A 162,586-nucleotide genomic window follows, 5' to 3' on the forward strand; every position below is an offset into this window, starting at 1 on the left:
ACCCGCACGCCCCCCCCCTGGGGGCGGGGGGGGGGGGGGCTCCCGGGGGGGGCGCGGGGGCGGCCCCCCCCCCCCCCCCGCCCCCCGCCGCCCGGGGGGGGGGGGGGGCCCCGGCCGGCGGGGCGGCGGCCATCGCCGCCCCGCCGGCCGCCGAGCGCTACGGCCTGCGGGTCCTGGCCGCCGGCCTCGGCCGCCGCGGCGGAGCGGTCACCCGCTTCGTCGCGGTCTCCGAGGCCTGGTTGCCGCCCGCCCGCACCACCCGCGACCGCACGTCCCTGGTCGTCACCACCGAGGACGGCGGCCCTGCCCGGCTCGCCGCCATCCTCGCCCTCTTCACCGACCGCGCCATCGAAGTGAGCCGCGTCCACGCCTGGCCCACCGGCGAACGCCTCGGCAGCTACCGCTACTTCGTCGACGTGGACGGCCATGTGGAGAACCCGGCGGTGAGGGGAGCACTGTCCGCCCTCCCCGCCGCCGGAGCCACCGCCCGCTTCCTCGGCAGCTACCCGAGATGGCCGGCCACCCCGCCCCGCCCCGCCCCTGCCCCCGCCGTCGTGGGCAGCCGTTCCACCCCCACCCCCGCCCCCGCCGTCGTGGGCAGTCGTTCCGCTGGGCTGGGGGTCCCCCCGGACGAAGTCCGGGGGAGGGTGGGCACAACGGAACGGCGCCTGGGCGGGCGCCTCCGCTCCGACCACCCCGCCCCGAGTACCCGCACCTAGGGGCCGCCCCGAGCACCCGCACCTAGGGCCGGCCCCAAACACCCGCACCCAGGGGCGTCGCGGACCACGCCGGGCCCGTCACCGCCGCCGGGCCCGTCACCGCCGCCGGGCCCGGCGGAACCCCCGTCCCAGGAGAGGTCCCCCATGCCGCCCACCCTGCTCCACATCGACACCAGTGCCCGCCTGGGCTCCACCACCCGCCGTGTCACCGCCGAGTTCGCCGCCTCCTGGCGCGCCGCCAACGAGGGCGGCACCCACCTCTACCGCGACCTGGCCGCCGCCCCCGTGCCGCACGTCGACGGCGACCAGATCGCCGTGACGCAGCGCATCGAGGCGTCCGGGGTCCGCGACCTGGACGAGGCGCGGAACGCGGCCCGTACGGTCGGCGAGAAGGAGAGCTGGGCCGGCACCTGGGAGCTGGTCGACGAGCTGCTGGCCGCCGACACGATCGTCCTGGGGCTGCCGATGCACAACTTCTCGCTGCCCTCCACGTTCAAGGCCTGGCTGGACCGGGTCGTGATCCCGCCGCTCGTCGTCGACCCGGAGACCGGCACCGGCCCGCTGGCCGGCAAGCACGTCGTGGTGGTCACGGCCCGTGGCGGCGCGTACGGCCCGGGCACGCCCCGGCAGGCCTACGACTTCCAGGAGCCCTATCTGAGGGCCGCCTTCGGCATGGTCGCCCTCGCCGACGACCTGGTCTTCCTGCACGCCGAGCTGACGAAGTCCGGGCACGTGGCCCGGCTGGCCGGCTTCCAGCGGCTGGCGGCCGAGTCGCTGAAGGAGGCGCTGGAGGGCGCCCGCAAGCATGCCCGGCGCGTGCACCTCTGACGTACGGAACGTCTCTGTCCTCCCCACCTTTTCTTCCTCTCCGAGAGGTTTCGCCATGGAGACCCTGAAGCCCGAGACCCCTGAATTCGAACTGGTGAACACATGGGCCGGCCTCCCCGCCGCCCAGCAGCCCGAGTACCCCGACCCGGCCGCCCTCCACCGCGTCACCCGCGAGCTCGCCACCGCCCCGCCGCTGGTCTTCTCCGGCGAGTGCGACCGCCTCAAGGACCGGCTGGCCGCCGTGGCGCGCGGGGAGGCCCTGCTCCTCCAGGGCGGCGACTGCGCGGAGACCTTCGACCGGGTCTCCGCCGAGACGGTGCACAGCAAGCTCAACACCCTGATGCAGATGTCCGCGGTCCTCACGTACGCGGCCGCGATGCCCGTCGTGAAGGTCGGCCGGATCGCCGGGCAGTACGCCAAGCCCCGCTCGCAGCCCACCGAGACCCGGGACGGTCTCACCCTCCCCACCTACCGCGGCGACGCCGTCAACGGCCTCCCCTTCACCTCCGAGGCCCGTGTCCCCGACCCGGAGCGCCTGCTTCGGATGTACCAGGCCTCCTCCAACACCCTCAATCTCGTACGGGCTTTCACGGCCGGCGGCTACGCGGCGCTCAGCCAGGTGCACGAGTGGAACCGCGACTTCATCGCGGGTTCGCCGCTGCGCGAGCAGTACGAGGCCATCGCCAACGGCATCGACCGCGCGCTGAAGTTCATGCACGCCACCGGCGCCAGCCCGCGCGCCTTCGACGACTCCGAGTTCTACGTCTCCCACGAGGGCCTGCTGCTCGACTACGAGGCCCCGCTGACCCGCCACGATCCCGACACCGGCCGGGTCTACGCCACCTCCGGGCACATGCTCTGGATCGGCGAGCGCACCCGTGACCTGGACGGCGCCCACGTCGAGTACTTCTCCCGCGTCGCCAACCCCATCGGCGTGAAGCTGGGCCCCGGCACCACCCCGGACACGGCGCTGCGGCTCATCGACCGGCTCGACCCCGACCGGGAGCCCGGCCGGCTGACCTTCGTCGTACGGCTCGGCGTCGGCAAGGTGCACGAGGTGCTGCCCGAGCTCGTCGAGAAGGTCACCGCCTCCGGCGCCCGGGTGGCCTGGGTCTGCGACCCGATGCACGGCAACACGGTGGGGGCCCCCTCCGGCCACAAGACCCGGCACTTCGACGACATCCTCGGCGAGGTCCGCGCCTTCTTCGAGGTCCACGGCGCCCTCGGCACCCACGCGGGCGGCATCCACGTCGAGCTCACCGGCGACGACGTCACGGAGTGCGTCGGCGGCGGCCACGACCTCGGCTTCCCCGACCTCTTCGCCCGGTACGAGTCGGCCTGCGACCCGCGTCTCAACCGCAGCCAGTCGCTCGACCTGGCCTTCCTGGTCGCGGAGTTCCTGCACGCCGAGGAGGGCGTGTGACGGCGCCCGCCCGGCTGGAGGCCGAGGAAGGCCGCATGACCACCGCCCGTGCCGAGCTCGGCCAGCTCCGCGACAGCATCGACAACATCGACGCCGCCGTGGTGCACCTGCTCGCCGAGCGTTTCACCCACACCCGCCGGGTCGGCGAGCTGAAGGCCCGGCACGGCCTGCCGCCCGCCGACCCCGGGCGCGAGGCCCGGCAGATCGCCCGGCTGCGGAGCATCGCGGAGTCGGCCCGGCTGGATCCGGAGTTCGCCGAGAAGTTTCTCAGCTTCATCGTGGCGGAGGTGATCCGGCACCACGAGTCGATCGCCCGATCCGCTACGGAACATCGAATTCCGGCCGCGCGTGACGGGGGTGTTCCCGCGCCCGTCCTAGCGGAATATTGACATTCGCTTGGCGAAAACCGACAGAGCATGTGCACGACCTGCGAAAGTGCGCACAGCCCTGAATCCCCGTCCGTTGATCGAGGTTTCCGGCCCACCGGAGAATCAAGGCCATGATCCGGCCCGATTCTCCGTGGCCGGACTCTCTCGTTCACGACGGACACCCGGCGTCTTCTTTCCGGGATCACCATGGGGGATTTCGTGATCAGTCGCAGAAACATGCTCAAGGCGGGCGTCGCCACCGGTGCGGTCGGCGCCGCCGGCCTGCTGGTCCCGGCGACGGGGGGCTCCGCCGAGGCGGCCGACCTCGACCCGGCGGGCATCCCCAAGTTCACCCAGCCCATGCCCCTGGCGCCGACGCTCGCCCCGTACTCCTCCACGGGCACCGCGGACTACTACGCGATGACGATGAAGGAGGCGGATGTCGAGATCATCCCCGGCCGCCTCACCCGGGTCCGCACCTTCAACGGCAGCTTCCCGGGCCCCGTCATCCGCGCCAAGTCGGGCGTGCGGGCCGTGGTGCAGCAGACCAACACCCTGTCCGTGCCCACCTCGGTGCACCTGCACGGCGCGCACGTGCCGCCGGACAGCGACGGCGGCCCGATGGACCTCCTCGCGCCGGGCGGCGGCACCAAGACGTACACGTACCCGAACCAGCAGCCGCACGCGAACCTCTGGTTCCACGACCACGCGCACCACCAGGAGTCCGAGAACGTCTTCATGGGCCTCAGCGGCACGTACCTGCTCACCGACGACGTCGAGCAGGGCAACATACTGCCGAAGGGCGCGTACGACATACCGATCCAGCTGCGCGACGCCCGCTTCGACGACAAGGGCCAACTCGTCTACGCCATGGACGACTTCCTCAACCGGAACGTCATCCTCGCCAACGGCAAGGCCTGGCCGTACTTCGAGGTCGCCCGCAAGCTGTACCGCTTCCGCATCTTCAACACCGCGAACATGCGGTACTTCAAGCTCAGCCTGACAGGCAACGCGCCCTTCACGCTGATCGGCACCGACGGCGGACTGCTGCCCAAGCCGCAGGAGGTCACCAGCGTGACCCTCTCCCCGGGCGAGCGCGCCGACATCATGATCGACTTCTATGAGTACCCGATCGGCACCACGCTGGAGCTCAAGAACGCGCCCGACGCGATGCCCGGCGGCCCCGCCGACTCGATCACCAAGGTGATCCAGTTCCGCGTCACCGGCACGGGCAAGGAGTTCGGCACCATCCCGTACGAGCTGCGCACCCTGCCGGCCCTCCCGCCGGCCACGGTGAACCGTTCCATCACGCTCAGCATGGACGAGAACGGCATGGCCTCGGACATGGGCTACATCAACGGCCTCGTCTACGACATGGACCGGATCGACACCCAGATCACCTACGGCACCACGGAGATCTGGACCGTCACCAACGCCAACACGATCATCCCGCACAACTTCCACATCCACCTGGTGCAGTTCAGGGTGCTGGAGCGCAACGGGGTGCCGGTGACCTCGGGTCCGGAGGTCGGGCTCAAGGACACGGTGAACCTGAACCCGGGGGAGACGGTCAAACTCCAGGCCACGTTCACCGGTTACCGGGGCACGTACCTGTACCACTGCCACATCTTCGACCACGCGGCGATGGGCATGATGGCCACGATGAAGATCGTCTGACGGGGACGGGCGCGGGAACGGGCGCCGGACGAGCGCGGGAACGAGAGATACGCGTACGGGGCGGCTGCGGTCGCCCCGTACGCGTATGGGTCACTCGGAGTCGAAGGTGCGTCGCGACATGCTGATGTACTCGCGATGCCGCTCGGACCACTTGATGAGGGAGCCCACCTCCGTGGACAGGGTGTGCCCGACCGGCGTCAGCTCGTAGTCGACCCGCGGTGGCGTGCTGGGCGTGACGGTCCTGATCACCAGGCCGTCGCGCTCCAGGCTGCGCAGGGTGAGCGTCAGCATGCGCTGGGAGATGCCGTCGATCGAGCGGCGGAGCTCCGAATAGCGCCGGGGCCCGTCCCCCAGGATCGCCATGATCAGAACGCTCCACTTGTCGCCGACCCGGTCGAGCACATCACGCAGCTGACAGATGGCCAGACCCTCGCTGACCTGGTCAGGAACATTCATGTGCGTAGCGATCTTTGAAGTGCCGTCTTCTGCCACCCCTGCAGCATCGCCCAGAATTCTCGTGGAAACAAGAAGTAACCAGCGCACCTTTTGTGCGCGCCTTTGCCGCGCCCCGCACCGGAGGAAACCATGGCCGTCGACCTGAGCGTTCTGCCCCCGCGTAAGGGACCCCGTCCCGAGACGACCGGCCGGGAGATCCCGCACGATCAGCTGGAGGACTTCTCCCCGCCGGCGATCCGTGACGCCCTGGTGGCGCGCGCCCAGCAGCTTCCGGGCGTCTTCACCAGCCCCAGCCTGGTCTCCGAGCCCGGCTCGATGGCCCTGCGGCTGAAGCGCAGCAACCGGCCCTTCGAGGCCTTCCTGCACCCGTCGGTCGACGAGTTCGGGCACATCCACCGGTCCGGGTTCATGCACCTCGCGGTGCCGGTCGAGGCCCTGCCGGCGCTCACCGAGCTCGGCTGGATCGAGCCGCACCCCATCACCCGGCGCGCGGAGTTCCCGGACAGCATCGTGATGCTCTACGCGCCCCGCGACGAGGACGAGCTGGAGGTCGCGGCGGTCGTGCTGCAGGCCTCGTACGAGCAGGCCGTGGCCTGAGCGCCCGCACCACCCCCTTCCACTCACTGATCCACCGTTCTTCCGTTCACCGGGAAAGAGGAAACACCCCATGCGTGCAGTGACCATCGAGGAATTCGGCGCCGCCCCCACCGTCAACGAGGTGGCCAAGCCGGTCCCCGGCCCCGGCGAGATCCTGGTCAAGGTCAGCCACTCCTCCCTCAACGGTTTCGACGGCGCCGTGATCTACGGCTTCCTCAAGGACGTCCTTGAGCACAAGTTCCCGGTGACCCTCGGCAAGGACTTCGCGGGCACGGTCGAGGCCGTCGGCGAGGGCGTCGGCCGCACCGCCGGCCAGCGGGTCTTCGGCGTCGTGATGAAGCCGGTCGTCCAGGACGGCGCTCTCGCCGAGTACGTGGTGGTGGGCGAGGGCTACGGCATCGCCGCCGCCCCCGAGGGCCTGGACTCCGCCCACGCCGGCGCGCTCGGCCTGGCCGGCTCGGCCGCCGTCGGCGTGATCGACGCGCTCGCCCCGCAGCAGGGCGAGACGGTGCTGATCATCGGCGCGACCGGCGGCGTCGGCGCGTACGCGGTGCAGCTCGCGGCCAAGACCGGCGCGACCGTCATCGCCACCGCCAAGCCGGGCGCGGAGACCGAGTTCGTCAAGGGCCTCGGCGCCACCCACGTCGTCGACCACACCGGCGACCTGGCCGCCCAGATCCGCGCGCTCTCCCCGGGCGGTGTGCACGCCGCGGCCCACCTGGCCGGCGACCCGGGTGCCGCCGCCGCGCTGGTCGCCGCGGGCGGCCGGCTCGCCTCGACCCTGGGCTTCGGCCCCGAGGCCGCCACCGAGCTCGACATCACCGTCACCTCAGTGATGGCCAACCCCGACCCGGCCACCCTGGAGCGCCTCGCCGACGCCGTCGTCTCCGGCGCCCTGACGGTGCCGATCGCCGAGACGTACGGCCTGGACACGGTCGGCCAGGGCTTCGCCGCCTTCGGCGCGGGCACGGTCGGCAAGATCGGCGTCTCCGTCGCCTGACACCCGCACCACCTGCGTACGGGGTGGCCGGGGCCCACGGGCCTCGGCCACCCCGGCACGGCCGCACGCCGCACAGCACGCCCCAGAGCAACGCTTGCCTCCTCGCCCGTACGACGTCACGCAGTCAGAGCCCCGGAGACTTCCCCATGGACGCACCCACCAGCGCCGCCGCCGAGCAGCGCCAGCCCGACTTCGGCCGGATGTTCGAGATGGTCACCAGCTTCTGGGTGGCCCGCGCCGTGCACGCCGGCACCGTGCTCGGCCTGCCCGACCACGTCGCCGAGCGGCCCCGGACCTCCACCGAGCTCGCCACCCTGACCGGCACCGACCCGCGCTCCCTGCACCGGCTGCTGCGCGCGCTCGCCGGCGTCGGCGTGCTGAGCGTCGACGAGCAGGGCCGGTACGCGACGACGGCCCTCGGCGACACGCTGCGCACCGACCTCCCCGGCTCGCTCGCCTCCTTCGTCCAGCTGGAGCTCGGCGCCGCGCACCACGGCACCTGGGGCCTGCTGGCCGACTCGGTACGCACCGGGGAGCCCGTCTTCGCGGCCGCGTCCGGCCACCCGATCTGGGAGTACTTCGAGCGCACTCCGGAGATGGCCGACCACCTCGGCAAGGCCATGACCGGGCTGACCGCGATGGTCGCCGACGCCGTCCTGGAGGTCTTCGACTTCTCCTCGTACGCGAAGATCGTCGACGTCGGCGGCGGCGAGGGCGGCTTCCTGAGCGCGATCCTCCGAGCCCACCCCGAGGCGTCGGGCATCGTGTTCGACCTGCCCCACGTGGTCGCCAACGGCCGGACGCGGATCGCCGAAGCGGGCCTCGCGGACCGCTGTGAACTGGTCGGCGGCAGCTTCTTCGAGAAGGTCCCCGAGGGCGGCGACCTCTACACGATGAAGTGGGTCCTGCACGACTGGAACGACGAGTCCAGCATCGAGATCCTCAAGTCCGTACGGCGCGTGATGCCGGACGGCGGACGGCTCCTGGTGGTGGACACGGTCGTCCCGGAGGACGGCGGCTTCTCGCCGAGCAAGATCATCGACCTCAACATGATGGTCCTCAGCGGCGGCCAGGAGCGCACGGCGGAGGAGTTCCGCGCCCTCCTCGACACGGCGGGCTTCACGCTCACGCGCATCCTGCCGACGGCGTCGCCGAGCAGCGTGATCGAGGCGATCCCGACGCGCTGAGCGCGGCGCGCACGGGCCCCGCACCTCCCTCCCTCCCTGCCCCCTTCCCCACCCCTATCCCCAACCCCACCCGCTCAAGGAGCAACCGTGTTCATCGCATACGTCGTCCTGGCGATCCTGGTCTCGCTGGTCCTGCTCGGATCGGCGCGCGGCAAGCTGGTGCGTGACGAGAAGATCGTCGCCGGCATGCAGAAGGTCAACGTGCCGGACAGCTGGCTGCCCCGCCTCGCCACGCTGGAGATCCTGGGCGCGATCGGCCTGATCGCGGGCATCTGGTTCCGTCCCCTGGGTATCGCCGCCGGCGTGGGCGTGGTCCTCTACTTCCTCGGGGCGATCGTCACCCACATCCGCGCGAAGGACGGCAAGGGCGCCCCGGTGCCCGCGGTCCTCGCGCTGCTCGCGGCCGCGCCGGTCGTCCTCGGCATCGCCGCCAACTGACCCGTCACCGCAAGGAGGAGTCCCATGACCGCCGCCACCGAGAACCCGACCCCGGTCGACTTCTGGTTCGACCCGCTGTGCCCCTGGACCTGGCTCACCTCGCGCTGGCTGGTGGAGGTGGAGCGCCAGGGCCTCGTCGAGATCCGTTGGAATGTCATGAGCCTGGCGATTCTCAACCAGGACCGGATCGACCAGATCCCGGAGCAGTTCCGGGAGTTGCTGGGCCCGAAGGGCTGGCGCCCGGTGCGCGCGCTGGTAGCGGTCAAGGACAAGTTCGGCAACGAGGCGGCCGGCCGCCTCTTCGCGGAGCTGGGCGAGCGCTTCCACCCCGGCGGCCAGGGCCCCGAACTCGACGTGATCCGCGAGGCGCTGGAGGCGGCGGGCCTGCCGGCCGCCGAGCTCATCGCGTACGCGGAGAACGACACGTACGACGGTGAGGTGCGCACCTCGCACGAGGCGAGCCAGGCGGCGGTGGGCGAGGAGGCCGGCAGCCCGGTCCTCGCGGTGCCGGGACCGGAGGGGGAGCCGCTGGGCTTCTTCGGCCCGATCCTGTCGCGGGTGCCGCGGGGCGAGGCGGCGGCACGGCTGTGGCAGGCGACGCGACTGGCGGCGTCGGTGCCGGGCTTCGCGGAGTTGAAGCGGGCGAGGGTGTCGGGCCCGGTCTTCGACTGACGGGGACCGGGCCGGGCCCGGGCCGGAACGGAACGGAACGGACTGGAACGGATCGGAACGGATCGGATCGGAACGGATCGGACCGGAACGGCGGAGAGGGAGCGGCGAAGCACTTCGCCGCTCCCTCTCTGTTGCCTCCCCGCCACCTCTCCGCCCCCTCCCCGCACTCCCTCCAACCCCGTCCCCCCCTCCCACCCCCCCTCCCACCCCCCACCTCGACCCCACCCCGCCCCCACTCCACCCCTACACCACCCTCAGGGCGGTCAGCTCCCCGCATAACGGACGGAGTTGGCCGCCCTTCGGACAACTGATGGTCAAATCCTTGTTGCGGACCTGTCATTAACGCTCGTTCGCTGGCACGCTCGCTGCTCGCACCACCCCCCACAATCCCCCCACGCTTCACAGCGAAGGAGCCCGCGTGACCCGCCAGCAGTCCTCGCACCGCCGTACCACCGTCCGCGCCGCCGCCCTGCTCGCCTCGGCCGCCATGGTCGTCGTCGGAGTCCAGTCCGGATCCGCCAGCGCCGATGCCCAGCGCGAAGCCGGCGCGACCGCCCTCGCCCTCAGCAAGACGCAGCGCGCCGCCGCCATCCAGGACGCCCAGGCCGGCGCCGCCGGCACTGCCGAGTCCATCGGCCTCTCCGCCCAGGAGAAGCTGGTCGCCCGTGACGTCGTCAAGGACGCGGACGGCACCGTCCACACCCGCTACGAGCGCACGTACGAGGGCATCCCGGTCCTCGGCGGCGACCTCGTCGTGCACCAGAAGAAGAACGGCGCGCGCTCGACCACCAAGGCGACCCAGGCCCGGATAGCCGTGGCGGACACGGCCCCGGCGCTCTCGGCGGCGGTCGTCGGCAAGTCGGCCGTGGCGTCCTCGGGCGCGCGGTCCGCTGCGGCCTCCTCGGCCCGCAAGGTGATCTGGGCGGCGACCGGCAAGCCGGTCCTGGCGTGGGAGACCGTGGTCACGGGCACCCAGGCCGACGGCACGCCGAGCCGCCGTCACGTCATCACCGACGCGACCAGCGGCAAGGAGCTGTACGCGTACGAGGCCATCGAGACGGGCATCGGCAACACCGAGTACAGCGGCCAGGTGACGCTGGGCACCTCGGGCTCGTACACGCTGACCGACGCGGGTCGCGGCGGCCACAAGACGTACGACCTGAAGGGCGGCACGTCCGGCACGGGCACGCTGTTCACCAACTCGACGGACACGTGGGGCAACGGCCTGGCGAGCAACCGCGAGACCGCGGCGGCGGACGCGCACTACGGTGCGGCGGTCACCTGGGACTTCTACAAGAACGAGCTGGGCCGCAGCGGCATCCGCGGCGACGGCGTCGCGGCGTACTCGCGCGTGCACTACGGCAACGCGTACGTCAACGCGTTCTGGGACGACGCGTGCTTCTGCATGACGTACGGCGACGGCACGAACAACTCGGCGCCGCTGACCTCCCTGGACGTGGCGGGCCACGAGATGTCCCACGGCCTGACCGCCTCGACGGCGAACCTGCGCTACAGCGGTGAGTCCGGCGGCCTGAACGAGGCGACGTCCGACATCTTCGGCACGTCGGTCGAGTTCTACGCGGCGAACTCCACGGACGTCGGCGACTACCTCATCGGCGAGAAGATCGACATCAACGGTAACGGCACCCCGCTGCGCTACATGGACAAGCCGAGCAAGGACGGCAGCTCCGCCGACTACTGGTCGAAGACCGTCGGCCGCCTGAACGTGCACTACTCGTCGGGCCCGGCGAACCACTTCTTCTACCTGCTGTCCGAGGGCAGCGGCACGAAGACGGTCAACGGCGTGACCTACAACTCCCCGACCTACGACAACTCGACCCTCGCGGGCATCGGCCGCCAGAAGGCCTACAAGATCTGGTACAAGGCCCTGACCACCTACATGACCTCCTCCACGGGCTACTCGGGCGCCCGCACCGCCACGCTCTCCGCGGCGACCGACCTGTACGGCGCCGGCAGCGCCGAGTACAACGCGGTGGCGGCGGCGTGGAAGGCGATCAACGTCAAGTAACGCACCGGGACACGAAAAGGGCCGCGCGGCAGCTGAACTGCCGCGCGGCCCTTCCCGTTTCACTCGCCGTGATGAACCTCTCCGGTCATGGCGTCCATGGAGGGATGCATCTTCATGGGCCCGTAGTCGTCGATGTCCGAGGGCCGGGGCTTCTCGGGCCCGTCCGGGCCGAAGCGGACGATGCGCTCGACGCGACAGATCCGGAACAGGCGGTCGTCGACCATGAGTTCGTCGGCCCGGTCGGCGGCACGGTACTTCTCGGCGATCCGGGCATACCGCTCGCGCTTGGCCTCGTCGAACCGGTAGAGCAGCGGCCAGATCCGGGTGAGCGCGGAGTAGAGGAAGCGCCGGGCGTCGTGCGGGGTGGCCAGGAGGGAGCCCTCGGGCCGCCAGGTGTCACCGGTCTGCTCGACGACGCCGAAGGTGACGGGCATCAGGGCGATCTCGGGATGGCGTACGACGGCCCGGCGGGAGTCCTCGCGTACGGCGGCGGGGTAGCGCTTCCCGGAGTACTCGAAGCTGCGCAGGCCGAGCCGCAGGGCCTCGGACATGAGCCCGCGCTCCCTGAACGGGTCGAGCACGAAGTCGACATCGGGCGAGCCGGCCGAGCCCCGGTCGTCCCAGGTGCGCTCGATCGGCTCCACGTCGGTGGGCCGGGGCGGCTCGAGACCGTCGGGCCCGCTCCGGGCGAGCTCGTCCCCCCGGACGATCCGGTACCGCTCGTCGAGCACCTCCACCTCGTCGACGGCCTCCCGCTCCAGCACGGCCACCGCGGCGAGCAACTCCCGCCGCACCCGCGGGTCGTCGGTGTCGTCCTTGGCCCGGAACCAGAGCTTGGAGTTCAGGCTGTCCCGCGAGACCTGCGGCATCCCGTCCTGCAAGGGCGTCACCATCCGCCACTCCCCACCCCCCTCCTCGCCCTTCCGCTGCACGGCCACCCCGAACAGGGCACCCCGCACAGCGAGAGACGGAAACCGCAGCGAGGCCTGCACGGCATCGGCCTCGCTCACCCAGGCGACGGGATCCCCACTGACGACGAGATCCCGCTTCATGCGCTCCAGCCGTAGCTTCCAGTCATCGCTCATGCGCGCATTGTTGCGCCGAGGGAGGGGGCCCTGGCCAGACTTCCAAAAGAACGACCCGCGCAGTTGGGTTGCCCAGGGGGCGCACACCCCACCCCCCTCCCACACCCACCACGACAACACGCCCACCCCGAGCAGGCATGAAGCCGGCACACAGGAGGTCGGGACACCGGAAGCCGGCCCACAGGACGTTGGTGCGGCGGAAGCCGGCACACCGGACGTCGGGGCGCCGCACATACAACAAGACCCCGTCCTCAGTGTGTTCACTGAAGGCGGGGCCTGTTCGGCACTTCTCGCGAAGTGCCCCCGGCAGGATTCGAACCTGCGCACACGGCTCCGGAGGCCGTTGCTCTATCCCCTGAGCTACGGGGGCGTCCGCCGCGTTCGGCGGCGACGGGTAGAACCCTACCAGCTCGTGAGGCGTGCCTGTGAACAGGTATTTCCGCCGCGTCACCAGGGGGTGTTCCCTCGCGTGGGTCGGAAGTGGGCAAAAGCCGGACGTGGCCCTTCCCGTAGACCTACTCTCGACGTGTGTCAGGCGTGTCCGGGCGGGTGCTCGTTGTCGATGACAACCGGGTGATCCGCCAGCTGATCAGGGTCAATCTCGAACTCGAGGGGTTCGAGGTGGTGACCGCGGCCGATGGTGCCGAGTGTCTGGATGTCGTGCATCGGGTCTGTCCTGATGTCGTCACCCTCGATGTCGTCATGCCCCGGCTGGACGGGTTGAAGACCGCCGCCCGCCTGCGGTCCGATCCGCGGACCAGTCATCTCCCCGTGGCGATCATCAGTGCCGGCACCGAATACGAGAGGGAGGGCGGCGCCTCCGGCGTCGACGCCTTCCTCGCCAAGCCCTTCGAGCCGTCCGAGCTCGTGCGGGTCGTGCGTCAGCTCATGCACCGGGAGCGGCGCGGGCAGCACGGTGACGGTGGCGGACAGGAGCAGGAGGGCGGCGAGGAGCCGCCCGCAGCGTGGAGAGCGCGCGGCTGGGTGCGCTAGGGCCGGGGGCGGGCGCTCACGTGCGGAAACGTCGGGTCGGCCGCCTTCACCGCCCACATGCCGAAACCGGTTCGCGTTCCCACCCCCCTCCTCCCCTAGGCTGGTCCCGTGACCCCCGCGGACCTCTCCCTCACCGTGCTGCACGCCGTGCGCCGTGCGGTCGACGAGGGTGCGCTGCGGGTCGACGTGCCCCCGCGCGTCAAGGTGGAGCGGCCCCGGCCGGGCGGTGTCGGCGACTACGCCAGCAGCATCGCCCTCAGCCTCGCGCGGCCCTCCGGGCGACAGCCCCTCGACGTCGCCGGGATCCTCAAGGAGCGGTTGCACGGCAGCCCCGGGATCCGCGCCGTCGACATCACCGGGCCCGGGTTCCTCAACTTCACCCTCGACGTCGGACAGGGCGCGCGGCTCGTCCGGGAGGTGGGGGAGGCCGGGCTGCGGTTCGGGTATTCCGACGCGCTCGCGGGGAGTGTCGTGCGGCTCGCCGATGCCGGCGAGGACCGTGCCCGGCTCGTGAGCGAGACCGTCGTCCGGTTGCTCCGTTCCCAGGGGGCCGAGGCGGAGGTCGGTGGCGGTGGTGCGTGCGAGCGGATTCATGTCGTTCCCGCACCCTTCGAGCCCGACCTCCTCGGTTCCGACGCCGCCCGCTGGGCGCTTCTCCGGCCCGCGCCCCACGATCACGCCCTCCCCGGCGGCCCCCTCCTCGTCCAGCACGAGCGCAACGCCCTCTTCCGCGTGCGGTACGCCCACTCCCGGGCCCGGGCTCTGATCCGTAACGGCGCACAGCTCGGGATCCGGGCCGCCGGGTACGAGGTCGAGTCGGATGCCCTCGCTGGTGGCCGCGTCGACGGCCGCCCCCACGCCCCCGCCGACGGCTGCCACATCGACGGCCGCCCTGGTGCCCACCCCCACGCCCCCGCCCTCGTCGCCCTCCTCGTCGATCACCCCGCCGTGCTCCTCGCCGCCGCCCGTCACCGCGCGCCCGACCGGCTCGCTCGGCATCTCGAAGGTGTCGCCGACGTGCTCCTCGGGTTCCAGCACTCCGTGCTGCCTCTCGGTGACGAGAAACCCTCGGCCGCCCATCGTTCCCGGCTCGCGCTCGCCGAAGCCGCCGGGACGGTGCTCGCCGGTGGCCTCTCCCTGCTCGGCATCAGCGCACCCGACCAGATCTGAAAGAGCCAGTCGCCATGAGCCGTTCCGCACACCCCGCCGGGCCCCGTCACGCCGATGTCCTTCCCGAGGGGCACTACTCCGCTCCGCCCGCCGATCTCAACCAGCTCGACCCCAAGGTCTGGGCGCGGACCGTCGGGCGGGACGAGCGGGGGGTCGTGACCGTGGGCGGGATCGGAGTCGACGCGCTCCAGCGGGAGTTCGGCACGCCCGCGTACTTCCTCGACGAGGACGACTTCCGGGCGCGCTGCCGGGCCTGGGCCGACGCCTTCGGCAAGGACGCCGACGTGTTCTACGCAGGCAAGGCGTTCCTGTCGCGGGCCGTCGTGCGGTGGCTCAAGGAGGAGGGGCTGAACCTGGACGTGTGCTCCGGGGGCGAGCTCAGCACCGCGCTCTCGGCCGGGATGCCCGCCGAGCGGATCGCCTTCCACGGGAACAACAAGAGCGAGGGCGAGATCCGGCGGGCCGTCGAGGCCGGGGTCGGGCGGATCGTGCTCGACTCGTTCCAGGAGATCGTCCGGGTCGCGCACATCGCGCAGGCGCTCGGCAAGCGGCAGCGGGTGCTGATCCGGGTGACGGTGGGCGTCGAGGCGCACACGCACGAGTTCATCGCCACCGCCCACGAGGACCAGAAGTTCGGCATCGCCCTCGCGGGCGGCCAGGCCGCGGAGGCCGTGCGGCGCGCGCTGTCGCTCGACGGGCTCGAGCTCATCGGCATCCACTCGCACATCGGCTCGCAGATCTTCGACATGGCCGGCTTCGAGGTGTCCGCGCGGCGGGTCGTGCGGCTGCTCGCCGAGGTGCGGGACGAGCACGGGGTCGAGCTGCCCGAGATCGACCTCGGGGGCGGCCTCGGCATCGCGTACACCTCCGACGACGACCCCCGCGAGCCGCACGACATCGCCAAGGCGCTCTCCGAGATCGTGACGCGCGAGTGCGAGTCCGCCGGGCTCGCCACGCCGCGGATCTCCGTCGAGCCGGGGCGCGCCATCGTCGGGCCCACCGCCTTCACCCTGTACGAGGTGGGGACGGTCAAGCCGCTGGAGGGGCTGCGCACGTACGTCTCCGTCGACGGCGGCATGTCGGACAACATCCGCACCGCGCTGTACGACGCCGAGTACAGCGTCGCCCTCGTCTCGCGGACGAGCGACGCCGAGCCCCTGCTCGTGCGCGTCGTCGGCAAGCACTGCGAGAGCGGCGACATCGTCGTACGCGACGCCTTCCTGCCCGCCGACGTGGCGCCCGGCGACCTGCTCGCCGTACCGGCCACCGGGGCGTACTGCCGCTCCATGGCGAGCAACTACAACCACGCGCTGCGCCCGCCCGTCGTCGCGGTGCGGGACGGCGAGGCGCGGGTCATCGTGCGGCGCGAGACGGAGGAAGATCTCCTGCGTCTCGACGTCGGGTGATGAAATAGTCAGGTGATGGAATCGATGTCTCAGGATGCGGACCAAGGGCGGAATCGCCCGTCCGGTGAGTGAGACTGGTTCCCACCGTAGGAAACCGTAGAGATACGAAGACCAAGAAGTACGAGAAACGAGGTCGGATGATGCGTACGCGTCCGCTGAAGGTGGCGCTGCTGGGCTGTGGAGTGGTCGGCTCAGAGGTGGCGCGCATCATGACGACGCACGCCGACGACCTCGCCGCGCGCATCGGCGCTCCGGTCGAGCTCGCCGGCGTGGCCGTCCGCCGGCCCGACAAGGTGCGCGGCGGCGTGCCCGCCGAGCTGATCACCACCGACGCCACCGCCCTGGTCAAACGCGGGGACATCGACGTCGTCGTCGAGGTCATCGGCGGGATCGAGCCGGCCCGCACCCTCATCACCACCGCCTTCGAGCACGGCGCCTCCGTCGTCTCCGCCAACAAGGCGCTGCTCGCCCAGGACGGCGCGGCCCTCTACGCGGCCGCGCAGGAGCACGGCGAGGACCTCTACTACGAGGCCGCCGTCGCCGGCGCCATCCCGCTGATCCGTCCGCTGCGCGAGTCGCTGGCCGGCGACAAGATCAACCGCGTGATGGGCATCGTCAACGGGACGACCAACTTCATCCTCGACAAGATGGACACCTCCGGGGCGGGCTACTCCGAGGCCCTGGACGAGGCCACCGCGCTCGGGTACGCCGAGGCCGACCCGACCGCCGACGTCGAGGGCTTCGACGCCGCCGCCAAGGCCGCCATCCTCGCCGGGATCGCCTTCCACACCCGCGTGCGCCTCGACGACGTCTACCGCGAGGGCATGACCGAGGTGACCGCCGCGGACTTCGCCTCGGCGAAGCAGATGGGCTGCACCATCAAGCTGCTCGCCATCTGCGAGCGGGCCGCCGACGGCGAGTCCGTCACCGCCCGCGTGCACCCCGCGATGATCCCGCTCAGCCACCCGCTCGCCTCCGTCCGCGAGGCGTACAACGCCGTCTTCGTCGAGGCGGACGCCGCCGGGCAGCTCATGTTCTACGGCCCCGGGGCCGGCGGCTCGCCGACCGCGTCGGCCGTCCTCGGCGACCTGGTCGCCGTGTGCCGCAACAAGCTCAACGGGGCCAACGGCCCCGGCGAGTCCGCGTACACCCAGCTGCCCGTGAGCCCCATGGGCGACGTGGTGACGCGCTACCACATCAGTCTCGACGTGGCCGACAAGCCGGGCGTCCTCGCCCAGGTCGCGACGGTCTTCGCCGAGCACGGCGTGTCGATCGACACCGTCCGCCAGACGGGCAAGGACGGCGAGGCCTCCCTCGTCGTCGTCACCCACCGCGCGCCCGACGCCGCCCTTTCCGGGACCGTCGAGGCGCTGCGCAAGCTGGACACCGTACGTGGTGTCGCCAGCATCATGCGTGTTGAAGGGGAGTAAGGACCCATGACCACCAAGGGCACCCACCAGTGGCGCGGCATCATCGAGGAGTACCGGGACCGTCTTCCGGTCACGGACACGACGCCGGTCGTCACGCTCCGTGAGGGCGGCACGCCGCTCGTCCCCGCTCAGGTGCTCTCCGAGCGCACGGGCTGCGAGGTGCACCTCAAGGTCGAGGGCGCCAACCCCACCGGCTCCTTCAAGGACCGGGGCATGACCATGGCCATCAGCAAGGCCAAGGAGGAGGGCGCGCAGGCGGTCATCTGCGCGTCCACCGGCAACACCTCCGCCTCCGCCGCCGCCTACGCGGTGCGCGCCGGCATGGTGTCGGCGGTGCTCGTCCCGCAGGGCAAGATCGCGCTCGGCAAGATGGGCCAGGCGCTCGTGCACGGCGCCAAGATCCTCCAGGTCGACGGCAACTTCGACGACTGCCTCACGCTGGCCCGCAGCCTCTCCGAGAACTACCCGGTGGCGCTGGTCAATTCGGTGAACCCGGTCCGTATCGAGGGCCAGAAGACCGCCGCCTTCGAGATCGTGGACATGCTGGGCGACGCCCCCGACATCCACGTGCTGCCCGTGGGCAACGCCGGCAACATCACGGCGTACTGGAAGGGGTACCGCGAGTACGCGGCGGACGGCCTGGCCACCCACCGGCCGCGCATGTGGGGCTTCCAGGCCTCCGGCTCCGCGCCGCTCGTGCGCGGCGAGGTCGTCAAGGACCCGTCGACCATCGCCACCGCGATCCGCATCGGCAACCCGGCCTCCTGGGACTACGCGATCGCCGCGCGCGACGAGTCGGGCGGCTTCATCGACGAGGTGACGGACCGTGAGATCCTGCAGGCCTACCGCCTGTTGGCCGCGCAGGAGGGCGTCTTCGTCGAGCCCGCCTCGGCCGCCTCGGTGGCCGGTCTGCTGAAGGCCGCGGCGCAGGGCAAGGTCGACCCGGGCCAGCGGATCGTCTGCACCGTCACCGGCAACGGCCTCAAGGACCCCGACTGGGCCGTCGCGGGCGCTCCGCAGCCCGTCACCGTCCCGGTCGACGCCGCGGCCGCCGCCGAGCGGCTCGGCCTGGCCTGACCCCAGGTGCCGTACGGTTCCTGATCGGGGTCACACCCGATCAGGAACCGACAGAGGCGCACAGGTTGGCGCGCGACACGCATCGTGCGCCTCCTGTGCGCCCTATGTCGCCACAGAACCTTCCTTCGATAGGCTGTACCGAACCCGCCCCGTTGCATATGCGCGGTGCTGTTGCCGTTGTCGCCTCCGAGGCACGAGCGGCCCCCGGGTTCTCCGTACCTCCGCAGTCATCCCCATAGCCCTCACGCAGTCCCCACGCAGTCACGCATCACCACGCAGAGCCGCAGTCACCACGCGGCGCCGCGGTTCTTCCCCCGCACAGTCCCCGCAAGTCAAGGAGAGTCAACGAGCGATGGCCGGTCCCGCGTTCCGCGCCGCCGCCGTACGGGTGCGCGTCCCCGCTTCCAGCGCCAATCTGGGCCCGGGCTTCGACGCCTTCGGCCTGTCGCTGGGGCTCTACGACGACGTGGTCGTCCGGGTCGCCGACTCCGGGCTGCACGTCGACATAGCCGGTGAAGGTGCCGACACCCTTCCCCGCGACGAGAGCCACCTGCTCGTACGCTCGATGCGCACCGCCTTCGACCTGCTCGGCGGGCAGCCGCGCGGCCTTGAGGTCGTCTGCGCCAACCGCATCCCGCACGGCCGCGGCCTCGGCTCCTCCTCCGCCGCCATCTGTGCCGGCATCGTCGCCGCCCGCGCCGTGACCATAGGCGGTGACGCCCGCCTCGACGAGGCCGCGCTGCTCGAACTGGCCACCGAGATCGAGGGACACCCCGACAACGTCGCGGCCTGCCTGCTCGGCGGCTTCACGCTCGCCTGGACCGAGGGCGGGGCCGCCCGGGCGATCAGGATGGAACCCTCGGATTCCATCGTTCCGGTGGTTTTCGTCCCCGGCAAGCCCGTGCTCACCGAGACCGCCCGCGGCCTGCTCCCGCGCACCGTCCCGCACGTGGACGCCGCCGCCAACGCCGGGCGCGCCGCCCTCCTCGTCGAGGCCCTGACCCGCCGCCCCGAGCTGCTGCTCGCGGCCACCGAGGACCGGCTGCACCAGGAGTACCGGGCCCCCGCGATGCCCGAGAGCATCGCCCTTGTGAACCGGCTGCGGGCGGACGGTGTGCCCGCGGTCATCTCCGGCGCGGGCCCCACGGTCCTCGCGCTGGCGGACCACGCCACGGCCGACAAGGTCGCGCTGCTCGCGGGGGAGGGATGGGCCGCGAACCGGCTCGATCTCGACGCGCCCGGAGCAAGCGTCCTGCCGCTCGCGCCCTGACGGGCAGCCCGTGCGGCTCCTGAGCCGGGGCCGCACGGACACCTGATTGCCGGTGACGGAGAGGGGGAATGTTTGTTGGAGCCGGTAGTGTTAACCTCAAGTCTGCACCCGACGTCTTTGTGGCGCGGTGCTGAGTGTCCCCATCAGGGACCACCAATTCTTCCGGGAGCCTCCTCCACTGCCTGAGCAGCCTGCCTGAGCAGATTCGAGCACGCTCCGGAACCGGCACGACACCCCTCGCTTTTCTTCTTCGAGGGCCGAGCAGGGGGCGCTCGGGCCGGACCCACAGCTTTTTTCTCTCTTCCGCCGTACCCGGCGGGACCACCGCCCCGACACGGTCCACCAAGCAGGACCGCTGTCGGACAGCACAACCGGTCGCCGAGCCAGATGGCCGACGTCCGCTCCAGGGAAGGACCCTTCGTGAGCGACACCACCGATCTGATGGGCGTGACTGCCGACAACAGTGTCGACACCTCCGCGCCCGCCGAAGGTGCTGCCTCCGGCACCACCGCACGGCGCCGCCGCTCCGGCACCGGCCTTGAGGGCATGGTCCTGGCCGAGCTGCAGCAGGTCGCGTCCGGCCTCGGCATCAGGGGCACCGCGCGGATGCGCAAGAGCCAGCTGATCGAGGTCATCAAGGAGGCGCAGGCCGGAGGGGGCTCCGCCGCCCCCGCCAAGTCGGCCGACGCCGCCGAGACCAAGCCCAAGCGCCGCACCGCCGCCAAGGCCCGTACGAGCGACGCCGAGGCCGCGCCGAAGGCCGAGAAGGCCGAGCCGGTGGCCCAGCAGCAGATCGAGATCCCGGGCCAGCCCGCCTCCGACGACGCCCCGGCCGGCGAGCGCCGCCGCCGTCGTGCCACCGCCCCCGCCGGTTCGCCGGAGGGCGAGGCCAAGGCCGAGGCCGCGCAGGTCGTCAAGACCGAGGCCCGCACCGAGACCAGGACCGAGGCGCAGGGCGACGCCAAGGCCGAGGCCGCCGTCGACGGCGCCGAGGGCCGTGGCCGTCGCGACCGCGGCGAGCGCGGGGAGCGGGGCGAGCGCGGTGACCGCCGCGAGCGTCAGCGCGACCGCCGTGACCGTGGCAAGGGCGACGAGCCGCAGGGCGGTGGCCAGGGCGGCCAGCGCCAGCGTCAGGGCCAGGGTCAGGGCCAGGGTCAGACCCAGGTCCAGGGCCCGCAGGGCGGCCTGCCGGCCGGTCCGCAGGACGACGACGACTTCGAGGGCGGCCGTCGCGGCCGTCGCGGGCGCTACCGCGACCGTCGTGGGCGTCGTGGGCGTGACGAGTTCGCCGCCGGTGAGCCGCAGGTCTCCGACGACGACGTCCTGATCCCCGTCGCGGGCATCCTCGACATCCTCGACAACTACGCGTTCATCCGGACCTCCGGCTACCTGCCCGGCCCGAACGACGTGTACGTCTCCCTCGCCCAGGTCCGCAAGAGCGGTCTGCGCAAGGGTGACCACGTCACCGGTGCCGTGCGCCAGCCGAAGGAGGGCGAGCGCCGCGAGAAGTTCAACGCGCTGGTGCGCCTCGACTCGGTCAACGGCATGGCGCCGGAGTCCGGCCGCGGCCGCCCCGAGTTCAACAAGCTCACCCCGCTGTACCCGCAGGACCGCCTCCGTCTGGAGACCGACCCGGGCGTGCTGACCACGCGGATCATCGACCTCGTGTCGCCGATCGGCAAGGGCCAGCGCGGTCTGATCGTGGCCCCGCCGAAGACCGGCAAGACCATGATCATGCAGGCGATCGCCAACGCGATCACCCACAACAACCCCGAGTGCCACCTGATGGTCGTCCTGGTCGACGAGCGTCCGGAAGAGGTCACCGACATGCAGCGGTCGGTCAAGGGCGAGGTCATCTCCTCGACCTTCGACCGCCCGGCCGAGGACCACACCACCGTCGCCGAGCTGGCCATCGAGCGCGCCAAGCGTCTCGTCGAGCTGGGTCACGACGTGGTCGTCCTGCTGGACTCCATCACCCGCCTGGGCCGCGCGTACAACCTCGCGGCGCCGGCCTCCGGCCGCATCCTGTCCGGTGGTGTCGACTCGACCGCGCTCTACCCGCCGAAGCGCTTCTTCGGTGCCGCGCGCAACATCGAGGACGGCGGCTCGCTGACCATCCTGGCCACCGCGCTGGTCGACACCGGCTCGCGCATGGACGAGGTGATCTTCGAGGAGTTCAAGGGCACCGGCAACATGGAGCTCAAGCTGGACCGGAAGCTCGCCGACAAGCGCATCTTCCCGGCCGTCGACGTCGACGCCTCGGGTACGCGCAAGGAGGAGATCCTGCTCGGTGCCGACGAGCTCTCCGTCACCTGGAAGCTGCGCCGCGTCCTGCACGCGCTCGACCAGCAGCAGGCGATCGAGCTGCTCCTCGACAAGATGAAGCAGACGAAGTCCAACGGCGAGTTCCTGCTCCAGATCCAGAAGACCACCCCTGGAGCGGCGAACAACGACTGACGCGAGACGTCGGTCACACGGCCGCGGGCCGGCTTCGGCCCCGTGATCAAGCCGTGACCTGCATGAACGATGGCGCCCACTGTGTCCGCACGGTGGGCGCCATCGCGTTACCGTCCGTAGCCCTCCGAAACCTCACAGCCTGCTGTGCAACCCTTTTGGGTGTTTCGCCGTCACAGAAGGTGAAACCGAGGCCCGAGGGATGACGATGACCGAGCACAACCAAGGCACCCGAATACGGGGTACCGGCCGCCGCCGGAAGCCGCCCACCAAGGGGCGCCGCGCGGTGACCGTGGCGGCGTGGAGCGCCGCCGCCCTCGTCGTCCTCGGCGGAGCCGGACTCGGCTACGTGTACGTCAAGCTGGACGGCAACATCCAGGGCGTCAACATCAACGCCCAGCTCGGCAAGGACCGTCCCGAGGACGTCGACAACGGCTCGATGGACATCCTCGTCCTCGGCTCCGACTCCCGCTCCGGCGCCAACAGCGCGTACGGCAAGGACGAGGGCGGCGCCCGCTCCGACACCGCGATGGTCGTCCACGTCTACGAGGGCCACCGGAAGGCCTCCGTGGTCTCCATCCCGCGCGACACCCTGATCGACCGCCCGCGGTGCACCGACTCCGAGGGCGCCACCGTGCCGGGGGAGCACCGGGCCATGTTCAACACGGCGTACGAGGTCGGCGGCCCGGCCTGCGCCGTGAAGACCGTCGAGTCGATGTCCGGGATCCGCATGGACCACTACATCGAGGTCGACTTCACCGGCTTCAAGAAGCTCATCGACCGGCTCGGCGGCGTCGAGATCACCACGACGAAGGCCATCAAGGACGGCAAGAGCCACCTCGACCTCGAGCCCGGCACCCACACCCTCGACGGCGAGCAGTCCCTCGGCCTGGTCCGCACCCGCAAGAGCGTCGGCGACGGCAGCGACCTCGGTCGCATCCAGCTCCAGCAGGCGTTCATGAAGGCCTTCATCGAGCAGGTGAAGAGCGTCGGCGTCTTCACCAACCCCAAGACGCTCTTCGACCTCGCCGACACCGCCACCAAGGCCATCACGCCCGACTCCGAGCTCGACTCGGTCAACGAGCTCATGGGCTTCGCCAAGGGCCTGTCGGGCCTCGGCGCCGACGACGTCCACATGGTCACGCTGCCGGTCGAGTACGACCCGCGCGACCCCAACCGCGTCATCCCCCTGGAAGCCCAGTCCCAGCAGGTCTGGAAGGCCCTCAAGGCCGACAGGCCGATCCCGGACTCGGCCACGAAGGACGGCGCCACCGGCAAGGCCGACGGCCTCGTGAAATAGCCCGGGGGGGGGCACCGGGGGGCGCCGGGGGCACCCCCGGGCGCCCCTCGGACGAAGCCCAGGAATAGTTTCGGCCATACCCCGGTTTTGGGAGATGCGGCCGGTCCTGGCAGACTGGTACGTCGGCCCCGGTTCACGCAGGTGCAGCCCGCACGGCGACCCGGAGCCCTCCCGAAACTAGGAGACACCTTGAAGCGCGAGATCCACCCCGAGTACGTCGAGACCCAGGTCAGCTGCACCTGTGGCGCGTCGTTCACCACGCGTAGCACCCTGACCGAGGGCACCATCCGTGCCGAGGTCTGCTCCGAGTGCCACCCGTTCTACACCGGCAAGCAGAAGATCCTCGACACCGGCGGCCGCGTCGCCCGCTTCGAGGCCCGCTTCGGCAAGGGTGCGGCCAAGAAGTAGCACGTCACTGCGCCGGTCCTTGGTCGCTCCCGCTCGGGGGCACCGGACCGGCGCTTTGCCGTCCCCGCAGTGGTTCCCGCAGCAGCCCTTTCCGAAATTCACCCCAGGAGCACCCGATGTTCGAAGCGGTCGAGGAACTGGTCGGCGAGCACGCCGACCTCGAGAAGAAGCTCGCCGACCCTTCGGTCCACTCCGACCAGGCGAACGCGCGCAAGCTCAACAAGCGTTACGCGGAGCTGACCCCGATCATCGGCGCGTACAAGGCCTGGAAGCAGACGGCGGAGGACATCGTCACCGCCAAGGAGCTGGCCGCCGACGACCCCGACTTCGCCGCCGAGGTCAAGGAGCTGGAGAAGCAGCGCGAGGAGCTGACGGACCGGCTCCGGCTGCTGCTCGTCCCGCGCGACCCCAGCGACGACAAGGACGTCATCCTGGAGATCAAGGCCGGCGCGGGCGGCGACGAGTCCGCCCTGTTCGCCGGCGACCTGCTGCGGATGTACCTGCGCTACGCCGAGCGCGTCGGCTGGAAGACCGAGATCATCGACGCCACCGAGTCCGAGCTGGGCGGCTACAAGGACGTCCAGGTCGCCGTGAAGACCAAGGGCGGCAACGGGGCCACCGAGCCCGGCCAGGGCGTCTGGGCGCGCCTGAAGTACGAGGGCGGGGTGCACCGCGTACAGCGCGTGCCCGCCACCGAGTCGCAGGGCCGCATCCACACCTCCGCCGCCGGCGTGCTGGTCACCCCGGAGGCCGAGGAGGTCGACGTGGAGATCCACGCCAACGACCTGCGCATCGACGTCTACCGCTCGTCCGGTCCCGGCGGCCAGTCCGTCAACACCACCGACTCCGCGGTCCGCATCACCCACCTGCCGACCGGCATCGTCGCCTCCTGCCAGAACGAGAAGAGCCAGCTCCAGAACAAGGAGCAGGCCATGCGCATCCTGCGGTCCCGGCTGCTCGCCGCCGCGCAGGAGAAGGCCGAGGCCGAGGCCGCGGACGCGCGCCGCAGCCAGGTCCGCACGGTCGACCGCTCCGAGAAGATCCGGACGTACAACTTCCCGGAGAACCGCATCTCGGACCACCGCGTCGGCTTCAAGGCGTACAACCTGGACCAGGTGCTCGACGGCGAGCTGGACCCGATGATCCAGGCCTGTGTCGACGCCGACTCCGCCGCCAAGCTGGCCAACGCGTAAGTCCGCGCCCGCCCTTGTAAAGCCCCACCCGCACCACGGAGGACCAGCGTGAACCTGCTGCTTGCCGAGGTGGCCCAGGCCACCCAGCGGCTGGCCGACGCCGGCGTTCCCTCACCGCGTTTCGACGCCGAGGAGCTCGCCGCGTTCGTGCACGGCGTCAAGCGGGGGGAGCTGCACAACGTCAAGGACGCGGACTTCGACGCCCGCTACTGGGAGACGATCGCGCGCCGCGAGGCGCGCGAACCCCTCCAGCACATCACCGGACGGGCCTTCTTCCGCTACCTGGAGCTCCAGGTGGGCCCCGGCGTGTTCGTGCCCCGCCCGGAGACCGAATCGGTCGTCGGCTGGGCCATAGACGCCGTACGGGCCATGGACGTCGTCGAGCCGCTCATCGTCGACCTGTGCACCGGCTCGGGCGCCATCGCGCTCGCCATGGCGCAGGAGGTGCCGCGCTCGCGCGTGCACGCGGTCGAGCTCTCCGACGACGCGCTCGTCTGGACCCGCAAGAACGCCCAGGGCTCGCGCGTCACCGTGCACCAGGGCGACGCGCTGACCGCGCTCCCGGAGCTCAACGGCCAGGTCGACCTCGTCATCTCCAACCCGCCGTACATCCCGCTCACCGAGTGGGAGTACGTGGCCCCCGAGGCCCGCGACCACGACCCGGACATGGCCCTGTTCTCCGGCGAGGACGGCCTCGACACCATCCGGGGCATCGAGCGCACCGCGCACCGGCTGCTGCGGCCCGGCGGGCTCGTCGTCATCGAGCACGCGGACACCCAGGGCGGGCAGGTGCCGTGGATCTTCAACGAGGAGGCCGGCTGGGCGGACGCCGCCGACCACCCCGACCTGAACAACCGGCCGCGCTTCGCGACCGCCCGCAAGGCCACCCCATGACCAACCAGTCCAGGCACGACGCGTACGAGAAAGCAGGCGAGTGATGGCCCGGCGATACGACTGCAACGAGGCGACGGACCGGGCGACGGGTCTGCGTGAGGCCGCGTCCGCCGTACGCCGCGGCGAGCTCGTCGTGCTGCCCACCGACACCGTGTACGGGATCGGCGCGGACGCCTTCAGCTCGGAGGCCGTCGCGGACCTGCTCGCGGCCAAGGGCCGCGGCCGGAACATGCCCACGCCCGTCCTCATCGGCTCCCCGAACACGCTGCACGGCCTCGTCACGGACTTCACCGAGCAGGCCTGGGAGCTCGTCGACGCCTTCTGGCCCGGCGCGCTCACCCTGGTCGCCAAGCACCAGCCCTCGCTCCAGTGGGACCTCGGCGACACCCGGGGCACCGTCGCGATCCGCATGCCGCTGCACCCGGTCGCCATCGAGCTGCTCACCGAGGTCGGCCCGATGGCAGTCTCCTCGGCCAACCTGACCGGACACCCGTCGCCGGAGGACTGCGACGCCGCCCAGGGCATGCTCGGCGACTCCGTCTCCGTGTACCTCGACGGCGGGCCGACCCCCGGCATCGTCCCGTCGTCGATCGTCGACGTGACGGGCAAGGTGCCCGTGCTGCTGCGCGCCGGCGCGCTCACCGCGGAGGAGCTCCGGAAGGTGGTACCCGACCTCGAGGTGGCGAATTGACCGCCCCTGAGGGGCGTGGCATAGCGGGGCACCCGAACGACGGCACCACCTTCCGCATCCTCCACGTCAGCACCGGCAACGTCTGCCGCTCGCCGATCACCGAGCGGCTGACCCGGCATGCCCTGAGCGACCGCCTCGGCGATCCGCTGGGCGGCGGCCTCATCGTGGAGAGCGCGGGTACCTGGGGCCACGAGGGCGCCCCCATGGAGGCCAACGCGGAACTGGTCCTCGCCGACTTCGGCGCCGACCACACCGGCTTCGTGGGGCGCGAGCTCCTCGACGAGCACGTCATCCGCGCCGACCTGGTCCTCACCGCGACCCGCGACCACCGCGCGCAGGTCATCTCGATGGGCCACTCGGCGGGCCTGCGCACCTTCACCCTGAAGGAGTTCACCCGCCTCGTCCGGGCCATAGACCCGACGACCCTCCCCGACCCCCGCGACGGCCACGACACGATCGACCGCGCCCGCGCCCTGGTCCGTGCCGCCGCCGCTCTACGCGGGTGGCTCCTGGCCCCGTCGGCCGAGGCGGACGAGGTGAACGACCCGTACGGGGCGCCCATCACGTTCTTCCGCTCGATCGGCGACGAGATCCAGCAGGCGCTGGACCCGGTGGTCACGGCGCTGACGGGCGTGGCCGCGAAGCGCTGACGGGGCCCGCCCGCGAAGCGCTGCAAGGGGGCTCCGGCGCGTCGGCAGGGGCCGGTCGGCCCCGGGTGGCCCCGTGGGGCGGCGAAGGCGGCTCGGCGTGCCTACAGTGGATTTCCAGACCGCTCACGCCCGGAGCCCCCCATGCCGGTCACCGCGCCTCCCGAGGCAGAACACCAGAGCCCGCTCGACGTGCTGCGCCGCCAGGACCCCGAGGTCGCCGACGTGCTGCTCGGGGAGGCGCGCCGGCAGGGGGACAGCCTCCAGCTGATCGCCGCCGAGAACTTCACCTCGCCGGCCGTCCTCGCCGCCCTCGGCTCGCAGCTCGCGAACAAGTACGCCGAGGGATATCCCGGCGCCCGGCACCACGGCGGCTGCGCGTACGCCGACGCCGCCGAGCGGATCGCCGTCGACCGGGCGCGCTCCCTCTTCGGCGCCGAACACGCCAACGTACAGGCCCACTCGGGCTCCTCCGCCGTCCTCGCCGCCTACGCGGCACTGCTGCGCCCCGGGGACACCGTGCTCGCCATGGGACTCGCGTACGGCGGGCACCTCACGCACGGCTCGCCCGCGAACTTCTCCGGCCGCTGGTTCGACTTCGTCCCGTACGGCGTGGACGCGGAGACGGGACTCGTCGACTACGAGCAGGTCGCCGCGCTCGCCCGGCACCACCGGCCCAAGGCGATCGTCTGCGGCTCGATCTCCTACCCCCGGCACCTGGACTACGCGGTCTTCCGGACCATCGCCGACGAGGTCGGCGCCTATCTGATCGCCGACGCCGCCCACCCCCTGGGCCTGGTCGCCGGCGGCGCGGCCCCGAGCCCCGTCCCGTACGCGGACATCGTCTGCGGCACCACGCACAAGGTGCTGCGCGGCCCGCGTGGCGGGCTGCTGCTGTGCGGGGCGGAGCTGGCCGAGCGGGTCGACCGCGCGGTGTTCCCGTTCACCCAGGGCGGGGCGCAGATGCACACCATCGCCGCCAAGGCCGTCGCCTTCGGCGAGGCGTCCACGCCGGCCTTCACCGAGTACGCCCATCAGGTGGTCGAGCACGCCCGCGTGCTGGCCGCCGCGCTCGCCGCCGAGGGCTTCGCGCTGACCACCGGCGGCACCGACACCCACCTCATCACCGCCGACCCGGCGCCGCTGGGCGTCGACGGGCGCACCGCCCGGACCCGGCTGGCCGCCGCCGGTGTGGTTCTCGACACGTGCGCGCTGCCGTACGGGGACGGCCGGGGCATCCGGCTCGGCACGGCCGCCGTGACGACGCAGGGGATGGGGGCGCCGGAGATGGCCCGGATCGCCGCGCTGTTCACCGCCGCGCTGCGGGACGACCCTCGGGAATCGGCCAGGGTGCGCGCCGAAGTGCGGGAGCTGACCGGGCGTTTTCCCCCGTATGGCCGGTAAAAGGCGGGTCGCCGCAACCATGCGCGCGGCTGGTGTGTCCTCGACCATGGGGACGGCCCGGCTAGGGTGTGGGGCTTAGATGGCCAGCGATTCCTGTGGGGCAGCCCGTGCGTGATTACCTGCTGACGCTCTGTGTCACGGCCGCGGTGACCTATCTGCTGACCGGTCCGGTGCGGAAGTTCGCCATCGCGACCGGGGCGATGCCGGAGATCCGCGCCCGCGACGTACACCGAGAACCGACACCGCGGCTCGGTGGCATCGCCATGTTCTTCGGGCTGTGCGCGGGACTTCTGGTCGCCGACCACCTGCAGAACCTCAACAGCGTCTTCGAGCTGTCCAACGAGCCGCGCGCGCTGCTCTCCGGCGCCGCCCTGATCTGGCTGATCGGTGTCCTCGACGACAAGTTCGAGCTGGACGCGCTGATCAAGCTGGGCGCGCAGATGATCTCCGCCGGCGTGATGGTGATGCAGGGTCTGACCATCCTGTGGCTGCCGATCCCCGGCGTCGGCACGGTCGCGCTCACCCAGTGGCAGGGCACCCTTCTGACGGTCGCCCTGGTCGTCCTCACCATCAACGCGGTGAACTTCGTCGACGGTCTCGACGGTCTCGCCGCCGGCATGGTCTGCATCGCCGCCGCGGCCTTCTTCCTGTACGCGTACCGGATCTGGTTCGGCTACACGATCGAGGCGGCGGCGCCCGCGACCCTGTTCGCCGCGATCCTGATGGGCATGTGCCTGGGCTTCCTGCCGCACAACATGCACCCGGCGCGGATCTTCATGGGCGACTCGGGCTCGATGCTGATCGGTCTGATCCTGGCGGCCTCGGCCATCTCCATCACGGGCCAGGTCGACCCGGACGCGCTGAAGATCTTCGAGGGCTCGACGAAGGCGGCCACGCACGCGGCGCTGCCGGTCTTCATCCCGCTGCTGCTGCCGCTGACCATCATCGCGATCCCGATGGCGGACCTGGTGCTCGCCATCGTGCGCCGCACCTGGAAGGGCCAGTCGCCGTTCGCCGCGGACCGCGGGCACCTGCACCACCGGCTCCTGGAGATCGGGCACTCGCACAGCCGTGCCGTGCTGATCATGTACTTCTGGTCGGCGCTGATCGCCTTCGGCACGCTGGCCTACTCGGTGCACTCGACGTCGATGTGGATCGTCCTCACCGTGGTCGTCCTGAGCGCGGTCGGTCTGGTGCTGTTGCTGCTGCCGCGGTTCACGCCGCGTGCCCCGCGCTGGGCGGAGGCGGTCGTGCCGCCGCGCTACCGGCGCCGCAAGGCCGTCCCGCTCGCGGAGTTCCCCGAGGAGCCTGCGGAGGAGCGCGTTCCGGTGCCCGCGGGGGTCAACGGATCGACCGCGATCGGCAACCGGGCGCGCTTCACCGACCGGAGTAAGGCCGGAGCGCGTGGTTGACGCACCCGTTTGCGAATGCCGCATCGGATGCCAATACCAGACAAGTCGCCCCGCTGTCCTGCACACACGGGCGCGTTAACTCTCAGGTGTGACAGTTGGCACACCTCACGAGTAAAGACCTATTCAAATAGTTTGTGATACGGTTCACGAGACCCGGCGCCAGTGCCGAAAGACCGTAGTGCGACGGTCTGTTGGCCCCGAGACCCACCTCGGACCGGGCTTACGCTCGTCCTTGACGACACCATCGCCCCCTCCAGCAAGCGGAGACACCGCCATGCCGTCCAACGACGCACGCCTACTGCTGCACACCGCCGTACCCACCGCTGCCGCCGGCGCCATCGCGACCGTCGTCAGTGGTGTCGTCGCGGGCGGCAAGGGCGCTCTCGGCGCCGTCGTCGGCACCCTGGTGGTGCTCCTCTTCATGGGGCTCGGGCTGGTGGTCCTGCAGCGGACGGCGAAGAAGCTCCCGCAGCTCTTCCAGGCCATGGGGCTCATGCTCTACACGGCCCAACTGCTGGTGCTCTTCATCTTCTTGGCCTTGCTGAAGGACACGACCGCGTTCGACTTCAAGGCCTTCGCGTTCACGCTTCTCGCCACGACCGTGGTGTGGGTCGCCGCCCAGGCCCGGGCCTATATGAAGGCCAAGATCATGTACGTCGAGCCCGAGAAGTCGGGGCCGAAGTCATGAAGGGTAGGGCCGGGATAAAGACGAGTTCGGCTTCCTGCTATCGTCCGGTGCCAACTGCGGCACTGCGGGCGTGGGCATCCGAAACGGCGCCTGTCCCAGCGCGAGGCTCGATGCCGAACCGCCGCCCCCTTATCCGTAAGACCAGTCCAGTGCCGACCCGCGGCTGCGTGCCGCGCCGACACAACGAGGTTGCCGTACCTATGCGCCACGCTGAAGGAGCCCGCGGTGAGTGCTGACCAGACGCTTGCCTTCGACCCGGATTGCCACATCTTCACCGGATGCGGCTTCCCGGCGCCGGGGCTGCACACGTTCATGTACGAGCCGATCGCCACATGGGGGAGCTTCGAGCTCACGAAGCCCATGCTGCTCGCGATCCTGGGCTCGATCGTGGTCGTCGGCTTCTTCTGGGCCGCTTTCAACAAGCCCAAGCTGATCCCCGGCAAGATGCAGATGGTCGGCGAGGCCGGTTACGACTTCGTGCGCCGCGGCATCGTCTACGAGATCATCGGCAAGAAGGACGGCGAGAAGTACGTCCCGCTGATGGTGTCGCTGTTCTTCTTCGTGTGGATGCTCAACCTCTGGTCGATCATCCCGCTCGCCCAGTTCCCGGTCACGTCGCTGATCGCCTTCCCGGCGGCCCTCGCACTGATCGTGTACGTCCTCTGGGTGTCGCTGACCTTCAAGAAGCACGGCTTCGTCGGCGGCTGGAAGAACATCGTCGGCTACGACAAGTCGCTCGGCCCGATCCTTCCCCTGGTCGTCGTTCTCGAGTTCTTCTCGAACCTGCTGATCCGGCCCTTCACGCACGCGGTCCGACTGTTCGCGAACATGTTCGCCGGTCACCTGCTGATCGTGATGTTCTCGCTGGCGACGTACTACCTCATGCACGGCCTCGGCTTCGTCTACGCCGGCGCCTCGTTCGTGATGGTTCTCGTGATGACCGCCTTCGAGCTCTTCATCCAGGCCGTCCAGGCGTACGTCTTCGTCCTCCTGGCCTGCAGCTACGTCCAGGGCGCGCTCTCCGAGCACCACTGAGCCGACCCGGCCCGCAGCACCACACCTCCCAACCCACAGTCGTCCGGTGGCCAACCCCCACCGGGTCCTTGAAAGAGAAGGAAGAACCGGCATGTCCGCTCTCGAGACTCTCGCCGCCGTCAACGGAAACGTCGCCTCCATCGGCTACGGCCTCGCGGCCATCGGCCCCGGCGTCGGCGTCGGCATCATCTTCGGTAACGGCACCCAGGCCCTCGCCCGTCAGCCCGAGGCGGCCGGCCTGATCCGTACCAACCAGATCATGGGTTTCGCCTTCTGTGAGGCGCTTGCCCTCATCGGCATCGTCATGGGCTTCGTCTACAAGTAAGCCGGACCGACAGCCCGACCCTTTTTACGGAAGGCACTGATGTGAACGCTCTGCTTCTTGCGGAAGCGGCGGAGCCCCAGCCTCCGCTCATCCCGCATCTCGATGAGCTCGTCATCGGCCTGATCGCCTTCGTCATCGTCTTCGGCTTCCTCGCCAAGAAGCTCATCCCGAACATCAACAAGGTTCTGGAAGAGCGCCGCGAGGCCATCGAGGGTGGCATCGAGAAGGCCGAGTCGGCCCAGATCGAGGCTCAGAGTGTGCTGGAGCAGTACAAGGCCCAGCTCGCCGAGGCCCGCCACGAAGCCGCGCGTCTCCGCCAGGAGGCGACGGAGCAGGGCACCGCGATCATCCAGGAGATGAAGGCGGAAGGCCAGCGCCAGCGCGAGGAGATCGTGGCGGCCGGTCACACCCAGATCGAGGCCGACCGCAAGGCCGCGTCCACCGCGCTGCGTCAGGACGTCGGCAAGCTGGCCACCGACCTGGCCGCGAAGCTGGTCGGCGAGTCCCTCGAGGACGTCGCCCGCCAGAGCCGCACCATCGACCGCTTCCTCGACGAGCTCGAGGAGAAGGCCGAGGCCGTCCGATGAACGGAGCGAGCCGCGAGGCACTGGGCGCCGCACGTGAGGCCCTCGACGCGCTGACCGACAACACGTCGGTCGACGCGGCGAAGCTGGCCGGTGAGCTGGCCGCGGTCACCGCGCTGCTCCACCGCGAGGTGTCGCTGCGCCGGGTCCTGACCGACCCGGCCCAGGCGGGCGAGGCCAAGGCCGAGCTCACGCAGCGACTCCTGGCCGGTCAGGTGGGCGGCGAGACCGTCGACCTGGTCTCCGGACTGGTCCGCGCGCGCTGGTCGAGCTCCCGTGACCTGGTCGACGCGGTCGAGGAGCTGGCGAACATCGCCGACCTCACCGCCGCCCAGCGGGCGGGCGCCCTCGACGACGTCGAGGACGAGCTGTTCCGGTTCGGCCGGATCGTCTCGTCCAGCACCGAGCTCCGCTCGGCGCTGACGGACAAGACCGCCACGGCCACGGCCAAGGGCGAGCTGCTGCGCAGCCTGCTCGGCGGCAAGGCCCACGCGGTCACCGAGCGACTCGTCGTCCGTCTGGTGACCCAGCCCCGGGGACGTAGCCTGGAAGCGGGACTCGAGTCCCTGTCCAAGCTCGCCGCGGCGCGCCGGGACCGGATGGTCGCGGTCGTCACCTCGGCGGTGCCGCTGAGCGATCAGCAGAAGCAGCGCCTCGGTGCCGTGCTGGCCAAGCTGTACGGCCGGCAGATGCACCTGAACCTGGACGTGGACCCGGCGGTCCTCGGCGGGATCACCGTGCGGGTCGGCGACGAGGTCATCGACGGCAGCATCGCGGAGCGCCTCGGTGAGGCGACCCGGCGACTGGCCGGCTGACACCAGCCGCCACACCAAGCAAGACAGCAACATGCGGCCCGGTTGGGCCGTGCAGAGATTGCAGAAGTTCCTGGGGGTCGGCCCCCAGACCCCTAAGAAACTTCGGGCCCAACAAGGAGAGCAGGGAACCCAGATGGCGGAGCTCACGATCCGGCCGGAGGAGATCCGGGACGCGCTGGAGACCTTCGTCCAGTCGTACCAGCCGGACGCGGCCTCGCGCGAGGAGGTCGGCACGGTCAGCCTGGCCGGCGACGGCATCGCGAAGGTGGAGGGTCTTCCCTCGGCCATGGCGAACGAGCTGCTGAAGTTCGAGGACGGGACCCTCGGTCTCGCGCTGAACCTCGAAGAGCGCGAAATCGGCGCGATCGTCCTCGGCGAGTTCAGCGGCATCGAGGAGGGTCAGTCGGTGCAGCGCACCGGCGAGGTCCTCTCCGTCGGTGTCGGTGAGGGTTACCTGGGTCGCGTCGTCGACCCGCTCGGCAACCCGATCGACGGTCTCGGCGAGATCGCGACCGAGGGCCGCCGCGCCCTCGAGCTGCAGGCCCCGGGCGTTATGGCCCGTAAGTCGGTCCACGAGCCGATGGAGACCGGCTACAAGGCCGTCGACGCCATGACGCCGGTCGGCCGTGGTCAGCGTCAGCTGATCATCGGTGACCGTCAGACCGGCAAGACCGCGCTGTGCATCGACACGATCATCAACCAGCGTGACAACTGGCGCTCGGGCGACGTCAACAAGCAGGTGCGCTGCATCTACGTCGCCGTCGGCCAGAAGGGCTCCACCATCGCGTCCGTCCGCGGCGCGCTGGAGGAGGCCGGTGCCCTCGAGTACACGACCATCGTCGCCGCCCCGGCGTCCGACCCGGCCGGCTTCAAGTACCTGGCGCCGTACACCGGTTCCGCCATCGGTCAGCACTGGATGTACCAGGGCAAGCACGTCCTGATCGTCTTCGACGACCTGTCGAAGCAGGCCGACGCCTACCGCGCCGTGTCGCTGCTGCTGCGCCGCCCGCCGGGCCGCGAGGCCTACCCGGGTGACGTCTTCTACCTGCACTCGCGTCTGCTCGAGCGCTGCGCGAAGCTGTCGGACGAGCTCGGCGCGGGTTCGATGACCGGTCTGCCGATCGTCGAGACGAAGGCGAACGACGTCTCGGCGTTCATCCCGACCAACGTCATCTCCATCACCGACGGCCAGTGCTTCCTGGAGTCCGACCTGTTCAACGCCGGCCAGCGTCCGGCCCTGAACGTCGGTATCTCGGTCTCCCGAGTCGGTGGCTCCGCCCAGCACCCGGCCATGAAGCAGATCGCCGGCCGCCTCCGCGTGGACCTGGCCCAGTTCCGTGAGCTGGAGGCCTTCGCCGCCTTCGGTTCGGACCTGGACGCCGCGTCGAAGGCGCAGCTGGAGCGCGGTCAGCGCATGGTCGAGCTGCTCAAGCAGGCTCAGTACCAGCCGATGCCCACGGAGAACCAGGTCGTCTCGGTCTGGGCCGGCACCACCGGCAAGATGGACGACGTCCCGGTCGCCGACATCCGTCGCTTCGAGGCCGAGCTCCTGGCGTACCTGCGCCAGAGCCACTCCGGTCTCATGACCTCCATCCGTGAGGGCAAGAAGATGTCGAACGACACCCTGACGGCCGTCGCCGACGCCATCGCGGAGTTCAAGAAGCAGTTCGAGACGTCTGACGGCAAGCTGCTCGGCGAGGACGCTGCCGCCGTCAACGTCTCGAAGTGACGACGGAAGGGACCTGACTCATGGGAGCGCAGCTCCGGGTCTACAAGCGTCGCATCAAATCCGTCACCGCGACGAAGAAGATCACCAAGGCGATGGAGATGATCGCCGCCTCGCGCGTCGTCAAGGCGCAGCGCAAGGTGCAGGCGTCGACCCCGTACGCCACCGAGCTGACCCGCGCGGTCACCGCGGTGGCCACCGGGGCCAGCGACAAGCACGCGCTGACCACCGAGGCGGAGAACCCCAGCCGTGCCGCGGTCCTGCTCCTTTCGAGCGACCGCGGTCTGGCCGGCGCGTTCAACTCCAACGCCATCAAGGCGGCGGAGAAGCTCATCAAGCAGCTGGAGGGCGAGGGCCGCGCGGTCGACATCTATGTCGTCGGACGCCGTGGTGTCGCGCACTTCAACTTCCGTGAGCGGAAGCTGAGCGACACGTGGACCGGCTTCACGGACGAGCCCACGTACGCGGACGCCAAGACGATCGCGGCACCGCTGATCGAGGCGATCGAGAAGGACACGGCCGAGGGTGGTGTGGACGAGCTCCACATCGTCTACACCGAGTTCGTCTCGATGATGACGCAGACGGCGGTCGAGGCCCGGCTGCTGCCCCTCAGCCTCGACGAGGTGGCGAAGGAGGCCGGCGAGTCGGACACGCTCCGCCCGCTGTACGACTTCGAGCCGTCGGCGGAGGACGTCCTGGACGCCCTCCTGCCGCGCTACGTCGAAAGCCGGATCTACAACGCGCTGCTCCAGTCGGCTGCTTCCAAGCACGCCGCCACGCGCCGCGCGATGAAGTCGGCGACCGACAACGCGGGAGACCTGATCAATAGCCTCTCCCGACTTGCCAACGCGGCCCGACAGGCCGAAATCACCCAGGAAATCAGCGAGATCGTCGGTGGCACCGCAGCCCTGGCCGACGCGACCGCGGGGAGTGACAAGTAATGACGACCACTGTTGAGACGGCCGCCGCCACGGGCCGCGTCGCCCGGGTCATCGGCCCGGTCGTCGACGTGGAGTTCCCCGTCGACGCGATGCCGGAGATCTACAACGCCCTTCACGTCGAGGTCGCGGACCCGGCTGAGGACGGCGCGCTGAAGACGCTGACCCTCGAGGTCGCGCAGCACCTCGGTGACGGCATCGTCCGTACCATCTCGATGCAGCCCACCGACGGTCTGGTCCGCCAGGCCCCCGTGGTCGACACCGGCAACGGCATCACGGTGCCCGTCGGTGACGTCACCAAGGGTCGCGTGTTCAACACGCTGGGCCAGATCCTGAACGAGCCCGAGGCGGAGTCGGAGGTCAGCGAGCGCTGGTCCATCCACCGCAAGGCCCCGGCGTTCGCGGACCTCGAGTCGAAGACCGAGATGTTCGAGACCGGCCTGAAGGTCGTCGACCTTCTCACCCCGTACGTCAAGGGTGGAAAGATCGGTCTGTTCGGTGGCGCCGGTGTCGGCAAGACCGTTCTGATCCAGGAAATGATCATGCGTGTGGCCAAGCTGCACGAGGGCGTTTCCGTCTTCGCCGGCGTCGGCGAGCGCACCCGTGAGGGCAACGACCTCATCGCGGAAATGGAAGAGTCCGGCGTTCTGGACAAGACCGCGCTGGTCTTCGGCCAGATGGACGAGCCCCCGGGCACCCGTCTCCGCGTCGCCCTCGCCGGTCTGACCATGGCGGAGTACTTCCGCGATGTGCAGAAGCAGGACGTGCTGTTCTTCATCGACAACATCTTCCGCTTCACGCAGGCGGGTTCCGAGGTGTCGACCCTGCTCGGCCGTATGCCCTCCGCGGTGGGTTACCAGCCGAACCTGGCCGACGAGATGGGTCTCCTCCAGGAGCGCATCACCTCGACCCGTGGTCACTCGATCACCTCGATGCAGGCGATCTACGTCCCCGCGGACGACCTGACCGACCCGGCCCCGGCCACCACCTTCGCCCACCTCGACGCGACGACGGTTCTCTCCCGTCCGATCTCCGAGAAGGGCATCTACCCGGCCGTGGACCCGCTGGACTCCACGTCCCGGATCCTGGACCCGCGCTACATCGCGCAGGAGCACTACGACGCCGCCACGCGCGTCAAGGGGATCCTGCAGAAGTACAAGGACCTCCAGGACATCATCGCGATTCTCGGTATCGACGAGCTGAGCGAGGAGGACAAGCTGGTCGTCCACCGCGCGCGCCGTGTCGAGCGCTTCCTGTCCCAGAACACCCACGCGGCGAAGCAGTTCACCGGTGTGGACGGTTCGGACGTTCCGCTCGACGAGTCGATCGCCGCGTTCAACGCGATCTGCGACGGTGAGTTCGACCACTTCCCGGAGCAGGCCTTCTTCATGTGTGGTGGTCTCGAGGACCTCAAGAAGAACGCCAAGGAGCTCGGCGTCTCCTGAGCCCCGTGCTCGCCTGAGGGGGGCGGGAGACGTTCCCGCCCCCCTCTTCACGCCCCTTAGAATTGATCCCAACACCCGGCAGCACCGCCGGGTGGTGACCCGAGGAGCCACCCTTGGCTGCTGAGCTGCACGTCGAGCTGGTCGCCGCGGACCGGAGTGTCTGGTCTGGCGAGGCCACCCTGGTCATCGCGCGTACGACCTCCGGCGACATCGGCGTCATGCCCGGTCACCAGCCGCTGCTGGGTGTGCTGGAGTCGGGCCCCGTGACCATCCGTACGAGCGAGGGCGGCACTGTCGTCGCCGCCGTCCACGGCGGTTTCCTCTCGTTCGCCGATGACAAGCTGTCTCTGCTCGCGGAGATCGCCGAACTCGCGGACGAGATCGACGCCCAGCGCGCCGAGCGCGCGCTGGAGCGCGCGAAGACGGATTCGGACGCCGCCGCCGAGCGGCGCGCCGAGGTCCGGCTGCGCGCGGTATCGGTCCGCTAGCGGACCGCGCGAGAGCCCAAGCCCTCAGCCGCGGTACGGTCCGGAATTTTCCGGACCGTACCGCGGCTGAGGCGATGCAGATGCAGGTTGTATTCGGTACGGCCGGGTCCACCGGTTACGGGACGCAGCGAGGAGGTCGGTGAAGATGTTCCTCGCTCTGCTCGTGTGCGGCCTGGTCGTCGCACTGGTGGTGATCGGACTCTTCGTCTTCGGCTTGCGCCGCAGGCTGATCCAGCGCGCCGGCGGCACCTTCGACTGCTCCCTGCGGTGGAACGTCGCCGACGAGCCGGACCCCTCCGGCAAGGGCTGGGTGTACGGCGTCGCCCGCTACAGCGGTGACGCGATCGCCTGGTTCCGTGTCTTCTCGTACGCCCCCCGCCCGCGCAGGGTCCTGGAGCGCTCGGCCATCGAGGTCCTGGAGCGCCGGATGCCCGAGGGCGAGGAGGAGCTCGCGCTGCTCTCCGACTCGGTGATCCAGGGCTGTCTGCACCGCGGCACCCGCCTGGAGCTGGCGATGAGCGAGGACGCGCTCACCGGCTTCCTGGCCTGGCTGGAGGCGGCACCTCCGGGCCAGCGGGTCAATGTCGCCTGACTCCTTCTCCTCCGTTCGGCCCGGCGAGTGCCATGTGTGGACCGCCCGGGCCGTTTCCGTGTCCGCTTCCGCGCACCTGTGCGCCCTGCTCGACGCGCGTGAGCGGCGGGTGTACGAGTCGCTGACCGGGGAGCCGGCGCGCGCGCAGTACCTGACCGCGCACGCCCTGCTGCGCTCGGTGCTCGGCGCCGCCCTGGACCGGGATCCGGCGGGTCTGGCCTTCGCGGCGGGGCCGCACGGCAAGCCGTATCTGACGGACGCCCCGGCCGAGTTCTCCATCTCCCACTCGGGCGAGCTGGTGGCGGTCGCGCTCTCCGCCGGCGCGCCCGTCGGGGTGGACGTCGAGCGGGTCACCGAGCTGGCCGAGCCGCGGCTGCCGGTGCTCTCGGAGCGGGAACGGGTGGCGTTCGACCGGGTGCCGGGGCCGGCGCGGGCGGTGGCCTTCACCTCGTACTGGGTGCGCAAGGAGGCCGTGCTGAAGGCGACGGGGGAGGGGCTGCGGGTGGATCCCGCGCGGCTCACGGTCTCCGCGCCCGACCGGCCGGCCGAGCTGCTGGCCTGGCGGGGCCGGGACGGCGGACAGCCGCACCCGGAGGTGCGGCTGTACGACCTGGACGCGGGGGAGGGCTATCGGGGCGCCGTCGCCCTGCTGGGCGGGGCGCACCGGATCGTCCGGCACGACGGGGGCGGCGTGCTGCACCGCCCCCGCCGGACCGTGGGCTAGTTCAGCCCGCTGTTGATGGCGCCGACCAGCTCGCCGTTGCCGGTGTCGCCGCTGAACTCCCAGAAGAAGGCGCCGCCGAGGCCCTGGTTCTTGGCCCAGCTCATCTTCGAGGTGACGGTGGCGGGGGTGTCGTAGCTCCACCAGTTGGTGCCGCAGTAGGCGTAGGCGGTGCCGGCGACGGTCCCGGTGGCCGGGCAGGAGTTCTTCAGGACCTTGTAGTCCTCGATGCCCTGCTCGTAGGTGCCGGCGGCCGGTCCGGTGGCGGTGCCGCCGGGCGCGGCCTGGGTGACGCCGGTCCAGCCGCGGCCGTAGAAGCCGATGCCGAGCAGCAGCTTGTTGCCGGGGACGCCCTGGGCCTTGAACTTGGCGATGGCCTCGGCGGAGTTGAAGCCCTGCTGCGGGATGCCGGCGTACGAGGTGAGCGGCGAGTGCGGGGCCGTCGGGCCCTTGGCCGCCCAGGCGCCGAAGAAGTCGTACGTCATCACGTTGAACCAGTTCATGTACGGTGCCGCGCCCGCGTAGTCGGTGGCGTCGATCTTGCCGCCGGTGGAGGCGTCGGCCGTGACGGCCGCGGTGACCAGGGCGTTCGCGCCGAACTTGGCGCGCATGGCCTGCATCATGTTCTTGAAGGCGGCCGGGCCGCTGGTGTCGCAGGACAGGCCGCAGGCGTTCGGGTACTCCCAGTCCAGGTCGATGCCGTCGAAGACGTCGGCCCAGCGCGGGTCCTCGACCAGGTCGTAGCAGGACTGGGCGAAGGCGGTCGGGTTCTGGACGGCCTGGCCGAAGCCGCCGGACCAGGTCCAGCCGCCGAAGGACCAGATGACCTTGATGTTCGGGTAGGCCTTTTTCAGCTTGCGCAGCTGGTTGAAGTTGCCGCGCAGGGGCTGGTCCCAGGTGTCGGCGACGCCGTCGACGGACTGGTCGGCGGTGTAGGCCTTGTCGTAGTCGGCGTAGGAGTCACCGATGGCGCACTTGCCGCCGGTGACGTTGCCGAAGGCGTAGTTGATGTGCGTGATCTTGGCGGCGGAGCCGGAGGTCACGATGTTCTTCACGTGGTAGTTGCGGCCGTAGACGCCCCAGTTGGTGAAGTAGCCCATCTTCACGACGTTCGGGGGCGGGTTGCCGCCTCCGCCGCCCGTGGTGCGGACCGGGGTCGCGGCGCTGGCGGGGCCGGTCTGGTCGATGGTGTCGCGGGCGACGACCGTGTAGCTGTAGTCGGTGCCGGCGGTGAGCCCGCTGTCCGTGTAGGTGAGGGCGGTCGTGGTGGTGACCTTGACGCCGTCACGCAGGACGTCGTAGTTCTTGACGCCCTTGTCGTCGGTGGCCGCGCTCCAGGTGAGCTTCACCGAGGTGTCGGTGATCGAGGAGGCGGCGGGGGCGCCGGGCGCGGAGGGCGGGTTGTCCCCGGGCTGGGTGGAGCCGTCGCAGGAAGCGCCGTTGATCTTACAGCCGGCGGGCGCGCCGGAGCCGCTGCCGTTGAAGCCGAAGGAGACGGTGGCGCCGGGGGCGAGGGAGCCGTTCCAGCCGAGGTTCTTGGCGGTCCAGTGGGTTCCGGAGCTGGTGACGGTGGCGTCCCAGGCGGAGGTGACCGCGGTGCCGGAGGGGTAGTCCCACTCGACGGTCCAGGAGGAGAGGGAGGTGGTGCCGGTGTTCTTCACCGTCCACTTGCCCTCGAAGCCGGAGCCCCAGTCGGAGACCTTGGTGTACGTGGCGGTGGCCGAGGTCGCGGCCTCGGCGGGGGCGGCGAGGCCGATCATGGCGGCCAGTGGCAGGACGAGGGCGGTCAGACCGGCGGCAGCCCGGTGTCTGAACCCTGCTCTGCGCGACGGTGCTTGAGTGCTCAACGGTGCTCCTCAAGTTGCGGACGACAAGGGTGGGGGTGGTCCGAAAGGTGCGCGCGCCCGCCGAGCGTAGAAAGGTCTGGACCAGCCGTCAAGAGGTCCAGACCAACGAGGGAACGGTCTCTCTCGGATTCCTCTCAGATGACTCCCGGGTATCTCCCGGGTATGTGCCAGGGATCCCGGGGCTCCGTCACTGGATCCCCAACTCCTGTGCCAGCACCGCCGCTTGGACCCGGCTGCGCAGTTCCAGCTTCCCCAGCACCTTGCTGACGTGCGTCTTCACCGTGGCCTCCGCCATGTCGAGGCGGACCGCGATCTCCGCGTTCGACAGACCCGACCCCAGGGCCCCCAGCACCTCCCGCTCACGGGGCGTCAGCCGGTCCACGATCCCCGGATCGACCGTCGGCGCGGGACGGCGCGGGGCAGCGAACTCGGCGATCAGCCGGCGGGTCACCGCGGGCGCGATCAGCCCCTCGCCGCCCGCCACCGTCCGCACCGCCCCGATCAGGTCCTTCGCGTCCGTGTTCTTCAGCAGGAACCCCGAGGCCCCGGCCCGCAGTGCCCCGAAGACGTACTCGTCCAGGTCGAAGGTGGTCAGCACCAGCACGTCCGCCAGGCCCTCCGCCACCACCAGACGGGTCGCCGTCACCCCGTCCATCCGGGGCATCTGCACGTCCATCAGGACCAGGTCCGGGCGCAGTTCACGGGCCAGCTCCACCGCCCGCTCGCCGTCCGCGGCCTCGCCGACCACCTCGATGTCCGGGGCGCTGCCCAGGATCAGCACCAGCCCCGCGCGCACCGCGCTCTGGTCCTCCGCCACCACGATCCGGATCGTCATGCCTCCGGTGTCCTCTCCTCGGCGGGCAGCTCGGCCCGCACCCGCCAGATCCTCGTCCCGTTGCCGTCCGGCACGGGCCCCGCCCCGAACTCCCCGCCGAGCAGCGCCACCCGCTCCCGCATCCCGACCAGACCGGCCCCCGACCCGGGCGCGCGGGGGCCGGCACGGTCCCCGAACGGGCTGGTCACCCGCACCGTCAGGGCCCGCTCGTCCCGCTCCAGGGTCACGGTGACCGTACCGGCCGCCGCGTGCTTGAGGGCGTTGGTCAGTGACTCCTGGACGATCCGGTACGCGGCCAGCTCGACCGGCGCCGGAAGCTCCCCGGTCTCCGCGCGCCGGTCGTCGAGCCGGAACGACAGACCGCTGCTCGCCCCGTTCGTGCGGGCCTGCGCCACCAGCGCGTCCAGACCGGAGAGCCGGGGCACGGCCGCCGGCGCGGTGTCCTCGGCGCTGTCCCGGAGCAGGCCGATCAGCCGCCGCATCTCGGCGAGCCCGGCCACGCTGTTCTCCCGGATCACGCCCAGGGCCTGCCGGGTGGTGGCCTCGTCGTCGAGGGAGAGCGCCGCCGTGGAGTGGATCGCGATGGCCGACAGATGGTTGGCGACCATGTCGTGCAGCTCCCGGGCCATCCGGGCGCGTTCGGCGACGACCGCCTGCGCCCGGTCCATCTCGGCCAGCAGCGCGGTCTGTTCCGCGCGCAGCCGCGCCGACTCGGCGGCCTCCCGGTGGTTGCGCACGACGGCGCCGGTGACCGCGGGCAGGAACGACAGCATGCCGCTGACCACGCCGACCAGCAGGGCGATCGCGTTCTGCCACCACACCAGCAGGCCGATCGTCAGGCCGACCGTGATCAGCCCCGTCGAGTACGGGATGCGCTTGGCCGAGGCGGGCGGCCCGTACACCACGGCGGCGTAGACGACGTCCGTGAACATGAGCACGGTGGCGAGATTGCCGTTGGTGAACTGGTCGGCGACGAGCGCGAGGGTGCCGACGGCCAGGGCCGTCCGGGGCGCGGTGCGGCGTACGGCCTCCATCGAGGCCATCACCACGAGCGGGATCAGAGTCGCCCAGGGCTGCGGGAAGACGTTGTCGACCTTGGTGTACAGCCCGAACGACCACAGCAGCAGGCCGCAGGCGAGGCCGGCGGACGCGATGAGCAGGTCGTCACGGTGAGGTCGGGGAAGGCGCACCCCTCCATCCAACACGCCGCTCCCGCGCGGGACGTCCCCGTACAGGCCGAGCCGTCCCTCCGTCGAAGGATGTAGGCGCGGTTCCTCACCGGCGACGACGCGGGCGGCCCGGGCGGCCGCGAGGCTGGTGGGGTACCGGAAGGGGAGTCCCGTGATCGTCACTCTGATCGTGATCTGCGAGGTCGGCTTCTGGGTCCTGCTCGCCGCCGGACTCGCCGCCCGCTACCTGCTGAGGAAGCCGCGCCTCGGCCTGGCCCTGCTGCTGTGCGAGCCGCTCCTGGAGGTCGTGCTGCTCGTGGTCACCGCGATCGACCTCAAGAACGGCGCCGACCCGAGCTGGAAGCACGGGCTTGCCGCGGTCTACATCGGCTACACCGTCGGCCACGGCCACCGCACGGTGCGGTGGCTCGACGGACACGCCGCCCACCGCCTCGGCGGCGGCCCGCCGCCCGCGGGGCCGCCGAAGTACGGGATGGCCCGGGCCCGCCACGAGGGCCTGGTGTGGCTCGGCTCGCTGGTGGCGGCGTCCGTCGCGACCGGCCTGCTGCTCCTGGCCGCCTGGTACGTCGGCGACTCCGGCGACACCACGTCGCTCAAGGGCTGGATCGCCGTGGCCTGGCGGGCGGCCGGCATCCACGGCCTCATCGCCCTCTCGTACGCCGTCTTCCCGAAGAAGGCGCCGAAGAAGGCGCCGAAGGAGTCGCCCACGGCGGGGCGGGGAGCGGCTCCGGGCCCGTCAGCGGTCCCCGCCCGGGACCCACAGGACGTCCCCGACCTCCTTGTTCGCCGTCCGGGCCAGGATGAAGAGCAGGTCCGATAGGCGGTTGAGGTACGTGGCGGTCAGCGGGTTCATCGTCTCGCCGTGGACCTCGATCGCGGCCCACGTGGAGCGCTCCGCCCGCCGGACCACCGTGCACGCCTGGTGCAGCAGCGCGGCGCCGGGCGTGCCGCCGGGCAGGATGAAGGAGCGCAGCTTGTCCAGCCGCTCCAGGAACAGGTCGCAGTCGGCCTCCAGCTTGTCGACGTACGACTGCTCGACGCGCAGCGGCGGGTACTGCGGGTCGGGGACCACCGGGGTCGACAGGTCGGCGCCCACGTCGAACAGGTCGTTCTGGACGCGGACGAGGACCTTCACGACGTCCTCGTCGAGCTGTCCGAGCGCGACGGCCGTGCCGATGACGGCGTTGGCCTCGTTGGCGTCGGCGTAGGCGGAGATCCGCAGATCCGTCTTGGCGGTCCGGCTCATGTCGCCGAGGGCGGTGGTGCCCTTGTCGCCGGTGCGGGTGTAGATGCGCGTCAGATTGACCATGGGGCCAGCCTAGTTAGGCGTGGGCCCTGCGGAAGGTGCGTGTGCCCACCGTCACGGCCAGCGCCGCGAGTCCGACGGCGACCAGCACCCCGTACAGCATCGTCGTGGTCGCGTACCGCCCGACGTAGGCGTCGCGGACCGCGTCCACCAGGTAGCGGAACGGCATCAGCCGCGAGAGCACGTCGAGCCAGCCGGGGGCGAGGGTCATCGGCAGCATCAGCCCGGACAGCAGCATCGACGGGACGGCGAGGGTGTTGACGGCGGGGCCGAACTCCTGGGGGCTGCGCAGCTTCAGCGCCAGCGCGTACGAGAGGGAGGCCAGCGCGAAGGTCAGCAGCGCCACGAAGCCGAAGCCGATCAGGATGCCCGCGAGCGGTGCCCGCAGCCCCATGAGCAGGGCGGCGAGCACGAGCAGCACGGCCTGGAAGACGAAGAGCGTGGCGTCCCGCAGGACCCGCCCGAGGAGCAGCGCGAGCCGGCTCACGGGGGTGACGCGCATCCGTTCGAGGACGCCCCAGTTCTTCTCCATGATGACCGCGAAGCCGGCGAAGGAGGCCCCGAAGAGGCCGAGCTGGAGCAGCAGTCCGGGGACCAGGACCTGCCAGGAGTCGCCGGCGCGGCCGAGCGGCAGGCCGGTGAGCAGCGGGCCGAAGAGGAGCAGGTAGAGCAGCGGCATCAGCACGCCGAAGAAGATCTGGAACGGCGAGCGCAGGGTCTGCCGGGCGTAGCGGCCGAAGAGCACGGCGGTGTCGTGGAGAAGCATGGGGAACTCCTGGAGCTGGCGTCGGCGCGCGGTCAGACGGCGACGGGCGTGGTGTCGGTGGGCGCGGGGCCGCGTCCGGTGAGGGCGAGGAAGGCGTCCTGGAGGGTGTCGGCGCCGTGCGCGGCCTTGAGCGCGGCGGGGGTGCCGTCGGCGATGACGACGCCCTGGTCCACGACGACCAGGCGGTCGGCGAGGGCGTCGGCCTCGTCGAGGTAGTGGGTGGTCAGGACGACGGTGGTGCCGTGCTCGTCGCGCAGCCGGCGCACCAGCGCCCACAGGTCGGCGCGGCTGCCCGGGTCGAGGCCGGTGGTCGGCTCGTCGAGGAAGAGCAGCTCCGGGCGGTGGGTGAGGCCGAGCGCGAGGTCCAGGCGCCGCCGCTGGCCGCCGGAGAGGGCGGTGGTGGAGCGGCCGAGGAGCGCGGTCAGGTCCAGGTCCTCGGCGAGTTCGGCGGCGCGGGCCTCGGCGCGGGGGCGGGGGAGCCCGTAGAGGCGCCCTTGGAGGACCAGTTCGGAGCGCACGGTCTCCTGGGGGTCGACCCCGCCGGCCTGGGCGACGTAGCCGATCCTGCGCCGTACGCCGACGGGGTCGCGGAGCAGGTCGTGGCCGGCGACGGTGGCGGCGCCGCCGGTGGGCGCGAGCAGCGTGGTGAGCATCCGCAGGGTGGTGGTCTTGCCGGCTCCGTTGGGCCCGAGGAAGCCGAGGATCTCGCCGGGCCGCACGGTGAGGTCGATCCCGCGGACGGCGTGGACCTCGCCCTGGGGCGTGCGGAAGGTCCGGGACAGCCCGGAGGTGCTGATGATTGGCATGGTGACCACAAAAACAGAGTCTCTTAAATTTTGCAATGCCTCCAAGATTTCAGGGCGCCTAGGATGGGCGCATGGCTGAGGGGCTCAGGGAACGCAAGAAGCGGCAGACGAAACAGCGGATCTCGGACATCGCGACCGGGCTCTTCCTGGAGCGCGGCTTCACGGCCGTCACGGTCGCCGAGATCGCGGAGGCGGCGGACGTCTCCGTCAACACCGTCTACAACTACTTCCCGGCCAAGGAGGACCTCTTCCTCGACCGCATGGAGGGCATCACCCACCGGCTCGCCCGGATGATCCGCGGCCGGGACCAGGGGGAGTCCGCGGCCCGCGCCGTGCTGCGCGAGATCCGCGGGCACATCACCGCCGTCTCACCCGCGTACGGACTGATGGACGGCTACGACGCCTTCATGCGGGTGATCGACGACGCGCCCACCCTCAAGGCCCGCCTCTTCCACCTCCAGCAGCAGGTCCGCGAGACCACCGTCGCCGCGCTCCGCGAGGACACCGGCGCCCCGGCCGACGACCCGATGCCGCTGCTCGTCGGCGGCCAGATCGCCTGGATCCAGGACACCGTCATCGGCTTCATCAGCGCCGAGATGACCGCCGGCCGCAAGGCCTCCGAGGTCTCCCGCGAGGCCCTCGACCTGCTCGACGAGATCGAGGACCTGCTCGGCGGGCGCGTGCTCGACTACGCGGTGCGCACCGGCTGAGCCGCCCGCACCCCCGCCGCCAGGGCACCGGCCGCGCGGACCGCCTGCTCCTCCGTGGTGAAGCGGCCGAAGCCCACCCGGACGCTGCCCCGGATCCGCTCCGGCGGCAGCCCGATCGCGGTCAGCACATGGGACGGTTCCTGCGCCGAGCTGTTGCACGCCGAACCCGAGGACACGGCGACCGCCGTGACCTCCAGGAGCAGCTGCTGCGCGTCCACCCCCTCGAACGACAGGTTCACCGCCTGCGGCAGGAACCCCACGCCCGTACCGCTGTTGAGCGTGTACGGCACGAGCCCGGCCAGCTCCGCGAGGAACCGCCCGCGCAGCGCCGCCAGCCGGCCCGCCTCCCGGTCGCGGCCCGCCGCCAGCAGCTCCACCGCCGTGCCGAGACCGACGACGGCGGCCGTGTTGAGCGTGCCCGCCCGCAGCCCGCGCTCCTGCCCGCCGCCGTGCAGCAGCGGCACCAGCGGAGCCCGGTCCGACAGTTCGTTGGCGACGTACAGGACGCCGATGCCCTTCGGGCCGTAGATCTTGTGCCCCGAGAAGGTCAGCAGGTCGACGCCCAGCTCCCGCACGTCCACCGGAAGGGTGCCCACGCCCTGGGTGGCGTCGCAGTGCAGCGGCACCCCGGCCGCCCGGGTCAGCTCCGCGATCCGGGCCACCGGCTGGATCGTGGAGACCTCGTTGTTGGCGAGCATCACCGACACCAGCGCCGTCTCGGGCCGCAGCGCCGCCGCCACCCGCGCCGGGTCCACCCGGCCCTCCGCGTCGACCGGCAGCACCGTCACCTCGTGGCCCGCCGCGCGCAGCGAACGGCAGGTGTCCAGCACGGACTTGTGCTCCACCGCCGTCGTCACCACATGCCGGACCAGGCCGCCCGGGCCGCGCCCGACGACGCCCTTGACGGCGAGGTTGTTGCCCTCGGTGGCGCCCGAGGTGAAGTAGATCTCGCTGCGCGCCGCCCCGATGAACCGGGCCACCGTGCCGCGCGCCCGCTCGACCTCGCGGAAGGCCCGGATGCCGGCCGCGTGCGGGCTCGACGGGTTGGCGAAGCACTCCGTGGCCGCGGTGTGCATCGCGTCGGCGACCGCCGGGTCCATCGGGGTGGTCGCCTGGTGGTCGAGATAGATCGTCGCCATGTCGCGCTCCCTCAGAAGTCGTACGCGGAGTAGGTCAGGGCGATCGGGTCGGCGCACTCCGCGTCGGCGAAGACCAGCGTGATCTCCTCGTCGGAGGTGCCCCGGGTGCGCAGGTAGATCTCGGCGCCCTTGGTCACCTTGTCGCGGTCGGCCAGGGAGTTGATGTCGACGACATGGCGGCGGGGGCAGTCGGGGAAGGCCCGCAGCCGGGCGAAGTAGCGGGCGAAGTACTCGGCGACGATCAGCGGGCAGCGCGGCACCACACGGGCGTCCTTGACCACGCCGGCGAGGACCTTCGCGTAACTCCGCGAGCGGAACAGGATCTCGTCGCCCTCGCGGGCGAACGGCGGGAGGAGCTCCGCCCCGCGCGCGGCGTCCTTCATCGCGCGGGCGGCCCGGTTGCGCAGGGTCCGCTCGCGGGTGACGGAGTACGCGACCCCGGCCGCGGCCGCCGCGGCGTCGAGCGGGCCGAGATCGAGCACCTCGGCGGCGGGCGAGCCCGGCGCCGGGACCGTACAGGCGTCGCTGGAGCAGGACATGCCGAGGTCGTTGACGATGACGTCGTAGAGCACCTTGTTGCCCCGGTGCAGCCTGCGGGCCACCGCGCCCGTCTCCAGGGCGAGGCCGAAGGAGTTCAGCGAGAAGGCGCCGATCCCGGCGGCGGTCTCGAAGTAGCCGCCGGCGACGAGCACGGCCGAGCGGGTCGTACGGGAGACGGTCTCCAGGAGGGGCGCGACCCGGGCGGCGCGCTCGGTGCTCAGGGTGGTGGGGGTCATGTCTGGTGCACTCCGTTCTGCTTCGGTGAAGTCCGATCGGACGGTGCTGAGGACGGGTCGGGTACGGGGGAGCGGTCGGGGTCGGGACGGGGCCCGTCGTCGGTCCCGCGGTCCTTCGGGGTGCTCGCCGCGCCCACGCCCGTGCCGATCGCCGCGCCCACCACGCAGAGCACGGCGGCCCACTGGAGCGGCGCGAGGTGTTCGCCCAGGAGGGTCAGGCCCACCAGGGCGGCGATGACCGGTTCGACGGTGGAGAGCACCGCGAACACCCGCGGCGGCAGCCGGCGCAGCGCGGCGAACTCCAGGGAGAACGGGATCACCGTGGTCAGCACGGCCACCCCGAGCGCCGCCGCCAGGACGGCCGGTTCGGTGAGTACGGCGAGCGGCGGCAGGCCGAGGGCCGGGGCGGTCGGCAGGGCGAGCACGGCGGCGACGCTCAGGCCGAGGGCGAGCCCCCCGCCGCCCGGGACGGCCCGCCCGACCCGGGCGCCGAGCAGGATGTAGCCGGTCAGGGCGGCGCCGGTGAGCAGGGCGGCGGCGAGCCCGACCGGGTCGTCCAGGCCCCGCGTACCGCCGAGGACGAGCAGTCCGGCCGCCGCGAGCAGCACCCAGAGGCGGTCCAGGGCCCGCCGTGAGGTCAGCGCGGCGAGCAGCAGCGGCCCGCTGAACTCCAGGGTGACGACCACGCCCAGCGGGAGCCGGGAGGTGGCCTCGTAGAACGCGAACTGCATGACGGTGAAGACCGCCCCGTACGGCAGCAGCAGCCGCCAGTGGCCGCGGAGCAGCCGTACCGCGGGCCGGGAGAACAGGCAGAGCAGCGTCGCGGAGAACAGCAGCCGCAGCAGGGTCGCCCCGGCCGGGCCGGTCTGCTCGAAGAGCGTCTTGGCGAGGGCGGAGCCGAACTGCAGGCTGATCATGCCCGCCAGCAGCAGAAGCGGCGCGGGGGCGGCTCTCGGGTCGTAGCGACGCATGACAGCCGAGTGTATACCCCCCAGGGGTATAGCGCGAGGCGTGGCGGCCCGCCGGCGGGGTGTCGCGAGTGTGACGTCCGTCAAACCGGGCGTGACGCGCGTTACTTCACGGTCACTTGGCGCCCCGGGCCCGCTAATCTCCGCCGAAGAACCAGAAGTGAACAGTTGTTGAGGGCATAGAGGGGTGGAAGACGTGGCCAGGAAGCTCGCCGTCATCGGGGCAGGACTCATGGGGTCCGGCATCGCGCAGGTCTCGGCCCAGGCGGGCTGGGACGTCGTCCTGCGGGACGTCACCGACGCCGCGCTGACCCGGGGCACCGACACCATCAAGGCCTCGTACGACCGCTTCGTCGCCAAGGGCAAGCTGGACGCCGCCGACGCCGAGGCCGCCCTCGGACGGATCACCGCGACCACCGAGCTGGAGGCCGTCGCCGACGCCGACATCGTCGTCGAGGCCGTCTTCGAGAAGCTGGAGGTCAAGCACGAGATCTTCCGCGCCCTCGACAAGGTCGCCAAGGACGGCGCCGTGCTCGCCTCCAACACCTCCGCCATCCCGATCACCAAGATCGCCGCGGTGACGGAGCGCCCGGAGGCCGTCGTCGGCACCCACTTCTTCTCGCCGGTCCCGATGATGCAGCTCTGCGAGCTGGTCCGCGGCTACAAGACGAGCGACGCCACCCTCGCCACCGCGCGGGAGTTCGCCGAGTCCGTCGGCAAGACCTGCATCGTCGTCAACCGCGACGTCGCCGGCTTCGTCACCACCCGCCTCATCTCGGCGCTCGTCGTCGAGGCCGCCAAGCTGTACGAGTCGGGCGTGGCCACCGCCGAGGACATCGACATCGCCTGCAAGCTGGGCTTCGGGCACGCGATGGGGCCGCTCACCACCACCGACCTCACCGGCGTCGACATCCTCGTCAACGCCACCAGCAACATCTACACCGAGACCCAGGACGAGAAGTTCGCCCCGCCGGAGCTGATGCGCCGGATGGTGGACGCGGGTGACATCGGGCGCAAGAGCGGGCAGGGCTTCTACACGTACTGATTCCGCACGGGGGTCGGTACGGGGTCCGCACAGGGGTCCGACCGTCCCCCGCGCCATCGCCCGCAGGGGTGAATTTCGATATCAGTTCGCTTACAAGGCGCAACGCTTCTGCCGATGCGGCAGTCAGTCGTTGCGAAGACGGGCACACGACGGAGCACTCTCGGGGAGCGCATATGCACATCAGGGGCGACCACGTCGAGCTGGTCGTCGGGGGCCGCCTCGACGTCCGCAGCGCGGCGGACGCCCGTACGGTCCTGCACTCGGCGGTCGACGACGGAGTCGGCGACCTCGTGCTCGACCTGACCGGCCTCGACTCCTGGGACGCCACCGGGCTCGGGGTCATCATGGGCGCCCACCGCAGAGCCGGCCGCTGCGGACGCCGACTGGTGCTGCGCGGGGTGCCGCCCCAGATGCAGCGTCTCCTCGTGGCCACCCGGCTGCACCGCATCCTCGCCATCGAGGGCGGCCTCGCGGCGGAGTCGCTGCCCCGCGTCTGACCCCGCGTCACCCGTGACAGGAGTGCCCGTGTGACACCGGCGCACCTGTGAAGCAGCTGTGGAAACCAGGCGTCACACCCAATCCTCACAAGACCGTGACGTCTTGGTCTCCACGGCACCCCGCCTGTTCCCGGAGCTCGGACAACCGTCTAGGGTCGGCTCGCCTGCACATCGCCCGCCGCTTGGGAGCTTGGACCATGGACCCGATCAACCGGGGACCCGAGGAGTACGGTCACGACACCGAGGGCGAGGACGCCCGCCCCGGACACGCCGCACTCCTGCCCGCGTCCACCGCCCCCGCCCGGGTCCGCACGACCCGCGTCGTCGCCGGCGGCCTGCTGCTCACCGTCAACCCCGTCGACGGCAGCGAGATAGAGGTCTGCCCGCCCGGGGAACAGCCCCCGGCCCCCCGCCGCCGCACCGCCGAGGAGCGCGCCGAAGCCGCCCGCGCCGCCGCGCCCCCCGTACCGCCCGGCCCCGCGGCCGCCGCCCTGCCCCTGCTCGAACGGCAGGAACAGCGCGAACTCCTCGTCGAGCACCTCAGCCGGGGCCGCTCCGCACGCCTCACCGGCCCCGCGGGCTCCGGCCGCAGCACCCTCCTCGCCGCCGTCGCCGCCGACTGCGCGGGCATCGCCCCCGATGGCGTCGTCCACCTCTCCGGCCACCACCGCACCCCCACCGAGCTGCTGTACGAGCTCTTCCGCACCGTCCAGTACGCGCCCGGGTTCCGGCCCGACCGCGAGGAACTCCTCCTTGAGGTGCGCCGCATCGGCGCCATCGTCCTCGTCGACGACCTGGAGTTCGGCGGCACCGCCCTCGACGACCTGCTCGCCGCCACCCCCGACTGCGCCTTCCTCTTCGGCGTCACCCCCGACACCCCCGCCGCCTCGCCCGAGGCCGCCCTCGAAGAGGTCGCGCTCACCGGACTCGGCCGCGCCGCCGCCGTCGAGCTCCTGGAGAGCGCCGTCGGCCGCACCCTCACCGAGGAGGAGGCCAACTGGGCCGGCGACCTCTGGTTCGAGTCCGAGGGCCTGCCGCTGCGCTTCGTCCAGGCCGGGGCCCTGCTCCGGCAGCGCGACCGGCTCCGGGTCGCCCCCGCCGAGTTCGACGCCTTCGGCGCCCTGGAGGAGGCCTTCGGACCCTCCGGCGCCCCCGTCGCGCCCGCCCCGGCCCCCGTCGACGCCGCCACCGACCCCGACGTCGAGGTGCGCGAGGTACCGCTGCCGAGCCTCGGCGAGGGCGCCGCCCCGGCCTCCCTGCTCGCCTCCCGGCTCAGCCGGGCCGCCCAGGACGCCCTGCGCTTCGCCGTCGCCCTCGGCGGCGAGGTGCCGCACCAGGCACACCTGCCCGCCCTCGTCGGCGACACCCACGCCGACGCGGCCCTCGGCGAGCTCATGGGCTGCGGACTGCTCTCCCCGGTCGGCTCCCGCTACCGCCTCGCCGCCGGTGTCCTCACCCAGCTCCTCGCCCAGGGGTACGAGGAGGACGCCGCCGGCCGCGCCCACACCGTCGCCCAGCACTACGCCTGGTGGGCCGGACACCCCTCCGTCACCCCCGAGCGCGCCACCGCCGAGGCCGACGCCCTGCTCGCCGCCCTCGGCGCGCTCGTCCCCGGCGCCGCCGCCGAGCACGCCACGACCGCCGTCCAGCTCGCCCGGGCCGCCGCGCCCGCCTTCGCCGCCGGCCTCCACTGGGGCGCCTGGGAGCGGGCCCTGCGCAGCGGCCAGGAAGCCGCCCGGCGGGCCGGCGAGGTCGCCGAAGAGGCCTACTTCCACCACGAGTTGGGCATTCTCGCGCTCTGCGCCGGCAGCCTCCAGCGGGCCCGCGCCGAACTGGAGGCCTCCATCGGCCTGCGCGGCGCCCTCGCCGACAAGCGCGGCACCGTCGCCGGCCGCCGCGCCCTCGCGCTCGTCGCCGACCTCACGGGCGAGTCCACCCCGGTCGAGCCCGAGCCGCCCGCCACGCCCGCCGCGCCGGCCCGCCGCGAAGGCCCGGCCTCGCCGCCCCGCGGCGTCCCGGTGGCCGCCCCGCCCGCGGCCAAGCCCGCCTTCCCCGCCCTCGCCGCACCGCGCGACCTCTCCGGTTTCTCCGCCTTCCCCGGCCCCCAGCAGGCCCCGCCGACGGCACCGACGGCCGTCGTCCCGCTCGCCGGGTCCGCCGCGTCGGCCGCCGCCGCCGCGTTCCCGGCCTTCCCCGACGACGCCCCGACCGTCCTCACCGCCCCCGAGCAGGCGCAGGACCAGGGCCGCCCCGGGCTGCGCAAGGGCATCGTCGCCGGTGCCCGCCGCAACCTGGCCGCCGTCGGCGCGGGCGCCCTGCTCGTCGCCGTCCTCGGCACGGTCGTCACCATCGGCGCCACCTCCGGCAACGACGAGCACCCCGCCAACGACCGGGTCACCTCCGACAGCACCGCCGACCAGGGCGACGGCACCGGGGACGGCACCCCGGGCGACGACGAGCCCACCGAGGACTCGACCAGCCGCCCCTCGGACCCGGGCGCCCCGCAGCCCACCGGCACCGCCACCCCCGGCGGCACCGGCTCCCCGGGCACCCCGACGGCCCCCACCGGCTCCCCGTCCGCGACCGGCAGCGCCACCCCGAGCGACCCGGCGGCCACCACCACGGCGCCGCCGCGGCCCACGCTGTCGCCGACGCGGACCAACCCGACGACGAAGCCGCCGGTCACCCCGTCGACCACGCCGCCCACCGACCCGCCGACGACGACGCCGCCCACCGACCCGACGACGACGCCGCCCACCGACAACCCCAGCGGCTCCGCCACCGCCTCCCGCTCCGAGTCCGCCCCCGCGGACACGGGCGCGAACCCGGCCTGACCCGCGGACCCCGAGTACGACGAAGGCCCGGATGCCATGGGGCACCCGGGCCTTACTCGTACCTGTGTCCGTAAGGTCAGAACAGGCGCAGCTTGTCGTCCTCGATGCCGCGCAGCGCGTCGTAGTCGAGCACCACGCAGTCGATGCCGCGGTCGTTGGCGAGCACGCGGGCCTGCGGCTTGATCTCCTGGGCCGCGAAGATGCCCTTGACCGGCGCCAGGTGCGGGTCGCGGTTGAGCAGCTCCAGGTAGCGGGTCAGCTGCTCGACGCCGTCGATCTCGCCGCGCCGCTTGATCTCCACCGCGACCGTCGCGCCGTCGGAGTCGCGGCACAGGATGTCCACCGGGCCGATCGCCGTCGGGTACTCGCGGCGGACCAGCGTCCACCCCTCGCCCAGCGTCTCGATACGGTCCGCGAGCAGCTCCTGCAGGTGCGCCTCGACGCCGTCCTTGATCAGACCGGGGTCGACACCGAGCTCGTGCGAGGAATCGTGGAGGATCTCCTCCATCGTGATGATCAGTTTCTCGCCCGCTTTGTTGATCACGGTCCAGATGCCCGCCTCACCGTCGGCCCCCTCCTTCAGGGTGCACGGCGGCGACATCCAGTTGAGCGGTTTGTACGCGCGGTCGTCCGCGTGGATGGAGACGCTGCCGTCTGCCTTGACCAGGATCAGACGGGGTGCGGAGGGCAGGTGGGCGGTGAGCCGGCCCGCGTAGTCCACGGAACAGCGGGCAATGACGAGACGCATGGTCCGCAACGCTACAAGACGGACGCCTTCCGACGCGATTCGGGCCGTTACGCCCGCCCGGCGCACGCCCAACGACCGTCACTTATTGGCCGGTTGTGTGCCCAATCTCCTGGTGCGGGCAGACCGGCGCGCTTACCGTGGAAGACAGGAGGTCGTCGCCCGTGCACGCTGCGTGCGCGTCGCCGGCCTCTGACCCTGCCCGCAAGACCCCGCCCGTCGGGGTCGCGAGAGGAGAACCCATGTCGCTCGACGTCTCACCGGCGCTGTTGGAACAGGCCGAGCGAGGCGAGGTCGACGAAGCCGACTTCGTCGACTGCGTCCGGACCTCCCTGCCCTACGCATGGGAGATGATCAGCTCTCTGGTGGCACAGCTGAAGGTCGACGGCGGCGAGTTCGCCGACAACCAGACGCCGCCGCCGGACGAGCAGGCACGTGGTCAGCTGCTGCGCGCACTGGCGAGCGATGCCATCCGTGGTGCGCTCCAGCGGCACTTCGGTGTGCGTCTCGCCTTCCAGAACTGCCACCGCGTGGCGGTCTTCCCGCTGGACCCGGCCGTGGACGAGCGGCTCGCCCGCTTCACCTCCATACGGGGCCAGCTGCTCAACCAGTCGCCCGAACTGCGCGACTGCTGACAAGGCCTGGTGCTGTCGCTCCGCGTCGCGGGAGAGCGAAGAGACGCGGAAGCGGCAGCACGGTCCTGCCCCACCCGTACGCGGGTCAGACCAGCAGCGGGAGCACCTCGGCGCCCAGCCGCCGCACGTTCTCCTCGGTGCCGGCGAGCTCGCCCGAGCCCTCGGCGAGCAGCGCGAAGCGGGTGATCCCGGTCCGCTCGGAGGTCGCCGCGAGCCGGTCCGCCGCGAGCTTCGGCGTGCCCACCGGGTGCAGCCCGCACAGCAGCTCCGTGTACGCCACCGGATCGCGCATCGACCGCTGCCGGCCGTCCACGGTCACATGGGCGTCAAGCCCCTGCTTCAGCCAGCCCGGCATCGCCTTCACCAGCACCTCCGCCGCGTCCGCGCCGCGGTCCGCGAGCTGCACCACACCGGCCGAGACATGCCCGGCGCCGATCCGCTCGATCTCGTCCCGCCCGCGCCCGGCCTCCCGCGCGGCCCGCTCCCAGCAGGCGACCATCTCGGCCTTCTCCTCGTCCCCGCAGTGCATGCCGAGGAGCATCGGCAGCCCCCGCTCGGCGGCCAGCCGCACGCTCGTCGGCGAGGTGCAGGCGACCACCACCTCGGGGGAGGCCGGTCCGCCGATCAGCTCGCCGGGGGCCGGCACGACGGCCACCTCACGGAAAGCGAATCGTTCCCCCTGGGCGCCGACCCGGGGCTCGCGCAGCCAGCGGAGCAGCAGGTCCAGCGATTCGGGGAAGCCCCCCTCGTACGCCGGGAGCCCCGGGCCGAACACCTCCAGGTCCACCCACGGCCCGCCCCGGCCCACCCCGAGGGTGAATCTTCCCCCGGAGGTCACGTGCAGCAGGGCGGCCTGCTCGCCCAGCGCGACCGGGTGGGCGCTCGGCAGCACGCTGACCGCCGTGCCGACCCGCAGCCGGCGGGTGCGCCCGAGGAGCAGCGCGGCCAGGGTGACGGCCGACGGGCAGACCCCGTACGGCACGAAGTGGTGCTCGGCGAGCCAGACGGAGTCGAGCCCCGCCTCCTCGGCCGCCTCGGCGGTCCGCACCGCCCGGTGCAGCGCCTCCTGCTGGCCCTGGCCCGGGAACTGGGCGGCCAGCACGAACGTACCCACGCGCATCGCCTTCTGCCTCCTTGCGGCCGACGCGTTCTCCCCCTCGTGAACTCCCCCTCGTACCGGCAACAACGTCTGACACGTGCCAAAGGCAACGGGCGTTCATGAAGTTCTTGCGATTTTCGGCTGATCCGCCACGGGTGGGTGCGGAACGACTCCGTCGCGGCCCGTAGGCTGGACGGAACCTTCAGTGTCTACGCCCCCGTGAGGTGTCGAAGTGTCCCCGCGCCACAACCGCGCCCGAGGAGGCGCGAACCCCGATCCGCAGGGTGACCCGGGCGACCGGTACGGCGGCTCGCAGCGCAGCGAGACCTGGCAGGGCGAGGAGTGGTACGTCCGCCATGTCGCCGGCGCCAGCGCGCCCGGCAAGCGCTACCGCTGCCCCGGCTGCGACCAGGAGATCCCCGGCGGCGCCCCGCACGTGGTGGCCTGGCCCGAGTACGGGGGAGTGGACGACCGCAGGCACTGGCACAAGGCCTGCTGGAACGCGAAGGACCGCCGCACCAGCCGGGTGCAGCGGTCCCGCAACGCGCCGAAGTACTGACCCCGGGGAGCCCGGGGCCGGGTCCTACACGTCCTTGCTGTTCAGCAGGGCGTAGCCGCCGCCGAGCGTCACCGCGGCGGCCCCCAGCACGATCCACAGCGGCTCCCAGCCCGCCGGGCCGTTCTCCCCGAAGGGGGCGGCGTCGCTGTACAGCGCGATCATCTGCGAGGGGATCGAGTAGGTGAACAGGAACTCCTGCACCGACTTCAGCGCCTCGGAGAACATGAACAGGGCCGCCACCAGCGGGAGCAGCAGCAGACCGATCATCACCGTGATCGCGCCGGCCGAGTGCCGGATGAGCGTCCCCACCGCCAGCGACACCAGCCCGAGCAGGGCGAGGTAGGCGCCCGCCCCGACCGTCGCCCGCAGCCACTCGGCCGTGGTCGGCGTAGCCGCCGTGTCCACCATGGCGACCTGCGCGGCCCCCACGAGGGCCGCCACCACGGTGGTGACCGTGAAGACCAGCAGGAAGAAGACGATCGCCTTCGCCGTGAGCACCCGGGCCCGGCTCGGGCAGGCCGTCAGGGTCGTACGGATCATGCCGGTGCCGTACTCGGAGGTGACCGTCAGGACGCCCAGCGTGATCACGCAGATCGAGGCCGGCAGCATCCCGAAGAAGCCGAAGCCGAGCGCGGACGCCTCCTCCATCGGGGCGTTCGAGGCCGACGCGATGCCCGCGACACCGAGGCCGATGCCCACCATCAGCAGCACCATGACCCCCAGCGTCCACATCGTGGAGCGCACCGAGCGGATCTTCGTCCACTCGGAGGCCAGCGCGTCACCGAGGTGCGCCCTGCGGACCGGGATGGGGGAGACGTAGGCGTACGGGGCGGTCATCGGGCGTCCTCGGGGTTCTGGCCCTGCTGCTGCGGGTTCTGCGGGGTGGCGTACGGGTTCTGTCCGGGCGGCGGCGGGGCGTACCAGCCCTGCTGCGGCACCTCCGGGACCGCGTACCCCTCCGGCTGCCGGTGCCCGTACGGCGGCTGCGGCTGCGGCGCCTGGAGGTGGGCCAGCCGGTCGTCGGTCGAGCGGTAGTCGACGGTGCCCTGCGTCATCCGCATGTACGCCTCCTCCAGCGAGGCCTGGTGCGGGGAGAGCTCCCACAGGCGCACGTCCGCGCCGTGCGCCAGGTCGCTGATCCGGTGCAGCGGGAGCCCGGTCACCCGCAGCGCGCCGTCCGGCTCCGGCATCACCTGGCCGCCGGCCTCGGTGAGCACCGTGGTCAGCTTCTCCCGCTGCTGCGGCTCGGTCCCCGGCGTGCGGACCCGGGCGAAGTCCGCCGAGTTCGCCGAGATGAAGTCCGTCACGCTCATGTCGGCGAGCAGCTGCCCCCGGCCGATCACGATCAGGTGGTCGGCGGTCAGCGCCATCTCGCTCATCAGATGGCTGGAGACGAAGACCGTCCGCCCCTCGGAGGCCAGCTTCTTCATCAGGTTGCGCACCCAGAGGATGCCCTCGGGGTCCAGGCCGTTGACCGGCTCGTCGAAGAGCAGCACCTGCGGGTCGCCGAGGAGCGCCGCCGCGATGCCGAGCCGCTGCCCCATGCCGAGCGAGAAGCCCTTGGAGCGGCGCCTGGCGACGTCCTGGAGGCCCACGACCCCGAGCACCTCGTCGACCCGCTGCGCCGGGATCCCGGCGAGCTGGGCGAGCGACAGGAGGTGGTTGCGGGCGCTGCGGCCGCCGTGCACGGCCTTCGCGTCGAGCAGCGCGCCGACCTGCCGGGGCGCGTTCGGCAGCTGCCGGAACGGGTGGCCGCCGATCGTGACATGGCCGGCGGACGGTGTGTCCAGGCCGAGGATCATGCGCATGGTCGTGGACTTGCCCGAGCCGTTGGGGCCCAGGAAGCCGGTGACATGGCCGGGCCTCACCTGGAAGGAAAGGTTGTACACGGCCGTCTGGGCGCCGTAGCGCTTCGTCAGGCCGACTGCCTCGATCATTCTCCAGCCCCATCGACAGGTCAGGTCGTCGTCGGGGCGTGAAGGCCGGTGGCCGGAGCCCCCCGTATGAGCTAGGAGCTTAACCAGCCGTTGACGGTTCCGACGAAGCGGAACCGTGACGTTCCCGTAAGGCGCCCAAGGAGCGGGGAGCTACGCGTCCCGGTTCTTCAGCACCAGGTAGCCGCCGAGCAGCGACGCCGCCACCCAGATCAGCATGATCCCGAGGCCCGCCCACGGCCCGTACGGCGCCTTGTCCGAGCCCATCGCGTCCGGCACGACCTGCATGATCTTGGAGCCGGCCTGGTCGGGGAAGTAACGGGCGACCTCCTTGGCCTTCGGCACCGCCGACAGGATCTGGGAGATCAGGAAGAAGAACGGCACCAGGATGCCGAGCGACAGCATCGAGGAGCGCAGCATCGTCGCCACACCCATCGAGAAGATCGCGATCAGGCCCATGTAGAGGCCGCCGCCGACCACCGCCCGCAGCACGTTGTCCGCGCCCAGCGTGGTGCGGTGGTCACCGAGCAGCGCCTGGCCGAGGAAGAAGGACAGGAAGCTGGTCGCGAGGCCCACCAGCAGGGCGAGACCCCCGGCCACGGCGATCTTCGAGAAGAGGAAACTCGCGCGCTGCGGCACGGCCGCCAGCGAGGTGCGGATCATGCCCGAGGAGTACTCGGTGCCGACCACCAGCACGCCGAAGACCACCATCGCCAGCTGCCCGAGCACCATCCCGGAGAAGCTGAGGAAGGTGGGGTCGAAGGTCGCGCGCTCGACGTCGGACAGCTTGGCGTACTGGGAGCTCATCAGCGCGCACAGCGCCGCGCTCATCGCCACCGTGACGAGCAGGGCGCACGCCAGCGTCCACACCGTCGACGAAACCGTCCGGATCTTGGTCCATTCCGACTGGAGGACCGCGGATGCCGCTGCCATGGATCAGGCTCCCTCGAAGCTCTCGCCCCAGCGGGGCCCGTCGGCCGGGGCGTGGGGCACGCCCCCGCCACCGTGTACGTCCGTCCCGTGCGCGTGGTACTCCACCGCACCCGCCGTCATCTGCATGAACGCCTCTTCGAGCGAGGCCCGCTGGGAGCTCAGCTCGTGCAGCACGATCTGATGGGAGGCCGCGAGCTCGCCCAGCTTCTCGGTCGTCGTCCCGTCGACCTCCAGCGTCCCGCCGCCCGCCTCGACGGCGACAAGACCGTTGGCGTGCAGCAGATCCCGCAGGCGTTCCTGCTGCGGGGAGCGCAGCCGTACGTAACTCCGGGAATTCTGCTGGATGAAATCCGCCATCGACGTGTCGGCCAGCAGCCTTCCCTGCCCGATGACGATGAGATGATCCGCCGTCAGCGCCATTTCACTCATGAGATGGCTGGAAACGAAGATCGTCCGGCCCTCCGCCGCGAGCGCCTTCATCAGATTGCGGATCCAGTGAATTCCCTCGGGGTCCAGACCATTGACGGGTTCGTCGAACATCAGGATCTCGGGATCCCCGAGCAACGCCGAGGCGATTCCCAGCCGTTGGCCCATGCCGAGCGAGAAGCCCTTCGACTTCTTCCGCGCCACCGCCGTCAGGCCCACCAGATCGAGCACCTCGCCGACCCGCTGCTCCGGGATGCGGTTCGCCTGGGCCAGGCACAGCAGGTTGTTGTACGCCGAGCGGCCGCCGTGCATCGCCTTGGCGTCCAACAGCGCCCCGATGTACTTCAGTGGCTCCTGGAGCTCCCGGTAGTGCTTGCCGTCGATCCGGACCGTCCCGCTCGTCGGGTTGTCCAGATCCAGCATCATCCGCATCGTGGTCGACTTGCCCGCCCCGTTCGGCCCCAGGAATCCGGTGACCACCCCGGGCCGCACGGTGAAGCTGAGACGGTCGACCGCGACCTTCGACCCGTACCGCTTGGTGAGGCCCTGCAGCTCGATCATGCGTATCAACCTACGGGCACGCGAAACCCCCCGCCACCGGAATGACAGGGGGTTTTCGGGCGCTCCTGACGGCCCCACGGGCCGCCGGCGGCTAGCGGGACTGCTGGGCGGGGACGCCCGCGGTCCGCTCGTCGTCGATCGGGGAGCCGGCCGCGGCCACCGCGGCACCGGTCAGCGTGGCCAGCATCTCGCGGACGTTGGTCAGCTGCGCGTTGATCGAGTCGCGGCGGTTCGTCAGCGCCGCCAGCTCGCGCTCCGATTCGCTGCGGATCCGGTCGGCCTTCGCGTTCGCGTCGGCCACGATGTCCTCGGCCTGGCGCTGCGCGGTCTCCACCGTCTGGCGGGCCCGGCGCTCCGCGTCCGTGCGCAGCTTCTCGGCCTCCAGGCGCAGCTGCTCCGCGCGGTGCTCGATCTCGGCCAGACGCTTCTCGGCCTTCGCCTGACGCGCGGCCAGGTCCCGCTCCGACTGCTCGCGGCGCTTGGCCAGGTTGGTCTCGAAGTCCGCGGCGGCCTGGGCGGCCTTGGCGCGGGTCTCCTCGAAGAGGGCGTCCGCCTCCTCGCGCTTCGACTGCGCGTCCTTCTGCGCCTCGGAGCGCAGCGAGTTGGCCTCGCCCTGTGCCTTCTCGACGATCCGGACGCCCTCGTCCTCGGCCTTCGACTTGCGCTCGGCCGCGAAGGACTCCGCGTCGTTGCGTACCTGCTGGGCGGCCGACTCGGCCAGCTCGCGGTGCTGCTCGGCGGCGCGACGGGCCTCCTCACGCAGGTCCTTCGCCTCCTCCTCGGCGAGCCGGAGGATCTTCTCCACGCGGGCACCGAGACCGGCGTACGACGGCTCGGCGTCGCTGACCTGGGCCTGGGCGTTCTGCGTTTCGAGGTGGAGTTCCTCGATGCGCTTTTCCAGAGAGGTGATGCGCGACAGGGCGCTGTCACGGTCGGCGACGAGCTTGGTAATGCGGTCGTCCACCTGACCGCGGTCGTAACCACGCCGCACGAGCTCGAAGCCGAAGGGGGAGGATGTGTCGCTCATGAGGTTCCTGTCGAAAGAGACCGGTGAGGTGTTAGAGGGAATCCTAGGGGCCGAAGCGGCGTGTCATCGAGCGTATGCCCGTTTGATCTGGAGAATGTCCAGCCTTTTGAGTGGCTAGCTCTCCGAAGACTTGCCACTCGAACGAGTGGACCCCGTGGAAGCGCCCGCCTTGACCGTCTGGGCTCCGGCGGACTTCGCCCCTCCGCCCGGCGCCTCGAAAGACTCCAACGCTTCGAGGACGTCCTGGACACGGGAGATCTCGGCATTGATGCTCTCGCGCCGGCGGACCAGCACCTCCAGCTCGCGCCGGCCCTCCTCGACGGTCTGCTCGGCCTCCCGCTCGGCCTCCGCCTTGATCTTCTCCGCCTCCGCGACGAGCGACGCCTTCTTCTGCTCGGCCTCCTTGAGGAGCGCCTCCGCCCGCTTCACCGCGGCGATCCGCACCTTGCTCGCCTCGGAACTCGCCTCGGAGAGCATCTCCTTGGACTTCTCCTCGGCCTCGGCCCGCTGCTCGGTCGCCGCCTTCACCAGCTTGTCCACGCGCTCGCCCGCCGTCTTCATCTGCTCGGACGTCTCGTGCCGGGCCCGCTCGTGCAGCTCCTCGATCTCGGCCTCGACCCGGGCGCGCAGCTCCTCCGCGCGGTCCCTTATGGCCGTGGCGTCGCTGCGCGCCCCGATCAGCAGCTCGTCCGCGTCCGTACGGGCCTTCTCCACCAGCGAGTTGCCCTCGATGGTCGCCTCGGCGGCGATCCGCTCGGCCTCCTTGCGGGCCGCGCCGACCATCGTGTCCGCCTGCGTCTCCGCCTCGGTGGTGGCGCGCAGCGCCTCCTCCTGGGCCTTCGCCATCAACTGGTCGGCCTGCTCGGCCGCGTCCGCGCGCTTCTTCGCACCGGCCTCACGGGCCTCGTCGAGGGTCCGGTCGGCCTCGGCGCGCGCCTCGGAACGCATCTCCTCGGCCGCCGCCTCGGCGTCCGCCCTGACCCGCTCCGACGCGGCGCGGATCCGCTCGGCCTCCGCCGTCGCCTCGCCGACGAGGGTGTCGGCCTGCTCGGCGGCGTCGGCACGCCGCTTGTCGGCGGCCTGCCGGGCCTCGTCGAGCAGCTGCTCGGCGTCGGCGCGGGCCGCGGCGCGCAGCGCCTCCGCCTCCGCCTCGCCGTCGGCCTTGACCTGCTCGGCCTCGGTACGCAGCCGGGCCGCGTCCTGCTCGGTGCTCTCCAGGAGCTCGGCGGCCTCCGTGGTGATCCGCTCGGCCTCCGCCATGGCCTCGGCGACCAGGGCGTCCGCCTGCTCGGCCGCGTCCGAACGGCGCTTGTCGGCGGCCTGCCGGGCCTCGTCCAGGATCCGGTCGGCGTCCTCCAGGGCGGCCGTCCGCAGCGCCTGCGCGTGCGCCTCGCCGTCCACCTTGACCTGCTCGGCCTCGGTACGCAGCCGGGCCGCGTCCTGCTCGGTGCTCTCCAGGAGCTCGGCGGCCTCCGACGTGATCCGCTCGGCCTCCGCCGTGGCCTCGCCCACCAGGCTGTCGGCCTGCTCGGCGGCGTCGGAACGGCGCTTGTCGGCGGTCTGCCGGGCCTCGTCGAGGACCTGCTCCGCCTCGGCGGCGATCCGCTCGGCCTCCGCCGTCGCCTCGCCCACCAGGCTGTCGGCCTGCTCGGCCGCGTCCGAACGGCGCTTGTCCGCCGCCTGACGGGCCTCGTCCAGGACCTGCTCCGCCTCGGCGGCGATCCGCTCGGCCTCCGCGCGGGCCTCGCCCACCACGGTCTCCGACTGGGCGGCCGCCTCCGAACGGATCCGGTTGGCGTCGTCCCGGGCGTCCGCACGGGTGCGGGCCGCGTCCTGCTCGGCCGAGGCCAGCGCGTCCGTCGCCTCGGTCCGTACCCGCTGCGCGTACTCCGCGGTGTCCGCCCGCAGCTTCTCCGCCTCCGCGAGCGCGTCCGTCACCGTCCGCTCGGCCAGCGCCTTCGCCGCCTCGGACTCCTCCTGCGCGCGCCCACGGGTGCGGTTCGCGTCCTCGGTGGCCCGCTCCCGCTCCTCGTACGCGTCGGCGCGGACCCGGTCCGCCTCCTCCTGCGCCTCGGTACGGGTGCGTTCCGCGGAGTGCTCGGCCGCGCTGCGCAGACCCGCGATCTCCTCCTCGGCCGCCTCGCGCAGACCCGAGACCGAGTCCCGCACCTCCTGCGCGGTCTGCTCGGCCGCGGACACCATCTCCGTGGCGCGGGCGTCGGCCTCCTCGACCAGCCGGTGCGCCTCGGCCTGGGCCTCCTCCACCCGCTTGCGGGCGGAGGCCAGCAGGTCCTCGCTGCGCTCCCGGGCGAGCTCGCGCTCCCGGCCGGCCTCGGCACGCGCCGAGTCCAGCGTCTCCTCGGCCTCCCGGCGGCGCCGGTTGGCCTCCTCCTGCGCGGCGGACAGCGCCTCCGCGGCCTCGGCGGCGACCCGCTCGGCGGCGGCCGCGGCCTCCGCCCGCACCCGGTCCGCGGTCTCCTGTGCCTCGGACCTCAGCCGCTCGGCCTCCCGCTCGGCCTCCTCGCGCAGCGTCGTGGCGGCGGACTCCGCCTCGGAACGCGCCGTCGACGCGTCCTGCGAGGCCTCCGCGCGCAGCCGCTCGGCCTCCTGCTCGGCCTGCGCCTGCAGCGTACGGATCCGCTCGGCGGCCTCCGTACGCAGCCGGTCGGTCTCCTCGGCGGCCTCCCGCCGGATCCGCTCGCCCTCGGCCCGCGCGCCGGTCAGCTCCTCACCGGCGGCCGACAGCTTCGTCTCCGCCTCGGTGTGCAGCCGGGCCAGCTCCTCGGCGGCCTCCGCCTGCCGCGCCGCGGCGGCCCGCTCGGCCTCGTCGCGCACGGCGACGGCGATCTCCTCCGCCGCCTCCTTGACCGCCTCGGCCTGCTCCTCCGCCTCGGCCCGCATCCGCTCGGCCTCGGCACGGGTGCGCTCCAGCGTCTCCTCGGCCTGGGTGCGCAGGGTCTGCGCCCGCTCCATGGCCTCGCCGCGGACCCGCTCGGCCTCCGCGCCGGCGCCCGTCCGCTGCTCGTCCGCGTCCCTCCGCGCCTTGGTCAGCAGCTCCTCGGCGGTCCGCGCGGCCTCCTCGATCTGGCCGACGGCCTCCCGCCGGGCCTCGCCGCGGATCCGCTCGCCCTCGGCGATCGCCTCGGCCCGCAGCTGCTCGGCCTCGCCGCGCAGCCGGCGCGCCTCCTCCTGCAGCTCGACCGTCTTGGCGCGGTACTCCTGGGTGTCGTCCTTCGCCGAGCCCAGCAGCTCGTCGGCCTGCTCCTCGGCGGTGGACCGCAGCCGGTCCGCCTCGGCCTCCGCCTCGCGGCGGATCCGCTCGGCCTCCTCGGCCGCCTTGCGGGTGGTCTCCTGGGCGTTCTCCGACGCCTTGGTCAGGACCTCCTCGGCGGTCCGCGCGGCCTTGGCGAGCGCGGCGGCGGAGTCCTCGGCGGCCACCGTACGGGCCTTCTCCGAGGCCTCTGAGACCAGCTTCTCCGCCTCGGCGGTCGCCTCGCGCAGCTTCTCCGCGGCCTGCTCCTTGAGAGCCTCGGCCTCCTTGGTGGCCTCGCCGACCAGGCGCGCGATCTCCGCCTTCGCGGTCCGGGTGCGCTGCTCGTTGACCGACTCGGCGGAGGCGATCTGCTTCGCCGCGGAGTCCTTGGCCTCGCTGAGCGCCCGCTCGGCCTCCGTACGGGCCTCGCGCAGCCTCTCCTCGGCAGCCTGGAGGCGCTGCTCCGCGGCCCGGGACAGCTCGGCGGCCTCGCGGCGGGCCTGGTCCGTCTCGGCGGTGGTGGCCGAGCGCAGCTGCTCGGCGTGGCTGGTGGCCTCCTGGGCCTGGCTGGAGGCGGCGCCGAGCATCCGCTCGGCGTCCTTGCGGGCGCGCAGCAGAATCGCTTCCGCCTCGGCACGGGCCGACTCGGCCTCGGAACCGATCCGGCGGCGGGTCTCCTCGGCGACCCGGGCCGCCTCGGCGCGCGCGGCGGCCAGCGACTGCTCGGCCTCGGCGCGGGACTCCTCCATCAGCCGGCGGGCCTGCGACTCCGTACGGGCCCGCAGCTGCTCGGCCCACGCCACGTTCTCGTTGACGTGCGCCTCGACGGTCTGGCGGCGCTCGTTCAGCTCCTGGTCGAGCTGCTGACGGCGGGTGACCGCCTCGGTGTGCAGCTCCGACTGGAGCCGCGCCTGCTGCTCCGCGTGCTCCTGGAGGATGCGCTGGGTCTGGGCGCGCGCCTCGCGCAACTCGCGCTCGGCGTCCTGGCGCAACTGCTCCGCCTGCGCCTGCGCGTTACGCAGCATCTGCTCGGCCTGATAGCCGATGTCCGCGCTGTCGTAGGCGGGACGGGACGCGATGGTGCGACGCGCCTCGTGCAGCTTGGCGCGCAACACCTCGACCTGGTAGCCGAGGTCCTCGGCGTGCTGGACGGCCTTCTCCCGCTCGGTCTTCAGCCGGTCCATCTCGGCTTCGAACCGCGAGAGATGGTCGTCTTCGGCTCGCTGGCTCTCCTGGCGTTCGTAGCCCCGCACTGCGCGGTCCCATCCTTCCCCGAGCTCTTCGAGCAGGGGAGACCCCAACCCTGATCGCAACTCCAGCGATCACGTCCTCACCGGCCGAGGACGGACCCCCGGGGAATCGTGGCAGATCGGACGACCCCGACAATCCCGACTACGGACCCGTGCGCGCACGGCTCCGACCGGCCCCGGCCCGGAGTCGCCCACTCTACCGGGCCGGGAATCCGGAGGTCAGTGCTCCGCTGAGGAGTGGTCAGCCGAGGGCTCCGCCGAGGTGACCAGTTCGGTCAGCACGCCGTGGCAGTCCTTCGGGTGGAGGAAGGTGATGCGGGACCCCATGGAGCCGATCCGCGGCTCGTCGTAGAGCACCCGGACGCCCTTGGAACGGATGTCCTGCGCGTCCGCGTCCACGTCCGCCGTGCCGAAGGCGATGTGGTGCACGCCCTCGCCGTTCTTGGCGAGCCACTTGCCCACCGCCGAGTCCTCCCGGGTCGGTTCCAGGAGCTGGAGATAGGAGGCCCCGCCGTCCGAGGTCTCGTTGATCTTGAGCATGGCCTCGCGGACGCCCTGCTCCTCGTTCACCTCTTCGTGGAAGACCTCGAAACCGTAGGTGGCCTTGTAGAACGCGACGGTCTCGTCGAGGTTCCGGCAGGCGATTCCGATGTGGTCGATTCGCGTCAGCATTCCTCCAGTGCAGCGCCGACCGGATGGTTACGCAACGTGCGCGCGATCACACCGGCAGGCCGGTGACCCGGCGCGGCACCGCTCAGTACATTGGCGGTAAACCCTCGTTCACTCCTCATCCCAAGGGGCTGTGCCTCATGTCTGGAACGACCGGTACCACCTCAGTGATCGTCGCGGGCGCCCGCACGCCCATGGGTCGCCTGCTCGGCTCGCTCAAGTCCTTCTCGGGCGCCGACCTCGGCGGTTTCGCGATCAAGGCCGCCCTGGACCGCGCCGGCATCGGCGGCGACCAGGTGCAGTACGTGATCATGGGCCAGGTGCTCCAGGCGGGCGCCGGCCAGATCCCCGCCCGCCAGGCCGCCGTCAAGGCCGGCATCCCGATGAACGTCCCGGCCCTCACCATCAACAAGGTGTGTCTCTCCGGCCTCGACGCCATCGCGCTCGCCGACCAGCTGATCCGCGCGGGCGAGTTCGACATCGTCGTCGCCGGCGGCCAGGAGTCCATGACCAACGCCCCGCACCTGCTGCCCAAGTCGCGCGAGGGCTACAAGTACGGCGCCATCGAGATGCTCGACGCCATGGCGTACGACGGTCTGACCGACGCCTTCGAGAACATCGCCATGGGCGAGTCCACCGAGAAGCACAACACCCGCCTCGGCATCCCGCGCGACGTCCAGGACGAGATCGCCGCGCTCTCGCACCAGCGCGCCGCCGCCGCCCAGAAGAACGGGATCTTCGAGGCCGAGATCACCCCGGTCGAGATCCCGCAGCGCAAGGGCGAGCCGGTCGTCTTCTCCCAGGACGAGGGCATCCGCGCCGAGACCACCGCCGAGTCCCTCGGCAAGCTGCGCCCGGCCTTCGCCAAGGACGGCACCATCACCGCCGGCACCTCCTCGCAGATCTCCGACGGCGCCGCCGCCGTGGTCGTCATGAGCAAGGCCAAGGCCGAGGAGCTGGGCCTGGAGTGGATCGCCGAGATCGGCGCCCACGGCAACGTGGCCGGCCCGGACAACTCGCTCCAGTCGCAGCCGTCCAACGCCATCCTGCACGCCCTCAAGAAGGAGGGCCTGGACGTCGCCGACCTGGACCTCATCGAGATCAACGAGGCCTTCGCCGCGGTCGCCCACCAGTCAATGAAGGACCTCGGCGTCACCCCGGAAAAGGTGAACGTCAACGGCGGCGCCATCGCGCTCGGCCACCCCATCGGCATGTCCGGCGCCCGCGTGGTGCTGCACCTGGCCCTGGAGCTCAAGCGGCGCGGCGGCGGTGTCGGCGCGGCCGCGCTGTGCGGCGGCGGCGGCCAGGGCGACGCCCTGATCGTGCGCGTCCCCGGCGTTTCCGGAAAGTAAGTCACCCACGCAAGGAGCACCGCTGATGGTGGACGTCCCCGCTCTGGTCGCCCAGGCACGGGAGGGCCGGCCGCGTGCCGTGGCCCGGCTGATCTCGCTCGTGGAGGGGGCGTCCCCGCAGCTGCGCGAGGTCATGGCGGCGCTCGCGCCGCTCACCGGCAACGCGTACGTGGTGGGCCTGACCGGCTCGCCCGGCGTCGGCAAGTCGACCTCGACCTCGGCGCTGGTCAGCGCGTACCGCCGGGCGGGCAAGCGGGTCGGCGTCCTCGCCGTCGACCCGTCCTCGCCGTTCAGCGGCGGCGCGCTGCTCGGCGACCGGGTGCGGATGTCGGAGCACGCCTCCGACCCGGGCGTCTACATCCGCTCCATGGCCACACGCGGGCACCTGGGCGGCCTCGCCTGGTCCGCCCCGCAGGCCATCCGGGTGCTGGACGCGGCCGGCTGCGACGTGGTCCTCGTGGAGACCGTCGGCGTCGGCCAGTCGGAGGTGGAGATCGCCTCCCAGGCCGACACGTCGGTCGTCCTCCTCGCCCCGGGCATGGGCGACGGCATCCAGGCCGCCAAGGCGGGCATCCTGGAGATCGGCGACGTGTACGTGGTCAACAAGGCCGACCGGGACGGCGCCGACGCCACCGCCCGCGAGCTCAACCACATGCTGGGCCTGGGCGAGGCCCGCGGGCCCGGCGACTGGCGCCCCCCGATCGTCAAGACCGTCGCCGCCCGGGGCGAGGGCGTCGACGAGGTCGTGGAGGCCCTGGAGAAGCACCGCGCGTGGATGGAGGAGCACGGCGTCCTCGCCGAGCGCCGCCGCTCCCGCGCCGCCCGCGAGGTCGAGACCATCACCATCACGGCGCTGCGCGAGCGGATCGGCGACCTGCACGGCGACCGGCGCCTGGACGCGCTCGCCGAGCGCATCACGGCCGGCGAGCTGGACCCGTACGCGGCCTCCGACGAGCTGATCGCGAGCCTGACGGGGCACTGAGCGCGCCCTGGGACCACGGGAAGGGCCCGGCACCTGTCACCAGGTTGCCGGGCCCTTCCCGTACGCGTACGGGGTCCTACGGCTTGCCTCTCCGCCCGCGCAGCTGCTCGGCGACGGGCTTGAGCGAGTCGTGGAGGTCGGTCAGCGCCTCGGGGCTCAGCAGGCCGATGAAGTGCTTGCGCACGGACTCGACGTGGTGCGGAGCGACCTTGCGCATGGTCTCCATGCCGTGGTCGGTCAGCACCGCGTACAGACCGCGCCGGTCCGACTCGCAGTTCTCACGGCGCACCAGCCCGGCGTTCTCCATCCGGGTGATCTGGTGCGAGAGCCGGCTCTTCGACTGGAGCGTGGCCGCCGCGAGGTCGCTCATCCGCAGCCGCCGGTCCGCCGACTCGGACAGATTCACCAGAATCTCGTAGTCGTTCATGGTCAGGCCGAAGGGCTGGAGGTCCTTCTCCATCTGGTACGTCAGCATCCTGTTGACGTCGAGGTAGGTGCGCCAGGCGCACTGCTCGGCATCGGTGAGCCAGGGGGTGGCCGTCTCGGTCTCCATATATGGATTCTACCTAAGAAGTTGAAAACTTGACGAAGTGGGAAGGTGTGACGCCGGGCACCCGGACCCGGCCCCCGAGCCCCGTTCGACGGGCGCAGACGTTCGAGGACGTCACACTCCGCAGACTACCGCTCACAGGCCGAAGCGACGCTGGAGGTCTCCGAGCTGTCCGGGAAGGCGCGGTACCTGGCCGAGGGGGCTCTGGCCGGAAGAGGGTGTCCCGTGGCCGCCCGGTACGCCCGGCTGGGCGCCCGGGTCGCCGATGGCGCGTTCCGGCATGAGGAGCTCCGTCGACTGGAGCAGTACCGTGCCCGCGCCGACGAACTCGAACTGGTGCTCCTCGCCCGAGGTGCCGCCGAGGCCCGTCAGGGCCCGTACGCCGCCCATCACGCCCGTCATGTAGCCGTGGTCGTAGTGGTGGCAGGGGGAGGGGCAGTCGGCCCAGCCGACCAGGGCCTGGGGGTCGACGCGGAGCGGGGGCTCCATGAAGACCACGGGGCCGTTGGAGGCGGCGACGAACTTGCCGGTGCCGATGAGGGTGACGAAGCCCGGCACGATCGACTGCTTGAGGGCCAGGGTCGGCTGGTAGGCGAGCAGATTGCCCGAACGGATCGTCAGGTTGCCCTCGTCGAGGTCGTACGAGTTGACGTCGAAGGCCCGGTCGGCGAGGAGCATCTTGCCGCTGCCCTCGGCCACCACCCAGTCGCTCGCGTGCAGCGGCGAGTGGAAGGAGGTGCGGACCAGCCGGTCGAGCCGGCCGTGGCCGATGCCGTTGAACTCGATGCGCCCGTAGTAGGCGATCATCTTGCCCTTCTGCAGGAACCACTGGGAGCCCTTGAGCTCCACGCAGAAGGTGTACGCGTTGACGTTGTCGTCGGAGGGGAGGGAGTGCGGGTCGAGGGCGACCGGCCCGCCGGACGAAAGGGTGCTCACAGCTTCTCCTCCGAGGCCTGGACGTACACCGCGCCGCTCCCGCTCAGCTCCAGCTGGAACGCCTCGCCCGAGCCGCGGCCCACCATGTCGCGCCAGCCCAGCGCGGTGGACAGCTTGTTGCGGACGTCGCCGTGGTGGGCGACGTAGGCCTGCGGGTCCACGTGGACCGGGCGGCCGGGGGCGATGGGGAGTTCGATGACTCCGCCGTGGGCCATGACCGCGACCGCGCCGTGTCCGCGCAGGGTGGTGGTGAACAGGCCCTGCCCGGTGACCTGGCCGCGGACCATGCCCATGACGCCGCCCTGGGAGCCCAGGAACATCGTGCCCTGCTCCAGCGTGCCGTCGAAGGCGAGGAGCCGGTCGGCCTCGACGTACAGGGTGTCGCCGGTGAGGCCGATGACCTGGATGTGGTGGCCGCCGTGGCCGAACATCACGGTGCCGTTGCCCTCGACGGTCATCAGGGGGGTCGCCTCGCCGGCCACCCGGCGGCCGATCATCGACATCAGGCCGCCCTGGCCGCCGGCGATGTTCGGCGTGAAAGTGACGTCGCCGCGGTACGCGAGCATCGCGCCACGCTGGCTGAAGAGCCGTTGGCCCGGGATCACCGTGGCCTCGACCATCTTGGAGTTGATCTCGCGGAAGGGCATCAGACGTCGCCCCCGATGGTGTTGCGCTCGCTGGGCTGCACGTAGACGAGCCCGTCGCCCTCGAAGCGGATCTGGAAGGCCTCGCCGCCGCCCTCGCCCATGAGGGTGCGGAAGGTCACACCGGACTGGAAGTGCTGCTGGAGGTTGCCCTGGTGGGCGACGTACGCGCCGGGGTCGACGTTCAGCGGGTACTGCGGGGTGACCCGGAGCACGACCGCGGGGCCGTCGGACATGATCGCGGCCTGGCCGGTGCCCTCGACGGTGGTGGTGAACAGGCCGTTGCCGGTCGCCCCGCCGCGCAGGCCGGTGAAGCTGGTGCCGGTGCGCAGGCCGGCGTCGGCGCAGAGGAGGTTGCTGGACTCGACGTACAGCTTGTCGCCGTGCAGGTGTACGAGGTTGATCTCGGAGGCGCGGTCGGCGAACCAGCAGGTGCCCTGCCCGCGGACCTCCATCACCTCCATCTGCTCGCCGGTGAGCCGGCGGGTCACCATGCCGCGCAGGCCCTCGCCTCCGCCGGACATCTTCTTGAACGCCATCTGGCCGTCATAGGCGACCATCGAGCCGTTCTTCGCCTTCACGGCGTCGCCGGTCATGGACACGGCGAGCACTTTGCTGCCTTGGAGTCGGAACGTTGCCACGGGGGTGAAGGTACTTGCCCCCCGCCTAAAGGGACAGCAAAGTCCCCATGCACAATGGAACGGCCCTTGTGCATCCGTTCACAAGATCGAACGAAGGTGATTCCCGCCGTGGACATCAAGACCGCCTCCTCCCTGCACCGGCTCCGACTCGTCTCGGCGCCGGAAGCCGTGTCGTTCCTGCTGCTGCTGGTCTGCTCCGTGCTCAAGCGGACGACCGACTTCAACGCGGTGCCGGTGATGGGCGCGATCCACGGCATCCTCTTCGTCCTCTACGTGCTCTTCTGGCTGGACTCCTGGAACCGCACCAAGTGGAGCTTCGGCACCGCCGCCCTCTACTTCGTCCTCTCCGTGGTCCCGCTCGGCGGCTTCTTCGCCGAGCGCAAGCTCAAGCGCGAGGCCGAGGCCGCGGTCATGGCCTCCCGCGCCCGCCGCGAGGGCGTGGTGAACGCGTGATCGTCGCCTTCTCCGTGACCCCCCTCGGTGTGGGGGAGGAGGTCGGCGAGTACGTCGCCGACGCCGTCCGTGTCGTGCGCGAGTCCGGCCTCCCGAACCGCACCGACGCGATGTTCACGTCGATCGAGGGCGAGTGGGACGAGGTGATGGACGTCGTGAAGCGCGCCGTCGCCGCCGTGGAGGCGCGGGCGCCCCGGGTCTCGGTCGTCCTGAAGGCGGACATCCGGCCCGGCGTCACCGACGGCCTGACCGCCAAGGTCGAGACGGTCGAGCGGCATCTCGGAGCCTGAGGCCGACCCCCTGTGAACGCGCGAAAGCCCCCGGTCCCGACCAGGACCGGGGGCTTCGTCGTGTCCGCGTCGCGAACGGCCTTGAGCGGGTGCTCAAAACTCGCTACTCTCCCTCTTGAGCGGTCGCTCAAAACGACGCTCGGCACGGGGGAGGGGCCATGGGGCTCTACGTCGAGGCGCGGGTGCGCACCGACCTGGACACGCTCTGGGAGCGGACCCAGGATCCGGCGCGGCACCAGCGGTGGGATCTGCGGTTCACCGAGATCACGTACCTGCCGGGCGCCGACGGGGAGCCGCAGCGGTTCCGTTACGCCACCCGCGTGCTGCCCTTCCTGGCCGTCGCCGGCACCGGTGTCTCCGCGGGGGAGCGCCACCGGGCCGGCGGCGACCGGGTCTCCGCCCTCCGCTTCTCCTCGCCGCACCCGCTGTCCCCGCTCGCCGAGGGCAGCGGCTACTGGCGTTACGTGCCCGAGGCGGACGGCGTGCGCTTCCTCACCGGCTACGACTACCGGCCGCGCTGGGGACGGTTCGGGCGCCTCGCCGACCGGCTGCTCTTCCGCCCCCTCATGGGCTGGGCCACCGCCTGGTCCTTCGACCGGCTTCGCCTGTGGTGCGAGCTCGGGGTGAGCCCGGAGCGGGCCCGCGTCCACTGGCTGCTGGAGACCGCCGCCCGGATCCTGCTCGTGGCCGCCCCGGTCGCGGCGAGCTTCCTGTCGCTCGGCGCCCTGTCGCCCGCCGCGGTGCCGCCGGCCGTCCTCGGGCTCGCCGCCGCCCTGCTCGTACCGCCGTCCCCGCGTACCCCGGCGGCCCGCCGGTGTCTGCGCGTCGCGCCGTCCCGGAGCCGCGCGCCGCGGCTCCTCGTCACCCTGGAGGGGCCGTGAGCTCGATCTTCCGCACCGCCATGGGGGAGGCGGCCTTCGGGCGGCTCCACCCCGAGCTGCGGCGGCGCTTCTCCGTCGGGCTCGACAGCGGCGAACTGTGCGTCGGGCGGGGCGTCATGGAGCGGGTCTGGCACGGCCGGGGGCTGGTGCGGCCGCTGATCCGCCCGTTCCTCGCGCTCGGCGGCACCCGCAACATCCTGCTGCCGCGCACCGGGCGGGACGTCCCCTTCACCATCGAGAACGTGCCGTACCTCGACTCCTACGGACGCGAGACCGTCACCTTCGTACGGACCTTCGCCCTGCCCGGCGGGCCGCGCCGCTTCGACGCCACGATGGTGCTCGGCCCCGGGCGCGGCAGCGTGCTCGACTACCTCGGCACCCATCAGCACCTCGCCAGCGAACTGCGCCTGTCCGCCGAGCCCGACGGCTCGCTGCTCATCCGCTCCGGCGAACACCGCTTCCGCGAGGGGCCCGTGGACCTGCGGGTGCCCGAACTCCTCGCCGGCGACGCCGAGGTGCGGGAGTCCTTCGACGAGCGCACCGGCCGCTTCCGCATTCGGGTCCGGGTCGTCAACCGGTACGTCGGGCCGCTGTTCGGCTACGAGGGCTCGTTCGCGGCCACGTACGCGCCGGTGCGCGAGCGCGGGGTGCGGCCGGGGCTGCGCCCGGTGCGCGAGGAGGTACGGGCGTGAGCGCCGAGGACACCCGGGAGCGGCTGCTCGACGGGGCGCTGCGCACGCTCGTCGAGCAGGGCATCGCGAAGACCTCGGCGCGCTCGGTCGCCGCCGCCGCCGGGGTCAACCAGGCGTTGATCTTCTACCACTTCGGCACGCTCGACGAACTCCTCGCCGCGGCCTGCCTGCGGGGCGCCGAGCAGCGGGTCGCCCGGCACCGCGAGCGGCTGCGCGCGGTGGGCAGCCTCTCCGAACTCCTGGCGTTCGGGCGGGAGATGCACGCCGAGGAGCGGGCGGCCGGACATGTCGCCGTGCTCGGGCAGCTGCTCGCCGGGGCGCAGACCCACGCGCGGCTCGCGCCCGCGACGGCCGCCGGGCTCGACCTGTGGATCGAGGAGATCGAGGGGGTGCTGCGCCGGGTGCTCGCCGGCGGTCCGGTCGCCGGACTGGTCGATCCGGCCGGGCTCGCCCGGGCCGTGGCCGCCTCCTTCGTGGGCATGGAGCTGTACGAGGGGGTCGACCCGGACGGTGCCGGAGCCGCCCTCGACGCGCTCGAACAGCTGGGCCGTCTGATGGCCGCGCTCGACGAGCTGGGGCCCGTCGCCCAGAAGGCCGTCCGCTATGCCTTGCGCCGTCGGAGTGACATTCCGTAGAAACCCCCGCTCGGCCGCATCCAGTCGACACACCGATGAATGTCCCCTTTCGTGGGGCTATCGACCTGTTCGACGACAGCGGGAGGCACCGTGCCGCCGGGAGCCTACGACTACGCCACCTACAGCCGGCTCGCCGGTCCCCTCACGGACCCGGCCCCGGCCGCCTACCGGGTGCGGTACCGCAGTCTGCTGTCGAAGGAGCCGCACCGCGTACGGGCCGTCCTCCTCATGGGGCTCGCGCCCCTGCTGTCCGCGCTGCTGCTCGCCTACCTCGTCTGGCCGAGCCACTGGACCGTCCGCGAGGGCGACGACCGCTGGCGCGTCCCGTACGACACCGTGATGCTCGTGTCGATCGGGCTGATCTGCTTCTTCATGCTGGTGAACGTCACCTCGATCGCGCACGCCACCCTCGTCGCCCGCGACCCCATACCCGTGCACCCGGAGAAGGGCACCCGGGTCGCCTTCCTCACCACGTACGTGCCCGGCAAGGAGCCGCTCTCCATGGTCCGCGCCACCCTCCGGGGCGCGGTCCGGCTGGTGCACGAGGGGCCGCTCGACGTGTGGCTGCTCGACGAGGGCGACGACGCCGACGCCAAAGCCCTGTGCGAGGAGCTCGGCGTCCGCCACTTCACGCGGGCCGGCGTCCCCGAGTGGAACCGCGGGAAGGGCGTCCACAAGACCCGTACCAAGCACGGCAACTACAACGCCTGGCTCGCGATGCACGGCGACGCCTACGAGTTCTTCGCCTCCGTCGACACCGACCACGTGCCGCTGCCGAACTTCCTGGAGCGGATGCTCGGCTACTTCCGCGACCCCGACGTCGCCTTCGTCGTCGGCCCGCAGGTCTACGGCAACTACACCTCCGCCGTCACCAAGGCCGCGGAGTCCCAGCAGTTCCTCTTCCACGCGCTCGTCCAGCGGGCCGGCAACCGCTACCGCGCGCCCATGTTCGTCGGCACCAACAACATCGTGCGGATCTCCGCCCTCAAGCAGGTCGGCGGCCTGTACGACTCGATCACCGAGGACATGGCCACCGGCTTCGAACTGCACCGCCGCAGGAACCCGGTGACCGGGCGTTTCTGGCGTTCCGTCTACACCCCCGACGTCCTCGCGGTGGGGGAGGGGCCCGCGTCCTGGACCGACTTCTTCACCCAGCAGCTGCGCTGGTCCCGGGGCACCTACGAGACGCTGCTCAGGCAGTACTGGAAGGCGCCCTTCCGTACCCCGCCCGGCCGCCTCCTCAACTACACGCTGATGCTCGTCTACTACCCGATGACCGCGATCAACTGGTTCCTCGGCATCCTCAGCTGCGTCCTCTTCCTGTGGATCGGCGCCTCCGGCACCCAGGTCTCCTCCGCGGTCTGGCTGATGATCTACAGCGACGCCGTCGCCCTCCAGGTCGGCCTCTACCTCTGGAACCGGCGCCACAACGTCTCACCCCACGAACCCGAGGGATCCGGCGGCCTCGCCGGCATGGCGATGTCCGCGCTCTCCGCGCCGATCTACCTGAAGTCCCTCGGCTCCGCCGTGCTGCGCACGCGCGGCCGTTTCGTCGTCACCCCCAAGGGCGGCGAGGCCAGCCCCGACGGGGTCCGCACCTTCCGCGTCCACCTCGGCTGGGCGGCGGTCCTCATCGCCTCCCTGGTGGCCTCCGCGCGGTTCGGCCACACCCACGCCGCCATGCGCACCTGGGCGGTCCTCGCCCTCGCCATCAGCCTCGCGCCGCTCGTGATCTGGAGCCTCACCGCCCTGCGCGGCAAGCGCAGCCGGCGGATCCGCGCGCAGGCCAGGGAGCGGACCCGGGCCCGCGGCAGGGCCGCCGCCGAGGGCCTCGGCCTCGTCACCGCCCCGGTGCCGCCCGCGCCGGCCGGCACCGCCGCGCCCACGACGCCCGGAGGGAAGTGAGCCATGGCCCACCGGCCGTCCAAGCAGTTCAAGAAGACGCTGCTCGGCAGCGGTGCCGTCCTCGTCCTCGCGGCGCTCAACGCCCCGGCGGCGGTCTCCTTCGCCACCGAGAAGTACCACGCCTACAAGATCGCCCAGCCCGGGTACAAGCGGGAGTTCGGCTCCTGGTCGGTGGTCGACGTCCCCGACCGGTACCGCGTCAACGCCATCCACGCGGCCCTCCTGCACACCGGCAAGGTGCTGCTGATCGCGGGCTCCGGCAACAGCCAGAAGAAGTTCGACGCCGGGACCTTCGAGACCGTCCTCTGGGACCCGGTGAAGAACACCTTCAAGTCGATCCCCACCCCCGAGGACTTCTTCTGCTCCGGCCACACCGCGCTGCCCGACGGGCGGCTCCTCGTCGCCGGCGGCACCGCCCGTTACGAGATCCTCGACGGCGAGGTCAAGAAGGCCGGCGGCGGCATGCGGGTCAAGAACGAGAGCCCCGACCGGGCCGTCACCCTGAAGAAGGGCACCCGCTTCCGCTCCCCGTCCGGCGTCGAGTACGTCTCCAGGACCGACGTCACCGTCCCCAAGGCCACGCGCGAGTTCGAGATCACGTACTTCGCGTCCGGCCAGATGAAGCCCTGGAAGACCAAGGTCACCGCCGCCGAGGCACGGGTCTTCGTGGAGGCCGTGAAGGAGGGACCGCAGGCGCTGACCACGGAGGCCGCGCAGTACGAGGTCGTCGGCCTCAAGGGCGAGGAGGCCGACAACGTCTACGGCCTCGCCCAGAAGCTCACCACCGAGAAGCAGGACTTCCAGGGCATCAGGGCCGCCTACGAGTTCGACCCCGGGGCCGAGCGGTACATCCCCGTCGCCCCCATGAAGGACGCCCGCTGGTACCCGACCCTGGTCACCCTCGACGACGGCAAGGTCCTCGCCGTCTCCGGGCTCAACGACGTCGGCGACGTCGTCCCCGGCGACAACGAGATCTACGACCCCGCCACCAAGAAGTGGTCCAAGGGCCCCTTCCGCTACTTCCCCACCTACCCCTCGCTCTTCCTCACCAAGGGCGGCAAACTGCTCTACACCGGCTCCAACGCCGGCTACGGCCCCGCCGACAAGGGCCGCGAACCGGGCCTGTGGGACCTGGCGAAGAACTCCTTCACCAAGCTGGGCGGCCTCACCGACCCCGACCGGCTGGAGACCTCCAGCTCCCTCCTCCTGCCGCCCGCGCAGGACCAGCGGGTGATGGTCCTCGGCGGCGGCGGGGTCGGCGAGTCGCCCGCCTCCACCGCCCGCACCTCGATCGTCGACCTGTCGAAGGAGGGCCCGGTCTTCCGCGACGGGCCCGCCCTCCCGCAGGGCACCCGCTACCTGAGCAGCGTGCTCATGCCCGACGACACCGTCTTCACCACGGGCGGCTCCGGGGACTACCGAGGCCGCGGCGGCAGCGACATCCTCCGGGCCCAGTTCTACGACCCGAAGACCAACGCCTTCGCCCCCGCCGCCGACCCCACCGTCGGCCGCGACTACCACTCCGAGGCGCTGCTGCTGCCCGACGGCCGGGTCGCCACCTTCGGCTCCGACCCGCTCTTCGACGACACCGACAACACCAAGCTGGGCACCTTCGAGCAGCGCATCGAGGTCTTCACCCCGCCCTCCCTGTACCGGGGCGGCGCCGACCGGCCGGTCCTCGACGAGGGCCCGCAGGAGCTCGACCAGAACGGGCGGGCGACGTTCAGGACCAAGGACGCCACCCGGATCGCCACGGCCCGGCTGATGCGGCCCAGCGCCGTCACCCACACCACCGACGTCGAACAGCGCTCCGTGGAGCTGGGCCTGACGAAGGAGCCGGACGGCGTCACCGTCACCGTCCAGGTCCCCCAGGACCGCACCCTCGTCCCGCCCGGCTGGTACATGGTCTTCGTCACCGACCGGAACGGGATCCCGTCCGAGGCCCGGTGGATCCAGGTGAAGGGGGCCCAGGCGCACCAGCCGCACCAGCCGGCCCCGGCGGCGGAGGAGGAGTGAGGCAGGCTCAGGCCCTCGCGCGGCGGGCCAGCCCCAGCGCGTATTCGGGCCACCAGGTTCCGGCGGCCGGGCCGCCCCGGCAGGGGCCGTCCGAGTCGCCGGGCCGCTTGATCCACAGATACGCGTCGACCAGCTCGTCCCCGGTCCGGTCGGTCGGCGGCACACCGAGCGACCGGCCCGGCGGATTGCACCAGCCCTCCGGCCGGTCGCCCGGCAGCGGACCGGCGCCGTTGCGGCTGGTGTCCACGGTGAAGTGGGTGCCGCCGAGCAGCCGGGAGAGCCCGGCGCCGAAGCCCCGGACCACGTCGTTGGTCTGGAAGTTGGACACGTTCAGCGCGAAACCGTCGGCGCGGGCGATGCCCGCCCGCCGCAGCGGCTCCACCAGCTTGTCCGGCCGCTCGATCCAGGCCGGGTTGCCCGCGTCCAGATAGACCCGCGTACGCGGCTGCCGCTTGAACCGCTCCACCGCCTCCGACAGCAGCCGCAGCCGCTCCTCGTGGTACTCAGCAGGGGTGCAGCCGTCCACGATGTGCGGCACCGCGTCCGGCTCCAGGACCACCACCGCCGGGGCGTCGCGGAGGGCACCGGCGAAGGCGTCCACCCACCGCCGGTACGCCTCGGCGTCGTGCGCCCCGCCCGCCGAGTACATGCCGCAGTCGCGGTGCGGGATGTTGTACGCGACGAACAGCACGGTCCGCCGATCCGGCGCCGCACCCCGCACGGCCTTCGTCACGTCCGGTACGGGATCGTCGCCGGCCGGCCAGTCGGCCACCGGCCGCTCCGCGATGCGCCTCAGCAGCCGCGCGTCCTCCGACCGCCCCTGCGCCTCGTACTGCCGCACCTGCCGGGCCGCGTCGCTGTCCGGGTCCACCCAGAAGGCCGAACCGCCCGTCAGGCCCGCCGCCTCGCCACGCGAGGAGGGCGGCCCGACGGGAGAGACCCGCGCCTCGTCGCGGCCGCAGCCGGCGAGCAGCAGCGCGGCGACGAGGGCGAGCGCGGCGGTGGTGACGGAGCGACGGGACATCCGGCCCCCAGGGTCGGGATCGGGAGGTGCGTGAGCGGGCGTCGGACGGGGACAGACCGGGGCCATCCTGGCATCTCGGTCATTCGGTGTCCGGCTGCGACACCGCCAGCGCGATCCCCAGCGGCGTCCGCTCGTACAGCACCTGATGCCCGTACCGCCGCGAGCCCAGCAGCCCCGCCGCCCGCAGCACCGACAGGTGCGCCGACACCGACGACGGCGCCAGCCCCAGCCGGTGCGCCAGCGCCGTCGTCCCGGCCGGCTCCTCCAGCGCGCACAGCACGTCCGCCCGCGCCCGCCCGAGCAGCCGCGCCAGCGCCTCCGGCGTCCGGTCCCGCGGCTCCGTCCACAGCGCGCCGATGCCCCGCGCCGGATACGCCACCGTCGGCTGCCACGGCGGATCGAACCCGCTCACCACGTCCGGCCAGATGAACACCGAGGGCAGCAGCACCAGACCCTGCCCGTCCAGCGCCCGCACATGCTCGCCGTGATAGTCCACCGTCAGCGTCGAACGCTCCTCCGCCCAGGCGAACGCCGGGTGCAGCTCGCTCAGCAGCCGCTCCAGACCGCCCTCGGCGAGCCGCCGCGAGTGGTACGCCACATCCGCCTCCAGGAGCGCCCGCAGCCGCGGCCACTCCGGCTCGACCAACGCCTCCCAGGCCCGCTCCAGGAGATCGGCGAGCCGCGCCAGCGCCCCGGCGGGATCCGCCAGCATCCGCCGCCCCTCCGCCGTGGCCGCCGCGCCCGGGGTCTCCGCGAGCGCCCGCCGTACGTCGTCCAGGACGAGCGCCGGATCCGTTCCCCGTACGGCCGCGATCTCCTGCTCGAAGGTCGCTGTCGGCCCGATCGGCGGCGGATAGAGGAAGTCCGGACTGTGCCCCCGCAACGGCATCAGCAGCTGCAAGGGCCCCAGATCCACCCCGGCCGCCGCCTCTGCGATCCGCCGCAGCCACGGCAGGTGGTACCCCTGCTGCCGCGGCCGGGCCAGCACCCGCACCGCGCAGTGCGTCTCCCACAGCGGCGAGATCGCGAACCGGATGCGCAGCGGATCGGCCTCGCCGAAACGCAGGTGATACGGCATGGGGCGCGCCTCCGGCCCGACGGAAGATTCGGCTGAGCCCGAAAGTCTAGGGCCCCGGCCCGAAGCACCGCACGCTCCTGCCATGTCCACGAACGACACCACCCGGGAGCCCACGGCGCCCCCCGACCACACCCCTGCCCCCGCGCCCGCCTCGCCCGGCTACTCCGCCGTCTTCGCCGTACGCGAGTTCCGCTTCGTCTTCGTCGCCCACCTCTTCTCCCTGCTCGGCGTCGTCGTCAGCGAGCTCGCCCTCACCGTGCTCGTCTACGACCTCACCCGCTCTCCGCTCCTCTCCTCCCTCACCTTCGCCCTCGGCTTCCTGCCCTACCTGCTCGGCGGCACCTTCCTCGCCGGCCTCGCCGACCGGCACCCGCCCCGCCGCGTGCTCGTCGTCTGCGACCTCGTCTGCGCCGGCTGCGTCGCGCTCATGGTCCTGCCGGCCACCCCCGTCGCCGCCCTGCTCGCCCTGCGCTGCGCCGTCGCCGCCGTCGCCCCCGTCTTCAACGGCACCCGCATCGCGACCCTCGCCGACATCCTCGGCGAGGGCGAGCTGTTCGTCCTCGGCCGCTCGCTGCTCCGGATCGTCTCCCAGAGCGCCCTGCTCGCCGGGTTCGGCGTCGGCGGAGTGCTGCTCGCCGTGCTCACCCCGCGCGGCGCCATCGCCGTCACCGCCGCCACCTTCCTCGCCTCGGCGCTCCTGCTGCGCCTCGGCACCGCCCGCCGCCCGGCCCGCGCGCCCGAGCGGCGCGAGGGGATCGGGGCCACCTGGGGCATCCTGCGGAACCGGCGGATCCGGGCGCTCATGCTGCTGTTCTGGGTCCCGCCGGTCTTCTTCGTCGTCCCGGAGGCGCTCGCCGCCCCCTACGCCGACGAGATCGGCGTCTCCACCGTCGCCCTCGGCCTCCTCATGTGCGCGATCCCCGCCGGCACGATCCTGGGCGAACTCCTCGCCGGCTCCGCCCTCAGCGCCGCCACCCGCTCGCGGATCGTCCCTCCGCTCCTCCTGACCGGCTTCCTCCCCTTCCTCGTGTACGCCCTGCGCCCCGGCCTCGCCCTCGCGGCCGCCGCGCTGTTCCTGGCGGGGGCGGCGGGCGCGTACAGCCTCGGTCTGGACGCCTGGTTCGTCGCCGCCGTGCCCGAGGAACAGCGCGGCCGGGCGATGACCCTCATGAGCGCCGGCATGATGACGGTGCAGGGCCTCGGCATGGCCGGCGCCGGGCTCGCCGCCGAGTTCGCGCCCGTGCACACGGTCGTCGCGGGCACCGGCGTCCTCGGCACCCTCTGCGTGCTCGGGCTCGTCCTGGAGGTGCGGGCGACCGATGGGCGAGACGCGGCTGACCGTCATATGACCAGTGGGTAAGGTCGACGCGTGCCGAAGCCGCTCAGTCTCCCGTTCGACCCCATCGCCCGCGCCGACGAACTCTGGCAGCGGCGCTGGGGCCCGGTCCCCTCGATGGCCGCGATCACCTCGATCATGCGCGCCCACCAGATCCTGCTGGCCGAGGTGGACGCGGTCGTCAAGCCGTACGGGCTGACCTTCGCGCGATACGAGGCGCTCGTCCTGCTCACCTTCTCCAAGGCCGGCGAGCTGCCGATGTCCAAGATCGGCGAGCGGCTGATGGTGCACCCCACCTCCGTCACCAACACGGTGGACCGCCTGGTGAGGTCCGGCCTCGTCGCCAAGCGCCCCAACCCGAACGACGGCCGCGGCACCCTCGCCACCATCACGGACAAGGGCCGCGAGGTCGTCGAGGCGGCCACCCGGGACCTGATGGGCATGGACTTCGGACTCGGGGTGTACGACTCCGAGGAGTGTGCGGAGATCTTCGCGATGCTGCGCCCGCTGCGGGTCGCGGCGCACGACTTCGACGAGGGCTGACCGGACCCCCGACCCGCGCGAAGATCGCCCGGAACGTGCCGTTACGCTCGACGGCATGAAATCCAGCGTGCTGACCCGCTACCGCGTCATGGCCTATGTGACCGCGGTCATGCTGCTCGTGCTCTGCACGTGCATGATCTTCAAGTACGGGTTCGACATGGGCGAGGACGTGACCTTCGCGGTCTCCCAGGCCCACGGCGTCCTCTACATCATCTACCTGGTCTTCGCCTTCGACCTGGGCTCCAAGGCCAAGTGGCCGTTCGGCCGGCTCCTGTGGGTGCTGCTGTCCGGGACGATCCCCTTCGCCGCTTTCTTCGTCGAGCGCAAGGTCGTCCGCGACACGCTTCCGCTGGTCAGCGGCGCGCAGCCGGTTCCGGTCAAGGCCTGACCCCCACCTCCGCACGTATGTGCGGAGGTTTCCCATCGACATTTACTAGGACGTCCTAGTAAATTCGAACCATGGACGCTGACGCGATCGAGGAAGGCCGCCGTCGCTGGCAGGCCCGGTACGACAAGGCCCGCAAGCGCGACGCCGACTTCACCACGCTCTCCGGCGACCCCGTCGAGCCGGTCTACGGCCCGCGCCCCGGGGACAGCTACGAGGGGTTCGAGCGCATCGGCTGGCCCGGTGAGTACCCCTTCACCCGGGGTCTGCACCCGACCGGCTACCGCGGCCGGACCTGGACCATCCGCCAGTTCGCCGGCTTCGGCAACGCGGAGCAGACCAACGAGCGCTACAAGATGATCCTGGCCGCCGGCGGCGGCGGGCTCTCGGTCGCCTTCGACATGCCGACCCTGATGGGCCGCGACTCCGACGACCCGCGCGCGCTCGGCGAGGTCGGCCACTGCGGCGTGGCCATCGACTCCGCCGCCGACATGGAGGTCCTCTTCAAGGACATCCCGCTCGGCGACGTCACCACCTCCATGACGATCTCGGGCCCCGCCGTCCCGGTCTTCTGCATGTACCTGGTCGCCGCCGAGCGCCAGGGCGTCGACCCGGCCGTCCTCAACGGCACGCTGCAGACGGACATCTTCAAGGAGTACATCGCGCAGAAGGAGTGGCTCTTCCAGCCCGAGCCGCACCTGCGCCTCATCGGCGACCTCATGGAGCACTGCGCGGCCGGCATCCCCGCGTACAAGCCGCTCTCGGTCTCCGGCTACCACATCCGCGAGGCCGGGGCGACGGCCGCGCAGGAGCTGGCGTACACCCTCGCCGACGGCTTCGGCTACGTCGAGCTCGGTCTCTCCCGCGGCCTCGACGTCGACGTCTTCGCACCCGGCCTGTCCTTCTTCTTCGACGCGCACCTCGACTTCTTCGAGGAGATCGCCAAGTTCCGCGCCGCCCGCCGGATCTGGGCCCGCTGGATGAAGGAGGTCTACGGCGCCACCACCGACAAGGCGCAGTGGCTCCGCTTCCACACCCAGACCGCCGGTGTCTCGCTCACCGCGCAGCAGCCGTACAACAACGTCGTGCGCACCGCGGTCGAGGCGCTGTCCGCCGTGCTCGGCGGCACCAACTCGCTGCACACCAACGCCCTCGACGAGACCCTCGCGCTGCCCAGCGCGCAGGCCGCCGAGATCGCCCTGCGCACCCAGCAGGTGCTCATGGAGGAGACCGGCGTGGCCAACGTGGCCGACCCGCTGGGCGGCTCCTGGTACGTCGAGCAGCTCACCGACCGGATCGAGGCCGACGCCGAGAAGATCTTCGACCAGATCAAGGAGCGCGGTCTGCGCGCCCACCCGGACGGCAAGCACCCGATCGGCCCGATCACCTCCGGCATCCTGCGGGGCATCGAGGACGGCTGGTTCACCGGCGAGATCGCCGAGTCGGCCTTCCGCTACCAGCAGTCCCTGGAGAAGGGCGAGAAGCGGGTCGTCGGCGTCAACGTGCACCACGGCTCGGTCACCGGCGACCTGGAGATCCTGCGGGTCAGCCACGAGGTCGAGTGGGAGCAGGTCCGGGCGCTCGGCGAGCGCAAGGGCCGCCGCGACGACGCGAAGGTCACGGCCTGCCTGGACGCGATGCTGGCCGCGGCCCGGGACGGTTCCAACATGATCGGCCCGATGCTGGACGCCGTACGGGCCGAGGCCACGCTCGGCGAGATCTGCGACGTGCTGCGCGAGGAGTGGGGCGTCTACACGGAGCCCGCGGGCTTCTGAGCTCCTGAACTCCGCACCGAGCCGCCGTACCGTCCCTCCGGGGGCGTGCGGCGGCTTCGTCGTGCCGCCGGCCACCGCTCCCGCCGGCCACCGCTCCCGCCGGCCACCGCTCCCGGCGGTTACTGCTCCGCCGCCGCCGCGAGGCCGCCGAGGAGGAGGGCCGTGAGGCGCTGCACCCAGGGCTCGTCCACCGGTTCCGCGCTGACCAGCGCCCGGTGCACCACCGCGCCCGCGACCACGTCGAAGATGAGGTCGTCGATCGCCTCGACGGTCAGCGGGTCGCGCTCCTGGGGGAGTTCCCCGCGCTCCTGGGCGCGCTGGCGGCCCTCCAGGACGAGGCGCTTCTGGCGGTCCACGATCGAGGCGCGGATGCGCTCGCGCAGCGGCTCGTCGCGGGTGGACTCGGCGACCACGGCCATCAGGGCGGTCTTGGTCTCGGGGCGTTCGAGGAGCGCCGCGAACTGGAGCACCACGTCGGCGATGTCGGCCTGGAGGGAACCCCGGTCGGGCAGTTCGAGTTCGTCGAAGAGGACGGCGACGGCGTCCACGACGAGTTCGTTCTTGTTGGCCCAGCGCCGGTACAGCGTGGTCTTGGCGACCCCCGCCCTGGTCGCGACGTCACCCATCGTCAGCTTGGACCAGCCCAGCTCCACCAGGGCCGCCCGGGTCGCCTCCAGGATGGCCGTGTCGGCCTCGGCGGAACGGGGGCGTCCGGATCGGGCGCGGGAGCGGGTGCGGCTACACATGGAGGTCGACCATACCCGCCGGTAGGTATTGCACCAGGGGGCGGAGATGTGAGGCAGTTCACCACCCGGGCCTCCCCGCGGCCGGGGAGGGAGGATTACGCTACGACCCGTAGCGAAAGGCTTTCAGGGGCCGGCTCGCGACAACCACCGCGCCGGGTGGGGACCCGGCGCAGACGAACAGCGGTCCGTGTCGTCCCTCGTGGACGGCACGGATCAGCCATGGCTTACCGGTTACGCGCGCGGAAGGGGGAGGATGTAGGCATGCAGCCCCGAAACATGTCCATGAGCGGCGTCGTCGACCTCGCCGCGGTGAAGGCGGCCGGTGAGGCCAAGACGAAGGCGGAGCAGGCCCGCGCCGAGGCCGTCCGGCAGGGCGGAACGCCCGCCGTCGCCCCTTCCGCCCTGGTGATCGACGTCGACGAGGCCGGCTTCGAGCGCGATGTGCTCCAGCGCTCCGCCGAGGTCCCGGTCGTCATCGACTTCTGGGCCGAGTGGTGCGAGCCCTGCAAGCAGCTCGGCCCCCTTCTCGAGCGTCTCGCCGTCGAGTACAACGGGCGCTTCCTGCTCGCCAAGGTCGACGTCGACGCCAACCAGATGCTGATGCAGCAGTTCGGCATCCAGGGAATTCCGGCCGTTTTCGCGGTGGTCGCCGGTCAGGCGCTGCCGCTCTTCCAGGGCGCGGCCCCGGAGGCGCAGATCCGCGAGACCCTCGACCAGCTGGTCCTGGTCGCCGAGGAGCGCTTCGGTCTGACGGGCATCCAGGTGGACCCGTCCGCCGGGGACCCGGACGCCGAGGCCGCCGTCGCGCCGGTCGGCCCGTACGACGCCCTGCTCGAAGCGGCCATGTCCGCGCTGGACGCCGGTGACATGGCCGGTGCCGTCCAGGCGTACAAGAACGTGCTCGTGGACGACCCGCAGCACCCGGAGGCCCGGCTGGGGCTCGCCCAGGCCGAGCTGCTCGCCCGGGTGCAGGCGATGGACCCGCAGGCGGTGCGCAAGGCCGCGGCCGAGGGCCCGGCCGACGTGGCCGCGCAGATCGACGCCGCCGACCTCGATCTGGTGGGCGGTCATGTCGAGGACGCCTTCGGCCGGCTCGTCGAAGCGGTGCGCCGTACGGCGGGCGAGGACCGGACCGCGGCGCGGCTGCGGCTCCTGGAGCTGTTCGAGGTGATCGGCGCCGACGACCCGCGCGTGACGGCCGCCCGGCAGGCCCTGGCAAGGGCGCTGTACTGAGCCGTTCGCCCCGTCCGTACGGGGACGATTTGGCGACACAGTGACATTCGGCGGCCGCGCTTTACCAAAACTTGGTAATCGCGGCCGCTGTTACTTGCAGTAAATCGAACCTGGAATTCTGTCCGGGTTTCCTCTTCCTTCTCCTCCTTTGTCCCGTCACGCGGCGGCACCGTGCGTGGCGGCGCGACGCCGCCCTGTCGTGTCGTGGTTATCAGGCCGTTACTAGCCAGTAACGAACCCCCTTGTGCGGGGGCCCGTAATGGACCACGATCGGCGACGCTCGGTCCGATACCGCACCAGCGGGCAGAGGGTCCCCACCGAGCGGGCCGGCGGCGGTGCCGCCGGTCGTGGACAGGGGGGTTCCTGCTCTGACCGGCAGGGCCTGTCCAATCCGGCCGCGCGCACGGCGTGGCCAGTGGTTGTCGCTCGGGGGTGACCGCCGGTGATTCGGACGCGCGTCGTGCCGCCTGAGCCCTCGGCGCTCCCCTTCCCGAGGACGTAGCACTTCTCCCATCCCAGGACGGGCCCGGGGCCCATCCGGAGATGTACGTCCGAGAAGGAGGAATTCTCATGAAGTCCCAGGTTCGTGGCGGGACCAGATGGAAGCGGTTCGCCGTCGTCATGGTGCCGAGTGTGGCCGCGACGGCCGCGATCGGTGTCGGCCTGGCTCAGGGCGCGCTCGCCGCGTCCTTCAGCATCTCCGGCCAGGAGTTCAAGGTGAAGGCCGACACTCTCGTCGGCAAGGACTTCGTCCAGTACGGCAGCGTCGACGCCGGCAAGGACCTCGAGGGCAAGGACTTCGCGGCTCCGGTCGCCGTGTCCGGCTTCTCCGAGGCCTGGATCTCCAACATGTGCCAGTCCGTCGTGACGCCGAACATCCCGTTCGTCGGCGACGTGACGCTGGTGCTGAAGGCCGGCACCGAGGACAAGAAGCCGGTCTACGCGAAGGACATCTACCTGGATGTCTCCGAGCTGAAGGCCGACGCCGAGTTCGGCAACATCGACATCGGCGTGGCCGCGGGCAAGCTGGCCAAGCAGGACGGCAAGCCGGGCATCCAGCCGGGCACCAAGGCCAACCCGTACGGCTTCGGCCAGCGTGCCGAGGACGCGAAGCTCAGCGACGTCCACCAGAAGGCGTGGGCCACCACGGCCGCGACCTTCAAGCTGCCGAACCTCGACCTTTCCCTGAAGCGGGGCAAGGGCGCGGGGGTCGAGTGCTACTGATGCCGACGTCCGTGAAGGACTGACGCGTCCGGGTGCGGGGCCGTCCCGTACGGCCCCCACCCGCTTCGGCAGCACCGGCTCATCTCCACTTCTTTCAGCAACACCGCTTCCAGGGAGCTGTTTTCCATGAGCGCCGAGTCCACTGCTTCCAGCGGAGTCCCCCACGACAGCGGGTTCAAGGTCTGGCGGCAGACCCGGCCCTTCTGGGCGGGCCTTCTCACCATGATCGGCGGCGTACCGATCGCCTACCTCCCGTACGGGGACATGCGGCTCGGCAACGTCACGCTCGCGATGAAGACGACGGCGGGCGCCGGCGCGCTGATCATCGGCGTCCTGCTCATCACGCTCGGCCTGACGATGTGGTTCCAGCCGCTCGTCCGGGTCTTCGCGGGTGTCGCGGCGATCGTGCTCGCGCTGGTCTCCATCCCTGTGTCGAACTTCGGCGGCCTCGTCATCGGCTTCCTCTGCGCCCTGATCGGCGGCGGAATGTCGGCGTCCTGGGCCCCGGCACCGCCGGCCGAGGAACCCGCGCCGGGCGTCGCCCAGCACGAAGCCGCGGCCCAGCCCGAGGCGGCCGCACCGGTCGAGTACGCGCACCTGCACGACGGCACGACGCAGCCCGTGATCCCGCACCAGGGTCCCGAGGCGCCGGCGGCCGAGACGACGATCGAAGCCAACGGCGGGAGGAACAGTGCGGGGTGACGAATCACAGTCGGCGGCGCAGACGTCGAGAGGACCGCGCCACGCGGCCCCGCGCAAGTCACTGCTGAACAAGATCCACGTCCCCGCGGGCAAGGCGATGGCCCTCGCGGCCATGCCCACCGCGGTGCTCGTCGGGATGGGGCTCACGCCCCGGCTGGCCCTGGCCGACGACAAGGACATCCCCTTCGCGCCCGGCCCGTGCGTGACCCGCTCGGACGAGCCGACGGCCGAGGCGAGCACCAAGCCGGACGCGACCAAGAGCCCGGACCCGACGGCGAGCGCGAGCGCCACCGGCACGGCGAAGCCCGACCCCACCGGGTCCGCGACCACCGTCCCGGAACCGACCGCCACGGGCGGCACCACCGCCACCACGGCCCCCAAGACGGACGTCACCCAGGCCCCCGCGCCCAAGTCGACGCCCGCCGCGCCCGCGCCCACCAAGTCGGTCAACCCGCTCGACCCGCTGGGCCTCGGCGACGCGCTCAAGGACCTGTTCGACGGCCCGGACAAGACCACCGCGCCGGCCCCCGCCCCGACCACGACGGCACCGGCCGCACCCAAGCCGACGGCGTCCGCTCCGGACACCCCGAAGCAGACGGCGCCGCCGAAGACCGGCACCACCGGCGGCACGACCGGCACGGACAAGAGCGGCACGGACAAGACCGACAAGGCGACCGAGAAGACCAAGGCCGCCATCAAGTCCGCCGCCGACAAGGCCGGTGCGAAGACCGAGGAGCTGCCGGAGTCCGCCCAGGGCCTCGACGCGAAGAAGGACGCGGACATACCCGAGGGCGCGAAGCCGCGCTTCCCGTGTCCCGAGCCGGACCCGCAGGCACTGGCCGACGCGCAGCTGGAGCCGGGCGTCCCGCTGCTCCCGGACGACCCGTGGCTCCTGGAGACCTCGATGCTCACCCTGCGCGGCCTCGACTATAAGGGCATCGTCGAGGTCAAGACGGGCAGTGGGAAGATCAAGAAGGTCCTGAAGTTCACCGCGGACGAGATCGACATCAAGGACCTGCACCAGCTGACGGTGCACTCCGACGGCCTGACCGGACACGTCCGCTCGGACAAGGGGTCGACCTCCACGATCCGCAACGGCACGGTGACCATGTACACGGAGCAGCTGAAGGGCAACCTCTTCGGCCTCATCCCGGTCACCTTCAGCCCCGAGACCCCGCCCCCGCTCAACGTCCCCTTCGCCTTCTTCTCGAACGCCAAGGTGACGCAGGCGGGTCAGTTCGGCGGCACCCTCCGGGTCCCGGGCCTGCACAACACGATCGAGCCCAGCTGACCGCGCCGTACCCGGCCGGGCACGACGGAGCCCCCGTCCCTCCATGGAGGGACGGGGGCTCCGTCGTGCCGTCGGCTGTGCGGTGCCGCCGGCCCGCGTCAGTCGCGGTCGCCGCCACCGAGGTGGTGCACCCGGACCATGTTGGTGCTGCCGGGAACGCCGGGGGGCGAACCGGCGGTGATGATCATCGTGTCGCCGGCGTTGAAGCGCTGGAGCTTCAGCAGCTCCGCGTCGACCAGCTCGACCATGGCGTCGGTCGTCTCCACGAACGGGGCCAGGAAGGGCTCCACGCCCCAGCTCAGGGTCAGCTGGTTGCGGGTCGACTCCTCGGTCGTGAAGGCGAGGATCGGCTGGGCCGCGCGGTAGCGGGAGAGACGGCGGGCGGTGTCGCCGGACTGGGTGAAGGCGATCAGCGCCCTGCCGCCCAGGAAGTCGGCGATCTCGCAGGCCGCGCGGGCGACCGAACCGCCCTGCGTGCGCGGCTTCTTGCCCGGGACCAGGGGCTGCAGGCCCTTGGAGAGCAGCTCCTCCTCGGCCGCGGTGACGATCTTCGACATCGTCTTGACGGTCTCGATCGGGTACGCGCCGACCGAGGACTCGGCCGACAGCATGACCGCGTCCGCGCCGTCCAGGATCGCGTTGGCGACGTCGCTCGCCTCGGCGCGGGTCGGCCGCGAGTTGGTGATCATCGACTCCATCATCTGGGTGGCGACGATGACCGGCTTCGCGTTGCGGCGGCACATCTCCACGAGGCGCTTCTGCACCATCGGCACCCGCTCCAGCGGGTACTCCACCGCGAGGTCGCCGCGCGCGACCATGACCGCGTCGAAGGCGTCGACGACGGCGGCCATGTTCTCCACGGCCTGCGGCTTCTCCACCTTGGCGATGACGGGGACCCGGCGGCCCTCCTCGTCCATCACCTTGTGGACGTCCTTGACGTCGTTGGCGTCGCGGACGAAGGACAGCGCGACCATGTCGCAGCCCATGCGCAGCGCGAAGCGGAGGTCCTCGACGTCCTTCTCGGACAGGGCCGGGACGTTGACCGCCGCGCCGGGCAGGTTGATGCCCTTGTGGTCGGAGATGACACCGCCCTCGATGACGACGGTCTTGACCCGCGGGCCGTCGATCTCGACGACCCGCAGCTCGACGTTGCCGTCGTTGATGAGGACCTGGTCGCCCTTGGACACGTCACCGGGCAGGCCCTTGTACGTGGTGCCGCAGATGGACTTGTCGCCCGGGACGTCCTCGGTGGTGATGGTGAACTCGTCACCGCGCACCAGCTCGACGGGGCCCTCGGCGAAGGTCTCCAGGCGGATCTTGGGGCCCTGGAGGTCGGCGAGCACACCGACGGCGCGGCCGGTGTCCGCCACCGCCCTGCGGAGACGGTCGTACCGCTCCTGGTGCTCTGCCTGGGTCCCGTGGCTCATGTTGAATCGGGCCACGTTCATGCCGGCCTCGATGAGAGCCTTCAGCTGCTCATAGGAGTCGACGGCGGGGCCCAGCGTGCAGACGATTTTGGAACGGCGCATGGAGCGGATCCTATCGGTTTGTTTCACTGCGGAATATTCCGTCTGGTGGAAAGTACAAATGGGCGGGGGGCCGCTCAGGCGTTCACTCCCTCGGGCGACACGGCGCGCACGAGTGCGTAGCTCTGCCGGGCGATCTCCCACTCCTCGTCGGTCGGCACCACGGCGACCGCCACCCGCGCGTACACCGGCGAGATGATCCGGGGCTCGTCGGAACGTACGGCGTTGAGCTCGGCGTCCACCGCCAGGCCCAGCTCCTCCAGGCCCGCGATCGCAGCCTCCCGCACCGGGGCCGCGTTCTCGCCGACCCCCGCCGTGAACACGACCGCGTCCACCCGGCCGAGCACCGCGTAGTACGCCCCGATGTACTTCTTCAGCCGGTGCACGTAGATGTCGAAGGCGAGCGCCGCCCGCTCGTCGCCCTCGTCGATCCGGCGCCGGATCTCGCGCATGTCGTTGTCGCCGCACAGCCCCACGAGCCCGGACTTCTTGTTCAGCAGGGTGTCGATCTCGTCCGCCGACATCCCCGCCACCCGCTTGAGGTGGAAGGTGACCGCCGGGTCGATGTCGCCCGAGCGGGTGCCCATGACCAGGCCCTCCAGCGGGGTCAGCCCCATGGACGTGTCGACGCACCGCCCGCCGGCCACCGCCGAGGCGGAGGCCCCGTTGCCCAGGTGCAGCACGATCACGTTCACCTCCTCGGGCGCCTTGCCGAGCAGCTTCGCCGTCTCCCGGGAGACGTACGCGTGCGAGGTGCCGTGGAAGCCGTAGCGGCGGATCCGGTGCGCGTCCGCGGTCTCCACGTCGATCGCGTACCGCGCCGCCGCCTCCGGCATCGTCGTGTGGAACGCCGTGTCGAAGACCGCCACCTGCGGCAGGTCGGGGCGCAGCGCCCGCGCCGTACGGATGCCCGTGATGTTCGCCGGGTTGTGCAGCGGCGCCACCGGCACCAGCCGCTCGATCTCGGCCAGCACCTCGTCGTCGACGACGGTGGGCTCGGTGAACCGCAGCCCGCCGTGCACCACCCGGTGGCCGATCGCGGCCAGCTCGGGCGAGTCCAGGCCGAGCCCGTCCGCCGCCAGCTCCTCGGCCACCGCCTTCAGCGCCGCCGCGTGGTCGCCGATCGGGCCGTTCTGCTCGCGCTTCGCGCCGCCGCCGCCCCGCAGCGGGGTGTGGACGAGGCGCGAGGTCGCCTCGCCGATCCGCTCGACCAGGCCGGCCGCGAGCCGGCTGCCGTCCCCCATGTCGAGCAGCTGGTACTTCAGCGACGAGGAGCCGGAGTTGAGGACGAGGACACGGGTGGGGGTTGTCATGCGGGGAGCTCCTGGCCCTGGGCGGGGTTCTGGGACTGGATCGCCGTGATGGCGACGGTGTTGACGATGTCGCTGACGAGCGCGCCGCGCGACAGGTCGTTCACGGGCTTGCGCAGACCCTGGAGCACCGGGCCGACGGCGACCGCGCCGGCCGAACGCTGCACGGCCTTGTAGGTGTTGTTGCCGGTGTTGAGGTCCGGGAAGATCAGCACGCTCGCCTGGCCGGCCACCTCGGAGCCGGGCAGCTTGGTCGCCGCCACGGAGGGCTCGACGGCCGCGTCGTACTGGATCGGGCCCTCGATCCGCAGCTCCGGCCGGCTCGCCCGGACCAGCTTGGTCGCCTCGCGCACCTTGTCGACGTCGGCGCCGGAGCCGGAGGTGCCGGTGGAGTACGAGAGCATCGCGATCCGCGGCTCGACGCCGAAGCGGGCGGCGGTGGCCGCGGACTGCACGGCGATGTCGGCCAGCTGCTCGGCGTTCGGGTCCGGGTTGACCGCGCAGTCGCCGTAGACGAGGACCTTGTCGGCCAGGCACATGAAGAAGACCGAGGAGACGATCGAGGCGTCCGGCTTGGTCTTGATGATCTCGAAGGCGGGCCGGATGGTGGCGGCGGTGGAGTGCACCGAGCCGGAGACCATGCCGTCGGCGAGACCTTCCTGGACCATCAGGGTGCCGAAGTAGTTCACGTCCGACACCACGTCGTACGCGAGCTCCACGGTGACGCCCTTGTGGGCGCGCAGCGCCGCGTACTTCTCGGCGAAGCTGTCGCGCAGCTCCGAGGTCTGCGGGTCGATCAGCTGGGTGTCGCCCAGGTTCACGCTCAGGTCGGCGGCCTTCTTGCGGATCGTCTCCACGTCGCCCAGGAGGGTGAGGTCGCAGACGTCGCGGCGCAGCAGCACGTCGGCGGCGCGCAGCACGCGCTCCTCGGTGCCCTCGGGCAGCACCACCCGGCGCCGGTCGGCCCGGGCCTGTTCCAGGAGCTCGTGCTCGAACATCATCGGGGTGACCCGGCCGCTGGGGGCGACCGAGATCCGGCGCAGCAGGTCGGCGGTGTCGACGTGCCGCTCGAACAGACCGAGGGCGGTCTCCGCCTTGCGAGGCGTGGCCGCGTTCAACTTGCCTTCGAGGGCGAAGAGTTCGGCGGCGGTGGGGAAGCTGTTGCCCGGTACGGAGATCACCGGGGTGCCGGGCGCGAGACGGGCCGCCAGGGTGAGGATCTCGGCGCTGGGCCGCTCGTTGAGGGTGAGCAGCACGCCCGCGATCGGCGGGGTGCCCGCGGAGTGCGCGGCGAGCGCGCCGACGACCAGGTCGGCGCGGTCCCCGGGGGTGACGACCAGGCAGCCTGGGGTCAGCGCGTTGAGGAAGTTCGGCAGCATGGCGCCGCCGAAGACGAAATCGAGGGCGTCGCGGGCCAGCCCGGCGTCGTCGCCGAGGACGACGGAGGCGCCGAGCGCGCGGGTGATCTCGGCGACGGTCGGCGCGGCGAGGGCCGGCTCGTCGGGCAGCGCGTAGCAGGGCACGGGCAGGCGGGCGGAGAGCCGCTCGGCGATCGCGGCGCGGTCGTCGCCCGCGACCCGGTTGACGACCATCGCGAGGACGTCGCAGCCGAGCCCGTCGTAGGCGCGGAAGGCGTTGCGGGCCTCGGCCCGTACCGATTCGGCCGTCTGGCCCTGGCCGCCGACCACCGGTATCACCGAGGCGCCGAACTCGTTGGCGAGCCGCGCGTTGAGGGCGAGCTCGTCGGGGAGCTGGGTGCCGGCGAAGTCGGTCCCGAGGACGAGGACGACCTCGTAGTCGCGGGCGACGGCGTGGAAGCGGTCCACGAGCCGGGAGACCAGTTCGTCGGTGCCGCGCTCGGCCTGGAGGTCACTGGCCTCGTGGTAGTCCATGCCGTAGACGGTCGCCGCGTCCTGGCTGAGCCGGTAGCGGCTCCGCAGCAGGTCGAACAGACGGTCGGGTCCGTCGTGCACGAGCGGACGGAACACCCCCACCCGGTCCACCTGGCGGGTGAGGAGCTCCATGACTCCCAGCTCGACGACCTGGCGGCCGTCCCCGCGGTCGATCCCGGTCACGTACACGCTGCGCGTCACGCCGTCGTCTCCTGATGTCGGTCGAGGTCCGGTGGGAGCCACCGAGGTTCCGTCGAGTGTCGAGTTGCCGAGCCTCGACCGAGCGTCGGTCGAGTGCCGTTCGAGTGTCAATCGAGTGTGTTCAAAAAACACCGATAGGGTGGCATTGCCCTCTTGACAATACCCCCGTGGGTGGATAGGACGCCCGCCGGACGGAGGGCCCGAAGGGGTGGGACCAAAGGCCCCGAAAGGCCCATGGGCACCGGGCGCGCGGAGTAGCAGCGAGCGCGTCGGCACACCCGGTCGTGTGAGAATCGACGAGGCTCACACGTACCACTACCGAGCAGGAGACACAGCACGATGCGCATCGGAGTTCTCACCGCAGGCGGCGACTGCCCCGGCCTGAACGCAGTGATCCGGTCGGTCGTGCACCGGGCGCTGACCGGCCACGACGACGAAGTCATCGGCTTCGAGGACGGGTTCAAGGGTCTCCTCGACGGCCACTTCCGCCCCCTCGACCTCAACGCGGTCAGCGGCATCCTGGCGCGTGGCGGCACCATCCTCGGCTCCGCCCGGCTCGAACGGAACCGGCTGCGCGAAGCCGCCGAGTCCGCCCCCGACTTGGCCCGGAAGTACGGCATCGACGTCCTCATCCCGATCGGCGGCGAAGGTACCCTGACCGCCGCCCGGATGCTCGCCGACGCCGGCATGCCCGTCGTCGGCGTCCCGAAGACGATCGACAACGACATCTCCGCCACCGACCGCACCTTCGGCTTCGACACCGCCGTCGGTGTGGCCACCGAGGCCATGGACCGCCTCAAGACCACCGCCGAGTCGCACCAGCGCGTGATGGTCGTCGAGGTCATGGGCCGGCACGCCGGCTGGATCGCCCTGGAGTCCGGCATGGCCGGCGGCGCCCACGGCATCTGCCTGCCCGAACGCCCCTTCCAGATCGCCGACTTGGTGAAGATGGTCGAGGAGCGCTTCGCCCGCGGCAAGAAGTTCGCCGTCATCTGCGTCGCCGAGGGCGCGCACCCCGCCGAGGGGTCGATGGACTACCAGAAGGGCGAGATCGACCAGTACGGTCACGAGCGCTTCCAGGGCATCGGCAACCGCCTCGCCGTCGAGCTGGAGCGGCGCCTCGGCAAGGAGGCCCGCCCGGTCATCCTCGGCCACGTCCAGCGCGGCGGCACCCCGACCGCGTACGACCGGGTGCTCGCCACCCGCTTCGGCTGGCACGCGGTCGAGGCCGCCCACCGGGGCGAGTTCGGCCGGATGACCGCGCTGCGCGGCACGGACATCGAGATGGTCCCGCTCGCCGAGGCCGTCACCCAGCTGAAGACCGTCCCCGAGGACCGCATGCGCGAGGCCGAGTCCGTCTTCTGAGCGGCCCACCCGGCCCCGCGAGGCCAGGCCCCCTGGACCCTGCGAGGACCGGACCCCCGGCCCCCGCGAGCGGGACCAAAGTCCCGACTTGTCCCGGACACACCCCGGCCCCGATCATCCCCCCGTGGACGATCGGGGCCGAATCCATGCTTGAGCCCCGTGCCGCGATCAACAAGGCTTGAGGCTGTCCCGGACATGTCCCAACGAGGGGAGCGGCGCGCCATGACGACGGGGGAGAGGGCTCCCGACCCTCGGGAGGCACGGAACCCGGCCGAGTTCATCGCGCGGCTCCAGGCCCTGAAGGACCGCTCCGGCCTCACCTACCGGGAACTGTCGGCCCGCGCGGAGGCCACCGGCGACGTCCTGCCCCGCTCGACCGTCGCCAACATGCTGGCCCGCACCACCGTCCCCCGCGAAGAACTCCTCGCCGCCTTCGTCCGCGCCTGCGGGGTCCCGCCGGAACGGGCGGAGGGGTGGGAGACGGTACGCGCGGAGCTGGCCGCGCGGGGGAGATACGGGGCGGACGGGGGCGCGGGGACGGGCGGTTTCCGGACGGGTGCGCCCGAGGGCGGCCCGGACGGGCTGCGGGCCGGGGCCTCCGGCGGGTCGGACCGGTCCCCGGGCGGCGCCCCCGACGGGCCGGACGGACCCCCGATCGGCGCCTCCGACGGGTCGGACGGCCCCCCGGGAGACGCCCCCGACGGGCCGGAGCCGCCCCCCGACGGCGTCCCCGGCTGGCCCGCCGCCGAGGAGTCGGATCCCGAGGAGCCGGATCCCGAGCCGCCGTCCCGGTTGCGCCGGGCCCTCGTCGGTGCCGTCGCCGTGGCGGGGCTCGTCCTCGCCACCGTCAGCGTCGTCGCCTTCGTACGGGACGACCCGCCGCCCGGCCACGCGCACCGCCCGGTGCTCACGGCGCCCGCCGAGGGGCCCGTGCACATCCGGGTGATCGGTTCGGACCTGTGCCTGAACGAGCGGCGGGGCCACCGTGACGGGCAGATCTACCAGCGGGCCTGCGCGGGCGCGGACGTCCCCCGCTACGAGTTGAAACGGCTCGGCGGGGACCGGTGGCGGATCGTCTCCGTCCACCCGGACTTCCCCGTCGGCTGCTCCGGCATCCCGTCCGGCGGCCGGATACCGTACGCCGCGCTCGAGGACTCGGAGTGCGGAGACCCCACCCGCGTCGAACGCTTCGCCCTGGAGCCGCACGGCACCCCGGTCACCGGCTACCGCATCGTCCCGGCCGACTCCGCGACCCCCGGCAGCTGCGTCACCGTCGTCGGCGACCGCACGGCCGAGTGGTCCCGGCTGACCCAGGCGCCCTGCACGGCGGACGCCCGGGGGCAGCTCTTCAGCTTCGACCGGCGCTGACCGCTAAACAGGCGCCGGCTCGACCAGCCGGGCGCGGAGGGCCGCCACCACGGCCGGGTCGAGGCCGACGTGCCCGGTGACGTACCCGTACACCGAGCCGTACTCCGCGCGCAGGTCCGCGAGGACCAGCCGCATGATCTCCTCGGGCGCGCGCCCGTACCCCGGCCAGCGCAGCTCGCGGTCCGGATGCGCGGCCTTCCAGTCGGCGACCAGCCGTTCGGTGGCCAGCTCGGTCAGGGCGAAGTCCGCCAGGATCTGCTCGTCGGAGACGTCGAGCAGCGCCAGGACGAGGGCCGCGAGCAGCCCCGTACGGTCCTTTCCGGACGCGCAGTGGAAGACCAGCGGCCCCTCGGCGCCGGCGATCACCTCCAGGGCCTCGCGCAGTTCGGCCGCGCCGTCGGCGGCGACCTCGGCGAAGCGGTCGGCGAGATAGCGCCAGGGATCGAGTGCGGGGTCGATCTCGGCCTGGTCGTAGGGGCGGTGCTCGATGCTCAGGTTGTGCCAGGCCTGCGGCTCGCCCTCGGGGTGGCGGCCCTTGGCCGCGATCTCCCACGGGTAGCGCAGGTCGATCACGGTGGCCACGGCCAGCTCGCGGAAGCGCGCCAGATCGGCCCCGGCGTCGGGTCCGGCCAGCTTGGAGAGGGAATCGGAGCGGTAGAGGGTCTCCCACCGTACGGTTCCGCCGTCGGCGGTCCGATAGCCGCCCAGGTCACGGAAGTTGTGCAGCCGTTCGAAAGCTATGTGTCGTCTCACCGACGTCAATCTACGGGCCCGTCCTACCGTTCCACGAGGCCCCAGAAGTGCTCCATGATCTCGTCGAGGTACGCGCGCCCCGCGTCGCCCGTCGCGGCCGAGGCGCCCCAGCTGCTGGTGGCCGCCATCTTGGCGTGGTAGTCGGTGTGCAGCCGCTGGAGCGCGTCCTCGACGGTCCGCTTGGGCAGCGGCAGCAGCTTGACCACCGGCTTCACGTAGGCCTGCCAGCGGGTGGTCGCCGCGTCCCGCAGCAGGCCCGACAGCTTCTCGTCGCCGCCGGTCGCGGTGAGCAGCGCGCGCGGGCGCAGGCCGAGGGTCGCGGCGAGGGCGGAGGTCTGGCGTTCGTTGCCGCGCCACTGCCCCGACTCCTCCATCCGCAGGTACGCGGCGGGTTCGAGCCCCACCCGGCGGGCCAGGTCCTCGGGGGCCAGGCCCCGGGCCATCCGGTGCTCGCGCAGGGTGGTGGCGGAGGCGAGGAGCTCGGCGGGGGAGCACCACAGGACACCCGCGAGGGCGGTCAGCTCCTGCGAGCTGGGGGTGGCCCGGCCGCGTTCCCAGGCGGCGACGGTGTCGGGGGCGACGAGGAGGCCGTACTGGGCCCGCAGGCCGTAGGCGACGTGGCCGGGGGTCATGCCGAGGCCCTCGCGCAGACGGCGTGCGGCGAGGGCGTTGAACGGCGGGGCGGGGGAGGGTTGGTGCACGGCTCCACGGTAGGAGCGGAGGGTGAGCTGTGGCTACGGTGTGTTCGCCCAACCCTGACGATCGTAGGAACGTGGGAACCCGTCGGTAATCGGCCAGTCACCGACCGATATCCGGCCATGGGGGTCCGGCCAGCGGAGACGGGTCGCCGGAGAGCGGTCGCCGGAGGGCGGCCAGCGGAGCCGGGCCGCCGGGGAGCGGTCGGAGGAGGGCGGTCGGTGGAGACCGGTCATCGCCCCGGCCCCGGTCGGATCACCAGGCCCGCCCGCTCCCGCCCGGCCCGCCCGCCCCGCCCGTCGTGCTGAGCCACCGGTACTGCAGCTCCGGACGGCCGATCTGGCCGTACTGCGGGGCCCGGGCCGCCCGGCCCTCGGTCACCAGGTGTTCCAGGTAGCGGCGGGCGGTGATGCGGGAGATGCCCACGGCCGCGCCCGCCTCCGCCGCCGTCAGCCCCTCCGCCGCGCCCCGCAGGCTCCGCGTGACCGCCTCCAGGGTCGGTGCGCTCAGCCCCTTCGGCAGCGAGGCGGGCTGCGGGGTGCGCAGGGTGGCGAGCGCCCGGTCCACCTCGTCCTGGCCCGAGGCCTCGCCGGCCGTCGCCCGGAACTCGGCGTAGCGGGCCAGCCGGTCGCGCAGGGTCGCGAAGGTGAACGGCTTGAGGACGTACTGGACGACCCCGAGCGACACGCCCTCGCGGACGATCGCGAGGTCGCGCGCCGAGGTCACGGCGATCACGTCCGCCGCGTGCCCGGCCGCGCGCAGCGCCCGCAGCAGCTGGAGCCCGTGCCCGTCAGGCAGATAGAGGTCGAGCAGGATCAGGTCCACGGGGACCCGGTCGAGGAGCCGGACGGCCGCCGCCCGCGAGTGGGCCACGCCGACGACGGTGAAGCCCGCCACCCGCCCCGCGTACAGCGCGTGCGCGTCCGCGGCGACCGGGTCGTCCTCGACGACCAGCACTCTGATGCCCGTACCGGCGCCGCTCACGCGCCCACCTCCACGGCGTCGGTCCGCACGGCGGTCCGCAGTGGCAACCGTGCGGTGAACTCCGCGCCGCCCAGCGGGGATCCGGACAGCGTCAGGGTGCCCGACGCGCGCGTGACGGCCTGGTGCACCAGCGCGAGGCCGAGCCCCCGGCCCGGGCCACGGGTGGACCAGCCGCGGTCCAGGACGGCCGCGCTGTCCTCGGGGCGCACCCCGGGCCCCGAGTCACCGACCTGGAGCAGCAGTTCGCCGTCCTCGGCGAGCGCCGTCACCGTCACCCGCGCGGACGGGGTGCCGCCCGCCGCCTCGACGGCGTTGTCGACCAGGTTGCCGAGGATGGTCACCAGGTCCCGGGAGGGCAGCGACACCGGCAGCACCCCGTCGTCGATCCGGCTGGCCTCGGTCAGGACCAGCTCCACGCCCCGCTCGTTGGCCTGCGCCGCCTTGCCGAGCAGCAGCGCCGCGAGGACGGGTTCGCCGACGGAGCTCACCACCCGGTCGGTCAGCGCCTGGGCCAGCTCCAGCTCGGCCGTGGCGAAGCCGACCGCCTCCTCGACCCGGCCGAGCTCGATCAGCGAGACCACGGTGTGGAGCCGGTTCGCGGCCTCGTGGGCCTGCGAGCGCAGCGCCTCCGTGAACCCCCGCTCCGAGTTCAACTCGCCGGACAGCGCCTGGAGTTCGGTGCGGTCCCGCAGGGTGATCACGGTGCCCCTGCGCTCCCCGCCCACCACCGGGCGGGTGTTGACGACGAGTACCCGCTCGTCCGTCAGGTGCAGCTCGTCGACCCGCGGCTCGGAGGAGAGCAGCGCCCCGGTGAGCGGCGCCGGGAGGCCGAGCTCGGCCGCCGAGCGCCCGACGGCGTCGGGGCCGAGCCCGAGCAGCTCCCGCGCCCCGTCGTTGATCAGCGCGATCCGCCGCTGCCCGTCCAGCATCACCAGTCCCTCGCGCACGGCGTGCAGCGCGGCCTCGTGGTAGTCGTGGAGCCGGCTCAGCTCGGTCGCGTTCATGCCCTTGGTGTGCTGCCGGAGCCGAGCGTTGATCACGTACGTGCCGGCGCCGCCGAGCGCGAGGGCCGCGCCGGCCATTCCCAGCAGCGCCGTGACCTGCTCGCGGACCTGCTCGCTGATCTTCTCGATGGTGATGCCGGCGCTGACCAGGGCCACCACCCGGCCGTGGTCGAAGACCGGGGCGACCGTCCGCACCGAGGGGCCGAGCACGCCCAGGTGCGTCTCGGAGAAGGTCTCCCCGCGCACGGCCCGGTCGATGTGGCCGAGGTACGTGCGCCCGATCTGCGCCGGCTCCGGATGGGTCCAGCGGGTGCCGTCCGGCGCCATGATCACCACGAAGGTGACGCCCGCGTGCCGCCGCAGCGACTCCGCGTACGGCTGGAGCAGCGCGCTCGGATCCGCCGAGCGGGCCGCCGCCACCACCGAAGGGGAGTCGGCCACGGCCGAGGCGGTCGCCCGGGACTGGCGGCGCGCGGTCTCCTCCGCCTGGCCGCGGTCCGTCACGTACGCGAAGACGGCGCAGCCCGCGACGACGGCGGCCATCAGCACGACCTGCATCGCGAAGAGCTGGCCGGCGAGGCTGCGGGGCCGGGGGAGGGGGAGACGCATGCGGCAAGTGTGCCTGGCCGATTCGCGACCCCGAACCGCCGGTCCGAATCGTGCCGCGACCGAGACGTGCCGCCTTCCGGCCGTGAACGAAAGGCACGCAAGCGTGACCCCGGTCACAGGGCTGATGGATAGTCGCGGGGTCCACCGGGACGTGGACGATCCCTGCGTACGAGGAGGAGCCCGTGGCCGCACGACGGGACCGCACCCACTATCTGTATCTGGCCGTCATCGGCGCCGTCCTGCTCGGCATCGGCGTGGGCTTCCTGGCGCCCGGCGTCGCCGTCGAGCTGAAGCCGCTCGGTACCGGCTTCGTCAGCCTGATCAAGATGATGATCTCGCCGATCATCTTCTGCACGATCGTGCTCGGCGTCGGTTCGGTCCGCAAGGCCGCCAAGGTCGGCGCCGTCGGCGGTCTCGCCCTCGGCTACTTCCTGGTGATGTCGACCGTGGCGCTCGCCATCGGCCTGGTCGTCGGCAACTTCCTGGAGCCCGGCTCCGGCCTGCACCTCACCAAGGACCTCGCCGAGGCCGGCGCCAAGCAGGCCGCGGGGGCGAGCGAGGGCACCGCCGACTTCCTCCTCGGGATCATCCCCACCACGATGGTCTCCGCCTTCACCGAGGGCGAGGTGCTCCAGACCCTGCTGGTCGCCCTGCTCGCCGGCTTCGCCCTCCAGGCGATGGGCGCGGCCGGGGAGCCGGTGCTGCGCGGCATCGGGCACATCCAGCGGCTGGTCTTCCGCATCCTCGCCATGATCATGTGGGCCGCCCCGGTCGGCGCCTTCGGCGCCATCGCCGCCGTGGTCGGCGCGACGGGCATGGACGCGCTCAAGTCGCTCGCCGTCATCATGATCGGCTTCTACGTGACCTGCGCGCTGTTCGTCTTCGTGGTGCTCGGCACGCTGCTGCGGCTGGTCGCCGGGGTGAACGTCTTCGCCCTGCTCAAGTACCTGGGCCGCGAGTTCCTGCTGATCCTCTCCACCTCCTCCTCCGAGTCCGCGCTGCCGCGGCTCATCGCGAAGATGGAGCACCTGGGCGTCAGCAAGCCGGTGGTCGGCATCACCGTCCCGACCGGCTACTCCTTCAACCTCGACGGCACGGCGATCTATCTGACGATGTCCTCGCTCTTCGTCGCCGAGGCGATGGGCAACCCGCTCTCGGTGGGCGAGCAGATCTCCCTCCTCGTCTTCATGATCATCGCCTCGAAGGGGGCGGCGGGCGTCACCGGCGCCGGACTCGCGACCCTCGCCGGCGGCCTCCAGTCGCACCGCCCCGACCTGGTCGACGGCGTCGGCCTGATCGTCGGCATCGACCGCTTCATGAGCGAGGCCCGCGCCCTCACCAACTTCGCGGGCAACGCCGTCGCCACCGTCCTCGTCGGCACCTGGACCAAGGAGATCGACAAGGCCCGGGTCGCCGAGGTGCTGGCCGGGAACGCCCCGTTCGACGAGACGACCCTCGTCGACGATGGCCACGGCCCGGCCCCCCTGCCGGACCAGCGCTCCGACGAGGGCGAGGAGCGCGCCCGCGCGGGCGTCTGAACTCCGGGTCCCGGGCCTTGAGCCGGATCCGGGCACCGGAAGCGGACCGACCCCGACCGTTCCCCCGGCCGGGGTCGTTCCGTGGGGGCGGGCGGGGGGTGGTGCGTCAGCCCGCCGTACGGGCCGGGCGCCTCACCCGAAGGGGATGCGGACCACCGACCGGTTCCCGGTGCCCAGGGTGCTGGGCCCGTTGCCGATCGCGTTCCACACCTCGACCCTGACCCGCCCGTTCACCAGGTTCCCGAGCGTGCCGGTGGCCGACCGGAGCCCGGCCGTCTCCGTGTAGTGCTCGTCGCCGGGCACGGGGTCGGTGGCGAAGTAGCCGTAGGTCTCCACCCGGTCCCAGGTCCCGTCGCCGGTGCGGTCGTAACTCACCCGCACCTGCTGCCCGTTGGCGACCACCGTGCCCGCGTCCACGAGGAGGTCGAAGCGGGTCGCGCCGCCGTCGTACGTGCGGGTCACCGGGCCCGAGGTGAAGACCTGCGGGTTCGTGGGCGTCCCGTCGTGGTTGGCCCCGCCCGCCGAGGCGAGGGTGACCGTCCCGGCCGAGCCCTGCGCGTCCCCGGCCCCGCCGTCGCCGCGCAGGTACAGCGTCGAGGAGCCCGCGGGCGGCGGGGTGGTCGGCGGCGGGGTGGTCGGCGGCGTGGTCGTCGTGCCGCCGCCCTTGGTCCACACGGCCACGTAGTCGACCAGCATCGGGCGCCCGGGCACGGTCGCGGCCGTCGGGGTCCGTCCCGCCAGCGCGTCCGGGAACGCCCCGCCGACCGCCAGGTTGAGCAGGACGAAGTAGCCGGCGTGGCTCGTCATGTCGGCCCAGGCGGTGGCGCCGACCCGGGTCTCGTTCACGCTGTGGAAGAGCTGCCCGTCCACGTACCAGCGCAGCTCGTTGGGGGAGACCGAGCGGTCCCACTCGAAGCGGTAGGTGTGGAAGCCGGACTGGCAGGTCGAGCCGGGGCAGGCGCGGCTGGCGCCGATGCCCGTGGTCTCGCCGCAGGGGCCGCCCGGGTTCACCCCGCAGTGCAGCACGCCCCACACGGAGTCGAGGCCGTTGACGTTCTCCATGATGTCGAACTCGCCGATGGCGGGCCAGTTCCAGTAGTTGCCGCGGTACGGCGCGCCGAGCGCCCAGAAGGCGGGCCAGTAGCCGAGGGCCGCGTCGCCGGTCACGTTCGGCATCTGAACGCGGCCCTCGATGCGCAGGGTGCCGCCGGCCGGGGCCTTGAAGTCGGCCCGCCTGGTCTCGATCCGGCCCGAGGTCCAGTTGCCCGCGCCGTCCCTGAGCGGGGTGATGCGCAGGTTGCCGGTGCCGTCGAGCCGCACGTTGTCGGGGCTCGCGGTGTACTCCTGGATCTCGCCCGTCCCCCAGTTCGCGGGGCCTCCGGGGTAGGCGTGCCCGGTGTCGATCTGCCAGCGGCCCGCGTCGGGCAGCGCGCGGTCGGGGCCGTCGAAGTCGTCGCTCCACTGGAGCGTCCAGCCGGGGGCGGGTGGTACGGCGCCGTTGGCCGTACCGGCGCCGCCGAGTCCGAGCAGGGCGCCGCCGGCGAGGGCGGCGGCGAGGAGCGAGGCGAGCAGAGGGGTGCGTCTGGCGCGGCTCAAGGGGAGCACCTCCGGTGGGGGGCGTGGGGGCCTGCGGGGTGGTGAGAGCGCTCTCAGGATGCTTTTGTAGGTGAAGGCACCGGCCCCGTCAATGGGTCCGGCGCCTTCGTCTCTCAAACTCCCAGCTCGCCCAACTCCGCCTCCGTCAACACCAGTTCGGCGGCCAGCGCCGAGTCGCGTGCCGACTCCGGGCGGCTGGCGCCGGGGATCGGCAGGACGTTGCCCGGGTGGGCCAGCAGCCAGGCGAGGGCCACGCGCTGCGGGCTCACCCCGCGGGCTCGCGCCACCCGGTGGAAGGCTCCGAACCGGGGGTCCTCCTCCTGGGTGGAGGAGCCGTCGAGGGAGCTGCGGGAGATGCCGCCGAGTGGGCTCCAGGGGAGGAAGGCCAGGCCCAGTTCGGCGCAGAGCCGCAGCTCGGCCTCGGCGTCCCGGTCAGCCGGGGAGTACCGGTTCTGCACCGACACCAGGCGCTCGCCCAGGATCTCCCGGGCCAGCCGGATCTGCCCGCCGTCCACGTTGGAGATCCCCGCCAGCCGGACCGTGCCCGCGTCCAGCAACTCCCGTATCGCGCCCAGTGATTCGGCGTAGGGGACGGCCGGGTCCGGCTTGTGCAGCTGGTACAGGCCGACCGGGGTGGTGCCGAGTCGCCGCGCCGAGGCCTCGGCCGCCCGCCGCAGGTGCTCCGGGCGTCCGTCGACCGTCCAGCCGCCGTCGGCGCTCCGGCCCCGGCCGCCCTTGGTGGCCACCAGCACCGCGTCCCGGTCGCCCCCGTACGCGGCGAGCGCGCGGGCCACCAGTCGTTCGCCCGCGCCGGGTTCCCCGCCCGGCGGGTGGTACGAGTCGGCCGTGTCGAGCAGGGTCACCCCCGCGTCCAGGGCCGCGTGGACGGTGGCGAGGGCGCGGGTCTCGTCCGGGTGTCCCTCGATGGACAGGGGCATGGTGCCGAGCCCTACGGCGCCGACGGTCAGATCGCCCAGGGTGCGGTACCTCATCACGCACCCGCCGGCGCGGGCACCGTCTCGGAGACGGCCCGCGCGAGCCATTCCGAGGAATGCGAGAAGCGGAATCCGAGCGCTTCCGCGCGGGAATTGTCCATCCCGTACGAGCGGGTGAAGGAGAAGGGGGAGACCTCCCCGACCTCGACCTCCTGGAAAACGGTCCTGCCGCCCACCCGGGATTCGATCGCGGCGCAGATGTCGGCGGTGGTCAGCGGGCCGTGGGAATGCGCGTTGACGGGGCCGGTGAATTCCGCCCCGGCGGCCCAGGCGAGAAAGTCGGCGATCTCCTCCACGTACACATAGGTCGCGGGCCGGTTCACCGGCGGCACGGCGATCGGCTCGCCCGCCCGGATCCGCCGCGCGTAGTGCTCCACCCGCCCGGTGAAGTCGTCGGCGCCGCCGAGCACGTGCGCCACCCGCACCGAGGCCCACGGGAACGCCGTGCCGCTCGCGAACACCGCCTCGGCCTGCCGCTTCCCCTCCCCGTAGTGCGTGTCGAGGAATTCCGGGTCCTCCCAGGGAAGTGCGGGGTCGACCGTCACCGCGTCCAGGTCGAGCACGTCCTCGGCGACCGGGACGGCGGAGTCCTCGTACCCGTACACCTCCACCGTCGAGGTCATCACATAGCGTCCGGTCCGCCCCGCGAAAACCCGCCGGGCGATCTCCGCCTGGCGCGGGGTGTAGCAGACCTGGTCCACCACGACATCGAAATACCGCCCGCCGAGGGCCTTTTCCAGGGCAGCCTCGTCGTTTCGGTCGGCGACCAGCTGAACGGTCCCCTCCGGAGCCGCGGAAGAAGCGCGATTGAGTACCGTCACCCGATGTCCCGCGTCCAGCAGGCGCGTTATCAGTCGCTTTCCGAAATAGCGGTTCCCGCCGATGATCAGAATGTCCATGGCTCAAGTGTTACGTTGTGCGCTCGTCATCTGAAGGGGGAAACATGGGAGTCCGGGCCGTCGCACCGAAGGAACCTCGGCCGCCGCGCGCCGCGGCCGTCGAAACCACGGCGGGCGCTTTCGACCCCATCGACCGGCAGATCCTGGACCTGCTCCAGAGCGACGGCCGGATCAAACTCAGCGAGCTCGGCCGCCGGGTCCGGCTCAGCCCCGCCGCCGTCACCGAGCGGGTCCGCCGTCTGGAGTCCTGCGGCGCGATCACCGGCTACGGCGCCCAGGTCGCCGCCGCCCGGCTCGGCTACGGCATCCAGGCCTTCATCAGGGTGAACCCGCACGGCGGTTACACCCTCAAGCACCCCCGCACCCTGGAGCTGGCCGCCCGGCCCGAGATCCGCGAGGTGCACCACGTGGTCGGCGAGGACTGCTGGATCCTCAAGGTCGCCGTGACCGACACCGTGCACCTGGAGGAGATCCTGGAGCAGGTCTCCGCGCTGGGCCGCACGACCACGTCGATCGTCCTGTCCTCCCCGGTCGAACGGAAGCCGCTGCTGCCGCCGGGAGCCTGACGGATCCGGACCGGTGCGGTCCGGACCGGATCGCGGGCCTGACGGCCGCCTCTCCGCTTGCCTTGACGTCGGCGTCAACGCTTACGTTCGGGACATGCGAATCGGCGAGCTTGCCGAGCGGGCGGGCACGACCACGCGGACTCTGCGCTACTACGAGTCCCGGGGTCTCCTGGCCGCACGGCGTACGGACAACGGCTACCGCACCTACGACGAGGACGACCTGCGGCTGCTCCAGCAGATCCGGACCCTGCAGGACTTCGGGTTCGACCTGGAGGAGACCCGGCCGTTCGTGGACTGTCTGCGGGCCGGGCATCCGGCGGGCGACGCGTGTCCCGCGTCGCTGGCCGTCTACCGGCGCAAGCTGGGCGAGCTCGACGGGCTCATCGAGCAGCTTCAGGAGGTGCGCGCCCAGGTCGGCGCGCAGCTGCTGCGGGCCGAGGCGGAACTGCCGGGCGGCCCGGAACCACGATGCGAACTGGGAGGAGCGACGGAATGACGTACGCGACAGGCGTGGCCGAGGTCACGGACGCGGACTTCGACACCGAGGTCCTGGGGGCCGGGGTGCCGGTCCTGGTGAAGTTCACCGCGCAGTGGTGCGGCCCGTGCCGGCAGCTGACGCCGGTGCTCGGCGCCATCGCCGCGGAGGAGGGCGAGCGGCTGCGGATCGTCGAGATCGACGTGGACCACAACCCGTCGACCACGGTGAAGTACGGGGTGATGGCGACCCCGACGCTGATGGTCTTCGACGGGGGCGAGCCCGTGAAGTCGATGGTGGGCGCCCGCCCCAAGCGGCGCCTCCTGGAGGAGCTGGCCGACGTCCTGGAGCCCTCCAGGGCGTGACGCGGGGAGGCTGAAGGGGGCGGCGCCGGGCGCCGCCCCCTTCAGCGCGTCGCTACCGGCCGGCCACGTCGAACAGCACGTCCCCAGCGCGGCCGACAGGGACGCGAGGGCCGGGGCGGGGGGCCGGGCGCGCGGGGATATCCGGGCACAAAAAAACCCCGGACTAGAATGGACAGCCGGGGTTGTGCTTCGCGTATATTAATAGATTCCGTGTCTGGACACAGGAATGACACGGAGAAGTTCAATAAACGCACTGTATCGCGCCGGGAGTCGAATTGTCAACCGAGGAATTTCGGAAAGAGCAGCGATTCATCACCGAGCTCTACGCACGACTCGACGACCTGAGGGACCAGGCCGAAGCAGGAGTCGCGCGGGCGCTCGCCACGTCGGGGGAGGGCAGCGCGCAGGCACGGCTCGAACGGGACGTGCTCGTCGCCGAGCAGTCCGGGCTGCTCGCCGCGTTCAACGCGGGCGAGACCGGGCTCTGCTTCGGACGGCTCGTCTTCCAGGACGGGCGCGACCACCACATCGGCCGGATCGGCATCCGCGAGGACGACCCGAACCGCACCCCCCTCGTCGTCGACTGGCGCGCCGAGATCGCCCGCCCCTTCTACCTCGCCACCGGATACGAGCCCATGGGCCTCAGCCGCCGGCGGCACATCACCACCCAGGGCCGCGAGGTCGTCTCGCTCCACGACGAGGTGCTCGACCTCGCCGACGCCACCCGCTCCGGGCACGAGAGCCGCGACGCCGACGAGGTGCTGCTCGCCGCCCTCGACGCCGCCCGCACCGGCCGCATGCACGACATCGTGCAGACCATCCAGGCCGAGCAGGACGCCATCATCCGCTCCCCGCACCGCGGGGTCCTCGTCGTCGAGGGCGGACCCGGCACCGGCAAGACCGCCGTCGCCCTGCACCGCGCCGCCTACCTGCTCTACGCCCACCGCGAGCAGCTCGCCAAGCGGGCCGTGCTCATCGTCGGCCCCAACCCCGCCTTCCTCGGCTACATCGGCAACGTGCTGCCCTCCCTCGGCGAGACCGGCGTCCTGCTCGCCACCCCCGGCGAGCTCTTCCCCGGCGTCCGCGCCACCGGCACCGACACCCCCGAGGCCGCCACCGTCAAGGGCTCCGCCGCCATGGCCGACGCCCTCGCCGCCGCCGTACGCGACCGCCAGCAGGTCCCCGAGCGCGGCGAGCCGCTGATCGTCCCGCACGAGGACGGCGACCTGGTCATCGACTGGGACATGGCCCTCGAAGCCCGCCACAAGGCCCGCGAGACCTTCCTCCCGCACAACCTGGCCCGCCCCTACTTCGTCTTCCGGATCCTCGACGCCCTCGCCGAGCAGCTCGCCGACCGCATCGGCGCCGACCCCTACGGCGGGCCCAACTTCCTCGGCCCCGACGACCGCGCCCTGCTCGCCAAGGGCGTCGCCGCCAACCCCGAGGTGCACAGCGCCCTCGACACCCTGTGGCCGGACCTCACCCCGCAGGAGTTCCTCGCCGACTACCTCGCCGAGCCCACCCACCTGGACGAGGCGGACATCGAGGCGATCCGGCGCACCGGCGACGGCCCCTGGACCCCCGCCGACGTCCCCCTCCTCGACGAGGCCGCCGAACTCCTCGGCGAGGACGACTCCGCCGCCCGCGCCGCCGAGGAGGCCGAGCGGCAGAAGCAGATCCAGTACGCCCAGGGCGTCCTCGACGTCTCCTTCGCCTCCCGCACCTACGAGTTCGAGGACAAGGAGGAGCTCGACAAGGACGCCTCCGAGGTGCTCTCCGCGCACGACATCATCGACGCCGAACGCTTCGCCGAACGCCACGAGGAGGCCGACCACCGCAGCGCCGCCGAACGCGCCGCCGCCGACCGCACCTGGGCCTTCGGCCACATCATCGTCGACGAGGCGCAGGAGCTGTCCGCGATGGCCTGGCGGCTCCTCATGCGCCGCAGCCCCACCCGCTCCATGACCCTGGTCGGCGACCCCGCCCAGACCGCCGACCCGGCCGGCGTCGGCTCCTGGGAGCGGATCCTCGCCCCGTACGTGGCCGACCGCTGGGAACTCGTCCGGCTCGGCGTCAACTACCGCACCCCGGCAGAGATCATGGCCGTCGCCGCCGAGGTGCGGCGCACCGCCGACCCGGACTTCGAGCCGCCCCGCTCGGTCCGCTCCACGGGCGTCGAGCCCTGGGACCGGACCGTCGAGGACCCGGTCAAGGAGACCGCCGACGCCGTCGCCGCCGAACCGGCCGGCGAGGGCCGGCTCGCGGTGATCGCCCCGGTCGCCCTCCACCCGGCGCTGCTCGCGGCCCTCCCGGACGCCTCGTACGGGCCGAAGCCCGACCTCACCCGGCCGGTCGTGCTGCTCGACCCGCGCCAGGCCAAGGGCCTGGAGTTCGACACCGTCCTCGTCGTCGACCCCGACGGCATCCGGGACGGCGCCACGCACGGCATCAACGACCTGTACGTGGCGCTCACCCGGGCCACCCAGCGGATGGGCGTGATCAGGCGGGCCTGAGCCAGACCGTCGCCAGCGGCGGCAGCGTCGTGCGCAGGCTCGCGGAACGCCCGTGCCACGGCACCGACTCGGTCTTCACCGGGTCGGTGCCCACCACGTCCCCGCCGCCGTAGCGGGCCGCGTCCGTGTTCAGCACCTCCGCCCAGGCCGCGAACGTGTCCGGCACACCCAGCCGGTAGTCGTGCCGCACCACCGGGGAGAAGTTGCACACGGCGAGCAGCGGGGAGCCCACGGCGTCGAAGCGGAGGAAGGCGAAGACGTTGTCCTCGGCCGCGTCGCCCACCACCCACTGGAACCCCTCGGGCGAGGTGTCCCGCTCCCACAGCGCCGGCGTCGCCGCGTACACCGTGTTGAGGTCGCGCACCAGGTCCCGCACGCCCCGGTGGTCGGCCTCCGCCGCGTACGACGGGTCGAGCAGCCACCAGTCGGGGCCGTGGTCCACCGACCACTCGGCGCCCTGGGCGAACTCCTGCCCCATGAAGAGCAGCTGCTTGCCCGGGTGGGCCCACATGAAGCCCAGGTAGGCGCGGTGGTCGGCCCGCTGCTGCCACCAGTCGCCGGGCATCTTCGACACCAGCGCCCGTTTGCCGTGCACCACCTCGTCGTGGGAGATCGGCAGGATGTAGTTCTCGCTGTACGCGTACACCATCGAGAAGGTCATCTCGTGGTGGTGGTACTTGCGGTGCACCGGCTCCTTCCCGAGGTAGCCGAGGGAGTCGTGCATCCAGCCCATGTTCCACTTCAGGCCGAAGCCGAGCCCGCCGAAGCCGCCGGGACCCACCTGGTCGGTCGGCCGGGTCACCCCGTCCCAGGCGGTGGACTCCTCGGCGAAGGTGACGACCCCCGGGCAGCGCCGGTACACGGTCGCGTTCATCTCCTGGAGGAACGCCACCGCGTCCAGGTTCTCCCGCCCGCCGAACTCGTTCGGCAGCCACTCGCCGTGCTCGCGCGAGTAGTCCAGGTAGAGCATCGAGGCGACCGCGTCGACCCGCAGCCCGTCGAGGTGGAAGCGCTCGCACCAGTACACGGCGTTGGCGACCAGGAAGTTGCGCACCTCCTTGCGCCCGTAGTCGAACTCCAGCGTCCCCCAGTCGGGATGGGCCGAGCGGCGCGGGTCCTCGTGCTCGTACAGCGGCCGCCCGTCGAACTCGGCGAGCGCCCAGTCGTCCCGGGGGAAGTGCGCCGGCACCCAGTCCATCAGGACGCCGATGCCCGCCTGGTGCAGGGCGTCCACCAGGTACCGGAAGTCGTCCGGGGTGCCCATGCGGGCCGTCGGCGCGTAGAAGCCGGTGACCTGGTAGCCCCAGGAGCCGTGGAAGGGATGCTCGGCGACCGCCATGAACTCGACGTGGGTGAAGCCGAGGTCGCGCACGTAGTCCGGCAGCTGCTCGGCCAGTTGCCGGTACGTGAGCCCGGGCCGCCAGGACGGCAGATGCAGCTCGTACACCGACAGCGGCGCCTCGTGGTGCGGGCGCGCCCCCCGCCGTTCCATCCACTCCGCGTCGCCCCACACATGGTGGTCGTCGGTCACCACCGACGCGGTGTTCGGCGGGCACTCGGTGCGGCGGGCCATCGGGTCGGCGCGGACCGTGTGCGAGCCGTCCGGGCGGGCGATGTCGAACTTGTACAGCGCGCCCTCGCCGACGCCCGGCACGAACAGCTCCCACACGCCCGACGACCCGAGCGAGCGCATCGGGAGCGCGCTGCCGTCCCAGTACGTCCAGTCGCCGGTGACCCGCACCCCGCGGGCGTTCGGCGCCCACACGGTGAAGCGGGTGCCGGCCGTGCCCTGGTGGGTCATGACGCGGGCGCCGAGCGCCGTCCACAGCTCCTCGTGCCGGCCCTCGCCGATCAGGTGCAGGTCGAGCTCGCCGAGGGCGGGCAGGAAGCGGTACGGGTCGTCGACGGGCAGCTCGTCGGCGTCGTAGCGCACCCGGAGCTCGTACGCGGGCACCTTCCGCAGCAGCGGGACGAACCCGGAGAACAGCCCGTCGCCGTCGGCGTCGAGGACCAGCCGCCGCCCCTTCGGCAGGAGCACGGCCACCTCCTTCGCCCACGGACGGAGCACCCGCACCACGACCCCGCCCTTGACCGGGTGGGCGCCGAGCACGCCGTGCGGGTCGTGGTGCTCACCGGCGAGCAGCCGGGCCCGGTCGCCGGGATCCAGCGGCGGGGCCTTCCGTGCGCTGCCTGCCGTCTTTCCTGCGGGACGGGGGGTCACCGGGGTGCCTCCTGGAGGGCGAGGGGAACGGGGGTACGAGGACGCAACGGCGCCGCACCGCCCGGGGACACTCGGCCGAACGGTGGGAGTCGCCTCCACCGCAGGCCCGCGCCCCGGCCGGTTGGGCCGAACGGGGTCATGTCGCGCTCGACAGGCGTTCGATGGCGGCCATCGGGACCGGGAGCCAGTCCGGGCGGTGGCGGGCCTCGTAGACGACCTCGTACACCGCCTTGTCCGTCTCGTACGCCCGCAGCAGCGCCGGATCGTCGCGCGGATCGGTTCCGGCGGCCTCCGCGTAGCCGGTGCAGTAGGCGGCCCGGCAGCGGGCCGCCCAGTCGGCGTTCCAGGGGCGGTGGGTGCGGGCCGCGTAGTCGAAGGAGCGGAGCATGCCGGCGATGTCCCGGACGGGCGGCTGCGGGCTGCGCCGCTCGTCCAGCGACTTCGCGGGCTCGCCCTCGAAGTCGATCACGGCCCAGCCGCCGTCGGCGCCCCGCAGGGTCTGCCCCAGGTGCAGGTCGCCGTGGATGCGCTGGAGCCGCCCGGAGCCCAGCGCGTCCTCCGCCGCGGCGAACACGGAACGCAGCCCGGGCACGTACGGCATCAGCGCGGGGACGGCCTGGGCGGCGGCGTGCAGCCGGGCGTCCATGGCCGCGGCGAGGTGCCGCGACTGGGCCCGGCCCAGCCGCTCGGTGGGCAGCGCGGCGGCGAGCGCCAGGTGGACCTCGGCGGTGGCCCGGCCGAGCGCGAAGGCCTCGGCGGAGAACTCCCGGCCGTCGGCCAGCGCGTCGAGCGCCAGCCGCCAGCCGTCCCGCGAGCCGCGCAGGTACGGCTGGAGCACGCCCAGCGTGGCCGTGCGCGTCTCGAACCAGGCGACCGGTGCCGGGACCCGCGCGCAGCCCGCGCCGGCCAGGGCCAGCGGCAGCTCCAGATCCGGGTTGGCGCCGGGGCTGACCCGCCGGAAGATCTTCAGGATGAACGAATCTCCAAAGACCAGTGACGAGTTGGACTGCTCGGCGTCCAGGACGCGCGGGGCGAGCGCGGGCGGGAGCGCCGTCGTGGTGTGGAAGTTGAGCGGCCCGATCCGGCCCGGGGAGCGCAGCCGCTCGTACAGCAGCCCGGCGAGCCGAGGGTCGCGCAGCCCCTCGTACACCGCCCGTCCGGCGAGCGGTCCCTGCCGGATCCGCCCGATCAGGGCGGGGGCGAGGCGCGGCGGCAGCTGGGGCCGTACGCCGAGGAGCAACTGGTAGCAGTCGACGGGTGTTCCGGCCGGGCGGCCCGGCTGTTCGACCCGTACGAGCAGATGGAGGAGTCCGGGTCCGGCGCCGTCCAGCGGCAGCAGCTCGGTGGCCGCTTCCAGGGCGAATCCGGTGACCCGGCGGCCCTTGCCCGCGAACCAGCGCTGCCGGGGCAGCCAGCCGTGGAGCAGGGGTGTGAGCGACGGGAGGAGGGCGTCCGGGGCCCGGGTGGTGGATGCGGTCTCCGGCATGGCATCGCGTCCTTTCCCCGGGGTGCGCACATGACGTTCGTATGCGTTCAAATGCGCAGAGTGTCCCGGATGGCGGCTTCGGCTGTCCGGCTGTGCGGGACGTGTCGGAAGGGGAAGATCCGTATGGGCCCGGCAAGAAGGCCCGTATGGACCTGAAGTGTGTGTGGGACACAGTTCCCTGTGCGGGGCGGGGGAAACCGCCCCACACGGGACAGAACTGAATTGACGGTACTTCAGGACCGCTTGAGGCGGAACCAGTAGAACCCGTGCCCGGCGAGGGTGAGCAGATACGGCAGCTCTCCGATCGCCGGGAACTCCACCCCGCCGATCAGCTCCACCGGCCGCACCCCGTCGAATCGGCGCAGGTCCAGCTCGGTCGGCTGGGCGTGACGGGAGAAGTTGTTCACACACAGGACCAGATCGGCGTCCAGGCCCTCCTCGGGGGCGGTCTCGCGGAGGAAGGCCAGCACCGCCGGGTTGGTGGACGGGAGTTCCGCGTACGTCCCCGTCCCGAAGGCGCGGTTCTGCTTCCGGATCTCGATCATCCGCTTCGTCCAGTGCAGCAGCGAGGACGGCGAGGCCATCCCCGCCTCCACGTTGGTCACCTGGTAGCCGTGGACCGGGTCCATGATGGCCGGCAGGTAGAGCCGTCCCGGGTCGCAGGAGGAGAAGCCCGCGTTGCGGTCGGGGGTCCACTGCATCGGGGTGCGCACCCCGTCCCGGTCGCCCAGCCAGATGTTGTCGCCCATGCCGATCTCGTCGCCGTAGTACAGCACCGGGGAGCCCGGCAGCGAGAAGAGCAGGGCGGTGAACAGCTCCATCTGCTTGCGGTCGTTGTCGAGCAGCGGGGCGAGGCGGCGCCGGATGCCGATGTTGGCCCGCATCCGCGGGTCCTTGGCGTACTCGGCGTACATGTAGTCGCGCTCTTCGTCGGTGACCATCTCGAGCGTGAGCTCGTCGTGGTTGCGCAGGAAGATGCCCCACTGGCAGCCGGACGGGATCTCCGGGGTCTTCGCCAGGATCTCGGAGACCGGGTACCGGGACTCGCGCCGCACCGCCATGAAGATCCGCGGCATCACCGGGAAGTGGAAGGCCATGTGGCACTCGTCGCCGCCGGAGCGGAAGTCGCCGAAGTAGTCGACGACGTCCTCCGGCCACTGGTTCGCCTCGGCGAGCAGCACCGTGTCCGGGTAGTGCTCGTCGATCTCCTTGCGGACCCGCTTGAGGAAGGTGTGGGTGGCGGGCAGGTTCTCGCAGTTGGTGCCCTCCTGCTGGTACAGGTACGGCACCGCGTCGAGCCGGAAGCCGTCGATGCCCAGGTCCAGCCAGAAGCGCAGCGAGGACATGATCTCCTCCTGGACCGCCGGGTTCTCGTAGTTGAGGTCCGGCTGGTGGGAGAAGAAGCGGTGCCAGTAGTACTGCTTGCGGACCGGGTCGAAGGTCCAGTTGGAGGTCTCGGTGTCGACGAAGATGATCCGGGCGTCCGTGTACTGCTTGTCGTCGTCGGCCCAGACGTAGTAGTCCCCGTAGGGGCCCTCGGGGTCGCTGCGGGACTCCTGGAACCACGGGTGCTGGTCGCTCGTGTGGTTCATGACGAAGTCGATGATCACGCGCATGCCCCGCGCGTGGGCCGCGTCCACGAACTCCACGAAGTCGGCGAGGTCGCCGAACTCGGGGAGCACGGAGGTGTAGTCGGCGACGTCGTAGCCGCCGTCCCGCAGGGGGGACCTGAAGAACGGCGGCAGCCAGAGGCAGTCGACACCCAGCCACTGGAGGTAGTCCAGGCGGGACGTGATGCCCTTCAGGTCGCCTACTCCGTCGCCGTTGCTGTCCTGGAAGGAGCGGACCAGGACCTCGTAGAAGACCGCCCGCTTGAACCAGTCGGGATCACGGTCCTTGGCGGGGGTGTCCTCGAAGGTGTCGGGGACGGGTTCGTTGACAGTCATGATGTGGGTGACCCTCCGGTCTGCGGGGACGGTCGCAGGACGAGTACGTGCGCGGGCGTGACGCCCGGCTCTAGGCGCACGTAGTTGTTCCTGCCCCAGTGATAGGTCTCGCCGGTGAGCTCGTCGCGCACCGGTACGGTCTCGTGCCAGTCGAGGCCGAGTGCCGGCATGTCCAACGAGACCGTGGCCTCCTGGGTGTGGTGGGGGTCGAGGTTGGCGACCACCAGAACGGTGTTCGAACCGGAGCGCTTGGCGTACGCGATCACGGCGTCGTTGTCGGTCGTGTGGAAGGTCAGGTTGCGCAGCCGGCGCAGCGCCGGGTGGCGGCGCCTGATCCGGTTCAGGGTGGTGATCAGCGGGGCGATCGAGGCGCCCGAGCGCTCCGCCGACTCCCAGTCACGGGGGCGGAGTTGGTACTTCTCCGAGTCCAGGTACTCCTCGCTGCCGTCCCGCAGCGGGGTGCCCTCGCACAGCTCGTACCCGGCGTACATGCCCCAGGTGGGCGACAGGGTGGCGGCGAGCACCGCCCGCACCTCGAAGGCCGGCCGGCCGCCGGTCTGGAGGTAGGCGTGCAGGATGTCCGGGGTGTTCACGAAGAAGTTGGGCCGCATGTGGGCGGCGGCCTCCCCGGAGAGTTCGGTCAGGTACTCCGTGAGCTCCTCCTTGGTGTTGCGCCAGGTGAAGTACGTGTACGACTGCTGGAAGCCGATCGCGCCCAGCGTGTGCATCATCGCGGGCCGGGTGAAGGCCTCCGCCAGGAAGATCACGTCCGGGTCGGCCCGGTTGATCTCGCCGATCACCCGCTCCCAGAACACCACCGGCTTGGTGTGCGGGTTGTCGACCCGGAAGATCCGCACCCCGTGGTCCATCCAGTGCCGCAGCACCCGGACCGTCTCGGCGACGATCCCGTCCATGCCGTCGCCGGCCCCGTCGAAGTCGATCGGGTAGATGTCCTGGTACTTCTTCGGCGGGTTCTCGGCGTACGCGATCGAGCCGTCCGGGCGGTGGCTGAACCACTCCGGGTGCTTCTCCACCCACGGGTGGTCGGGGGAGCACTGGAGCGCGAAGTCCAGGGCGACCTCCAGGCGCAGCTCGCGGGCCCGGGCGACGAACGCGTCGAAGTCCTCGATCGTGCCGAGGTCCGGATGGACCGCGTCGTGGCCGCCCTCCGGCGAGCCGATCGCCCACGGCACGCCGACGTCCTCGGGGCCCGCCGACAGCGCGTTGTTGGGGCCCTTGCGGTGGGTGACGCCGATCGGGTGGATCGGCGGCAGGTACAGCACGTCGAAGCCCATCGCGGCGATCGCCGGGAGCCGCTCGGCGGCCGTGCGGAAGGTGCCGGACACGGTCCGGCCGCGGACCTTCCGTACGCCCTCGGAGCGTGGGAAGAACTCGTACCAGGAGCCGAACAGGGCCCGCTCGCGCTCCACCCGCAGGGGCAACGCGGGGGAGGAGGACAGCAGTTCGCGCAGCGGGTGGCGGGCCAGGGCGTCCAGGACGCGCGGGGCGAGCGCCGCCGCGAGCCGGACCGCGGCCGGCCGGGACTCGTCGCGCAGCGTGTCCGCCACGGCGAGCACCGCCTCACGGCCGCCGCCCTTCTTCGGCACGCCCTTCGCGGCCCGCTCGTGCAGCACCGCGCCCTCCGCCAGGACCAGCTCGGAGTCGATCCCCGCCGGGATCTTGATCTTCGCGGTGTGCCGCCAGGTCGCCAGCGGATCGCTCCAGGCCTCGACCGTGTACGACCAGGCGCCCTCGGCGTCCGGGGTGACCTCGGCGCCCCACCGGTCGGTGCCGGGGGCCAGTTCGCGCATCGGGGTCCACGGTCCCGGCCGGCCCGAGGGGCCGCGCAGGACCACATTGGCGGCGACGACGTCATGGCCCTCCCGGAAGACCGTGGCCGTGACCTCGAAGGTCTCGCCCACCACCGCCTTCGCGGGGCGGCGGCCGCAGTCGACCAGCGGGCGGACGTCCAGTACGGGAATGCGTCCCATGAGCGGATTCACAGCATCACCTGACGGTTCGCGAGGGTTCGGGTGGTGGTGCGCTCTTTCTAGCTCCGTCGACGGCCGGCGGGTTGCGGGCATGACCGCTCCTGTGCGCGTTCACTCGGATGGCGGGTCTGGAAGGAGTACGGAGGGGTACGGGGAGGAGCCTTCCCATGGGTTTCGGGTGGGCAATCCGGCGCTTTGTTAACTACTAGGGCGTAGCCGGACCGGCAAGAACACGTCCCGGACAAGAAACCGGCCCCGTCCTTGTCGGACGGGGCCGGTTCCCCCCGGGTCCGGACCGTGGCTCCGGTCCCCGGAGGTCCTCATGTGCTCTCGTTCGTAGCCGGACCCGTCACCTTCGCCTAGCCTCCACAACGGAACCGCGGACGCACAGCGTGGTGCTTCCGCTCCGCTCCGTCACACCCTGCGAAGGTGGAACACGTGAAGGCAATCCGTCGATTCACCGTGCGCCCCGTCCTCCCCGACACCCTTCGACCCCTCGCCGACCTGGCGCGCAACCTGCGCTGGTCCTGGCACGAACCCACCCGCGAGCTCTTCGACTCCCTCGACCCGCTCGGGCACGGCGACGGCGACCCCGTCCGCGTGCTCGGCGCCCTCGGCGCCGACCGCCTCGCCGCGCTCGCCGCCGACCAGGACGTCCAGGCCCGGCTGCGGGCCGCCGCCGAGGAGCTCGACCGCTACCTCCACGAGCCCCGCTGGTACCAGCGGCAGCCCGGCGAACCGCCCGCCTCGATCGCGTACTTCTCGCCCGAGTTCGGCGTCACCGCCGCCCTGCCCCAGTACTCCGGCGGCCTCGGCATCCTCGCCGGCGACCACCTCAAGGCCGCCAGCGACCTCGGCGTCCCGCTCATCGGCGTCGGACTGCTCTACCGCCACGGCTACTTCCGCCAGTCCCTCTCCCGCGACGGCTGGCAGCAGGAGCACTACCCCGTCCTCGACCCCGGCGAGCTCCCCGTCACCCTGCTCCGCGAGCCCGACGGCACCCCCGCCCGCATCACCCTCGCCCTGCCCGGCGGCCGCAGCCTCCACGCCCACCTGTGGATCGCCCAGGTCGGCCGGGTCCCGCTGCTCATGCTCGACTCCGACGTCGAGGAGAACGCCCCCGGCGAACGCGAGGTCACCGACCGGCTCTACGGCGGCGGCAGCGAACACCGCCTGCTCCAGGAGATGCTGCTCGGCATCGGCGGCGTCCGCGCCGTCCGCACCTGGTGCCGGCTCACCGGCACCCCCGCACCCGAGGTCTTCCACACCAACGAGGGCCACGCCGGCCTCCTCGGCCTCGAACGCATCCGCGAACTCGCCGGACAGGGGCTCGACTTCGACGCCGCCCTGGAGACCGTCCGGGCCGGCACCGTCTTCACCACCCACACCCCCGTCCCCGCCGGCATCGACCGCTTCGACCGGGCCCTCGTCGCCCGCCACCTCGGCGAGGACGGCGAACTCCCCGGCGTCGACGTCGGCCGTGTCCTCGCCCTCGGCGACGAGACCCCCCTCGGCGGTGAACCCGGCGTCTTCAACATGGCCGCCATGGGCCTCCGGCTCGCCCAGCGCGCCAACGGCGTCTCCACCCTGCACGGCGCCGTCAGCCGCGCCATGTTCGCCGGCCTCTGGCCCGGCTTCGACGGCGACGAGATCCCCCTCACCTCCATCACCAACGGCGTCCACGCCCCCACCTGGACCGCCCCCGAGGTCGCCCGGCTCGGCCCCGAGGCCGACGACCGCACCCTGTGGGAACTCCGCCGCACCCTGCGCGAACGCCTCGTCACCGACGTACGGCACCGGGTGCGGGCCTCTTGGCGCCAGCGCGGCGCCGCCGCCGCCGAACTCGGCTGGACCGACACCGTCCTCGACCCCGACGTCCTCACCATCGGCTTCGCCCGCCGCGTCCCCTCGTACAAGCGGCTCACCCTGATGCTGCGCGACAAGGACCGGCTCCGCGCCCTGCTGCTCCACCCCGAACGGCCCGTGCAGCTGGTCGTCGCCGGCAAGGCGCACCCCGCCGACGACGGAGGGAAGCGGCTGGTCCAGGAACTCGTCCGGTTCGCCGACGACCCGCGGGTACGCCACCGGATCGTCTTCCTGCCCGACTACGGCATGGAGATGGCCCGCGGCCTCTACCCCGGCTGCGACGTCTGGCTCAACAACCCGCTGCGCCCCCTGGAGGCCTGCGGCACCAGCGGCATGAAGGCCGCGCTCAACGGCTGCCTCAACCTCTCCGTCCTGGACGGTTGGTGGGAGGAGTGGTTCGAGCCCGACTTCGGCTGGGCGATCCCGACCGCCGACGGGGCCGCCGCCCGCGACGAGGACCGCCGCGACGACCTGGAGGCCGCCGCTCTCTACGAGCTGATCGAGCGCCGGGTCGCCCCCCGCTTCTACGACCGGGGCCCCGACGGGGTGCCGGCCGGCTGGACCACGATGGTCCGGCGCACCCTCGGCGACCTCGGCCCCAAGGTGCTCGCCGACCGGATGGTGCGCGAGTACGTGACCCGGCTGTACGCCCCCGCGGCCGCCGCCCACCGGGCGCTCGGCCCCGCCGAGGCCCGCGGGCTCGCCGCCTGGAAGGCCCGGGTGCGCGGCGCCTGGCCGAAGGTGTCCGTCGACCATGTGGAGATCGGTGACGGCCTGGAGGACGCCGAACTGGGCGCCACCCCGGCCGTCCGCGTCCGGGTGGCCCTCGGCGAACTGAGCCCCGACGACGTCGAGGTGCAGGCCGTCACCGGCCGGGTCGACCCCGACGACCGCCTCCTCGACCCCAGGACGACCGTCCTCAAACCCACCGCCGGACCGGACCTCGAAGGCCGGGTCCCCTACGGGGGCGCCCTCTCCCTGGACCGCACCGGCCCCTTCGGCTGCACCGTCCGCGTCCTGCCGGCCCACCCCCTGCTCGCCCACCCGGCCGAACTGGGCCTGGTCACGCACCCGGCGGAGACGCACGCCGAGAACGGGGGAGTGATCCTCCGCTAGGGCCATGATCCGCCGGACAGGCCCTAGCCGCCCGTCCTCACGGCACCTCCGCCTTGTCCACGAGCCGCCCGCCGACGAAGCAGAGCCGGTACACCGGGATCGCGGCGAACATCGTCGCCCGGTAGTACAGGCACTCGTCCCTCCCGGGCGGCTCCGCCGGCACCCGCTGCGGGCGCCCGTCGAGCGCCCGGTCGGGCAGCCACGCGCCGACCTCCGAACGGGTCTGGCCGAGGCGGATCCGGGCGTAGTCCTCCGGCTCCAGATACGACTGGTGCTGGGTGTACAGGGCGACGCCCGCCATCAGCAGGCCCAGCGCCACGAGCAGCGCCAGCGGGACCCAGATCACCCGAGCGAGCCCGCGGCGTACCTCACGCCGGGCCCGGTCCAGCTCCCGTGCCGACCGGGGGGCGGCGGGGCGCGGCGCGGGCGGGCGCGGCGGCAGGGCGGCGGACAGCTCGAAGCCGCCCTCCGCGGTGACCCGCTGCCCCAGCGTGCCGCCCGCGAGCCGCACCCGCTCGTCCAGCCCGACGAGCCCGCTCCCACCCGAGGCGAGCCCGGACCGCCCGGGACCGGCGGGTCCGCTGGTGACCCGGACGCGCACGATGGCGCCGCCTGCGCCGCCGGCCTCGCCCGAGACGCCCGTGCCGCCGCCTGCGCCGTCGGCCTCGCCCGTGCCGCCCGTGCCGCCGGCCCCGCCCGCCGGCCCGTCGACCGCGACCTCGACCGGTGCCCCCGGTGCGTGCTTGGCCGCGTTGGTGAGGCCCTCCTGGACCACGCGGTGGACGGCTCGCGCGGTCATGTCCGCGAGGGGCGCGGCTCCCGCCGTCTGGGTGAACCGGACGTCCATCCCGGAGGCCCGGGCCCGGGCGACCAGTTCGGCGACGGTCTCGTCCGCCGGGGCGACCGGTGCGGACGTCGCCTCGTCGTCGCCCTCGCGGAGCACCCCGATGATGTCCCGCAGCCGTTCGGTCGCGTCGGCCGCCGCCCGGCGCAGGTCGCCCGCCGCCCGCTGCTGGTCGGCGCCGAGCGCGGGATCGACCTCCAGGGCGCCCGCGCGGACCGCGATCAGGGCCAGGTCGTGGCCGAGCGAGTCGTGCATGTCGCCGGCGATCCGGGACCGTTCGCGCAGCCGCTCCCGGTCGGCGACGGCCGCCTGTTCGCGTTCCATCCGGTCGGCGAGCTCCCAGCCGCTGCGCACCAGCCGGTCGTACTGGCGCACGTAACGCCCGATCAGCCAGGGCGCGACGACGGCGAGGGCCAGCGACAGGACCAGCGCGAACCAGATCATCAGCGGCCGGCCGGTCAGCCGGACGAGCGCGAAGCCCACCACGGGCACCGCCGCGAAGAGCCAGAGCGCCGGCCGGGTCGCCTTCTCCCGCCGCCCGGCGAGATAGCCGAAGGCCACCAGGGCCAGGGTGTACGAGGGGGTGAACAGCTCCGGGCTGGTGGCCAGCGAGGCCGCCACCACGAGCGCCAGCGGCACCGTCGGCCACCGCCGCCCCAGTGCCACGCACACCGCGAGCACGGCCACGCCGACGCCGACCCGGGTCCACGAGCCGCCGTCGTCGGGGTCGGACTTCAGCAGGACGGGGACGCAGAGCAGCAGCCACAGCGCGAGGTCGAAGGCCCGCTCGCGGGCCCGCTCACGCATCGGGGATCAGCCCCGCCTCGTACGCGAGGATCGCCAGCTGCACCCGGTTCCGCAGCCCGATCCGTCCCAGGACGGCGCTGACGTGGGCCTTGACGGTGCCCTCGACGACGTGCAGGCGCTCGGCGATCTCCTGGTTGGACAGGCCCGCCCCGACGAGGGCGACCACCTCGCGCTCGCGCCCGGTCAGCGGGGTGAGCCGGGCGCGGGCCTCGGCCGCCCGGGAGAGGCGCTCGCCGCCGAGCGTGTCGAGGACCCGGCGGGCGACGGCGGGGGAGAGGAAGGCGGCGCCCTCGGCGACCGCCCGCACGCCCGCGATCAGCTCCCGCGGGTCCCCGGACTTGAGCAGGAAGCCGCTCACGCCGCTGCCGAGCGCCCGCGCGATGTACGCGTCCTCGGAGAAGGTGGTGAGCATGACGACGGCCGCGTCGGGCACCGCGCGCCGCAGCTCCTCGGCGGCGCCGAGCCCGTCGAGCCGGGGCATCCGGATGTCGAGCAGCACGACGTCGGGCCGGTGCGTCCGGGCGAGTTCCACGGCCTCGTGGCCGTCCCCGGCCTCGGCGACCACCTCGATGCCGGGGTCGCTGGCGAGGATGGCCCGGACCCCGGCCCTGATCATCGCCTCGTCGTCGGCAAGCAGCACCCTGATCATCCGGCCACCCTACGCAGGCGCGTGGAGGCCCGGACGCCCGGACGCCCGGAGGGAGTGTTCCCTCCGGGCGTCCGGGCGGTTCGTCAGTTCACTGGTTCCGCTTCGGCCGGGTTCTCCCGCGGGGCGGGAGACCGGTCCTTAGGGGAAGGTGAGCTTGAACTGGTTGATGTAGCCGGTGTCGATCGAGGCCTTGTCCTGGACCCGCAGCTTCCAGACGCCGTTGGCGACCTCGGAGGAGGCGTTGACGGTGTAGGTCTGGTTGATGTTGTCGGTGCTGCCACCGGCACGGTTGTGCAGGTTGTAGACCGAGCCGTCGGGGGCGATGAGGTCCACGACGAGGTCACCGATGTAGGTGTGGACGATGTTCACACCGACGGCGAGGTTGGCCGGGGCGTTGCCGGTCACACCGGAGACGGTCACCGACGAGGTCACCGCGGCACCGTTGTCCGGGACGGACACGTCGGTGTCGTTGGTGAAGACCGTGCCGCCGGGGTTGCCGCCACCGGGACGGGGACCGACGTTGATCGCGGCCCAGGCGTTCTCGACGGCCGTGACCTCGGGGCTGGTCGCACCGTAGAGGTCGGTGGCGGCCGCGACGGTGCCGTTGCGGGCGCCCGCGTAGTCCGTGTTCGAGCTGAACTTGGTGGTGAGCGCCTTGAACCAGATCAGCGAGGCCTTGTCACGGCCGATGCCGGTGACGGGCAGACCGTCGGAGGTCGGCGAGTCGTAGTTCACGCCGTTGACGGTCTTGGCGCCGCTGCCCTCGGAGAGCAGGTAGTAGAAGTGGTTCGCCGGACCCGAGGAGTAGTGGACGTCGATGCCGCCGATGCCCGAGTACCACGCGTCCTTGGACGAGCCGTCCTTGCTCGGCTTGTCCATGTAGCGCAGCGGGGTGCCGTTGCCACGGATGTCGATCTTCTCGCCGACGAGGTAGTCGCCCTGGTCGGACGAGTTGTTGGCGTAGAACTCGACGGCCGCCGCGAAGATGTCCGAGGTGGCCTCGTTGAGGCCGCCGGACTCGCCGCTGTAGACCAGGCCGGCCGTGTTGGAGGTGACGCCGTGCGTCATCTCGTGCGCGGCCACGTCGATGGAGGTCAGCGGCTTGGTGTTGCCGGAGCCGTCGCCGTAGGTCATGCAGAAGCAGGAGTCCGACCAGAACGCGTTGACGTACGCGTTGCCGTAGTGGACCCGGGAGTACGCGCCGACACCGTCACCGCGGATACCGGTGCGGCCGTGCACGTTCTTGTAGTAGTCCCACGTGAGCGCGGCGCCGTAGTGCGCGTCGGCGCCCGCGGTGGCCCGGTTGGACGTGGTGCCGTTGCCCCACGTGTCCGTGGTGTTGCTGAACAGCGTCCCGGTGCCCGACGTACCACCGTTGAGGTCGTACGTCTTGTGGTTGCCGCGCGTCGTGTCGGTCAGGGTGTACGACGGGGCGGTGCCGAGGGTGACCTGGCCGCTGTACTGCGTGTTGCCTATGCCGGTCTCGATGGCCTGCCACTCGTACAGCTTGGCGCCGGTCTTGGCGTCGGTGACGACGTGCAGCTCGTTGGGCGTGCCGTCGTGCTGGAGGCCGCCGACGACGGTCTCGTAGGCCAGCACGGGGGCGCCCTTGGCGGCCCACACGACCTTGCGCGGGGCGCGGTCGGCCTTGGTCTTCTTGGCACCTTCGGCGTTGGCGCGGCCCAGCGCCTGGCGCTCGGCGGCGGCCGGCGCGAGGGTGGCGGCCGTGTCGACCTTGGTGATGTCGGCGCGGGTGGCCTTGGAGACGGACGTGGTGGCGCCCGCCTTGGTCTCCTCGACGATCAGGTCGCCACCGAGGACCGGGAGGCCCGCGAAGGTGCGCTCGTAGCGCGTGTGGGTCGAACCGTCGCGGTCCTGGATGACGTCGCGGACGACCAGCTTCTCCTGGGCGCCGAGGCCGAGGCGCTTGGCCGCGGCCGCGGTGTCCGCCTGGGCGGCGCGGATCAGCGCGGCGCGCTGGGCCGGCGAGAGGTCGGCCGGCAGCTTGCCGGGGTTCGCCTTGGAGGCGGCCTGCGCCTTGGGGGCGGCGCCGAACTGGTCGGCGGTGGCGGAACCGGACTGGACACCGACGGCGATCATGGCGGCGGCAGCGATCAGGGCGCCGGTCGCGGTGGCGCGACGGCTGGGCGTGGATCTCACGCAGACTCCTTTTGCGAGGGGGGTACCGGGAGGGCTGGGTGATGCCGCCCGGGCTGAGCAAGCAGAGCTGTGGAGCACGTACGGGTGATGCGCTGAACGTTGGTGCGAAGAGCCGGGGGAAGAGTTGCAGTTGTTGCCGCTGTCTGTCAGGAGCGCGTCAACAAGTTGGCCGGAAATCGTCCGCTGTTTGAAGGGCTCTGTTCGTTAAGCGGACGTTTCACCGATCATGGTCGCGATGTCGTCCGGCGTTCTCCGGAGGCCGAATCCGACGCGCGACCCCAGGCCCGGCACGGGCCCCCCGTCCAGGGGCGGAGCGCGGTGGAGGGGGTGGCGGCCGGCGGACCGGATCCCTTCGGTCCGTGGCTCGTTCTGATCGCACCACGCATCGCCCGAGACCCCCGGATCCCCCGTGCCCGCCCCTCCGACGTGTCGGCCATTCCCATCCCTTGGACGGCCGCCCCGGCGCCGTACGCCGCGCGGGGCACTCCCCGGACCGGCGTTTGGCGGGAGCGGGGTCGGGAAGAGGTTGTGCGGTGCTGGGGGTAGATCAAGGATCCGAATCCAGGGGGGACCATGCGGACCGGTGATGCCGAGGGCACGCCCGAGTACTGGGATCCGGCACATCCGGTCCTGGAGATCCTGAGGGCCCGGCGGGAGTCCGGGAGCCTGCCGGGGCAGCGCACCGACGGTGCGCGGGTCGCCCTCGCCGTCGAGGGTGGCGGCATGCGCGGGGTGATCTCGGCGGCGATGCTGTCCCAGCTGGAGGACTACGGCTACAAGAACGCCTTCGACGTGGTCTACGGCTGCTCCGCCGGCGGCATCAACGCGGCCTACTTCCTCGCCGGCGAGACGTGGTACCCGCTGTCGATCTACTACGACGACCTGACGACCAGGCGGTTCGTCGACTTCTCGCGGCCCCTGCGCCGACGCCCGATCCTGGACCTGTCCTACTCCTTCGACCACGTCATGGAGCGGGTGAAGCCGCTGGACTACGAGGCGGTGCTCCGTTCGCCGATTCCCCTGGCCGTTCCCGTCACCGACGTCGACGCCCTGCGGACCGTGGTGCTGCGGGACTTCTCCTCCCGACAGCACCTCAAGGACGCGTTACGCGCCTCCGCGTGGCTTCCCGTCGCCGTCCCCGGGACGTTCGCCCTGCCGGACGTGAGGCGCGCCGTCGACGGCGGAGTCCTCACCGCCCTGCCGTTCCGGCTCGCGCTCGACGACGGCTGCACGCACGTCCTCTCCCTCAGCACGCGGCCCATGCGGCCGGCCGGCAGCGGATTCAACCTGCTCCACCGCTTCACCTACGTCCACCTGGAGAAGGTGCGCCGCGGACTCGGCAGCGGCTACCTGGCGGCGATCCGCCAGAAGCACCTCGACCAGGAACGGCTGACCCGGATGCGCACAGCCCCCGGCGCCGACGCCCCGTACGTCCTCGACCTGGCGCCGCTGCCGTGGATGCCCGAGCTCAAGCGACACGAACTCAAGCACGGTCCACTCCTCCGGCACGCCCGGATGGCCTACGGGATCGCCTTCTGCGCCACCGAGGGCAGACCGGCCGACCTGATCCGCCGGGGAGGGATCCGTGCCATGCCGAGACTCATGGTGGTGGACAGGACGCATGGAGAACCACGGCTCCACGCTGGACCGGCTGCTCGCGGCCCTGTCCGGCCTGAGGGGACATGACGATCCGCAGGCGGCGCGATTACGGGCCCTGCTGGAGCTCCCGGACGACGGCCGGCCGGAGACACCCCGGCAGCGGGCCCGCCGCCTCGGTCTCTGGCGGCGCGTGCTGCACGACATACCGCTGGACGAGCGGTCGTTCGACGACCGCTTCGGACCCGCCGGCAGGCAGGCCACGATCGCGGGGCTGGTCCCGTGGTGCCTCGGGCATCCCGCGCGCGACGGGCGGCATCAGGCCGGCCCGGACGAACTGTTCGGGTTCGTCGCGCTGTTCCTGCTGACCCTGCTCGGCCTCGCCGAATCGGAGGCCCAGCGCTCGCTCTCGCCGACGGGGCCCGCCCCCGGACGGAGCGGTCAGGCGCTGACCCACGACTGCGCGGGCGTCTGCGGCGCCCTCGTCGCCGAGGACGCGGTCGCCGAGGTCATCGCCGACGTGTACAGCCCGGAGCGGGGATCCGCCGCGCGCCGCCCACCCGCGGCCGACGGGCCCGCCGCGCGCGAATGGCGGGCCATGCAGCGGAAGCTGCGGTTCCATCGCCATGGCAGCACCTCGGTGATCCTCCGGGGCAGCACCGCGGACGCCGTCCACGGCACCCGCCCGGAATTCGCCCTGAAGCTGATCCTGTACCCGTTCACCCGCATCGCGACCCTCGCGCAGGCCACGCGCACCTACGCGGACACCTACGGCACGTCGAGCACCGGATCACGCCATCTGGTGCGGGTCTGGGCGAGCTTCGACAGCTGGATCCTCATGGACTTCGTCGAGGGCAGGACGCTCGCCGAACTCGTCCGCGAGGAGGCGGAGCAGGCGACCTCCGACGCGCGCGGGGCCTCCTCCCTCAGCCTCGACCGGCTCCGGGAGAAGGGACTGCTGCTCTTCGACGCGCTGGAGGAACTCCAGCGCATCGCGCGGGAGGACCCGGTGCACGGCAGGCTCAAGGGTGTGCACGCGGACCTCGCTCCGTCCAACATCATCGTGTCCGCGGCCGACGGCACCTTCACCCTCGTCGACCTCGGCCGCAACTACCTCTACACCCACACGGTCACCGGGACGGGAGGGGCCGAATCCCGCTACATCGCTCCCGAGGTCAGGGCCGGGGAGAGCGACATCGCCCGGGCGGACCTGTACTCGCTCGGTCAGCTGCTGATCCTCTTCGGCACCGGACGGGCGGGAGCCGAAGGGGTCGTACCGGACATCTTCTACATGCGTGCGGCGCTCCTGGCCCGTTTCCTCGAGGACCTCGTCGACGCCGACCCGACGCGCCGTCTGCTGGTCTTCTCCGGCGGAGCCGACCCCGCGCGGACGTTCGCCCGGCTGAAGGGCGACTTCCTGGCCGAACTCGGGATGGTGCAGGCCGCCGAGCAGGACGAGAGCGAGCTGCGGGTCGAGACCGGTTGGCGCGCGTGGCGCGAGCTGCTCCGCCCGCTGGCCGGGGACCCGGGGCGGGAGTGGCGGCTGTGGCGGATGCGCAGACAGCGGAGCGACGGCGCGGAGCCGGACCGCAGCTCCTTCGCGAACTGGCTGCTCGCCTGGTCGCTGCTGTCGGCGGTGATCTGGGCCGTGACCAACACCGTCGTCATCACCTGGATCCTGCGGGACCTGGACCTGTCCTGGGGAAACAACGTGGTGGCACTGGTGCAGCGAGCCGCCGGCACCCCCGAGGGGCTGCCCATCGTCGACTCCTGGCGGCGCGACGACTACCACGTACCGGACTGGCAGGCCAACCTGCCGGCCCGGATGGTCGGGCTCTCCTACGCGATCGCGGCGCCGAAGTACTACCAGATGCTGTTCTCCGGGTTGACGCCCCTCGCCGTCGGATGGCGGGCCGGATCACTGACCCGGCTGGCCGTGGCGACGGAGGTGATCATGCGCCTGATGGCCGTCGTACCGTGCCTGCTCGTGCTGGCGGTCACGCTCGTCGAGCCCCGCTGGTGGCCGCTCAACTCGGCGATCGGGCAGATCCTGACGTGGCTCGCGAACGTCATGACCCTCGCCTTCGTCCACGCGGTCATCCGCCGTTCCCGACAGCTCGGGCTCAGCACGCTCCCCGCCGACGACACCAAGATCACCGGCCTGTCCTCGTTCGCCCAGTGGGTGCCGACCTCGCTCTTCTACAGCGTGGCCGTGCTGACCATCGGCACGGCCCTCTACCTCCGACTCCTCCACGACGTCTACGTGTACGCCTTCGCCGTCACCGCGACCAACCTCTTCCTGTTCTACGCCATCAAGTGCGGCATCGGCGGCCCGACGATCCGCGTCGCGATCGTCCGGGCCTGCCTGGCCGCCGAACGCGTGGGCCGCTGCCGGTGACCCCGGCCGCGTCCCCTTGGCCGCGTCCCCTTGGCCGCGTCCCCTTGGCCGCGTCCCCGGTCAGCCCACCAGGCTGTCGCGCCAGGCCTTGTGCAGGCCCGCGTAGCGGCCCTCGCCGCCCACCAGCTCCGCCGGGGAACCGTCCTCCACCACCCGGCCCGACTCCATCACCAGGACCCGGTCCGCCACCTCGACCGTCGACAGACGGTGGGCGATCACCACCGCCGTACGGCCCGCCAGCACCGTGTCCATCGCCCGCTGCACCGCCCGCTCGCCCGGCACGTCCAGCGAGCTGGTCGCCTCGTCCAGGATCAGCACCGCCGGATCCGCCAGCAACGCCCGCGCGAAAGCGACCAGTTGGCGCTGGCCCGCCGAGATACGGCCGCCCCGCTTGCGTACGTCGGTGTCGTAGCCGTCCGGCAGTGCCGCGATGAACTCGTGCGCGCCGATCGCCTTCGCCGCCCGCTCGATCTCCTCGCGGCTCGCCTCCGGGCGGCCGATCGCGATGTTCTCCGCGACCGTCCCCGAGAACAGGAACGCCTCCTGCGTCACCATCACCACGCCCCGCCGCAGCTCCGGCGTGGCCAGCTCGCGCAGATCCGCCCCGTCCAGGAGGACCCGGCCTTCCGTCGGGTCGTAGAAGCGGGCCAGCAGCTTCGCCAGCGTCGACTTGCCCGCGCCCGTCGACCCCACCACGGCGACCGTCTGGCCCGCCGGGATCGTCAGATCGAAGCGCGGCAGCACCTCGCCGCCCGTCCGGTACGCGAACCGCACCCCCTCGAACACCACCTCACGGCCCGGCGCACCGGTCCGCACCGGCAGCTCCCGGGGCGCGGTCGCCTCCGGGACGCCCGGGCGCTGCGCGAGCAGACCCGCGATCTTCGCGAGTGAGGCCGCCGCCGACTCGTACGAGTTGAGGAACATGCCGAGCCGGTCGATCGGGTCGTACAGGCGCCGCACGTACAGCACCGCCGCCGCCAGCACACCCAGCTCCAGGGTGCCGCCCGCGACCCGGTACGCGCCCCACAGGCACATGCCGGCCACCGCCGTGTTGGCGACGAGCCGGGAGCCCACCACATAGCGGGCCATCTCCAGGAGCGCGTCGCCGTTGCTGCGCTCGTGGCCCGCGTTGAGGACCGCGAACTCGGCGTCGTTCGCCCGCTCCCGGCGGAACGCCCGTACCGGACGGATCCCGTTCATCGTCTCCGCGAACTTCACGATCACCTTGGCGATGGCCGTGGACCGGACCGCGAACACCGCCGCGGAGCGGCGCCGGTAGCTCCGCACGAGGAGGTACAGCGGGCCGAACGACGCCACCGCCACCGCGCCCATGCCCAGGTCCAGCCAGAGCAGCATCGCCGAGATGGAGAGGAACGACAGGGCCACCCCGAGGAGTTCCTGGAGGCCCTCGGAGAGCAGCTCGCGCAGCGACTCCACGTCGGTCGTCGAGCGGGAGATCAGCCGGCCCGAGGTGTAGCGCTCGTGGAAGTCGACGCTGAGCTCCTGCGCGTGCCGGAAGATGCGGCCGCGCAGGTCCAGCAGCACGGCCTGGTTGATCCGGGCGGACATCCGCACGAACGCGTACTGGAGCAGTCCGCCGGCCGCCGCGCAGGCCAGGTAGCCGAGGGCCACCGCGACGACCGGGGTGTGGTTCCCGGCACGGAACGCCGGGACGCCCCGGTCGATCGCGTACGCCACGAGCAGCGGGCCCGCCTGGAGGGCCAGTTGCTGGACGACGAGGACCAGGATCGCCACCAGGACCCTCGGGCGGTGGGCGTGGAGGAGGGAGCGGAGGAGGCGGCCGGTGGCACCGGGCGTCGTGGGCAGGTCGTCCTGGTCGAAGGGGTCCGTGGGTCCGACGGGGGCCGGAACCTCCGCGGGGGTGGGGGTGTCCGGACTGCGACCTCCACTTCGCTTCGCTCGTTGCGGGCGCCGCCACGTCCGGACACCCCCACCCCCGCTCCGGTCCCGGCCCCCTCCCGCCGTCGGTCGGGTGCCGGGAACGTTCGTCTCCGTGTCCGTGTTCACGTCCGTCATCGGGGGTCCTCGGGGTTCTCGCCGGACATCAGCCACGTGTATTCGGCGTTCTCACGGAGCAGTTCGTGGTGGGTGCCCACGGCCGCCACCCGCCCGCCGGACAGCAGCGCCACCCGGTCGGCCAGCAGCACCGTCGACGGGCGGTGCGCCACCACCAGGGCGGTCGTGTCGCGCAGCACCTCCCGCAGCGCCGCCTCGACCTTCGCCTCCGTGTGCACGTCCAGGGCCGACAGCGGGTCGTCCAGGACCAGGAAGCGAGGGCGGCCGACCACCGCCCGTGCCAGGGCCAGGCGCTGGCGCTGGCCGCCGGAGAGGCTCAGGCCCTGCTCGCCGACCTGCGTGTCCGCGCCCTCGGGCAGCTTCTCCACGAAGGCCTTCGCCTGTGCCACGGCCAGCGCCCGGGTCAGTTCCGGGGTGGCCGCCTCCTCGTCCGCGCCCATCAGGACGTTCTCGCCGATGCTCGCGGAGAAGAGGGTCGGCTCCTCGAACGCCATCGACACCAGGGAGCGCAGGCGCTCCCTGGGCATCAGGGTGATGTCCTCGCCGTCCAGGAGGATGCGGCCGGCGGTCGGCTCGTGCAGCCGGGGGACGAGGGCCGTCAGGGTCGTCTTGCCGGAGCCGGTGGTGCCCACCAGGGCCAGCGTCTCGCCCGGGCGGATGTGCAGGTCCACGTCGGTGAGGAGGGGCGGGGTGTCCGGCGGCGCGTCCGGGTAGCGGAAGGAGACCTTCTCGAAGCGGAGGCCGTCGGGCGGGGTCGTCGCCGGGGTCCGCGGGAGGTCGGTCTCCGTCTCCTGGGGTGAGTCCATCACCTCGAAGTAGCGTTCCGTCGCCGTTGCCGCCTCCTGGCTCATCGCGAGCAGGAAGCCGATCGACTCCACCGGCCAGCGCAGCGCCAGCGCCGTCGACAGGAACGCCACCAGCGTGCCCGCCGACAGCTGGCCCTCGGCCACCTGCACCGCGCCCAGCACCAGGGCGGCTCCCACGGCCAGTTCGGGCAGCAGCGTCATCACCGCCCAGATCCAGGCCAGCAGCCGGGCCTTGGCCAGCTCCGTGCCCCGGAGCTGTTCCGCCAGGTTCCGGAACGCCTCCGCCTGGCTGCGGTGGCGTCCGAAGCCCTTCACGATGCGGATGCCGAGCACGCTCTCCTCGACCACCGTCGTCAGATCGCCCACCTGGTCCTGCGCCCGCCGGGTCACCACCGCGTACCGCCGCTCGAACAGCCAGCAGAGCAGCACCATCGGCCCGACCGGGGCCAGCAGCACCAGGCCCAGTGTCCACTGCTGGGCGAAGAGCACCGCGTAACCGACCAGGATCGTCACCGCGTTGACCAGCAGGAAGGTCAGCGGGAAGGCGAGGAACATGCGGACCAGCATGAGGTCCGTCGTGCCCCGCGACAGGAGCTGGCCCGACGCCCAGCGGTCGTGGAACGCGATCGGCAGCCGCTGCACGTGCCCGTACAGGTCGGCGCGCATCGACGCCTCCACCCCCGCGAGGGGGCGCGCCACCAGCCAGCGCCGGATGCCGAAGAGCACCGCCTCGGTGATCCCCAGCAACAGCAGGTACAGCGCGCCCAGCCACACCCCCGTCGCGTCGCCGTCCGTGACCGGGCCGTCGACCAGCCACTTCAGGACCAGCGGGATCACGAGCGACAGACAGGAGGCCACGATCGCGACGAAGGCGGCCGTGAAGAGGCGGGCGCGCACCGGGCGTACGTACGGCCACAGGCGCAGCAGTGTGCGCACGGCCGAACGTCCCTCGGCGGCGGGCGATTCCTTGGCGGGTACATGTTCTGTGGGCATCAGGGCCGAGCCTACGGTTCACCCCTGACATGGCTCATGTGGTTTTCCGGCCACCCGTCCGGTCGGGGCCGGACGGGGCAGGTCGTAGGGGCGTATCAACCGATCGGTTGACCGGTGGTCGAGCGGGATGGCCGATACCGGCGGGGCGCGACGTTCACGAACCTTGGGGCATGCCCATGATCGAGGTTCAGGACCTGCACAAGGCCTACGGCGAGCGGAAGGCCGTCGACGGCGTCACCTTCGCGGTCGAGGAGGGGGAGATCTTCGGGATCCTCGGCCCCAACGGCGCCGGCAAGACCACCACCGTCGAGTGCGTCGCCGGTCTGCGCACCGCCGACCGCGGCACCGTACGCGTCGCCGGGCTCGACCCCGTCGCCCGGCACACCGACGTCACCCGGCTGCTCGGCGTCCAGCTCCAGCAGAGCGAGCTCCAGGCCAAGCTCACCGTCCGCGAGGCGCTCGAACTGTACGCCTCCTTCCACGAGCGTCCCGCCGACTGGCGGGCCCTGGCCGAACGCCTCGGGCTCGAAGGGCAGCTGGGCGTCCGCTACGCCAAGCTGTCCGGCGGGCAGCGACAGCGGCTCTTCATCGCCCTCGCCCTGGTCGGCGACCCCCGGGCCGTCATCCTCGACGAGCTCACCACCGGACTCGACCCGCGCGGGCGCCGCGAGACCTGGGCCCTCGTCGAGGACATCCGGCGCGGTGGCGTCACCGTCCTGCTCGTCACCCACTTCATGGAGGAGGCCCAGCGCCTCTGCGACCGGGTCGCCGTCATCGACCGGGGCCGGGTCACCGCCCTCGACACCCCCGGCGGGCTCATCCGGCGGTCCGGGGCCGCCCGTACCGTCTCCTTCGCCGCCGACACCCCGCTGGACCGCGCCGACCTGCTCGCCCTGCCCGGCGCCGTGAGCGTCGAGACGGCGGCCGGGCGGACCGTCCTCACAGGCGACGACGCCACCGTCGACGCCTTCGTCCCGCTGCTCGCCCGCCGCGGGGTCACCGCCCGCGGCCTGCGCGTCTCCGACGCCACCCTCGACGACGCCTACCTCGACCTGACCGGAGCCGACCAGTGACCACCGCCACCCGCACCCTCCTGCGCACCGAGGTCCGGCTCTTCGGCCGCGAACCCGCCGCCCTGTTCTGGGTGATGCTCTCGCCCACCGTGCTGCTCGTGATCCTCGGGTCGATCCCCTCGTTCACCGAGCCCTCCGCCGACCTCGGCGGGCGTCGGGTCATCGACGTCTACGTGCCCGTGTCCGTGCTCTTCGCCCTGATCATGGCCGGGCTCCAGGCCATGCCGCCGGTCCTCGCCGGCTACCGCGAACGCGGCATCCTGCGCCGGATGTCCACCACCCCCGTCCGGCCCGGCTCCCTCCTCACCGCCCAGCTCGTCCTGCACGGCGTGGCCGCCCTGCTCTCCGCGCTGCTCGCCCTCACCGTCGGCCGGCTCTCCTTCGGCGTCGCCCTGCCCGGCAACCTCCCCGGCTACCTCCTCGCCCTGCTGCTCGCCACCGCCTGTTCCCTCGCCCTCGGCGCCGCCGTCTGCGCCGTCTCCCGCACCCAGAAGATCTCCACCGCCGTCGGCTCGGCCGTCTTCTTCCCCTCGATGTTCACCGCCGGCGTCTGGATCCCGGTCCAGGCCATGCCGGATACGCTGCGGGAGATCGTCGGCTTCAGCCCGTACGGCGCCGCCTCCGAGGCCCTCGACGCCGCCGCGGGCGGCGCCTGGCCCGGCTGGGGCCCGCTCGCGGTGACCACCCTGTGGGTGGTGCTGCTGACGGGCGCCGCGGTCCGCTGGTTCCGCTGGGAGTAGGGGGGTTGGGGGCGAGATGACCGCACGCGTCACGACGGTCGAGGAGCGGTGGCAGCAGTTCTTCCGGTGGGGCCCCTACGCGCTGCTCGTCGTCGCCGGGGTGCTCGTCGCGGCCTCCGGCGACGAGCTGATGGACCGCACCAGGGCCCTCGTCGCCGGCGCCCTGTTCGCCGCCGTCCTCGCCCTCCAGCTGTGGTGGACCGCCCACCAGCGGGCGGTGGGGGAGACGCGCCGCGAGACACCCACGCTCTCCGTCCCCGGCGCCCCCGGACCCGCCTCCGTCTTCTACTTCACGGCCCGCACCGCGCTCGCCTTCGCGCTCACCTGGACCAACCCCTTCTTCGCCGTCTTCGCCTGCATCGGCTACTTCGACGCCGTGCACCTGCTGCCGCCCCGGCCCGCCGGCGCCCGCGCGGGACTGGTCGCCGTCGCCCTCACCCTGGCCGGCTCCCAGTCCGGGGGGCTGCCGCCCCGCAGCCTCCTCCAATGGGTCGCCTTCGCCGGGCTGTTCGTCCTCAACGGCTGCCTCGCCGTCGGCCTCTCCCACCTCGGCGTCAAGGAGGCCGAGAAGGCCCGCGAACGCGCCGCCACCATCGAGGCGCTGGCCCGCGCCAACGCCCGCCTCGAAGAAGCCCTGGAGGAGAACGCCGCCCTCCAGGCGCAGCTCCTCGTCCAGGCCCGCGAGGCCGGGGTCGCCGACGAACGGCGCAGGCTCGCCGCCGAGATCCACGACACCATCGCCCAGGGCCTGGCCGGCGTCATCACCCAGCTCCAGGCCGTCGGCGCCACCACCGACCCCGCACTCGCCCAGGTCCGGCTGCGCCGCGCCGCCGACCTCGCCCGGCACAGCCTCGGCGAGGCCCGCCGCTCCGTGCAGAACCTCAGTCCGGTCGCCCTGGAGCACGACACCCTGCCCGACGCGCTGCGCAAGACCGTCGCCGACTGGTCCGAACGCACCGGGATCACCGCCCGGTTCACCGTCACCGGCACCGAACACCCCGTCCACGACGAGATCGCCGCGACCCTGCTGCGGATCGCGCAGGAAGCCCTCGCCAACGCCGAACGCCACTCCGGCGCCGCCCGCGCCGGCGTCACCCTCTCCTACATGGGCGACGAACTCACCCTCGACGTACGCGACGACGGCCACGGCTTCGACCCGGCCGCCGTCCCCGCCCGCCACCACACCGGCGGCTTCGGCCTCGACGGCATGCGGGCCCGCGCCGAACGCCTCGCCGGAAGCCTCGCGTTGGAGACCGAGCCGGGACACGGCACGGCGATCAGCGCTCGCGTACCGTTGGCACCCCATGAATGAGATCACCCTCCTCCTGGTCGACGACCACCCCGTCGTCCGCGACGGCCTGCGCGGCATGTTCGAGACCGACCCCGGATTCCGGGTCCTCGGCGAGGCCGCCGACGGCGTCGAGGGCGTCGCCCTCGCCCTGAGCCTCGACCCGGACGTCGTCCTCATGGACCTGCGGATGCCCGGCGGAGGCGGCGTCGACGCCATCGGCGAACTCACCCGGCGCGGCGCCCGCGCCCGGATCCTCGTCCTCACCACGTACGACACGGACACCGACACCCTCCCCGCGATCGAGGCGGGCGCCACCGGCTACCTCCTCAAGGACACGCCCCGCGAAGAGCTGTTCGCCGCCGTCCGTGCCGCCGCCGAGGGCCGCACCGTGCTCTCCCCGGCCGTCGCCGGCCGGCTCGTCACCCGCGTCCGCACGCCCGCCGCACCCGTCGACGAGTCGCTCTCCGCCCGTGAACGCGAGGTCCTCGAACTCGTCGCCAAGGGCACCTCCAACCGCGAGATCGCCGCCGAGCTCTTCATCAGCGAGGCCACCGTCAAGACCCACCTCACGCACATCTACGCCAAGCTGGGCGCCAAGGACCGCGCGGCCGCCGTCGCCGTCGCCTACCAGCGCGGCATCCTCGGCCGCACCGGCTGACCCCTGCACGCAGCGTCAACGAGCCCTGCACTCCAGGCCAACAACACCCCACGCCCCTGCGCGCAGACTGGAACCGCACGGGGCGGTCCACGGGGGACACCGGACCGCCACGTGCACCTTCCCCCGCCGGCCACCGCCGTCGCGCCGTGGTGGCCGGTGCGGGGGCCCATCGGCACATCGTCGCACCGGCCCCGTAGGATCCCGCCCGATCGCCCACCGGGCGGGAGAACGAGGGTGGGGACCATGTACGACTCCAGGACGCGCCGCCGAGCCGCCGCGCTGGCACTGCCGCTGCTGCTGACGGCACTGGCGGCCTGCCAGTCCGGCGGCCAGGACGCGAAGCCGACGGCCGCCACCCCCTCGCCCACGCCGACCCCCGTCTTCTCGGTGCGGCTCGACGACCAGCTCACCGCCGCGAGCCGCGCCACCACCGCGGCCGGCTCCGCCGCCTTCACCTGGACGCTCACCTACGGCTCCGCCAAGGGCACGGCCGTGGAACGCGTGACCGGCGTCCAGGACTACGCCAAGGACACCGCCCGCGCCGAGCGGGTCGTCGAGATCCCGCGCGGCTTCCCGGGGGACGCGGCGCGCGAGCTGGGCGGGGAGCCCGTCGGCTCGCGGAAGCCGCGGACCTTCGCCGTCTCGGGCAACCAGGTCTCGTACCGCACCGCGGACGGCGGCTGGCTGCGCTACTCCTCCGCCGCCTCCGGTGACATCGTCGACCTGATGGACGGCGCCCTCCAGCGGGCCGGCGACGCCGCACCGTACGGTCGGACGCTCGCCGAGGTCGTGAGTGTCGCCGACGCGACCAGGCCGCCGGTGAAGGGGGCCGACGGCAGCCGCACCTACCAGGTCGACGTCCCGGTCACCTACGCCACCGCCGCACTGCCGCAGGCGCTCGACATCAGCCAGGACAGCGCGCGGCAGGCCCCCGGACCGGTCCGGACGACCGTCGTCCTCGACAAGGACGGGCGGCTCGTCCGGGCCACCGCCGACTACTCCCCCGCGCTCAAGCTGCTGCACGACGAGCACCGCCTGAAGGGCGTGACCTCGCTGCGAGCCGACTACGCCCTCTCCGGCCACGGAAAGACGCCCGTGCCGCCGCTGCCCGCCGGTGCGAAGGTCCAGGACGCCGAGAAGGCCCTCACCGACCTGCACAAGGTGAAGCCGGGCGGCTGCGCCTCCCTGGACACCGGGCTCGGCGACCTGGGGCTCGTCCGGGTCGTCCCCTGCGGCGCCCGCGCCGACCTCCGGGTCTTCGGGCAGGTCACGTTCAAGAAGTCCCTCCAGGGCGACCCGGACGGCGTCGCCGTGCGCGAGGGCCAGGACCGCTGCGAGGCCGCGTACGGCTCGGTGCCGCACGCCTGGATCGCCGACGGGCGGCCCGCCGGCCGGTTCACGACGTACGGGCAGGGCACCACCTCCTCCGCGTACACCGGCCCCGACGTCGACGTCGAGGGCGTCTACACCTGCTTCGTCGAGATCCCCTAGCCGTCCACCCGCAGCAGATCCCCTAGCCGCCCACCCGCAGCAGCACCACCGACCGGCCGGCCACGCTGATCGTCCCCCCGCCCCGGTGCACCGTCCCCGGCGCGCGGGACTGGTCCTCCCGGGCGGTGTCCACGATCCGCTCGTACGTCTCCGCCCACGGCGGGCCCGGCAGCCGGAACTCCACCGGACGGTGGCCCGCGTGCAGGACCGCGAGGAAGCTGTCGTCGGTGACCTGCTCGCCGCGGGCGTCCCGGCCCGGTATGTCGCGGCCCGACAGGTAGAGGGCGAGCGTGGCGGCGGGCGCGTACCAGTCGGCCTCGGTCATCTCCGTGCCGTCGGCGGTGAACCAGGCCAGGTCCCGCAGTCCGTCGGCGGCCCGCCGGCCCGAGAAGAAGGCGCGGCGCCGCAGCACCGGGTGACGGTGGCGCAGGTCGAGCAGCCGCCGGGTCAGGGCGAGGAGCTGGGCGCGGCCCGGGTCGTCCGGGAGGCTCCAGTCCAGCCAGCCGATCTCGTTGTCCTGGCAGTAGGCGTTGTTGTTGCCGCCCTGGGTGCGGCCCATCTCGTCGCCCGCGACGAGCATCGGCACCCCGGTCGACAGGAGCAGCGTCGTCATCAGGTTGCGCAGTTGGCGCCGGCGCAGGGTGTTGACCTCGGGGTCGTCGGTCTCGCCCTCGGTGCCGCAGTTCCAGGAGCGGTTGTCGTGGGTGCCGTCCCGGTTGCCCTCGCCGTTGGCCTCGTTGTGCTTGCGCTCGTAGGTGACGAGGTCGCGCAGGGTGAAGCCGTCGTGGGCGGTGACGAAGTTGACGGAGGCGTAGGGGCGGCGCCCGCCCCACGCGTACAGGTCGCTGGAGCCGGAGAGCCGGTAGCCGAGGTCCCGGACGTCGGGCAGGGCGCCGCGCCAGAAGTCCCGTACGGCGTCCCGGTAGCGGTCGTTCCACTCGGTCCACAGCGGCGGGAAGGAGCCCACCTGGTAGCCGCCGTTGCCCACGTCCCAGGGCTCGGCGATCAGCTTGACCCGGCGCAGCACGGGGTCCTGGGCGATGACCGCGAGGAACGGCGAGAGCATGTCGACGTCGTGCATCGAGCGGGCCAGGGCCGCCGCCAGGTCGAAGCGGAAGCCGTCGACGCCCATCTCGGTCACCCAGTAGCGCAGGCTGTCGGTGATGAGCCGCAGCACCTGCGGCTGCACCACGTGCAGGGTGTTGCCGCAGCCGGTGTAGTCCGTGTAGCGCCGGGCGTCGGACGGGAGCCGGTAGTAGCCGCGGTTGTCGATGCCCTTCAGGGACAGGGTGGGGCCGAGCTCGCCCGCCTCGGCGGTGTGGTTGTAGACGACGTCGAGGATGACCTCGATCCCGGCGGCGTGCAGCGCCCGCACCATCCGCTTGAACTCGCCGACCTGCTGCCCGGCCGTCCCGCTCGCCGAGTAGCCGGCGTGCGGCGCGAAGTAGCCGATCGAGTTGTAGCCCCAGTAGTTGGTGAGGCCCCGGCGCAGCAGATGGTCCTCGTGCGCGAACTGGTGCACCGGCAGCAGCTCCACCGCGGTGACCCCGAGACGTACGAGGTGCTCGATCGCGGCCGGGTGGGCGAGGCCCGCGTACGTGCCGCGCAGGTGCTCCGGGATGTCCGGGTGGCGGGCGGTGAAGCCCTTGACGTGCAGCTCGTAGATGACCGAGTCCGGCCAGGGCGTCTTGGGCCTGCGGTCGTCGGACCAGTCGTCGTCGTCCTGGACGACGACCCCCTTGGGGACGTGCGGGGCCGAGTCCCGCTCGTCGCGGACCGTGTCGGCGACGTGCTGCTGCGGCCAGTCCCGTACGTGCCCGTACGCCTCGGGCGGCAGCGCGAAGTCCCCGTCGACGGCCCGCGCGTACGGGTCGAGGAGCAGCTTCGCCGGGTTCCAGCGGGCCCCGGTCCACGGGTCCCAGCGCCCGTGCACCCGGTAGCCGTACCGCTGTCCGGGGCCGACGCCGGGCACGAAGCCGTGCCAGATCTCATGGGTGAGCTCGGTCAGTTCGAGGCGCGTCTCCGTGCCGTCGGCGTCGAACAGGCACAGCTCGACGGCCTCCGCCCCGCCCGACCAGAGCGCGAAGTTGGTGCCCGCGACCCCGTCCGGGCCGACCCGGCAGCGGGCGCCCAGCGGAGTCGGCGCCCCCGGCCACACCACCCGCTCCGGCCCCTTCGGGGCGCGGGCATGCTCGTGTACCGCCTCCTGCTCGGCTGCGCTCGACACCGTCCCGGCCTCCCGCGGCTCTCCCCACGGGAGGGCGGCGGCGTCCCGGCCGCCGCCCTCGCACGTGGTCCTCCCACCTGTTCTGCCCGCACCGCCGGGCTCCCAACATGCCCCGCACGCACGTTTCCCCTGGAGGGTGGCCGTCGTTGGGCCGGTCGTGAGACATGTGATGAAGCGGGCGGGGTACGCGCTCGCCGTGGCGGGACTGTTGGCGGGCCTCGCGGGCTGCACCGGAGCCGGTGGTGGCGGGGGTGGCGGTGGCGGTGGCGGCGTGGACCTGCTCCTGCCGGGCAAGGCGCGGGCGCCGGGCGACGTGATCCGGGTCAGCCCCGAGGACGGCAGCCGGGGGGTGCCCGCCGACGGGCCCCTGGAGGTGAAGGTGGACAGCGGGCGCCTGGAGCGGGTGTCCGTGGTCCAGGTGGAGGACGCGCAGCGCACCCGGGTGGCGGGAGAGATCTCGACGGACGGGCTGCGCTGGCGGCCGAGCCCCGGCGCCCGGCTCGCGCTCGCCGCGAAGTACAGCGTGGACGCGGTCGCGCTCGACGCCCACGGGCGCCGCTCGGCCCGGCACACCACCTTCACCACGGTGGTGCCCGAGCACCGCTTCATCGGCTACTTCAAGCCGGAGAACCGGTCCACCGTCGGCACCGGCATGATCGTCTCCTTCTCCTTCAACCGGGAGATCGAGAACCGCGCCGAGGTCGAGCGGGCCATCCGGATCACCTCGGACCCGCCGGTCGAGGTCGTCGGCCACTGGTTCGGCAAGGACCGGCTCGACTTCCGCCCCGCCGCGTACTGGCAGCCCGGCAGCGAGGTCACCGTCGACCTCGACCTGCGGGACGTCGAGGGCGCCCCCGGGGTGTACGGCATCCAGCGCAAGAGGGTCGGCTTCACGGTGGGCCGCTCGCAGGTCTCCCTGGTCGACGCCGAGCGGCACACGATGGAGATCCGCCGGGACGGCGAGCCGCTCACCACGCTGCCGATCACGGCCGGGGCGCCGAAGACCACCACGTACAACGGGAAGATGGTGGTCACCGAGTTGTACGAGGTGACGCGGATGGACGGGCGGACCGTCGGGTTCGGCGGCGAGTACGACATCAAGGACGTGCCGCACGCGATCCGGCTCACCGACTCGGGGACCTTCCTGCACGGCAACTACTGGGCCTCGGCGTCCACCTTCGGCTCGGCGAACGTCAGCCACGGCTGCGTCGGGCTGCGGGACGTGAAGGGCGGCGGCGCGGACACCCCGGCCGGCTGGTTCTTCGACCGGACCCTCATCGGCGACGTGGTCGAGGTGGTCAACTCGCGCGACAAGCAGGTCGCCGCGGACAACGGTCTGGGCGGCTGGAACATGGAGTGGGGCCGCTGGCGGACCGGTTCCGCGCTGCGCTGACCCCGAGCGGCCCGGAGCGCCGGGCACACCCCGCGTGAACTGGGACTGAACGGTGACATTCGCGTGGAACTTTCGTGTCCGGCGGTGTGATTGTCTAACGCCGTGTGCGCGGGAGGATGCGCACGGGGGTGGGGCCCGAGCTGTGCCGGGTCGTGCGAGGGGAGAAAACCATAGTGAACGGGCAGCCGATATCCGGAGGGACCGCCGGACGACGGCGCCGAGGCGCCCGCCTGGGGGCTCTGGCGACGGGGACGCTGCTCCTCGTGCTGACCGCGTGCGGTGGCGGCGGCGCCACCGGTGGCGGCAAGGGGGGCCAGGACCCGGCGGGGACCGGCGACAAGCAGGAGATCGCGGCCTCCGCCGCGGTCGTGACGATCGCTCCGAAGGACGGCGCCGACTCGGTCGCCACCAGCGGCGCGCTGAAGGTGACGGCCGATCAGGGCAAGCTGTCGACGGTCACGGTCGCCGACACCAAGGGCACCCCGGTCGAGGGCAAGCTCTCCCCGGACGGCGCGAGCTGGGAGCCGCTCGGCCATCTGTCCGCCGGCACCCAGTACAAGGTGCACGCGGTCGCCAAGGACACCGCGGGCCGCGAGTCGGCGAAGGACACCACCTTCAGCACCCTCGTCCCGAAGAACACCTTCCTCGGCCACTACACGCCGGAGGACGGCGCGACCGTCGGCGTCGGCATGCCGGTCTCCATCAACTTCACCCGGGGCATCACCGACCCGGAGGCCGTCGAGCGCGCCATCAAGGTGACGGCGGAGCCGGCCGTGGAGATCGTGGGCCACTGGTTCGGCAACGACCGGCTCGACTTCCGCCCCGAGGACTACTGGGCCGCGGGCACCAAGGTGACCGTCAAGCTGAACCTGGACGGCGTCGAGGGCCGCCCGGGCGTGTACGGCAAGCAGAAGAAGACCGTCACCTTCACCATCGGCCGCCGCCAGGTGTCCACGGTGGACGCCAGCGCCAAGACGATGAAGATCGAGCGCGACGGAAAGATCATCAAGACCCTGCCGATCACCGCCGGCGCGCCGTCCACGACCACGTACAACGGTCAGATGGTCATCAGCGAGAAGTACAAGGTGACGCGCATGAACGGCGCCACCGTGGGCTTCGGCGGCGAGTACGACATCAAGGACGTGCCGCACGCGATGCGTCTGTCGACCTCGGGCACCTTCGTGCACGGCAACTACTGGGCCTCGTCCTCGACCTTCGGCTCGGCCAACGTCAGCCACGGCTGCGTCGGTCTGCGGGACTCCCGCGGCGCCGGGGACAGCTCGACGCCCGCCGCCTGGTTCTTCGACCGCTCGATCATCGGTGACGTCGTCATCGTGAAGAACTCGCGCGACAAGCAGATCAAGCCGGACAACGGCCTCAACGGCTGGAACATGTCCTGGTCGGAGTGGAAGGCCTGACCTTCCCCCTCCGTCGACGCGGGCCCCGGTGCTGTGACCAACGGCACCGGGGCCCGCGTCGTTAACGGCGGCTAACCTTCGGACCATGACTGTGAACCTCGAAGTCGCCGAAGGCGTCGGCACGATCCGTCTCGACCGCCCCCCGATGAACGCCCTCGACATCGCCACCCAGGACCGGCTGCGCGAGCTGGCCGTGGAGGCGACCGACCGCGACGACGTGCGGGCCGTGATCCTCTACGGCGGCGAGAAGGTGTTCGCGGCCGGCGCGGACATCAAGGAGATGCAGGTCATGGACCACGCGGCCATGGTCAAGCGGTCCCGCGCGCTCCAGGACTCCTTCACGGCGATCGCCCGCATCCCCAAGCCGGTCGTCGCGGCCGTCACGGGGTACGCGCTGGGCGGCGGCTGCGAACTCGCGCTCTGCGCCGACTACCGGATCGCCGCCGACAACGCCAAGCTGGGCCAGCCCGAGATCCTGCTCGGCCTCATCCCCGGCGCCGGCGGCACCCAGCGGCTCTCCCGTCTGATCGGCCCGTCCCGGGCCAAGGACCTCATCTTCACCGGCCGCATGGTGAAGGCGGACGAGGCGCTGAGCCTGGGCCTGGTCGACCGGGTCGTGCCGGCCGCCGAGGTGTACGAGCAGGCGCACGCCTGGGCCGCCAAGCTGGCGCAGGGCCCGGCCCTCGCGCTGCGGGCGGCGAAGGAGTCGGTCGACCAGGGTCTGGAGGCGGACATCGACACCGGCCTCGCCATCGAACGCACCTGGTTCGCGGGCCTGTTCGCGACGGAGGACCGGGAGCGCGGCATGCGCAGCTTCGTCGAGGAGGGCCCGGGCAAGGCCAAGTTCGTCTGAGGCGCGGTGCCGGAGCGTCCGCGCCCGGCCGTGCTTTCGACTGCCTCTGGCATATGCCGAACGAATCCCCCGGAATTGTCGATTCCGGGGGGTCGATTCCCCGGGAACGGCCCCGGACTCCGCTCCGTGCGGCCATGATGGGGGGCATGGCGGGCCTGGATGGTATGGATCAACCGCGGCAGCGCGGCGGTGCGACCGCCGCACGGTGGGTGCCGGCAGCGGAGGACGAACAGGCCGCGGAAGCACTGCGGTTGTACGGGAACCCGGCCGAGGAGGATGTCCGGCTGCCGTCCCGTCCCGAGTCCGCCGCGGTCGCCCGCCGGCTCACCCAGTGGGTCGTGCTGCGCCAGTGGGGGCTCGGCCCGCAGATCGCCGAGCACGCGGTGCTGCTCGTCTCCGAGCTGGTCGGCAACGCCGTACGGCACACCGGCGCCCGGGTCTTCGCCCTGCGGATGCTGCGCCGCCGCGGCTGGATCCGGATCGAGGTGCGCGACCCCTCGCGCGGGCTGCCCTGTCTGATGCCGGTGCACGAACTCGACACGAGCGGCCGGGGCCTCTTCCTCGTCGACAAGCTGTCCGACCGCTGGGGTGTCGACCTCGCCCCGCGCGGCAAGACCACCTGGTTCGAGATGCGGGTCTCCGACCGCTAGCCCCGCCGCCCGCCCCCGTGACGCACGAAAGCCCCCGTCCGCCATGGTGAGGCGCTTGGGGGCTTCCGTGTGATGCGCCGTGGACTGGGGGGGTGTGTCCACGGCCGCTATGTCGACCTGGCCCGGGTCAATGGGGGTCGTGTCTCCGACTATGGCAGACAGGTGGCCTCTCCGCCAAAAGTCCCTACCGGGTCAGATCCGGACAAACATGGACAGTTTACCAATGAATCGTTGGTGACATGGAGCACCGTCCTTATAAACGATGAATAAGTATGGTGTTCATCGGGTGTTTCCTCGCTCTGTCCGCATAATGGACGGCGCATCCCGGGCGACAAACGTCCTGAATTGGCTCAATCACCGTGATTCCGGCAAACCGGCCCTTTAAATGGTGCCGTGACGCCCACCGACCGCCGCGGTGCCCTCCGGGCCGGCGCGGCCACCGCCCTCGCGGGAGCCCTCGCCACCGCCTGCGGAACGGAGCCACGCCCCGCACCGCCCCAGGGACCCGCCCCCGCGCCCGCCGCCCCGTCCCCCCGCCGCTACCCCGGCCGCCCCGACGAGATCGCCAACGGCCCCCGGGACCGGCCCAGGGTCGCCCTCACCTTCCACGGACAGGGCGACCCCGCCACCGCCCGCGCCGTCCTCGGCCACGCCGAACGGGCCGGCGCCCGCGTCACCGTCCTCGCCGTCGGCGACTGGCTCGACCGGCACCCCGAGATGGCCCGCCGCGTCCTCGACGGCGGCCACGACCTCGGCAACCACACCCAGCACCACCTCGACGTCAACACCATGACCGAGGCCCGCGCCTTCGACGAGATCCAGTCCTGCGCCACCCGGCTGCGCCGCCTCACCGGCTCCATCGGCACCTGGTTCCGGCCCTCCCGCACCCAGCACGCCGACGAGACCGTCCGCCGGGCCGCCCTGCGCGCCGGATACCCGCACGTCCTCTCGTACGACGTCGACTCCCTCGACTTCACCTCACCGGGACCCGCCGCCGTCGTCGCCAACGTCACCGGCGGGATCCGCAACGGATCGGTGGTCAGCCTCCACTTCGGCTACGCCGACACGGTCGCCGCACTGCCCCTCCTCCTCGCCGACCTCGACCGCCGCGGCCTGCGCGCGGTGACCACCACGGAGCTGCTGACCTGATGCCGACCCACGCCCCCCGCCCGACCCCGCGCACCAAGGGCCTGCTCGCCGCCGCCCTGCTCCTCGCCCTGGCCGGCTGCGGCAGCCCCCACCCCGCCGAGCACGGCGGCGGCACCAAGAAGGCCGCCGTGCTCCCCGCCGTACCGAAACCGGCCGCCGCCCCCGCCGGGCTGCCCGGCATGCCGCCGCTGCTCAAGCCCGACGACGTCTACGCCGCCGACCGGCCCAACCAGCTCTCCCCGGTCGTCAAGGGCTTCCCCTCCCGGGTGTACGTCCCCAACACCAGCTCCAACACGGTCTCGGTCATCGACCCCGCCACGTACAAGGTCATCGAGACCATCCCGGTCGGCAACCAGCCGCAGCACGTCGTCCCCTCCTGGGACATGAAGACCCTCTGGGTCAACAACAACCGCGGCCACACGCTCACCCCCATCGACCCGGCCACCGGCGTCGCCGGCAAGCCCGTCGAGGTGCACGACCCGTACAACCTCTACTTCACCCCGAACGGCAAGTACGCGATCGTCATGGCCTCGCTCGACCGCGAACTCGTCTTCCGCGACCCGCACACCATGGAACGCCGCAAGACCGTCCCCGTCTCCTGCTACGGCGTCAACCACGCCGACTTCTCCGCCGACGGACGCTACTTCGTCGTCTCCTGCGAGTTCTCCGGCGAACTCCTCAAGGTCGACACCGAGAAGATGCAGGTCATCGGCCAGCAGAAACTGCCCTTCCAGGGCGCCATGCCGCAGGACGTGAAGATCTCCCCGGACGGCAAGACCTTCTACATCGCCGACATGATGGCCCACGGCATGTGGGTCCTCGACGGCGAGAAGTTCACCACCCCGACGCTGCTGCCCACCGGAAAGGGCTGCCACGGCCTCTACGTCTCCCGCGACTCCCAGGAGATGTACGTCTCCAACCGCGGCGAGGGCTCCGTCTCCGTCTTCGACTTCACCCAGAACCGCCTCACCAAGAAATGGTGGCTCCCGCACGGCGGATCACCCGACATGGGCGGGGTCTCCGCCGACGGCAAGGTGCTCTGGCTCTCCGGACGTTACGACTCCGAGGTGTACGCGATCGACACCGGAACCGGGAAACAGCTCGCCCGCATCCCCGTCGGCAGCGGCCCGCACGGCCTGGCCGTCTACCCGCAGCCCGGCCGCTACTCCCTCGGCCACACCGGCATCTTCCGCTGACGCCACGGCCGCGGCGGGGGGCGGGCCGCGCCCGGACCCGGCCCGCCGGGCCCGCGAGCCCGGCGTGATCCGAAAGGGCCGGCCCTAGCCCGCGACGAGCAGCACCTCCGCGCCCACCGGGCGGTAGCCCGCCGCCTGGAAGGTGCGGACGCTGCGCGCGTTGCCGGGGGAGTTCTGGGCCCACACCACGGCGTCCGGGGTCAGCTGCCGGGCCGCCGTCGCGAGCGCCCGGCCCAGACCCCGGTGCCGCACGTCCTCGTCCACCTCGACCGCGACCTCCATCCGGCCCGCCACCCCCCGGCCCAGGATCAGCACGCCGCCGTCCGCCGCCCACACCCGGACCTCGTCGCGGTACTTCAGCGCCCGCGCCACCCGCGGATGCTCCTGGTCCTCGATCTCCCGCAGCTCGATCTCCGGCTCGCCCGGCAGCGCGTCCGCGACCGTCATCAGGTCGACCGTGTTCACGTACCGGCCCGTGCGCGCCATCAGCGCCGAGTGGAACCGCGGGGTCATGCTCGCCACCAGCGGGTCCGTCGAAGCGGCCGCCAGCTCCGCCCGGATCCACGCCGGGTCCTCGTCCAGGAAGACCACCGAGTGCGCGGTGAACGACAGCACTCCCGCGTCCCTCGGGTTCGGCTGCGGAACGATCGTCGTCGACCCGTCCGCGGGCGGGAACTCCCCGCGCGCCGCCGCTGCCAATATGCGTGCCGCTTCGCTGTTCATACCCCCATCATCCGGCGCCGCCGGGCCCGATAATCTGACCCCCTACATCAGGCACCTCGAAGGGGCGGAAGCATGGCGGACATCGATTCGGCGCGCACGGCATTCAACAAGTTCGACGTGGACGGTGACGGCTTCATCACCGCCGCCGAGTACAAGAGCGTCATGGCGCAGCTGGGTGACTTCAACGTCACCGAGTCCGTCGCCGAGGCGCTGATCAACCGTCAGGACACCAACGGCGACCACAAGCTGTCCTGGGACGAGTTCTGGAACAACCTCAACAAGGCCTGAGCCCCACGGGGCGAGGACGGGCGGCACCGTACGACCACGCGTACGTACGTGAGCCGCCCGTCCGACCCCCGGCGGCCGTTTTCGTCACGCTCCGTACACGACGAGCGGATTTGCGTGGCGGGGAGGAAGATGGGGAGTGATCCACCCGTCCCCCCCTCGATCCTCATGTTCACTGCCGTACGACTGGCGCGTCGATTTCTGATGGCGGTGCTTCTGAGCGCAGCGATCAGCGTGGGCCCCTCCGCCCTCACGCCCCTCGCCGCGGCCGCCCCCGACCGGCTGCTCAAGGTCGAGGCACTCTCCCTGAGCCCCGGATCGGGCCCGCCCGGCACCAGCGTCACGGTCACCGGCACCGGCTTCGAGCACTGCGACGCGGCCCACCTCGGCCTGGAGGGCGGCCCCACCACCACGGCGTACGTCCAGCAGGCCACCCACACCCTCCACGGCGTCGTACAGATCCCCCAGGGCACCGCCGTCGGCGCGCACGACATCGTGGCCGACTGCTCCCCGGACGCCGACTACGCCACCAGCAGCTTCACGGTCACCGGCCCGGGCGGCGTGACCCCACCGCCGGGCAACCCCCAGCAGCCGGAACAGACCCCGTCCGTCACGCTCGACCGCTCCGAGGGCGCGCCCGGGACCTCGTTCAACGTCAACGGCTCGGGCTTCGGCAAGTGCTCCGCCGAGGACGTCGAGCTGTACGTGGGCCAGGAGAAGGCGCTCGACTACCGCATCGACGTCGGCGAGCCGGGCACCTTCAGCCAGGAACTGAAGGTCCCCGCGGACGCCAAGCCGGGCACCTACCAGATCCGGGCCGTGTGCGTCGGCTACCCGGACACGTCGGCGAGCGCGCCGTTCACCGTGACGGGCAAGCCGGCGTCGCACCCGGCGCTCACCCTCGACCCGGCCCAGGGCGAGAAGGGGACGCCCGTCCGGGCCGCGGGCACCGGCTTCACCTGCCCGGCCGTCGAGATCGGCTGGGACGACGGCGGTCCGGCGCTGGGCACCGCCTCCGTCGCGGAGGGCGGTGGCTTCAGCACCGGCATCAAGATCCCGGCCGACGCCAAGCCCGGCGCCCACACCGTACGGGCCGCCTGCACGGCCGATCCGGAGCAGTACGCCGACGCCCCGTTCACTGTGAAGGCCGGCGAGTCGGGGACCGACGGCAATCAGAACGGTGGCAATCAGAACGGTGGCAATCAGAACGGTGGGAACCAGAACGGTGGGAACCAGAACGGTGGGAACCAGAACGGTGGGAACCAGAACGGTGGGAACCAGAACGGCGGCAATCAGAGCGGCGGGAACCAGAACGGCGGCAACCAGAGCGGCGGGAACCAGAACGGCGGCAACCAGAGCGGCGGGAACCAGAACGGCGGCAACCAGAGCGGCGGGAACCAGAACGGCGGCAACCAGAACGGCGGGAACCAGAACGGCGGCAACCAGAACGGCGGCGGGACCACCGGCGGCGGCTCCACCACCGGTGGTGACACCGGCGGGTCCGCCACCCCCGTCGGCTGGATCGTCGGGCCCGCCTCCCTCGGTGGGGCGCTCGCGCTCGCCGTGGCCGCCGGGGCGTACTTCGGGCGGCTGCATCGCGGCCCCCGCTGGGTCCGCGGGCATGTGAAGGCGACGCTCCGCCCGGTCCCCGGCAGCGCCGAACTGTCCGAGACGCAGGTGCCCGGTGAGCCGCCCACCCACTCGACGCGGCTGGACCCGCACCCGGACCCCGGCCGGCAGAGGCTCGACGAGGAGGACCGATGACTACCACCGCGCCCATGGCGTCCGCCCCCACGGCGGCCCCCGCGACGCCCGTCCGCTCGTTCCTGCTCGGGCCGGGTCAGGGCCTCGACGGTCCGCTGCGCGCCCACGGCACGGCGGGCCCGCTGCTCGCGCCGGTGCGGGGGCGGACGCCCGCCGCCGACCGGGCCGTCGAGCACGAGCTGGCCGGGGTCGTGGACGACTTCCTCGGCCTCGACGTACTCGATCTCGCGGCCGGCGGCTGGCGCGGGCACAGCGCGCTGCGGGCCGCCGCCCGGCGCACCCGGGAGCTGCCGGGCAGCGAGGAGGTCGTGGCGCTGGCGACGCACCGGATCACCTCGACGCACCGGCCGTACGTCGACATCTACGTGGACGGCGCGAAGCTGGGCACCCTCCAGGTGGACCTCACCCTGGTCTTCTGGGTGTCCGGATTCGTCTGCGTGGTCCGGGACGCGTGTCTGACCGGGGTGAACGCGGGGACCTGCTCGGTGGACGCGAGCCTCGCGGTGCAGGGGGCCGTCCTGGCCGAGCGCAAGGGCGGCCCGCTGGACCTGCCGGGCGCCTTCGCGCTGCGCGGCCCGGTGCCGCTGCTGGCGGAGGAGCCGGCCCCGGACCCGTACCGGGCCCCGACGGTCCCCGGGGTCAGCGGCCGGTGATCAGCACTCGATGATGTTCACCGCGAGACCGCCGCGCGCGGTCTCCTTGTACTTCACGCTCATGTCCGCGCCGGTCTCCTTCATGGTCTTGATGACCTTGTCGAGGGAGACCATGTGGCTGCCGTCGCCGCGCATCGACATCTTCGCCGCCGTGACGGCCTTGACCGCCGCCATGCCGTTGCGCTCGATGCACGGGATCTGGACGAGGCCGCCGACCGGGTCGCAGGTGAGGCCGAGGTTGTGCTCCATGCCGATCTCGGCCGCGTTCTCCACCTGCTCGGGGGAGCCGCCGAGGACCTCGGCGAGGGCGCCGGCCGCCATCGAGCAGGCCGAGCCGACCTCGCCCTGGCAGCCGACCTCGGCGCCGGAGATGGAGGCGTTCTCCTTGAAGAGCATGCCGATCGCACCGGCGGCGAGGAGGAAGCGGACCACGCCGTCCTCCTTCTCCTCCGGGGTGCAGGAGGCGGTGCCGAAGTTCATGTAGTAGTGCAGGACGGCGGGGATGATGCCGGCCGCGCCGTTGGTCGGGGCGGTGACCACCCGGCCGCCCGCGGCGTTCTCCTCGTTCACGGCCATCGCGTAGAGGGTGATCCACTCCATCGCGTGCGCGGCCGGGTCGCCCTCGGAGCGCAGCTTGCGGGCCGAGGTGGCGGCGCGGCGGCGGACCTTCAGGCCGCCGGGGAGGATGCCCTCGCGGGACATGCCGCGCGAGACGCAGGCCTGCATGACCCGCCAGATCTCCAGGAGGCCGGCGCGGATCTCGTCCTCGGTGCGCCAGGCCTTCTCGTTCTCCAGCATCAGCGAGGAGATCGACAGGCCGGTGTCCTTGGCCAGGCGGAGCAGCTCGTCGCCGGTGCGGAAGGGGTACTTCAGGACGGTGTCGTCGGGGACGATCGGGTTCTCGCCGGCGACGGCGTCCTCGTCGACGACGAAGCCGCCGCCGACCGAGTAGTACGTCTTCTCCAGGACGAGGGCGCCCTCGGCGTCATACGCGAAGACCGTCATGCCGTTGGCGTGGTACGGCAGCGCCTTGCGGCGGTGCAGGATCAGGTCGTCGTCGAAGGAGAACGGGATCTCGTGCATGCCGAGCAGGTTGAGCCTGCCGCTCGCCTTGATCCGCTCGAACTCCTCGTCGGCGTGCTCGACGTCGACGGTGCGCGGGGAGTTGCCCTCCAGGCCGAGCAGGACGGCCTTCGGGGTGCCGTGGCCGTGGCCGGTGGCGCCCAGCGAGCCGTACAGCTCCGCTCGTATCGCCGCCGTGTGGGCGAGCAGCCCCTCGTTCTTCAGCCGGCGGGCGAACATCCGGGCCGCGCGCATGGGGCCCACCGTGTGGGAGCTCGACGGACCGATGCCGATCGAGAACAGGTCGAAGACCGAGATGGCCACGGGGGGACTCCTTGTGGGGGCTGGACGCCGTTGTCTGCCGGGGTGGTGCAGAAACGCGGTGCGGTGGAGCAAGGGCCGGGGCACCCCGCTCACTGTCCAGTGTGCGGGGTGCCCCGGAGGTTTCGTACGAACGGGCTCGAACGAACCCGGTAATAAAAGGGTACGAAACTACTTCAGGCCGGGGTACAGCGGGTGCTTGTCGGCGAGCGCCGTCACCCGGGCCTTCAGCGCCTCGGCGTCGAAGCCGGGCTTCAGCGTCTCGGCGATGATGTCGGCGACCTCGGCGAAGTCCTCGGCCTGGAAGCCGCGGGTGGCGAGGGCCGGGGTGCCGATGCGCAGGCCGGAGGTGACCATCGGCGGGCGCGGGTCGTTCGGAACGGCGTTCCGGTTGACCGTGATGCCGACCTCGTGGAGACGGTCCTCGGCCTGCTGGCCGTCGAGCTCCGAGTCGCGCAGGTCGACGAGGAGCAGGTGCACGTCGGTGCCGCCGGACAGGACGGAGACACCGTGCGCGGTGACGTCGTCCTGGACCAGACGCTCGGCGATGATGCGGGCGCCGTCCAGGGTGCGCTGCTGGCGCTCCTTGAACTCCTCCGAGGCCGCGATCTTGAAGGAGACGGCCTTGGCCGCGATCACGTGCTCCAGCGGGCCGCCCTGGAAGCCGGGGAAGACCGAGGAGTTCAGCTTCTTGGCGAACTCCTTCTTCGCCAGGATGATGCCGCCGCGCGGGCCGCCGAGCGTCTTGTGCGTGGTCGAGGTGACCACGTCCGCGTACTCGACCGGGTTCGGGTGCAGACCCGCGGCGACCAGACCGGCGAAGTGGGCCATGTCGACCCACAGGTACGCCTCGACCTCGTCGGCGATCCGGCGGAACTCGGCGAAGTCCAGCTGGCGCGGGTAGGCGGACCAGCCCGCGATGATCACCTTGGGGCGGTGCTCCTTGGCGAGGCGCTCGACCTCGGCCATGTCGACCAGCCCGGCCTCGTCGACGTGGTACGCGACCACGTTGAACTGCTTGCCGGAGAAGTTCAGGCGCATGCCGTGGGTCAGGTGACCGCCGTGCGCCAGGTCCAGCCCGAGGATCGTGTCGCCCGGCTGGGCGATCGCGAAGAGGGCGGCCTGGTTGGCGGAGGCACCGGAGTGGGGCTGCACGTTGGCGTACTCGGCGCCGAACAGGTCCTTGATCCGGTCGATGGCGATCTGCTCGGCCACGTCGACGTGCTCGCAGCCGCCGTAGTAGCGGCGGCCCGGGTAGCCCTCGGCGTACTTGTTGGTGAGGACCGAGCCCTGGGCCTCCATGACCGCGACCGGAGCGAAGTTCTCCGAGGCGATCATCTCGAGGGTGGACTGCTGGCGGCGGAGCTCGGCGTCGACGGCGGCGGCGACGTCCGGGTCCAGCTCGTGGAGAGGGGTGTTCAGAAGCGACATGAATCGATCCCTTGGGGGTCTCGGTTTAGCCGGCGGTGAAGGCGGTGTACTCGTCGGCGGAGAGCAGGTCGTCCGGCTCGCCCGCGAGGCGCACCTTGAACAGCCAGCCGCCCTCGAACGGAGCGGTGTTCACGAGCGCCGGGTCGTCGACGACGTCCTGGTTGGCCGCGACGACCTCACCGGTCACCGGGGCGTACAGGTCGCTGACGGACTTCGTGGACTCGAGCTCGCCGCAGGTCTCGCCCGCGGTCACCGTGTCGCCGACCTCGGGGAGCTGCACGTACACGATGTCACCGAGCGCGTTGGCGGCGTGCTCCGTGATGCCGATCGTGGCGATGCCGTCCTCGACGGCCGAGAGCCACTCGTGCTCCTTGCTGTAGCGCAGCTGCTGGGGGTTGCTCATGACCTGATTCTCCTGGATCGGGGGAGTACTGATGAACGTGGGTCTTGCGTGATGAGACACGAAGTGAGACGGACGGGTGAGGGAAACGTCACTCCTCGCGCCCCCGCGCATCACTTGCGTCCCTTATGTCACTTCTGGCGCTTGTAGAACGGCAGCGCCACGACCTCGTACGGCTCGTGCGCACCACGGATGTCGACGCCGACGCCCTCGGTGCCGGGCGCGGCGAACTCCGCGTCGACGTAGGCGATGGCGATCGGCTTGCCCAGGGTCGGCGACGGGGCGCCGGAGGTGACCTCACCGACGACCTGGCCGTTCGCGACGACGGCGAAGCCGGCGCGCGGGACCCGGCGGCCCTCGGCGATCAGGCCGACCAGCTTGCGCGGCGGGGCGGACTCGGCGCGCTCGGCGGCCTTCTCCAGCGCCTCGCGGCCGACGAAGCGGCCCTCGTTGGTGGTCTTCTCGAACTTGACGACCCGGCCGAGGCCCGCGTCGAAGGGGGTCAGCGCGGTGGTCAGCTCGTGGCCGTACAGCGGCATGCCCGCCTCCAGGCGGAGCGTGTCGCGGCAGGACAGGCCGCAGGGGATCAGGCCGACGCCCGCGCCCGCCTCGGTCAGCGCCCGCCACACGCCCTCGGCGTGCTCGGGCTTCAGGAACAGCTCGAAGCCGTCCTCGCCGGTGTAGCCGGTACGGGCGATCAGCGCGGGCACGCCGGCGACGGTGCCGGGCAGGCCGGCGTAGTACTTCAGACCGTCCAGGTCGGCGTCGGTCAGGGACTTCAGGATGCCGGGCGACTCCGGGCCCTGGACGGCGAGCAGCGCGTAGGCGTCGCGGTCGTCGCGGACCTCGGCGTCGAAGCCCGCCGAGCGCGCCACGAGGGCGTCCAGCACGATCTGGGCGTTGGAGGCGTTGGCGACGACCATGTATTCAGGAAAACCGGCCTCGGTCTCGCCCAGGCGGTAGACGATCAGGTCGTCGAGGATGCCGCCGTCCTCCTGGCAGATCATCGTGTAGCGGGCGCGGCCGCTGCCCACCGTGGAGATGTTGCCGACGAGGGCGTAGTCCAGAAGGTCCACGGCCTGCGGGCCCGTGACGGTGATCTCGCCCATGTGGGAGAGGTCGAAGAGACCCGCCTTGGTGCGGACGGCGTTGTGCTCGTCGCGCTCGCTGGCGTAGCGCAGCGGCATGTCCCAGCCGGCGAAGTCGGTCATGGTCGCGCCCAGCGAACGATGCAGCGCATCGAGGGCGGTCAGGCGGGGGGCAGTGCTCATCGGGTGGCTCCCGGGTCCCAGGGCGTGCGGGGCACGACATGCATGACGGAGGACGGTCCTCCCCATCTGTCATGGAACCTGAGAGGTTCACCGAGGGCATCCTCGGCTTGCACCTTGGGTGGGACCGCGACAGGCGCGGCCCGCTTTTCAGATCTGCCTCATCCACGCGGTACGGGGCCTGAGAGATTCAAGGGAGGAACTTGCTCCTTCGGCGCCCGGGCGCACCCAGTGACTGCGGTGCGTGACCGGAACTCTCCCGCGCGGATTCGAGCGGCCGGTATGTGGTTGTGGACGCTCGTGCGAGCGCCTGCGCGCACATCATTGCACGGCGGTTCGGCCCGGCAAATCGCTTGCGTCTCATTACCCTTTCTTTACACTTCGGGGGCAAGGGTCTCCGCAGGGCCTACGAGGGGGAGCGACGCGATGCAGATGCCGCCGAGGATGCCGATGCGGCCGGTCCAGCGCGCCGGCGCGTACGCGACGAGCGCCGGCATACCGGTCCAGCGCGCCGGCGCCCGGGCCCGCGCCCGGACCCGCAGGGGCCGGCTGCTGCGCGACCTGCGCGACCGCGGCGGCCGCGGCCCCCGCGCCCTGGCCTACGCGAGGGGTGACGTCGTGGTCGTCTCCGGACTCCCCGGCAGCGGCAAGTCGACCCTCATGGGACGTACGGCCGAGGGCCGCGCCATCGACTCGCAGCACACCCGCGAGCGCTGGGAGGCCCGGCTGCCCCGCTTCCTGCCGTACGCCGTCTACCGCCCGCTCGCCCGCCTCGCGCACTACGCGGGGCTCCGCCGCGTCCTGCGCTCCGGGGCCAGCGTCGTCGTCCACGACTGCGGCACCCAGTCCTGGGTGCGCGGCTGGCTCGCCCGTGAGGCCCGGCGCCGCGGCACCGCCCTGCACCTGATCCTGCTCGACGTCGGGCCCGAGACCGCCCGCGAAGGGCAGCTGGCCCGCGGCCGCGGCGTCTCGGGCTACGCCTTCGCCCGGCACCGCCGCGCCGTCGGCCGGCTCGTGCGCACCGCCGAGGCGGGCCGGCTGCCGCCCGGCTGCGCCTCGGTCACCCTGCTCGACCGGGACGCGGCCGACGCCCTGCGGAAGATCGGCTTCCGCGACGTGTCCTGAAGCACTCCACGGCCTTTCCGCCCCTTTTTCGGTCACGGCGGCGCCGACGCGCCGTTAGGGTGCTGAACCGCACCAAGTGCCGAGAGGGAGAAGAGACGAGACCGTGGACGTCACGTGGCCGGGCAATGAGCTCGAAGAAGTACTGGCCGCCTCGCTCGGCAACCCCGCGGCCGGCGGCCGACTGGTCGAGGTGCTCGGGCGCAGCCCCGTATGGGTCCCGCTGCCCAACGGCGGCAACACCGACAGCAGCGACCTCGACCTGCCCACCCTCGAGATAGACGGCTACGCCTACGTGCCCGTCTTCAGCTCCGAGCAGCAGTTCCTCGCCTGCGTCGGCGCCCACATGTCCTTCACCGTCGCCCCCGCCCGCGACTTCGCCCGCGGCCTGCCCCCGCAGCTCGGCATCGCCGTGAACCCCGGCGGCACCGTCGGCGTCCCGCTCCCGCCGCCCGCCGTCGCCGAACTCTGCCGGGCCGGCCGCACCCCCCTCGACGGCCCCGCCAGCGGCGGCCGCGTCCGCCTCTTCGAGCCCGACTGGCAGGACGACCCCGTCGACTTCCTCGCCGCCGCCTCCGCCGAGTTCGAGGCCACCGGCACCGTCGCCACCGCCCGCCGCGCCCTCGCCAGCGTCGAAGGCACCGAACCCGCCCTCTTCATCGGCGTCCAGCTGCTCACCCCCGACGCCGACCGCAACGGGCCGCTCGACGCCCTCGGCCGCGCCCTCGGCCGGGTCGAGGCCGCCTGGCCGGTCAACCTGATCCTGCTCGACGTGGCACAGGACCCGGTCGGCGACTGGATGCTGGCGAAGGTGCGCCCCTTCTACCAGCGCGCCGCCGTGTGACCGCCCCCCTGTTTAAGCTGAACTGATTCAAGCCGATCCACACCGCGATACGGACGACGAGGGGCGGGACCCAAAGGTGAGCGCGTCAGGCACCGCTGCGACCGGAATGGTCGAGCACACGCTGCGCCAGGTGGCACCCGGGCGCCCCGACGCCTACGAGCAGCTGCTGCACGCCCTCGCCACCGCCGACGTCTGGATGCTGCTCTGGCAGGGCTCGCCCGGCTCGCCCGACGCCCAGTACGGGAACATGGAGGTCGACGGCTTCGGCTACGCGCCCTGCGTCACCTCCGCCCAGGAGCTCGCCGCCTCCGGCTGGAACCGCGCCCACGAGCTCGCCTCCGGCCTGGAGATCGCCCGCGCCCTCTACCCCGACCGCTGGGGGATCTGGCTGAATCCGCACGCCCCCGGCGGCGGCGTCGGCATCCCCTGGGCCGATCTGCGCCGCATCGCCACCGGTCTGGACCGGATGCCCGCCGGACCCCTGCGCCTGACCGAACCCGCCGTGGAGATCCCGCAGTTCTACGCCCTGCTCACGCAGAACGCGCACCGCACCCCCGCCGTGCGCTCGCTGCGCCGCGCCTGGGTGCAGCCCGCGCTGGGCTCCCCGTACCTCGCCATCGGACTGGACCTGTACGACTCCTCGCCGGGCTCCGTCGAGGCGGTGCGGACGATGATGCGCCAGACCGTCGCGGCCGTCCCCGAGGGGCTGCCCGTCTCCACGGTCGCCATGTCCGACGCGTACGACCCGGTCGCGATGTGGCTGCACGCCCACGCCCGGCCCTTCTACGACCGGGACGCGCACGCCGCCCCCGCGGGCCCGCCCGCCCCCGGCTACGGCTACCCGCCGGCCGCGCCCCGCCCGTACTGACACGACCCGGACGGGTACGTCCGTTCCGTCGCTTCCGTCACCCCAATTCACTCCTGCACGGCAGGAGTTGAGCAGGATGTCCGGTCTGGTCGAATAGCGGCCGACTTGGTCCGCTCACACGATCACGACGTCCGGATAACGGAAGACCACGCACCGCATCACGTTTACGCAAACATTCCCCTTGGGGTCTGGCGGGTGATCGCGGACACATTGAAGACTCCCCGGAACACCAGGCGTTCGGCTCCCCCCGAGCCGGTGCCCAGCAGTTGTTCCACCGAGCCGCTACCCGCGGCGGGCAAGGGCCGGCGACCCGGCGGCCGAGAGGGGTCCTCACCACGATGACGGCACCACTGCACGAGACGAACGCGGCCGAGCAGGCCGCGGCCGTCGACGTCGTGCCCGACGCGCCGGCCCAGGCGATCGAGGGACGTTCCCCCTGGAAGATCGCCTGGACCCGGCTGAAGCGTGACAAACTCGCCCTCGCGGGCGCCTTCGTGGTCGTCTTCCTGATCCTGGTCGCGATCTTCGCCCCGGTCATCGTCGGCCTCCTCGGCCACCCGCCGGACCAGTTCCACGAGGACCAGATCGACCCGCTCTTCGGCACCCCGATCGGTTCCTGGGGCGGCGTGAGCTCCGACTTCCTCTTCGGTGTCGAGCCGGTCAACGGCCGCGACGTCTTCAGCCGCATCGTCTACGGCGCCCGGATCTCGCTGCTCGTGGCCTTCGCCGCGGCGCTCTTCGCGGTCCTGCTCGGCACCGTCCTCGGTGTCGTCGCCGGCTACTTCGGCGGCTGGATCGACGCGGCCCTCAGCCGGGTCATGGACGTCATGCTCGCCTTCCCGCAGCTGCTGTTCACCATCGCCCTGGTCTCGGTGCTGCCGAACCAGCTCCTCGGCCTCGACGGTTCGGGCGTCCGCATCGTCGCCCTGGTCGTCGTGATCGGCTTCTTCGGCTGGCCCTACGTGGGCCGCATCGTCCGAGGCCAGACGCTCAGCCTGCGCAACCGCGAGTACGTCGAGGCGGCCCAGAGCCTGGGCGCCGGCCGGCTGTACATCCTGCGCCGGGAGCTGCTGCCCAACCTGATCGCCCCGATCATGGTCTACACCACCCTCATGATCCCCACCAACATCCTCACCGAAGCGGCGCTCAGCTTCCTCGGTGCGGGTGTGAAGCCTCCCACCGCTTCCTGGGGGCAGATGCTGTCGACGGCCATCACCACCTACGAGGCCGACCCGCTCTTCATGGTGATCCCCGGCCTCGCGATCTTCATCACCGTGCTGGCGTTCAACCTCTTCGGCGACGGCGTGCGTGACGCGCTCGACCCGAAGAGCTCCCGCTGACCGTACGCCGTTCACCGCAAGACCAGCCCCTGCCGCTGTCGACAGGAGGCACATCCCCCAACGGCGGACCACCGTGACAACGGCCGCCATTACTTCGGAGGTTGCTCGACCATGACTCTGAACAGCTCCCAGAGGCGCAGAATCGCCGCAGGCGCGCTGCTCGCCGCGGCCACGATGGTCGCGACCACCGCGTGTGGCGGCGGCAAGGGCGGCGACAGCGGCGCCAAGGGCGGCAAGGCGGGTGCGCCCGGCTTCAACGCCGCGGTGAACCAGGTCGCCAGCCCCTCCGACAAGAAGGGCGGCGAGCTGAAGTTCATCGGCTCGCAGGAGGCCGACTCGTGGGACCCGCAGCGCGGTTACTACGGCTTCGTGTGGGACTTCCAGCGCTACTACACGCGCCAGCTGGTCTCGTTCAAGTCCGAGCCGGGCGCCGCCTCCACCGAGCTGGTCCCGGACCTCGCCACCGACGCGGGCAAGGTCTCGGCCGACGGCCTCACCTACACGTTCACGCTGAAGGACGGCGTGAAGTGGGAGGACGGCAAGCCGATCACCTCGAAGGACGTCAAGTACGGCATCGAGCGCGTCTGGGCCCAGGACGTCATCTCCGGCGGCCCGATCTACCTCCAGCAGGTCCTCGACCCCAAGAAGACCTACGCGGGCCCGTACAAGGACACCGCCGCGGACAAGCTGGGCCTCAAGGCGATCGAGACCCCGGACGACAAGACCATCGTCTTCAAGCTGCCGGTCGCCAACGGTGACTTCCTGCAGATGCTGGCGATGCCCGCCGCCTCCCCGGTCCGCCAGGACAAGGACACCAAGGCCAAGTACGGCCTGAACGTCTTCTCCTCCGGCCCGTACAAGTGGCAGTCGTACACGCCGAACAAGTCCATGAAGCTCGTGCGCAACGAGAACTGGGACGCCAAGTCGGACACCATCCGCAAGGCCCTCCCGGACACCATCAGCGTCACGTTCACCACGAACGCCGACGACATGGACAACCGCCTGATCGAGGGCGAGTACGACCTCGACATCAACGCGACCGGTGTCGGCGCCGCCGCCCGCGCCAAGGTGCTCCAGCAGAACAAGGCGAACGCGGACAACCCGCAGACCGGCTTCATCCGGTACGCGGTCTTCCCGCAGACGGTCATCAGCAACGTCGAGTGCCGCAAGGCCATCATCTACGCGGCCGACTCGAAGTCCCTCCAGACCGCCCGTGGCGGCCCGCAGGCCGGTGGCGACATCGCCGCCAACATGCTGCCGCCGGCGATCAAGGGTGCCGACCCGAAGTACGACCCGTACGGCAAGCTGGGCGGTGCCCCGGACCTCGCCAAGGCGAAGGACGCGCTGAAGAAGTGCGGTAAGCCGAACGGCTTCAAGACCACGATCGCGGTCCGCAACAACAAGAAGATCGAGATCGCGACCGCCGAGTCCCTCCAGCAGTCGCTGAAGGCCGTCGGCATCGACGCCCAGATCGACCAGTTCGACGGCGCCCAGACCTCCGGCATCATCGGTTCGCCGAAGGTCGTCAAGGAGAAGGGCTACGGCATCATCATCATGGGCTGGGGCGCCGACTTCCCGACCGGCCAGGGCTTCCTGCAGCCGCTCGTCGACGGCCGCTTCATCCTGCAGTCCGGCAACAACAACTTCTCCGAGCTGAACGACCCGGCCGTCAACGGCCTGTTCGACCAGGCGCTGAAGGAGACCGACCCGACCAAGGCCGGCGAGCTCTACAAGCAGATCAACACCAAGGTCTCCGAGGCCGCGGTCTACCTGCCCTTCACCCACGAGAAGAACATCATCTGGCGCGGTTCGCGCCTGACCAACGTCTACACGGCCGACGCCTACAACGGCCGCTACGACTACGCGTCGCTCGGCGTCGTCAAGTAAGTCGCCTCCAGCCGAGTCTGAAACCAACTCGCTCCAACGGCGCACCCGCCGCTAGGTCCGAAGGGCAGGTGAGGGCCGTGCGCGGCGGCCGGGGGACCCCCTAGGGTTACCCGGCCGCCGCCCGGCCCACCCCATGCGTTGAAACATAAAAAGACCGCGCTTGCCCCTCGTCAAGTATGATCTCGGCGTCAAGCATGTG

At 71.9% G+C, this 162,586-nt stretch carries 142 protein-coding genes, 1 tRNA gene and 1 riboswitch; of the genes, 90 read left to right on the top strand and 53 right to left on the bottom strand.

Features of this window, described 5'->3' with window-relative positions; all coding sequences use genetic code 11:
* Positions 1-239 precede the first annotated feature (239 nt).
* The 5 genes from ACZ3ZE_RS28915 (at position 240) to ACZ3ZE_RS28935 (ending at position 5,015) form a co-directional block, all read left to right on the top strand.
* Positions 240-719 (top strand): hypothetical protein, encoded by a 480-nt coding sequence (locus tag ACZ3ZE_RS28915; protein WP_467261377.1) that lies wholly within the window; start codon positions 240-242, stop codon positions 717-719.
* Positions 720-863: 144 nt separating this feature from the next.
* Complete coding sequence (locus tag ACZ3ZE_RS28920; protein WP_361178903.1) at positions 864-1,547, top strand: FMN-dependent NADH-azoreductase; 684 nt, start codon at positions 864-866, stop codon at positions 1,545-1,547.
* 55 nt (positions 1,548-1,602) lie between these two features.
* Positions 1,603-2,970: a class II 3-deoxy-7-phosphoheptulonate synthase gene (locus ACZ3ZE_RS28925; protein WP_361178905.1), complete on the top strand. Its 1,368-nt coding sequence runs from the start codon at positions 1,603-1,605 to the stop codon at positions 2,968-2,970.
* A 35-nt stretch (positions 2,971-3,005) separates the two neighbouring features.
* On the top strand, positions 3,006-3,359 hold the full coding sequence (locus ACZ3ZE_RS28930) for a chorismate mutase (protein WP_361178907.1): 354 nt from the start codon (positions 3,006-3,008) through the stop codon (positions 3,357-3,359).
* A gap of 198 nt (positions 3,360-3,557) precedes the next feature.
* On the top strand, positions 3,558-5,015 hold the full coding sequence (locus ACZ3ZE_RS28935; protein ID WP_361178909.1) for a multicopper oxidase domain-containing protein: 1,458 nt from the start codon (positions 3,558-3,560) through the stop codon (positions 5,013-5,015).
* A 90-nt stretch (positions 5,016-5,105) separates the two neighbouring features.
* Here the strand turns inward: ACZ3ZE_RS28935 and ACZ3ZE_RS28940 are convergent, their stop codons facing one another.
* Positions 5,106-5,471 carry a winged helix-turn-helix transcriptional regulator gene (locus ACZ3ZE_RS28940; RefSeq protein WP_361178911.1) on the bottom strand — a complete coding sequence of 122 codons (366 nt, stop codon included), beginning with the start codon at positions 5,469-5,471 and terminating at the stop codon, positions 5,106-5,108.
* Positions 5,472-5,600: 129 nt separating this feature from the next.
* Between ACZ3ZE_RS28940 and ACZ3ZE_RS28945 the strand changes: the two genes are divergently transcribed.
* From ACZ3ZE_RS28945 to ACZ3ZE_RS28970, 6 genes are all read left to right on the top strand, one after another.
* Positions 5,601-6,068 carry a luciferase domain-containing protein gene (locus tag ACZ3ZE_RS28945; RefSeq protein ID WP_361178914.1) on the top strand — a complete coding sequence of 156 codons (468 nt, stop codon included), beginning with the start codon at positions 5,601-5,603 and terminating at the stop codon, positions 6,066-6,068.
* Positions 6,069-6,138: 70 nt separating this feature from the next.
* Positions 6,139-7,068 carry an NADP-dependent oxidoreductase gene (locus ACZ3ZE_RS28950; RefSeq protein ID WP_363292506.1) on the top strand — a complete coding sequence of 310 codons (930 nt, stop codon included), beginning with the start codon at positions 6,139-6,141 and terminating at the stop codon, positions 7,066-7,068.
* 146 nt (positions 7,069-7,214) lie between these two features.
* Positions 7,215-8,255: a methyltransferase gene (locus ACZ3ZE_RS28955; protein ID WP_467261379.1), complete on the top strand. Its 1,041-nt coding sequence runs from the start codon at positions 7,215-7,217 to the stop codon at positions 8,253-8,255.
* 87 nt (positions 8,256-8,342) lie between these two features.
* Positions 8,343-8,693, top strand: coding sequence for a DoxX family protein (locus ACZ3ZE_RS28960; protein WP_361178920.1), 351 nt, complete (start codon positions 8,343-8,345; stop codon positions 8,691-8,693).
* Positions 8,694-8,717: 24 nt separating this feature from the next.
* The gene (locus ACZ3ZE_RS28965; protein ID WP_467261381.1) at positions 8,718-9,365 is read left to right on the top strand and encodes a mycothiol-dependent nitroreductase Rv2466c family protein; all 648 of its coding nucleotides are present in this window, start codon (positions 8,718-8,720) and stop codon (positions 9,363-9,365) included.
* A 418-nt stretch (positions 9,366-9,783) separates the two neighbouring features.
* Entirely contained in the window at positions 9,784-11,394 is a 1,611-nt protein-coding gene (locus ACZ3ZE_RS28970) for a M4 family metallopeptidase (RefSeq protein WP_467261383.1), read from the top strand.
* Positions 11,395-11,453: 59 nt separating this feature from the next.
* On the opposite strand, the gene ACZ3ZE_RS28975 is transcribed toward ACZ3ZE_RS28970, so the two are convergent.
* Positions 11,454-12,479 (bottom strand): DUF5954 family protein, encoded by a 1,026-nt coding sequence (locus ACZ3ZE_RS28975; RefSeq protein WP_361623938.1) that lies wholly within the window; start codon positions 12,477-12,479, stop codon positions 11,454-11,456.
* Positions 12,480-12,777: 298 nt separating this feature from the next.
* A tRNA-Arg gene (locus ACZ3ZE_RS28980) sits at positions 12,778-12,849 on the bottom strand.
* 158 nt (positions 12,850-13,007) lie between these two features.
* Between ACZ3ZE_RS28980 and ACZ3ZE_RS28985 the strand changes: the two genes are divergently transcribed.
* From ACZ3ZE_RS28985 to ACZ3ZE_RS29110, 26 genes are all read left to right on the top strand, one after another.
* Positions 13,008-13,472, top strand: coding sequence for a response regulator (locus ACZ3ZE_RS28985; RefSeq protein ID WP_361623935.1), 465 nt, complete (start codon positions 13,008-13,010; stop codon positions 13,470-13,472).
* Positions 13,473-13,580: 108 nt separating this feature from the next.
* Positions 13,581-14,642 carry an ArgS-related anticodon-binding protein NrtL gene (nrtL, locus tag ACZ3ZE_RS28990; protein ID WP_467261385.1) on the top strand — a complete coding sequence of 354 codons (1,062 nt, stop codon included), beginning with the start codon at positions 13,581-13,583 and terminating at the stop codon, positions 14,640-14,642.
* Positions 14,643-14,656: 14 nt separating this feature from the next.
* Entirely contained in the window at positions 14,657-16,048 is a 1,392-nt protein-coding gene (lysA, locus tag ACZ3ZE_RS28995; RefSeq protein ID WP_361175608.1) for a diaminopimelate decarboxylase, read from the top strand.
* A gap of 137 nt (positions 16,049-16,185) precedes the next feature.
* The gene (locus ACZ3ZE_RS29000) at positions 16,186-17,478 is read left to right on the top strand and encodes a homoserine dehydrogenase (protein ID WP_361175605.1); all 1,293 of its coding nucleotides are present in this window, start codon (positions 16,186-16,188) and stop codon (positions 17,476-17,478) included.
* Between the two features lie 6 nt (positions 17,479-17,484).
* Positions 17,485-18,555 carry a threonine synthase gene (gene thrC / locus ACZ3ZE_RS29005; protein WP_086828866.1) on the top strand — a complete coding sequence of 357 codons (1,071 nt, stop codon included), beginning with the start codon at positions 17,485-17,487 and terminating at the stop codon, positions 18,553-18,555.
* 352 nt (positions 18,556-18,907) lie between these two features.
* The gene (gene thrB, locus ACZ3ZE_RS29010) at positions 18,908-19,825 is read left to right on the top strand and encodes a homoserine kinase (protein ID WP_361175600.1); all 918 of its coding nucleotides are present in this window, start codon (positions 18,908-18,910) and stop codon (positions 19,823-19,825) included.
* A gap of 420 nt (positions 19,826-20,245) precedes the next feature.
* Complete coding sequence (gene rho, locus ACZ3ZE_RS29015) at positions 20,246-22,282, top strand: transcription termination factor Rho (protein ID WP_361175597.1); 2,037 nt, start codon at positions 20,246-20,248, stop codon at positions 22,280-22,282.
* A 205-nt stretch (positions 22,283-22,487) separates the two neighbouring features.
* Positions 22,488-23,579 (top strand): LCP family protein, encoded by a 1,092-nt coding sequence (locus ACZ3ZE_RS29020; RefSeq protein WP_467261387.1) that lies wholly within the window; start codon positions 22,488-22,490, stop codon positions 23,577-23,579.
* 189 nt (positions 23,580-23,768) lie between these two features.
* Positions 23,769-23,987 carry a 50S ribosomal protein L31 gene (gene rpmE / locus ACZ3ZE_RS29025; RefSeq protein WP_158990484.1) on the top strand — a complete coding sequence of 73 codons (219 nt, stop codon included), beginning with the start codon at positions 23,769-23,771 and terminating at the stop codon, positions 23,985-23,987.
* Between the two features lie 116 nt (positions 23,988-24,103).
* Positions 24,104-25,180 carry a peptide chain release factor 1 gene (prfA, locus tag ACZ3ZE_RS29030; RefSeq protein ID WP_361175591.1) on the top strand — a complete coding sequence of 359 codons (1,077 nt, stop codon included), beginning with the start codon at positions 24,104-24,106 and terminating at the stop codon, positions 25,178-25,180.
* A gap of 48 nt (positions 25,181-25,228) precedes the next feature.
* Positions 25,229-26,074, top strand: coding sequence for a peptide chain release factor N(5)-glutamine methyltransferase (gene prmC, locus ACZ3ZE_RS29035; RefSeq protein ID WP_361175588.1), 846 nt, complete (start codon positions 25,229-25,231; stop codon positions 26,072-26,074).
* A 43-nt stretch (positions 26,075-26,117) separates the two neighbouring features.
* A complete protein-coding gene (locus tag ACZ3ZE_RS29040; RefSeq protein WP_329424206.1) occupies positions 26,118-26,765 on the top strand; it encodes an L-threonylcarbamoyladenylate synthase in 648 nt (215 codons plus the stop codon).
* Positions 26,762-27,415: an arsenate reductase/protein-tyrosine-phosphatase family protein gene (locus ACZ3ZE_RS29045; RefSeq protein ID WP_361175585.1), complete on the top strand. Its 654-nt coding sequence runs from the start codon at positions 26,762-26,764 to the stop codon at positions 27,413-27,415. Before ACZ3ZE_RS29040 ends, ACZ3ZE_RS29045 begins: the two co-directional genes overlap by 4 nt.
* Before the next feature lie 141 nt (positions 27,416-27,556).
* Positions 27,557-28,816, top strand: coding sequence for a serine hydroxymethyltransferase (locus ACZ3ZE_RS29050; RefSeq protein ID WP_361175582.1), 1,260 nt, complete (start codon positions 27,557-27,559; stop codon positions 28,814-28,816).
* A gap of 107 nt (positions 28,817-28,923) precedes the next feature.
* On the top strand, positions 28,924-30,228 hold the full coding sequence (locus tag ACZ3ZE_RS29055; RefSeq protein ID WP_361175579.1) for an MraY family glycosyltransferase: 1,305 nt from the start codon (positions 28,924-28,926) through the stop codon (positions 30,226-30,228).
* Positions 30,229-30,502: 274 nt separating this feature from the next.
* Positions 30,503-30,916: a hypothetical protein gene (locus ACZ3ZE_RS29060; RefSeq protein ID WP_361175577.1), complete on the top strand. Its 414-nt coding sequence runs from the start codon at positions 30,503-30,505 to the stop codon at positions 30,914-30,916.
* Between the two features lie 225 nt (positions 30,917-31,141).
* The gene (gene atpB / locus ACZ3ZE_RS29065; RefSeq protein WP_329424215.1) at positions 31,142-31,951 is read left to right on the top strand and encodes a F0F1 ATP synthase subunit A; all 810 of its coding nucleotides are present in this window, start codon (positions 31,142-31,144) and stop codon (positions 31,949-31,951) included.
* A gap of 91 nt (positions 31,952-32,042) precedes the next feature.
* Positions 32,043-32,276 (top strand): ATP synthase F0 subunit C, encoded by a 234-nt coding sequence (atpE, locus tag ACZ3ZE_RS29070; RefSeq protein ID WP_010474382.1) that lies wholly within the window; start codon positions 32,043-32,045, stop codon positions 32,274-32,276.
* A gap of 41 nt (positions 32,277-32,317) precedes the next feature.
* Entirely contained in the window at positions 32,318-32,863 is a 546-nt protein-coding gene (locus ACZ3ZE_RS29075; protein ID WP_361175573.1) for a F0F1 ATP synthase subunit B, read from the top strand.
* Complete coding sequence (locus ACZ3ZE_RS29080; protein ID WP_361623926.1) at positions 32,860-33,675, top strand: F0F1 ATP synthase subunit delta; 816 nt, start codon at positions 32,860-32,862, stop codon at positions 33,673-33,675. Before ACZ3ZE_RS29075 ends, ACZ3ZE_RS29080 begins: the two co-directional genes overlap by 4 nt.
* Before the next feature lie 133 nt (positions 33,676-33,808).
* Entirely contained in the window at positions 33,809-35,404 is a 1,596-nt protein-coding gene (atpA, locus tag ACZ3ZE_RS29085; RefSeq protein WP_361175567.1) for a F0F1 ATP synthase subunit alpha, read from the top strand.
* Between the two features lie 20 nt (positions 35,405-35,424).
* The gene (locus ACZ3ZE_RS29090) at positions 35,425-36,342 is read left to right on the top strand and encodes a F0F1 ATP synthase subunit gamma (protein ID WP_361175564.1); all 918 of its coding nucleotides are present in this window, start codon (positions 35,425-35,427) and stop codon (positions 36,340-36,342) included.
* Positions 36,342-37,784 (top strand): F0F1 ATP synthase subunit beta, encoded by a 1,443-nt coding sequence (gene atpD / locus ACZ3ZE_RS29095; protein WP_361175561.1) that lies wholly within the window; start codon positions 36,342-36,344, stop codon positions 37,782-37,784. The genes ACZ3ZE_RS29090 and atpD overlap by 1 nt, the downstream gene beginning before the upstream one ends.
* A 113-nt stretch (positions 37,785-37,897) precedes the next feature.
* A complete protein-coding gene (locus tag ACZ3ZE_RS29100; protein WP_329424228.1) occupies positions 37,898-38,272 on the top strand; it encodes a F0F1 ATP synthase subunit epsilon in 375 nt (124 codons plus the stop codon).
* Positions 38,273-38,417: 145 nt separating this feature from the next.
* Positions 38,418-38,864: a DUF2550 domain-containing protein gene (locus tag ACZ3ZE_RS29105; protein ID WP_361175558.1), complete on the top strand. Its 447-nt coding sequence runs from the start codon at positions 38,418-38,420 to the stop codon at positions 38,862-38,864.
* Between the two features lie 58 nt (positions 38,865-38,922).
* Complete coding sequence (locus ACZ3ZE_RS29110) at positions 38,923-39,588, top strand: 4'-phosphopantetheinyl transferase family protein (protein ID WP_467261389.1); 666 nt, start codon at positions 38,923-38,925, stop codon at positions 39,586-39,588.
* Here the strand turns inward: ACZ3ZE_RS29110 and ACZ3ZE_RS29115 are convergent.
* The 3 genes from ACZ3ZE_RS29115 to ACZ3ZE_RS29125 form a co-directional block, all read right to left on the bottom strand.
* A complete protein-coding gene (locus ACZ3ZE_RS29115; RefSeq protein ID WP_467261391.1) occupies positions 39,585-41,432 on the bottom strand; it encodes a glycosyl hydrolase family 18 protein in 1,848 nt (615 codons plus the stop codon). The genes ACZ3ZE_RS29110 and ACZ3ZE_RS29115 overlap by 4 nt on opposite strands.
* A 187-nt stretch (positions 41,433-41,619) precedes the next feature.
* Entirely contained in the window at positions 41,620-42,267 is a 648-nt protein-coding gene (locus ACZ3ZE_RS29120) for a response regulator (protein ID WP_467261393.1), read from the bottom strand.
* Entirely contained in the window at positions 42,264-43,457 is a 1,194-nt protein-coding gene (locus ACZ3ZE_RS29125) for a sensor histidine kinase (protein ID WP_361175548.1), read from the bottom strand. Before ACZ3ZE_RS29125 ends, ACZ3ZE_RS29120 begins: the two co-directional genes overlap by 4 nt.
* A gap of 151 nt (positions 43,458-43,608) precedes the next feature.
* Here ACZ3ZE_RS29125 and ACZ3ZE_RS29130 point away from each other — a divergent pair, with 151 nt between their 5' ends.
* Entirely contained in the window at positions 43,609-44,277 is a 669-nt protein-coding gene (locus ACZ3ZE_RS29130) for a hypothetical protein (RefSeq protein ID WP_467261395.1), read from the top strand.
* Here the strand turns inward: ACZ3ZE_RS29130 and ACZ3ZE_RS29135 are convergent.
* From ACZ3ZE_RS29135 to ACZ3ZE_RS29145, 3 genes are read right to left on the bottom strand one after another with little or no spacing between them, the layout of a single operon-like run.
* Positions 44,194-44,766, bottom strand: coding sequence for a cob(I)yrinic acid a,c-diamide adenosyltransferase (locus ACZ3ZE_RS29135; RefSeq protein WP_361175542.1), 573 nt, complete (start codon positions 44,764-44,766; stop codon positions 44,194-44,196). The genes ACZ3ZE_RS29130 and ACZ3ZE_RS29135 overlap by 84 nt on opposite strands.
* Before the next feature lie 13 nt (positions 44,767-44,779).
* Positions 44,780-45,529, bottom strand: a complete 750-nt coding sequence (locus ACZ3ZE_RS29140) for an ABC transporter permease (RefSeq protein ID WP_361175539.1) — start codon at positions 45,527-45,529, stop codon at positions 44,780-44,782.
* A gap of 32 nt (positions 45,530-45,561) precedes the next feature.
* Positions 45,562-46,335 (bottom strand): ABC transporter ATP-binding protein, encoded by a 774-nt coding sequence (locus ACZ3ZE_RS29145; protein WP_361175536.1) that lies wholly within the window; start codon positions 46,333-46,335, stop codon positions 45,562-45,564.
* A gap of 71 nt (positions 46,336-46,406) precedes the next feature.
* On the opposite strand from ACZ3ZE_RS29145, the gene ACZ3ZE_RS29150 reads away from it, so the two are divergent.
* Positions 46,407-47,045 (top strand): TetR/AcrR family transcriptional regulator, encoded by a 639-nt coding sequence (locus tag ACZ3ZE_RS29150; protein WP_361175533.1) that lies wholly within the window; start codon positions 46,407-46,409, stop codon positions 47,043-47,045.
* On the opposite strand, the gene ACZ3ZE_RS29155 is transcribed toward ACZ3ZE_RS29150, so the two are convergent.
* The 3 genes from ACZ3ZE_RS29155 to ACZ3ZE_RS29165 are packed head-to-tail and all read right to left on the bottom strand — an operon-like array spanning position 47,024 to position 49,931.
* Complete coding sequence (locus ACZ3ZE_RS29155; RefSeq protein WP_361623920.1) at positions 47,024-48,184, bottom strand: cysteine desulfurase family protein; 1,161 nt, start codon at positions 48,182-48,184, stop codon at positions 47,024-47,026. The two genes, ACZ3ZE_RS29150 and ACZ3ZE_RS29155, sit on opposite strands and share 22 nt — an antisense overlap.
* 11 nt (positions 48,185-48,195) lie before the next feature.
* Positions 48,196-48,960 (bottom strand): hypothetical protein, encoded by a 765-nt coding sequence (locus tag ACZ3ZE_RS29160; RefSeq protein WP_467261397.1) that lies wholly within the window; start codon positions 48,958-48,960, stop codon positions 48,196-48,198.
* Entirely contained in the window at positions 48,957-49,931 is a 975-nt protein-coding gene (locus ACZ3ZE_RS29165) for an EamA family transporter (protein ID WP_467261399.1), read from the bottom strand. The genes ACZ3ZE_RS29160 and ACZ3ZE_RS29165 overlap by 4 nt, the downstream gene beginning before the upstream one ends.
* 193 nt (positions 49,932-50,124) lie before the next feature.
* On the opposite strand from ACZ3ZE_RS29165, the gene ACZ3ZE_RS29170 reads away from it, so the two are divergent.
* The 3 genes from ACZ3ZE_RS29170 to ACZ3ZE_RS29180 all read left to right on the top strand — a co-directional run bounded on the left by ACZ3ZE_RS29170 (position 50,125) and on the right by ACZ3ZE_RS29180 (position 54,304).
* The gene (locus tag ACZ3ZE_RS29170) at positions 50,125-50,973 is read left to right on the top strand and encodes a 3-hydroxyacyl-CoA dehydrogenase family protein (RefSeq protein ID WP_329424254.1); all 849 of its coding nucleotides are present in this window, start codon (positions 50,125-50,127) and stop codon (positions 50,971-50,973) included.
* Positions 50,974-51,146: 173 nt separating this feature from the next.
* On the top strand, positions 51,147-51,470 hold the full coding sequence (locus tag ACZ3ZE_RS29175; RefSeq protein WP_024761898.1) for an STAS domain-containing protein: 324 nt from the start codon (positions 51,147-51,149) through the stop codon (positions 51,468-51,470).
* 197 nt (positions 51,471-51,667) lie between these two features.
* Positions 51,668-54,304 (top strand): P-loop NTPase family protein, encoded by a 2,637-nt coding sequence (locus ACZ3ZE_RS29180; protein ID WP_467261401.1) that lies wholly within the window; start codon positions 51,668-51,670, stop codon positions 54,302-54,304.
* Positions 54,305-54,380: 76 nt separating this feature from the next.
* Here ACZ3ZE_RS29180 and nucS read toward each other — a convergent pair whose 3' ends face one another.
* On the bottom strand, positions 54,381-55,052 hold the full coding sequence (nucS, locus tag ACZ3ZE_RS29185) for an endonuclease NucS (RefSeq protein ID WP_329424257.1): 672 nt from the start codon (positions 55,050-55,052) through the stop codon (positions 54,381-54,383).
* 239 nt (positions 55,053-55,291) lie between these two features.
* On the opposite strand from nucS, the gene ACZ3ZE_RS29190 reads away from it, so the two are divergent.
* The gene (locus ACZ3ZE_RS29190) at positions 55,292-55,684 is read left to right on the top strand and encodes an SCO5389 family protein (protein WP_361175517.1); all 393 of its coding nucleotides are present in this window, start codon (positions 55,292-55,294) and stop codon (positions 55,682-55,684) included.
* 85 nt (positions 55,685-55,769) lie between these two features.
* Here ACZ3ZE_RS29190 and ACZ3ZE_RS29195 read toward each other — a convergent pair whose 3' ends face one another.
* Complete coding sequence (locus ACZ3ZE_RS29195) at positions 55,770-56,804, bottom strand: LLM class flavin-dependent oxidoreductase (protein ID WP_361175514.1); 1,035 nt, start codon at positions 56,802-56,804, stop codon at positions 55,770-55,772.
* Positions 56,805-57,015: 211 nt separating this feature from the next.
* On the opposite strand from ACZ3ZE_RS29195, the gene ACZ3ZE_RS29200 reads away from it, so the two are divergent.
* The gene (locus tag ACZ3ZE_RS29200; RefSeq protein WP_361175511.1) at positions 57,016-57,342 is read left to right on the top strand and encodes an ATP/GTP-binding protein; all 327 of its coding nucleotides are present in this window, start codon (positions 57,016-57,018) and stop codon (positions 57,340-57,342) included.
* A gap of 24 nt (positions 57,343-57,366) precedes the next feature.
* Here the strand turns inward: ACZ3ZE_RS29200 and ACZ3ZE_RS29205 are convergent, their stop codons facing one another.
* From ACZ3ZE_RS29205 to mce, 7 genes are all read right to left on the bottom strand, one after another.
* Complete coding sequence (locus ACZ3ZE_RS29205; protein WP_361175508.1) at positions 57,367-58,179, bottom strand: ABC transporter permease; 813 nt, start codon at positions 58,177-58,179, stop codon at positions 57,367-57,369.
* Complete coding sequence (locus tag ACZ3ZE_RS29210; RefSeq protein ID WP_361175505.1) at positions 58,176-59,279, bottom strand: ABC transporter ATP-binding protein; 1,104 nt, start codon at positions 59,277-59,279, stop codon at positions 58,176-58,178. Before ACZ3ZE_RS29210 ends, ACZ3ZE_RS29205 begins: the two co-directional genes overlap by 4 nt.
* A gap of 150 nt (positions 59,280-59,429) precedes the next feature.
* Positions 59,430-60,209, bottom strand: coding sequence for an ABC transporter permease (locus tag ACZ3ZE_RS29215; protein WP_361175502.1), 780 nt, complete (start codon positions 60,207-60,209; stop codon positions 59,430-59,432).
* Positions 60,210-60,212: 3 nt separating this feature from the next.
* The gene (locus tag ACZ3ZE_RS29220) at positions 60,213-61,196 is read right to left on the bottom strand and encodes an ABC transporter ATP-binding protein (protein WP_361175499.1); all 984 of its coding nucleotides are present in this window, start codon (positions 61,194-61,196) and stop codon (positions 60,213-60,215) included.
* Between the two features lie 91 nt (positions 61,197-61,287).
* Positions 61,288-62,223 (bottom strand): coiled-coil domain-containing protein, encoded by a 936-nt coding sequence (locus ACZ3ZE_RS29225; RefSeq protein ID WP_351666294.1) that lies wholly within the window; start codon positions 62,221-62,223, stop codon positions 61,288-61,290.
* Positions 62,224-62,337: 114 nt separating this feature from the next.
* A complete protein-coding gene (scy, locus tag ACZ3ZE_RS29230; protein WP_467261403.1) occupies positions 62,338-66,729 on the bottom strand; it encodes a polarized growth protein Scy in 4,392 nt (1,463 codons plus the stop codon).
* A gap of 216 nt (positions 66,730-66,945) precedes the next feature.
* The gene (mce, locus tag ACZ3ZE_RS29235; protein WP_361175492.1) at positions 66,946-67,398 is read right to left on the bottom strand and encodes a methylmalonyl-CoA epimerase; all 453 of its coding nucleotides are present in this window, start codon (positions 67,396-67,398) and stop codon (positions 66,946-66,948) included.
* A 137-nt stretch (positions 67,399-67,535) separates the two neighbouring features.
* Here mce and ACZ3ZE_RS29240 point away from each other — a divergent pair, with 137 nt between their 5' ends.
* Both ACZ3ZE_RS29240 and meaB read left to right on the top strand, forming a co-directional pair.
* On the top strand, positions 67,536-68,747 hold the full coding sequence (locus ACZ3ZE_RS29240) for an acetyl-CoA C-acetyltransferase (RefSeq protein WP_361175489.1): 1,212 nt from the start codon (positions 67,536-67,538) through the stop codon (positions 68,745-68,747).
* Between the two features lie 25 nt (positions 68,748-68,772).
* The gene (gene meaB, locus ACZ3ZE_RS29245) at positions 68,773-69,729 is read left to right on the top strand and encodes a methylmalonyl Co-A mutase-associated GTPase MeaB (protein WP_361175486.1); all 957 of its coding nucleotides are present in this window, start codon (positions 68,773-68,775) and stop codon (positions 69,727-69,729) included.
* Between the two features lie 76 nt (positions 69,730-69,805).
* Here meaB and ACZ3ZE_RS29250 read toward each other — a convergent pair whose 3' ends face one another.
* The 4 genes from ACZ3ZE_RS29250 to ACZ3ZE_RS29265 form a co-directional block, all read right to left on the bottom strand.
* Positions 69,806-70,282: a MarR family winged helix-turn-helix transcriptional regulator gene (locus ACZ3ZE_RS29250; RefSeq protein ID WP_361175483.1), complete on the bottom strand. Its 477-nt coding sequence runs from the start codon at positions 70,280-70,282 to the stop codon at positions 69,806-69,808.
* A gap of 132 nt (positions 70,283-70,414) precedes the next feature.
* Positions 70,415-71,215, bottom strand: coding sequence for an AIM24 family protein (locus tag ACZ3ZE_RS29255; protein ID WP_363292519.1), 801 nt, complete (start codon positions 71,213-71,215; stop codon positions 70,415-70,417).
* Positions 71,212-71,862, bottom strand: coding sequence for an AIM24 family protein (locus tag ACZ3ZE_RS29260; RefSeq protein WP_361623905.1), 651 nt, complete (start codon positions 71,860-71,862; stop codon positions 71,212-71,214). The genes ACZ3ZE_RS29255 and ACZ3ZE_RS29260 overlap by 4 nt, the downstream gene beginning before the upstream one ends.
* A complete protein-coding gene (locus tag ACZ3ZE_RS29265; RefSeq protein ID WP_361175474.1) occupies positions 71,862-72,500 on the bottom strand; it encodes an AIM24 family protein in 639 nt (212 codons plus the stop codon). Before ACZ3ZE_RS29265 ends, ACZ3ZE_RS29260 begins: the two co-directional genes overlap by 1 nt.
* A 108-nt stretch (positions 72,501-72,608) precedes the next feature.
* Here ACZ3ZE_RS29265 and ACZ3ZE_RS29270 point away from each other — a divergent pair, with 108 nt between their 5' ends.
* From ACZ3ZE_RS29270 to glxA, 7 genes are all read left to right on the top strand, one after another.
* The gene (locus ACZ3ZE_RS29270) at positions 72,609-72,953 is read left to right on the top strand and encodes a DUF3817 domain-containing protein (protein WP_361175471.1); all 345 of its coding nucleotides are present in this window, start codon (positions 72,609-72,611) and stop codon (positions 72,951-72,953) included.
* Positions 72,950-73,243 (top strand): MTH1187 family thiamine-binding protein, encoded by a 294-nt coding sequence (locus ACZ3ZE_RS29275; protein WP_043219759.1) that lies wholly within the window; start codon positions 72,950-72,952, stop codon positions 73,241-73,243. Before ACZ3ZE_RS29270 ends, ACZ3ZE_RS29275 begins: the two co-directional genes overlap by 4 nt.
* Before the next feature lie 158 nt (positions 73,244-73,401).
* Positions 73,402-74,124 (top strand): hypothetical protein, encoded by a 723-nt coding sequence (locus tag ACZ3ZE_RS29280; protein ID WP_361175467.1) that lies wholly within the window; start codon positions 73,402-73,404, stop codon positions 74,122-74,124.
* On the top strand, positions 74,121-74,816 hold the full coding sequence (locus ACZ3ZE_RS29285; protein ID WP_361175464.1) for a DUF4166 domain-containing protein: 696 nt from the start codon (positions 74,121-74,123) through the stop codon (positions 74,814-74,816). The genes ACZ3ZE_RS29280 and ACZ3ZE_RS29285 overlap by 4 nt, the downstream gene beginning before the upstream one ends.
* Positions 74,813-75,451 carry a TetR/AcrR family transcriptional regulator gene (locus ACZ3ZE_RS29290; protein ID WP_361175461.1) on the top strand — a complete coding sequence of 213 codons (639 nt, stop codon included), beginning with the start codon at positions 74,813-74,815 and terminating at the stop codon, positions 75,449-75,451. The genes ACZ3ZE_RS29285 and ACZ3ZE_RS29290 overlap by 4 nt, the downstream gene beginning before the upstream one ends.
* Before the next feature lie 39 nt (positions 75,452-75,490).
* The gene (locus ACZ3ZE_RS29295) at positions 75,491-77,356 is read left to right on the top strand and encodes a glycosyltransferase family 2 protein (RefSeq protein WP_361175458.1); all 1,866 of its coding nucleotides are present in this window, start codon (positions 75,491-75,493) and stop codon (positions 77,354-77,356) included.
* 3 nt (positions 77,357-77,359) lie between these two features.
* On the top strand, positions 77,360-79,372 hold the full coding sequence (gene glxA, locus ACZ3ZE_RS29300; RefSeq protein ID WP_467261405.1) for a radical copper oxidase GlxA: 2,013 nt from the start codon (positions 77,360-77,362) through the stop codon (positions 79,370-79,372).
* 7 nt (positions 79,373-79,379) lie between these two features.
* Here the strand turns inward: glxA and ACZ3ZE_RS29305 are convergent, their stop codons facing one another.
* Both ACZ3ZE_RS29305 and ACZ3ZE_RS29310 read right to left on the bottom strand, forming a co-directional pair.
* The gene (locus ACZ3ZE_RS29305) at positions 79,380-80,396 is read right to left on the bottom strand and encodes a glycoside hydrolase family 6 protein (RefSeq protein WP_361623890.1); all 1,017 of its coding nucleotides are present in this window, start codon (positions 80,394-80,396) and stop codon (positions 79,380-79,382) included.
* A 79-nt stretch (positions 80,397-80,475) separates the two neighbouring features.
* Positions 80,476-81,474, bottom strand: a complete 999-nt coding sequence (locus ACZ3ZE_RS29310) for an ArsR/SmtB family transcription factor (protein WP_363292521.1) — start codon at positions 81,472-81,474, stop codon at positions 80,476-80,478.
* Positions 81,475-81,556: 82 nt separating this feature from the next.
* Between ACZ3ZE_RS29310 and ACZ3ZE_RS29315 the strand changes: the two genes are divergently transcribed.
* From ACZ3ZE_RS29315 to ACZ3ZE_RS29330, 4 genes are all read left to right on the top strand, one after another.
* Positions 81,557-82,834, top strand: coding sequence for an MFS transporter (locus ACZ3ZE_RS29315; protein ID WP_361175446.1), 1,278 nt, complete (start codon positions 81,557-81,559; stop codon positions 82,832-82,834).
* A gap of 9 nt (positions 82,835-82,843) precedes the next feature.
* Entirely contained in the window at positions 82,844-83,353 is a 510-nt protein-coding gene (locus ACZ3ZE_RS29320) for a MarR family winged helix-turn-helix transcriptional regulator (RefSeq protein ID WP_361175443.1), read from the top strand.
* Positions 83,354-83,408: 55 nt separating this feature from the next.
* Entirely contained in the window at positions 83,409-83,741 is a 333-nt protein-coding gene (locus ACZ3ZE_RS29325) for a DUF3817 domain-containing protein (RefSeq protein WP_361175440.1), read from the top strand.
* 71 nt (positions 83,742-83,812) lie between these two features.
* Positions 83,813-85,513 (top strand): acyl-CoA mutase large subunit family protein, encoded by a 1,701-nt coding sequence (locus ACZ3ZE_RS29330; protein ID WP_361175437.1) that lies wholly within the window; start codon positions 83,813-83,815, stop codon positions 85,511-85,513.
* 119 nt (positions 85,514-85,632) lie between these two features.
* Here the strand turns inward: ACZ3ZE_RS29330 and ACZ3ZE_RS29335 are convergent, their stop codons facing one another.
* Positions 85,633-86,259, bottom strand: coding sequence for a TetR/AcrR family transcriptional regulator (locus ACZ3ZE_RS29335; RefSeq protein WP_361175434.1), 627 nt, complete (start codon positions 86,257-86,259; stop codon positions 85,633-85,635).
* Positions 86,260-86,520: 261 nt separating this feature from the next.
* On the opposite strand from ACZ3ZE_RS29335, the gene ACZ3ZE_RS29340 reads away from it, so the two are divergent.
* From ACZ3ZE_RS29340 to ACZ3ZE_RS29355, 4 genes are all read left to right on the top strand, one after another.
* Positions 86,521-87,492: a tetratricopeptide repeat protein gene (locus tag ACZ3ZE_RS29340; protein ID WP_361175431.1), complete on the top strand. Its 972-nt coding sequence runs from the start codon at positions 86,521-86,523 to the stop codon at positions 87,490-87,492.
* 570 nt (positions 87,493-88,062) lie between these two features.
* On the top strand, positions 88,063-88,716 hold the full coding sequence (locus tag ACZ3ZE_RS29345; protein WP_361175428.1) for a DUF6230 family protein: 654 nt from the start codon (positions 88,063-88,065) through the stop codon (positions 88,714-88,716).
* A 126-nt stretch (positions 88,717-88,842) separates the two neighbouring features.
* Positions 88,843-89,418, top strand: coding sequence for a DUF6114 domain-containing protein (locus ACZ3ZE_RS29350; RefSeq protein ID WP_467261407.1), 576 nt, complete (start codon positions 88,843-88,845; stop codon positions 89,416-89,418).
* Positions 89,408-90,709, top strand: coding sequence for a hypothetical protein (locus ACZ3ZE_RS29355; RefSeq protein ID WP_467261409.1), 1,302 nt, complete (start codon positions 89,408-89,410; stop codon positions 90,707-90,709). Before ACZ3ZE_RS29350 ends, ACZ3ZE_RS29355 begins: the two co-directional genes overlap by 11 nt.
* A 98-nt stretch (positions 90,710-90,807) precedes the next feature.
* Here ACZ3ZE_RS29355 and pyk read toward each other — a convergent pair whose 3' ends face one another.
* The 3 genes from pyk to pta form a co-directional block, all read right to left on the bottom strand.
* A complete protein-coding gene (gene pyk, locus ACZ3ZE_RS29360; RefSeq protein ID WP_361175419.1) occupies positions 90,808-92,238 on the bottom strand; it encodes a pyruvate kinase in 1,431 nt (476 codons plus the stop codon).
* Between the two features lie 74 nt (positions 92,239-92,312).
* Positions 92,313-93,548 (bottom strand): acetate kinase, encoded by a 1,236-nt coding sequence (locus ACZ3ZE_RS29365; protein ID WP_467261411.1) that lies wholly within the window; start codon positions 93,546-93,548, stop codon positions 92,313-92,315.
* Positions 93,545-95,638 (bottom strand): phosphate acetyltransferase, encoded by a 2,094-nt coding sequence (gene pta / locus ACZ3ZE_RS29370; protein WP_361175413.1) that lies wholly within the window; start codon positions 95,636-95,638, stop codon positions 93,545-93,547. The genes ACZ3ZE_RS29365 and pta overlap by 4 nt, the downstream gene beginning before the upstream one ends.
* Before the next feature lie 339 nt (positions 95,639-95,977).
* On the opposite strand from pta, the gene ACZ3ZE_RS29375 reads away from it, so the two are divergent.
* Positions 95,978-97,003, top strand: coding sequence for an ATP-dependent 6-phosphofructokinase (locus tag ACZ3ZE_RS29375; RefSeq protein ID WP_361175410.1), 1,026 nt, complete (start codon positions 95,978-95,980; stop codon positions 97,001-97,003).
* Between the two features lie 222 nt (positions 97,004-97,225).
* Positions 97,226-98,371: a helix-turn-helix domain-containing protein gene (locus ACZ3ZE_RS29380; protein WP_467261413.1), complete on the top strand. Its 1,146-nt coding sequence runs from the start codon at positions 97,226-97,228 to the stop codon at positions 98,369-98,371.
* A gap of 3 nt (positions 98,372-98,374) precedes the next feature.
* On the opposite strand, the gene ACZ3ZE_RS29385 is transcribed toward ACZ3ZE_RS29380, so the two are convergent.
* From ACZ3ZE_RS29385 to ACZ3ZE_RS29400, 4 genes are all read right to left on the bottom strand, one after another.
* Positions 98,375-99,124, bottom strand: coding sequence for a tyrosine-protein phosphatase (locus ACZ3ZE_RS29385; RefSeq protein ID WP_361175403.1), 750 nt, complete (start codon positions 99,122-99,124; stop codon positions 98,375-98,377).
* Positions 99,125-99,147: 23 nt separating this feature from the next.
* The gene (locus tag ACZ3ZE_RS29390; protein WP_361623947.1) at positions 99,148-99,756 is read right to left on the bottom strand and encodes a helix-turn-helix transcriptional regulator; all 609 of its coding nucleotides are present in this window, start codon (positions 99,754-99,756) and stop codon (positions 99,148-99,150) included.
* Between the two features lie 319 nt (positions 99,757-100,075).
* Positions 100,076-100,804: a response regulator gene (locus tag ACZ3ZE_RS29395; protein ID WP_361175400.1), complete on the bottom strand. Its 729-nt coding sequence runs from the start codon at positions 100,802-100,804 to the stop codon at positions 100,076-100,078.
* Positions 100,801-102,417: a sensor histidine kinase gene (locus ACZ3ZE_RS29400; protein WP_363292739.1), complete on the bottom strand. Its 1,617-nt coding sequence runs from the start codon at positions 102,415-102,417 to the stop codon at positions 100,801-100,803. Before ACZ3ZE_RS29400 ends, ACZ3ZE_RS29395 begins: the two co-directional genes overlap by 4 nt.
* Before the next feature lie 182 nt (positions 102,418-102,599).
* Between ACZ3ZE_RS29400 and ACZ3ZE_RS29405 the strand changes: the two genes are divergently transcribed.
* Entirely contained in the window at positions 102,600-103,955 is a 1,356-nt protein-coding gene (locus ACZ3ZE_RS29405; RefSeq protein ID WP_361623875.1) for a cation:dicarboxylate symporter family transporter, read from the top strand.
* A gap of 132 nt (positions 103,956-104,087) precedes the next feature.
* On the opposite strand, the gene ACZ3ZE_RS29410 is transcribed toward ACZ3ZE_RS29405, so the two are convergent.
* From ACZ3ZE_RS29410 to ACZ3ZE_RS29420, 3 genes are all read right to left on the bottom strand, one after another.
* The gene (locus tag ACZ3ZE_RS29410) at positions 104,088-105,551 is read right to left on the bottom strand and encodes a glycoside hydrolase family 16 protein (protein WP_442304427.1); all 1,464 of its coding nucleotides are present in this window, start codon (positions 105,549-105,551) and stop codon (positions 104,088-104,090) included.
* 113 nt (positions 105,552-105,664) lie between these two features.
* Positions 105,665-106,543 (bottom strand): aldo/keto reductase, encoded by an 879-nt coding sequence (locus ACZ3ZE_RS29415; RefSeq protein ID WP_361623869.1) that lies wholly within the window; start codon positions 106,541-106,543, stop codon positions 105,665-105,667.
* Positions 106,543-107,445, bottom strand: coding sequence for an NAD-dependent epimerase/dehydratase family protein (locus ACZ3ZE_RS29420; RefSeq protein ID WP_467261415.1), 903 nt, complete (start codon positions 107,443-107,445; stop codon positions 106,543-106,545). The genes ACZ3ZE_RS29415 and ACZ3ZE_RS29420 overlap by 1 nt, the downstream gene beginning before the upstream one ends.
* A gap of 44 nt (positions 107,446-107,489) precedes the next feature.
* Between ACZ3ZE_RS29420 and ACZ3ZE_RS29425 the strand changes: the two genes are divergently transcribed.
* From ACZ3ZE_RS29425 to ACZ3ZE_RS29440, 4 genes are all read left to right on the top strand, one after another.
* A complete protein-coding gene (locus ACZ3ZE_RS29425) occupies positions 107,490-108,011 on the top strand; it encodes an Lrp/AsnC family transcriptional regulator (RefSeq protein ID WP_363292742.1) in 522 nt (173 codons plus the stop codon).
* Positions 108,012-108,105: 94 nt separating this feature from the next.
* Positions 108,106-108,507: a MerR family transcriptional regulator gene (locus ACZ3ZE_RS29430; RefSeq protein WP_361175380.1), complete on the top strand. Its 402-nt coding sequence runs from the start codon at positions 108,106-108,108 to the stop codon at positions 108,505-108,507.
* Positions 108,504-108,851 carry a thioredoxin family protein gene (locus ACZ3ZE_RS29435; RefSeq protein ID WP_361175376.1) on the top strand — a complete coding sequence of 116 codons (348 nt, stop codon included), beginning with the start codon at positions 108,504-108,506 and terminating at the stop codon, positions 108,849-108,851. Before ACZ3ZE_RS29430 ends, ACZ3ZE_RS29435 begins: the two co-directional genes overlap by 4 nt.
* A 275-nt stretch (positions 108,852-109,126) precedes the next feature.
* Positions 109,127-111,364, top strand: coding sequence for a HelD family protein (locus ACZ3ZE_RS29440; RefSeq protein WP_361623863.1), 2,238 nt, complete (start codon positions 109,127-109,129; stop codon positions 111,362-111,364).
* On the opposite strand, the gene glgB is transcribed toward ACZ3ZE_RS29440, so the two are convergent.
* The 4 genes from glgB to ACZ3ZE_RS29460 all read right to left on the bottom strand — a co-directional run bounded on the left by glgB (position 111,351) and on the right by ACZ3ZE_RS29460 (position 119,008).
* A complete protein-coding gene (gene glgB / locus ACZ3ZE_RS29445) occupies positions 111,351-113,585 on the bottom strand; it encodes a 1,4-alpha-glucan branching enzyme (protein ID WP_467261417.1) in 2,235 nt (744 codons plus the stop codon). The two genes, ACZ3ZE_RS29440 and glgB, sit on opposite strands and share 14 nt — an antisense overlap.
* 136 nt (positions 113,586-113,721) lie before the next feature.
* Complete coding sequence (locus tag ACZ3ZE_RS29450; protein WP_361623857.1) at positions 113,722-115,071, bottom strand: maltokinase N-terminal cap-like domain-containing protein; 1,350 nt, start codon at positions 115,069-115,071, stop codon at positions 113,722-113,724.
* Positions 115,072-115,304: 233 nt separating this feature from the next.
* Complete coding sequence (gene treS, locus ACZ3ZE_RS29455) at positions 115,305-117,017, bottom strand: maltose alpha-D-glucosyltransferase (RefSeq protein WP_361175364.1); 1,713 nt, start codon at positions 117,015-117,017, stop codon at positions 115,305-115,307.
* A complete protein-coding gene (locus tag ACZ3ZE_RS29460; protein ID WP_361175361.1) occupies positions 117,014-119,008 on the bottom strand; it encodes an alpha-1,4-glucan--maltose-1-phosphate maltosyltransferase in 1,995 nt (664 codons plus the stop codon). Before ACZ3ZE_RS29460 ends, treS begins: the two co-directional genes overlap by 4 nt.
* A gap of 438 nt (positions 119,009-119,446) precedes the next feature.
* Here ACZ3ZE_RS29460 and glgP point away from each other — a divergent pair, with 438 nt between their 5' ends.
* On the top strand, positions 119,447-121,990 hold the full coding sequence (glgP, locus tag ACZ3ZE_RS29465; protein WP_361175358.1) for an alpha-glucan family phosphorylase: 2,544 nt from the start codon (positions 119,447-119,449) through the stop codon (positions 121,988-121,990).
* Positions 121,991-122,027: 37 nt separating this feature from the next.
* On the opposite strand, the gene ACZ3ZE_RS29470 is transcribed toward glgP, so the two are convergent.
* The 3 genes from ACZ3ZE_RS29470 to ACZ3ZE_RS29480 form a co-directional block, all read right to left on the bottom strand.
* Positions 122,028-123,641: a sensor histidine kinase gene (locus tag ACZ3ZE_RS29470; protein WP_467261419.1), complete on the bottom strand. Its 1,614-nt coding sequence runs from the start codon at positions 123,639-123,641 to the stop codon at positions 122,028-122,030.
* Positions 123,634-124,290, bottom strand: a complete 657-nt coding sequence (locus ACZ3ZE_RS29475; protein ID WP_467261421.1) for a response regulator — start codon at positions 124,288-124,290, stop codon at positions 123,634-123,636. Before ACZ3ZE_RS29475 ends, ACZ3ZE_RS29470 begins: the two co-directional genes overlap by 8 nt.
* A gap of 138 nt (positions 124,291-124,428) precedes the next feature.
* Positions 124,429-126,450, bottom strand: a complete 2,022-nt coding sequence (locus ACZ3ZE_RS29480; RefSeq protein WP_361175349.1) for a M4 family metallopeptidase — start codon at positions 126,448-126,450, stop codon at positions 124,429-124,431.
* A gap of 573 nt (positions 126,451-127,023) precedes the next feature.
* Between ACZ3ZE_RS29480 and ACZ3ZE_RS29485 the strand changes: the two genes are divergently transcribed.
* Together ACZ3ZE_RS29485 and ACZ3ZE_RS29490 are read left to right on the top strand one after the other, a co-directional pair.
* Positions 127,024-128,136, top strand: coding sequence for a patatin-like phospholipase family protein (locus ACZ3ZE_RS29485; protein WP_361175346.1), 1,113 nt, complete (start codon positions 127,024-127,026; stop codon positions 128,134-128,136).
* On the top strand, positions 128,072-130,444 hold the full coding sequence (locus ACZ3ZE_RS29490) for a protein kinase family protein (RefSeq protein WP_361623838.1): 2,373 nt from the start codon (positions 128,072-128,074) through the stop codon (positions 130,442-130,444). Before ACZ3ZE_RS29485 ends, ACZ3ZE_RS29490 begins: the two co-directional genes overlap by 65 nt.
* Positions 130,445-130,504: 60 nt before the next feature.
* On the opposite strand, the gene ACZ3ZE_RS29495 is transcribed toward ACZ3ZE_RS29490, so the two are convergent.
* Together ACZ3ZE_RS29495 and ACZ3ZE_RS29500 are read right to left on the bottom strand one after the other, a co-directional pair.
* On the bottom strand, positions 130,505-132,481 hold the full coding sequence (locus ACZ3ZE_RS29495; protein ID WP_467261423.1) for an ABC transporter ATP-binding protein: 1,977 nt from the start codon (positions 132,479-132,481) through the stop codon (positions 130,505-130,507).
* The gene (locus ACZ3ZE_RS29500) at positions 132,478-134,280 is read right to left on the bottom strand and encodes an ABC transporter ATP-binding protein (RefSeq protein WP_467261425.1); all 1,803 of its coding nucleotides are present in this window, start codon (positions 134,278-134,280) and stop codon (positions 132,478-132,480) included. Before ACZ3ZE_RS29500 ends, ACZ3ZE_RS29495 begins: the two co-directional genes overlap by 4 nt.
* A gap of 170 nt (positions 134,281-134,450) precedes the next feature.
* On the opposite strand from ACZ3ZE_RS29500, the gene ACZ3ZE_RS29505 reads away from it, so the two are divergent.
* From ACZ3ZE_RS29505 to ACZ3ZE_RS29525, 5 genes are all read left to right on the top strand, one after another.
* On the top strand, positions 134,451-135,353 hold the full coding sequence (locus ACZ3ZE_RS29505; protein ID WP_361175334.1) for an ABC transporter ATP-binding protein: 903 nt from the start codon (positions 134,451-134,453) through the stop codon (positions 135,351-135,353).
* A complete protein-coding gene (locus ACZ3ZE_RS29510; RefSeq protein WP_467261427.1) occupies positions 135,350-136,093 on the top strand; it encodes an ABC transporter permease in 744 nt (247 codons plus the stop codon). Before ACZ3ZE_RS29505 ends, ACZ3ZE_RS29510 begins: the two co-directional genes overlap by 4 nt.
* Positions 136,094-136,109: 16 nt before the next feature.
* A complete protein-coding gene (locus ACZ3ZE_RS29515; protein ID WP_467261429.1) occupies positions 136,110-137,405 on the top strand; it encodes a sensor histidine kinase in 1,296 nt (431 codons plus the stop codon).
* The gene (locus tag ACZ3ZE_RS29520; protein ID WP_361175325.1) at positions 137,398-138,042 is read left to right on the top strand and encodes a response regulator transcription factor; all 645 of its coding nucleotides are present in this window, start codon (positions 137,398-137,400) and stop codon (positions 138,040-138,042) included. Before ACZ3ZE_RS29515 ends, ACZ3ZE_RS29520 begins: the two co-directional genes overlap by 8 nt.
* Before the next feature lie 243 nt (positions 138,043-138,285).
* Complete coding sequence (locus tag ACZ3ZE_RS29525; protein WP_467261431.1) at positions 138,286-139,533, top strand: hypothetical protein; 1,248 nt, start codon at positions 138,286-138,288, stop codon at positions 139,531-139,533.
* Positions 139,534-139,555: 22 nt separating this feature from the next.
* On the opposite strand, the gene glgX is transcribed toward ACZ3ZE_RS29525, so the two are convergent.
* Positions 139,556-141,760, bottom strand: coding sequence for a glycogen debranching protein GlgX (gene glgX, locus ACZ3ZE_RS29530; RefSeq protein WP_361175319.1), 2,205 nt, complete (start codon positions 141,758-141,760; stop codon positions 139,556-139,558).
* Positions 141,761-141,917: 157 nt separating this feature from the next.
* On the opposite strand from glgX, the gene ACZ3ZE_RS29535 reads away from it, so the two are divergent.
* The 6 genes from ACZ3ZE_RS29535 to ACZ3ZE_RS29560 all read left to right on the top strand — a co-directional run bounded on the left by ACZ3ZE_RS29535 (position 141,918) and on the right by ACZ3ZE_RS29560 (position 148,419).
* Complete coding sequence (locus tag ACZ3ZE_RS29535) at positions 141,918-143,153, top strand: L,D-transpeptidase (RefSeq protein WP_361175316.1); 1,236 nt, start codon at positions 141,918-141,920, stop codon at positions 143,151-143,153.
* A gap of 173 nt (positions 143,154-143,326) precedes the next feature.
* On the top strand, positions 143,327-144,571 hold the full coding sequence (locus ACZ3ZE_RS29540) for a L,D-transpeptidase (protein WP_361175313.1): 1,245 nt from the start codon (positions 143,327-143,329) through the stop codon (positions 144,569-144,571).
* Positions 144,572-144,656: 85 nt separating this feature from the next.
* Positions 144,657-145,424: an enoyl-CoA hydratase/isomerase family protein gene (locus ACZ3ZE_RS29545; protein ID WP_361175310.1), complete on the top strand. Its 768-nt coding sequence runs from the start codon at positions 144,657-144,659 to the stop codon at positions 145,422-145,424.
* Between the two features lie 146 nt (positions 145,425-145,570).
* Positions 145,571-146,074 carry an ATP-binding protein gene (locus ACZ3ZE_RS29550; RefSeq protein WP_361175307.1) on the top strand — a complete coding sequence of 168 codons (504 nt, stop codon included), beginning with the start codon at positions 145,571-145,573 and terminating at the stop codon, positions 146,072-146,074.
* A gap of 393 nt (positions 146,075-146,467) precedes the next feature.
* Positions 146,468-147,223: a polysaccharide deacetylase family protein gene (locus ACZ3ZE_RS29555; protein WP_361175304.1), complete on the top strand. Its 756-nt coding sequence runs from the start codon at positions 146,468-146,470 to the stop codon at positions 147,221-147,223.
* Entirely contained in the window at positions 147,223-148,419 is a 1,197-nt protein-coding gene (locus ACZ3ZE_RS29560) for a YncE family protein (RefSeq protein WP_361175301.1), read from the top strand. The genes ACZ3ZE_RS29555 and ACZ3ZE_RS29560 overlap by 1 nt, the downstream gene beginning before the upstream one ends.
* 84 nt (positions 148,420-148,503) lie before the next feature.
* Here ACZ3ZE_RS29560 and ACZ3ZE_RS29565 read toward each other — a convergent pair whose 3' ends face one another.
* Complete coding sequence (locus ACZ3ZE_RS29565; RefSeq protein ID WP_361175298.1) at positions 148,504-149,142, bottom strand: GNAT family N-acetyltransferase; 639 nt, start codon at positions 149,140-149,142, stop codon at positions 148,504-148,506.
* Between the two features lie 72 nt (positions 149,143-149,214).
* Here ACZ3ZE_RS29565 and ACZ3ZE_RS29570 point away from each other — a divergent pair, with 72 nt between their 5' ends.
* The 3 genes from ACZ3ZE_RS29570 (at position 149,215) to ACZ3ZE_RS29580 (ending at position 151,844) form a co-directional block, all read left to right on the top strand.
* Positions 149,215-149,430, top strand: a complete 216-nt coding sequence (locus ACZ3ZE_RS29570) for an EF-hand domain-containing protein (protein ID WP_329424410.1) — start codon at positions 149,215-149,217, stop codon at positions 149,428-149,430.
* 201 nt (positions 149,431-149,631) lie between these two features.
* Positions 149,632-151,191, top strand: coding sequence for a hypothetical protein (locus ACZ3ZE_RS29575; RefSeq protein ID WP_467261432.1), 1,560 nt, complete (start codon positions 149,632-149,634; stop codon positions 151,189-151,191).
* Complete coding sequence (locus tag ACZ3ZE_RS29580) at positions 151,188-151,844, top strand: hypothetical protein (RefSeq protein WP_467261434.1); 657 nt, start codon at positions 151,188-151,190, stop codon at positions 151,842-151,844. The genes ACZ3ZE_RS29575 and ACZ3ZE_RS29580 overlap by 4 nt, the downstream gene beginning before the upstream one ends.
* Here the strand turns inward: ACZ3ZE_RS29580 and ACZ3ZE_RS29585 are convergent, their stop codons facing one another.
* The 4 genes from ACZ3ZE_RS29585 to gcvT all read right to left on the bottom strand — a co-directional run bounded on the left by ACZ3ZE_RS29585 (position 151,845) and on the right by gcvT (position 156,329).
* The gene (locus ACZ3ZE_RS29585) at positions 151,845-153,230 is read right to left on the bottom strand and encodes an L-serine ammonia-lyase (protein ID WP_361623808.1); all 1,386 of its coding nucleotides are present in this window, start codon (positions 153,228-153,230) and stop codon (positions 151,845-151,847) included.
* Between the two features lie 168 nt (positions 153,231-153,398).
* Positions 153,399-154,658: a serine hydroxymethyltransferase gene (locus tag ACZ3ZE_RS29590; protein ID WP_363292752.1), complete on the bottom strand. Its 1,260-nt coding sequence runs from the start codon at positions 154,656-154,658 to the stop codon at positions 153,399-153,401.
* Positions 154,659-154,683: 25 nt separating this feature from the next.
* A complete protein-coding gene (gene gcvH, locus ACZ3ZE_RS29595; RefSeq protein ID WP_361175283.1) occupies positions 154,684-155,061 on the bottom strand; it encodes a glycine cleavage system protein GcvH in 378 nt (125 codons plus the stop codon).
* Between the two features lie 128 nt (positions 155,062-155,189).
* Complete coding sequence (gene gcvT / locus ACZ3ZE_RS29600; RefSeq protein WP_361175280.1) at positions 155,190-156,329, bottom strand: glycine cleavage system aminomethyltransferase GcvT; 1,140 nt, start codon at positions 156,327-156,329, stop codon at positions 155,190-155,192.
* Positions 156,330-156,486: 157 nt separating this feature from the next.
* Positions 156,487-156,598, bottom strand: a riboswitch (glycine riboswitch).
* A 154-nt stretch (positions 156,599-156,752) separates the two neighbouring features.
* Between gcvT and ACZ3ZE_RS29605 the strand changes: the two genes are divergently transcribed.
* The 5 genes from ACZ3ZE_RS29605 to ACZ3ZE_RS29625 all read left to right on the top strand — a co-directional run bounded on the left by ACZ3ZE_RS29605 (position 156,753) and on the right by ACZ3ZE_RS29625 (position 162,387).
* Complete coding sequence (locus tag ACZ3ZE_RS29605; protein WP_361175277.1) at positions 156,753-157,451, top strand: AAA family ATPase; 699 nt, start codon at positions 156,753-156,755, stop codon at positions 157,449-157,451.
* A 103-nt stretch (positions 157,452-157,554) separates the two neighbouring features.
* Positions 157,555-158,292 (top strand): enhanced serine sensitivity protein SseB, encoded by a 738-nt coding sequence (locus ACZ3ZE_RS29610; protein WP_361175274.1) that lies wholly within the window; start codon positions 157,555-157,557, stop codon positions 158,290-158,292.
* A 76-nt stretch (positions 158,293-158,368) separates the two neighbouring features.
* A complete protein-coding gene (locus ACZ3ZE_RS29615) occupies positions 158,369-159,160 on the top strand; it encodes an enhanced serine sensitivity protein SseB C-terminal domain-containing protein (protein ID WP_467261436.1) in 792 nt (263 codons plus the stop codon).
* 338 nt (positions 159,161-159,498) lie between these two features.
* Positions 159,499-160,500 carry an ABC transporter permease gene (locus tag ACZ3ZE_RS29620; RefSeq protein WP_361623796.1) on the top strand — a complete coding sequence of 334 codons (1,002 nt, stop codon included), beginning with the start codon at positions 159,499-159,501 and terminating at the stop codon, positions 160,498-160,500.
* 111 nt (positions 160,501-160,611) lie between these two features.
* Positions 160,612-162,387: an ABC transporter substrate-binding protein gene (locus ACZ3ZE_RS29625; protein ID WP_361175266.1), complete on the top strand. Its 1,776-nt coding sequence runs from the start codon at positions 160,612-160,614 to the stop codon at positions 162,385-162,387.
* Positions 162,388-162,586 lie beyond the last annotated feature (199 nt).

It is taken from the genome of Streptomyces sp. NPDC023157 (assembly GCF_055560575.1).

Excerpts from the sequence above, each read along its gene's own strand:
- ACZ3ZE_RS28920 (WP_361178903.1), top strand. The coding sequence starts at position 864 with ATGCCGCCCACCCTGCTCCACATCGACACCAGTGCCCGCCTGGGCTCC.
- ACZ3ZE_RS28925 (WP_361178905.1), top strand. The coding sequence starts at position 1,603 with ATGGAGACCCTGAAGCCCGAGACCCCTGAATTCGAACTGGTGAACACA.
- ACZ3ZE_RS28930 (WP_361178907.1), top strand. The coding sequence starts at position 3,006 with ATGACCACCGCCCGTGCCGAGCTCGGCCAGCTCCGCGACAGCATCGAC.
- ACZ3ZE_RS28940 (WP_361178911.1), bottom strand. The coding sequence starts at position 5,471 with ATGAATGTTCCTGACCAGGTCAGCGAGGGTCTGGCCATCTGTCAGCTG.
- ACZ3ZE_RS28945 (WP_361178914.1), top strand. The coding sequence starts at position 5,601 with ATGGCCGTCGACCTGAGCGTTCTGCCCCCGCGTAAGGGACCCCGTCCC.
- ACZ3ZE_RS28950 (WP_363292506.1), top strand. The coding sequence starts at position 6,139 with ATGCGTGCAGTGACCATCGAGGAATTCGGCGCCGCCCCCACCGTCAAC.
- ACZ3ZE_RS28955 (WP_467261379.1), top strand. The coding sequence starts at position 7,215 with ATGGACGCACCCACCAGCGCCGCCGCCGAGCAGCGCCAGCCCGACTTC.
- ACZ3ZE_RS28965 (WP_467261381.1), top strand. The coding sequence starts at position 8,718 with ATGACCGCCGCCACCGAGAACCCGACCCCGGTCGACTTCTGGTTCGAC.
- ACZ3ZE_RS28975 (WP_361623938.1), bottom strand. The coding sequence starts at position 12,479 with ATGAGCGATGACTGGAAGCTACGGCTGGAGCGCATGAAGCGGGATCTC.
- lysA (WP_361175608.1), top strand. The coding sequence starts at position 14,657 with ATGAGCCGTTCCGCACACCCCGCCGGGCCCCGTCACGCCGATGTCCTT.
- ACZ3ZE_RS29000 (WP_361175605.1), top strand. The coding sequence starts at position 16,186 with ATGATGCGTACGCGTCCGCTGAAGGTGGCGCTGCTGGGCTGTGGAGTG.
- thrC (WP_086828866.1), top strand. The coding sequence starts at position 17,485 with ATGACCACCAAGGGCACCCACCAGTGGCGCGGCATCATCGAGGAGTAC.
- thrB (WP_361175600.1), top strand. The coding sequence starts at position 18,908 with ATGGCCGGTCCCGCGTTCCGCGCCGCCGCCGTACGGGTGCGCGTCCCC.
- ACZ3ZE_RS29020 (WP_467261387.1), top strand. The coding sequence starts at position 22,488 with ATGACCGAGCACAACCAAGGCACCCGAATACGGGGTACCGGCCGCCGC.
- prfA (WP_361175591.1), top strand. The coding sequence starts at position 24,104 with ATGTTCGAAGCGGTCGAGGAACTGGTCGGCGAGCACGCCGACCTCGAG.
- ACZ3ZE_RS29040 (WP_329424206.1), top strand. The coding sequence starts at position 26,118 with ATGGCCCGGCGATACGACTGCAACGAGGCGACGGACCGGGCGACGGGT.
- ACZ3ZE_RS29050 (WP_361175582.1), top strand. The coding sequence starts at position 27,557 with ATGCCGGTCACCGCGCCTCCCGAGGCAGAACACCAGAGCCCGCTCGAC.
- ACZ3ZE_RS29060 (WP_361175577.1), top strand. The coding sequence starts at position 30,503 with ATGCCGTCCAACGACGCACGCCTACTGCTGCACACCGCCGTACCCACC.
- atpE (WP_010474382.1), top strand. The coding sequence starts at position 32,043 with ATGTCCGCTCTCGAGACTCTCGCCGCCGTCAACGGAAACGTCGCCTCC.
- ACZ3ZE_RS29080 (WP_361623926.1), top strand. The coding sequence starts at position 32,860 with ATGAACGGAGCGAGCCGCGAGGCACTGGGCGCCGCACGTGAGGCCCTC.
- atpA (WP_361175567.1), top strand. The coding sequence starts at position 33,809 with ATGGCGGAGCTCACGATCCGGCCGGAGGAGATCCGGGACGCGCTGGAG.
- ACZ3ZE_RS29090 (WP_361175564.1), top strand. The coding sequence starts at position 35,425 with ATGGGAGCGCAGCTCCGGGTCTACAAGCGTCGCATCAAATCCGTCACC.
- atpD (WP_361175561.1), top strand. The coding sequence starts at position 36,342 with ATGACGACCACTGTTGAGACGGCCGCCGCCACGGGCCGCGTCGCCCGG.
- ACZ3ZE_RS29105 (WP_361175558.1), top strand. The coding sequence starts at position 38,418 with ATGTTCCTCGCTCTGCTCGTGTGCGGCCTGGTCGTCGCACTGGTGGTG.
- ACZ3ZE_RS29120 (WP_467261393.1), bottom strand. The coding sequence starts at position 42,267 with ATGACGATCCGGATCGTGGTGGCGGAGGACCAGAGCGCGGTGCGCGCG.
- ACZ3ZE_RS29135 (WP_361175542.1), bottom strand. The coding sequence starts at position 44,766 with ATGGTCAATCTGACGCGCATCTACACCCGCACCGGCGACAAGGGCACC.
- ACZ3ZE_RS29140 (WP_361175539.1), bottom strand. The coding sequence starts at position 45,529 with ATGCTTCTCCACGACACCGCCGTGCTCTTCGGCCGCTACGCCCGGCAG.
- ACZ3ZE_RS29145 (WP_361175536.1), bottom strand. The coding sequence starts at position 46,335 with ATGCCAATCATCAGCACCTCCGGGCTGTCCCGGACCTTCCGCACGCCC.
- ACZ3ZE_RS29150 (WP_361175533.1), top strand. The coding sequence starts at position 46,407 with ATGGCTGAGGGGCTCAGGGAACGCAAGAAGCGGCAGACGAAACAGCGG.
- ACZ3ZE_RS29155 (WP_361623920.1), bottom strand. The coding sequence starts at position 48,184 with ATGGCGACGATCTATCTCGACCACCAGGCGACCACCCCGATGGACCCG.
- ACZ3ZE_RS29160 (WP_467261397.1), bottom strand. The coding sequence starts at position 48,960 with ATGACCCCCACCACCCTGAGCACCGAGCGCGCCGCCCGGGTCGCGCCC.
- ACZ3ZE_RS29165 (WP_467261399.1), bottom strand. The coding sequence starts at position 49,931 with ATGCGTCGCTACGACCCGAGAGCCGCCCCCGCGCCGCTTCTGCTGCTG.
- ACZ3ZE_RS29175 (WP_024761898.1), top strand. The coding sequence starts at position 51,147 with ATGCACATCAGGGGCGACCACGTCGAGCTGGTCGTCGGGGGCCGCCTC.
- ACZ3ZE_RS29180 (WP_467261401.1), top strand. The coding sequence starts at position 51,668 with ATGGACCCGATCAACCGGGGACCCGAGGAGTACGGTCACGACACCGAG.
- nucS (WP_329424257.1), bottom strand. The coding sequence starts at position 55,052 with ATGCGTCTCGTCATTGCCCGCTGTTCCGTGGACTACGCGGGCCGGCTC.
- ACZ3ZE_RS29190 (WP_361175517.1), top strand. The coding sequence starts at position 55,292 with ATGTCGCTCGACGTCTCACCGGCGCTGTTGGAACAGGCCGAGCGAGGC.
- ACZ3ZE_RS29195 (WP_361175514.1), bottom strand. The coding sequence starts at position 56,804 with ATGCGCGTGGGTACGTTCGTGCTGGCCGCCCAGTTCCCGGGCCAGGGC.
- ACZ3ZE_RS29205 (WP_361175508.1), bottom strand. The coding sequence starts at position 58,179 with ATGACCGCCCCGTACGCCTACGTCTCCCCCATCCCGGTCCGCAGGGCG.
- ACZ3ZE_RS29210 (WP_361175505.1), bottom strand. The coding sequence starts at position 59,279 with ATGATCGAGGCAGTCGGCCTGACGAAGCGCTACGGCGCCCAGACGGCC.
- ACZ3ZE_RS29215 (WP_361175502.1), bottom strand. The coding sequence starts at position 60,209 with ATGGCAGCGGCATCCGCGGTCCTCCAGTCGGAATGGACCAAGATCCGG.
- ACZ3ZE_RS29220 (WP_361175499.1), bottom strand. The coding sequence starts at position 61,196 with ATGATCGAGCTGCAGGGCCTCACCAAGCGGTACGGGTCGAAGGTCGCG.
- ACZ3ZE_RS29225 (WP_351666294.1), bottom strand. The coding sequence starts at position 62,223 with ATGAGCGACACATCCTCCCCCTTCGGCTTCGAGCTCGTGCGGCGTGGT.
- mce (WP_361175492.1), bottom strand. The coding sequence starts at position 67,398 with ATGCTGACGCGAATCGACCACATCGGAATCGCCTGCCGGAACCTCGAC.
- ACZ3ZE_RS29240 (WP_361175489.1), top strand. The coding sequence starts at position 67,536 with ATGTCTGGAACGACCGGTACCACCTCAGTGATCGTCGCGGGCGCCCGC.
- meaB (WP_361175486.1), top strand. The coding sequence starts at position 68,773 with ATGGTGGACGTCCCCGCTCTGGTCGCCCAGGCACGGGAGGGCCGGCCG.
- ACZ3ZE_RS29250 (WP_361175483.1), bottom strand. The coding sequence starts at position 70,282 with ATGGAGACCGAGACGGCCACCCCCTGGCTCACCGATGCCGAGCAGTGC.
- ACZ3ZE_RS29260 (WP_361623905.1), bottom strand. The coding sequence starts at position 71,862 with ATGCCCTTCCGCGAGATCAACTCCAAGATGGTCGAGGCCACGGTGATC.
- ACZ3ZE_RS29280 (WP_361175467.1), top strand. The coding sequence starts at position 73,402 with ATGGGGCTCTACGTCGAGGCGCGGGTGCGCACCGACCTGGACACGCTC.
- ACZ3ZE_RS29295 (WP_361175458.1), top strand. The coding sequence starts at position 75,491 with ATGTCCCCTTTCGTGGGGCTATCGACCTGTTCGACGACAGCGGGAGGC.
- glxA (WP_467261405.1), top strand. The coding sequence starts at position 77,360 with ATGGCCCACCGGCCGTCCAAGCAGTTCAAGAAGACGCTGCTCGGCAGC.
- ACZ3ZE_RS29305 (WP_361623890.1), bottom strand. The coding sequence starts at position 80,396 with ATGTCCCGTCGCTCCGTCACCACCGCCGCGCTCGCCCTCGTCGCCGCG.
- ACZ3ZE_RS29310 (WP_363292521.1), bottom strand. The coding sequence starts at position 81,474 with ATGCCGTATCACCTGCGTTTCGGCGAGGCCGATCCGCTGCGCATCCGG.
- ACZ3ZE_RS29315 (WP_361175446.1), top strand. The coding sequence starts at position 81,557 with ATGTCCACGAACGACACCACCCGGGAGCCCACGGCGCCCCCCGACCAC.
- ACZ3ZE_RS29325 (WP_361175440.1), top strand. The coding sequence starts at position 83,409 with ATGAAATCCAGCGTGCTGACCCGCTACCGCGTCATGGCCTATGTGACC.
- ACZ3ZE_RS29330 (WP_361175437.1), top strand. The coding sequence starts at position 83,813 with ATGGACGCTGACGCGATCGAGGAAGGCCGCCGTCGCTGGCAGGCCCGG.
- ACZ3ZE_RS29335 (WP_361175434.1), bottom strand. The coding sequence starts at position 86,259 with ATGTGTAGCCGCACCCGCTCCCGCGCCCGATCCGGACGCCCCCGTTCC.
- ACZ3ZE_RS29340 (WP_361175431.1), top strand. The coding sequence starts at position 86,521 with ATGCAGCCCCGAAACATGTCCATGAGCGGCGTCGTCGACCTCGCCGCG.
- ACZ3ZE_RS29345 (WP_361175428.1), top strand. The coding sequence starts at position 88,063 with ATGAAGTCCCAGGTTCGTGGCGGGACCAGATGGAAGCGGTTCGCCGTC.
- ACZ3ZE_RS29350 (WP_467261407.1), top strand. The coding sequence starts at position 88,843 with ATGAGCGCCGAGTCCACTGCTTCCAGCGGAGTCCCCCACGACAGCGGG.
- pyk (WP_361175419.1), bottom strand. The coding sequence starts at position 92,238 with ATGCGCCGTTCCAAAATCGTCTGCACGCTGGGCCCCGCCGTCGACTCC.
- ACZ3ZE_RS29365 (WP_467261411.1), bottom strand. The coding sequence starts at position 93,548 with ATGACAACCCCCACCCGTGTCCTCGTCCTCAACTCCGGCTCCTCGTCG.
- ACZ3ZE_RS29375 (WP_361175410.1), top strand. The coding sequence starts at position 95,978 with ATGCGCATCGGAGTTCTCACCGCAGGCGGCGACTGCCCCGGCCTGAAC.
- ACZ3ZE_RS29380 (WP_467261413.1), top strand. The coding sequence starts at position 97,226 with ATGACGACGGGGGAGAGGGCTCCCGACCCTCGGGAGGCACGGAACCCG.
- ACZ3ZE_RS29390 (WP_361623947.1), bottom strand. The coding sequence starts at position 99,756 with ATGACCCCCGGCCACGTCGCCTACGGCCTGCGGGCCCAGTACGGCCTC.
- ACZ3ZE_RS29400 (WP_363292739.1), bottom strand. The coding sequence starts at position 102,417 with ATGCGTCTCCCCCTCCCCCGGCCCCGCAGCCTCGCCGGCCAGCTCTTC.
- ACZ3ZE_RS29415 (WP_361623869.1), bottom strand. The coding sequence starts at position 106,543 with ATGAGGTACCGCACCCTGGGCGATCTGACCGTCGGCGCCGTAGGGCTC.
- ACZ3ZE_RS29420 (WP_467261415.1), bottom strand. The coding sequence starts at position 107,445 with ATGGACATTCTGATCATCGGCGGGAACCGCTATTTCGGAAAGCGACTG.
- ACZ3ZE_RS29425 (WP_363292742.1), top strand. The coding sequence starts at position 107,490 with ATGGGAGTCCGGGCCGTCGCACCGAAGGAACCTCGGCCGCCGCGCGCC.
- ACZ3ZE_RS29430 (WP_361175380.1), top strand. The coding sequence starts at position 108,106 with ATGCGAATCGGCGAGCTTGCCGAGCGGGCGGGCACGACCACGCGGACT.
- ACZ3ZE_RS29435 (WP_361175376.1), top strand. The coding sequence starts at position 108,504 with ATGACGTACGCGACAGGCGTGGCCGAGGTCACGGACGCGGACTTCGAC.
- ACZ3ZE_RS29450 (WP_361623857.1), bottom strand. The coding sequence starts at position 115,071 with ATGCCGGAGACCGCATCCACCACCCGGGCCCCGGACGCCCTCCTCCCG.
- treS (WP_361175364.1), bottom strand. The coding sequence starts at position 117,017 with ATGACTGTCAACGAACCCGTCCCCGACACCTTCGAGGACACCCCCGCC.
- ACZ3ZE_RS29460 (WP_361175361.1), bottom strand. The coding sequence starts at position 119,008 with ATGGGACGCATTCCCGTACTGGACGTCCGCCCGCTGGTCGACTGCGGC.
- ACZ3ZE_RS29470 (WP_467261419.1), bottom strand. The coding sequence starts at position 123,641 with ATGCGTGAGCGGGCCCGCGAGCGGGCCTTCGACCTCGCGCTGTGGCTG.
- ACZ3ZE_RS29475 (WP_467261421.1), bottom strand. The coding sequence starts at position 124,290 with ATGATCAGGGTGCTGCTTGCCGACGACGAGGCGATGATCAGGGCCGGG.
- ACZ3ZE_RS29485 (WP_361175346.1), top strand. The coding sequence starts at position 127,024 with ATGCGGACCGGTGATGCCGAGGGCACGCCCGAGTACTGGGATCCGGCA.
- ACZ3ZE_RS29490 (WP_361623838.1), top strand. The coding sequence starts at position 128,072 with ATGGAGAACCACGGCTCCACGCTGGACCGGCTGCTCGCGGCCCTGTCC.
- ACZ3ZE_RS29495 (WP_467261423.1), bottom strand. The coding sequence starts at position 132,481 with ATGACGGACGTGAACACGGACACGGAGACGAACGTTCCCGGCACCCGA.
- ACZ3ZE_RS29500 (WP_467261425.1), bottom strand. The coding sequence starts at position 134,280 with ATGCCCACAGAACATGTACCCGCCAAGGAATCGCCCGCCGCCGAGGGA.
- ACZ3ZE_RS29505 (WP_361175334.1), top strand. The coding sequence starts at position 134,451 with ATGCCCATGATCGAGGTTCAGGACCTGCACAAGGCCTACGGCGAGCGG.
- ACZ3ZE_RS29515 (WP_467261429.1), top strand. The coding sequence starts at position 136,110 with ATGACCGCACGCGTCACGACGGTCGAGGAGCGGTGGCAGCAGTTCTTC.
- ACZ3ZE_RS29520 (WP_361175325.1), top strand. The coding sequence starts at position 137,398 with ATGAATGAGATCACCCTCCTCCTGGTCGACGACCACCCCGTCGTCCGC.
- ACZ3ZE_RS29525 (WP_467261431.1), top strand. The coding sequence starts at position 138,286 with ATGTACGACTCCAGGACGCGCCGCCGAGCCGCCGCGCTGGCACTGCCG.
- ACZ3ZE_RS29545 (WP_361175310.1), top strand. The coding sequence starts at position 144,657 with ATGACTGTGAACCTCGAAGTCGCCGAAGGCGTCGGCACGATCCGTCTC.
- ACZ3ZE_RS29550 (WP_361175307.1), top strand. The coding sequence starts at position 145,571 with ATGGCGGGCCTGGATGGTATGGATCAACCGCGGCAGCGCGGCGGTGCG.
- ACZ3ZE_RS29560 (WP_361175301.1), top strand. The coding sequence starts at position 147,223 with ATGCCGACCCACGCCCCCCGCCCGACCCCGCGCACCAAGGGCCTGCTC.
- ACZ3ZE_RS29565 (WP_361175298.1), bottom strand. The coding sequence starts at position 149,142 with ATGAACAGCGAAGCGGCACGCATATTGGCAGCGGCGGCGCGCGGGGAG.
- ACZ3ZE_RS29570 (WP_329424410.1), top strand. The coding sequence starts at position 149,215 with ATGGCGGACATCGATTCGGCGCGCACGGCATTCAACAAGTTCGACGTG.
- ACZ3ZE_RS29575 (WP_467261432.1), top strand. The coding sequence starts at position 149,632 with ATGGCGGTGCTTCTGAGCGCAGCGATCAGCGTGGGCCCCTCCGCCCTC.
- ACZ3ZE_RS29580 (WP_467261434.1), top strand. The coding sequence starts at position 151,188 with ATGACTACCACCGCGCCCATGGCGTCCGCCCCCACGGCGGCCCCCGCG.
- ACZ3ZE_RS29590 (WP_363292752.1), bottom strand. The coding sequence starts at position 154,658 with ATGTCGCTTCTGAACACCCCTCTCCACGAGCTGGACCCGGACGTCGCC.
- gcvH (WP_361175283.1), bottom strand. The coding sequence starts at position 155,061 with ATGAGCAACCCCCAGCAGCTGCGCTACAGCAAGGAGCACGAGTGGCTC.
- gcvT (WP_361175280.1), bottom strand. The coding sequence starts at position 156,329 with ATGAGCACTGCCCCCCGCCTGACCGCCCTCGATGCGCTGCATCGTTCG.
- ACZ3ZE_RS29605 (WP_361175277.1), top strand. The coding sequence starts at position 156,753 with ATGCAGATGCCGCCGAGGATGCCGATGCGGCCGGTCCAGCGCGCCGGC.
- ACZ3ZE_RS29620 (WP_361623796.1), top strand. The coding sequence starts at position 159,499 with ATGACGGCACCACTGCACGAGACGAACGCGGCCGAGCAGGCCGCGGCC.
- ACZ3ZE_RS29625 (WP_361175266.1), top strand. The coding sequence starts at position 160,612 with ATGACTCTGAACAGCTCCCAGAGGCGCAGAATCGCCGCAGGCGCGCTG.